208 protein-coding genes, 2 tRNA genes and 10 pseudogenes (1 of these 220 cut by a window edge) are annotated in these 226993 nt (G+C 57.9%); 107 read left to right on the forward strand and 113 right to left on the reverse strand.

The annotated features are described in order from the left end of the window. The 5 genes and pseudogenes from AACY07_RS13305 to AACY07_RS13325 all read right to left on the reverse strand — a co-directional run. A pseudogene (locus tag AACY07_RS13305) lies at window positions 1–568 on the reverse strand (lipase family protein); the annotation flags it as partial. After that, window positions 565–1362: pseudogene (locus AACY07_RS13310) on the reverse strand (hypothetical protein). The pseudogenes AACY07_RS13305 and AACY07_RS13310, both read right to left, overlap by 4 nt. Further along, window positions 1359–2207, reverse strand: a complete 849-nt coding sequence (locus AACY07_RS13315; RefSeq protein WP_339475166.1) for a DUF4123 domain-containing protein — start codon at window positions 2205–2207, stop codon at window positions 1359–1361. Before AACY07_RS13315 ends, AACY07_RS13310 begins: the two are co-directional and overlap by 4 nt. Then, window positions 2204–4279, reverse strand: a complete 2076-nt coding sequence (tssI, locus tag AACY07_RS13320; protein ID WP_339475168.1) for a type VI secretion system Vgr family protein — start codon at window positions 4277–4279, stop codon at window positions 2204–2206. Before tssI ends, AACY07_RS13315 begins: the two co-directional genes overlap by 4 nt. Window positions 4280–4386: 107 nt before the next feature. Continuing rightward, a complete protein-coding gene (locus AACY07_RS13325; RefSeq protein WP_219261057.1) occupies window positions 4387–4905 on the reverse strand; it encodes an Hcp family type VI secretion system effector in 519 nt (172 codons plus the stop codon). 683 nt (window positions 4906–5588) lie between these two features. Between AACY07_RS13325 and AACY07_RS13330 the strand changes: the two are divergent. The 3 genes and pseudogenes from AACY07_RS13330 to AACY07_RS13340 all read left to right on the forward strand — a co-directional run. Next, a pseudogene (locus AACY07_RS13330) lies at window positions 5589–6431 on the forward strand (type VI secretion system protein TssA); the annotation flags it as partial. Continuing rightward, window positions 6426–7154 (forward strand): PP2C family protein-serine/threonine phosphatase, encoded by a 729-nt coding sequence (locus AACY07_RS13335; protein WP_339475544.1) that lies wholly within the window; start codon window positions 6426–6428, stop codon window positions 7152–7154. The pseudogene AACY07_RS13330 and the gene AACY07_RS13335, both read left to right, overlap by 6 nt. Further along, the gene (locus tag AACY07_RS13340; RefSeq protein ID WP_339475170.1) at window positions 7151–8155 is read left to right on the forward strand and encodes a serine/threonine-protein kinase; all 1005 of its coding nucleotides are present in this window, start codon (window positions 7151–7153) and stop codon (window positions 8153–8155) included. Before AACY07_RS13335 ends, AACY07_RS13340 begins: the two co-directional genes overlap by 4 nt. Before the next feature lie 39 nt (window positions 8156–8194). Here the strand turns inward: AACY07_RS13340 and AACY07_RS13345 are convergent, their stop codons facing one another. Further along, on the reverse strand, window positions 8195–8356 hold the full coding sequence (locus AACY07_RS13345) for a DUF2986 domain-containing protein (RefSeq protein WP_133076105.1): 162 nt from the start codon (window positions 8354–8356) through the stop codon (window positions 8195–8197). 524 nt (window positions 8357–8880) lie between these two features. Here AACY07_RS13345 and AACY07_RS13350 point away from each other — a divergent pair. Then, on the forward strand, window positions 8881–9969 hold the full coding sequence (locus AACY07_RS13350) for a YkvI family membrane protein (protein ID WP_219261060.1): 1089 nt from the start codon (window positions 8881–8883) through the stop codon (window positions 9967–9969). Between the two features lie 61 nt (window positions 9970–10030). On the opposite strand, the gene AACY07_RS13355 is transcribed toward AACY07_RS13350, so the two are convergent. Together AACY07_RS13355 and AACY07_RS13360 are read right to left on the reverse strand one after the other, a co-directional pair. Next, entirely contained in the window at window positions 10031–11368 is a 1338-nt protein-coding gene (locus tag AACY07_RS13355; RefSeq protein WP_339475172.1) for an MFS transporter, read from the reverse strand. Between the two features lie 126 nt (window positions 11369–11494). After that, entirely contained in the window at window positions 11495–12391 is an 897-nt protein-coding gene (locus AACY07_RS13360; protein WP_339475174.1) for a DMT family transporter, read from the reverse strand. A 97-nt stretch (window positions 12392–12488) separates the two neighbouring features. Between AACY07_RS13360 and AACY07_RS13365 the strand changes: the two genes are divergently transcribed. Then, the gene (locus AACY07_RS13365) at window positions 12489–13820 is read left to right on the forward strand and encodes an aminotransferase-like domain-containing protein (protein WP_339475177.1); all 1332 of its coding nucleotides are present in this window, start codon (window positions 12489–12491) and stop codon (window positions 13818–13820) included. 26 nt (window positions 13821–13846) lie between these two features. Here AACY07_RS13365 and AACY07_RS13370 read toward each other — a convergent pair whose 3' ends face one another. Then, on the reverse strand, window positions 13847–14284 hold the full coding sequence (locus AACY07_RS13370) for an Lrp/AsnC family transcriptional regulator (protein ID WP_133076111.1): 438 nt from the start codon (window positions 14282–14284) through the stop codon (window positions 13847–13849). A 132-nt stretch (window positions 14285–14416) separates the two neighbouring features. Here AACY07_RS13370 and AACY07_RS13375 point away from each other — a divergent pair, with 132 nt between their 5' ends. Further along, window positions 14417–15310, forward strand: a complete 894-nt coding sequence (locus tag AACY07_RS13375; RefSeq protein ID WP_339475180.1) for a DMT family transporter — start codon at window positions 14417–14419, stop codon at window positions 15308–15310. Between the two features lie 62 nt (window positions 15311–15372). On the opposite strand, the gene AACY07_RS13380 is transcribed toward AACY07_RS13375, so the two are convergent. Then, the gene (locus tag AACY07_RS13380; protein ID WP_133076113.1) at window positions 15373–15864 is read right to left on the reverse strand and encodes a hypothetical protein; all 492 of its coding nucleotides are present in this window, start codon (window positions 15862–15864) and stop codon (window positions 15373–15375) included. Between the two features lie 252 nt (window positions 15865–16116). Between AACY07_RS13380 and AACY07_RS13385 the strand changes: the two genes are divergently transcribed. The 5 genes from AACY07_RS13385 to AACY07_RS13405 are packed head-to-tail and all read left to right on the forward strand — an operon-like array spanning window position 16117 to window position 20842. Continuing rightward, complete coding sequence (locus tag AACY07_RS13385) at window positions 16117–17697, forward strand: ABC transporter substrate-binding protein (protein WP_339475183.1); 1581 nt, start codon at window positions 16117–16119, stop codon at window positions 17695–17697. Next, window positions 17682–18665: an ABC transporter permease gene (locus AACY07_RS13390; RefSeq protein WP_339475186.1), complete on the forward strand. Its 984-nt coding sequence runs from the start codon at window positions 17682–17684 to the stop codon at window positions 18663–18665. Before AACY07_RS13385 ends, AACY07_RS13390 begins: the two co-directional genes overlap by 16 nt. After that, window positions 18662–19468, forward strand: coding sequence for an ABC transporter permease (locus AACY07_RS13395; RefSeq protein WP_133076117.1), 807 nt, complete (start codon window positions 18662–18664; stop codon window positions 19466–19468). Before AACY07_RS13390 ends, AACY07_RS13395 begins: the two co-directional genes overlap by 4 nt. Beyond that, window positions 19468–20259 carry an ATP-binding cassette domain-containing protein gene (locus tag AACY07_RS13400; protein ID WP_339475189.1) on the forward strand — a complete coding sequence of 264 codons (792 nt, stop codon included), beginning with the start codon at window positions 19468–19470 and terminating at the stop codon, window positions 20257–20259. The genes AACY07_RS13395 and AACY07_RS13400 overlap by 1 nt, the downstream gene beginning before the upstream one ends. Further along, a complete protein-coding gene (locus tag AACY07_RS13405; protein WP_339475192.1) occupies window positions 20252–20842 on the forward strand; it encodes an ATP-binding cassette domain-containing protein in 591 nt (196 codons plus the stop codon). Before AACY07_RS13400 ends, AACY07_RS13405 begins: the two co-directional genes overlap by 8 nt. Before the next feature lie 104 nt (window positions 20843–20946). Here the strand turns inward: AACY07_RS13405 and AACY07_RS13410 are convergent, their stop codons facing one another. From AACY07_RS13410 to AACY07_RS13440, 7 genes are all read right to left on the reverse strand, one after another. Continuing rightward, a complete protein-coding gene (locus AACY07_RS13410; protein WP_133076121.1) occupies window positions 20947–21279 on the reverse strand; it encodes a DUF6388 family protein in 333 nt (110 codons plus the stop codon). 43 nt (window positions 21280–21322) lie between these two features. Next, window positions 21323–21583, reverse strand: coding sequence for a helix-turn-helix domain-containing protein (locus AACY07_RS13415; protein WP_339475193.1), 261 nt, complete (start codon window positions 21581–21583; stop codon window positions 21323–21325). A 158-nt stretch (window positions 21584–21741) separates the two neighbouring features. After that, a complete protein-coding gene (locus AACY07_RS13420; RefSeq protein ID WP_133076123.1) occupies window positions 21742–23124 on the reverse strand; it encodes a nucleobase:cation symporter-2 family protein in 1383 nt (460 codons plus the stop codon). Window positions 23125–23338: 214 nt separating this feature from the next. Continuing rightward, window positions 23339–24727, reverse strand: a complete 1389-nt coding sequence (gene lpdA, locus AACY07_RS13425; protein ID WP_339475194.1) for a dihydrolipoyl dehydrogenase — start codon at window positions 24725–24727, stop codon at window positions 23339–23341. A gap of 2 nt (window positions 24728–24729) precedes the next feature. Continuing rightward, window positions 24730–26013 carry a dihydrolipoamide acetyltransferase family protein gene (locus AACY07_RS13430; RefSeq protein ID WP_339475196.1) on the reverse strand — a complete coding sequence of 428 codons (1284 nt, stop codon included), beginning with the start codon at window positions 26011–26013 and terminating at the stop codon, window positions 24730–24732. After that, a complete protein-coding gene (locus AACY07_RS13435; protein WP_019826497.1) occupies window positions 26014–27069 on the reverse strand; it encodes an alpha-ketoacid dehydrogenase subunit beta in 1056 nt (351 codons plus the stop codon). Between the two features lie 4 nt (window positions 27070–27073). Then, the gene (locus AACY07_RS13440) at window positions 27074–28306 is read right to left on the reverse strand and encodes a 3-methyl-2-oxobutanoate dehydrogenase (2-methylpropanoyl-transferring) subunit alpha (RefSeq protein ID WP_133076128.1); all 1233 of its coding nucleotides are present in this window, start codon (window positions 28304–28306) and stop codon (window positions 27074–27076) included. Between the two features lie 206 nt (window positions 28307–28512). Here AACY07_RS13440 and bkdR point away from each other — a divergent pair, with 206 nt between their 5' ends. Next, window positions 28513–29001 (forward strand): Bkd operon transcriptional regulator BkdR, encoded by a 489-nt coding sequence (gene bkdR, locus AACY07_RS13445; protein ID WP_016781430.1) that lies wholly within the window; start codon window positions 28513–28515, stop codon window positions 28999–29001. A 1-nt stretch (window position 29002) separates the two neighbouring features. On the opposite strand, the gene AACY07_RS13450 is transcribed toward bkdR, so the two are convergent. Beyond that, window positions 29003–29548 (reverse strand): histidine phosphatase family protein, encoded by a 546-nt coding sequence (locus AACY07_RS13450; protein WP_339475200.1) that lies wholly within the window; start codon window positions 29546–29548, stop codon window positions 29003–29005. A gap of 117 nt (window positions 29549–29665) precedes the next feature. Between AACY07_RS13450 and copC the strand changes: the two genes are divergently transcribed. Continuing rightward, window positions 29666–30040 (forward strand): copper homeostasis periplasmic binding protein CopC, encoded by a 375-nt coding sequence (gene copC, locus AACY07_RS13455; protein WP_339475203.1) that lies wholly within the window; start codon window positions 29666–29668, stop codon window positions 30038–30040. Between the two features lie 4 nt (window positions 30041–30044). Beyond that, the gene (gene copD, locus AACY07_RS13460) at window positions 30045–30893 is read left to right on the forward strand and encodes a copper homeostasis membrane protein CopD (RefSeq protein ID WP_339475545.1); all 849 of its coding nucleotides are present in this window, start codon (window positions 30045–30047) and stop codon (window positions 30891–30893) included. Between the two features lie 17 nt (window positions 30894–30910). Here the strand turns inward: copD and lpxO are convergent, their stop codons facing one another. The 8 genes from lpxO to AACY07_RS13500 all read right to left on the reverse strand — a co-directional run bounded on the left by lpxO (window position 30911) and on the right by AACY07_RS13500 (window position 38559). Beyond that, window positions 30911–31810 carry a lipid A hydroxylase LpxO gene (lpxO, locus tag AACY07_RS13465; protein WP_339475205.1) on the reverse strand — a complete coding sequence of 300 codons (900 nt, stop codon included), beginning with the start codon at window positions 31808–31810 and terminating at the stop codon, window positions 30911–30913. A 168-nt stretch (window positions 31811–31978) separates the two neighbouring features. Continuing rightward, window positions 31979–32932: a PfkB family carbohydrate kinase gene (locus AACY07_RS13470; protein ID WP_339475207.1), complete on the reverse strand. Its 954-nt coding sequence runs from the start codon at window positions 32930–32932 to the stop codon at window positions 31979–31981. After that, window positions 32925–34388 (reverse strand): purine-cytosine permease family protein, encoded by a 1464-nt coding sequence (locus AACY07_RS13475; protein WP_339475210.1) that lies wholly within the window; start codon window positions 34386–34388, stop codon window positions 32925–32927. The genes AACY07_RS13470 and AACY07_RS13475 overlap by 8 nt, the downstream gene beginning before the upstream one ends. Before the next feature lie 96 nt (window positions 34389–34484). Beyond that, window positions 34485–35489: an ADP-ribosylglycohydrolase family protein gene (locus tag AACY07_RS13480; RefSeq protein WP_339475213.1), complete on the reverse strand. Its 1005-nt coding sequence runs from the start codon at window positions 35487–35489 to the stop codon at window positions 34485–34487. Further along, a complete protein-coding gene (locus AACY07_RS13485; RefSeq protein WP_133076139.1) occupies window positions 35486–36199 on the reverse strand; it encodes a GntR family transcriptional regulator in 714 nt (237 codons plus the stop codon). The genes AACY07_RS13480 and AACY07_RS13485 overlap by 4 nt, the downstream gene beginning before the upstream one ends. A 158-nt stretch (window positions 36200–36357) precedes the next feature. Next, window positions 36358–37047: an endonuclease gene (locus tag AACY07_RS13490; RefSeq protein WP_133076141.1), complete on the reverse strand. Its 690-nt coding sequence runs from the start codon at window positions 37045–37047 to the stop codon at window positions 36358–36360. Window positions 37048–37051: 4 nt separating this feature from the next. Further along, complete coding sequence (locus tag AACY07_RS13495) at window positions 37052–37303, reverse strand: DUF1654 domain-containing protein (RefSeq protein ID WP_133076142.1); 252 nt, start codon at window positions 37301–37303, stop codon at window positions 37052–37054. Window positions 37304–37476: 173 nt separating this feature from the next. Next, window positions 37477–38559 (reverse strand): asparaginase, encoded by a 1083-nt coding sequence (locus tag AACY07_RS13500; protein WP_133076143.1) that lies wholly within the window; start codon window positions 38557–38559, stop codon window positions 37477–37479. A 440-nt stretch (window positions 38560–38999) separates the two neighbouring features. Here AACY07_RS13500 and AACY07_RS13505 point away from each other — a divergent pair, with 440 nt between their 5' ends. The 7 genes from AACY07_RS13505 to AACY07_RS13535 are packed head-to-tail and all read left to right on the forward strand — an operon-like array spanning window position 39000 to window position 45961. Then, window positions 39000–39953, forward strand: coding sequence for a sugar ABC transporter substrate-binding protein (locus AACY07_RS13505; RefSeq protein WP_219261073.1), 954 nt, complete (start codon window positions 39000–39002; stop codon window positions 39951–39953). A gap of 55 nt (window positions 39954–40008) precedes the next feature. After that, window positions 40009–41565 (forward strand): sugar ABC transporter ATP-binding protein, encoded by a 1557-nt coding sequence (locus AACY07_RS13510; RefSeq protein ID WP_339475222.1) that lies wholly within the window; start codon window positions 40009–40011, stop codon window positions 41563–41565. Next, complete coding sequence (locus AACY07_RS13515) at window positions 41562–42539, forward strand: ABC transporter permease (protein WP_339475223.1); 978 nt, start codon at window positions 41562–41564, stop codon at window positions 42537–42539. The genes AACY07_RS13510 and AACY07_RS13515 overlap by 4 nt, the downstream gene beginning before the upstream one ends. 3 nt (window positions 42540–42542) lie before the next feature. Continuing rightward, complete coding sequence (locus tag AACY07_RS13520) at window positions 42543–43577, forward strand: LacI family DNA-binding transcriptional regulator (protein WP_339475224.1); 1035 nt, start codon at window positions 42543–42545, stop codon at window positions 43575–43577. Between the two features lie 10 nt (window positions 43578–43587). Further along, window positions 43588–44508 (forward strand): ribokinase, encoded by a 921-nt coding sequence (gene rbsK, locus AACY07_RS13525; RefSeq protein WP_339475225.1) that lies wholly within the window; start codon window positions 43588–43590, stop codon window positions 44506–44508. After that, a complete protein-coding gene (rbsD, locus tag AACY07_RS13530) occupies window positions 44505–44909 on the forward strand; it encodes a D-ribose pyranase (protein WP_133076149.1) in 405 nt (134 codons plus the stop codon). The genes rbsK and rbsD overlap by 4 nt, the downstream gene beginning before the upstream one ends. 23 nt (window positions 44910–44932) lie before the next feature. After that, entirely contained in the window at window positions 44933–45961 is a 1029-nt protein-coding gene (locus AACY07_RS13535) for a nucleoside hydrolase (protein WP_339475227.1), read from the forward strand. Window positions 45962–45978: 17 nt separating this feature from the next. On the opposite strand, the gene AACY07_RS13540 is transcribed toward AACY07_RS13535, so the two are convergent. Continuing rightward, the gene (locus AACY07_RS13540) at window positions 45979–46179 is read right to left on the reverse strand and encodes a hypothetical protein (protein ID WP_019829192.1); all 201 of its coding nucleotides are present in this window, start codon (window positions 46177–46179) and stop codon (window positions 45979–45981) included. 165 nt (window positions 46180–46344) lie between these two features. Here AACY07_RS13540 and AACY07_RS13545 point away from each other — a divergent pair, with 165 nt between their 5' ends. Both AACY07_RS13545 and AACY07_RS13550 read left to right on the forward strand, forming a co-directional pair. Next, window positions 46345–46650 (forward strand): hypothetical protein, encoded by a 306-nt coding sequence (locus AACY07_RS13545; protein WP_133076151.1) that lies wholly within the window; start codon window positions 46345–46347, stop codon window positions 46648–46650. A 161-nt stretch (window positions 46651–46811) separates the two neighbouring features. Beyond that, window positions 46812–47120, forward strand: coding sequence for an I78 family peptidase inhibitor (locus AACY07_RS13550; RefSeq protein WP_133076152.1), 309 nt, complete (start codon window positions 46812–46814; stop codon window positions 47118–47120). A gap of 73 nt (window positions 47121–47193) precedes the next feature. Here AACY07_RS13550 and AACY07_RS13555 read toward each other — a convergent pair whose 3' ends face one another. Continuing rightward, the gene (locus AACY07_RS13555; RefSeq protein WP_003179963.1) at window positions 47194–47406 is read right to left on the reverse strand and encodes a cold-shock protein; all 213 of its coding nucleotides are present in this window, start codon (window positions 47404–47406) and stop codon (window positions 47194–47196) included. A gap of 293 nt (window positions 47407–47699) precedes the next feature. Next, window positions 47700–48002, reverse strand: a complete 303-nt coding sequence (locus tag AACY07_RS13560; RefSeq protein ID WP_133076153.1) for a hypothetical protein — start codon at window positions 48000–48002, stop codon at window positions 47700–47702. Window positions 48003–48366: 364 nt separating this feature from the next. Between AACY07_RS13560 and thrS the strand changes: the two genes are divergently transcribed. The 9 genes from thrS to AACY07_RS13605 all read left to right on the forward strand — a co-directional run bounded on the left by thrS (window position 48367) and on the right by AACY07_RS13605 (window position 55809). Then, a complete protein-coding gene (thrS, locus tag AACY07_RS13565; RefSeq protein ID WP_339475231.1) occupies window positions 48367–50289 on the forward strand; it encodes a threonine--tRNA ligase in 1923 nt (640 codons plus the stop codon). After that, on the forward strand, window positions 50289–50840 hold the full coding sequence (gene infC / locus AACY07_RS13570) for a translation initiation factor IF-3 (protein ID WP_171970586.1): 552 nt from the start codon (window positions 50289–50291) through the stop codon (window positions 50838–50840). Before thrS ends, infC begins: the two co-directional genes overlap by 1 nt. A 59-nt stretch (window positions 50841–50899) precedes the next feature. Then, window positions 50900–51094 carry a 50S ribosomal protein L35 gene (gene rpmI, locus AACY07_RS13575; protein WP_003442181.1) on the forward strand — a complete coding sequence of 65 codons (195 nt, stop codon included), beginning with the start codon at window positions 50900–50902 and terminating at the stop codon, window positions 51092–51094. A gap of 28 nt (window positions 51095–51122) precedes the next feature. Further along, window positions 51123–51479, forward strand: a complete 357-nt coding sequence (gene rplT / locus AACY07_RS13580; protein ID WP_003442184.1) for a 50S ribosomal protein L20 — start codon at window positions 51123–51125, stop codon at window positions 51477–51479. Between the two features lie 109 nt (window positions 51480–51588). Then, on the forward strand, window positions 51589–52605 hold the full coding sequence (gene pheS / locus AACY07_RS13585) for a phenylalanine--tRNA ligase subunit alpha (RefSeq protein WP_019829200.1): 1017 nt from the start codon (window positions 51589–51591) through the stop codon (window positions 52603–52605). A 26-nt stretch (window positions 52606–52631) separates the two neighbouring features. Continuing rightward, a complete protein-coding gene (gene pheT / locus AACY07_RS13590; protein ID WP_339475234.1) occupies window positions 52632–55010 on the forward strand; it encodes a phenylalanine--tRNA ligase subunit beta in 2379 nt (792 codons plus the stop codon). A gap of 3 nt (window positions 55011–55013) precedes the next feature. After that, window positions 55014–55316 (forward strand): integration host factor subunit alpha, encoded by a 303-nt coding sequence (gene ihfA / locus AACY07_RS13595; RefSeq protein ID WP_002553164.1) that lies wholly within the window; start codon window positions 55014–55016, stop codon window positions 55314–55316. Next, entirely contained in the window at window positions 55297–55653 is a 357-nt protein-coding gene (locus AACY07_RS13600) for a MerR family transcriptional regulator (RefSeq protein WP_019829202.1), read from the forward strand. The genes ihfA and AACY07_RS13600 overlap by 20 nt, the downstream gene beginning before the upstream one ends. A gap of 79 nt (window positions 55654–55732) precedes the next feature. Next, window positions 55733–55809: transfer RNA gene (locus AACY07_RS13605), tRNA-Pro, on the forward strand. Between the two features lie 69 nt (window positions 55810–55878). Here the strand turns inward: AACY07_RS13605 and AACY07_RS13610 are convergent. The 3 genes from AACY07_RS13610 to AACY07_RS13620 form a co-directional block, all read right to left on the reverse strand. Then, window positions 55879–57057, reverse strand: a complete 1179-nt coding sequence (locus tag AACY07_RS13610) for a tyrosine-type recombinase/integrase (RefSeq protein ID WP_339475237.1) — start codon at window positions 57055–57057, stop codon at window positions 55879–55881. Window positions 57058–57325: 268 nt separating this feature from the next. Then, on the reverse strand, window positions 57326–57520 hold the full coding sequence (locus tag AACY07_RS13615) for a hypothetical protein (RefSeq protein ID WP_339475239.1): 195 nt from the start codon (window positions 57518–57520) through the stop codon (window positions 57326–57328). Then, a complete protein-coding gene (locus AACY07_RS13620) occupies window positions 57520–57822 on the reverse strand; it encodes a hypothetical protein (RefSeq protein ID WP_339475241.1) in 303 nt (100 codons plus the stop codon). The genes AACY07_RS13615 and AACY07_RS13620 overlap by 1 nt, the downstream gene beginning before the upstream one ends. A gap of 84 nt (window positions 57823–57906) precedes the next feature. Here AACY07_RS13620 and AACY07_RS13625 point away from each other — a divergent pair, with 84 nt between their 5' ends. Then, entirely contained in the window at window positions 57907–58395 is a 489-nt protein-coding gene (locus tag AACY07_RS13625; protein ID WP_339475243.1) for a hypothetical protein, read from the forward strand. Window positions 58396–58518: 123 nt separating this feature from the next. Here AACY07_RS13625 and AACY07_RS13630 read toward each other — a convergent pair whose 3' ends face one another. Continuing rightward, window positions 58519–59127 carry a 3'-5' exonuclease gene (locus AACY07_RS13630; RefSeq protein WP_339475246.1) on the reverse strand — a complete coding sequence of 203 codons (609 nt, stop codon included), beginning with the start codon at window positions 59125–59127 and terminating at the stop codon, window positions 58519–58521. Here AACY07_RS13630 and AACY07_RS13635 point away from each other — a divergent pair. After that, window positions 59114–59911, forward strand: a complete 798-nt coding sequence (locus AACY07_RS13635; RefSeq protein ID WP_339475248.1) for a hypothetical protein — start codon at window positions 59114–59116, stop codon at window positions 59909–59911. The two genes, AACY07_RS13630 and AACY07_RS13635, sit on opposite strands and share 14 nt — an antisense overlap. 20 nt (window positions 59912–59931) lie before the next feature. Here the strand turns inward: AACY07_RS13635 and AACY07_RS13640 are convergent, their stop codons facing one another. Continuing rightward, on the reverse strand, window positions 59932–60624 hold the full coding sequence (locus AACY07_RS13640) for a hypothetical protein (protein WP_339475250.1): 693 nt from the start codon (window positions 60622–60624) through the stop codon (window positions 59932–59934). Beyond that, window positions 60608–61252 (reverse strand): annotated as a pseudogene (locus AACY07_RS13645) (terminase large subunit domain-containing protein); the annotation flags it as partial. The pseudogene AACY07_RS13645 and the gene AACY07_RS13640, both read right to left, overlap by 17 nt. A 199-nt stretch (window positions 61253–61451) precedes the next feature. Here AACY07_RS13645 and AACY07_RS13650 point away from each other — a divergent pair. From AACY07_RS13650 to AACY07_RS13685, 8 genes and pseudogenes are all read left to right on the forward strand, one after another. Beyond that, a pseudogene (locus AACY07_RS13650) lies at window positions 61452–62231 on the forward strand (P2 family phage major capsid protein); the annotation flags it as partial. Next, window positions 62231–62944 carry a phage terminase small subunit gene (gpM, locus tag AACY07_RS13655; protein ID WP_339475252.1) on the forward strand — a complete coding sequence of 238 codons (714 nt, stop codon included), beginning with the start codon at window positions 62231–62233 and terminating at the stop codon, window positions 62942–62944. The pseudogene AACY07_RS13650 and the gene gpM, both read left to right, overlap by 1 nt. 99 nt (window positions 62945–63043) lie before the next feature. Next, window positions 63044–63505, forward strand: a complete 462-nt coding sequence (locus AACY07_RS13660; RefSeq protein ID WP_339475253.1) for a head completion/stabilization protein — start codon at window positions 63044–63046, stop codon at window positions 63503–63505. Then, the gene (locus AACY07_RS13665; RefSeq protein WP_339475254.1) at window positions 63502–63951 is read left to right on the forward strand and encodes a phage tail protein; all 450 of its coding nucleotides are present in this window, start codon (window positions 63502–63504) and stop codon (window positions 63949–63951) included. Before AACY07_RS13660 ends, AACY07_RS13665 begins: the two co-directional genes overlap by 4 nt. Continuing rightward, entirely contained in the window at window positions 63941–64621 is a 681-nt protein-coding gene (locus AACY07_RS13670) for a virion morphogenesis protein (RefSeq protein ID WP_271351040.1), read from the forward strand. Before AACY07_RS13665 ends, AACY07_RS13670 begins: the two co-directional genes overlap by 11 nt. Before the next feature lie 11 nt (window positions 64622–64632). After that, window positions 64633–65229, forward strand: a pseudogene (locus AACY07_RS13675) (DUF2586 family protein); the annotation flags it as partial. A gap of 29 nt (window positions 65230–65258) precedes the next feature. Further along, entirely contained in the window at window positions 65259–66212 is a 954-nt protein-coding gene (locus tag AACY07_RS13680; protein WP_339475256.1) for a hypothetical protein, read from the forward strand. 15 nt (window positions 66213–66227) lie between these two features. Beyond that, a complete protein-coding gene (locus tag AACY07_RS13685; RefSeq protein WP_339475258.1) occupies window positions 66228–67934 on the forward strand; it encodes a hypothetical protein in 1707 nt (568 codons plus the stop codon). Window positions 67935–68559: 625 nt separating this feature from the next. Here the strand turns inward: AACY07_RS13685 and AACY07_RS13690 are convergent. The 6 genes from AACY07_RS13690 to AACY07_RS13715 form a co-directional block, all read right to left on the reverse strand. After that, window positions 68560–69279 carry a hypothetical protein gene (locus AACY07_RS13690; protein ID WP_339475260.1) on the reverse strand — a complete coding sequence of 240 codons (720 nt, stop codon included), beginning with the start codon at window positions 69277–69279 and terminating at the stop codon, window positions 68560–68562. 1230 nt (window positions 69280–70509) lie between these two features. Next, complete coding sequence (locus AACY07_RS13695) at window positions 70510–71181, reverse strand: (p)ppGpp synthetase (protein ID WP_339475262.1); 672 nt, start codon at window positions 71179–71181, stop codon at window positions 70510–70512. Window position 71182: 1 nt separating this feature from the next. After that, entirely contained in the window at window positions 71183–72274 is a 1092-nt protein-coding gene (locus AACY07_RS13700) for a ParA family protein (protein WP_339475263.1), read from the reverse strand. Between the two features lie 687 nt (window positions 72275–72961). Further along, window positions 72962–74074, reverse strand: a complete 1113-nt coding sequence (locus AACY07_RS13705; RefSeq protein ID WP_339475266.1) for a phage integrase Arm DNA-binding domain-containing protein — start codon at window positions 74072–74074, stop codon at window positions 72962–72964. An 85-nt stretch (window positions 74075–74159) separates the two neighbouring features. Then, entirely contained in the window at window positions 74160–74468 is a 309-nt protein-coding gene (locus AACY07_RS13710; RefSeq protein ID WP_339475269.1) for a hypothetical protein, read from the reverse strand. 8 nt (window positions 74469–74476) lie between these two features. After that, entirely contained in the window at window positions 74477–75070 is a 594-nt protein-coding gene (locus AACY07_RS13715; protein WP_339475271.1) for a hypothetical protein, read from the reverse strand. Between the two features lie 634 nt (window positions 75071–75704). Between AACY07_RS13715 and AACY07_RS13720 the strand changes: the two genes are divergently transcribed. Next, window positions 75705–76916 (forward strand): putative bifunctional diguanylate cyclase/phosphodiesterase, encoded by a 1212-nt coding sequence (locus AACY07_RS13720; protein WP_300728971.1) that lies wholly within the window; start codon window positions 75705–75707, stop codon window positions 76914–76916. A 12-nt stretch (window positions 76917–76928) separates the two neighbouring features. Here AACY07_RS13720 and AACY07_RS13725 read toward each other — a convergent pair whose 3' ends face one another. Further along, window positions 76929–77576, reverse strand: a complete 648-nt coding sequence (locus AACY07_RS13725; RefSeq protein ID WP_300728974.1) for a LexA family protein — start codon at window positions 77574–77576, stop codon at window positions 76929–76931. Window positions 77577–77676: 100 nt separating this feature from the next. Between AACY07_RS13725 and AACY07_RS13730 the strand changes: the two genes are divergently transcribed. The 11 genes from AACY07_RS13730 to AACY07_RS13780 all read left to right on the forward strand — a co-directional run bounded on the left by AACY07_RS13730 (window position 77677) and on the right by AACY07_RS13780 (window position 85644). Continuing rightward, window positions 77677–77898 (forward strand): hypothetical protein, encoded by a 222-nt coding sequence (locus AACY07_RS13730; RefSeq protein ID WP_133078392.1) that lies wholly within the window; start codon window positions 77677–77679, stop codon window positions 77896–77898. A 333-nt stretch (window positions 77899–78231) separates the two neighbouring features. Further along, window positions 78232–78750, forward strand: a complete 519-nt coding sequence (locus AACY07_RS13735) for a phage regulatory CII family protein (protein WP_095032275.1) — start codon at window positions 78232–78234, stop codon at window positions 78748–78750. Beyond that, window positions 78743–78961, forward strand: coding sequence for a TraR/DksA family transcriptional regulator (locus AACY07_RS13740; protein ID WP_326397709.1), 219 nt, complete (start codon window positions 78743–78745; stop codon window positions 78959–78961). Before AACY07_RS13735 ends, AACY07_RS13740 begins: the two co-directional genes overlap by 8 nt. Further along, entirely contained in the window at window positions 78951–80879 is a 1929-nt protein-coding gene (locus AACY07_RS13745; RefSeq protein WP_339475283.1) for a toprim domain-containing protein, read from the forward strand. Before AACY07_RS13740 ends, AACY07_RS13745 begins: the two co-directional genes overlap by 11 nt. A 20-nt stretch (window positions 80880–80899) precedes the next feature. Continuing rightward, the gene (locus tag AACY07_RS13750) at window positions 80900–81589 is read left to right on the forward strand and encodes a phage tail protein (protein ID WP_445261379.1); all 690 of its coding nucleotides are present in this window, start codon (window positions 80900–80902) and stop codon (window positions 81587–81589) included. Then, window positions 81528–82139: a hypothetical protein gene (locus AACY07_RS13755; RefSeq protein ID WP_445261380.1), complete on the forward strand. Its 612-nt coding sequence runs from the start codon at window positions 81528–81530 to the stop codon at window positions 82137–82139. Before AACY07_RS13750 ends, AACY07_RS13755 begins: the two co-directional genes overlap by 62 nt. A 9-nt stretch (window positions 82140–82148) precedes the next feature. Further along, window positions 82149–82994 (forward strand): phage tail protein, encoded by an 846-nt coding sequence (locus tag AACY07_RS13760; RefSeq protein ID WP_339475284.1) that lies wholly within the window; start codon window positions 82149–82151, stop codon window positions 82992–82994. Continuing rightward, window positions 82969–83178 carry a tail protein X gene (locus tag AACY07_RS13765; protein WP_339475285.1) on the forward strand — a complete coding sequence of 70 codons (210 nt, stop codon included), beginning with the start codon at window positions 82969–82971 and terminating at the stop codon, window positions 83176–83178. Before AACY07_RS13760 ends, AACY07_RS13765 begins: the two co-directional genes overlap by 26 nt. Before the next feature lie 68 nt (window positions 83179–83246). Beyond that, complete coding sequence (locus tag AACY07_RS13770) at window positions 83247–84284, forward strand: phage late control D family protein (protein WP_339475287.1); 1038 nt, start codon at window positions 83247–83249, stop codon at window positions 84282–84284. Between the two features lie 326 nt (window positions 84285–84610). Beyond that, window positions 84611–85156: a glycoside hydrolase family 19 protein gene (locus AACY07_RS13775; protein WP_339475290.1), complete on the forward strand. Its 546-nt coding sequence runs from the start codon at window positions 84611–84613 to the stop codon at window positions 85154–85156. Continuing rightward, a complete protein-coding gene (locus AACY07_RS13780; protein ID WP_339475292.1) occupies window positions 85153–85644 on the forward strand; it encodes a lysis protein in 492 nt (163 codons plus the stop codon). Before AACY07_RS13775 ends, AACY07_RS13780 begins: the two co-directional genes overlap by 4 nt. 421 nt (window positions 85645–86065) lie before the next feature. Here AACY07_RS13780 and AACY07_RS13785 read toward each other — a convergent pair whose 3' ends face one another. The 5 genes from AACY07_RS13785 to AACY07_RS13805 form a co-directional block, all read right to left on the reverse strand. Continuing rightward, window positions 86066–86284, reverse strand: a complete 219-nt coding sequence (locus tag AACY07_RS13785; protein WP_339475295.1) for a hypothetical protein — start codon at window positions 86282–86284, stop codon at window positions 86066–86068. A gap of 835 nt (window positions 86285–87119) precedes the next feature. After that, a complete protein-coding gene (locus tag AACY07_RS13790) occupies window positions 87120–87542 on the reverse strand; it encodes a MarR family winged helix-turn-helix transcriptional regulator (protein WP_339475298.1) in 423 nt (140 codons plus the stop codon). Then, window positions 87532–88410 (reverse strand): alpha/beta hydrolase family protein, encoded by an 879-nt coding sequence (locus tag AACY07_RS13795; protein ID WP_339475301.1) that lies wholly within the window; start codon window positions 88408–88410, stop codon window positions 87532–87534. The genes AACY07_RS13790 and AACY07_RS13795 overlap by 11 nt, the downstream gene beginning before the upstream one ends. A 324-nt stretch (window positions 88411–88734) precedes the next feature. Further along, complete coding sequence (locus AACY07_RS13800) at window positions 88735–89091, reverse strand: MmcQ/YjbR family DNA-binding protein (RefSeq protein ID WP_339475303.1); 357 nt, start codon at window positions 89089–89091, stop codon at window positions 88735–88737. Between the two features lie 413 nt (window positions 89092–89504). Further along, the gene (locus tag AACY07_RS13805; protein WP_339475305.1) at window positions 89505–90431 is read right to left on the reverse strand and encodes an alpha/beta hydrolase; all 927 of its coding nucleotides are present in this window, start codon (window positions 90429–90431) and stop codon (window positions 89505–89507) included. Between the two features lie 121 nt (window positions 90432–90552). On the opposite strand from AACY07_RS13805, the gene AACY07_RS13810 reads away from it, so the two are divergent. After that, window positions 90553–91491 carry a LysR family transcriptional regulator gene (locus AACY07_RS13810; protein ID WP_010656357.1) on the forward strand — a complete coding sequence of 313 codons (939 nt, stop codon included), beginning with the start codon at window positions 90553–90555 and terminating at the stop codon, window positions 91489–91491. A 560-nt stretch (window positions 91492–92051) separates the two neighbouring features. Here the strand turns inward: AACY07_RS13810 and AACY07_RS13815 are convergent. Further along, a complete protein-coding gene (locus AACY07_RS13815; RefSeq protein WP_133079715.1) occupies window positions 92052–92978 on the reverse strand; it encodes a LysR substrate-binding domain-containing protein in 927 nt (308 codons plus the stop codon). Window positions 92979–93169: 191 nt separating this feature from the next. Here AACY07_RS13815 and AACY07_RS13820 point away from each other — a divergent pair, with 191 nt between their 5' ends. The 4 genes from AACY07_RS13820 to AACY07_RS13835 all read left to right on the forward strand — a co-directional run bounded on the left by AACY07_RS13820 (window position 93170) and on the right by AACY07_RS13835 (window position 97058). Further along, the gene (locus AACY07_RS13820; protein WP_339475309.1) at window positions 93170–94501 is read left to right on the forward strand and encodes a dicarboxylate/amino acid:cation symporter; all 1332 of its coding nucleotides are present in this window, start codon (window positions 93170–93172) and stop codon (window positions 94499–94501) included. A gap of 50 nt (window positions 94502–94551) precedes the next feature. Beyond that, the gene (gene ttdA, locus AACY07_RS13825; RefSeq protein WP_133079713.1) at window positions 94552–95451 is read left to right on the forward strand and encodes a L(+)-tartrate dehydratase subunit alpha; all 900 of its coding nucleotides are present in this window, start codon (window positions 94552–94554) and stop codon (window positions 95449–95451) included. Continuing rightward, window positions 95448–96056: a L(+)-tartrate dehydratase subunit beta gene (ttdB, locus tag AACY07_RS13830; protein ID WP_055101368.1), complete on the forward strand. Its 609-nt coding sequence runs from the start codon at window positions 95448–95450 to the stop codon at window positions 96054–96056. The genes ttdA and ttdB overlap by 4 nt, the downstream gene beginning before the upstream one ends. A gap of 135 nt (window positions 96057–96191) precedes the next feature. Continuing rightward, window positions 96192–97058 carry an isocitrate lyase/PEP mutase family protein gene (locus AACY07_RS13835; RefSeq protein ID WP_339475315.1) on the forward strand — a complete coding sequence of 289 codons (867 nt, stop codon included), beginning with the start codon at window positions 96192–96194 and terminating at the stop codon, window positions 97056–97058. A gap of 1025 nt (window positions 97059–98083) precedes the next feature. On the opposite strand, the pseudogene AACY07_RS13840 reads toward AACY07_RS13835, so the two are convergent. Together AACY07_RS13840 and AACY07_RS13845 are read right to left on the reverse strand one after the other, a co-directional pair. Beyond that, a pseudogene (locus tag AACY07_RS13840) lies at window positions 98084–98566 on the reverse strand (integrase); the annotation flags it as partial. A 672-nt stretch (window positions 98567–99238) separates the two neighbouring features. Then, window positions 99239–99538, reverse strand: a complete 300-nt coding sequence (locus AACY07_RS13845) for a hypothetical protein (RefSeq protein ID WP_339475317.1) — start codon at window positions 99536–99538, stop codon at window positions 99239–99241. Between the two features lie 656 nt (window positions 99539–100194). Between AACY07_RS13845 and AACY07_RS13850 the strand changes: the two are divergent. From AACY07_RS13850 to AACY07_RS13860, 3 genes and pseudogenes are all read left to right on the forward strand, one after another. Continuing rightward, a pseudogene (locus tag AACY07_RS13850) lies at window positions 100195–100990 on the forward strand (DNA adenine methylase). Window positions 100991–101104: 114 nt separating this feature from the next. Next, window positions 101105–101428: a type II toxin-antitoxin system RelE/ParE family toxin gene (locus AACY07_RS13855; RefSeq protein WP_339475320.1), complete on the forward strand. Its 324-nt coding sequence runs from the start codon at window positions 101105–101107 to the stop codon at window positions 101426–101428. Beyond that, window positions 101425–101748, forward strand: a complete 324-nt coding sequence (locus tag AACY07_RS13860) for a helix-turn-helix domain-containing protein (RefSeq protein ID WP_339475323.1) — start codon at window positions 101425–101427, stop codon at window positions 101746–101748. Before AACY07_RS13855 ends, AACY07_RS13860 begins: the two co-directional genes overlap by 4 nt. A gap of 786 nt (window positions 101749–102534) precedes the next feature. Here the strand turns inward: AACY07_RS13860 and AACY07_RS13865 are convergent. Further along, complete coding sequence (locus tag AACY07_RS13865) at window positions 102535–104295, reverse strand: FAD-dependent oxidoreductase (protein WP_339475325.1); 1761 nt, start codon at window positions 104293–104295, stop codon at window positions 102535–102537. Then, on the reverse strand, window positions 104292–105146 hold the full coding sequence (locus tag AACY07_RS13870; RefSeq protein WP_339475327.1) for an IclR family transcriptional regulator: 855 nt from the start codon (window positions 105144–105146) through the stop codon (window positions 104292–104294). Before AACY07_RS13870 ends, AACY07_RS13865 begins: the two co-directional genes overlap by 4 nt. A 517-nt stretch (window positions 105147–105663) precedes the next feature. Here AACY07_RS13870 and AACY07_RS13875 point away from each other — a divergent pair. Further along, a complete protein-coding gene (locus AACY07_RS13875) occupies window positions 105664–106488 on the forward strand; it encodes a sugar phosphate isomerase/epimerase family protein (protein WP_339475329.1) in 825 nt (274 codons plus the stop codon). 194 nt (window positions 106489–106682) lie between these two features. Here the strand turns inward: AACY07_RS13875 and AACY07_RS13880 are convergent, their stop codons facing one another. Further along, window positions 106683–107009, reverse strand: coding sequence for a DUF2388 domain-containing protein (locus AACY07_RS13880; protein ID WP_339475331.1), 327 nt, complete (start codon window positions 107007–107009; stop codon window positions 106683–106685). Between the two features lie 193 nt (window positions 107010–107202). Next, the gene (locus AACY07_RS13885) at window positions 107203–107805 is read right to left on the reverse strand and encodes a hypothetical protein (protein WP_339475334.1); all 603 of its coding nucleotides are present in this window, start codon (window positions 107803–107805) and stop codon (window positions 107203–107205) included. 477 nt (window positions 107806–108282) lie between these two features. On the opposite strand from AACY07_RS13885, the gene AACY07_RS13890 reads away from it, so the two are divergent. Continuing rightward, the gene (locus AACY07_RS13890) at window positions 108283–108543 is read left to right on the forward strand and encodes a hypothetical protein (protein ID WP_339475336.1); all 261 of its coding nucleotides are present in this window, start codon (window positions 108283–108285) and stop codon (window positions 108541–108543) included. A 70-nt stretch (window positions 108544–108613) separates the two neighbouring features. On the opposite strand, the gene AACY07_RS13895 is transcribed toward AACY07_RS13890, so the two are convergent. The 10 genes from AACY07_RS13895 to AACY07_RS13940 form a co-directional block, all read right to left on the reverse strand. Continuing rightward, the gene (locus tag AACY07_RS13895; RefSeq protein WP_133077557.1) at window positions 108614–108838 is read right to left on the reverse strand and encodes a hypothetical protein; all 225 of its coding nucleotides are present in this window, start codon (window positions 108836–108838) and stop codon (window positions 108614–108616) included. Between the two features lie 466 nt (window positions 108839–109304). Next, the gene (locus AACY07_RS13900) at window positions 109305–109559 is read right to left on the reverse strand and encodes a helix-hairpin-helix domain-containing protein (protein WP_339475338.1); all 255 of its coding nucleotides are present in this window, start codon (window positions 109557–109559) and stop codon (window positions 109305–109307) included. Between the two features lie 239 nt (window positions 109560–109798). Beyond that, complete coding sequence (locus tag AACY07_RS13905; RefSeq protein WP_326427113.1) at window positions 109799–111949, reverse strand: TonB-dependent siderophore receptor; 2151 nt, start codon at window positions 111947–111949, stop codon at window positions 109799–109801. Window positions 111950–112165: 216 nt separating this feature from the next. Further along, a complete protein-coding gene (locus AACY07_RS13910; RefSeq protein ID WP_339475343.1) occupies window positions 112166–113068 on the reverse strand; it encodes a LysR family transcriptional regulator in 903 nt (300 codons plus the stop codon). An 88-nt stretch (window positions 113069–113156) separates the two neighbouring features. Further along, entirely contained in the window at window positions 113157–113933 is a 777-nt protein-coding gene (locus AACY07_RS13915) for a TorF family putative porin (protein WP_339475345.1), read from the reverse strand. A 46-nt stretch (window positions 113934–113979) separates the two neighbouring features. Next, entirely contained in the window at window positions 113980–115722 is a 1743-nt protein-coding gene (locus tag AACY07_RS13920; RefSeq protein WP_339475347.1) for an amidohydrolase, read from the reverse strand. 156 nt (window positions 115723–115878) lie between these two features. Continuing rightward, on the reverse strand, window positions 115879–117177 hold the full coding sequence (locus AACY07_RS13925; protein WP_339475349.1) for an NAD(P)/FAD-dependent oxidoreductase: 1299 nt from the start codon (window positions 117175–117177) through the stop codon (window positions 115879–115881). Window positions 117178–117227: 50 nt separating this feature from the next. Next, complete coding sequence (locus AACY07_RS13930) at window positions 117228–118316, reverse strand: polyamine ABC transporter substrate-binding protein (RefSeq protein ID WP_445261381.1); 1089 nt, start codon at window positions 118314–118316, stop codon at window positions 117228–117230. Window positions 118317–118359: 43 nt separating this feature from the next. Further along, complete coding sequence (locus AACY07_RS13935; RefSeq protein ID WP_048360915.1) at window positions 118360–119718, reverse strand: glutamine synthetase family protein; 1359 nt, start codon at window positions 119716–119718, stop codon at window positions 118360–118362. 130 nt (window positions 119719–119848) lie between these two features. Then, window positions 119849–120727: a helix-turn-helix domain-containing protein gene (locus tag AACY07_RS13940; RefSeq protein WP_019829282.1), complete on the reverse strand. Its 879-nt coding sequence runs from the start codon at window positions 120725–120727 to the stop codon at window positions 119849–119851. 170 nt (window positions 120728–120897) lie between these two features. Between AACY07_RS13940 and AACY07_RS13945 the strand changes: the two genes are divergently transcribed. Then, a complete protein-coding gene (locus tag AACY07_RS13945) occupies window positions 120898–121638 on the forward strand; it encodes a FadR/GntR family transcriptional regulator (protein WP_133077565.1) in 741 nt (246 codons plus the stop codon). An 11-nt stretch (window positions 121639–121649) separates the two neighbouring features. On the opposite strand, the gene AACY07_RS13950 is transcribed toward AACY07_RS13945, so the two are convergent. Then, a complete protein-coding gene (locus tag AACY07_RS13950) occupies window positions 121650–122474 on the reverse strand; it encodes an NAD-dependent epimerase/dehydratase family protein (RefSeq protein WP_339475353.1) in 825 nt (274 codons plus the stop codon). 87 nt (window positions 122475–122561) lie between these two features. Next, on the reverse strand, window positions 122562–123287 hold the full coding sequence (locus AACY07_RS13955) for an oligogalacturonate-specific porin KdgM family protein (RefSeq protein WP_133077567.1): 726 nt from the start codon (window positions 123285–123287) through the stop codon (window positions 122562–122564). Between the two features lie 370 nt (window positions 123288–123657). Between AACY07_RS13955 and AACY07_RS13960 the strand changes: the two genes are divergently transcribed. From AACY07_RS13960 to AACY07_RS14000, 9 genes are all read left to right on the forward strand, one after another. After that, window positions 123658–124812: a mandelate racemase family protein gene (locus tag AACY07_RS13960; protein WP_133077568.1), complete on the forward strand. Its 1155-nt coding sequence runs from the start codon at window positions 123658–123660 to the stop codon at window positions 124810–124812. A 72-nt stretch (window positions 124813–124884) separates the two neighbouring features. Continuing rightward, window positions 124885–126495 (forward strand): ABC transporter substrate-binding protein, encoded by a 1611-nt coding sequence (locus tag AACY07_RS13965; protein ID WP_339475357.1) that lies wholly within the window; start codon window positions 124885–124887, stop codon window positions 126493–126495. A 63-nt stretch (window positions 126496–126558) separates the two neighbouring features. Beyond that, window positions 126559–127596 (forward strand): ABC transporter permease, encoded by a 1038-nt coding sequence (locus AACY07_RS13970; RefSeq protein WP_019829288.1) that lies wholly within the window; start codon window positions 126559–126561, stop codon window positions 127594–127596. 44 nt (window positions 127597–127640) lie between these two features. Next, window positions 127641–129251, forward strand: a complete 1611-nt coding sequence (locus AACY07_RS13975) for an ABC transporter substrate-binding protein (RefSeq protein ID WP_339475359.1) — start codon at window positions 127641–127643, stop codon at window positions 129249–129251. Between the two features lie 77 nt (window positions 129252–129328). Then, window positions 129329–130246, forward strand: a complete 918-nt coding sequence (locus AACY07_RS13980) for an ABC transporter permease (protein ID WP_445261382.1) — start codon at window positions 129329–129331, stop codon at window positions 130244–130246. Window positions 130247–130272: 26 nt separating this feature from the next. Further along, window positions 130273–131112 (forward strand): ABC transporter ATP-binding protein, encoded by an 840-nt coding sequence (locus AACY07_RS13985; protein ID WP_046808990.1) that lies wholly within the window; start codon window positions 130273–130275, stop codon window positions 131110–131112. A gap of 11 nt (window positions 131113–131123) precedes the next feature. Continuing rightward, on the forward strand, window positions 131124–131885 hold the full coding sequence (locus AACY07_RS13990; protein ID WP_019829298.1) for an ABC transporter ATP-binding protein: 762 nt from the start codon (window positions 131124–131126) through the stop codon (window positions 131883–131885). Between the two features lie 41 nt (window positions 131886–131926). Then, window positions 131927–133747, forward strand: a complete 1821-nt coding sequence (locus tag AACY07_RS13995; RefSeq protein ID WP_339475363.1) for a glycoside hydrolase family 28 protein — start codon at window positions 131927–131929, stop codon at window positions 133745–133747. Window positions 133748–133833: 86 nt separating this feature from the next. Further along, window positions 133834–134217: a RidA family protein gene (locus tag AACY07_RS14000; protein ID WP_339475365.1), complete on the forward strand. Its 384-nt coding sequence runs from the start codon at window positions 133834–133836 to the stop codon at window positions 134215–134217. A gap of 563 nt (window positions 134218–134780) precedes the next feature. Here AACY07_RS14000 and AACY07_RS14005 read toward each other — a convergent pair. From AACY07_RS14005 to AACY07_RS14045, 9 genes are all read right to left on the reverse strand, one after another. Continuing rightward, window positions 134781–136490, reverse strand: coding sequence for an amidase (locus AACY07_RS14005; RefSeq protein WP_339475367.1), 1710 nt, complete (start codon window positions 136488–136490; stop codon window positions 134781–134783). Between the two features lie 92 nt (window positions 136491–136582). After that, window positions 136583–137854 carry an OprD family porin gene (locus AACY07_RS14010; RefSeq protein ID WP_339475369.1) on the reverse strand — a complete coding sequence of 424 codons (1272 nt, stop codon included), beginning with the start codon at window positions 137852–137854 and terminating at the stop codon, window positions 136583–136585. A gap of 62 nt (window positions 137855–137916) precedes the next feature. Then, on the reverse strand, window positions 137917–139110 hold the full coding sequence (gene mhpT, locus AACY07_RS14015) for a 3-(3-hydroxy-phenyl)propionate transporter MhpT (RefSeq protein WP_339475371.1): 1194 nt from the start codon (window positions 139108–139110) through the stop codon (window positions 137917–137919). Window positions 139111–139268: 158 nt separating this feature from the next. Continuing rightward, window positions 139269–140279, reverse strand: coding sequence for a 4-hydroxy-2-oxovalerate aldolase (dmpG, locus tag AACY07_RS14020; protein WP_046808984.1), 1011 nt, complete (start codon window positions 140277–140279; stop codon window positions 139269–139271). Between the two features lie 10 nt (window positions 140280–140289). Then, window positions 140290–141228 (reverse strand): acetaldehyde dehydrogenase (acetylating), encoded by a 939-nt coding sequence (locus AACY07_RS14025; protein WP_339475374.1) that lies wholly within the window; start codon window positions 141226–141228, stop codon window positions 140290–140292. 32 nt (window positions 141229–141260) lie between these two features. Continuing rightward, complete coding sequence (mhpD, locus tag AACY07_RS14030) at window positions 141261–142067, reverse strand: 2-keto-4-pentenoate hydratase (protein WP_339475550.1); 807 nt, start codon at window positions 142065–142067, stop codon at window positions 141261–141263. Window positions 142068–142081: 14 nt separating this feature from the next. Next, window positions 142082–142945, reverse strand: a complete 864-nt coding sequence (locus AACY07_RS14035; protein ID WP_019829307.1) for an alpha/beta fold hydrolase — start codon at window positions 142943–142945, stop codon at window positions 142082–142084. 17 nt (window positions 142946–142962) lie between these two features. Further along, window positions 142963–143916 (reverse strand): 3-carboxyethylcatechol 2,3-dioxygenase, encoded by a 954-nt coding sequence (gene mhpB, locus AACY07_RS14040; RefSeq protein ID WP_339475378.1) that lies wholly within the window; start codon window positions 143914–143916, stop codon window positions 142963–142965. 1 nt (window position 143917) lies between these two features. Further along, window positions 143918–145576: a bifunctional 3-(3-hydroxy-phenyl)propionate/3-hydroxycinnamic acid hydroxylase gene (locus AACY07_RS14045; RefSeq protein ID WP_339475381.1), complete on the reverse strand. Its 1659-nt coding sequence runs from the start codon at window positions 145574–145576 to the stop codon at window positions 143918–143920. A gap of 140 nt (window positions 145577–145716) precedes the next feature. On the opposite strand from AACY07_RS14045, the gene AACY07_RS14050 reads away from it, so the two are divergent. Beyond that, a complete protein-coding gene (locus tag AACY07_RS14050; protein WP_339475383.1) occupies window positions 145717–146496 on the forward strand; it encodes a DNA-binding transcriptional regulator in 780 nt (259 codons plus the stop codon). A 290-nt stretch (window positions 146497–146786) separates the two neighbouring features. Here AACY07_RS14050 and AACY07_RS14055 read toward each other — a convergent pair whose 3' ends face one another. Further along, complete coding sequence (locus tag AACY07_RS14055; protein ID WP_133077580.1) at window positions 146787–147656, reverse strand: LysR substrate-binding domain-containing protein; 870 nt, start codon at window positions 147654–147656, stop codon at window positions 146787–146789. A 154-nt stretch (window positions 147657–147810) separates the two neighbouring features. Here AACY07_RS14055 and AACY07_RS14060 point away from each other — a divergent pair, with 154 nt between their 5' ends. The 7 genes from AACY07_RS14060 to AACY07_RS14090 all read left to right on the forward strand — a co-directional run bounded on the left by AACY07_RS14060 (window position 147811) and on the right by AACY07_RS14090 (window position 153737). Then, a complete protein-coding gene (locus AACY07_RS14060; RefSeq protein WP_133077581.1) occupies window positions 147811–148848 on the forward strand; it encodes an amino acid ABC transporter substrate-binding protein in 1038 nt (345 codons plus the stop codon). Between the two features lie 13 nt (window positions 148849–148861). Further along, complete coding sequence (locus AACY07_RS14065) at window positions 148862–150016, forward strand: ABC transporter permease subunit (RefSeq protein WP_133077582.1); 1155 nt, start codon at window positions 148862–148864, stop codon at window positions 150014–150016. Window positions 150017–150018: 2 nt separating this feature from the next. Then, window positions 150019–151116 carry an amino acid ABC transporter permease gene (locus tag AACY07_RS14070; RefSeq protein ID WP_339475386.1) on the forward strand — a complete coding sequence of 366 codons (1098 nt, stop codon included), beginning with the start codon at window positions 150019–150021 and terminating at the stop codon, window positions 151114–151116. After that, window positions 151113–151889 carry an amino acid ABC transporter ATP-binding protein gene (locus AACY07_RS14075; RefSeq protein ID WP_339475387.1) on the forward strand — a complete coding sequence of 259 codons (777 nt, stop codon included), beginning with the start codon at window positions 151113–151115 and terminating at the stop codon, window positions 151887–151889. Before AACY07_RS14070 ends, AACY07_RS14075 begins: the two co-directional genes overlap by 4 nt. After that, a complete protein-coding gene (locus tag AACY07_RS14080; RefSeq protein WP_133077585.1) occupies window positions 151886–152845 on the forward strand; it encodes an isoaspartyl peptidase/L-asparaginase in 960 nt (319 codons plus the stop codon). The genes AACY07_RS14075 and AACY07_RS14080 overlap by 4 nt, the downstream gene beginning before the upstream one ends. Before the next feature lie 65 nt (window positions 152846–152910). Then, on the forward strand, window positions 152911–153216 hold the full coding sequence (locus AACY07_RS14085) for an NIPSNAP family protein (RefSeq protein WP_048351632.1): 306 nt from the start codon (window positions 152911–152913) through the stop codon (window positions 153214–153216). Between the two features lie 110 nt (window positions 153217–153326). After that, window positions 153327–153737: an SRPBCC family protein gene (locus AACY07_RS14090; protein ID WP_339475388.1), complete on the forward strand. Its 411-nt coding sequence runs from the start codon at window positions 153327–153329 to the stop codon at window positions 153735–153737. A gap of 334 nt (window positions 153738–154071) precedes the next feature. Here the strand turns inward: AACY07_RS14090 and AACY07_RS14095 are convergent, their stop codons facing one another. From AACY07_RS14095 to AACY07_RS14105, 3 genes are read right to left on the reverse strand one after another with little or no spacing between them, the layout of a single operon-like run. Beyond that, complete coding sequence (locus tag AACY07_RS14095; protein WP_339475391.1) at window positions 154072–155655, reverse strand: aldehyde dehydrogenase (NADP(+)); 1584 nt, start codon at window positions 155653–155655, stop codon at window positions 154072–154074. A gap of 42 nt (window positions 155656–155697) precedes the next feature. Then, window positions 155698–157047, reverse strand: coding sequence for a glucarate dehydratase (gene gudD / locus AACY07_RS14100; protein WP_133077588.1), 1350 nt, complete (start codon window positions 157045–157047; stop codon window positions 155698–155700). A gap of 13 nt (window positions 157048–157060) precedes the next feature. After that, the gene (locus AACY07_RS14105) at window positions 157061–158401 is read right to left on the reverse strand and encodes an MFS transporter (protein WP_339475393.1); all 1341 of its coding nucleotides are present in this window, start codon (window positions 158399–158401) and stop codon (window positions 157061–157063) included. A gap of 330 nt (window positions 158402–158731) precedes the next feature. On the opposite strand from AACY07_RS14105, the gene AACY07_RS14110 reads away from it, so the two are divergent. Continuing rightward, window positions 158732–159442 carry an FCD domain-containing protein gene (locus tag AACY07_RS14110; RefSeq protein WP_133077590.1) on the forward strand — a complete coding sequence of 237 codons (711 nt, stop codon included), beginning with the start codon at window positions 158732–158734 and terminating at the stop codon, window positions 159440–159442. A 2055-nt stretch (window positions 159443–161497) separates the two neighbouring features. Here the strand turns inward: AACY07_RS14110 and AACY07_RS14115 are convergent. The 13 genes and pseudogenes from AACY07_RS14115 to AACY07_RS14175 all read right to left on the reverse strand — a co-directional run bounded on the left by AACY07_RS14115 (window position 161498) and on the right by AACY07_RS14175 (window position 177296). Next, window positions 161498–163843 (reverse strand): tetratricopeptide repeat protein, encoded by a 2346-nt coding sequence (locus AACY07_RS14115; protein ID WP_339475395.1) that lies wholly within the window; start codon window positions 163841–163843, stop codon window positions 161498–161500. 24 nt (window positions 163844–163867) lie between these two features. Next, window positions 163868–166348 (reverse strand): fused MFS/spermidine synthase, encoded by a 2481-nt coding sequence (locus AACY07_RS14120; protein ID WP_339475398.1) that lies wholly within the window; start codon window positions 166346–166348, stop codon window positions 163868–163870. Window positions 166349–166434: 86 nt separating this feature from the next. Beyond that, window positions 166435–168021 (reverse strand): arylsulfatase, encoded by a 1587-nt coding sequence (locus tag AACY07_RS14125; RefSeq protein ID WP_339475400.1) that lies wholly within the window; start codon window positions 168019–168021, stop codon window positions 166435–166437. 51 nt (window positions 168022–168072) lie between these two features. Next, window positions 168073–169098, reverse strand: a complete 1026-nt coding sequence (locus AACY07_RS14130) for an HAD family hydrolase (protein WP_339475403.1) — start codon at window positions 169096–169098, stop codon at window positions 168073–168075. After that, the gene (locus AACY07_RS14135) at window positions 169095–170147 is read right to left on the reverse strand and encodes a hypothetical protein (protein ID WP_339475406.1); all 1053 of its coding nucleotides are present in this window, start codon (window positions 170145–170147) and stop codon (window positions 169095–169097) included. The genes AACY07_RS14130 and AACY07_RS14135 overlap by 4 nt, the downstream gene beginning before the upstream one ends. After that, the gene (locus AACY07_RS14140) at window positions 170144–171721 is read right to left on the reverse strand and encodes a VWA domain-containing protein (RefSeq protein WP_339475408.1); all 1578 of its coding nucleotides are present in this window, start codon (window positions 171719–171721) and stop codon (window positions 170144–170146) included. The genes AACY07_RS14135 and AACY07_RS14140 overlap by 4 nt, the downstream gene beginning before the upstream one ends. A 1-nt stretch (window position 171722) precedes the next feature. Next, a complete protein-coding gene (locus AACY07_RS14145; RefSeq protein ID WP_339475410.1) occupies window positions 171723–172715 on the reverse strand; it encodes a vWA domain-containing protein in 993 nt (330 codons plus the stop codon). Beyond that, on the reverse strand, window positions 172702–173190 hold the full coding sequence (locus tag AACY07_RS14150; protein ID WP_339475413.1) for a DUF4381 domain-containing protein: 489 nt from the start codon (window positions 173188–173190) through the stop codon (window positions 172702–172704). The genes AACY07_RS14145 and AACY07_RS14150 overlap by 14 nt, the downstream gene beginning before the upstream one ends. Beyond that, window positions 173187–174137, reverse strand: coding sequence for a DUF58 domain-containing protein (locus tag AACY07_RS14155; RefSeq protein WP_339475416.1), 951 nt, complete (start codon window positions 174135–174137; stop codon window positions 173187–173189). Before AACY07_RS14155 ends, AACY07_RS14150 begins: the two co-directional genes overlap by 4 nt. An 11-nt stretch (window positions 174138–174148) precedes the next feature. After that, a complete protein-coding gene (locus AACY07_RS14160) occupies window positions 174149–175129 on the reverse strand; it encodes an AAA family ATPase (RefSeq protein WP_339475419.1) in 981 nt (326 codons plus the stop codon). Window positions 175130–175153: 24 nt separating this feature from the next. After that, window positions 175154–175672, reverse strand: a complete 519-nt coding sequence (locus tag AACY07_RS14165) for a hypothetical protein (protein ID WP_339475422.1) — start codon at window positions 175670–175672, stop codon at window positions 175154–175156. Continuing rightward, on the reverse strand, window positions 175669–176430 hold the full coding sequence (locus AACY07_RS14170; RefSeq protein ID WP_339475425.1) for a DUF2092 domain-containing protein: 762 nt from the start codon (window positions 176428–176430) through the stop codon (window positions 175669–175671). The genes AACY07_RS14165 and AACY07_RS14170 overlap by 4 nt, the downstream gene beginning before the upstream one ends. An 11-nt stretch (window positions 176431–176441) precedes the next feature. Next, window positions 176442–177296 (reverse strand): annotated as a pseudogene (locus AACY07_RS14175) (transporter). Between the two features lie 320 nt (window positions 177297–177616). Between AACY07_RS14175 and AACY07_RS14180 the strand changes: the two are divergent. Further along, on the forward strand, window positions 177617–177970 hold the full coding sequence (locus AACY07_RS14180) for a hypothetical protein (RefSeq protein ID WP_219261223.1): 354 nt from the start codon (window positions 177617–177619) through the stop codon (window positions 177968–177970). An 18-nt stretch (window positions 177971–177988) separates the two neighbouring features. Beyond that, entirely contained in the window at window positions 177989–180352 is a 2364-nt protein-coding gene (locus tag AACY07_RS14185; RefSeq protein WP_339475427.1) for a DNA polymerase II, read from the forward strand. On the opposite strand, the gene AACY07_RS14190 is transcribed toward AACY07_RS14185, so the two are convergent. The 3 genes from AACY07_RS14190 to AACY07_RS14200 all read right to left on the reverse strand — a co-directional run bounded on the left by AACY07_RS14190 (window position 180349) and on the right by AACY07_RS14200 (window position 181402). Continuing rightward, window positions 180349–180627: a hypothetical protein gene (locus AACY07_RS14190; protein ID WP_339475429.1), complete on the reverse strand. Its 279-nt coding sequence runs from the start codon at window positions 180625–180627 to the stop codon at window positions 180349–180351. The two genes, AACY07_RS14185 and AACY07_RS14190, sit on opposite strands and share 4 nt — an antisense overlap. A gap of 100 nt (window positions 180628–180727) precedes the next feature. After that, on the reverse strand, window positions 180728–181096 hold the full coding sequence (locus tag AACY07_RS14195; RefSeq protein WP_133077593.1) for a transcriptional regulator: 369 nt from the start codon (window positions 181094–181096) through the stop codon (window positions 180728–180730). 3 nt (window positions 181097–181099) lie between these two features. Then, entirely contained in the window at window positions 181100–181402 is a 303-nt protein-coding gene (locus AACY07_RS14200) for a type II toxin-antitoxin system HigB family toxin (protein WP_133077594.1), read from the reverse strand. A 202-nt stretch (window positions 181403–181604) separates the two neighbouring features. Here AACY07_RS14200 and crcB (AACY07_RS14205) point away from each other — a divergent pair, with 202 nt between their 5' ends. Together crcB (AACY07_RS14205) and crcB (AACY07_RS14210) are read left to right on the forward strand one after the other, a co-directional pair. Then, entirely contained in the window at window positions 181605–181985 is a 381-nt protein-coding gene (gene crcB, locus AACY07_RS14205; RefSeq protein ID WP_133077595.1) for a fluoride efflux transporter CrcB, read from the forward strand. Between the two features lie 16 nt (window positions 181986–182001). Further along, on the forward strand, window positions 182002–182403 hold the full coding sequence (gene crcB / locus AACY07_RS14210; protein ID WP_133077596.1) for a fluoride efflux transporter CrcB: 402 nt from the start codon (window positions 182002–182004) through the stop codon (window positions 182401–182403). Between the two features lie 65 nt (window positions 182404–182468). On the opposite strand, the gene kch is transcribed toward crcB (AACY07_RS14210), so the two are convergent. From kch to AACY07_RS14265, 11 genes and pseudogenes are all read right to left on the reverse strand, one after another. Then, window positions 182469–183644, reverse strand: a complete 1176-nt coding sequence (gene kch / locus AACY07_RS14215) for a voltage-gated potassium channel protein (protein ID WP_339475438.1) — start codon at window positions 183642–183644, stop codon at window positions 182469–182471. An 88-nt stretch (window positions 183645–183732) separates the two neighbouring features. Next, window positions 183733–184791, reverse strand: coding sequence for a HoxN/HupN/NixA family nickel/cobalt transporter (locus tag AACY07_RS14220; protein WP_133077598.1), 1059 nt, complete (start codon window positions 184789–184791; stop codon window positions 183733–183735). A gap of 26 nt (window positions 184792–184817) precedes the next feature. Then, a complete protein-coding gene (gene yut / locus AACY07_RS14225; protein ID WP_339475441.1) occupies window positions 184818–185798 on the reverse strand; it encodes an urea transporter in 981 nt (326 codons plus the stop codon). Window positions 185799–185988: 190 nt separating this feature from the next. Continuing rightward, entirely contained in the window at window positions 185989–186951 is a 963-nt protein-coding gene (locus AACY07_RS14230) for an urease accessory protein UreD (RefSeq protein WP_133077600.1), read from the reverse strand. Continuing rightward, a complete protein-coding gene (gene ureG, locus AACY07_RS14235; protein WP_019828475.1) occupies window positions 186948–187595 on the reverse strand; it encodes an urease accessory protein UreG in 648 nt (215 codons plus the stop codon). Before ureG ends, AACY07_RS14230 begins: the two co-directional genes overlap by 4 nt. A 65-nt stretch (window positions 187596–187660) precedes the next feature. Beyond that, window positions 187661–188347, reverse strand: a complete 687-nt coding sequence (locus AACY07_RS14240; RefSeq protein WP_133077601.1) for an urease accessory protein UreF — start codon at window positions 188345–188347, stop codon at window positions 187661–187663. Between the two features lie 21 nt (window positions 188348–188368). Then, a complete protein-coding gene (gene ureE / locus AACY07_RS14245; RefSeq protein ID WP_339475444.1) occupies window positions 188369–189040 on the reverse strand; it encodes an urease accessory protein UreE in 672 nt (223 codons plus the stop codon). An 82-nt stretch (window positions 189041–189122) separates the two neighbouring features. Beyond that, entirely contained in the window at window positions 189123–190841 is a 1719-nt protein-coding gene (locus tag AACY07_RS14250; RefSeq protein WP_133077603.1) for an urease subunit alpha, read from the reverse strand. A 195-nt stretch (window positions 190842–191036) separates the two neighbouring features. Then, a pseudogene (locus AACY07_RS14255) lies at window positions 191037–191438 on the reverse strand (urease subunit beta); the annotation flags it as partial. 54 nt (window positions 191439–191492) lie between these two features. Further along, window positions 191493–191795 (reverse strand): urease subunit gamma, encoded by a 303-nt coding sequence (locus AACY07_RS14260; RefSeq protein ID WP_016781195.1) that lies wholly within the window; start codon window positions 191793–191795, stop codon window positions 191493–191495. Between the two features lie 519 nt (window positions 191796–192314). Further along, a complete protein-coding gene (locus AACY07_RS14265) occupies window positions 192315–193415 on the reverse strand; it encodes an FUSC family protein (protein ID WP_133077604.1) in 1101 nt (366 codons plus the stop codon). Between the two features lie 317 nt (window positions 193416–193732). Here AACY07_RS14265 and AACY07_RS14270 point away from each other — a divergent pair, with 317 nt between their 5' ends. From AACY07_RS14270 to AACY07_RS14305, 8 genes are all read left to right on the forward strand, one after another. Then, window positions 193733–194641 (forward strand): LysR family transcriptional regulator, encoded by a 909-nt coding sequence (locus AACY07_RS14270; RefSeq protein ID WP_339475448.1) that lies wholly within the window; start codon window positions 193733–193735, stop codon window positions 194639–194641. 262 nt (window positions 194642–194903) lie between these two features. Continuing rightward, entirely contained in the window at window positions 194904–196442 is a 1539-nt protein-coding gene (locus tag AACY07_RS14275; protein WP_339475450.1) for an MFS transporter, read from the forward strand. Next, window positions 196439–197503, forward strand: a complete 1065-nt coding sequence (locus AACY07_RS14280; protein WP_133077607.1) for an efflux RND transporter periplasmic adaptor subunit — start codon at window positions 196439–196441, stop codon at window positions 197501–197503. Before AACY07_RS14275 ends, AACY07_RS14280 begins: the two co-directional genes overlap by 4 nt. Further along, the gene (locus AACY07_RS14285) at window positions 197500–198930 is read left to right on the forward strand and encodes an efflux transporter outer membrane subunit (protein WP_339475453.1); all 1431 of its coding nucleotides are present in this window, start codon (window positions 197500–197502) and stop codon (window positions 198928–198930) included. Before AACY07_RS14280 ends, AACY07_RS14285 begins: the two co-directional genes overlap by 4 nt. Window positions 198931–199130: 200 nt before the next feature. Next, window positions 199131–200450 carry an MFS transporter gene (locus AACY07_RS14290; protein ID WP_219261238.1) on the forward strand — a complete coding sequence of 440 codons (1320 nt, stop codon included), beginning with the start codon at window positions 199131–199133 and terminating at the stop codon, window positions 200448–200450. A gap of 84 nt (window positions 200451–200534) precedes the next feature. After that, window positions 200535–201029 (forward strand): sigma-70 family RNA polymerase sigma factor, encoded by a 495-nt coding sequence (locus tag AACY07_RS14295; RefSeq protein ID WP_133077610.1) that lies wholly within the window; start codon window positions 200535–200537, stop codon window positions 201027–201029. A gap of 23 nt (window positions 201030–201052) precedes the next feature. Further along, a complete protein-coding gene (locus AACY07_RS14300; RefSeq protein ID WP_339475457.1) occupies window positions 201053–202030 on the forward strand; it encodes a FecR family protein in 978 nt (325 codons plus the stop codon). 228 nt (window positions 202031–202258) lie between these two features. Continuing rightward, complete coding sequence (locus AACY07_RS14305; protein WP_339475551.1) at window positions 202259–204601, forward strand: TonB-dependent siderophore receptor; 2343 nt, start codon at window positions 202259–202261, stop codon at window positions 204599–204601. A 28-nt stretch (window positions 204602–204629) separates the two neighbouring features. Here AACY07_RS14305 and AACY07_RS14310 read toward each other — a convergent pair whose 3' ends face one another. After that, complete coding sequence (locus tag AACY07_RS14310; protein ID WP_326427085.1) at window positions 204630–205781, reverse strand: MFS transporter; 1152 nt, start codon at window positions 205779–205781, stop codon at window positions 204630–204632. A 147-nt stretch (window positions 205782–205928) separates the two neighbouring features. Between AACY07_RS14310 and AACY07_RS14315 the strand changes: the two genes are divergently transcribed. Then, the gene (locus AACY07_RS14315) at window positions 205929–206351 is read left to right on the forward strand and encodes a RidA family protein (RefSeq protein WP_339475460.1); all 423 of its coding nucleotides are present in this window, start codon (window positions 205929–205931) and stop codon (window positions 206349–206351) included. Window positions 206352–207086: 735 nt separating this feature from the next. On the opposite strand, the gene uvrB is transcribed toward AACY07_RS14315, so the two are convergent. Further along, window positions 207087–209102 (reverse strand): excinuclease ABC subunit UvrB, encoded by a 2016-nt coding sequence (gene uvrB / locus AACY07_RS14320; protein WP_133077615.1) that lies wholly within the window; start codon window positions 209100–209102, stop codon window positions 207087–207089. A gap of 323 nt (window positions 209103–209425) precedes the next feature. Between uvrB and AACY07_RS14325 the strand changes: the two genes are divergently transcribed. The 9 genes from AACY07_RS14325 (at window position 209426) to AACY07_RS14365 (ending at window position 221138) form a co-directional block, all read left to right on the forward strand. Beyond that, on the forward strand, window positions 209426–210622 hold the full coding sequence (locus AACY07_RS14325) for an amino acid aminotransferase (protein WP_339475462.1): 1197 nt from the start codon (window positions 209426–209428) through the stop codon (window positions 210620–210622). A 65-nt stretch (window positions 210623–210687) separates the two neighbouring features. After that, window positions 210688–210763: transfer RNA gene (locus AACY07_RS14330), tRNA-Asn, on the forward strand. A gap of 369 nt (window positions 210764–211132) precedes the next feature. Continuing rightward, window positions 211133–211900 (forward strand): HpcH/HpaI aldolase family protein, encoded by a 768-nt coding sequence (locus AACY07_RS14335; RefSeq protein WP_339475464.1) that lies wholly within the window; start codon window positions 211133–211135, stop codon window positions 211898–211900. 17 nt (window positions 211901–211917) lie between these two features. Next, entirely contained in the window at window positions 211918–214005 is a 2088-nt protein-coding gene (locus AACY07_RS14340; RefSeq protein ID WP_339475467.1) for a TonB-dependent receptor family protein, read from the forward strand. A 75-nt stretch (window positions 214006–214080) separates the two neighbouring features. Continuing rightward, window positions 214081–215280 carry an ATP-grasp domain-containing protein gene (locus AACY07_RS14345; protein ID WP_339475470.1) on the forward strand — a complete coding sequence of 400 codons (1200 nt, stop codon included), beginning with the start codon at window positions 214081–214083 and terminating at the stop codon, window positions 215278–215280. Next, on the forward strand, window positions 215277–217058 hold the full coding sequence (locus AACY07_RS14350) for an IucA/IucC family protein (protein WP_339475473.1): 1782 nt from the start codon (window positions 215277–215279) through the stop codon (window positions 217056–217058). Before AACY07_RS14345 ends, AACY07_RS14350 begins: the two co-directional genes overlap by 4 nt. Beyond that, window positions 217043–218185, forward strand: coding sequence for an MFS transporter (locus AACY07_RS14355; protein ID WP_339475475.1), 1143 nt, complete (start codon window positions 217043–217045; stop codon window positions 218183–218185). The genes AACY07_RS14350 and AACY07_RS14355 overlap by 16 nt, the downstream gene beginning before the upstream one ends. Next, window positions 218182–219957, forward strand: coding sequence for an IucA/IucC family protein (locus tag AACY07_RS14360; RefSeq protein WP_339475477.1), 1776 nt, complete (start codon window positions 218182–218184; stop codon window positions 219955–219957). Before AACY07_RS14355 ends, AACY07_RS14360 begins: the two co-directional genes overlap by 4 nt. Further along, complete coding sequence (locus AACY07_RS14365; protein ID WP_339475479.1) at window positions 219954–221138, forward strand: type III PLP-dependent enzyme; 1185 nt, start codon at window positions 219954–219956, stop codon at window positions 221136–221138. The genes AACY07_RS14360 and AACY07_RS14365 overlap by 4 nt, the downstream gene beginning before the upstream one ends. A gap of 55 nt (window positions 221139–221193) precedes the next feature. On the opposite strand, the gene AACY07_RS14370 is transcribed toward AACY07_RS14365, so the two are convergent. The 4 genes from AACY07_RS14370 to AACY07_RS14385 form a co-directional block, all read right to left on the reverse strand. Continuing rightward, window positions 221194–222624, reverse strand: coding sequence for an MFS transporter (locus AACY07_RS14370; protein ID WP_133077628.1), 1431 nt, complete (start codon window positions 222622–222624; stop codon window positions 221194–221196). 60 nt (window positions 222625–222684) lie between these two features. Then, on the reverse strand, window positions 222685–223500 hold the full coding sequence (aroE, locus tag AACY07_RS14375; RefSeq protein WP_339475481.1) for a shikimate dehydrogenase: 816 nt from the start codon (window positions 223498–223500) through the stop codon (window positions 222685–222687). Window positions 223501–223803: 303 nt separating this feature from the next. Further along, on the reverse strand, window positions 223804–224691 hold the full coding sequence (locus AACY07_RS14380; protein WP_339475484.1) for a dihydrodipicolinate synthase family protein: 888 nt from the start codon (window positions 224689–224691) through the stop codon (window positions 223804–223806). A gap of 26 nt (window positions 224692–224717) precedes the next feature. Next, window positions 224718–225500, reverse strand: a complete 783-nt coding sequence (locus AACY07_RS14385) for an aldolase (RefSeq protein WP_339475485.1) — start codon at window positions 225498–225500, stop codon at window positions 224718–224720. A gap of 159 nt (window positions 225501–225659) precedes the next feature. Here AACY07_RS14385 and AACY07_RS14390 point away from each other — a divergent pair, with 159 nt between their 5' ends. After that, a complete protein-coding gene (locus tag AACY07_RS14390; RefSeq protein ID WP_133077632.1) occupies window positions 225660–226202 on the forward strand; it encodes a helix-turn-helix domain-containing protein in 543 nt (180 codons plus the stop codon). Between the two features lie 46 nt (window positions 226203–226248). Here AACY07_RS14390 and AACY07_RS14395 read toward each other — a convergent pair whose 3' ends face one another. Beyond that, window positions 226249–226719, reverse strand: coding sequence for an FAD/FMN-containing dehydrogenase (locus AACY07_RS14395; RefSeq protein WP_339475489.1), 471 nt, complete (start codon window positions 226717–226719; stop codon window positions 226249–226251). Between the two features lie 160 nt (window positions 226720–226879). Between AACY07_RS14395 and yghX the strand changes: the two genes are divergently transcribed. After that, on the forward strand, window positions 226880–226993 hold the start of the coding sequence (yghX, locus tag AACY07_RS14400; protein WP_339475552.1) for a YghX family hydrolase. 771 nt of this gene lie beyond the right edge of the window; the window shows 114 of its 885 coding nt (coding positions 1–114); its start codon is at window positions 226880–226882; its stop codon lies off the right edge, out of view.

The following is a 226993-nucleotide window of genomic DNA, read 5'->3' on the forward strand; positions in this document are numbered from 1 at the left end:
AACGGTTTGCTAGCTCAGGTTTGTAACCAGCACTTCCTTTGACCGGTAGCGGTCGAAACAGCTTAAAGACATGGAAGTTGGGAGGGAAATGGCGTGCGGACAACGGCGGCAGGTGTGCGCCGTGCTCTACGAGTTCTCGTACCTCTACCTGATAAAAGGCTCCCACATTGGTCTTGTCTTGTGCAGGATTGGATTGAGTGCGAAGACCGGACTTATTGGAGAAGCGAGTTTTCTCGGCTCGCACCTGTAGTTCGGTGATGGGTAGGGGGTAGTGATCTCTTCCACTTAAAACTGTGTAGGTTTTCTCGCGTCCCTGATAGGGCTGATTCAGCGTCAGCACCACAGGGCCGCAGTAGTGGTTTTCCACTTTCCCGGAGCCTGTCACATCCAGCTTGCCGGTGTAGATAATGTCTTCGTAGTCGATGATCTGATAGGTCAGCCCGGCATAAGGTTGTCCATCACCGAACTCGTCCACTAACTGAAAACTGGTCGAGTGTTCCCGTAAAGGGCAAGCGTGAATTGTGCCATCCATGGATGACCTGTCACGTTCTGGCAGTGCAGGGATCATGGGGTCACCTCCTTGTTTTCGGTACAACCGGGGTAAATGGTGCAGGTGTCGCGGCCATCCGGCATGCGGAAGGTGCTGAAGTCTTTGTAATTGCCATAGCAAAAGGCATATTGGTCTTCAAAATTGTCTCCCATACAGCGTTTCCATCCACCGGGCACCTTGACTCAGGTGTCCTTCATGTAAGGTCTTTCCTCATCGGCCAACTTGATTTTCAGTTTCACGGTTTTGCCTGGTAGCTGATCAAGGGTGTACGCGGCGAACGGACGACCTTTGGTGACATTGCCCTGGGCATCGGTGTTTTTGCAGAAGAGGATTTTTACAATGCGACGCAAACTGCCCGATGTGCGGAACAGCCATTGGCACTGACCGAAGAACTCGCTTTCGCCAGCCGCATTGAAGGTGCCCTTGTGGTGAGCGTCGAGATAATCGCGCACCGCGATAAACCCGGAATCTCCGCCGGAGTCACCAAAATCTTTGCCGTATACCCCATTGATCTCAAGGTCTATGCCATTCAGCACCAACTCACAGCCTTTGCGGGTGCTATGTATTTCAATCTCTACATCGGGCCTGTATTCAGCCCACCATTCGCGGTTGAACTGCTGTTTCACATTGTTATACCTGCCCAGGTTGCAAGATTGACCGGGGACAGGTACGTAGGTCACTTTCGCGACATAGGCAAAACCCGGTGGCATGTCGGCAGTAAGGGTAAAAGTGTCGGACTTTCCTGTGGCTGAGCAGCCGCCAGTCAGGGCCAGGCAACTGCCAAGAATTAAACGGTGAATAACGCGTTTCATACGGGGCCATCTCCCTGCCAATACAGCGCTTGCTGATAAACCCGGTCAAAGTGCATCGCCGGGGTTTCGTTTGGCCGGGGTAGCCAGTTTTTGGGTGGGGTGTAATCCGACGCCTGCAAGTTTTGCATCAGCAAAAAATGAATGCTGTCGGGTTCCTGCCAGCCCCAGGTGTGCGCCAGGTCGAGCTGGCCCCGTAGCCAGGCATCAATGTCTTGTTCTCGGGCCAGATCGAGCAGCGTGTCGAAGTGCTCGCGGACCAGGTAACGGCGCGTATTGTCGAACTGTATGCCCATGAAGGTTTCGTCAGGCGTAGGGATATGGCACCAGGCGGGGTCTGTGGGCAGGGGATGAATACCGGGATCAGGGTTGTCGGTAACAGTCCACTGCTCAGCCTGCCAATAACACACGCTGGTCATGAGGCCGAGGTAGTCCGCACGCTGCTCGGGTTGCAGGTAGGCCAGTGCACGCCCCAGTACGCGGTTATCGTGAAAGCGATAAAGTGCTTGGTTCGGCCGCTCACCGGTCACCAGACGCTTCTGCCAATGGGCGGTCAACGCATCGAGGTCAGCGCTTGCGGCGCTGGCAAGCCAGCCCCAATGACGGTCCGGTGTCTTGAGCAGGGCCTGAAGGGTCGGATGCTCAACCGTGTCCAACCGGAAGAGGCAGGGAGCAACGTTCGCCAATGAATCAGCAGGTGTTCCCCTGTACAGATTGCGGTAGTGATCGACGCCCAGTTCACTGACCAACCCATTGCGCTCGTCAAGTTGGCCATCTGAATCCAGTACCAGGTAAAGGTGTCGTCCCTGCCGGGTTTGCTCTTGCAACCATTGTTCAAGGGTAATCATGCACGTTCTCCAGTGCTGCATAGACCATCACGACAGGCCTCGCACAGTGGGCATTTGTCCGCCGCTTTCTGTTTGACGGCGGCCAAGATGGACAGCGGACTAGCGATAATCGATTGCGGTGCGCTGGCCAGCGCCTGGGCGGCTTGCAGCGAAGGAACACCCGCCACGGGCGCGCCCCCCTGAACAATGTCCACGCTGCTGAAAATGCCGCCTGCGGTGATGAGGATGTGTTGACCACCGGCCTGAAGCGTCAGGCTCATGCCGGCATTGATCACCACATGGGCCGCAGTGACATGGGCGTGTGCCCCGGCCTGAATCACCAGGGTGCCGTCGGCCGTCGTGCTGCTGTTGCCGGTGATGCTGATCAGTTCGTTGCCACCGATCACCGTGTTACGCAGGCCTTGGGTGGTGTGCAGTTCGTCACCCTTGATCAGGCTGGAGCTGTTGTTGTCCACCTGCTCAAAGCGGTCGTTGCTGATCAGGCTGTGGCTGTCCCGGGTGATGTGCTCGCGGCGGTCGTTACCGATGTGGGTGTCGCTGTCGTTGAGGACCACCTGTTCGATGTCGCGCTGCGCCCGCAGGTGGATCAACTCCTGACCGGCCCGGTCTTCAATCGACAGTTCGTTGTAGCCGCCATTGGCGGGTGAGCTGTGGCTACGCAGTACCGTTTTGGTCTTGTGCGCGGGCAAGGGGTAGGGCACCGGCGTGACCTTGTTGGGGACGCAACCGGTAATCAGCGGATGGTCGGGATTGCCCTCCAGATACGTCACGACGACTTCCATGCCGATGCGCGGTATAGTCACCGCACCGAAACCTTCCCCCGCCCAGCTGGATGACACCCGCAGCCAGCAACTGCTCTTGTCGCTGCCCAGTTCGGCGCGGTCCCAATGGAACTCGACTTTGACCCGGCCGTATTCATCGCAAAAAATCTCTTCCCCTACAGGCCCCGTAACGCGGGCCGTCTGGCTGACCAATACGGATTTGCGCGTGACCAAAGGGGGGCGGTAGAACACGTCCCAGGGGATCGCACTGAAGGTGTTGCGGTAACCCTGGGTGAAACCGTCTTCGGGGTTAACGTCGTGGGTGATCGCTTCCTCCAGCGCCTGAGGTTGCTTGCCTGTGTGCGTCACGCTGAGCAACAGCCATAAGTCGTTGCAGGCTGTTCGGGGGTGTTCGGTCAGGTCGAAGAAGTGACCGCTGCGCAGAGTTGGCTGGTCGCTTTTGCCCTCGGCTAACTGGTAGTCGGTGCGGTGCCGCTCCAGGGCTTGCCGGGCAATGTGTCTGCCGAGCTTTTCATTTTCGATCAGCGCCGGGTAACGGTAGTCTTCGAGCGCAGGGCTGAACTCGGCGGTGAAGTGGCTTTGCAGCAACAGGCTTGGGCGTTTTAAGTCATAGCCCCGGCGTGTGGTGGTGCTTGTTCGGGTGCTGTAACGCATCGAGAACTGGCTGACGACCGGGTGATCCGCCACCAGACCGGAGCCTTGCAGGTAGGGCGTACCCCCCAGTTTTGGGAAATAGGTCTGATCGTCGGTGAATACCAGAAGGTGGCCATCCTGGCTGTGCTGGTGGTGCCATGAAATGCCATCTTCACTGCATAACCGCTGGATGAACTCGAAGTCGTTTTCCCCGTATTGGGTGCAGTACTCGCGTTCCGGGCTGGTGTTGACGTGGAAGGTGTACGCATCGGCCTGGATGCCGTGGCCTTTAAGGACCTGGGCCACGATCTGCGGCACCGTCAGGTGCTGGAAAATCCGTTGGTTGTGGCTGAACTGCACGTAGTGCAGGGCAGGCACGAGGGTTAATTGATAACGGGTGAGGCGGCGACCGGACTCGCCTACGAAGACCTCTTCGATATGGCCATGAATGCCTTCACCATTGAGGCCAAACTGAAGAAAGGCGGGCTGACAGAGCAGGCTCTCCAGATCGAAATCGGGGTACTCGCTGACCAGTTCGATGTGGATCGCATACAAGCGGCTGATGGCTTCAGTGCCATCAAAGGCCAGGACCTTGAAGTCGTTGCGAACAGAGGGGATCAGTAACGTGAATTGCGCAGTATTGACGGGCGCGAACATATGCTTGTCCTTAGCGGAGAGATGAGACACAACGCGACGCCCAACCTGGACGCAATAAACGGCATCAACCGCCAAAGAGATTGATGCCGCGAAACAGCGAGTCAGTGTCAGCCTGCGACTGGGGTGCGCCAGTCATCAGAACCGGAAGTGCCGGACACTTCGTGAGTCCAGGTGATTTTTCGATAGGTGAACTCAACGTCTTCCAAATGGGTGAAGTGCGAATTCGACGGGTCCTGGCAGTTATGCATGTAGTCCTTGATGTCGACGATGATCGCGTCTTCAAGTTTGGTGGTGAAGTAGTGCTCTTGAGTGCCTGCCGACGAAGTGCGATACCACTCGATAGTGATTTCAGTCAGGCGCTCGCCGGATGTCAGTGCAGCCAGCAGCAGCGGCGAAGATTTGTCGAAGACCTTGGTGATCTTGACCGGTTTGTGAACGCGTTGACCGGTCGGTTGACCCGATTGCGGATCGCGAGGAATGATCACTTCGTGACTGAAACCCTGAACCATGACCTGGTCTTCATGACCTTCCTGGTAGGTGTTGCCGACCGAGTCAGCGGTGAAAGCGCCGGCGGTGATCAGACCTTGTTTGGTGCCCGTGATAGACATATATGCTGGCGTAGCCATGAATGCTTTCCTTGCTGAAAAATAGAGGAGTCCACAGGCTTAATTGCACTGCAGACGCCAAAGCAACTATCAAAGTTCATGCCAGAATAAATAAATCCATTATCTATCAATGATTTAAATTTAAAATCTAAAATTCAGCTAACGTTTGGTGCGAAAGTTCTCAATAAAGTGCGCAAGAAGTTGCGCAGTGCTGTGCAACTTCTTGCGCACTTGCCTGTGGGCGGCTAAGTTTGCACTTCGCAGAGATCTATCCACAGGGTTGTCCACATATAGGTGCGCAACTTTTGGCGCATGTACAGCAAGGTGATATTGCGCGGTTACAGCATCCGCAAAAATCAATCACTCAGGAATCTTCTTTGCTGCTTTTAGGAATAGTCCTACATGCCTATTCGTGAGATGAGTGTATGGTTCTCTCGCTTTATTTATTCTTGCGGCGCTGTAAGGGTATGAAAAAAATTTTCCTATGAGGGATTCTTATATTTCATTCTTTATGCTCGACAGGTAAATCTTTAAGCATCAATGCGGAGGCTCGGTATAAATCGTTGGAGTGTGAACTCCTGAAGGTTGCGTCGCTTACTCATGAATAGAGCTCGCTCGGAACTAAGTATCTAAAATTTTCCGTTTTTCCTCCGCCCCTTACAGTTCTTTGGATGTGTCGCGGAATTCTTAAATTAAGGTCATGGATGTCCTACTCCAGTAAACTTTCGGCTCACTATCTTGAACTCGCGAAAACCTCAATTTCCGAAGAGGGTTTTTCGGGCGAGGACGTTCGTTTTTCCAGCGAGTATGAAGGGTTGGAAAGCGAGCTGAGTAAAGCCCAATCCATGCACGAAAGCGGTCAGATTGACTGGCTGAAAATCTGTGAAAACAGCGAAACCCTATTACGTACCCAGTCCAAGGATTTGCGAGTGGGTGCCTGGCTGACCTGGGGCTTGTACCAGCGCGAATCCTTCCAGGGGCTGTTGGCTGGCCTGGGGTTTTTGCAACACTTGTGTGAGAACCATTGGGCTGAGATTCATCCAAGCAAGGCTCGCACCCGCGCAGCGGCCCTCAGTTGGTTGGTGCCACGCCTTGAGCAGGTGCTGAACGAAAACATCGCGATCAAAGAGCAACTGCCGCTGTTTCGCCGGCTGGTGGAGCACCTGGAAGGCCTGGATGCAGCCTGCTCCGAACATTTGGGCGACGACGCCCCGTTGTTTCTGCCAATCTCCCGCCGTTTAAAAAACCTGGTTCAGCGTGCTGCTGACAACCAGCCGGAACCCGGTCTGGTCGGCGCTGCTGTGGCCCAGGTCAAGCAGGCCGCCACGCAGTTGTTCACTCCCGGTGCGCCGATCGACAACGAGAAAGACGCCCACAAGGCCTTGCGTGTCCAGCAGGAAAATGCACGACCGTTATGCGCCTGGTGGCTCAAACAGAAGGCGACCGACGTGCGTGCGCTGCGCCTCAATCGCACGCTGTTGTGGCTGCCCATCGACGCGATTCCTGAGCGCAATAACGAGCAGATCACTGCGCTTCGTGGTCTGCCGGTGGCCAGTCCCTGGCGCAGCGCTGCGCGCACCGATGCAGGCAAGGTTCGGGCGCGCAACGAAGATGCTTTCCTGGACGCTGCGCAGCAAGGGTTGTGGGTGGTTGCGGACGGCATGGGGGGGCATCAGAAAGGCAATATCGCCAGCCAGTTGATCGTCGACAGCCTGGCGCAATTGCCGGTGCTGGATGATTTCGATGAAAGACTCAAAGGTATTCGCCAGTGCCTGCACTGGCTCAACCGCCGATTGAGTCAGGAGTTGACGGTCACCGCTGGGTGTCACGACAGCATCATGGGCAGCACCGTGGTGGCGCTGTTGGTAGAAGGCAGTCGCGCGGCCTGCATCTGGGCCGGTGATAGCCGCTGCTACCTGTGGCGTGGCCAGCGTTTATATCAGCTGTCCAAAGACCATTCGCTGCAACAGCAACTGATCGACGAGCAACACATGAGCGTCGAGCAGGCCAAGGACCATCCGGCAGCTCATGCTCTGACCCGCGCTGTAGGCGCTGCCGAGCAACTGACTCTGGATGTGCTGGAACTGGAGGTGTATCCCGGCGATGCGTTTTTGCTCTGCAGCGATGGGTTGTATCAAGGACTCGGCAGCGATGCACTCGGCAATGCCTTGAGCCTCACCGCCCCGCAAGTTGCGCTGGAGCGATTGTTTGACGGCGCATTGCGGGGCTCGGCTCGGGACAACCTGACAGCTGTAGTGATCCGCCAATGACGGAACACATGCAACCGATCAGCGACCTGCTGGAGAGCGAAGAGCAGGGCAGCAGGCTGACCTGCTTTGCGTTCGCGAAATCGTACAACGCTGACGCTGCGCTGGCGCCAACCAAGACCAGTACCGGTGAACTACCCGAGGTGCTGGCAGGCCGTTACCGCATCGAGCGTCTGCTCGGTGCCGGCGGTATGGGCGCTGTTTACCGTGCACGGGACTTGCTGAGAGAACAGTTCGGCGATCCCGACCCTTACGTCGCGCTGAAAGTGCTCAGCGAAGAATTTGCCGAGTCGCCGGACGCCAGCGCGCTGCTCTACAACGAGTTCGCCCTGACCCGGTGCCTGCGCCACGACAACGTACTGCGTTTGTACACCTTTGAAGTGGACACGGACTGCCAACGAGCATTTGTCACCATGGAATTCATGCGTGGCCTGACCCTGGATAACTTGCTCTGCGATCGCCCTCTGGGCCTGCCGTGGAAGGAGTTGCACGACATCGTGCTGCCGTTGCTCGATGCATTGGCCTACTCCCATGCCCGCGGCGTGCTGCATGGTGATATGAAGCCGAGCAACGTGATGCTTAGCGAAGAAGGCGTGCGGTTGTTTGACTTCGGACTCGGCCAGGCGCAGAAGGGCATCCTTCCCGGTCTGCCGCACTTGAGCCGCGAGCGCTTCAATGGCTGGACGCCGGGCTATGCGGCCCCGGAACTGCTTGAGGGCCAAGCGCTGTCGGCCAGTGCCGATGTGTACGGCGTGGCCTGCGTGATCTACGAGCTGGCGCAGGGCAAGCACCCTTTTCGCCGAGTGCCCTCGAATCACGCCCGCAATCAGCATCTGGAGCGCGAGCTGCAAGCGCCTGAGAACATGCCGAAACACTGCTGGTCAGCCCTGCGAACGGCGCTGGCTTTCGATGTGGCAGATCGAACGATCACTGCCAAGCAATTGCGTGATGCTTTCTCTGTCAATTCATCCTGGCTGCAGCGCTTGATTCATTGGCGCAACTGATCCCTATGGGCGCTTGGCAGAATCAGCGTTTGAAATCCGTCAGCTTTCGGATGAGGTGATCGGGTCCTGGCTGGTCTCGGCAGCCAGCTTCAGCCGGTCAGCTTTGCTGATGTACTTGACCTTGTTTTTCGGTGCCAGCTTGGCACTGGCTTTCTTGGCGTGAGCCTTCAATAGCTGCGTTATTTTCTTGCGACGGTTCATGTCTTCTACTCGGCGTGTAAGTGCTGTTCCACACGGGCGTTGATGGACGCTATGGAGCGGCGTTCTGTAACGACAATTGTCAGTTATTTTTGCAAGGAACGCTCAGTAAATGACGCGTATTTTTTCACGTGGCTTGATTCGAGGGATGGCAGGCCTTAGGCCTCACGCTGCGAGAGTGCGCGCCTGGGGTTTTTTGTCGAAATTGGCTAAGTGTTTGATTTGTAAAAGCATACTTGTTTCATAATGTTTCGAGTGTTTTTGCGGTCATTTTCGCCATGTTCTGTATTTATGTGCTGTCAGTTCATGGTTTTTGCGGATTTTGCTCCGTATTTTGTGACTTATATGGTGAAAATAACTGCTCAACACTTCCTATACTGCGCTCGGCGTCTGCGTACCTGCACCGTTCGAAAAAGCACGATGTTTTTTTGAGCTGCCATGGAGATAGTCGCTCTGCGGAAAGGATAGGGCATTAATGGCCTCACTTTTCCCGTGCACCTAATAAGTCTAAGAATGAGAAAAGTGTAATGAATAAACAGTCGGTCCAGATTGCTCTTGCATACATGTCTGTCGTCATTGGCGGTGGCTTCGCTTCCGGGCAGGAGGTGCTACAGTTTTTCACCGGCTATGGGTTGATAGGCATCGTAGGCACTCTGGTGAGCGGTTTGATGTTCGCATTCCTCGGCATGCAGATCGCTCGATTGAGTTCGAAGATGCAAGCGAACTCCCACAAAGAAGTTCTCTACATCCTGTTTGGCGCTCGTCTGGGGTGGGTTGTTGATGTCGTGCTGTCCTTCTTCCTGTACGGCGTCGGAGTGGTGATGCTGGCAGGTAGCGGTTCGATCTTTGCCCAGCAATACGACCTGTCTCCATTGTTTGGCGGTGCACTGATGGCTGTACTGGTGATCGCTACCCTGTGCATGAACGTCAAACGAATCATTGATTTGATCAGCGCGGTGATGCCTTTCCTGCTGGCGATGGTGTTGATCATCACCACCTACTCGATTTTCAGCTACAACGCCCCGATCGAGACCCTCGATGCAGTGGCCCGCGAAAACAATGAGACGGTCACTGGCAACTGGTTTGTCGGCGCATTGTTGTACGCATCGTTCAATATCGCCGTTGGCTTCCCGATGCTGGCTGTGATTGGCGGCATGACGAAGCAGCCCAAGGCTGCTGCACTCGGCGGCGTACTCGGCGGCCTGGGGCTGGGCGCGCTGATCCTGCTGTTGAATATCGGCCTGTTTGCCAACATCAACCAGTTGCAGGGCATTGAAATGCCATCCCTGGCACTGGCGGGGCGCATCTCGCCAATCCTTTCGGTGGTGATGTCGGTGGCGCTGGTATGTATGGTCTACAGCACGGCGGTGGGGATGTTCTTTGCGTTCAGCGCACGTTTCTCCAAGCCTGAAACGAGTCGCTTCAAAATGATCAGTGCAGTGACGGTGTGCGTGGGGCTAGGCCTGAGCCTGGGCGGCTTCAGCAAGTTGGTAGGCACTGTCTACCCGCTGCTGGGCTACGTCGGTTTCGCCCTGATCCTCGCCATCTGTTTCAACTGGGTGCGTGGTCGTTCCATTGCCAAGGCGCAAAAAGCCGCCCTGGACGCCGTGTCCTGATCTTGCTGGCGCCGAGCCCAGGCTCGGCGCCATCCCTTCTCAGTCCTGTTCTTCCAATCCTTCAGACCGTTGCTGCCGCCGCGCTCCCTTTTTCCGGCGTGGCAACATCATGCAGTGAAATCCGCGAGGTCTCGGGTAATGCCAGGCCGCCGGCCAGAGCCAGCAGTGCCACTGCCATCAGGTAAAACGCAGGCGACAGATTGCTGCCCGTGGAGCTGATCAGCCATGTGGCTACCAGCGGAGCCGTGCCACCGAAGAGGGTGTAGGCCATGTTGTAGGTGATTGCCGACGCGGTGTAGCGAGTGCGTGTCGGGAAGGTTTCCGAGAGCAACGCGGCGGTGACCACGCCACACAACACCGCACCTATGGCCAGGAGCATCACCCCGATGATGGACGCTGTGAACCCTCCGGAGCTGGCCATCATGAACGACGGGTACACCGCGACGATCAGCAGCACGCATGCCGTCACCACTGTAGCCCGACGCCCGACCCGGTCCGAATAGAGCCCGGCCAGCGGGCATATTGCAGCGGCGAAGATCAGCGCTATCAGCGACACCAGCAAGGCGGTGGCGCGACTCAACCCTCCTGCCACTTGCAGGTAGGTCGCGAAGTAGGTGGTGAACATGTAAAAAGACAGCGCCGTCAGCGACACAAAGGCCCCCAGGCAGCAGATGGCCGAGCCATGGTTGCGCAAGGTTTCCTTGAGAGGGGAGTGGGCAATCTCAAGTTCCTCGGTCACCGCCTGGAACGCCGGTGTTTCGTCCAGTCTCCAGCGCATGTAAAGCCCCACCAGGCCCAGGGGGGCGGCAATCAGGAACGGCAGGCGCCAGCCCCAGCTGCCCATGGCCTCGGCCGATAATGAGGCCTCAAGTGCGTAGGCCACCACGGCCGCGGCGGCAAAAGCGGAAAATGTCGACACGGGAAGAAAGCTGCCGTACCAGGCCCTTTTATCGTTGGGCGCGTGCTCCATCAGGTAGGCGCAGGCTCCCGCATATTCGCCCCCTGCAGAAAACCCTTGGGCGCAACGGATCAGGGTCAGAAGAATCGGCGCTGCAACCCCGATAGCGGCATAAGTGGGCAGCACTCCGATCAAGGTCGTAGCCCCGGCCATCAGCAGAATGGTCATGGCGAGTGTGCGCTTGCGCCCGATTCTGTCACCCAGCATGCCGAAGAAAATCCCTCCCAGTGGCCTGAATGCGAAGGCCACGGCAAACACCGCAAACGTCTTGAGCAGCGCGGCACTGGTATCGCCACTGGGGAAAAACTGCTGGGCGATGGTCGTGGCCAGAAAACCATACACGGCGAAGTCGAACCATTCGACGAAATTACCGATGGTGGCGGCGGCGATTACTTTTCTCAGCGTTTTCGGGCTGACCTGCTCTGTGGATACGCTCGTCATGCTGAACCTCGACCTGTCATCAGTAAGTCGTGATTATCGAGGCAGCGGTTGAGGTGATTCGCTCCAAAAGTGTCATCGGCATAGTCAGCACCGACTGATCCGCGGATTAACGCCGTGTGCTACAGGCTACCGGGCAAACTTTTTGGCACCTGCCACGCACAGAATCACCGCCGCGGTGACGCCAAACATGCCCATGCTGACGCTCTCGTGCAGCAACGTGGCCGCCAGTGCCAACCCGAAAAAGGGCTGCAGGAGCTGTAGTTGCCCAACCGCTGCGATCCCGCCCTGGGCCAGTCCGCGGTACCAGAATATGAAGCCGATTAGCATGCTGAATACCGAGATGTAAGCCAGGCCAAACCAGGCCGGGGGGCTGATGCCGGCGAATGAAGACGGGGCGCACAGCCATGCCAGTGGAGCCATGATGGGCAGCGACAGCACCAGCGCCCATGAAATCACCTGCCAGCCGCCCAGCGTGCGGGACAGTTTTGCGCCTTCGGCATAACCCAGGCCACAGATCAGGACGGCCAGGAGCATCAGGATGTCGCCTTCAGGAGCCGCTGTCAGGCCCTGGGACAGGGCATAAGCCACCACGAACGCACTGCCCAGGATAGAAAAAACCCAGAACGCAGGCCTTGGACTCTCCCCGCCGCGGACGACGGCGAAGGCTGCCGTGGAGAGAGGTAGCAGGCCGAGAAAAACAATGGTGTGGGCCGACGTCACATGCTGCAAAGCCAGTGCGGTCAACAAGGGAAAGCCGACGACAACGCCGGTTGCCACGAGTAACAGCGGGACCAGATGGCTTCGTTGCGGCCGCCGTGCCTTGAGCAACCCCAGAATGGCCAACGCAATCACACCGGCAATGCTGGCGCGGGCCAGGGTCAGAAACACCGGATCAAACGCCTGCACCGCCACCTTGGTCGCGGGCAGTGAAGCACTGAAAATGACCACGCCAATAAACCCGTTGATCCAGCCGCTCAGGTTTTTTTCAGCACTGGGGTTTTGCAGCTTGGAGGTACGTTCCATCGAGTCTCACGCTCACGGCTAATCGCGGGATTGCATGCAGCACATCCTAGGGCTGATGATTAATGACAATCAAAATATTGTCATGGATACAAGTTCGATGTCTCGATCCCGGTACAAGTCGCTGGTCGACGCGTTTGCAGTTGATATTCGCTCAGGGCGTTTGCCTCCAGGCACGCGGCTGCCTACGCACCGCCAGTTGGCGGCCAGTGAAGGCCTGGCGCTGGTTACGGCCAGCCGGGTGTATGCCGAGCTTGAGGCCATGGGGCTGGTCAGTGGCGAAACCGGGCGTGGCACGTTCGTCAGGGAAACCTCGCTGCCACCCGGCCACGGCATTGACCAGCCCGATGTGACTGCCGGGATGCTGGACCTCAACTACAACTACCCCTCATTGCCGGGCCAGGCCGATATGCTGCGCACCGCGCTGCGTCAGCTTGCGTTATCCGGTGATCTTGAGTCGTTGCTGCGCTACCAGCCCCATGGCGGGCGTCTGCATGAGCGGGCGTCGGTGGCGCGGCATCTGGCCATGAGCGGCCTGAACGTACCTGCCGAACAGGTGCTGATCGTCAATGGCGCGCAACACGGATTGACCGTCGTCCTGATGGCCTTGCTACAACCTGGGGATGTCATCGCAGTCGACGGGTTGACTTATCCGGGCTTCAAGGCACTGGCCCTTGCCCTGCATCTTGAAATACTGCCGATACCGACAACAGAAAACGGGCCCGATCTGGATACCCTTGCAAAGCTCTGCTGCAGCCGCTCGGTGCGCGCGATCTACAGCATGCCCACCTTGCATAACCCGTTGGGCTGGGTGATGGGCCTTGAGCAGCGCGAGCAGTTGGTAGCGATCGCTCGCAAGCATGATCTGCATATCATTGAAGACGCTGCCTACGCTTTTTTAGTCGAAAACCCACCTACGCCCCTGGCCGAGCTGGCACCTGAAAGGACGGTCTACGTTTCCGGGTTTTCCAAAAGTGTGGCGGCGGGCCTGCGGGTTGGATTTATCGTTGCGCCCGCAAAAAAAGTCGGTGTACTGGAGCGAATCATCAGGGTGACCGCCTGGAATGCCCCCGGCGTGATGACCGCAATCACCAGCGCCTGGCTTGACGATGGCACCGTAAGCCGCCTGGAGGCGCAAAAGCGCAAGGACGCACAAGCAAGGCAGCTTATCGCTGATGAACTACTGGCCGGGCTGCATACAATTCGTCATCCATCTTCCTACTTTGTCTGGCTACCCCTGTCGGAGGACGCCAGGGCGGATCAGGTGGTTGCAGCGTTGCTGCGTGAGCAGGTATCGGTCTCAACCGCCCAGCCGTTTGCCACCTCAACTCATGTGCCCCATGCGATCCGGCTGGCGCTGGGCTCGGTAGACATGAATTCACTGCGAGAGGGCCTGGCCAAAGTGAAATGGGTGGTTCAAGCCCATGCTTAGGGCGGGCAGGGCCTCAACCGGGAAGTTCACGCCATGGGCGGCAAGCGGCGTTTGACCGGGCTTTTCTTGATAATTGACGTATTGGTTTCGGCATAGGCATTCAGGCCATCGAGCAGACTGTCCAACTGCTCGATTGAACGCACATGCAAACGCGCGATAAAACAGTCATCCCCCGTGACCTTGTCGCATTCAGTGAACTGAGGGGTGTTCTGGATCTGGCGCTCCACCTCCTGCAACTGGCCGGGTAGCGGTCGAATGCGGATGATGGCCTGGAGCTGATAGCCGAAGGCCTTGGGATCAACGTTCACGGTATAACCGGTGATGACTTTGCGCTCCTCCAGCTTGTGTATTCGCTGCGCAACACTGGGTGACGACAGGCCGCTGATGCTGGCAAGGGTTTTAAGGGAGCAGCGGGAGTCTTCCATCAAGGCGCTGATCAATAGCTGATCTATCTCGTCGTTCATTTTTTGCTCCTTAGGCAAAACCAGCAGAATGCCTCAACACTAAAGGCAAACAGGTTGATTTGCCTTTTCTGGATTATGGAGCTGCGTGCGTCGAGATTGCCATACTGGTTTCCTACTTTGAAGGAGGCAAACATGGACAAAACAACGCAGCGCGGTTCGCTGGAAATGGTCGCTGCCATGCTGATTTCCGGCACCATCGGCTGGCTGGTCCTGCTCTCCGGGCAAGCGGTACTGGACGTCGTGTTCTGGCGCTGTGTATTCGGTGCGGCAACGTTGCTGGTGATTTGTGCGCTGATGGGTTTCCTGCGTCCCGGCATATTGAATCGTCATAGTTTTCTACTAATTGTGTTGAGCGGGGTAGCCATCGTCGCCAATTGGGTGCTGTTGTTTGCCTCCTACTCACGGGCCTCCATCGCCATTGGCACTGCTGTTTACAACGTCCAGCCGTTCATTTTGCTTGGTCTGGCGGCGTTGTTTCTCGGCGAAAAAATCACCCTGCAGAAACTGGCCTGGCTTGGGGTGTCTTTCGCCGGAATGCTGGCCATCGTCAGCGCCCATCACGGGCAAGGGGAGAGCGGAACGCAATACTTGCTGGGGATTGCCCTGGCGTTGAGTGCGGCGTTGATGTATGCCGTGGCCGTATTGATCATCAAGCGTCTGCGAGGCGTGCCCCCGCACCTGATCGCCTTGATCCAGGTCAGCACCGGAGTCCTGCTGCTGGCACCGATGGCCAACTTCACGGAACTGCCCACGGGCACACAGGCTTGGAGCACATTGCTGACGCTGGGCGTCGTCCACACCGGGCTTATGTACGTACTTCTCTACGGCGCAATCCAGAAACTGCCCACGGCATTGATCGGAGCCCTGAGCTTTATCTATCCCATCGCCGCGATATTTGTGGACTGGTTTGCCTTTGGCCATCGCCTGGAACTTCTGCAATGGATCGGAGTTGGCGCGATTCTGGTCGCTGCTGCCGGGATTCAATTGGGGTGGCGAGTGGGAGGGCGCAGGGTGGTGAATGGATGATTAGCGGCGGTCTACGCGTGCTTGGCCACTACCCTTGTGGCCAAGTACTCGTCAAATCTGGCTTAAATCCCCGACCGACTCATCGGGCTGATCATCCGCACTCCCAAGCTGAGCGCTTGCGTCACCAGTGCTCTGAGGTCAGCGGTGTTTTCGTCCTTGATGCACTGCGCCAGTTTCTCGCCAAGGGTCGGGGCGCAGTCGGTGCCTTCAGGGTAGGCGCGCAAGATCAATAGCCCGCTGTTGGTCAGTACGACTTCGTAAAACGCCACGCCGGACATGCCGTCGAAGTGGATGTAGCCGATATCGGCCAGCCATTTGACGGTGGCCAGGAACAGGTTTTCTTCCTTTTCCAGGGCTTCGCGGTCGCGGTCGCCCAGGGTTTTGTAATCGATAAAGCTCTCTGCAGTGAGGGTGATCGGCAAGGGGAAGTTGCGGTAAAGATGGCCCAGGATCAAACCGGTATAGCAGTCGAACAGTTCAATGTTGTTGGACGGCAGGGCGTTGATCGAGTGGACGTTTTTATCTTTGAGGTGACCGGCTAATCCTTTGAACATGCGAACCTCTGTCAGTTGAGTCTGTTTACCGTGACTGAATAATCTTCCCCATTGGTATAGCACAGTCACACGGCTGGAACCTGACCTGGGGCAATTGTTACAAAGTGATGCCAGCAGGCCGGAAAAACCCTAAAAAATCAGATGGATAACTGGCTATTTAGAGTCAGACTGCTATTACTGTTGGGCGCGATGACGTGCGCATAGCCGCTTTTCAGGCTGTCTGGGCGAGCCTATTTCTGATCGGGAGGATTGATGTCAAAGACTGCATGGATGCGTAACACCTTGGTGGCGGCTGCTTTGCTGAGTGTAATGGCAGTGCCGGCTTATTCGTCGCAGGCCCGCACCTTGCAACTGGCCATTGGCGATGAGCCGACCGAGGGTTTTGACCCTATGTTGGGATGGAGCCACGGCAGTTACTTGCTGTTGCACAGCCCGTTGCTCAAGCAGAACGAAGACTTGTCCTGGAGCAGTTTTCTGCTAAGCGATTATCAGGCCAGTGACGATGGCAAGACCTGGACCCTGAAGCTCAAGCCCGACCTCAAGTTCTCTGACGGCTCGCCCCTGACAGCCAAGGATGTGGCCTACACCTACAACAATGCGGCGGCCAGTGGCGGCAAGGTCGACATGGGTAACTTTCTCAAGGCCGAGGCGGTTGACCCACTCACCGTGCGTATCGAGCTGAAGGCGCCGCAAAGCACCTTCGTCAATGTGCTCGGCTCGCTGGGTATTGTTTCGGCGGACAAATACGATGCCAAAACCTACGCGCAAAAGCCGATTGGCGCAGGGCCCTATCGACTGGTCAGTTATCAGCCGGGCCAGCAGTTGATTGTTGAGGCCAACCCGTTCTACGCGGGGCAAAAGAACGATTTCAATAAACTGGTGTTTGTTTTCCTTGATGAAGACAGCGCTTTTGCTGCCGCCCAAAGCAAGCAGTTGGGCATTGTGCGCATTGCCCCTTCGCTGGCAGTGACTCCGGCACCCGGCATGAAACTGTGGGTGCGCCCCAGCGTTGAAAACCGTGGCATTGTGATGCCGACCATCGCCTCGGGTAAAAAAGATGCCCACGGTTATCCCATTGGCAATGATGTGACGGCAGATGTCGCCATCCGCAAAGCCATCAACTATGCAATCGATCGTCAACTGCTCGCCGATCAGATTCTCGAAGGGCATGCTGTGCCGGCGTATTCCGGCGTCCAGGGCTTGCCGTGGGCTAACCCGGATGCGGCCTTCAAGGACGGCGATATCGCCAAGGCCAAGCAGATTCTGGATCAGGCCGGTTGGGTAGAAACCGCCAGCGGTGTCCGTGAGAAAAATGGCCAGCCGGCCAAAATCACCCTGTGGTACGCCAGTGGCGATGCCACCCGTCGTGACCTGGCCCAGGCCGTGCGTTCGATGCTCAAACCCGTGGGTATCGACGTGGACCTGAAGTCCGGCAGTTGGGAGACCGTCGAGCGCAATATGCACGCCAACCCGACGCTCTTTGGCTGGGGCAGTCTTGACCCGATGGAGCTTTACCACCACTACAGCAGCCAGGCGGCGGGCGTCGAGTACTACAACCCCGGCTATTACAAGAATCCGGCAGTCGATCAGCATCTCCAGCAAGCACTGGATGCGCCGACCTGGCAGCAGGCGGTGCCGTTCTGGCAGCAAGTGGAGTGGGATGGCAAGACCGGCGTTGGCGTCAAAGGCGACGCGGCCTGGGCCTGGCTACTGAACGTGCAACACACTTATCTGGCCGATGAGTGTGTGGATTTGGGCAAAGGCGCGCCGGAAATCCACGGGTCCTGGTCGCTGCTCAACAGCATCGATGGCTGGAAATGGACCTGCAAGTGATACGCGGGCTCTCGCTCTTCGTTGTGCGTTTGATGGGCTTGCTGCTGGTGACAGCAGCGGGCACTTTTGCGTTGCTCAGCTTTTCTCCGGTGGACCCGATACGCGCCTATATAGGCAACGACTTGCTGCACGTGCCGCCCGAGCAATACCCGTTGATTGCCGCGCGCTGGGGGCTCGACCTGCCGTTGTGGGAGCGCTTCTTGCGCTGGTTCGGCCAAATGCTGCAAGGGGATTTTGGCTACTCGATGCTCTATAACGCGCCGGTCTCGCAGGTGATCGGCGAGCGCTTTGCGACCTCATTCGCCCTGCTGTTCTCGGCCTGGGTGTTTTCCGGCATCGTCGGCATGGTCCTGGGCCTGACGGCAGGGCGCTACTTGAACCGTTGGCCTGACCGGCTGATTTCGACCCTGTCCTATGTGCTCGCCTCCCTGCCGACCTTCTGGATTGGTCTGTTGCTCCTGTCGTTGTTTGCCGTAACCCTCAACTGGGCGCCGATCTGCTGCGCCTGGACCCCTGGCAGTAATGCCGAAACCGCCACCTGGGGCGACAAGCTCAAGCACTTGATTCTGCCCATGCTGGCGCTTGGCATGCTGGGCGTAGGCAATATCGCCCTGCATACCCGCTCGCGGGTGGCCGAGGTGATGAACAGCGAGTTCATACGGTATGCCCGTGCCCAGGGCGATAAGGGCTGGCCGTTGATCAACTTCCATATCGTGCGCCATGCCCTGACCCCTGCCGTGTGTCTGCAATTTGCATCCGTGGGGGAGTTGATCGGGGGCTCGTTGCTGGCTGAAAAAGTATTCGCTTATCCAGGCCTGGGGCAGGCCACGATTGATGCAGGGTTGCGCGGTGATATTCCGTTGTTGATGGGGATTGTGATGTTTTGCGCGGTGCTGGTCTTTACCGGCAACAGCATTGCCAACGCGCTGTTATTGCGCCTCAACCGTGGGGCGGCGCGCCAGTCATGACGTACGATCCGAATCGCGCCTTGCTCAGGCTCTGCCTCTCGCTATTGATCTTGCTGGTGTTGATCGCCTATGGCATTTCGATCATCAATGTCGATGTCTCCATGGACCTGCTGGCGCGGCGTCTGCCACCGTCGGCCGAGTACTGGTTTGGTACCGACAGCCTGGGGCGCGATCTCTGGCTACGGTGCTTTCAGGGGATGACCACCAGCCTGCAGATCGGCCTGACCGCGGCCTTCAGCAGTGGTTTTCTGGCCATGCTGGCCGCCAGTTTGTGTGCGCTGAACAAAACCCTGGATTACCTGATTCGCGGCCTTATCGACAGCATGCTGGCGTTGCCGCATTTACTGTTGCTGGTGCTGATTTGTTTCACCCTGGGCGGTGGCAAGCAGGGGGTGATCCTGGCGGTGGCCCTGACCCACTGGCCGCGGCTGGCATTGATCCTGCGTGGCGAGATCCTGCGTATCCGTGAGACGGATTTCGTGATGCTCTCGCACCGCCTGGGCAACAGCAACTTCTACCGCTGGCGCCATCACTTGCTGCCCTTGCTGTTGCCACAGTGGATCATCGGGACCTTGTTGATGTTCCCCCACGCGGTTTTGCATTCAGCGGCGTTGAGCTTTCTGGGCTTTGGCCTGGCACCCCATGACCCGTCCCTTGGCCTGTTGCTGGCCGATGCGCTGAGGTATTTGAGCAGTGGCGCCTGGTGGCTGGCGTTTTTTCCGGGTTTGATCCTGGTGAGTCTGGTGTTGGTGTTTGACCAATTTGCACGGGCATTGCAGCAGCTCTGGATAAGGATTACCTGATGCTCAAATTCGACCAGTTTTCGATCGATGTTGCTCATTACCACTGGCTGGGCCACAAAACCTGGCATCCATTGCTAAGCAATATCTCCCTTGAGGTTCATCCCGGCGAGCTGGTGGCGCTGGTGGGTTCCAGCGGTGAGGGTAAAAGCCTGCTGTTGCAAAGCACCCTAGGCTTGCTGCCCGAAAACATGCGCTGTCGCGGTGACATAGTGCTCGACGGGCAGGTACTGGGTGATGCCGGCAAGGTCGATCAGCGCGGTAAAACGGTGTGTTATGTGCCCCAGGGTGTCAGCGCCTTGAATCCGCTGATCAAGGTCGGGCCGCAATTGATGCGTGCCGCACGCTTGAGCGGAGCCAGGCTGGGAATGGGGGATGTGGCTGAGCAACTCAAGCACTACAACTTGCAGCCGGAGTTGGTGGATGAGTTTCCACGGACTCTGTCGGGCGGGATGGCCAAGCGCGTGCTGGCCAGTTGCGCGGCCCTGACCCATACGCGTTATATCCTCGCTGACGAGATCACCTCGTGGCTGGATGACGAGCATGCCTGCCAGTTGCTGACTCAGCTCAAGGGTTTTTGCCTGCAGGGGCGCGGCATATTGTGGGTTACCCATGATCTGGCGCTGGCGGCACGTTTTGCTGACAGGATCGCCGTATTGCACCAGGGCGAACTGCACGAAACCCTGAGTGCGACAGAGCTACGGGAGAACGGTGGCAGTCCTTGGTTGCAGTCGCTGTGGGCGGCGTTGCCCGAGCAGCAGTTCCTGGCGCGCAGGGTGCCTGAATATGCTTGAAGTCCAGCAACTGAGTATCGTGCAGGACGGTCGCCGGCTTTGGGATTCGGTGTCGTTTCACGTCCGGCCGGGAGAGCGTCAGGGCATCTCGGCGCCCAGCGGCTATGGGAAAACCACCTTGGGCCGGGTGCTGGCGCAATGGCAGTCGGCAACGTCGGGCCGGGTCACTGTGGATGGCAAGCCCCTGTCGCAAAAGGGTTATTGCCCGGTCCAGTTAGTGCCGCAACATCCCGAGCAGACCTTCAATCCTTATCGCACCACGGGCGAAAGCCTGCGCGATGCCTGGTCGCCGGACGCTGCCTGGCTGGCGCGCCTGGCCGTAAATCCCGGCTGGCTGACGCGGCGTCCGGATGAGTTGTCGGGCGGCGAACTGGCGCGTATCGCCTTGCTCAGGGCCCTTGATCCGCGCACCCGCTACCTGATTGCTGACGAAGTCACTGCCCAACTGGACCCGCACATTCAGGCCCAGGTCTGGCACGTCTTGCTGGAAGAGGCCAGGCATCGTGAGTTGGGGCTGATTGTGTTCAGCCACAACAAGGCGCTGCTGGAGAAGGTGTGTTCGAGTATCTGGGTGGCGCAGTGAATGTTGCGTAAATCCTGTAGCCGCACCGCAACCCCCCTGTGGGAGCGGGCTTGCTCGCGATGCAGGCGCTGCGGTATTTCAGGTGACGTGTGGAACCTATGAAATCAGCGCCCTTCAAGGCCATGTAGTTCGCAATATTCTGCCCAGTCCATGCCCGCCATTTGCGCCACTTCGCGGTGAACCTCAAGGCGCTGGGCCTCGAATTCTTCGGCATTTGCACTGGTCAATTGCAGGGTCAGTTCCCAGGCAAAAAAGCCCAGGCGCTCGGCCTCGGCCTCAAAGGCTTCGTTCAAGCGTTCCTGGCGATACTCCTTCATCGACTGGCCGACAGCGCGGGCAGCCAACGGGTTTAACGTTTCAAGTTCTGCGGCCAGCTCCGGGTGTTCGGCGAGAAAGCGATCAAGGGCTTTTTGATGATTTGTTCCGGGTTCGGTCACACAAGACTCCTGATTGAATAAGGTCATGTTGCTGAGTTCAAGATCAGTTTTTGGTGAGCTGTCCATTGCCAGCAGGCACAGTGGCAGAGGGGGGGCGATACAGGGTGTGGCGACCGTTCAGGATGTAGAGCACATCAATACCGAGCAGGGTGATCAACGCCAGATAATCGGCTCGGGGCAAGCTCAGGTCCCGCTCATACAGGCTTTGCGTGTTGCGACCGATGCCTCCGGCCAGCGCCAGTTGCTGCTGTGTCAGATTAAGGCGCAGGCGCTCTTCTCTGAGGCGTTTTCCGTAGGTACTCATGTGCGTAACCTGAATAGGAACATGGTCGTCATGCAAAGATTAATTCAAGCGGTGTAAGAGGGAAAGGTCAGCCGTCAACAGCCCCTGCAGGTTGGCTGATTTCAGACAAAAAAAAGGCAGGACGGCGCAAGGCGGTCCTGCCTTTTTCAGAGTGCTGACTACGCCGGGTTTTTCTCGACTGGCGGCAGGAACCAGTTCAACAGCAGCGCGCAGATGCCGCCTGTGGCCACGCCGGATTCCAGCACGTTGCGCAGGGCAGCGGGCATGTGGGCGAGAAACTCGGGCACCTGGGACACACCCAGACCTAAGGCCAGGGAGACGGCAATGATCAGCAGGGCGCGACGGTCCAGGTGGATGCTGGCCAGAATGTTGATCCCCGAGGCTGCTACGGCACCGAACATCACCATGGCGGCACCGCCCAATACCGGCTCGGGCACGGCCTGAATGGCGCCTGCCACGCTTGGGAACAGCCCCAGCAGGATCAGCATGCCGGCGATCCATACGCCGATATGGCGGCTGGCGATACCGGTGAGCTGAATCACGCCATTGTTCTGGGCGAAAATCGAGCTGGGGAAGGTGTTGAAAATGCCCGCCAGAAACGAGTTGGCACCGTTGACCAGTACGCCGCCCTTGATCCGTTGCATCCAGATCGGGCCTTCGACCGGCTGGCGCGACACTTTGCTGGTGGCGGTCACGTCACCAATGGCTTCCAGGGAGGTCACGAGGTAAATCACCAGCATCGGAATAAACAGCGACCAGGAGAAACCCAGGCCGAAGTGCAACGGCATTGGCACCTGGAACAGTTCTGCCTCGTGCATGCCGGTGAAATCCAGGCGGCCCAGATAACCCGCCAGTGCATAGCCCACGGCCAGCGCGATGACGATGGCGCAACTGCGCATCCATACCAGCGGGATGCGGTTGAGGATAACGATGATTGCAAGCACCACGCCCGACAGCATCAGGTTTTCGCCGTTGGCGAACGTACCGTTGGCCATCGCGGTAAAGCCGCCGCCCATGCTGATCAGGCCGACTTTAATCAGGGTCAGGCCAATCATCAGCACCACGATGCCGGTGACCAGCGGGGTGATCATGCGTTTTACAAAGGGCAGAACGCGGGAGATACCCATTTCGACAAACGAGCCGGCAATCACCACGCCAAAGATAGCCGCCATCACACCTTCAACTGGGGTGCCTTGCTTGACCATGAGTGCGCCACCCGCAATCAGCGGGCCGACAAAGTTGAAGCTGGTGCCTTGCACGATCAGCAGCCCGGCGCCGAAAGGGCCGAAGCGTTTGCACTGAACGAACGTTGCGATGCCGGAGATGACCAGCGACATGGAGACAATCAGGTTGGTATCGCGGCTGGACACACCCAGCGCCTGGCAGATCAGCAGACCGGGGGTGACGATAGGCACGATGATCGCCAGCAGATGTTGCAGAGCGGCCAGAAAGCCGATCCATGGCTTGGGCCGGTCTTCAAGACCGAAGACCAGCTCGCTGGTCTGGGACTCGGCTTCAGGCGGGGTGTTGAGAGAGGTCATGGCGAGCGCCCTGGAAAAAAGAGCGCGATTCTACTGGTCTTGGGCCATTACGCCCAGTGCTGGATTCAGGAGATGAACCATGCCCGCTGTGGGCGAGGTGAATGTTTTGCATGCCTGTGGGAGCCGGGCTTGCCCGCGATGGCATCGACGCGGCTTTCCTGACAGACCGCGTTGCCCGCATCGCGAGCAAGCCCGCTCCCACAGTGAGGGTGATTTACAAGTGCAACGCATGCCCCAATGCGCGCAGGGCGGCTTCTTGCACGGCTTCACCCAGTGTCGGGTGGGCGTGAATGGTGCCGGCAATGTCTTCCAGGCAGGCGCCCATTTCCATTGACTGGCCAAAGGCAGTCGACAACTCCGAAACCCCCGCACCCACAGCTTGCCAGCCGACGATCAGGTGGTTGTCACGGCGCGCCACGACCCGCACAAACCCGGTCTTGGATTCCAGGGTCATGGCCCGGCCATTGGCTGAGAACGGAAAGGTGGCGCTGATAAAGTCCAGTCCCGCCGCCTCGGCTTCTGCCGGGGTTTTACCCACCACGACGATTTCCGGATCGGTAAAGCACACGGCAGCGATGGCCGTGGGGCTGAACTCGCGCTGCTTACCGGCAATGATTTCGGCAACCATTTCGCCCTGGGCCATTGCCCGATGAGCCAGCATCGGTTCGCCGGTCAGGTCGCCTATCGCCCACACGTTGCGCATGCTGGTGTGGCAACGGTTGTCGACGCGAATGGCCGGGCCGTTCATGGCCAGTGCCAGGGTTTCAAGGTTGAAGCCCTGAGTGCGCGGACGACGACCGACAGCCACCAGCACCTGATCGGTTTCCAGGGTCTGGCTCTCGCCCATGGCGTTGCGCATGGAAAGGGTTTTGGTGCTGGCCTGGAAACCTTCGACACTGTGGGACAGGTACAGGGTAATGCCCAGAGCCTTGAGGGATTCGGCCACCGGCAGCGTGAGATCCTTGTCGTACGTCGGCAAGATTCGGTCACGAGCCTCGACCACGGTGACTTCGGCGCCGAGCTTGCGGTAGGCGATACCCAGTTCCAGACCGATATATCCGGCCCCGACCACGGTCAGGCGCTTGGGAATGGCGGTGGGCTGCAAGGCTTCGGTGGACGAAATAATCGCCCCGCCGATGGGCAGGATCGGCAGGTCGACGGTCTGCGAGCCGGTAGCCAGCAGCAGGTGTTCGCATTCGATGCGCTGTCCGTCGACTTCAACGGCCTTGCCGTCGAGGATCCTGGCCCAGCCGTGTATCACCTTGACGCCATGCTTTTTAAGCAGTGCGCCCACGCCGGTGGTGAGGCGATCAACGATGCCGTTTTTCCATTGCACGCTCTGGCCGATGTCCAGGGTCGGTGCCTGGGTCTTGATCCCCAGCGGCGAGTTGTTGGTGCTGTAGCGCTGGGTGGTATGGAACTGCTCGGCAACGTGAATCAACGCCTTGGACGGAATGCAGCCGACGTTAAGGCAGGTGCCGCCCAGGGACTGGCCTTCGATCAGGACCGTCGGGATCCCCAGCTGACCGGCACGGATCGCCGCGACATAGCCGCCAGGACCGCCACCGATAATCAGCAGCGTGGTGTGTTGTGTTGGCTGCATGTTCACTCCAGAAACAGGGTGGCAGGTTGTTCGAGCAAGCCACGCATGGCCTGGATAAATTGCGCCGCGTCCATGCCATCGACCACGCGATGGTCGAAGGAGCTGGAGAGGTTCATCATTTTGCGCACTACGATCTGGCCTTTGACCACGACCGGGCGCTCGACGATGCGGTTAACGCCAATAATCGCCACCTCGGGCAGGTTGACCACCGGGGTGCTGACAATGCCGCCCAGCGCGCCAAGACTGGTCAGCGTGATGGTGGAGCCGGAGAGTTCTTCGCGGGTGGCTTTGCCGGTGCGCACGGCGTTGGCCAGGCGTGCGATTTCATCGGCGGCGCCCCACAGGTTCAAGGTTTCGGCGTGGCGAACCACGGGTACCATCAGGCCTGCGTCGCTTTGCGCTGCTACGCCGATGTGCGCCGCGCCAAAGCGGGTGATGATCTGGGCTTCGTCGTCGTAACGCACGTTGATCTGCGGGAAGTCACGCAAGGCGACAACCATTGCCCGTACCAAAAATGGCAGCAAGGTCAGTTTGCCGCGGCTGTCGCCCCATTTTTGATTGAGCTGGGCGCGCAGTTCTTCGAGCGCGGTGACGTCCACTTCCTCGACATAGCTGAAGTGTGCAGCGCGGCGCTTGGCGTCCTGCATGCGCTGGGCGATCTTGCGGCGCAGGCCGATGACCGGAATCTGCTGCTCGTCATTGCGTTTGGCGTAACCACTGGCCGGTGCGGCGGCGGGGCTGGAGTCCTGTGCCAGATAGGCATCCAGGTCGTCATGCAGCACACGGCCAGCAGGGCCGCTGCCCACGACAAAGCGCAACTCGATCCCGGCATCCCAGGCGCGCTTGCGCACGGCCGGGGAGGCCAGCGGGCGTTCATTGGCTTCACGGGCAACAGGCGCGACCCGCAGCACTGCTGCGGTTTTAATCGCGGGCGCCGAAACCACGGCAACTTCGACCCGGGCTTGTGGCGCGGTTTTAGGGGCGGCGGCAGGTGTTGGTGCAGGTGCCGCAGCAGGCTGGGCGCTTTCACGCAGGTTGCCCGCGCCTTCGACTTCGATGCGGATCAATTCACTGCCCACGGCCATGACTTCGCCGGGCTGGCCACCCAGGGCCAGCACTCTACCGGCCACGGGGGAAGGAATGTCCACGGTGGCCTTATCGGTCATGACATCGGCCACTACCTGGTCTTCGCTGACCATGTCGCCGACTTTGACAAACCATTCCACCAGTTCAACTTGAGCAATGCCTTCGCCAATGTCCGGCATCTTGATAACGTGCGTACCCATTCAGACCTCCATAACCCGTTGTAAAGCAGCACCCACTCGCGCCGGGCCGGGGAAGTAGGCCCACTCCTGAGCATGGGGATACGGCGTATCCCAGCCGGTGACGCGTTCGATTGGGGCTTCCAGGTAGTGGAAGCAGTGCTCCTGGACCAGTGCGATCAGCTCGGCGCCAAAACCGCAGGTGCGGGTGGCTTCGTGCACGACCACGCAACGGCGGGTCTTCTTGACGGAGGTGACAATGGCGTCCAGGTCCAGGGGCCACAGGCTGCGCAGGTCGATGACTTCAGCGTCGATGCCGGTTTCTTCAGCAGCCACTTGCGCCACATAGACGGTGGTGCCGTAGGTCAGGATGGTGACTTCGGTGCCGGGGCGCACGATGGCGGCGCAGTCCAGCGGTACGGTGTAATAGCCGTCGGGTACGGCGCTGGCCGGGTGTTTCGACCACGGGGTGACAGGACGGTCGTGATGGCCGTCGAACGGGCCGTTGTACAGGCGTTTTGGCTCCAGAAAGATGACCGGGTCATCGTTCTCGATGGCGGCAATCAGCAGCCCTTTGGCGTCGTAGGGGTTGGATGGCATCACGGTGCGCAGGCCGCAGACCTGGGTGAACATGGCCTCCGGGCTCTGGCTGTGGGTCTGGCCGCCGTAGATCCCGCCGCCGCAGGGCATGCGAATGGTCATCGGGGCGATAAATTCACCGGCCGAGCGATAACGCAGACGCGCCGCTTCGGAAACGATCTGGTCGGAAGCCGGATAGAAGTAGTCGGCAAACTGGATTTCGGCCACAGGACGCAGGCCGTAAGCCCCCATGCCCACGGCAGCGCCCACGATCCCGCTTTCGGAGATGGGGGCGTCGAACACCCGCGAGCTGCCGTACTTGGCCTGCAGGCCTTCGGTGCAGCGGAATACGCCGCCGAAGTAGCCCACGTCCTGGCCGAAGACCACCACGTTATCGTCGCGCTCAAGCATGACATCCATGGCCGAGCGCAGGGCCTGGATCATCGTCATGGTGCTGGTACTCACGGCGTTCTCCATCTGAATTTTATTGTTGTCGTTCATCTGGTTATAACCCCAATTCCTGACGTTGCCGACGCAAATGCTCGGGCATTTCCTTGTACACGTCCTCAAACATTGTCGCGGCGCTGGGTATTTGACCGCCGGCCAGGGTGCCGAAACGCTCGGCTTCCTTTTGCGCGCCAATGATTTCGGCTTCGAGTTCAGCGCTGACCGCAGCGTGCTCTTCTTCCGACCAGTTGCCGGTGGCAATCAGGTGCTGCTTGAGACGAATAATCGGATCGCCCAGCGGGAAGTGGCTCCAGTCATCGGCAGGACGGTACTTGGATGGATCGTCAGAAGTGGAGTGCGGGCCTGCGCGATAGGTGACCCACTCGATCAGGGTCGGCCCCAGATTGCGTCGGGCCCGCTCCGCAGCCCAGGCCGAGGCGGCGTACACCGCGATAAAGTCGTTGCCATCAACCCGCAGCGAAGCAATGCCGCAGCCCACACCGCGCCCGGCGAAGGTAGTGGACTCGCCGCCGGCAATGGCCTGGAAGGTCGAAATGGCCCACTGGTTATTCACCACGTTGAGGATCACCGGGGCGCGGTAGACGTGGGCGAAGGTGAGGGCGGTGTGGAAGTCGGATTCGGCAGTGGCGCCGTCGCCAATCCAGGCCGAGGCGATTTTGGTGTCGCCCTTGATCGCCGAGGCCATGCCCCAGCCAACGGCTTGCACGAATTGGGTCGCGAGGTTGCCCGAAATGCTGAAAAAGCCGTAGTCGCGTACCGAATACATGATCGGCAATTGCCGACCCTTGAGCGGATCGCGTTCGTTGGACAGCAATTGGCAGATCAGGTCGACCAGGGGTACGTCCCGGGCCATCAAAATGCTTTGCTGGCGATAGGTCGGGAAGCACATATCGTCGATATTCAAGGCCAGGGCCTGGGCGCTGCCGATGGCCTCTTCGCCAAGGCTCTGCATATAGAACGACATTTTCTTCTGGCGCTGGGCGACCACCATGCGGGTGTCGAAAATGCGGGTCTTGAGCATGGCGCGCATACCCGCACGCAACACGTCGGTTGAAACGCCTTCGGCCCACGGGCCGAGGGCTTGCCCCTGATCATCGAGCACGCGAATCAGGCCCTTGGCCAAATCAGCCGTGTCGGCAGGTTCCACGTCGATGGGGGGTTTGCGTACCAGACCTGCATCGGTCAGGCGCAGGTAACTGAAGTCGGTCTTGCAGCCTGGGCGGCCAGACGGTTCGGGAACGTGCAGGCGCAGCGGTGCATATTCATTCATGGCTTTCTCTACGCTCGATCTTGTCGTGTTTATTAGGCGCGGGAGCTAGGTGAAACGTCGAAGACCTGTCTGATATAAGACCAAGATCTTGTCCTACAACAATCATATTCCTGACGCTGAAGAATATTTCTCTGTAGTTCGTTGTGCTTTGAAGCATTTAAGGATAAGAATTCTTTATAAACATAAAAAACAGGTGTTTTTATCTCATGCGTAAGCTGGATCGAACGGATATCGGGATTCTCAACAGCCTTCAGCAGAATGCGCGCATCACCAATGCGGACCTTGCGCGCTCGGTCAATCTGTCGCCGACGCCGTGCTTCAACCGGGTCAAGGCGATGGAAGAGCGCGGCCTGATCCGTGAGCAGGTGACCTTGCTCGACGCCGATATGCTGGGGTTGCACGTCAATGTGTTTATCCATGTCAGCCTGGAGAAACAGGTCGAAGAGGCCCTGCAGCATTTTGAAGCGGCGATTTCCGATCGCCATGAAGTCATGGAGTGCTATTTGATGGCAGGCGACCCGGACTATCTGATCCGGGTGCTGGTGCCCAGTATTCAGGCACTGGAGCGCTTCATGATGGACTTTTTGACCAAGGTTCCGGGGGTGGCCAATATCCGCTCAAGCTTCGCCCTCAAACAGGTGCGCTACAAAACCGCCTTGCCGCTGCCACCGGGTGGGCTAACGCTGGAGGAGTGATTCAAACCCGCAGCCGCCAGCGATCATTGAAGCGCAGGTCAACCACCGACAGCGGTTCTACGTCAATCAGGTTGAAGGAGGACGTGTCCGCTGCGAGTGCATGCAAAATGGCGGCACGGATCACAAAGGGATGAGTCACCACGGCAAAGTGGCCCTCTTCGCGAAACTCATCGAGCCAAGCGCTGACGCGCAGGCAAAGGTCTTGCACGGACTCGCCGCCGTGGGGCACTGAAAACGGGTTGTTGATCCAGTTTGTGAGCACCTGCGGCATGCTTTGTTGCAGGTTCGACAGGCGCAGCCCCTGCCAGTCGCCGACATCGTAGTCGCCCAGGGCGGGTACGATTTCTATTTCGCCGCCCAGTGCCTGGGCGGTTTGCAAGGTCCGGGTTTCAGGCGCACAGAGTATGCGTACCGGTTTTTTCAGCCTCGCACTCAGTTCGGCTGCCAGCAGCAAGCCTTTTGGTTCTGCCGGTTCATCCAGTGCGAAGCGGCCCAGACGCTGGGCTTCAGTGCGGGCATGACAGATAAAACTCAGGCGTGTGGGCATGCTGGGATCCTTGCGGGGGAGGCGTCGGGTCTGGTTCCGGGTTGTTGCGTGCGCTCGCCCTTCAATCAGTTTAGGCGAGTATTATGACCGCGTATTTCACTCTCAAGGTACTGTGCAATGGCTGCTGCTCTCATGAAAAAAGTCCTCAATACCGCTGCATTGCTGACACTGATGGCCGGTGCCAGCGCGGCGTTTGCCCATGCCCATCTGGAACAGTCGACACCCGCTGCCGGTAGCACCGTCAACCGTGCCAGCGAACTGCGTTTGGTCTTTACCGAGGGTGTGGAGCAGGCGTTCACCAAGGTCGTTGTGACCCGTGACCAGGCGCCGGTTGCAGTGAGCAGCATCAAGACCGAGCCTGCCAACAAGAAAGTCCTGATCGTGACCCCGGCCCAGCCGCTGCCAGCGGGCACCTATCAGGTGAAGTGGAGTGCAGTGTCGGTCGACACTCACAAAAGCACCGGCGATTACAGCTTTACGGTGAGCAACTGAGTTGATTGTCAGTGAAATGGTCATCTGCCGTTTTGTGCATTTTTGCGCTGTGCTGCTGATGTTCGGGGCCTGTGCATTCAGGCCCTTGCTGTTGGGTGCCTGGCCATCAGTCGAGATTGACCAACAGCTGCGCAAGGTCAATCGCGTCCTGGCATGGGTCGGGCTTGGCAGTGGCGTGGCCTGGCTACTGTTGACCACCCATTCGATGGCCGGTAGCTGGCCCGAAACCCTGGAGCCCGCCACGTTGTGGCTGGTGCTGGGCAGCACGTTTTTCGGGCAGGTCTGGGCCTTTCATCTGGTGTTCTGCGTTCTGTTGCTGATCACCTTGTATGCCCCCGTCCGTTTTTACCTCACAGGGTTGCTGAGCCTGTTGCTGCTGGCCACGTTGGCGCCGGTTGGTCACGGCGCGATGCTGGATGGCTGGCGCGGTCAATTGTTGATGCTCAATCAACTGATTCACCTGCTGTGTGTCGCCACCTGGCTTGGTGGCCTGATGGGGTTGCTGCTGATCCTTGGACGCCCGGCCGGGCAAGCCGTGACCACGGTTTTGCAGCGCTTCAGCAACCTGGGGTTTGTGCTGGTTGCCGGGATCATTTTGACCGGGCTGATCAATACGCGGGTGTTGACCGGAGCGCTCTGGCCCACGCCATTGTTTGAAGGGTTCGCACTGATCCTGTTGATCAAAGTGACTCTGGTGGGGGTGATGCTGCTGGCGCTGTTCAATCTGGTCATGAGCCGCCTGGGGCACATCGCAATGTTGCGCAGCAGTGTTGCCCTTGAGTGGCTGTTTGGACTGGCGGCAGTGGCAGCGGTTTCGTTGCTTGGCACTTTGCCGCCGTTGGTGGTGGGTTAAGTACGGCGGCTACAAGCCTAGACCAGTAAAAAAATGGCCAGCAAACCGCCAAACACCAGCCACTTCTCCAGGTAATAACGTGCGCGGTTGCGCTTTTTCAGCTCCTTGCCGCGCAGGCGGATCTTGTACAGCCGGGTAAACGCGCGGTTCAGGCCACCGGTTTTATCACTGGCACCGTTGGGTGAGCTGGCAGAGGCCATGACCGTGCGGCTGAACCACTGATTGAAGGCGCTGGCCCAGGAGTATTTCATCGGGCGCTCTACATCGCAGAACAGGATGATGCGGTTCTTGTCGGTGGTGTTTTCGGCGTAATGAATAAAGGTTTCGTCAAACATCACGGCTTCACCGTCACGCCAGAAGTAGCTCTGGCCGTCGACATTGATATGGCAGCCCGGATCATTCGGCGTGTCCAGGCCCAAATGAAACCGCAGCGAGCCTGCATAAGGGTCGCGGTGGCGTACCAGTTTCGAACCGGGTGGCAACTCGGCAAACATGGCGGCCTTGACGGTTCCAATGCCGTTGAGCAACTCAATGGTTCGCGGGCACAGTTCGATCGCTGACGGGTGATTGTCGCCGTACCACTTCAGATAAAACCGCTTCCAGCCACTTTTGAAGAACGAATTGAACCCCACGTCGTTCGGTTGTTCGGAGCGTTTGATCTGGCCCGCTTGCATCAGGTTTCGCGCTTCCTCGCGGATTTCCTGCCAATGGGCTTGCAGGGGCTGCAATTCGGGGAAGTCTGAAGGTTTGAGGTACGGCTGGCTCGGTACTTTGGAGAACAGGTACAGAAAGCAGTTGATGGGTGCCAGAAAGGTGGAGTGATCGCTCAGCTGACGTCCCAGCTTGTGGCGAACAGAGCCCCGCAGGTGGACATAGGCGATGGACAAAACATAGACAGCAATAATGATGAGTTTCAAAAGTATCGTCACAAGTCAGGTGAAACGCAGCCCTGCATACACGCAAGTCGCCCGACATCCTGTAGGAGTTATCGGGCGCTGGTGTCGCTTGATGGGAGCCAAGGCGTAAGGTTAGTGCAGCACTTTGCGCATTTTCCAGCTTTTCATGATCTTTTTGAACATATCTGCTTACAGTCTTTGGTCGTGTTGCGGGTAAGGTTTTTCCATTTTTCTCAGGAAAGCATCCACCTCGTCAGCGGCCGGTGCTGTGGCGGGGCCGTGGCGGGTGACGGCCAGCGCCGCTGCGGCATTGGCCCGTGTCGCCGCTTGCGCCGAGCTGCAACCGGCCGCCAATGAGGCAATCATCACCCCGGCATGGGTGTCTCCGGCACCGTTGCTGTCGACGGCCTGTACCTTGAATCCGGCCATGTGCTGCGGGCCGTGGCCCTCGTTGATCCAGCAGCCCTGAGGCCCATCGCGCACAACCGTGAGGCACTGGTTGGGCAGGCGTGCAGGCAGAAGGGTCAGGGCGTCCGCCAGGGAGGAGCTGTGGGTGAAGGCCTGCGCTTCGCTCCGATTGCTGGTCCAGAGGTCGAGGCGGGGCAATAGGAGGTTGAGCAGGTGTGGATCGATATCGGCCAGTAGGGGACCGGGGTCGAACGACAGATGTACGCTGGGGGACAAGCCCTGTATCCAGCTCAATAGCGGCCTGGCCTTGTCTGGATGGAGCAGGCTGTAACCGCTGACGTACACGTAGTCGTCAGGCTGGACGGTGACGTGATCCAGGTCCTGGGCGGATAACCCGCCTTCGGCACCGATGCAGGAAATAAATGTGCGCTCAGCGCTGGCTTCAGTGAGGGCTACGCACAGTCCGGTGTCCTTGTGCGGGTCGATGGGCAAGGCCAACTGTATGCCTTCGGTCTTCATGGCCTGGCGGGCCAATTCACCGAACTGGCCCTGGCCATGACGCCCCAGGTACACAGTCTGTAGTCCATTGCGCTGGGCCGCGGCCATCACGTTGAAACCGCCGCCTGCGTGAAAGCGGGCGCTGTGGGCCAATGTATCGCCACCGGTACGGGGCAGAGTGTCGAGGGCCATTGCCAGATCGACGATGACCTGGCCGGTATGCAGCAATCTAGACATGGGCGTTATCCGATGCAGGTTGGCGACGGTCTTTGGCACCGCCCAGCAATGCGTACAAGCCACCTGCCACGACGAATGTCACGACCCAGCCCAAACCGTTATGACCCAACCAGGAGTCGGCCAGTGGCCCGACAAACCAGTCCGCGTCACTGCTGCCCACACGGGTAAAGCAAAAGCCCAGCACCAGGGCCAGCGCCCATGCTCCCAATGCTCTCCATTCAATGCCGCCGTTGTACCAGTAGGCGCTGCTGGGGCTGACGTCCAGCAGGTCCTTGGCGCTGTAGTACTGGCGGTGAACAAGGTCGATGACAAAGATGGCCACCCAGGCAGTAATCGGGATGGCGGTGAGTGAGATAAAGGTGATGAAGGGGCCGTAAAAACTGTCAGCAAACAGCATGAAGTAAATCGAGCCACAAGAAATCGCCACGATATCGACGACGACCGCCTGAACCCGTTTGATCTTCACGCCCAGGGTCAAGGTGGTCAGGCCTGCCGAATACACTGACAGATGGTTGGACAGTAACAGTCCGCCAAATGCGCTTAGCAGGTAGGGAATGGCCATCCAGGAGGGCAGCATGTTGCGGATCGCGGCAATAGGGTCGGTGGCGGTGGCCAGGTCGTGGTTGCCGACAGACAGCAAGCCGCCAAGGGTAATCAGCAACACCAGTGGGATCCCGGCCCCCCAGGCCGCGCAGGCGACCAGTTGCGAGGCGCTGACGCTGCGCTTCTGGTAGCGCGACATGTCAGCCCCGGCGTTGGCCCAGCCAATGCCGGTGCCAGCCGCCATGATGCCGATCCCGATAATGACCGCGCTCATGGGGGCAGGGCGGGTGTTGAATACGCTTTGCCAGTCGATGGTGGCGCACAGAAAACCGCCAACCAGCAAGTTGAGCGCGCCGAACACGTAGGTTGCCCATTTCTGGATCAGCAGCAGCGTTGCATGCCCCAGTCCGGAAACGCTTAGGGTCAGCAGCGTGAAAATGCCGATAAACAGCAGGGTAAGCCCCGGTGCGTTTTTGGCTTGCGCAGGGGTGTCGAATACGATGGAGGACAGTGCAAGCAGCACGAATGCGGCGGTAGTGGTGTTCACTGTTTCCCACCCTATACGTGAAATCAGTGAAACCAGTGTGGGGCCAATATTGCCACGTACCCCGAAGATCGCCCGCGACAGCGTCAGGCTTGGTGCTCGGCCCCGTCGTCCGGCAATGGAGATCACGCCGACCACGGCAAACGAGCCGGCAGCACCGATCAGGGCGACGATGACGACCTGCCAAATGGCCAGTTGATGAAAGGCCACCAGAGTCGCACCCAGTGGCAAGCCGAGAATGCTGATATTGGCTGCAAACCAGACCCAGAACAGTTGCAGGGGGTTGCCGTGGCACTCATTTTCGGGAACGGGCTCTATGCCGCGTGTTTCCAGTTGCCCGGCACTGTGCCCGGGGTTAGGAGGTGTCATGGAGAGTGGCTCCTGATGCGGTTGTTCTCGTTATCAGCAGGGTGTGTCCAGGGCGGGACTGCAAGGCCAGTCGCTTTGCTGCCCTTGGCAGGCTGCTTATGGGTTACGAAGGGCCAGCAGTTGGTGGATCAACGGTTCCAGTTGCAGGCTGTTGACCTCGGTGATCTGTTCGATCAGCGCCGCTGGCCAATGATCCAGACCACCACAGGCGCCCAGCATGGCGCCGAGAATGGCGGCAATGGTGTCGGTGTCGCCGCCAAGGCTGGCGGCCATGCACAGGGCGTCAAAACTGCTCATGCTGGCGTTTGCCACGCGCTGTGCGAGGGCGAACGCTGCGACGACAGATTCCTGGGATGCGACTGATGTGCCGATCACGTCATATAACAAGTCGCCAATATTGTCAGGGTTGCACTCGGTACTTGCGTGTCTGGCCCAGCGAATGCGCGGGCCCATGCGGCCGCCCGCAACCCAGTGGCCGTGATGCTCGGCGATGAACGCCATTTCGGTGCCCGCATTGAGGGCGTGCTCCAGTTTTTTGCCATTGATCCCGCTGGAGACCACGGCGGCGACGGCGGCGGCGCTGGCAATCCCCAGGCTGGTGTTGTGAGTGACCTGGCACGCCTGAATAACGGCTTTGATAAAGCGTTCCGGATGGGAGATGTCGCTGGCGATGCCCACCGGGGCGATGCGCATGGCGGCGCCGTTGGTGGTGCCGTAGCGGCCTGACTCTTCGGGGCTGTGGCCCGCGAGGATCATCTCTATCGCGCGCTTGGTGGAGGGGCCGAGCAGGTCTTGGGAGCCTTTGGCCTGCATGGCGGACTCCCAGCTGATCAGGCGCCGGGCAAGCTGGTCGGGGTCAATGCTGCCTTTGCCTTCCACCAGTAATTGCGCCACCAGAATGGCTTGCTCGGTGTCGTCGGTGATTGAGCCCGCCACCATACCCGGCGCAATGGGTTGATCGGCCGGGGCGTTTTCAAGTGTCGTGATGTGCCCGAACCGGGCCACAATCTGCCCCCGACTGAATGACTGGGTCGGCATGCCCAGTGCGTCACCGAGTGCCAGGCCGTAAAACGCGCCAAGCGCCCGGTCAGTGGGCGTCATGTGGGCGTTCCAAACGAGTGGTACATGCGAAAGTGCACCGGATCAAGCCAGCTTTCGACCAGTTCCATGAAACGTCCGTGGCGGTCGTAAGTGGTGCGCAGGGCCTTGAGGAAAACGGTTCCGGCAGGGCGTCCAAGCAATAGCGCGTCTTCTTCATTGAGAGGTTCGGCGCCAATCCATTGATCGCCCCGGTCGCCGACAAAGCCGTAGGCCGCCAGGGTGATGGTGAGCGAGTCGTCGATCAGCCCTACTCGTGGCAGGCCTTCCAGGCCGCCCGTGGCGGGCATGAAGGAGCGCTCCAGCGAAATCGCGGTGCCATCGTCCCGACGGCGACGTCGCTCCAGGATGACAAATTGACTCAAGCCCAATTGATGGAGCAGATCCGGGCGCTCGATGGCTTCAAGTCGAAGCAGTTCTGTGTGGATGCGGGCACCCGTATTGGCCAGCGCCTGAGTCCAGCCGTTGTTTTGGTCGAGCGTAATACCGTCATACGTGACGATGGCGCCGCCTTCTGTTCGCGTAGCGATATATTTTCGCCTTTCCAGTTCGGCCAGTGCTGCGCGCAACGTGCTGTGGCTGACCCGCAGTTCTTGAGCTAATTGGTCTTCTCCCGGTAGCAGATGTCCGTCTGCCAGGAGCCCGCTTTCGATACGATGGACGAGCTCGTCGACCACCCGTTGTTTTTTAGTAAATCGAACCTGTTTGATCATCCCGCAAGTAATAGCTCAGCAATGCAGGTTCGGCAATGTGCGTACCCCTGAAAAAGCCATAATTCATTGGCTGTTGGTGGACATTCAATGGCAGGAGAAACGCCTTGAGCCTGCGCTGACATCAGGGCTCAAGGCTGTTGCAGTCGAGCAGAGGGGTTTCAGCCACAGGCCTTGAGGTTGACCGGGCCAACAAACTCGTTGCCGCGACCCATCACGCATGCCACCGCCTGATTGCGCTGACGCTCCCAGGACTGAACGGGATAGGACTTGTCCCAGGCTTCGTAGAGCTGCCGGTCCTGCTTTGAAAGGCGCAAGTTATAGCGCTTGCTCATGTAGAAGTAGGTACGAGCGATCATGCCGCGAATGTTGGGGCGGGGCATGACCTTTTTGGATTTGAAATCGACCTGTGTCAGGCACGAACCATACTGGCCCTTTTTCTCGGGCAGCCAGCCAAAGCTGAAGTTGCTTCTGTCCCCGTTGACCTCGCCAATGCTGGGCACCAGGTTGTGCAGGTCAGCTTCGGCCACTTTGAATACCGGGTCGTTACGGGTGCAGTTTTTCCGCCCGCCACTTTGCCAGCATTGGCGCTGATGACCGATTTGCCAGGCAGGAACGATATGTTCCCACTCGATACGAGCGGCACGGTTGGCATTTTTGCGTGGGACGTAGCCGCAGGCTTTCAGGTCGATGCGGTTGCCGTTGTATTTGCAACCGCAGTAAAACTCGGTGGACTGGGGTGCGTAGAGTTTCCAGGCGACTTTTTTGGCTTCGCTGAAGGTTTGTGGGGCAGCAGCATGTGCGCTTGCAACGGTAAAAAGACTGACCAGTGCCAGTAAACAAAACCTCATTGACTCAGTCTTCCTCAAGCACGGTCCAGAAAATATTGACGCTGCCATCATCGCGATGGGCAACGGTGACGTTGTCGTTTTCGGAAATTTCTTCCAGCAGGCGTTCCCAGAACTCGGGATTGTCGCCTTCGAGTCGCTCAAGCACCGCCATTTTGTCTTTTTGGGCTTTGGGCGAACTGATGATTTTTTGTATGCGTGCGCCGAAGATTTCGTAGGGGCTCGGTAGGGTAGGCGCTTTCGCCGCTTTTTTAGCCATGATGCGATCCTTGGTGTGCTGTATGCGCATACAGTATTTAACTGTGTAAGATTTGGCAACTGTTTGGTGCGCGGGCGGGTACATCCGGTGGTTATTCAGGGCCAAATAAAAAGGCCGCCTCCCGGGGGAGACGGCCTTTTCGAGTTCAAACCGCGAGCGCTGACGCGTGCGACTCAGTACTCCCAGAACATCCGCTGCAGCTCTTTGCTGTCCTGGGTCTTGGTCAGTGCGACCATGGCCAGGATGCGGGCTTTCTGTGGGTTCAGGTCATGGGCTACAACCCAATCGTTTTTGTCGTCAGGCTGTTCTGCGTTACGCAGTACGAACCCGCCGTTGTTTACGTGGGAAGAGCGAATGATCTGTACGCCATCCTTGCGCAGTGCTTGCAAGGCCGGAACAACGCGGGAAGATACCGAACCGTTGCCGGTGCCCGCGTGGATGATGGCTTTGGCGCCGGATTGTGCCAATGCTTTGTAGGCGGTGTCATCGACGTTGCCATAGGAGTAGGCGATGCCTACGTTTGGCAGGCTCTTGATGTCTTTAATGTCGAATTCCGAATCCATGGTGTGACGCTTGGCTGGCAAGCGGAACCAGTAGGATTTGCCTTCAACGACCATGCCCAGTGGGCCCCAAGGGCTCTTGAATGCTTCGGTCTTGATGTTGATGGATTTGCTGACATCACGGCCGGACTGGATTTCGTCGTTCATGGTGACCAGTACGCCTTTGCCACGGGCGTCTTTGCTGCCGGCAACGGCAACGGCGTTGTACAGGTTCAGCATGCCGTCAGCCGACATGGCGGTGCCCGGACGCATGGAGCCGACCACGACGATTGGCTTGTCGGTTTTTTCGACCAGGTTCAGGAAGTAAGCGGTTTCTTCCAGGGTGTCGGTGCCGTGGGTGATAACGATGCCGTCGACATCATCGCTGTCAGCCAGCTCGGCTACACGGCGGCCCAATTGCAGCAGGTTTTCGTTGGTGATGCTCTCGGATGCAATTTGCATCACCTGCTCGCCACGAACGTTTGCCAGTTGGCTCAGCTCGGGAACACCGGCAATCAGTTTGTCGATACCCACTTTGGCAGCGGTGTACGTTGCGCTGTTTGCAGCGCTTGCGCCTGCACCGGCAATGGTGCCGCCTGTAGCAAGAATGACGACATTGGGCTTGGTGGCGGTTTCTTGCGCCTGAGCAATCGTTGGCAGTGCAAGCAGAAGGGCCAGTGCGCCCGGAACGATGGTTTTCAACACAGCATTTTTCATTGTTTTTTCTCTTATTAGTGAGTGTGCCGGTGTTCGCACACTAAACACGGCACAAGCGATCCATTGGCCGTGAGCGGTGTAGGGGAGCATTATTTATGCCAGTACATGCTCGCTCGGTAACGATGATAAGTGGTTGATTTATAAGGCAAAAATAAAAGAGTGAAATTTTTTGTATTGAATTAGTACGGTTTCCCGAACAAAAAAGGTTTTTGCGTTCGGAGATTCGAATGACCGTCGGTCTGGCGTCGTCCTTTTTTCACATTGACAAATAACAGCCGGCTTTCCATAGTGAGGTTCAAGCAAACGTTTGCGCGGCGTTTTTTGAACCAGCCCTGGCAGGTTCTGAATCATGACCTATTGCCAGTCACACGGCTTTTGGCAGTCAGGCGTAGCGCGAGCAGGACGTTGCTCACAATAATCATAAGATCGGAGTTACTTCCATGAAGCTGCCATTTGCTGGACGCCTCCTCGCTGTCGCCATGCTGGCTGCGGCATCCCTTACCCTCCCTGTCGCTTATGCGGATACGCCTGAAAAACCCAAAGTCGGGCTGGTGATGAAGTCGTTGGCAAACGAGTTCTTTGTCACGATGCAAAAGGGTGGTGAGGACTATCAAAAAGCCCATGCGGCCAGTTTCGACCTGGTCTCCAACGGGATCAAGAACGAAACCGACACCGCAGGCCAGATCGACATCATCAATCAGATGATCATCGCCAAGGTTGATGCGCTGGTGATTGCACCGGCGGACTCCAAGGCTTTGGTGTCGGCCATCAAGAAAGCCAAGGACCGCGGGATCGTGGTGGTCAACATTGACAACCAGCTGGACCCCGACGTGTTGAAAAGCAAAGGCATCGAGGTGCCGTTTGTGGGGCCAAACAACCGCCAGGGCGCCCGTGAAGTGGGTGAGTACCTGGCGACAAAACTCCAGGCGGGTGATGAAGTAGGGATCATTGAGGGTGTATCGACCACCACCAATGCGCAAATGCGCACGGCAGGTTTCAAGGACGCCATGACCGCCGCCGGTATGAAAATTGTGCCGGTGCAGTCGGGTAACTGGGAAATCGACGGTGGCAACAAGGTCGCGGCAGGCATGCTCAGCGAGTACCCCAACCTCAAGGCCATCCTCGCGGGTAATGACAGCATGGCTCTGGGCGCGGTGTCGGCCATCCGTGCAGCAGGCAAGGTCGGCAAGGTTCAAGTGGTCGGCTATGACAATATCGATGCGATAAAACCGATGCTCAAAGATGGTCGGGTGCTGGCCACGGCCGACCAGGCAGCAGCCAAGCAGGCGGTTTTTGGCATTGAAACCGCGCTCAAGCTGGTCAAGAAAGAGCCGGTTGAAAACCTGAAGGACGGTGTCATCGATACCCCTGTCGAACTGGTCATCAACAAGTAATTCCACTCGGTGTCGCAGGCACCCGTCCGGTAGGGCGGGTGCCGGGAGAAATGATATGTCTGCTCCTGATGCCGGCGTGGTCCTCACGGTCAGCGGGATTGGTAAAACGTACACGCAGCAGGCGGTGCTGGCCGATATCGATCTGTCGCTGTATCGCGGCGAAGTGCTGGCCTTGACGGGTGAAAATGGCGCCGGAAAAAGCACCCTGTCGAAAATTATCGGTGGCCTGGAAGTTCCGACTCTCGGTCAGATGCAATTCAATGGCCAGGCCTATGCCCCTGGCAGTCGCTCCCACGCCGAGAAACAGGGCGTGCGCATGGTGATGCAGGAGCTGAACCTGCTGCCCACACTGACAGTGGCGGAAAATCTGTTTCTGGATAACCTGCCCAGCCGTATGGGGTGGATCAGCCGCAAGCAATTACGCACGTCGGCCATTGAGGCTATGGCCCAGGTGGGGCTGGAGGCGATAGATCCCGACACCCTGGTCGGGGAGCTGGGGATTGGCCACCAGCAAATGGTCGAAATCGCCCGCAACCTGATCGGGGACTGTCATGTCCTGATCCTGGATGAGCCCACCGCGATGCTTACGGCCCGTGAAGTTGAAATGCTGTTTGTGCAAATCGAACGGCTTCAGGCCCGCGGCGTGGCGATTGTGTACATCTCCCATCGACTTGAAGAGCTGGCGCGTGTGGCGCAGCGGATTGCCGTACTGCGCGACGGTTGTCTGGTCTGTGTCGAGCCGATTGCCGATTACAGCAGCGAGCAACTGGTCAATCTGATGGTGGGCCGTGAGTTGGGAGACCAACTCGATTTGGGGCCGCGCACATTGGGTGACACGGCCCTCAAAGTGAGTGGGATCGGTCGCTCGAACAAGGTTCAAGATGTCTCGTTTGAAGTAAGACAGTGCGAAATATTTGGTATTTCGGGACTGATCGGGGCAGGGCGCACCGAGCTTTTGCGATTGATCTACGGTGCTGATCTGCCCGATAGCGGCACCGTGGCGGTGGGCTCGCCGACGCGGGTGGTCAGTATCCGCTCGCCGGCTGATGCCGTGAAGCAGGGTATCGCCCTGATTACGGAGGACCGCAAGGGCGAGGGCTTGCTATTGACCCAGTCGATCAGTGCCAACATCGGCCTGGGCAACATGCACAGTATCTCCAGCACGGGGGTGGTGAATGGTCAGCAGGAAGCCGCGCTGGCCCGTCGCCAGATCGACGCAATGGGGATCCGCAGCAGCGGCCCGGAACAAGTGGTGTCGCAACTCTCCGGCGGCAACCAGCAGAAAGTGGTGATTGGCCGCTGGCTGGAGCGCGATTGTACGGTCCTGCTGTTTGATGAACCCACTCGCGGTATCGACATCGGCGCCAAGTTCGATATTTACCGACTGTTGGGCGAGTTGACGCGCAAGGGCAAGGCGCTGGTCGTGGTGTCGAGCGACCTTCGAGAATTGATGTTGATCTGTGATCGCATCGGCGTGCTGTCTGCGGGGCGTCTGATAGATACCTTCGAGCGTGACAGCTGGAGCCAGGAACAGTTACTGGCAGCAGCCTTTGCCGGTTATCAAAAACGAGATGCGTTGCTCGCAGAAGCCGCGCCAAAGGAAGCCTCATGAAAGCCACCCTCGTGCCGCAAAAAAATGCACACAACTATTACGGAACGGGCACATATCTGGGATTGGCGGGCGCCTTGCTGGCCATGATTATTCTGTTCTCCAGCCTCAGTGATCACTTTTTCTCCTATGACACGTTGAGCACCCTGGCCAATCAGATTCCGGATTTGATGGTGCTGTCTGTGGGCATGACGTTTGTATTGATTATTGGCGGTATCGATTTGTCGGTTGGGTCGGTATTGGCCCTGGCCGCGTCAGCGGTCAGTGTCGCGATTCTGGGCTGGGGCTGGGGCGTGATGCCTGCCGCGTTGCTGGGCATGGGGTGTGCAGCCCTTGCGGGTACGATTACGGGCTCTATTACGGTGGCCTGGAAAATCCCCTCTTTTATTGTGTCGCTGGGGGTGCTGGAGATGGCCCGGGGTGCTGCCTATCAAATGACAGGTTCGCGCACAGCCTATATAGGTGATGCTTTCGCCTGGCTTTCGAACCCGGTTGCCTTCGGGATTTCGCCCTCGTTCATCATTGCATTGCTGATTATCGTGATTGCTCAAGCAGTACTGACACGCACGGTGTTTGGTCGCTACCTGATAGGCATTGGGACCAACGAAGAAGCAGTGCGTCTGGCCGGTATCAATCCCAAGCCCTACAAGATCCTGGTCTTTAGCGTGATGGGATTACTGGCAGGGGTCGCGGCGCTGTTCCAGATCTCGCGGCTGGAGGCTGCGGATCCCAATGCCGGCTCGGGTCTTGAGTTGCAGGTTATTGCGGCGGTGGTGATTGGTGGTACGAGTCTGATGGGCGGGCGTGGTTCGGTCATCAGTACTTTTTTCGGTGTGCTGATTATTTCGGTATTGGCCGCAGGACTCGCTCAAATCGGCGCGACTGAGCCTACGAAGCGTATCATTACCGGTGCTGTCATAGTGATAGCAGTGGTATTGGACTCCTACCGCAGTCAACGTGCACAGCGACGGAACTAAGCGATGGCAACTATTAAAGATGTCGCGGCAATGGCGGGCATTTCGTACACGACGGTTTCCCATGTTCTGAATAAAACGCGCCCAGTGAGCGAGCCGGTTCGCTTGAAGGTCGAGGAGGCCATCGCGCGCCTCGACTATGTCCCCAGCGCTGTAGCGCGCTCGTTGAAAGCTAAAACCACGGCGACTATCGGTCTGTTGGTTGCCAATAGCCTGAATCCGTACTTTGCCGAGTTGGCGCGTGGGATTGAGGACTACTGCGAGCGCAACAATTACTGCGTGATTTTGTGCAACTGCGACGACGATCCTGAGAAGCAGCGCAATTACCTGCGGGTACTGCTTGAAAAACGGGTGGACGGCCTGGTGGTCGCTTCCGCCGGTGGCGACCTGGGCATGGCAAGCGGGCTGGTCGGGGTTCGAACGCCGATGGTCATCGTCGACCGCAGCCTTGAGGGTGTCGAGGCTGATCTGGTGCGAATCGATCACGAGCTTGGGGCGTATCTGGCTACACGTCACCTGCTCGACCTGGGGCACCGTGCCATTGCCTGTATTGGTGGGCCGGCAATTACCCGTGTGGCGCAGCTGCGCACGGCCGGGTATCTGCGGGCCTTGGCAGAGGCGGGTGTGATCGCGGACGAGCGTTGGATGGTCGAGAGCGACTTCAGCAGTGTGGGTGGCTATCAGGCCGCTGTCGGCCTGCTGGAGCACAATCGGCCCACGGCTATCTTTGCCTGCAACGACATGATGGGGATTGGTGTATTGCGGGCTGCAGCGGAGCGCAACATCCGGGTGCCGGAACAGTTGTCGGTCATTGGCTTTGATGATGTGCAGATGAGTCGTTATGTCTATCCGTCGTTGACGACGGTCGGGCAGTCGATTTTGCAATTGGGCGAAATGGCAGCACAACTCTTGCTGCGCCGCATTGCATCGCCCGAGCGAGCGGTAGAACAGCGGATCGTGAAGCCTGACATCGTGTTGCGAGAGTCCACCAGAGCCTATGTCGAGGCACATTTTAAGTATCCCCAAAATATCAATGGATGAGTGCCGATACATGCAAGCAAATGTAGTGGTGGTTGGCAGTCTGAACATGGATCTGGTCACGCGTACCGAGAGACTGCCTCGCCCGGGAGAAACGGTTTTCGGGCAGTCTTTTGGCACCGTGCACGGAGGCAAGGGCGCGAACCAGGCGGTGGCCGCTTCGCGCCTGGGGGCTCGCGTGGCCATGGTCGGGTGTCTCGGCGGTGACGCCTATGGCGTGCAGTTGCGCGAAGGGCTGCTGGCTGACCGGATTGATTGCCTGGCCGTACGCACCGTGCCCGGTACTGCAAGCGGTATGGCGCTGATAACGGTCGATGCCGACAGCCAGAACACGATTGTGGTCGTGGCGGGAGCCAATGGCTGTCTTGAACCTGAAGATATCAAGGCGTGTGATCAGGTGCTGCAAGGCGCGAAAGTACTTGTTTGTCAGCTTGAAGTGCCGATGGAGACTGTCGGCTGCGTCCTTGGTCGTGGGCGAGAACTGGATAAAATCGTGATTCTTAATCCCGCGCCTGCGAGTGGCCCGTTGCCCAAACACTGGTACGGCGCCATCGATTATCTGATTCCCAATGAAAGTGAAGCCTGGGCGCTGAGTGGCGTGACCGTCGACTCACTTGAATCGGCGGAACTGGCTGCTCGGCGGTTGGTCGAGTTTGGGGCGCGCAAGGTGATTGTGACCCTGGGGGCCAAGGGCGCCCTGTTTGTCAGTGCGCAGCGTGTTGCGCACTTTGCTGCGCCCAAGGTTGAAGCGGTGGATGCCACGGCGGCAGGCGATACATTTGTCGGGGCATTTTCTGCCGGGTTGGCGGCGGGCATGGATCAAGACGACGCCATTCGCTTTGCTCAAGTCGCTGCAGCCTTGTCGGTAACCCGTGCGGGCGCTCAGCCTTCCATTCCCTCATTGCGTGATGTCCAGGGCTTTGCCACACCATGAAAAAAACACCTCTGCTTAATATTGCCCTGTCGCGGCTTGTTGCTTCGCTTGGGCATGGCGACATCGTGGTCATTGCAGATGCCGGATTGCCGGTGCCCAAGGGGGTAGAGCTGATTGATCTGGCTCTGACCCAGGGCATCCCGGATGTCGCCAGTACCTTGCGTACCCTGCTCAGCGAGATGCAGGTGCAAAGCCATGTGTTGGCCAGTGAGCTACTGCTCGCACCTTGTCCGGCTCTCATGTGCATCGAGGCGCTTGCCAGTGCGGGCGAGTTGGGCTCGAGGCTTACGCTTACTCACAGCGCTTTCAAGGAGCTGTGCTTGCAGGCAAAAGTGATCGTTCGTACTGGAGAGTGTCGTCCGTATAGCAATATTGCCCTGGTCTCAGGCGTAACCTTTTGAATGATTTTTACAGGGAGTTGGTCATGTCGCGCTTTAAACAGATTGTTCAGCCATTGCTAAGGAGTGTCCTTTTCTTGTCCGCCATCACGATCTCAAGTGTTCAAGCCGCAGACACGATTGATTTGATTATCGATACCGACCCCGGTGCTGACGATGTTGTTGCGCTGTTGTTGGCCCTGGCTTCGCCCGAGCAGCTGAATGTGCGGGCAATCACAACCGTGGCGGGTAATGTGCGGCTGGACAAGACTTCGCGTAATGCCCGTCTGGCCCGGGAGTGGGCAGGGCGTGAAGACGTGCCTGTTTATGCCGGGGCGCCCAAGCCTTTGGTGCGTTCCCCGATTTATGCCGAGAACATTCACGGCCAGGAAGGTGTGACAGGTGTGCCTGTCCATGAGCCTGCAAAAGGGCTTGAGCCAGCCAATGCGGTTAACTACCTGATCGAGACACTGCGTGCTGCCAAGCCTGGCAGCGTGACCATCGCCATGCTCGGCCCACAGACAAACCTGGCGCTGGCCTTGATCCAGGCGCCTGACATTACTCAGGGAATCAAGGAAGTCGTGGTCATGGGCGGCGCTCACTTCAACGGGGGTAACATTACTCCGGTCGCCGAGTTCAATCTTTATGCCGATCCCCATGCTGCAGAGGTGGTGTTGAAGAGCGGTGTGAAACTGACCTATGTGCCACTTGATGTGACGCACAAGATCCTGACCAGCGAGGCCCGTCTCAAGCAGATCGCAGCGTTGGGCAATACGGCTGGAAAACTGGTCGGCGATATTCTGAATGAATATGTCAAAGGGGATATGGCGCACTACGGATTGCCGGGTGGGCCTGTCCACGATGCCAGTGTTATTGCCTACCTGCTGAATCCGGGGCTGTTTTCCGGGCGTGAGGTCAATCTGGTCGTGGATACCCGTGAAGGCCCCACCTTTGGCCAGACAATTGCTGACTGGTACAACACCTTGAACCAACCCAAAAACGCCTTTTGGGTCGAGAACGGCGACGCGCAAGGCTTTTTCGATTTGCTGACGACGCGCCTGGGCCGGTTGAAGTGATTTGACGGGGCGCAGAGTCAGGTCAGTTTCGACAGTTCAGTCGGTTTGTACTTTTCGAAAACCTGGCTGACAAAAGCTCGGGCAGCCTCTGTCCCAAGCTCCTTGACTAAAAGGTCGATGCCGATGATGGCCAGCTCTTCAGGGCTGCCAGGGCTGTAGGAACATTGCCCTTGATGCCATTTGGCCTTGATATCTGCATCGATGCTGACTGTTGTCATTGGGTGCTCATGATAAGGGGCGTGGAAAAGAGATTTTAGCAAAAAGTCGTCCCGAAGCTATCACGAGACCACCGTAAATCGTGTGACTGATATTTTGGTGCCTCAACTTTCCCATGAGATCCATGCTGCATGCCACACTTGCACTTTTCAAGAGTGGTGCAGGCCATGCAAATTGATCTTAACGACCCTGAAGGTTTAACCCTTGCAGCTGTACGTCAGTTACTGGCTTCGGCCAGTGACGATGCACATACCCAGTTGCGCGTGACCAAGGCGGGTATTGCCTACATTTCATCCGGGGTGGTGGGCGGTGTAGACATCGACGGGCTGCTTTTCAGGCTGGAGACCTGGGCGGCAGGTTCAGGCTATGTCGGGAAAGTTGCGGCAAGTGATGAGGTCTGGGTGATGCAGATCTCCAATGCCCTTAAAGACAATTGGCCTAACCCGCCATTTGACTACATTGATGTGTACTGATTCCTACACATATTTGGCAATGATTGGGTGTGCGCGTTAAATGCCTGCTCGGGCACACTTGTTCGCGCGTTGAGCAATCAGAAGATGCTATCAGGCACCATGAAACCTAATTGCGATATAGCTGTCGCAAGGGTTCGGACTATTTATTTTAAGGAGGCTTCATGTCTTGGAAGCTAGTGTCATTGGGTTCGTTGTTGGCGGTCGTAGCGCTGTCAGGGTGCAGCACGTCGAATTCGGATAAGGACCCCGTCACTGAGGCTGGGCATAGTCGTTGCGATGCTAAAGCTGCAGCATTTGTGATTGGCCAAAAAGCGTCGGCGCAGCTCCTGGAGCAGGCCCGTGTCAAGGCGGGTGCGCAGAATGCACGCCTCTTGTCACCGCACGACATTATGACGCTCGAGTATCGCTCGGACCGCTTGAATCTTAATACTGACGACAATGCAGTCATTACCCGCGTGAACTGCGGCTAAGCAGCACGGCTGGCTTTGTTTCAGGCATAAAAAACCCCGTCACATGGACGGGGTTTTTTTGTTCGAGGGAGATTTACTCCGGACGAACCTGTGCAGCTTGCATACCCTTTTGGCCTTTCTCAGCCACGAAGGAAACGGTTTGGCCTTCTTTCAGGCTTTTGAAACCGTCGCTTTCGATAGCTTTGAAGTGTACGAACAGGTCGTCACCGCCACCTTGAGGAGTGATGAAGCCGAAGCCTTTTTCATCGTTGAACCATTTTACGGTGCCGGTTTGGCGATTAGACATGGTGTATCTCCAAGAAACTTATATTTTCAGTAGTACTGTGCTGCTCAGGCCAACTGGGCACACCGAGGTATCATAGTCGAAATGTGCGCTTTGGGAGCCCCCCTGAGCTGCAGTTTGCTGCAATGTTCGCTTTCTTTTACTGTTCAAAACTCTCGAAACCCCCGTTTTACGGGGGGTTGAGGGTTGAAAACACTTAAAAAAAAAGCGCGCGCGAATGCATATTTTTTACGCAAAACAGGTTTTTAGGCCTGTTTTGCCCTCAATCAGGTCTCGATTCGTCATCGGAGTGAGGGCTATTTAGTGGCTCGACAGGCCTGTATTGCATCCAGAGCTTTGGTTCTAAGTTCTGCGCTCGGCTGGGTTGTCTTGCTCATCAGTTGCTGGATTTCGGCAGTCGAAAACTTCTCGGACAACTTGTCCGCTCCGCACGCGCAATGCTGTTGGGCTGTCTTTACGTCGACGCTTTGGCTTGCCGCCGCTACGCAGTCCTTCATGTAGTCTTTTTTTGCGCCGGCTGGCCAGTTGTCGGCCTGGGCGCTCAGGGGTAACAGCATTGCCAAAGGTGCTGCGAAGGCGAGTAAGCGGATCATGCGCATAAGATGCTCCTTGTAAGCATTAAAACCGAGTGTGTATCACTGAGTATCTGAGAGGTTAGTGCAGCTCAAGTTCACCCATCTGTAAAAAACCTCCCTTTATTTTGGATGCGGGGCAGTGCGTATAACAGGGCGCGTGCATCTGTGCTAGCATGCCGCCCTTGGCTATTTTGTGTGTTTGCATGCTCTCAGAGTTGCAGGGCAATGCCATTAACCTTATTGATTTGAACTCCAGTCACTCTGGTTCGGTTTTAGGTTGGCCGCAAGGCTCCTGCCACTGTGAGGCAGGCATACCACCGAATCGCGTACTGGCTCATCCCAACCCACGTGACCTTTGGTAGGGGTCACCACTAGGAGAGGAGGCGCCATGCCAACTATTACTCTTCCCGACGGCAGTCAACGCTCTTTCGATCATCCTGTATCAGTTGCCGAGGTCGCCGCTTCGATTGGCGCTGGCCTGGCTAAAGCTACCGTGGCCGGCAAGGTCAACGGCAAGCTGGTGGATGCCTGCGATCTGATTGAAAACGACGCCACCCTGCAAATCATCACGCCCAAGGATGAAGAGGGGCTGGAGATTATTCGCCACTCTTGCGCCCACTTGGTTGGCCATGCAGTCAAGCAACTGTTTCCGACGGCCAAAATGGTGATCGGTCCGGTTATCGACGAAGGTTTTTATTACGATATCGCCTATGAGCGTCCGTTTACTCCGGATGACATGGCTGCAATCGAAAAGCGCATGCAGCAGCTGATCGAAAAAGATTACGACGTCATCAAGAAAGTGACTCCGCGTGCCGAAGTGATCGAGATGTTTGCCGCTCGTGGTGAAGACTACAAGCTGCGCTTGATCGAAGGCATGCCGAACGAACAGGCCATGGGTCTGTACTTTCACGAAGAGTACGTCGACATGTGCCGCGGGCCTCACGTCCCGAACACTCGCTTCCTGAAGTCGTTCAAGCTGACCAAGCTGTCGGGCGCCTACTGGCGTGGCGATGCGAAAAACGAGCAGCTGCAACGTATCTACGGCACTGCCTGGGCTGACAAGAAGCAGCTGGCGGCATACGTCCTGCGCATTGAAGAAGCTGAAAAGCGCGATCACCGTAAAATCGGCAAGCGTCTTGGTCTGTTTCACACCCAGGAAGAAGCTCCGGGCATGGTGTTCTGGCACCCTAATGGCTGGACGCTTTATCAGGTGCTTGAGCAGTACATGCGCAAAGTGCAGCGCGAAAACGGTTATCTGGAGATCAAGACTCCCCAGGTGGTAGATCGCAGCTTGTGGGAAAAGTCCGGGCACTGGGCCAACTACGCCGACAACATGTTTACGACTCAGTCGGAAAGCCGCGATTACGCGATCAAGCCGATGAACTGCCCTTGCCACGTGCAAGTGTTCAATCAGGGCCTGAAAAGCTACCGCGAGCTGCCACTGCGTCTGGCAGAATTTGGCGCTTGCCATCGTAATGAGCCGTCGGGTGCCTTGCACGGCATCATGCGTGTTCGAGGCTTTACGCAGGACGATGCGCATATTTTCTGCACCGAAGAACAGATGCAGGCCGAGTCTGCTGCCTTTATCAAGCTGACGCTGGATGTCTATGCAGACTTCGGGTTCAAGGACATTGAACTCAAGCTGTCGACGCGTCCTGAAAAGCGCGTTGGTTCTGATGAACTGTGGGATCGTGCTGAAAGCGCATTGGCTTCAGCCCTTGATAGCGCTGGCCTGGCTTATGATTTGCAGCCGGGCGAGGGTGCCTTTTACGGGCCCAAGATTGAATTTTCTCTGAAAGATTGTCTGGGTCGTGTCTGGCAATGTGGTACCCTGCAGCTCGATTTCAACCTGCCGATCCGTCTTGGCGCAGAATATGTGTCTGAAGACAACAGTCGCAAGCAACCCGTTATGCTGCACCGTGCGATCCTCGGATCGTTCGAACGCTTCATCGGAATTCTGATTGAGCATTACGAAGGTGCGTTCCCTGCGTGGCTAGCGCCGACTCAGGCAGTGATCATGAATATCACTGATAAACAGGCAGATTTTGCTGCTGAAGTTGAAAAAACTCTCAATCAGAGCGGATTTCGTGCCAAGTCTGACTTGAGAAATGAAAAGATCGGCTTTAAAATCCGCGAGCATACTTTGCTCAAGGTTCCTTATCTCTTGGTTATCGGAGATCGGGAAGTCGAGATGCAGACTGTCGCTGTGCGTACACGTGAAGGTGCTGACCTGGGCTCGATGCCCGTCGCGCAATTCGCTGAATTCCTCGCACAAGCGGTTTCCCGGCGTGGTCGCCATGATTCGGAGTAATTATTATTAAGCGTGAAATGAGACAAGATAAACGAGCTGCACCGAAAGCCCCGATCAACGAGAATATCTCGGCACGCGAGGTTCGGTTAATTGGGGCTGAAGGCGAGCAGCTTGGGATTGTGTCAATTGAAGACGCGCTTCTTAAAGCTGAAGAGGCCAAACTGGATTTGGTGGAAATTTCCGCTGATGCAGTACCCCCAGTTTGCAAGCTGATGGACTACGGCAAATCTATCTTCGAAAAGAAGAAACAGGTTGCCGCTGCAAAGAAAAACCAGAAACAGATCCAGGTTAAAGAAATCAAGTTTCGTCCAGGGACGGAGGAAGGGGATTACCAGGTAAAACTGCGCAACCTGGTACGTTTCCTGAGTGATGGGGACAGGGCCAAGGTATCTTTACGATTCCGCGGCCGTGAGATGGCCCACCAGGAGCTGGGTATGGAACTGTTGAAGCGGGTTGAAGGTGACCTGCTTGAATACGGAACCGTCGAACAGCATCCTAAGATGGAAGGACGCCAACTGATTATGGTCATCGCCCCGAAAAAGAAGAAGTAATCACTAGGGCACGGCAGGCCTTTTGATTATGTTTATCAACTGAATGCGGAGTACCGAACATGCCAAAGATGAAAACTAAGAGTGGTGCTGCTAAGCGGTTTCTGAAAACTGCTAACGGCATCAAGCACAAGCACGCTTTCAAGAGCCACATCCTGACCAAAATGTCGACTAAGCGTAAGCGTCAATTGCGCGGTAGCAGCTTGCTGCATCCGTCTGACGTGGCAAAAGTGAAGCGCATGCTGCGCCTTTGCTAATTTCGGTCAAGAATAGAGGAAGTAACTCATGGCTCGTGTAAAGCGTGGCGTTGTCGCCCGTAAACGTCACAAAAAAATTCTGAAACTGGCTAAAGGCTACTACGGCGCACGCTCACGCGTATTCCGTGTTGCCAAGCAAGCGGTAATCAAGGCAGGCCAATACGCCTACCGTGACCGTCGTCAGAAAAAACGTCAGTTCCGCGCTCTGTGGATCGCTCGTATCAACGCTGGTGCACGTATCAACGGTCTGTCTTACAGCCGTTTCATCGCCGGCCTGAAAAAAGCTTCCATTGAGATCGACCGTAAGGTTCTGTCTGATCTGGCAGTGAACGAAAAAGCGGCGTTTGCTGCGATTGTCGAGAAAGCTAAAGCCACCTTGGCTTAAGTATCCCCGACATTCACCTGGGCTTGCCTGTGTGAGCCCAGGTGCTAAACGTCTTAAATAGGGGAAGAGCCTTCAAGCTCTTCCCCTATTTTGTATCTGGAGTCTGTACATGGAAAACCTGGATGCGCTGGTCTCTCAAGCACTAGAGGCTGTGCAAAGCGCTGAAGATATCAATGCCCTGGAGCAAATCCGGGTTCAATACCTTGGCAAAAAGGGTGAATTGACTCAGGTGATGAAGACCCTGGGCAATCTGCCGGCAGAAGAGCGTCCGCAGGTGGGTGCTCTGATCAACGTTGCCAAGGAACGTGTCACAGAGGTTCTCAATGCGCGCAAGGCACTGTTTGAAGAGGCTGATCTAGCCGCCAAACTGTCTGCCGAGTCCATTGACGTGACCCTGCCTGGCCGTGGCCAGACCTCAGGCGGTCTGCATCCGGTTACCCGGACTCTGGAACGTATCGAGCAGTTCTTCACCCATATTGGCTACGGCATTGCCGAAGGCCCTGAGGTCGAAGACGACTATCACAACTTTGAAGCGCTCAACATCCCAGGCCATCACCCGGCCCGGTCGATGCATGACACCTTCTATTTCAATGCAAACATGTTGTTGCGCACCCATACCTCGCCGGTACAGGTCCGCACCATGGAATCGCAGCAGCCGCCGATCCGCATCGTCTGCCCGGGCCGTGTGTATCGTAGCGACTCCGATATCACCCACTCGCCGATGTTTCACCAGGTTGAAGGTCTGCTGGTAGATCGCGATATCAACTTCGCGGACCTGAAAGGGACCATCGAAGAGTTCTTGCGGGTGTTCTTCGAAAAAGAACTGGCCGTGCGCTTCCGTCCGTCGTACTTCCCGTTCACAGAGCCTTCGGCTGAAGTGGATATGGAATGCGTGATGTGCAGCGGCAAAGGCTGCCGTGTCTGCAAGCAGACGGGCTGGCTGGAAGTCATGGGCTGCGGCATGGTTCACCCGAACGTGCTGCGCATGTCCGGAATCGATCCGGAAGAGTTTTCGGGCTTTGCCTTCGGTATGGGCGTTGAGCGTCTGGCGATGCTGCGTTACGGCGTGAATGACTTGCGTCTGTTCTTCGACAACGACTTGCGGTTCCTCGCGCAATTTCGCTAGTCGTAACGAATTCTTAGGAGAGCAGGATGAAATTCAGTGAACAATGGCTGCGTGGTTGGGTAAACCCGCAGGTAGGTCGCGACGAGCTGGTTGCTCGTCTGTCGATGGCCGGTCTTGAGGTCGACAGCGTTTCGCCGGCCGCCGGTATATTCAGTGGTGTGGTCGTGGGCGAGGTGCTGAGCACTGAGCAGCACCCCGATGCCGACAAGCTGCGTGTTTGCCAGGTCAGCAATGGTTCTGAGACTTTTCAGGTGGTTTGTGGCGCGCCTAACGTGCGTCCAGGCCTGAAGATTCCGTTCGCCATGATCGGCGCCCAGCTGCCAGGCGACTTCAAAATCAAGAAAGCCAAACTGCGTGGTGTCGAGTCCAACGGCATGTTGTGCTCGCAAGCAGAGCTGCAGGTGGGTGAAGGCAACGACGGCCTGATGGAGCTGCCTGCAGATGCTCCAGTGGGTGAAGATATTCGGGTTTACCTGAGCCTCGAAGACGCCAGTATTGAAGTGGACCTGACCCCTAACCGAGGTGACTGCCTGTCGCTTGCAGGTCTTGCTCGTGAAGTCGGCGCTTTGTACGCGGCACCAGTGACTCGCCCGGTTGTGGCTGTTGTACCGGCTGCACATGACGAAGTCCGTTCTGTCGAGGTTCTGGCTCCTGCTGCCTGCCCGCGTTACCTGGGGCGTGTAATCCGCAACGTTGACCTGTCCCGGCCAACGCCGCTGTGGATGGTTGAGCGTTTGCGTCGCGCCGATGTGCGCAGCATCGATGCGGCTGTCGACGTCACCAATTATGTGATGCTGGAACTGGGCCAACCGTTGCATGCGTTTGACCTTGCCGAAATCAATGGCGGCATTCGTGTGCGCATGGCTGAAGAGGGCGAGAAGCTGGTTTTGCTCGACGGCCAGGAAGTTTCCCTGCGTAGCGACACACTGGTGATTGCAGACCATGCTCGTGCCTTGGCGATTGCAGGTGTAATGGGTGGCGAACACAGCGGTGTAACAGCCAAAACCCGCGATGTCTTCCTTGAAAGTGCTTTCTTTGATCAGATTGCTGTCGCTGGCAAGGCCCGCTCATACGGCTTGCACACTGACGCTTCGCACCGCTACGAGCGTGGCGTTGACTGGAAGCTGGCCCGTGAAGCGATGGAGCGCGCCACTGGCCTGCTGCTGGAAATCACTGGCGGCGAAGCCGGCCCGATCATCGAAACCGTGAATGAGCAGTATCTGCCATCGATTGCGCCGATCACTTTGCGTGCGGCTCGTATCAGCCAGATGTTGGGCATGGAAATGGACTTGGCGGAAGTTGAGCAACTGCTCAGCGCCTTGGGCCTGACCGTTACCGCGGAAGGTGAAGGGCAGTGGCGCGTAGAAGTGCCTAGTCATCGCTTCGATATCAGCCTGGAAGTTGACCTGATCGAAGAGCTGGCCCGCCTGTACGGCTACAACCGCCTGCCGGTTCGTTATCCGCAGGCCCGACTGGCACCGCAAGCCAAGGCTGAAGCACGCAGCGACCTCCCTGAGCTGCGTCGCCTGCTGGTAGCGCGTGGTTATCAGGAAGCGATCACTTACAGTTTCATCGACCCGAAACAGTTCGAACTGTTCAGCCCGGGTGTTGAGCCACTGTTGCTGGCAAACCCGATCTCAAACGACATGGCAGCTATGCGCGCCTCGTTGTGGCCAGGCTTGGTCAAGTCATTGCAGCACAACCTGAACCGTCAGCAAGATCGCGTTCGTCTGTTCGAAAGTGGTTTACGTTTTGTAGGTCAGCTTGAAGGTCTTAAGCAAGAGCCGATGCTCGCAGGTGTGGTTTGCGGCAGTCGTCTTCCTGAGGGTTGGGCGCAAGGGCGCGAAGTCGTTGACTTCTTTGACGTCAAAGCGGATGTAGAGGCTGTTTTGGGTTTTGCTGGTGCACTGGATGCATTCAGTTTCGTGCCAGGAAAGCATCCTGCACTACACCCAGGCCAGACCGCTCGTATTGAACGTGATGGTCGAGAAGTCGGCTATGTCGGTGCCATTCATCCGGAGCTGTCAAAAAACCTGGGCCTTGATCGACCAGTGTTTGTCTTCGAGCTGGTTTTGGCTGAAGTGGCGCTAGGTAAAATGCCTAAATTCCATGAGTTATCGCGCTTTCCTGAAGTGCGTCGTGACTTGGCGTTGTTGGCCGATCGTGACGTTGCAGCCAGTGCTGTACTGGATGTAATTCGTGAAAATGCAGGCGAGTGGCTCACGGAGCTAAGGTTATTTGACGTTTACCAGGGTAAAGGTATTGATCCGCATAGAAAAAGCCTTGCAGTTGGCTTGACCTGGCAGCATCCATCGCGCACTCTTAATGACGATGAGGTGAACGCCACGACGCAAAATATTCTCACCTCGCTTGAAAAAAGGTTGAACGCCACGTTAAGGAAGTGACGTATGGGGGCTCTGACGAAAGCTGAAATGGCGGAACGTCTTTATGAAGAGTTGGGCCTGAATAAACGAGAAGCCAAAGAATTGGTGGAATTGTTTTTCGAAGAAATCAGGCACGCTCTTGAAGACAACGAGCAAGTCAAATTGTCAGGTTTTGGCAATTTTGATCTGCGTGACAAGCGACAGCGGCCAGGCCGCAATCCGAAAACGGGAGAAGAAATCCCGATCACGGCTCGCCGTGTAGTCACTTTTCGTCCAGGGCAGAAGTTGAAGGCCCGAGTAGAGGCTTATGCTGGAACCAAGTCATAACGACGAGCTCCCGCCGATCCCAGGCAAACGCTACTTCGCCATTGGCGAAGTCAGCGAGCTCTGTGCGGTAAAACCGCACGTGCTGCGCTATTGGGAGCAAGAGTTTCCTCAACTCAACCCTGTGAAGCGTCGCGGAAATCGCCGGTATTATCAGCGTCAGGATGTGCTGATGATCCGGCAAATTCGTGCACTGCTTTACGATCAAGGGTTCACCATTGGAGGAGCGCGCTTGCGACTCTCTGGGGATGAAGCCAAAGATGACACCACCCAGTACAAGCAATTAATTCGCCAAACCATTTCCGAGTTGGAAGATGTTTTGCTGGTCCTTAGAAAGTAACTACAGCGTTTAAAATACTTTCGTATTTCAAAAGCTTAAGGTATATTTCTCGACGTTCTAGCAAGTTGTAACGCCTAGTCGGGGCGTAGCGCAGTCCGGTAGCGCACTAGCATGGGGTGCTAGGGGTCGAGTGTTCGAATCACTCCGTCCCGACCATATTATTCAATGACTTAGCCCAACTTTCGCGAGTTGGGCTTTTTCATGCTCAGGGACTTTTGCGGGGGATCACCCAGTTTTCCTCCTCAAGATTGTCAACGCAGGCCCTCGCGAGTCAGTCGACGACGCTTTGTTTGCCGCTTCGATCAGTTGCCCAAGCTCTGCGGTAGAATAGTGGCTCGTAATGCTTCCGTTCTTATGCCCAAGCAATGCCTTTCGATCTTCCAGTGTCACGCCTGCTGCACGTAGCCTTCTGCCAAAGGTGTGCTTCAGGTCGTGAACCCGGATCGATGCGAAACCCGGCAAAGCAGGGCGCAGGTATTTCTCCTGCCATATCTTCGCTGCGCGTACCCGCGCTTTCTTCCAGGCCGAATCGTTCATCCGATGCATCCCGGTACCGTCATAAGGGAAAACCCATTCCTTACTCAGGCCGCGTTGCTTCTCGATGACTGACTTGGCCACCCCGTTCAGCACTACCAGACGGTCCTCACCGTTTTTAACGCCTGAGGTTTCCCGTCGCCCGCCAAACCCTGCTGGAATCAGAAACACGCTGGTATCCAACTCGGGCACGCAAATCTCCCAATCCCAACGCAGCTTGCAGACCTCTTGTTCGCGACACCCTGTGTTCACCTTGAACATGGCCATGTGCTGCAAGTGAGCCGGCAGCTCAGCAAACAACACCGATTGCTCTTCCCAAGAAAGCGGATAGGGCTTTCGGCTGTCTGTCTTCTCGTCCAGCATGCTGATCATTGGTACCGACTCAAGCCAGGGCCTTTTCTCAGCGTCCCGCCATTTCCTTGCACACAGATTCAAAATCCTGACGACTCGTTGCAGGGCGATGTTGACCGTCCTGTTTGATACGCCTGGTTTGACCTTGCCGGTCTTTGTCAGTCCCGGCGTTTTTCGATCCTTGATGTACTGCGCTAGCGTTCCGTCATCGACGTGCGTTACAGGCAGATCGCCAAGGTAAGGATCAAGCTGTTCGATGTGTAATGCCGACAGGGCAATTGATGGCTGATGCTGGAACTCCACCAAGAACCTTGTTGCCGCCTCACGCCAAGTTCGCACCTGGCGCACACCGTAAACCTTTTCCTGTCGAAGCTTTTCAAGCCGGAAAATCAGGTACTGCTCGGCTTCTTCCCTTTCGCTTGTTCCAGTGCTTTCTTGAAGTCGAGTACCTCGGACGACCTTGTCGATGTGCCAGATACCGTTCCTCTCGTAGAGGCCTGAGATCGTTTTTCGCGCCATTGTTTCTCTCCCGGGCGCCCACTGCAGGGCGGATTGTTGTCCTGCGGCGATGCTTTATCAACCGATTTGGTCTTGATGTAGTTGTCTGCCCACTGGTCGAGCTCGTATCTGTCGAACCCAACGCCTTGTATCCCTATGCGAATTTCCCGGACGTAAGGCCGCACCATTTCGGCGAATGCAGCTCTCGACATTCCCAGGTACGCCGGGGCTTTGCCAGCGCGCAGGATGCGAGGGAGGTATTGATCTGCTTTAACTGCTGCTGTGTTTGTCATGGCAACGTTTCCAGGTGGCGCCGCATGTTTTTCACTCGGTCATTGATGACTCTGACGTTCTTACGGAAGTCGGCCAACATGCGTTTTTTCTCAAGTTCGATGAATCTAATTTCGGCTTCGATCATCAAGCCGTTGAGCATCTTGCGATCTTCGAAAGGCAGGCTGTTGTATCGGTCGGAGTGCTTGCTCATTACGCCTCCTTCAACAAACCGATGACGATCTTCACGCCGCTGGCCACGCTGGATGGTTGCGCGGCGGCGTACCGGGTTATGTCTGCGATGGCCTTGGTCCGCACGGGCTCGCGTCTGATTGATGCGCCCAGGCCCTGCACGAAGTCGAGGGCCCAGCGCTTCGCCTCCAACTCCATGACGCTGTTAATGGGGGCGGTGATGACCAGCTCGGGCAGCGGCTCATTGGCCTGGATCGGCGGGAGAAGTTTTGACACGGGCGTTTCGCGGGCACGGTCAAGCGCCCGCTGTGCGATTGGGTTCATTAGGGTTCCTCACCGGCTGGCGTGATTCGTTGAAGTGGGGTATTTGTGTTCGACCCGGCATGGAGCCGGATCAAGGAGAGAAAGGTGGAACGTTTTACGAAAAGTCTGAGATCGTCCGTATCTAACGGCGACTGGTACGTTGCACTATCAACAGCTTTGACCTTGCCCGATGTTTGCGGGCGTTTGATAGATCCTTCCATTGTAAGTGGAAAGCGATATCCAGCGTGGTTCAAAACTTGGATGGAGCCTCTCTATACATCAATGCTCCCAGGCGGGCGGCATGTTTTTTTATCGGGCGAGGATTGTTATGCGCTCCGTTGTAGCTACTTGCATGAAGGTGGTGGCGATATCACCCAGCAAAGAGCGAGGAAGGCGCTAGATGATTTTCACTTCATTACTCCGCCTACCAATGGCGGCTCAATTCACCGGAATCAATTCAATAACACTCTTCAATTACAGGTGGACAAATTCTGTTTAGAGATGGCCGGAGCTGTGGATGCATGGTCTGCATCAGTAGCGGCTGACCAAGATGTTCAAGCGCGAATTGCATCGTTGCTGGTCATCCATAACTAAGCTCTCTCATTCCTGGCGAGCCTTTCAAGCTGTCGCGACCACTGTTTAGCACAGTCAATTATCGGTCGCGACATTCTGGCGGGTCACCGCTCTACTTAGCCCGGCAGGGCTATTTATTTTGTGTTAAGCAATTGCTTGAGAGGGATTCATTGCGAAGTAAACCCGTGCACATGCTTCTGTATCAGGCCGCGCACGGTGGCCACCGACCAGCTCTTCGCCGGTAAAGTGGCGCAGCGCCTCGGCCACAGTCGGAACCTTGAACTGTCGACCAAAGCCCGCGGCGATCATCTTGGCGGTGGGTGGGCACTGCACCAGGTTCTTGCTGTTCTGGCAGGTGCAGTAACCGGGAGTGTTTTTGAATGCATCCGCCGCTTCCTTGCCCCGGTACCGCGACAGGGCAATGCGCATGATCCGGTCGTCAAAGCTGATGTTGTGGGCAACCCGCAGGCCCGCACGGTCATGAATGGCCATGAAACCATCCAGCGCTTCCGACTCAGGGATGCCCATGTCCATCGCCATTTCGTTGGTGATGCCGTGGATCGCTGTCACTTCGGTAGGGATCACCCAGCCATCCGGACGAACCATCGCTTCGAAGGAGTCGACCAGAGTGCCGTCGGCGTTGAAGGCAAGAATGCAAATGTCCACCAGGTGTGGTTGACGCGGATCGCCGCTTGGGTCGCGGAACAGCGGCAGACCGGTGGTTTCGGTGTCGTACGGCGTGATCAAGTTCATGGGGGATTTCCTTTTGGCAAAAAAAGGCGTCGTATTTGCGCCAGTTTTTGTAGTGGCAGTAAGCCATTTGTTGATAGAGTTTGCTTTCGATAGGACTAAGGATTTTCCGGTGAAAACTTTTTGGAATTGGTTGGGCAAGCAGGCTGTCTGGTGGGGAAGTCATAGCCTTGTTTGGTGGGTAGGACATTTAACGGCAATATATGTAGGTCTGGTCATACTTGTTGTAGCGGCTAGATTTGATGAGCTTTTGGCTTTGCCGTTGAATTCCCTTGCCGACTTTTCAGCCGGCGTTTTTGGTCCGGTTGCATTCCTTTGGTTAGTTCTCGGTTATAAGCAGCAAGGTGATGAGCTCAAAGTTAGCAGTGCTGCGCTTGAGGCGCAGGTTGGTGAGTTGAGGAGTAGCATGGAGCTTCAGCGATCTATCGCGGAAAAGCAGGATAGGATGCTAGATCCTGTCTTGTATGTTGATTATGTAAATACTTTATCGTCCAATGATGGAGTGGTGAACAGCTTTGTGCTTATAAATAGAGGAGATACATGTAGGAGGGTTGAAGTGACAGCTGGCACCATAGGAGGAGTTAGTGTTCCTCATCTACATCTTGATATATCTGTTCTTGCTAAAGATACACAGTATCCATTTTCCTTTGCCGAGGTCCAGCCTGGAGTGTCGGTTGGAATTGTTATAAGTTACCAGAGATTAAATGGCTCAAAATCTAGGCAAGGCTTTAGTTTTTTTAGAACTAGTGAGGGCAAGCCGATAGTATTGCCCTTTCATATTGAATAGAAACGCCGAAGTCGCCACATTTAGCTGGCTTGCTGCAGCTGCTCTTTGCCTATTGCGATGCCTCCCTCGATCCATACAGCGTTGATTTCGGCGGGCAACCGGACAGGCTTCTCTTTGAGCGAACCGCAGACAATGGCGGTTTCTATGACGTCGGACTTGGCCAAGTTTATCAACGAGCCCAGCAATTGTGCGCGAACAGCTGGCAAGAGCACGTCGAAGCGATCCAGCACAATCAGCCGTAGACCGGATTCAATGGCAATAGCGAGCCCGATCAGTGCATCACAGCGCCAACGTTCCGATTCTGACAGCAGAGTGTAGAGACGACCCGCTGCGGTAATGGCCATGTCAGAGGCGATTGAAACCGCTGGCCAGCCTGCAATGGTCGACAGCTTGGCCAAGCTATCATTGATGGGTTTCAACGCCCCGGACAGAATCTCGCCCGGGATGCCGTCAGGTGCTAGAGCGGTGGCAATCAAAGTCCAGGCCTTCACGTCTTCGTGATGTTGCGCGGCTTGCGCTGCTTTTCTCTCGGCGTGGGTGATCAGATCAATGCGCTCGCGCATGGCCTCGACTTTGGCGGTGGCAGCATCACGCACGTTACGCTGACCCTGAATGGCATCCACAACGCGTTGGATCATGACGTCTGTGACCACTTCGCCGACCGTAGCAACCATGGCATCAAGGTCTCGGCCTGCCTGCTCGGCTTCGGCCACGGCCTTTAGATCGTTGGTTTGTGAGCACGGCGTCCATGAATGCTTCGCCAGCGAAGTAATAGGTCAGGCCCACCTGGCGACTTTTCAGGATGTTGCGGATGCGGCAGGTCAGGGGGTTCTGTTTGGCGGCGAACAGCTCTTTTTGATACCCGTACATATTGCTGATGAACTTGTCCAAAAAGTCGACTTCAGTCAGCTCACCCACTTCGTTTTTGGTTTTTTTCTCGCGCTTCTTGCCGCCTTTGTCGCTGCGCTCCCCCCTGTCCCTGCGTTCGTTGCGCTGTCCTTCCCGGCGATGGCCATCGTCCGCAGGCGGTTCTCCGATCGGGGCCGCTGCCGGTTTGACGGATTGCTTCAGCAGCCGCTCGCGAACAGTGGTCAGCCGGTCCAGTTCGTCCAGGTCGCTCTTGGTCAGCGACGTGGCTTTGTCCAGGAGAAGGGTAATTCTGCGGCCAACAGCCGTCAGCGGTTCTTCATCCGACAGCATCTCTTCCCACCCGCCCTGGCGAATCCAGTAATAGACGATCCGGATGTTGGGCAGGTTGAGTTGCGCCTGAATTTCCTTGGCCTTACAGCGGCGCAGAAACAGGCGTTTGGCGGCTTCTTTAACTTCGGTTGAATAGAACATGGGCCGCAGTCTATGCGGCGAAAACATGTGAAACTTGACGGTAATTTCGGCTTTCTACGTAGATTTTGATTCTACAGCTTGTCCCGATTCAAACCGTTTGTTTGGTGGTCATCCGGTGCATATCGTGGCGGCTCAAATCACCGATTGAGCGCAGTTATCGCCCATGCCCCGTTCCCTTGTTTCGTACTGGAAACGTGTCGCCACCAGCGGCCCGACCACTGATGGTCGTGAAATCCTTCCCCAGGAACTGCGCGATATCGCTGAGACCTACAAGCCGTCTCTGTACACCGCTGTTATCTGGTGCGAGCACGAACGTTGGGCCAAGTTCCCGGACTTTGCCGATCGCTACTCGGCGGCGGTGCAAAAGCAAATCGCCCTGGATCGAATCATGATCGGCTGGCACGGCGTTACAGCTGCTGCTCAGACCAATCTGGCAACCAACCCAATGTTGCAGGACGTCAACAAGGGCTGGCTGCAACTCGCTCGTGAGCAGATCCCTGAACAGGTTCTGGTTGAAGGCGGCGCCGTAGGGTCAGGGAAAATCACCCTCGGCGCCGGCGGCGACTACGAAAATCTTGACGCCCTGGTGCATGACGTCAAACAGATGATCAACTCTGTTTTCCGTGATGGCGGCGATCTGATTGCCATTGTGGGTAGCGATCTGTTGGCGAGTGACAAGGCCAAGTTGTATTCCAACCAGGCGGGCAAGCCGACTGAAAAGGAACGCATTGAAAGTGCCCAGGTCATCGCGACCTACGGCGGTCTGCCTACCTTTACCGTGCCGCACTTCCCGGTCAACGGCGTTGTGGTCACCAGTTGGGACAACCTGTCGATCTACTTCCAGGACAGTAGCTGGCGTCGTCACCTGCTCGAAAACCCGAAGCGTTCCCGCGTAGAAGATTACAACGGTCGCAACGAGGGCTACGTGATCGAGCAGCTGGAAAAATTCGCAGCCGCTGAAAACGTGGAGTTGATCTGATGAGTCTGGCATTGGCGCACAAGCGCCGAGTCCTGGCCGAAGGTCCAGCGGCTGCCCGCGCCGGTGCCGACGTATCGGTGTATTCCGCCGATACCGCATTGTCCAGTCCCGCTAATGGCAAGAAGCACCTGAAGTTGATGGTCGCCGCCATGGCTCAGGATCTGGAGCGAATCAGCGCGATCGACAACCACGGACTGCGCCGACAGCTCAAGCATGACGAACTGCTGCCCAAATACCTGGACTACGTGCAGCTCTACCGCGATTCAGGATTGAATTTCCCTAACTCGGTCGTGATGCAAGTCCTGGTCTGGTTGTTCGATACCGAGCAGTTCGATGCCGGGCTGGACTTGGCACATTTCGCCATCGAGCAAGACCAGCAACTGCCGGAGCGTTTCAAGCGCAACGTGCAGACGTTTGTTGCTGACCAGGTGATCGACTGGGCCGAGGCTGAATACAAGGCCAAGCGTAGCCCCGAACCGTACCTCTCCAACCTGCTGCCTTTGGTTGACGGCGAATGGAAGCTCTTTGAGCGCATTCCGGCCCGCTACCACAAGCAGATTGGGATTCTGGCCTTGGATCAACGCGAGTTTGCGAAAGCCATCACCCACTTTGAACGTGCGGAAGCGTTGTTCGAAAGCATCGGCGTAGGGACACGCCTGGATGGTGCTCGTAAAGCGCTGGCAAAAGAACAGGCAGCGACAGCCGCCGAATAACCGACTTCCCCCCCCGGCGAGAAACTGTGGATGTGAGCCAGCCATTTATGGCCCTGACCCACTGAAACAGTTTTCCCGCCCCTATTTGAGCGGCCAGCGATGAGCTTTTCAGGTAACCCCACTAAGTTTGCGGAACGCCAGATTGAGAACGACGGCTTTTGGCCGGATTTCTCTCTGGCTCAGTTCCAGGAGGCCTATCGCCTCCCAGGGGAATACCTGGTCGAAACGCTGGTCGACGGTTTGACCACGGCGATGATCGAGGTCAATCAAGATCTGGCCAGACTCAAAGCCAGATGGCAGGCGGCAGGTGTCTCCAGCGTTGAATTTGCTGACCCTACGGTGCTACCGGAGCGCACATTTCACGTAGCGACGTACAAGCGCGCCGTGTATTGCCGCGCCAAAGCCAACCTGTTGACCCAGTTCGCCACTATTACCCGCCGTGAAAGTGCCGAAAACACCGGCAAGGAATTGCCTGAGCGATCGGAAACCTTCCTCGCATTCAGCCAGCAGTGTGTTCGTTCTCTTCAGGGCCGTGGCCGCATCACGGTGGCGCTGCTGTGATCAAACTCCTAGCACTCACCACCTACCTGCACGAACGCCGGCTGGTTAAGCCCGAGCAGCTCGACAGCTGGGCCGACCAGGTCAACCTGGAGTTGATCTGGAAACCTGACGTTGACGGCATGCGCATGGGCGATATGCGTTACAGCGCGACGATTGCCCTCGAGCGTTTCGCCGATCATCCCGGGCGTCTGATGGCGTTGGTGGGGAGCTGGCTTGAAGCCAATGACCCGAACCGCGACCGAGATGAGCTGCCGGCGCCGAAGTTCGACATCAGCATGCTCGACAACGACCTAGCCGATGTAGACATCACCCTGGAGTTCAACGAGCCGTTGTATCTGGCCGAGGATCCAGCCGGCGAGATCGAGGCCCACGGTAAGACCTGGGCGTTTGTACCTTTTGATCTTTGGATTGCCGAGCACGGGGAGGTGGGCAGCAATGGCCGCTAACCCGCTCGACCTCGATGTCAGGGGGCTGCTCAGCGTTGACGCCCAACTGGCCCTGCTTGAGCTGCCGCCCCAGCTGCGCCGTCGGCTGCTGAACAACGTCACCAAGCGTGTGCGCTCGATGAGCCGCAAGCGCGTGCGTGAGCAGCAGAACCTGGACGGCACTCCCTTCGCTGAGCGCAAGGGTTCGGCCAAGGGCAAAAAGAAGATGGAAGCCGGGTTGGCCAAGCTGCTGCAGGTCACCCGTGTCAGCTCCGACGAAGCGGAACTGGGCTGGAAAAACGCCCTGACTCGTTGGGTCGCATCACAGCAGCACAACGGGGCCAGCGAGCGGCGTACCGCTGCACAGATGCGCCGCTGGAACAAAGTCCCGCCCGGTATCGCCTGCACGGACAAACAAGCCAAGCGCTTGCGCCGCCTGGGCTTCCGCACGCGGCAGAAGGGCAAAAAAACACTGACCCGGCCCTCGGTAGCGTGGATTCAAGAACACGTGAATTACGCCAAGGCCGGTCTGCTGATCCGTATTTTGAACGATGAACGAACCGAGTCGTCGGGCGCGCAGAGCTGGGACATCACCTTGCCCAAACGCCAGTTCCTCGGTGTGAGCAGCGGCAACGAAACCAGCGACCTGGTTAACCAGGTCTTTCAACAAATCCTTAATTCACCCCGCTAGCGAGGCACTGCATGGCACTCGGCAAAGTCAGCGTTAACAATCTCAATCTGGGCCAGGGTGCCGTGACTGAGATCGAACGCTATTTCCTTTTCATCGGCACCGGCGCAAAGAGCGTCGGCTCGCTGATCCCTTTAAACAATGACAGCGATCTGGACGTCTCGCTGGGCCTTCCGGCCAGTGACCTGAAAACCCAGATCACTGCCGCCAAATTGAACGGCGGCGATCGCTGGGCCTGCTTGGCAGCGCCGATTGCAGCCAATGGCGACTGGTCCGAAGCGCTGGAGAATGCCCAGCAGCAGGGGTTTTCGGTCGAGGCCGTGGTGATCACCACGCCGGTGGAGGAAGGCTCAGATCTGTCGGCCATGCATGACGCGGCGATCGAGCTGAATAACATTTATGGTCGTCGGGTTTTCGTGATGGCGGCGAGTGCCGGTATCACTCCACTGCAGACTTGGGATCAGTACCTGGTCGAGCAGCGGGCTATCACCGCAGATCTTGCCGCGCCGCGTGTCTTGGTCGTGCCTCAGTTGCACGGCAATGACCTGGGCGTACTGGCCGGTCGTTTGGCGAATACTGCAGTGAGCATTGCCGACACCCCCACCCAGGTGACGCTTTCCGGCAACCACATGGCCATCCGATGGAAGAAGCAATCCGCCGCAGTGTAGAGCGGCAATTCCCCGAACTCACCGGCGGCTACCACCTGCCACGCTTTGCCCGGGTTATCGGTGTGGCGGACGCCCCGGCCAGTGCCGGGATCTGCGACGACTTTCGCCCGCGCTATGCCGTGGATCTGCAGCTGCTGGACGAAAACGACGAGCCGGACCCGGCTTTGCCGGTGCTGGCCGGTGTACCGCTGCCGCTGTCCGTGGGCGGAGATGAGATGGGATTTCTGGGCTTTCCCGAGGAGGGCACCCGGGTTGTCGTGTGCTTTGCCTACGGCCTGCCGAACAAGCCCTACGTGCAAACCATCCTTCCGCACGGCCTGAGCCTGCCCAAGGTACCCAAAGGCGACCAGGTGTGGCAGCACAGCGACGCCGCGCAACAACGTGTCGACGCCGACGGCAACTGGTCACGCCAGACCGATGGGCGGATCCGTGACAAGTCCATCGATCGGGAGGTTGAAAGCCTGACCAATACGGAACGCCACCAGAGCAGCACGGTGGAGATCGATGACCACTCGAAGGAGTCCGTCGGCGGCATCAAGTCGATCGAGGCACTGGGCGCGCTCAAGCTGCTGTCTGGCGGGTCCGCAAGCCTGGCCGCACTGGATGATCTGCACCTGGCCAGCGGGCGCGACCTTAACCTGGTCGTGGCGCAAAAGCTGAATGCCACGGTCGGCGGTGACCTGCAAGAACTAATCCAGGGCATCCGCAGCAGCGTGGCCCCAAAGACCTGGCTGGGCTCCGAAGGCGTCAACGTGCTGCAGATTCTCTGTGACCTGATTGACCTGGTGCAAGACATGAATACGCAACTGGCTGGCCACACCCACGTGCCCGGCCCCACACCCAGCCCAACCGATGCCGCTGGATTCACCGCGAAGGCCGCCCTGGTCAAGGCGCTGGCCTCGCAGTTGAAACCCATCACCGCTTGATCGAAGGAATACGACGTGGAACTGAAGAACTTTTTCGCCCAGGACGACGCCGGCAACATGCTCGCCGGTGCGACCTGTTATCTGTATGAGCGCGGCACCGAGAGCCTGGTAGAAGTTTTGCAGGGCCCCAATGGCCTGCCGCTTGGCAACCCGTTTGTGACCGACCGACAAGGTTTGGGCCAGTTTTCAGCGCCCAACGGGCTGTATGACCTTCGCGTCGTAAAGGACATTCGCGATTACCGAATCCGTCTGCAATTTAATGATGTTACAGAGACAGCAGAAATTGCCGAGAACGCGGCCCGGGTACTTGAAGGCAAGTTGAGAGACCCAACTGGCCCGAATAACGGCGCAATAAAGCTAGGGCGTGGTGTTGTGGCCATTGCCACCATGGAAGATCTGATCGCCATAGCCGCTTCGGGTCGCCGTGAAGATTTACGCTATCTCAACGCTGAATACGCAAACGGAACCGGTGTTGGAGGCGGTCAATGGTTCTGGGATCCGTCCGACTGTAGCGCGCTGGTCGCGTCCGATCCGTTGCGAGGGTTATACGCCGCACCTCTCGACGCGCCAACGGGAGGTAAAGGTGCGTTTCGTAGGATCTTCGCAGACGACATGGACGCGTCATGGTTCGGGGTGGTTTACGGTAAGACCGTAGACGCCTTGCCCGCACTAACGGCGGCGGCTGTATTAGTTAAACAAGGGCTTAGTTTAATAGCGTCGGGCGACATATTGCTGAGTGGGACGTGGAACCTTTTTGGTTTGCCCCCCGAGACTCTATCGCGTATCACTATCTTGGGAATTATATATGCCGCCGCAGGTGACTTCACTCCTGTAAAGATTTCTGGGCAACGTTATAAATTTCGAACTTTGGGAATGACCCGGTTGGGGGGCGCTCGCACAGGTCGTCCTATGGAGATACGTTCAACGTTCGGGGCCGAAGTTAGTCTCGGTTTCGTCGACAAGTTCGATCAAGGCGCATTGGGAGTGGGAGAGCGTGGCCACTCTGGTATCAACGGTATTGGTTGGCTTAAGTTTGAAGCAAACACGATTAATGTTGCCGGGACCTGCTTCCTTGGAACGACCGAGCTAGGGGGCTGGTTCAATGAGAGCAAGATAGAAATCGCCTCTTTGTATGGTACTGATGGTATTCACTTCAAAGAAGGCGTTGGACAAACATCAAGGTTCGATGGGATCAAGATCATCAAGCCTGGGTACGAAAAGATATCTGGTACTTGTCAGGCTCTCGAGTTCGCCACACGCACAACGACAGAAGACTGGCGGATAGAAAGCGCAACAGGGACTGTAGCCTTTAGCGAAGATGAGGGATGCTCCCGCAACGTCTACCGCGGCTCTTGGGCAGTGGTGGATACGAAGCTGAGGCTGAACGGGATACTTTCGAGGTTTGAGGCGCAGATCATTGACGCCAACGGTGCTACTCGTGCGGTGTCTGCGCAGCAGGGTGCAGACGGCGAGTGGTCGTATGAAAGCGTAGCAGCGGGGGCGAGTACAGCTTTTGCGAACTCCATAGATCTACGAGTTAAAACCCCAGGAGTTGGCCTTCCAATGCGCCTCAACGTGAAGGACCCGAACGGAAACGCCGGGTACATTGAGGTGAAGAAAGATAGAACAGACCAGGAGGTTCTTCATGGCACCCCGTCGGCGTCGGTGCTGCCTGGCACTACTTTGGTGATGGTGTCATTAGGCCCGGGGGGGGGCCATTGACCCTGACAATGGATCTCGGATTGGAGTACCTCGGCTGTACCATCTTTCTGAATGTCTCTTCTTATATTTCATCAAATACTTTGACAATCAAGAAATCTACTGGGGCCACAACTGCCGGAGCTAGTGTTACATCTGCAGGTTTGTATTCGCTGGCTTTTGTGAGAGATCTGTGGCTGATCAGTAAAATTGGCGAGCCATACAGACCATAACTTAACTATAGGGATAAATCATGGCGCTTAAAATTGACGCGGATTTCAAAGGTATATCAGTGCAGTCTGCCTATGTCACTGTTGTAAGACCTTCCGTTTCATTGAATAAGAGGTATGTAAATTTTGATATTTGGTACAGTTCTGAAGAGGGCCGGGAACCATTTATGACTAGCCTCGACACTGCCCCGTATAATTTGGATGGGGATAATGTTTATGTTCAGGCCTATACGTATTTAAAGTGCTTGCCGGCCTTCAATGGGGCGCTAGATTGCTGAGGCGGCCTCGGCTATGAATCTGGCACTTCAGCTGTCTAGGCCGGATGGAGTGAGATGTAGGCGGAGTGCACGCAGGCCGCTGCAAAGTGGCGGCCAAATAAAAAATTCAGTAAAAGCCCATCTAAGGCTTTTACTGTTGAGTTAAGCCTTTTCTTCTATCATTCCATGGATGCCCATAAACTGAATATCTAGAAAGTGCTTATTTCTTACGAGAGTTTCAATTTGGTTCGTTCTAAACATGATTGGGCGTGCATTGATTGAACCGTCCCATGCCTTAAATAGAAACTTCTCCGCTTCCCTGTATCCAATTCCCCAATGCTCCACGAAAGCATTAAGAAACGTCGTCATAGCAATTAGTGCCGCCTTTGCATCCTTGTCGGTGTAAAGTTCAAAGTCCCTCCCGAGCAGCTTATGTTTGGTGTCTTGTCCCTTCCTAGGTGGTGGTTTTATCTCGGTGTGAGTTATGCCACTAGGCCCATTGTTTGTTTCAATGATCACCTTTCTGGAATTCACCTTGGGATGAACCATGTTATTTCTATTTCCGATCATATTGGCGATCGTCTGCACATGAGCATCCCCACGCGGTAGTTCTGTATTTGTGTGCCACTGCAACACAAAGTCGAACTTATCCAGAGTCTTTAGCTTGTCTAGCTCCGTCAACAATTTGTCGTTCATTACAATTGATTGTAGGAACGAGTTGGCCTCTGCCTCAAGTGCGCAGTTCACAGACAAAACTGATGCCTTAGCCATAGCGCTATTCGAATCCGAATTCTCACAGGCCGCGGCTGCCTCATAAAGCATCACCGCATCCGTGAAGATCAGCACGAAGTTATTCTCCCAGATTGTCACCTCACGACGCATATCTCTTCCTATTGATAGTAACCGAACGATTATCCTTGGTACAGGTTAGCACCCTGGGCAGACTGAGCCGGAGGATGGGTGACCAGCGCCGAGAAAAACTTTGTGCGCAAAAAAAAATGCCCCAAAAAGCACTTATCCCCCTCCCGCCGACGGGGTTTGCGTCCTTTTTTTATGCAAAACGGGATGTAGTGCAAAAGAACCTGCAGCCCAGGCGGGCCGTGGGGCTCTGCAGGTGATCTGCCATTTCACAGAATGCAAAGTTTTGAAGGGAAATGCAGCGCGGTTGCACAGTGGTGTGTTGAGCTGTCACGGAGAGGGTGTTGCTGGCGTGCCCGGTTTCATTGGGCGAAAACTTTTAAAACGTAGGTTTCGGTGTGTTTTCAATAACGCGCACGGTCTTTTTTGGGGTGGAGATTGGCGTGGGGCGGGGGTAGGCTGAATTCCCTGCAGGCCACGACTGACGGGAGTTATGGCGTCTTTGATGGATTTCACAGCACTGAACACGATCGACGATCAGCTTTGCCTTTATGCCACGGATTCAGGCTCCCTGAAAAAACATCGTTTTATTGATATTGATTCATAACGGTAGGGTGGTCGTTTGAAAAAGAGCGATATCAGCTATACGGGGGAGGTGATGGGTCTGGAGGCCCCGGTTTTACTGGGCTTTTGGTATTACAAGGTAAGGTAATATGAAGCGATATGAAAAGTAATATTTCTGTAAAGCTCCCGGTTTCATTGGGTTTTAAAGAATAGAAATATAGCTTTTAAGAAAGGTAATACTATCGCCTTTCTATCGCTGATATATCGCCTTTCCAAAAAAACGCTGGAGGCCTTGATCTATAAGGGCTGTAGGCGTTTTTCGCGGTGGATGTTACTAATGTTACTATTTTTTCTGGCCTCTGCAAATTTTAGGATTGGCACAAAAAATGGGGGGGTATCAGATCACCACACCTCAAATGCTTGCAGTCATCTTCATGCACCGCTGGAGGCTTTGAGGTCATTGGAGCAGTCCGCTCCAATGACCTTGAGGAGCATAAAATTGCTACAAGCAGCCGTTTGTCCGTTCCTCGTTCTTCAAGTCAGATCTGTTGATCTCTGAATAGGTCGTAACCCATCAACGAAAAACCTGAGATTTTACAGTCGTGATCGGTAGCAACTTAAGACAGTTAACGGTCAGAAAATCAATGGGACATATCAAAAAGTGGTGATTGAGTGTTCGCGCAACCAATTTTATTTTTTGGGTTTAGTGGTCTCATGTGTAGAGAAAATTGAGTCAACTAGCCTGCTTCCTGCGCCAATTAGTTTAGCTAACACCAATATTTGGTCTCGGCAAGCGCTGCTCTGAGCCACCTCAGGATAATTGATTGAATGGTCAACTTCTCCCCATATTTCTTCAAATAGTGTCCGGATTTGTATCTCGCAAGTATAAGGTGATTCTTCATATTGCTTTATTACATAGTGAAGACTTGTATAAAAGCTAGTCTTAAAGTAGACGGTATACCCAAGTCCCTCAAAAAATGTTTTGGCTTCGGGGTCCCATGTGTATGCTTTTGGTTCCTCGACTAAATACCATTCTTTGCGCTGCAATCGTCTATCGATTAATTCTTTTATTTTAGTGAATTGTTGTTGGTGTAATAGCAGTACGCGAACGCCGGCCAGATCAGTTACTCTTTCAAATAAGTTATCTGCTGTTATTGGGTTTTCGCTATCCCATTTTCTTTGCAGTTTTTCTTGCAAATGCTCAGGGTCTTTCATGCGATACTTAACGGAGTGTACATGTTTTCTGACCTCCGGATGTCTATTGAAAAAGTCGAAAACATACCGCATCCACATTTCAATATCGCCGAAATTGGATTTAAAGTGCTGGATTACAGGGTCAAATACACCTTCTTCGTACTTCATTTCAAGGCATCCGTGACAGAAGATCTATAGCGAAAGCTATATATTTTTCCCTGGTAGCTTCGTAGGTGGTTCTGTTTCCAGATATTGTGGAAATGTCATCTGTTTCTAGAGTTGGGCAACTCGGGACTTTCCATATTGGCAAGTGATATTTCTGGGCCATATTTGGCAGCGTATTGTGAGTGTGCATTACAGATGTGCTACCGATTGGCTCTTCGAGTTGCGGGGTAGTGAGCTCTTTTACAGCGTCATAGTCAATATATTCTTTAATGGTAGGAGGGATCTGCAATGCGTAATTATAGTGTGCTGTGGCAAGGTCCCACTTGTTTCGACTTGAGTATTTTTTTGAGTTGTATATTGTGTATCCAAGAAGTCTTACAAATTCATCGGGAAAGCTAGACCGTTTTTCTGGAGGAAGCAAGGAGTACAGGGAGTTAAATTGTTTTTTCCAGGCGCTTAGCGAGTTGCCGATGTTGCGAATGCCATATAGCGAGAACATATCCGGCATGCAAGGAATTACAATTCCGTCAGTGGTGGATATAATTACTTTGTTTAGTATTCCAAGGCTTGGGGATGTATCAAAAATTACTATTTTATAACCAAATTGCCTTGCGTAAGCCTCTGCTATGTCTTTGAATTTTGTGAGGGTTCGAATGGCGAGCGGGTCCCCTTGGTACGCCTGAGGGAATCTGTTAGCGATTCGATCTTCGAACATATGAAGCGTCAGGCGACCAGGTATGAGATCTAAATGGTTATCTAGTTTTTTGGGCGGACTCAAGACTGCTTGGTCGGACACGCCATCTTCAGTTGGTTTAAGTATGTAGTGAATAGAACGTGTGGATGCATTTATTTGTTGCATTTTTTTACTAGATATTGATTTTGATGCTGCTTCAAAGTCAATAATAAATGGGTCTTCAGTTTCCCATATTGAATGCAGTTCTTCAGCATCCATGCTTAAAATAGTCAGATTGCACTGGGGGTCTAGATCAATCAGAAGAGTGGGGATGCCCATCTCGGATAGCGCATGGGCCAGATGAAATGTTAGTGTCGTTTTCCCAACGCCGCCCTTATTATTAAATATAGTAATTGTATTCACTTAAGTTCCTTTTGTGTGCGTTCTTCAAGGGTTATGTCTTGACTTTAATCTATTTTTCGCCCTAAAGACAAGATCTGAAACAGTCAGTGTTTCTCATCACGACTGAAGCAAATTGATTTATGAAGTAAATTCGATTTTTCTTGGCATTCATCGATGATTGCGTTAGGCCCAGCTTGGTAAGGGCTCAACGACCGATTCTTCCGGTTATCTACCTGATACGAAGGTCGATAGACATCGCGGCTCGACCAATTGATAGGATTTCAATGGTATACAACTGGTACGGACGAAACCGAAGGTTCATGGAGACCCTGGTTTAAAAGCCTTTGTTACCAATAGCTCCAATGCATCATCGGGGCTAGGCTGAAGTAGCTGGATAGCATTTCATGCCTGTAGGCTTGAAAAGTACTAGGTCGGTAGGTAAACGGTGGGGGCCAAAAAGGCCGAGTGACTTTTCGAGTGACTTTGTCACTCACGGTTCAGCATTGTTGGGCATCGTTGCAGCGAGCGCCAAGCGCGAAGCCTTGAAATTAGCGGCTTGTAGAGATACAAGCTTGAATGGGGTGCTAGGGGTCGAGTGTTCGAATCACTCCGTCCCGACCATATTCTGTAAGGGAATCAAGGGTTTAGGCCTTTGATTCCCTTTCTCGTTTCTGCCTTGCGCAAAACTGGCGCAAAATGGGCGCAAAACTAACCGGTAATTTCGCTGATATTCAGATCTGGAATCGCATCCGACCAGATCACATCGGCGTGGTCTTTCTGGTAGTTCTTGGTCATGGTCTCGCTGGCATGGCCTGCAATGGCTTGGCCATCTTTACCGGCTCTTTTGTACAGGTGCAGCGACAGCGCGCGCACTTCGTGAAAGCCCGGCATTTCCTCTTCTTTCCAATCCGCATAACAGCCAGCAAGTTCCCGCGCCTCTTTAAAGGAGCGTGTAAGAAAGCGATCCTCAACCTTGGTCCAGTGTTCTTTAGTCTGCGCCTGCTTCTGCAGCAGTCGTTGTGGCTTACGATGAATCAGGAAGGGGGAGGCGATATTGTCCTGGCAGCGGGTTATGACGGTCTGCAGTTCGTCAGTTACCTTGAAGCGAATCCACGCAGTATCACTGGCCTTGGCTGTCTTCTTTTGTACCAGGTACAGGAAACCATCCCGAACGCCATCAAAACGCATGTCCAGAATGTCGGAGCGACGTTGAGCAGTGATCAGTGCCAGGTCGATCGCGTTGCGCAGCCAGGGTGGGGCCACCTCCCTGATCGCCTTCAGGCCTTCCACTGTATGGCGCTTGCGTTGCTTTTTCTCGATACGGTTTATGGTGCTCGATGCCGGGTTGTCCGGGCATAAACCCTTGGAAGCTGCGTGATTGAAAATATCTACCAGCAGAGCGCGACTTTGATTGGCGCTCCTTGGGGTCAGTGAGTCCAGCAGTTCGGCAACCATACGAATGGTTATTTGATCGACGGCTTTGCCCTCAAAATACTTTCGGAAGCGTCTGAAGTGAACGGCGTACAGTCCGAGCGTACCCTTGGCCAACTCGCGGGGAGGCAAGATCTCTGCTTCGTATTTATCCAGAAAACCCGCAAATGAGCCCGATGGATTGCCCATGACAGAGCGGACCAGATCGGCGCCTTGCATAAAGGCCAGGTTGAGCTGTTTTGCGGCATCAATGGCCCTGATCCGATCGGTACCGAATTGAAACCACTTACCGTCGCTTGGGCGACGGTAGCGGTAGGTCGAGCGGCGTGGATCAAAGTACAGGTTCTGCGGCAGGTGTTTGTTCGCACTATTGCGTGGCCGTGGAGCCATCAGGCAACTCCTCTTAGCACCATAGCGACCAGATCGTTGCCGTCAGCTATGTTCAGTGCGTTCCAGTCCACATACCAGAGCGAGCCTATCTGCTCGCCCGGCAACTTTCCGTTGCGGATGTAATTGCGTATGGCTTGCGAGCAGAGCGGTGTCCCGTTCTCACCCCACCGGCGGCGTTGGTACCGGGCTGACGTACCCGGGTTGATTGGCTGTACTGCATGCCGAGTTCAGCGTGGAACCAATTGCTGTCTTTGACCCGCAAATACTCGCGGTCCCGAACCGGGAAGGCGGGCAAGTTGCGCTCGTTAAGCAGTCCTTTTTCGCGCATCAACTTGATCAGTTTTGGCCGGGTAGTGCCCAGGTATTCAGCGGCTTTGGCGAGGGTGCGTTCCATAGCACCCCCTAGGCTGCGAGCTGGGCAGAAGCTGCCGACGCGACCAAGTGATTGAGGGACTGCAGCAGCCGCTTAAAACTGTGCTGATCGTCGCCATAAGCCGTAAAGCACTGAGTGCGCGGACAGTTGTCGCCGGCGACCAGAATTGCCGTGATGCCTTTACTGCTTTGCGTGCGATGCACTGCCAGGCTTATAGGTTCACCCAGACCCACATCGAGCAACAACGAACCTCCATTGCGCACCAACTGGTTCAGACTCTCTTGTTGATTGGTATCCAGTAGTTGGCCGCGGTCGAAAGATTCAGCCAATACGCGCGGTGTTGCGGGCTCGGCAGTATCCATGCGGCCATTTGCGATGGACTCAATAAACTCAGCGAGCATACGGTGTGTGTCTTTGTTGGGGTCATACACCGTCAGACTGTGCTTCTCATCGCCGGAAACAATGGTGAAAAGCGTACTGGAGGAACTGCGTTCAACCTGCAGCACGAAAATCAACGGCAGATTGGTATTTTTGAAGCTGCACGAGTGGTGAAACGTACCGTTCAAATTGATCTGCGCCGCCAGTAGGCGAAGGGTTTTATCCGCCAAAGAAAACCGGTTCATGCTGCATTCCCTCCGTTGTTCGGATCAAACGGTGCAGGGCGATTGCTGTGCGGGATCAGCCGGGGCTTGTGGTTGTGAAGGATGACCAAGCAGCCTGTGGTGGCTTGCAGCTGCTCGATCAGTCGACGGTTACTGGCGCACGCTGGGTGGACGTGAAGTGTTGCTGTGGTGTGCATGGTGTTATCTCGCTTTGTGGTGGGAGAGTGCGAGAGATATTAACCTCAAAGGTTATCTTGTCAAATAATTTACCTTTGGGGTTTCTTTTGTGTCTGCGATCTTCAGGTTTAGAGCGAAAGTAGGGAGATTTCTTGATCGAGTGAGCGGATGGTCGCAGGCCGTTGGGATTAAGCTACTCTCGATGTGTCTCCTCAGTGCTCGAGAAATCGAGGGTGACCCAGTGTTTAGCTCGCATCTGAAAGTTGAGCAGGCTGAAAACTAGTGATTATTCAGTCATGGAGAGATGGCAGTGGTGAAAGCGATGCGCTGTGAGTCTAGTAGGCGATGGTTTTCTAGAAAATTTCCTGATAAGGCTCAATGGCCTCGTATCAAGCGGCTACTTAGATTTAGTGGAGTCGTCTGTATTATTCATGGATTGACTTGGGGCTTCTACTACGCAACTCACGCTATGAGTGTTATGGCTCTATTACTGTTTGCGCTCGTATTATTAGGTGTTGGATGTATATTCGTAGCAAAGAGGTTTGAGCTCTTTTCCCTAAGTTTGATTGCTCATGTTTTTTTGACCATTGCAGTTTTTGCCAGCCTAGCCGATGTGCCTTCAGCTTACAGTGCTAGGTCTGCACATTTATTCCTATTACCGATTGGGATTTCAGCATTTTTCTTATTTCGTAGTGATGGGTTTTATTTGCGGTGGGTATTTCCTGTGGTGTGCTTTTCAGCGTTAGTTGTTATATCAAACTACTCTCTAGATTTAGGTCCTCATCTGGAGCTATTGCCGGCTGATGTCAGTAAGTTAGGTCATGATTTGAACCGTGCTACTGCTATTGCACTCACTATCTGTGTGTTGGCGATATTTCGTGAGGACTTGAGCTCGAAAGTTGAGTCATATAGGTCGCTCGCTAGAGCGGTATCTCAGCGGGAGTTATGTTCGTATATGCAGCCGCAAGTAGCCATTGATGGAAAAGTAATAGGTGCTGAAGTTTTGTTGCGATGGAATAGACCTGGCTACGGTGTACAGTCTCCGGCTGAATTTATTCCTCTTGCTGAGGAAACGGGACTGATAAATGAAATTGGTCTAATGGTTATTGAGGATGCTTGTCGACATCTGAAATCTTGGTCTGTAATGCCCAGTGTGAATAAGTGGGTGCTTTCAGTGAATGTCAGTCCTTTACAACTTGCCTCACAAACATTTGTCGAGGATGTCCGTGAAATTATGCGAAAAGTTGGAGTCTCCGGAGATAAGTTGTGCTTGGAAATTACCGAATCTGTTTTTGCTAGTGACCTAAATTCGACAGCTTCCAAAATGAAAGCTCTTAGTGATGATGGGATTTCATGGTCGCTTGACGATTTTGGAACAGGTTTCTCTTCTTTGTCATTGTTGCAAACGCTACCTTTGCATGAGCTAAAGATTGATCAGTCGTTTATTTTTGATATTGAGAATGACGCCAGTAAACGCGAGCTTGTGAGGAAGATAATAGAAATAGCAGATATATTAGGCGTTTCTACGATTGCTGAGGGGATAGAAACAAAGCAGCAACGTGAATATCTTGAATCTATGGGTTGTGCAGCATTTCAAGGTTATCTTTTCGGTCGCCCAATTGTGGCAACGGAATTTCTGACAGAGTACAGGCCAGCCTTGAATATTAGTGTTGGAAGCTCTACTGGCTAGAGATGATTTTAATTATAAGTCAGAGATTTTCCATCTGGCCCGACCACAAATACTCCACTCTTCAGTCATTCGAATGATGCGCTCCGGCCAATCAGGATTGATGGCGTAAAGATAAAGCTCATTCCCTTCCTGTTTCAGCTGTTTAAGCGTAGTCGCTTCATCTCGGGTGCGTTTTGCTGCAACAAAATGCCCAGGGAAAGCATCCAGAGACGGATCAATCACTACCTTATCGCCTTCCATAAACTTGGGTTCCATGCTGATACCCTCAACGCGCAGGATGAATGCACGCGGACCCACCGGGCCTGGTGATTCGATCCATTCTTCAGCGTCGCGTGGGTCAAAGCTCTCTTCTGAAGAGCACCATGCCCCAGCAGCGATTGAGCCAATCACCGGTAATTTCCTACCGGTGTAGCCCATAACAGTACCGTTATCAAAGTTTGCGAAACCATGTGGTATGTCGAGCGAGCCGTTAGGCAGGCTGAGAGCTCTTTCAATTTCGCGCGCAATTTGATCGCCAATTCCTTTGGTTGGGTTTTTCCCGCCGAAAGCGCTCACTTGCGCAGGCGCTTTGCCGAGCAACTCAGCAATATCGATCAGGCGTAGTTTTTTTTCGGCCAGGATCTGGCGGAAATTATGCAAGCGGGTATCTGAAATTCTCATGCTGTGATTGTGCCTAGATTAACCTATGGGGTGAATGTCCTTTGAGGTATTGCCAAAATTAACCTTTGCGGTTAAATTGCATCTCCCGGAGGTACACCACATGAAATTGCGTGACTACATCGACAGCTTAGATTCAGAGGCACTGCTGGCTTACGCCGGGCGTTGCAAGATCGCGGTTAACTACCTGCGTCTGCACGTAAAGTACGCAAGCAAAGACCCAAGTGTTTCGCTGATCAAGTCATTGGCCCGCCAAAGCGAAGGTTGCGTATCGCTTGCTGAGGTTCTGGAACACTTTGGTGTGACGGAAACCAAGGCAGCGTAGAAAGAAAAAAGGCGACCAATAAGGCCGCCCAGTTCCTCCCGGCACACACCACCACAGTGTCGCTGGGTCGCGGTCAAGGTAGGCGGGCACACCACATGCAATTCCACCTTCCTTTACCGCGCTTTCCAAGGCTCGGAAGCTTTGGGTACTGCCTTCTCCACCACAGATCTGGCAGCTGTTGCGCCAGAGGTGAGCGACGGATCGCTCGCCTCGGCACGGTGCCGGTTTCGATCTTAAGAATCTAGACCGGCTTTTTGGGCCCTTACAAGCCACGCGGCAAATGTACCACCACAGCACGCCGCGCGGCACTGGCAACATTCAAGGATTAATGCCATGAGCCGTATTGCTCTTAGTTGCACCCAACGAGCGCGTCGCGAAATTCTGCCGCTCGATTTGGCCCTGTATCACGCTGCCCGCGATTACCCGGGTGGCGCTGCCGCCATCGCCGCCACCACCGGCCGTAATCCCACCACGCTGCAGCACAAGCTGTCTCCGACCCACCCAAGCCACACGGTGAATGTTCAAGAGTTCGCCGAGATCCTGGAACTGACCAAAGACCGCCGCATCCTTGATGCGGTGCACGCGTTGGTGGGCGACACGATCTGGCAGGAACTGGCCGAGGCCTATACCGACGATATGCCCGAGACGCTGACCACTGGCCTTGCCGTGTATTTCCGTCAGGTAGCAGATCTGGCCGACACCTGGGCCAAGAGCATTGGCGACGGGGTAGTCAGTGACCGCGAATTGGCCGAGATCCGCCTTCAGGTGTTTCGCGGCATTCAGGGACTGCTGGGTATGTTCAATCGTGCCTGCTACGTCAACTCGACTACGCGGGGTGCTGACCGTGGCTGATATCGCAGATTTTGCTAATGACCTGGTGCAGGAACGCATCGACTTGGCACTGGCAGCGCGCAAAGCGCAGCCAGTATTTGCGTCTTTTGAGTTTTGTGTGGATTGCGAGTCGGTCATTCCTTTGGCCCGTCGCTTGGCCGTCACCAGCTGCACGCGCTGTGCGGCCTGCCAACAACTGAACGAACAAGTAGGTAGCCGTTATGCTCGATGACGTACTCGGTCAATTCGCTGACCACGGTCTTGAACCTGCGCAACCCCTTACGTTCGGCAAGCTGACCCGCTGCAAGACCACGCAAGACAAGGGCAAAGAGAAAAACGGCTGGTATGTGATCCATGAGCACCGCACCGAGAATAACGAGACGCTGATTTTCGGCAGCTTTGGTGATTGGCGTTCGGGCGAGAGCACCAAGATCAAGGTCAAGGCCGGGCGCATGAGCCAGGAGGAGCGTGACGTTATGCGCGCTCGCCAGGAAGAAGGTAAACGCCGCGCCGCCGAGATTGCCGCGAACGCCGCCCGCCGTGCTGCCAATCGAGCGTCTGGCCTGTTCAAGCGTATGCCGGAGAAGGGTCGTAGCGCTTATCTGGATCGTAAACAGATCGTCGGTATGGGTGTCCGCTACGCACCGCGCTCTGGTGCGGTGTTGGTACCGATGAGCAACGTGCGGGATCAGATCGTCGGGCTGCAGGTGATCTATCCCGAGAAACAACCAGATACCGGACGCGACAAGTCCTATTGGCCTTATGGCATGTCCAAAGAGGGCGCTTTTCACCTGATTGGCCCGCACCCTGAGCCGGGCGAACCCGTCCTGGTATGTGAGGGCTACGCCACCGGCGCAAGCCTGCATATGGCCACTTCGTTGACGGTGGCCATTGCTTTTGACGCGGGTAACTTGAGCGGGGTGGCCAAAGCCATGCGGGAGCGTTTCCCGGGTCGCGCTTTGATCGTGTGCCGCGATGATGACTGGAAAACCAAACGCCCCAATGGCGAGCCTTGGAACCCGGGCGAAGAAAAGGGCAGCAACGCGGCTTTGATCGTTGGTGGTCAGGTTGTTGGTCCGGTCTTTTCGGGCGAGCGCGAGATCAAGTGGACCGACTTCAACGACCTGCATTGTGCCGAAGGGTTGGACGCTGTTCGCCGCCAGGTGTTGTCGGTGGTCAGGCCACCTGCTGCAGGCGGGTGGAAAGACCAGCTCGCACGTACTGAAAACGGCTCGTTGATAGCCCATATGCAAAACGTCGAACTGATCCTGGGCAACGATGAGCGCTGGGCCGGTGTGATCACCTTCAGCGCCTTCAGTTCCAAGATCGTCAAATTGCGCACGCCCCCGTATGGCGGCGGCACCGGGGATTGGGGTGATATCGATGACATACGCGTTATGAAGTGGCTGGCCCAGCAATACAACCTGCGCGTCAAAGCCTCCAGCGTGATTGAGGCGGTCAGCGTTGTGGCCCATGACAACTCCTTTCACCCAGTACGCAACTACCTGAACAAGCTTGAATGGGACCGCGTGCCGCGCCTCGATACCTGGCTGACCACGGTCATGGGTGTGGCCCAAAGCGGTTACAGCTCCAAGGTAGGTACCTGGACCATGTACCACTGGGGCACGGGGACTGCGTGGAGCGGCTACCAGCCCCGGGCAATGATGGGTGCCTGTCGTGCGTGGTACGAGCTGGTCAGTCAGGGCAGGGCGGTACCGCCCAAACTTAAGGCCTATGCCGAGAACTGGTTGGCTTGGTTGATCACCTTTACCAAAACCTCAGACGGCATCCTGCCCACTGACTTTCCCATGACCAGTGTCCCGCAGCCTGAACTGGATGGTTTCACCGGCCATGTGACTGGGCTGTGGTTGGCCGGTGCCTGTCTGGCCGGGTTGGCGGGCTCTCAGGTAGAAGGACTGGATTATCTGATCGAGGCCTGTGTGACCGAGCTGCAGAACAACTATGTGGTGACGCCGGTACCGGGTCAGCCCATGAACGGCAGCTGGTCGCCGGCGGTGCGGCTGGGCACGGACAACGGCATGTTCTTCGGCTTTTGGGCCGGGGAAATTCTGCGCGGCCTGGGTCTGTACGTCCTGTACCGCAACCTTGGCCCCGGGGCGAATATCTATGGCGCTCCCATGCCAACGTAACCACTTAATTAGGCACATTCATGGCAGAGCAAAACACGTTGTATATCGCCATGCTGACGGATGTTGGCGCGGCGCAGCAGGCCAAGGCGATCGCAAATGGCACACCCTGGAACATCACCCATATGGGCGTGGGCGACGGTAATGGCATTACCCCGATTCCGTCGAAGCTGCAAAAGAACCTGGTTAACGAAAATTTGCGCCTCAAACTGAACCGCCTGACGGTCCGCGCGGACCGCCCGGTGATCAGTGCCGAGCTGATCCTGCCGTCAAATGTGGGCGGATGGTGGGTGCGTGAGGTTGGGTTGTATGACTCGACCGGCGCGCTAGTGGCGGTGGCCAGTTATCCGCCGACCTACAAGCCAACGCTGGCCCAGGGCACTGGACGCACTCAGGGTATCCGCCTGCAGATTCTGGTCAGCAGCACGGCCAACATCACGATTCAGGATGACCCGACGCTGGTGACAGCGACTCTCTCGACCGTGCGCGAAGAAATCGGCAAGGGCGAGGCGGGAAGTGCCGTCAAACTCAAGACGGCGCGCACTATCTCGGTGTCAGGTGCTGCTACGGGCGAGGCCCAATTTGATGGATCGAACAATGCCCAAATCGCCCTGACGTTGGCCGATACCGCCGCGTTTGGGCGCTCGATTGATGAACGCCGTTGGCACTATCAGCAAGGCGGGGAAAGCCATCCCTGCCGGCTCGCTATTTGAGGCGGGCATCAAGGCCTTTGACACCTACACCACAGCCAAGACCGCCCAAGAGAAAGCCGAAGGCTACGGCGGTGCTGCCGGTGGCTTGGCCGGGTCGGTGGCGGGTGCAGCGGCCGGTGCGGCGATCGGCTCCGTTGTTCCGATCATTGGCACGGCGATGGGCGGGCTGGTTGGCGCGTTCCTGGGGGGCATGGGTGGCGACACCGTGGGCGGTATGTTCGGCAAAACGTCGTTTGCCAAGTCGCTGTTTGGCAGCGATGCAGAGCCGGGTGATGTGGTGCGTTCGATGAGCGCGCAGTCCGGTCGGTCACAAGCCCCGTCGCCTTTGGTGCTCAAGTCTGAATCCAAGCCGGCGCCGATCGATCAGAAGTTCACTTTTGCCCCGCATATGCCCATTACGGTTCAGGGTGATGTGAAAGACCCCGACGAGCTGATGCGCAAGCTGCAACCCATGATGCAGGGCCATTTGAATGACTTCGCCCGGCAGATGGAAGACAACGCCAGCCGGGCCAATGACCGCAAGCTATACGACGCCCCACACATCGGGTAAGGAGGTGATATGCCCTATATGGAGCAGATGCAAAGCACGGTCAGTTACTTGGCCACGGCCGGGGAGGCTGGGCGGCGAAGTCTTGACGGGATGATGGGGCCGGTAAACGGCGCAATCAGTGAAATGACCGGCGCGGCCTCTGAGCTGGAGACCCTGCCGGTCATTGGGCCGATGGTCGGAGAAAAGCTGCAGCGGGTCATGCGCGGTATCAGCGCTGCACAGGCAAAGGTGGGCTCGGTGGTCGCGGTCTACAACCAAGCCGCCCGTGCCGCCTCGCAGATCGAGCAGCGGCTGGAGGTGCTGGGTGAACAGGCAACCCGGGCAAAAAACGCGATCAACCAGATTGCCGGCAAGATCAATCCCGCACTGGGCAACATACTGCCGACTAGCATTTTTGCCACCGACACCACTCCGGCGGTGGAAGCGGTGAAGCCGTTCCCCCACTTGCTGATCCTGCAGCCGCACAAGCATGAGGCGCCGCCGTATTACTTCAATCTGGATACGGCAGCCTTTGAGGAACTGAACCGGCAGAGCGGTTTCCGCTGGGCCTCGCAAGAGCGCCTGATGCGGCGGCCGGCACAGCAGGCGGTGGGCATGGGCGACGATAAAATCACCCTCAAAGGTTCGATCTTTCCCGGGCACCGGGGCGGCCTCAAGCAACTGGACACCCTGCGCAGCATCGGCGGGTTATTGGTGCCTTTGGGCCTGACCACGGGCTATGGCTACGTCCTAGGGGATTGGTGCCTGACCTCGATCACCGAGGACCAAAGCGCGTTCCTGCAGGGCGGAATCCCCCGCAAGCAGGGCTTTAGTTTGGAGTTTGTTCGTTATGGCGAAGACCTGCAGAACGCTTGACGGCGACAAACTCTACACCATCTGTCACAACGCCTATGGCCACCTCAACGGCAGCGTGGAGGCGGTGCTGGAAGCCAACCCCGGGCTGGCCGCCGAGCCGGAGCCGTATCGCGGCGGGGTACTGATCGTGTTGCCGAGCTTGGCGGTGGCCAGCGATGAGCAGGCCGTCCAGCTCTGGAGCTGATAGTTACGCGTAACGCGACTTAAAACCTGAGCCCCGCCTTTGTGCGGGGCTTTTTGTTGGAGCTGGATATGACGCCCGTTTTTCGCATCGTCGCCGATGGCAGCGATATCACCCGCATGATCAATGACCGGCTGCTGCTGTTGCGCACCTCGGACAAGCCCGGGATGGAGTCAGACGAGTTTGAGTTGCGCATTGATGACCGTGACAGCGCTGTGACGTTGCCGTCTCGGGGTGCCAGTATCGAAATCTATCTGGGCTATGCCGGGTCGACCTTGTTCCGGGAGGGCCGCTATGTGGTCGATGAGGTCGAAGTCTCCGGCCCGCCGGACACGCTGGTGATACGCGGCAAGGCCAGTGACATGCGCGGCAGCGGCAAGACCACCCGTAGCGGTAGCTGGGAGGGCGACACCCTGGCCACCATCGTCAGCGCCGTGGCCCGGCGTAACGGCTGGGAACCGGCCTGCACGGTGGCCACGATCGTGCCCCGGGCTGACCAGTTGGGGGAATCAGACTTCAATTTCATTACCCGGCTGGCCCGGCAGCACGACTGCACGGCCAAGGTCGCGGACGGCAAGCTGATCGTCATGCCGCGTCAGGGCGGTGTCACGGCCAGCGGCAAGACACTGGGCGTCGTCACCATCAACAAAACGGAGGTCAGCCGCTACAGTTTTCGGCTGGGCGATCGCTCGACCCACAAGGCCGTCAGCACCAAGTATCAGGACAAGGCCACCGGCAAACTGGCGGTGGTGAATCTGAACAACGACGACGCCCCGGATGGCCTGCCGCCGGTGCATACCGATCGGCATATCCACCCGAACAAGACCGCCGCCGAACAGGCCGCCAAGGCGCGCTTGGCCGCATTCAATCGCTCGACTGCAGGTGTGCGGCTGGAAATGCCCGGGCGCTCTGATCTGTTCGCAGAGCGGATGATCAACGCACAGGGGTTCAAGAACGGGCTCGATGGTGAGTATCTGGTGGACTCCCGGGAACAGGTCTTCACGCAGTCTGGCTGGTCGACGACGATCGAGTGCAACGCCGGCAAGAAGGGCAAGGCCAAGGTCAAAGGCAAGAAGCCTGAGAAGACTCTAAAAATCGTTCAGCTCTAACCCGACGACCTACACATCTTGGACTTTTTCAAGGTGGTGAGAAGCCCACTCGTCAGCGGCGAATATGGATTTTTCGCTGAGTTAACGTACTGGGAAAAGTCCCCGTATCGCCTCTAAATGCATACAGAGTTGCTCTGTAGATAGCAGTCGATCGAGAGCAGTGTAGGTCACGTATCTTACGATACGCCCACATCCATCCACGCTTAGAGAATGTACTCATGACGTTGCTTCCGGGCAATAATTTTGGGAGTTGGAACAATATCAAATAGCCACTAACGAATGTTATAGCTCTAAATATTAAGTTTTTATAAAAAACTGGAGGCCTTATGCCTATTTCAAAGCAGCAACTGCTGCGTATTTTTCCTAACGCCGGCCAGTCAGCCGGCGTTTTTGTTCCTGTGTTAAACACGGCAATGGTGCGTTATCAGATCGTAGGCACATTGCGCCAGGCAGCTTTTATCGCCCAGGTCGGACATGAAAGCGGTCAGTTCCGTTATGTGCGCGAACTGGGAGGCGAACAGTACCTGAGCAAGTACGACACCGGCTCACTTGCCAAACGCTTGGGCAACACGCCAGAAGCTGATGGTGACGGTCAAAAGTATTGCGGTCGTGGCCTGATCCAGATCACCGGCCGGGCCAACTACTTGGCGTGCGGCGAAGCACTGGGCCTTGACCTGATTAAGCAGCCTGAACTTCTGGAGTTACCTCAGTACGCCTGCATGTCAGCGGCATGGTTTTGGGCAACCAAGGGCCTGAACACGCTTGCTGACGCTGGCCAGTTCGACAAGATCACTCAGCGCATCAACGGTGGCCAGAATGGTGCTGCCGATCGGCAGGCATTGTATGCCCGGTCGCTCAAGGTGTTGGCATGAGTTCGGTTCGCTGGCTAGTGCTTGCGCTGCTGGCCATTGCTTGTTTTGCCACATGGAAAGTGGACGCCTGGCGGTACGGGAAACAAGTGGCAGAACTGAGCGCGACACATCATGCCGACCTAACTGCCATTTCCAACGCTGCAGCCGCTCAGGCGCGCCAGGCGCTGGAGAAGCAGCAGGCCACGCAGAAGGCCCTGACCGAACTCGACGCCAAAGCAACCAAGGAGATGACAAATGCACTCGCTGAAAATGAAAGGCTGCACGCTGATGTTGCCGCTGGTGATCGCCGGCTGCGCATCGCAGGGCGCTTTAGTGCCAGTAGCGGCAATTTGTCCGATGCCACCAGCACCGCCCGCTTGGATGATGGTGGAACCGTCGAAGTCGCTGGAGCTGCTGGACGAACTGTTCTCGATATCAGGGCAGGTATCATTAAAGACCAAGCAGCCTTGAAGGGGTTGCAGGAGTATGTGCTGAGGGTGTGTCGTTAAGATCGCGCAGGCTCAGTCGCATTTCATGTACGCTGCAGTGAGCTAAGCTCCTACTATAGGTAAAAGCTTTGTGCTCAGAAAGGTAATGATCATGGACACGGGCTTCATCTGGACTTCAGTTTTGCTAATGTCTCTCTGGATCGTAACCGTATCATTGATCGTGTACACGATAGCTCAATAGTCAGAAAGGCAAAGCCCCGGAGTTTCGCGGCTCCAGGGCTTCTATTTTCGCCTCCATCCCTTAATGTCTGGCGAACGTGGAGAAGAGACTACCAGCGATGTATGGATTGTTCACTACCGCGATAGGTGGATTGTGCATAGTTTCAACGCTTAGGCGCGCGATCTATATTTGCGTGACAGTCGCCGGCAGTTTTTTACTAAGACAGGCGATTCATGGTGTCTTCGTTTAGATCTTTACTGATCACAGCATCAGCGCCATGGTTCGTGCTTGGGCTACTGCCTCTATCACCTGATAAATCCTAAATATATCTGCCTGTCTCAGGGCGTTGACCACTTCTAAAGCCTCTACAAAGCTTTCGGCCTTTTCAGTAGCCAAGTAAATCTGCTGGGTGTCGGTGGCTTGTTCTATTGCGCCCAACCGGTTGTGCAGGCCAGCTAGAACTTGGTCTGGAATGTTCATGCTGGAGAAAGGATCTATGGCGAAGCCAGCGCGCGCGTTCATTCTGATACGACGCTAGTTTGGGCACCTACTGCAACAGCGGCGTCCAGAAAAGTTGCAGCTAGGCAATGTGAAAGTCCTCCTTGCCTAGCTAATGAGTTGAGCCAGCCGGCCAGTCGTATAGTGCTACGAGCTTGCTGTAAGCCAACTGCATGCATGTGCTGGAATAGTTGCGCTTGAAGAGCAACTGGGGATATAGACACTACTTGTGGGTTCAAGTTAATGGCTATTCGTTCGGCCAGTTGTGCAGTGTTAATTGATACGGTGCGTAACTCGCGTAGACAGTGTTCGTATGACGGCGTGACGGGTAACGGCATAAAAAACCTCCTACAGAATAAGTAGCTGGTAGGTCTTAAGCTAGCAGAAGGCACGTGTCATGTCAGTCTAGATACGAGTGGGTTCTTAGGCCAACCCAGAAGGGCAGTAATGCAAGGAGGGTGAACGCATAGTGCAGTATTGTTTTGAGAGGTATACCGGGGCGTTGAGAGTAATGCGGCGGGAGATCGTTAATCAAGGTAAAGCATCGCGAGGCGTCGTCGCAGTGAGTGCGAGATGCAAGTCAATGATTTAATTTGATTTTTTGGAAGTAAATAAGCATGGGGTGCTAGTGTCAGAACCAGCGGTTCCTATGGCCCAATATCCAGATTCGACCCATAACAGCCCTTCGCAAAGGGCTGTGTTCGGCCAATAGCGGTCATTCAGCGCAGCTGGGAATGGCCGGGAGCTGCCAACCGCAGCCCCATTGGCCTTGCTTTACGAATACGGGATTTTGGGTAGTTGCAGGCAGTGCACACAGTCATTGGCAACGTTGACGCACAGCGGTTAGCCAACGGGAAACTACCTCTAACTCTTTATCGGTAAATTCTTCCGTCAATGTCGCGTTCAATTGGCCTAATTTGGTCGTCGCCAGTAATGCTGCTTCTAATCCTGCCTGTGTTAGCCAGAGCCGGTAACTGCGCTTATCTTGTCCATCGACTCGACGATCGATCAACCCTGACTTCACCATTCGATCCGCTAACCCCGTCATGGCCGATGGCGCGATATCCAAGGCAGATGCCACTTCTCCGCTGAGTGCCCCATCTTTGGCGCGGATTACAAACAGAGCTCCGGCTTGAGTTGCACTGATGCCTGCGGTATTCGATACGTGCCGTTCAATATGCCTGGATAAACTTTTTTGAGCTGAGTTCAATAGATAAATGTAGCGACGATCATGCTTCATATTGATTTTCCAGCAATTGGGTATTCAGCCAAGCGACTACTATCGGCCACAGTTTGTCAGCATGCCGATGACGGAAGAACCCCAAATGGCCGATAGAAGATCCTTCACTGTCTTCGGGGCCTAATTGGCGGCGTTCAACAGTGCACTTAGTTAGATGCCCCATCATCAGGTCGATAGCTTGCGCCGGTGCCCAAGGATCATCATTGAAACCTAACGCCAGAATAGGTATCGAAGGTCGAGAAAATCTGGCAGCTGCGTTAACTGATGGGTCATCAAAAAAGTAATTGCGAAGGCTTGTCCAGCGTGACCACTCGAGCATGACATTCGCAGGAATATCCTCTCCGAGGCCCAGTCTGCGGCCCGGAACGTAACCGAAGAGTTTGGCGGTTAGAGGCCCTATGATTTTAAGCAGTACCGATACTTTCAAGCGCTCCATACCTGGCTTTATAAATCTGAGACAACCTGCATGTGAACATACAGTCACAGCTGCTCGCAACTTGCGACTGCTAGCACTCAACCCAATGGCGTGGCCACCAAAGCTGTGGCCTACAGCCAAATGGGCAAGGCCTGGGTAATGCTCAGACACCCACTGCGTTACGGCCTCGACATCGTTGTCAGCCCACGACGTAAATCCGGCTTTAACATCCTTCGGATGTGGCCCATCCCTACCGACGCCCCGGTAGTTGTATGTGATGACAGTGAAGCCGTTCTCTGTCAAAAATTGTGCAAAAGCGAAATACATTCGTTCGGTGACAGCCGTCGCAGGATTGATTTGAACGACTGCTCTAGCAGCGCCAATCGCCTCGTGAACATGGAGGTTTACAGGACTACCATCAGGGCAAATAGCTGTGTTTTGTACTGGGCTCATGGGATTATTTCGCATGTGAAATAATATACTTAACATGAGAAGTACACGCTCATCAAGCCATTGCTACATGTCGCGCTTGTCTTAGGGCTTGTGGCAAGTTAGATCTGGCTAATTTTTCTCACGACGGTTGCCCTTTGAATTGATCGCGGAAGGGCGTTGGTGACCGCTTTTGACCTGGAACTGCCCTTCGTAACAGGCTGCTCCCGGCCAGAAGCAAACGTTCGTGCAAGGTTGCAATCGGTCAAAATAGCCAAACACCACCGGATGGTGGAGCGTAAATAAAATCTGTAGAACCGAATAACCATGATTCGTCAGTTCGAACCTCTACTTAGTTAACTCGTAACTATCTTGAATGAGTTCGTGTATGTGTTCGGTTGCTACTGAGCCGTCCAAAACCACACTGATCCAGTGCTCTTTGTTCATGTGGTAACCCGGAAGAATCCCCTCCATTTGACGAAGTGAACCCGCTTTGGCCGGATTGCATTTCACATCCAAAATATCAACCTCTCCCTCGCCTGCAAGACCTAGTTTTTCCTTGGGTACGTTCATCACTATTCCAAACCATTTCTCAGATCCCGCGTGCCTTAGGACGGCGTACTTTGGGAATTTACTCCAAGGGTAATCAGGCTGGATATCGAACTCTTTCTCAACATAGCTCAAGACTGCTTTTCTGGATGGCATGGGACTGTCCTTGGGCATTGATTATTTGTTAGCTGAGGAGCCATCTGGCAATAGCATTATGGCTATGCTCGGCTATGCGTCGCCACCATGCACTTACATATGCACAGAGCAATACCCAAGGTGTAGCTCATGCGGGTGTGTGCTGCCGAACCTTGAATCGTCCCTTGATCGTAGTCATATCCAAGCGGCCGCTTTTGGCCGAAAGCAGCCTGTCACGAAAGACAGCTCCCGGCCAATAGCGGTCATCGACCGTCAACTAAAGCAGGGGGCGACTCAACATGAGCGCCGGAAAAACTCTAGCTTTGGACCTCGTCGTCAGCGCAGGCTCATACCCATCCTGGGTTAGCACCTTTGCTTTAATGTCAATGTGTTAACTGCGACAGCCGGGATAGTTGTCGCGGCTGATCTACGCGTTAAGGATTAGCCTCGGCCAAGCCTGCCTCAATGAAGCGCACCGAACTCTCCATGGCCTGCTGACCTTCTGGCAGCATGGTGGCGTAGAAGTGCCAGGCGTGGAACATCGCAGGCCATACTTCCAGGTTTACGCGAACGCGGTTATCAGCCAGGTGAGTTGCAAGGCGCATTGCATCACTCAACATCAGCTCGTTCTCGCCGATCTGCACTAGGATTGGTGGAAGACCGGTGACGTCCGCGAACACAGGTGAGGCCAGAGGATGATTGGCCAATGTGTCGCCTAGGAATGCTCTAGCGAGGATGTCCAGGACAGGCTTGGAGTTCAGAGGATCCAGACCCTCACGGTTGCTCATGGAAGCACCGGTGTGTTCAAGGTTTGCCCATGGTGATATGGAGGAGCCAACCGCAGGCAATGGAAGCCCTTTCGATTTTGCCGCAACCATGACGCTGACAACCATCGCGCCGCCAGCCGACTCGCCAGAGAACGCAATTTTGTTAGCTGGGATTTTCTGCTCAAGCAGCCACTCGTAGGCGCGTAGTGTGTCCTCAATAGAGGCTGGGAACTTGTGCTCAGGAGCAAGGCGATAGTCCGGCATGTACACACGAGCACCGAGCATTTTCGCGTAATTGCCGCCGATGCCGTGGTAGCCGTCTGGACGACCTACAATGTAAGCGCCGCCGTGGATGTACATCACTACTGCGTCAGTTTTGATCTCGTCCGGGGTAACCAGTGTGCCGGGTACGCCACCCATGTCGACTGCTTCGAATTTAACGCCAGCTGGCGCTGGATTTTGCGCGAGCATTTTTGCGTAAGTGTCGCGGATATCGCTCATTTTTGTGGTGGTATCGATTCCCTTCAGAACGGGTACCAGATCGCTAAGGCTGTTGGCCCAAGTTTGGACGGCTGCTTGGACTTTAGTGTTCATAATGACCTCAATTGATCGTTGGGAGTGGATTAGCTAATTGAGATACTATGCTTAATATTGGGGAATAGGGTTCCCCATAACAGGTGCTAAGCCGCCCGAACGTTGAGACCCCTGAGGCCCCATGGAACTCCATAACCTGAACGATATCGCAGCGTTTGTAAGCTCGGTAAACGCTGGAAGCTTCACTGCGGCGGCCAAGCAACTTGGCCTTACGCGCTCTGCGGTGGGGAAGTCGATAGTCAGGCTCGAGGCTCGTTTACAGGTACGTTTACTGAATCGCACTACGCGTAGCTTGAGCATGACGGATGACGGCCAGGTTCTTTATGAGCGCTGTGTGGGCATTCTGCAGGATCTGGACGACGTGGAGGATGCCCTTGCGTTTCGTCGTTCGACACCCAGTGGACGACTTCGGATGAGCCTGCCGGTAGCATTAGGCAGACTTCATGTCCTTCAGCACATTGAGTGCTGTCTTAAGGATTGGCCCTCCTTGAGCGTCGATATCACATTTTCCGACAGGCTGGTCGATCTGATCGATGAGGGATTTGATCTGGCCATGCGCATCGGGCCACCCAAGGAAGACTCTCGGTTGCTCACGCGCACAGTGGCCTATCAACAAATGATTACCTGCGCTTCACCCAAGTATCTGGCTGAGCATGACGAGCCTAAAACGCCTGAGGATTTATCCAAGCACCAGTGCCTGCATTTCGTGAGCGGTGGGAGATTGCTTCCTTGGAATTTTCGCGTGAATGGTAGCTCCGTGCCCGTTACTCATGGTGGAAGGCTACAGATGGACAGTGCTGAGTCATTGCACCAGTCAGCTGTCGCTGGCCTAGGCATCGCGACTCTTCCTTCCTATGTGGTAAATGACGATTTGAGGAGCGGCAAACTCGTTCAATTGCTCGCAGGGTATGCAGAGGCCGCAGAGCCTATTCGGGTGATTTACCCTAGCAAGCGACATCTCTCTCCCAAAATTCGTCTCTTCATCGATAAGCTTGTGGAGGCTTGGTCGCCTTGTCCGCCATGGGAGCGTCATTCGGCAATTCCTACGTTTGCACCCTAAGCGAAGCCGTCTGGCTGAACCGACGCTCAGACACCCTAGATCACCTCGACCTTAATCATGGCGTCTGTATTTCCAACAGTTTACAACTCAAATATTTGAAGGGACGCTTTTGGCCGATTTCTGCCTGTCACCAAGGGCTGCCACCGACCCAAAGCTGCCGGTGGCGAACAGCAGCGATTGGCCGATAGCAGTAGCTCAGCAATCCATCTATAGGGTACGCACGCTTCGTTAATTGATGAGCGGTGTATTGTCGATGGAGCGCCGGAATAGGGGGTAAATCGGTTCCGCACCTCAAAAGGAAACCCTTTATATACTTGACGCTCAGGTGCATAAATCTGAAGCATTTGCGGAATCGAAATAACAGTAAGTTACTGTTTTATATGTGAAAAATAGTGGATTGCAAATCCGCCTACGCCAGTTCTAGTCCGGCTTCGGCCTACATAACTCCGTAAATTTGGATCTCGTTACGATGAGAGGGCTTCGACTGATCTCATAGGTCCGGTAGTCTGCTTTCGGCCAATCGCGGTCACAGAACGTCTACGAAAGCTGGGGCAATTCATTTACTGCCACGCAACTAGGCTATCACCTGGCCCATCAGCATGATGTTGGAAGAACTCACGGAGATGCTGGACAAATAATGAGACCTTGGCAGACAGGTTGAGGCGTTCAAGATAGACAGCATAGATGTCCGCAGGAGGCGTTTCATAGTCAGCCAAGATTTCGACCAGCTTACCAGTGCGCAGGTAATCTGCGAGGTTCCATTCTGCTCGCATCAGGATGCCATGTCCGTCAAGCGCCCATTTCAGCGCTACCTCTCCGTCGTTAGTGCTGAGACTGCCATGCACTTTAACCGACTCAGATTGCTTGCCCCGACTTAACCGCCAACTGCCGAAGGCAGAGTCGTTTTGGCGCAGAACTATACATTTATGCTGCATAAGATCCTTGGGGGTATCTGGGGTGCCGAAAGTCTTAAGGTAGGCGGGTGCAGCACACAGCCGACGGCGGTTAACTGCAATTTTGCGGGCGATCAATCGAGAGTCGGGCAAGTCTCCAAAGCGGATAGCGACGTCGATTGCATCATCTGGCAAGTTGATGGGCCGGTCGGTTAGATGGAGTTGTACCTCTACCTCAGGATAGCGTTTTACAAACGAAGAAATCGCAGGCCCCACGTGCGTTCTACCGAAGCCCAGAGGAGCATTCACACGTAACAGTCCTTTGGGCTCTGCTCGGCTACTTGAGACTTGGCGCTCCATTTCTTCGATCTCGCGCAGAATGCGCTGAGCATTTACAAGGTAGGTCTCGCCCTCAGCTGTGAGACTGATGCTGCGTGTTGTTCGATTGAGCAATCGTACGCCAAGCCGTTGCTCCATTTGAACCAGTCGCTTCGATACTGCCGGAGGGGTCAGATTCATTTCTCTTGCTGTAGCAGCCAGGCTACCAACTCTGATTAACAGGGTAAAAAAAGCCAATTCAGACACCTGGTTCATAATTAACTCTAGGTAAACAATGAAGTAACTTTCATTGTATTACAGCATTTCAAAAAAACCATTACCTTTGTAACCGTGTTTAGCCAAAAAAAATCTGAGGCGGCTTTCCACTGCGGCATGCCTATGCCTGCACCGGAAGACTACCCAGTCGCGCAAATAATCCGACTCATAAAAATAATGCGGAGAAGGCTATGGTCAAGCGACTCATAGGGAAGCTGTATGTACAAGTTCTGATCGGTGTTGCCCTTGGCATTACACTTGGTGTGTTTTGGCCTCAGGTTGGTGTTGATTTGAAGCCGCTGGGCGATGCCTTTATCAGACTGATAAAGATGGTTTTTGCTCCGATAATTTTTGCCACTGTAGTTCTCGGCATCGCAAAGATGGAGAACATGAAAGAACTAGGTCGTGTGGGTGCGAGGGCATTGATTTACTTCGAGGTGCTATCGACGTTTGCACTGGTGTTGGGTCTTGTGGTTGTCAACCTCGTCAAGCCTGGTGCAGGCATGAACGTCGACGTGTCGACCCTCGACACTGCGAGCATCGCAACATACACCGCAGCAGCGCAAAACACAGGCAGCTTCACTGACTTCTTGATGCAGATCATACCTGCTAGCGTTACTGATGCATTTGCCAAGAACCAGATTTTGCCGATCCTGCTTTTCTCCACCTTGTTCGGTATCGCTTTAGCGCACCTAGGACCTCGTGGAAAACCCATGGTCGATGTACTGGAGTCGTTCTCACATGGCATGTTCCACATCGTCGGCATAATCATGCGTGTGGCACCGCTTGCCGCTTGTGGCGCTATGGCTTTTACCGTCGGTAAATATGGCCTCGGGTCAATTGTCTCCCTCGGCAAACTAGTAGCGACTATGTATCTCACCTGCTTTCTCTTCGTGGTGATCGTATTAGGATTTGTTGCACGCATATCCGGCTTCAGTTTATGGAAGTTCCTTAAGTATCTTAAGGAGGAACTTTTCACCGTTCTCGGAACTAGCTCATCGGAGTCAGTAGTGCCTCAACTGATGACCAAGCTGGAGAAGGTCGGAGTGTCCAAGCCGGTCGTGGGGCTTGTGATCCCTTCAGGCTTGACCTTCAACCCCGATGGTCAATGCATCTACTACACCATGGCAGCCATCTTCATAGCCCAAGCCACTAATACACCACTTTCTCTGATGGATCAGCTGATTGTACTTGGTGTGCTGTTGCTGACCTCCAAAGGCTCAGCTGGAGTAACAGGCTCCGGCTTTATCACTCTTGCCGCTACGTTAGCAACTATGGACAACATTCCAGTCGCTGGCATGGTGCTGTTACTCGGTGTTGATCGTTTCATGTCAGAAGCTCGCGCGATTACCAACACGATTGGTAATGCTGTGGGCACCATGGCTATCGCCAAGTGGGTCGGTGCACTCGATAGAAAACAGATGAATTTTGTGCTCGATGGTCAGCCGGTGCCGGAGCAAGTGCCTCCAATTGAATCTTTAACGTTGAACCAGACCGTGAAACCACCAGTAGTTGGCGTTTAAACCGTAAACGCCTGCACTAATAGCCGTGTGATGCAGTAAGGAGAAGTAAATTGGACAAAGAATCAGCTGTTGTATCGCTCACAGACACTCTGGCGAAATTCACAGCCTATATTGGTAAGCGCCTGCCCACAGACGTAAAGAAAAAAACGGCGCAGTTGCGCGCAGCAGAAACAAATCCGCTGGCAATTGCCGTTTATGACTCGATGGCCGAGAACCAGGATTACGCCGACAAGCTTGACCGACCAAGCTGTCAGGATACCGGCGTTATTCAGTATTTCATCTCTGCCGGTGCTGGATTCCCGTTGCTCAGTGAGTTGGAAGGTATTCTCGAGAACGCAACTAAAGAAGCCACCATTAAAGGCCCGCTGCGCCACAACGCAGTGGAAACCTTCATCGAGAAAAATACAGGCACTAACACTGGTTCGAAAATCCCATGGCTTGACTGGGAAATTATCCCCAATGCAGATTACGCGATAGTAGATGTTTATATGGCTGGTGGCGGTTGCACTCTGCCAGGATCGGCAAAGGTACTGATGCCAGGCCAAGGTTACGAAGGTATCACTGAGTTTGTTTTTGACGTGATTACCTCTCGCGGCATCAACGCCTGTCCGCCGCTGCTGGTAGGCGTCGGCGTATCGACCTCGGTGGAAACAGCGGCACGCCTATCGAAGAAGGCAATTCTGCGCCCGGTAGACTCTAGTCACCCGAACGAGAGTGCCGCCTTAATGGAGCGTTTGCTTGAAGATGGTCTCAACGAAATCGGTATTGGTCCGCAGGGTTTGACCGGTAACAGTAGTGTTATGGGCGTCAATATCGAGTCTTCCGCGCGCCACCCGTCAACGATTGGTGTGGCAGTTTCCACAGGCTGCTGGGCTCACCGCCGCGGCAAAATTCGGATCAACGCTGACCTATCTTATGAAATCTTGTCCCACGAAGGAGTAGTTCTGTGAAAAAGGTACTCAGCACACCAATCAAGGATGAAGATCTCGCAGACCTCAACGTCGGTGATGTAATTTACCTAACCGGTCAATTAGTGACTTGTCGCGACGTAGCGCACCGTCGTCTTATCGAACTTAAGCGCGAATTGCCGGTAGACCTGCGCGGTGGAGCGATTTTCCACGCAGGCCCCATCGTTCGCAAAAAAGATGATGGCACCTTCGAGATGGTTTCTATAGGTCCCACCACTAGCATGCGAATGGAAAAGTTCGAAAAGGAATTTATCGAGCAAACCGGAGTTAAGCTGATCGTAGGCAAGGGTGGCATGGGACCTGAAACTACCACAGGGTGCCTGGAAAATAAGGCAGTTCATGCGGTTTTCCCTGGTGGTTGCGCAGTATTGGCGGCGACTCAGGTTGAAGAAATTGTGCGTGCCGAGTGGCAAGACCTAGGTATGCCGGAAACCTTGTGGGTGAATCGCGTTCGTGAATTCGGCCCGCTGATTATCTCGATTGATACTAAAGGCAATAATTTGTTCGAGCAGAATAAGCTTCGGTTCAATGAACGGAAAGGTTCTGTCATCGATAAAATCAACGCTCAGGTCCGTTTTATAAAGTAAATTGACTAGGCGGTCACGACCACGGTAACCGTGCCGTGGCCGCTTAACAGCGACGTACTCGCGTAGGCGCTGTTTATCCCCTCTCGTTGTATGTGTTGTAAAACTTTTCCCCAGAATAAAAATTAAGAGATAGTCATGTCCAAAGTCTCTCATCACGAACTGCGTAATCAATTTCATGCGCTGCTTGCCAGTCAAGTCACTTTCCAAACAGCATCTGTATTTGATCCAATGTCGGCGCGTATTGCCGCTGATCTTGGTTTTGAGGTCGGTATTCTTGGTGGTTCCGTCGCCTCCTTGCAAGTACTAGGTGCTCCAGATATTGCCCTTATTACGTTGTGTGAGTTTGTCGAGCAGGCGACACGAATAGGTCGTGTCGCACGGCTGCCTATTATCGCCGATGCAGATCACGGGTATGGTAATGCCCTCAATGTGATGCGTACCGTGGCGGAGTTAGAACGTTCTGGAGTGGCCGCACTTACACTTGAAGACACACTGCTGCCGGGACAATATGGACGAAAGTCTTTCGACCTGATTAGTATTGACGAAGGCGTTGGAAAACTTAGTGCTGCTCTTACAGCTCGAGAGGATAGCGCGCTTGCGATCATTGCTCGAACCCATGCCGGCATGCAACCACTCACCGAAGTTATCTATCGCACGCGTGCCTACCAAAGATCTGGGGTCGACGGAATTTGCTTGGTTGGGGTTAAAGACTTTGAACATCTTGAAGCTATTTCCGAGGGTCTAAGTGTCCCGCTGATGTTAGTAACATATGGCAATTTATTGTTGCGCGATGAAAAGCGTTTGGCCGAATTGGGTGTGCGAATCATCGTGAATGGTCATGCTGCTTACTTTGCGACCATAAAGGCCACCTACGATAGTTTGCGGCAACAGCAAGGTTTTCCTTCCGTAACCGGCTTGGATGCTTCGGAACTTGTGAGCAAGTACACCTCTTCTTCAGATTACATAAATTGGGCGCGGGAATATATGAGCGTAAACGAGTAGGCGGGTGGGGTGAAGCTTATATAGTATTTTATTGATCTAAATAGACCAGGCAATATTAGAAGTTTTTGCTGTTTTTAGATGAGGGGGAGTCATTATATTAAGCAGTCGGCGACCGAAATAAAGTTTGCAAGTGGTCTATTATGTTTAGGGTGGTATCATGGATATCCACCATATTGTCTTGACTGTCAGTTATAACTAGATATCCCAAAGAACCGCAATCGACTGTGTCGACGCGGCCAGGCCGAGGCGATGAGCGACTAATGTACGACCTTCTCAGGACGGGTATGATCTACGCTTCACGATCGTTACTGAATGCTGCTGCCATCCTGGGGCCGTGCCTAGATTAAAAGTTTTTAACTTTCTACATTGAGCAGGCACTGACCTAGCATAGGTTAGGAATGGGGAAAGTGTATCAATACGCATGAAGGTTTTTAGAGTAACTCTTTCTCGGTAATAGATGTAATATCCTTGAAGTTTACTGTGCTCTCGATGTTGGTATTGGCAGTGTTATCAGTTCGATCTCTAAAACTGTGTCTAGAAAAGCCGGGGCGATTCAAGTCACGGATAAAACACCATCATTTTTTGAATTTGTTGCCAATCAGTTTTCATTCGAACTCCTTTTCATTGTTGTCTTTCAGTAGGATACGTTGAGCGTCTTTCTGTGGACAGGTGAAAGGTAGGTTATGGCCGAATGCTGAAGATCACCTGGTAATGCTAGTCCTTAATATTGGGATACTAGGGCTAGGGTGGCGGCATACCAAAATCTGCGCAAAATCTTTGCTGGAGGCCACGGTTTATCGTTTGCTAATGCACGAGAAACCGTTGATTTTGCGATCCGGGATTAAGTAATTTATTATTCAATTACAATGACTTAGTGTTTTATAAGATCGAACATGGGGTGCTAGGGGTCGAGTGTTCGAATCACTCCGTCCCGACCATATTCTGTAAGGGGATCAAGTACTTAGGTGCTTGATCCCCTTTCTCGTTTCTGGCCTGCGCAAAACTGGCGCAAAATGCGCGCAAAACTATCCGGTGATTTCACTGATATTCAGGTCCGGAACCGCATCCGACCAGATCACATCGGCGTGGTCTTTCTGGTAGTTCTTGGTCATGGTCTCGCTGGCATGGTCCGCAATAGCCTGACCATCTTTACCGGCTCTTTTGTACAGGTGCAGCGACAGCGCACGCACTTCATGAAAGCCCGGCATTTCCTCTTCTTTCCAATCCGCATAACAGCCAGCAAGTTCCCGCGCCTCTTTAAAAGAGCGCGTTAGAAAGCGATCCTCAACCTTATTCCAGTGTTCTTTGGTCTGCGCCTGCTTCAGCAGCAGTCGTTGCGGCTTGCGATGAATCAGGAAGGGTGAGGCGATGTTGTCCTGGCAGCGGGTTATGACGGTCTGCAGTTCGTCAGTCACCTTGAAACGAATCCACGCGGTATCGCTGGCCTAGGCAGTCTTCTTTTGTACCAGGTAAAGGAAGCCATCCCGAACGCCATCAAAGCGCATCATTATGAGGCTGGAAATTGTCTATGGCGGCGGGGGCAGTCCAAGTTCTGGGCGGCAGTATCGCAACACCTCGTACGTTCACTTCCGCCGGGTTAGAGAAGCTTCGAAAGAATGGCGCAATGCTGGCTTGGAGAGACGCATGTGATGAGGTGTTCGCGCGTATGAGAAAGGACGTTTAGTATCTGCGTTCGCGATGTCTGCTTCTGGCCGGGATGCCATATCAGGGCAGGGATCATTGCCGACCAAGCAGCCTTCAGAGCGGTGCAGACGTATATCAGGGATGCTGCCAGCGACCCTAGGAGGCCCGAGTTTCGCTTTGTCTTTTTGCGGCTAGCTCTTTTTGACGGTTCTTCTTATCCAATTTGTAGCCCCGCCAGAGTGTGGCGATACCGAAAACAAGCAGTAGTGGTATCTGATAGATGGGCACTATTTACTCTCTGGAAAAATAGACGCACAGAAGGATTTGGCTGCATCGTGCAATATTTTTCCGAAGCGCTCAGGTGCGTGACTAGTGAGCGGCGATTTGATGGTGGGTTGATCAGGGCTTAAAGAAAAGAAAGACCTGCGAGCAGGCCATGGTGGCCTGCTGCAGTAACATTCAGGAGTAGCGAGCAATAATATTTTTTGTTTTTGTAGACTCTTAGCTCGCTACTATCTTGTGTTGATTTATTGTATTTAAGATGCGCTTCGGCAGCTCTGGCAGCGCCATCCCTTATAACTTTCTGATTTCTCAAGCGCTGTAACCAAATCACGACCGCCTATACTATTTTGGCAGTTGTTATGTTTTTCATTTGGTTCTTTTATCCCCTCGCATTGTTTTTTCAGGAAGGGGCTTACCACTGCCTGCTGCCTTGACGAAAGCGCTCTAAACCCCTTGTTTACAGCTAGCTTGGCAAAGCTTTGTACGCTTGGCTTTTCACCTTGAAATGCGTTCTGCGCGATAAGGGCCGAGAAAATCTCTCGCTCGATAGTCATTCGTTAATCCTTTATTAAATCAACAAGTTTGCTCATGTTTTTTTCTTGTTCTGAGCAATGCGACAGCATACATTATCATTAGGTATGGTTTTATTGAACTGGGTTTCCATCCAGCTACAAAAGACAAGGCTTCTCATTTTTGGTCAGTAAATATTAGTTTCTTAGTGTTTAGAATATTTCAATAGGTCTTTGTTGCAATTTGTTTCTTGTTCGAGAGGGTGGAGAAGTTTCGCTTTGCACTTTAATGAAGTCGTGAGCCGTGGGAGACTCCTGTCTTTCGCACTAAATTTAATAATGACGATATTTCTTATGAGCTTCTATAAAGTTCCGCGATTCTCTATTCAGGGCTGTCGACGAAATTTCCACGGCAGGGACTGTGTGCGAACTGATCTAAACTGCCTTGACTAACTAACAGGGGTGCGAAATTCTCTAGTCTCCACAGAAGAGGGCTGATCGCACTTCAGGCCTGTCAGGCTTATGCCAAAGAAGTATCAGACACGAAATAAAAGGAGCGGCCGAAGCTGGATGCGTCAACATCCAGCCCGACCACCGAACCCGCAGTCTCTACCTGCAAGCCCAGCCAAGGCTCCCGCTCTGTGCACAAAGCCGAGCGAGCCTATCGCCTGTTTATTCATACAGTAAAGGTCTTGCATATTATGTCCTCACCCATCATTCCTTGGATGGGCGGCAAACGTCGCCTGGCCGACCGTCTTATTCCTCTGTCTCCACCTCACGAATGTTACGTCGAAGTCTTCGCAGGCGGCGGGGCACTGTACTTCCTGCGTCCACAACCGGCACCGTGCGAGGTGCTCAACGACATCAACGGCGATCTGGTGACGCTGTACCGCGTTGTCCAGAACCACCTAGAGGAGTTCGTGAGGCAATTTAAGTGGGCCTTGAGCTCACGGCAGATTTTCGAGTGGCAAAAAATGACCCGCCCGGAAACCCTGACCGACATCCAGCGCGCCGCCCGATTCTTCTATCTGCAACACCATTCCTTCGGTGGCAAGGTATCAGGCCAGAGCTTCGGAACCGCAACGACTGCACCTGCAATTCAACCTGTTGCGTATTGAAGAAAACCTTTCTGCCGCCTGGCAGCGTCTGTCCGGGACCTACGTCGAAAATCTCCCCTGGTTTGAGTGCGCAGAGCGCTACGACCGCCCGCACACCTTCCACTACATGGACCCGCCTTACTGGCAGACCGCTGGATACGGAGTGGACTTCGCGTTTGAAAATTACGAGCGGATGGCTGACTTTATGCGGCGTTGCAAAGGCAAGGTGATGATCAGCATCAACGACCACCCGGACATCCGGAGAGTGTTTGATGGGTTTCATTTTGAGACGACCGAGATCCGGTACACAACCGCGAATCAGAGGCAGGGGAAGGCGGAGGTGACGGGGGAGTTGATCATCATGAATTGGAAACCTGATGCATTGGGTGGGTTGTTTTAGCGCTCGCCATCAGATGGTAGTCTTTCGAAAAAACTTGGATTTTCTTCATTGCTTGTTCGGCAGAACGCCGGAGGGAGTGTTGTCGGTGATTAACATGCATGTTAATGTCTATCCATGAGCTATCAGATCGAATTCTTCAACGCCCGTGTGCAGTCGGCCATTCTGGATTGGCCTACGGGCATCGTGGCCAGCTTCACCGCGATTGCTGGCCGGATGGTAGAGCATGGGCCCAATTTGGGATTGCCACATACGCGAGCGTTGGGTGACGGGCTGTTTGAGATTCGCGCCAAAGGTGCGGAGGGTACCGGAAGGGCGCTGTTTTGCACGTTGGTTGGGCAGCGCATTGTAATTTTGCACGGCTTTATCAAGAAAACGCAGCAGACCCCTGCGGCTGATTTGAAGCTCGCCCGCACTCGATTGAAGGAGGTTACTTTATGAATATGCCAAAAGCTGATGGGTACGCACCGGTAGTGTTCAACCCACAAGACTATGCTGCTAAGCGCAGCCAGAAAGACGCGGCATTTGCGGATGCCTACTCTGGCCTGCAAGACGAGTTTGCCGCACTAGACGTGCTGTTACAGGCGCGGAAGTCCGCAGGACTAACGCAGGCCGAGGTAGCTGAGCGCATGGGTGTCAAACCTTCGGCGCTGGCCCGCATTGAAATGTCACTGGCCAGCCGCAAGCATTCACCATCGCTGGAGACGCTACGCAAGTATGCGCAGGCGTGCGGTAAGTCACTGACTATTGGTATTGAGTGAGCATTTAGTGAACTATATCCACTTTGCCATCTTCGCTGAACTATATCCACTTTGCCATCTTCGCTGAACCGTATCCGGGCCAGTGATCCTTGAAGGCCATTGACTGCTGTTTCAATTGCCTGTGCTTCTTCGTGTCGACCTACAGAGGCTAGTGCTCTGGCTGCTTCCTCAAGCTTAGCGATCGATTGCTTGATGCCTTCGCTTAGGCGAATGATTTCATCTTTGGCGGATGCTGGCACGTTGATCACCTCTGAGGACTGTATAAGTAATTTCGCCCTGCCGCAGAGGCGAGCCTTTGCCAAAATATAGGGGAATGCGGTTAGTACGAAAAGTATTTATTTGTGGCGGTAGTCGAGGTGGGGCAGTAATTTCATCCGGGTAGGGATTTTTTGTTCAGCAGAACGCCGGGGGGAGGGTAAATAAGCTGCGTGACTTTTGCGTGACTCTTTCACGCACCCATGTGTTTCTATGGCTCTTCGATTGCAGCGAGCGCCAGAGAAAACAGCTACTTTTCAAGGGTTTACCATGCCTTGGCAGGCATGGGGTGCTAGGGGTCGAGTGTTCGAATCACTCCGTCCCGACCATATTTTTCAATGACTTAGCCCAATCTGTGAAGGTTGGGCTTTTTCATGCTCAGGGACTTTCTATCAGTACCCAATCTTGAATCTCCTCACACGCCCGCAATATTTTGGCCATCCTTGCGTAAGGTGATCAGATCGACTGCTTGAAGCTTCTACTGGCAGAACCCTGGCTTTAACAGTTTTGATACCGCAACAAATGACTCAATCAAGTCGAGCCGCCCGGCTTTCCGGGTGGGGGAGCCTGGGAGCTTTGCTTGGATGCCGCATGAAGCCCCGCGATATACCCAAATGTCATGGCCGGCCCCAGGTTGATTCCTCCAGAGGGATAGAATCCACCCATGACGCTCGCCATGTCTGTACCCACCGCATAGAGCCCCGTGATGGTGGTCCCGCTGCGATCCAGCACTTGAGCATGGCCGTTGGTCTTCAGGCCCGCGAATGTGCCGAAGCTGCCAGGTCGAACCTTGACTGCGTAAAAAGGGCCGTGCTCGATTGGGGCCACGCAGGGGTTGCCCTCGGTGATGAGCGGATCACCCTGCTTGCAGTTGTAAGGCGTCGAGCCACGACCGAATTCTGGATCCTTACCGTTGCGGGCGTGTTCGTTGAAGTTGCGCACGGTCTCGGACAATCCAACCGGATCTATTCCACAGCGCTCGGCCAGTGCCTGAATGGACTCGGCGCGCTGTAAGTACCCGCTACGTACCGAAGGCCCGACAGGTAGTGGAAACGGTCGCGAATGACCCAGTCCGAAGCGGCGCTGGAAGCGGTGGTCACAGATCAGCCACGATGCAACTTCTTCACCTTCAGGCGCCCCCGCTACCATGGCAGCGGTGTAGTCGTAGTAGCCGTCGGCTTCGTTCACGAATCGCTTGCCCGTGGACAGCACGCCAATCAGTCCCGGTTTCGCACGGTCAATGATGTGGGGGAAATGCCCCAGGGTGCCGTCCCCATGCCGTACCAATGAAACCGGAGCCCATGCGGCAGGCGATGCAACGTCGATATCAAGCACGCCTCCGGCCGACTCTCCCAAGGAAATACCATCGCCAGAGCAATCAACGGGGGGCAGGGCGAGGTGGTCTTTGTCTGTAGGCGTGCGTGGGAAAAGTGCCTTGCGCCGCTGCATGTCGTTGGGGAAACCACCGGCTGCAAGTACAACACCCCTGGTGGCGCGGATCTGCGTTGGACCTTGCAGTGTGTCGACGATAGCCCCCACGACCTTGCCTTGATTCATGATCAATTTGCGAGCGGGTGCAGACTCGATCAGCGTAACACCGAGATCGACCGCCGATTTGGCCAGTCGTGCCACCAACGCCACGCCATTGACCAGGTGCATAGCCCGACCGTGGAGGGCCAGATCTCGCAGGTGTCGTAGAAAACGCTTGGTGACATGGGTAAAGGATTTGAACGATCGGGTCATACTCAAAAATGCAGCGAGGTCGGAACCCGCCATGATGGGCATGCCAAGGAAGGAGGTCTCTCTCATGGTCTTGCGCATGCGCAGGATCAATGGCCCCATTTCTCTTGCATCGTAAGGTGCCGCGATCACCTGATGACCTTGCACTGCGGCCCCGGGAACGTTGCCATGCACATCCGGGATGCCGTTGCCATCGACCCATTTTAAAGTTGTTTTTTCTTCAAAAAACGACACCATCCGTGGTGCATTGTCCAGAAAGGCATCAACGCGTTCGACGTTGTAGCGTGAACCCAGTTCATTCCTCAAGTAGGTGCGCGGCTGCTGCGGATCTTCATGAATACCAGCCCGCTTGGCCAATGGGTTGCCAGGAATCCAGAGCCATCCACCCGACCATGCGGTCGCGCCGCCGAAGGTTTCATGCTTTTCGACCAGGATGACTTTAAGGCCCTGGGACGCAGCGGTCACGGCGGCGGCAAGGCCGGAAGCTCCCGAACCGATCACCAGCAAATCACAATTTAGACATCTTGAACTGGAGGTGCTCTGGGTCTTCACACTTCGCTACCTTGACTGATATTGAGTGCAGTGAGCCTGGGGCTCATAAGAGCGGGAGAGCCCGGAATCAGCTGTTGGATTTCCCCTGCAGCAGCGATGAGCGATGGCGCAATTTGGTGCAGTCGGGATTCGGAAAGCCGGAAAGCAGGGCCCGCGACACTGACCACTCCAATCACCTTGCGGCTGACGGGATGAATCAGGGGGACGGCGACGGCTGACATCCAGTCGGCAAACGTTCGGATGGCCAACGCATAGCCGAGAGTACGTACCGATTCGATTTTTGACAGTAACTCCTCAACGGTTTGGGGAGCAGATGGGCCGTATTCCTGAACCGAACCGAAACCCTGTTGCTGTACCAACGCCAACGCCTGCTCGTTGTCCATGGTTGCCATCCAGGCATATCCAGTCGCAGAACACGACAGCTTGGCAGCCATGCCCATATCGGGGTCATAACGCAGTCCGGAGCGTGCGCCTTGCGCACGAGCCACCCAGGTCAGCCTGTCCTCATCCACCACTGACAAACGCACCAGCTCGCCTACCTCTTCGGCCAGACGGTTGAGAACCGGTTGAACCGAATCAATCATCCCGTCCGCGCCCAGGTGGGTGAATGCAAGGCTTAGCAACTTTGAGGTCAGAACATACGTGCCACGCTCATGTTCCTGACGCGCATAGCCGGTCTCACACAGGGTGTTCAACAGGCGATGGGTCGCACTACGAGGGATACGAAGCGTTTCAGAAATCTCGGTCAGTGCAACCCCTTCACCGCTGCTGGCCAGTATTTCCAGAATGGCCAGGCCCCGGTCGAACAGTCCTGCATAACTCGATTGCGCGTTACTTTCTGCGCTTGGCATAAGCTGTTTCCTCGTGGGGCATCGTGTGCCTCTGAACGGTGTTGGAATACGTCCTGGATGATTCTGGAAAACTATTCCAGTTTCAGCGGCAGTGTCAATTCGCCCGCTCATGCTGGTCAGCTGCCGAACACTCTGCCGGGAGTGTGAAGCTGCTGCCTCCACCGATACCGGCTCTTGGCACAGTGGAGTGCGTGTGCATGATCAGATGTTTTTCTTGGCGAGATTATTTTGAGCGTTTGGCGCGCTGACAGCGCACAAGCCCTTGGATCAAGGGCGCTCCGGGTGTTGATGCTTATTAGTCTTGGGTTTCGAACGAAGATTGGTCAATCGCAAAACCGGAATTTTGTGCGTTTATCGAACATTAATCGGTCCATAAACTTCATTCATCCAAGCGTGTCTTTTTTGCTTGATTTAAAACTGGAACTCAGTTCTAACTAGAAAGAGACAGCAGCTCACATCATTACCTTCAGGGATTGGAGCACGTCTTCTTTTTGGGTTTCCAGAACGAGAGTCGACCATGAGCGAACAGATTTTTTCCCTGGCTGCCTTGACCGTGCTGGAGCTGTCGCCTCCGGATATGGTCGAGGTCGCTGCCCGCGCCGGATACAGCCACCTCGGATTGCGGCTGGAACCGGCAACGCCGCAGGAGCATCACTTCCCCCTGATGGCTGATGCCGATTTGCGGCGTCAAACCCACCAGCGTCTGAGGGATACCGGAATCAAGGTGCTGGACATTGAAATCCTGCGATTGAAGCCGGAAACCCGGGTGCAGGATTTTCGGGCATTTCTGGAAGTCGGTGCCGAGTTTGGTGCCACAGAATTGCTGATAGCAGGCAACGATCCGGACGAAGCCCGACTCGGCGACAACTTCGCTGCCCTGTGCGTTATGGCTGAAGCCTTTGGCATCCACCCGCACCTGGAATTCATGCCCTGGACAGACGCTCGCGATCTGTCGCAAGCGTGGCGTATTGTCGAGCGCGCTGCACGTCCCAACGGTGGGGTCCTGATTGACGCCTTTCACTTCAATCGCTCCGCCTCATCGCTTGAGGAACTGGCCGCCGCCACTGTCCTGGCGCCGCAACGATTTCGCTACGCACAACTGTGCGACGTGGCGGGACCGCGCCCCGACGATATGGATGAAATCCTGCGTCAGGCCCGCAATGAGCGACGTTTTCCAGGGGATGGCGATTGTGACCTTCGCGGCCTGCTAAGGGCGCTGCCCGACAACATTCCACTGAGCCTTGAGATCCCCACGCGGCAATTGCTGGAGCAGGGTGTCAGTGCTTTCGACCGGGCGAAGACAGCGATCGACAAGGCTCGCCACGTCTTGCAAAACCGTTGATCGGCAACCTTCGTTCTTTGTGTGGCGAGAGGGTCGCGATGCAAACCACGCAAACTCACAGAGCACTTGATCGCTCAGGAGCGGGCAGCTCGGCAGGGACGGTAGAACCTGAGTGCCTCTAGACGCACACCTGACACACAGGCAGAGCCGATACCCAGCCCGCTGTACATAGGCTGCAGACCAGGACGTCAGTGTTAGAAAGACGCCGCAATCGCCTCTGCGAGTTGCTGATCCGACATCAGTGGCTGACGGTAGCTGGCTTTGTAATACCGGGACGCCTGCTCAAACTCAGCGCCCCGAATCTCGCCATCCGAACCAATGAACGCCAGTGCATCGCTCTTGGCGGATTTGAAGAGGTCGGGAATGCTCGCAGCTGCGGCCGTGGCTCCAGAGATGATCACGCACGGTACAACGGTGGTGATCATGAGTGCTGCCTGGAATGGGTTGTTGTTTTCAGCCGCCACTGCCTGATTGCCAGTCGACGCCACAAGGGCCAGCACCAGTATTTTCCATGACTTCATTCTTGTCTCTTCCTTGCGCACTTATGGGCACCACCACGGGTTGCCGGAATCTTCCAACACGCCATGCTGCAATGTCTGCACTGCATTTTTGGGCCACCACCATAGCAGAGTGGTGACGCCCGGTAGCGGTCTGGCGTTTCACTTTACGCCACAGCCCTGACGAGCCGGCTGAGCCCGTCAGGCTTGGGGAGGGTTACTTGGACGCGAAGGGCACTGTCGTCTTTGGTGCTGACGAAAGCGCAGAGACAATTTCATCTGAGTTGAGCACGGCACTCAATACTTCAGTGCCGGCGGTAATGACGTTCGTCACCTCACCGCTGTTTTTCGCGCTCTTCGTCGCCAGTTGATTCCCGTGTTCATCGAACACAGAAGCCGTAATGTCGTAGTCGAACCGGGTGCGCATGTAGGCATCAATCTTCCATTCGCGCAGGGTGAGCTTCAACAGTTTCTGCCCGGGTTTCGCGCTGGCGGCTGAATAAGCGGGCTGCGCCTTGATGGAGGATTTCTCCAGTGCGCCACGCACCGCTTCTCTGATATCGGCCGATAAAGGGTCGCCCGTCAGCGTGTTGACATTGAAGGGGTTGTAATAAAGCCCCCTGATGCGCCCAACAAAGTCAGGATCTTTTTCATCTTTGAGCACGTAAGGCCGCTCATCAATGACGTTTAATTCCACGGGCGTGTCAGAGCGTGCGTGAAGCGCGGGGCTGGATTGTCGGTAGTCGATTTTTTGGCCGAAGGCGCAGCCACCCAGAGCCGTGAAGGCGCACAGGATTGCAAGGACGCGGAGATACAGCATGAGTAAATTCCATTTTAGGGTTAAGAGGGTGATTCTACATTGCCATCATTCGGGCTCCCACCAAAAATGCTCGCGCAGGGCTGGCGGGGGGCAGGAAAACGAGTCAGGAAGGGGGGTAAGTCATCAAGGGTAGTTACAGGCTATGATGCCGATGGCCACATTGCGCGGCGCTTGAATATTCTGCATTGGAGTGGGGTCTGTCAGGTGCTACTCAGATCACACTCCGATGCGACCTCCCGTGAGGGATCGGGCAGTTACCGACAGGCTGTCGTTGGCGCTGGTTGTTCATTGCAAACCTTTATATTCAAGTGAAGCTTGATTGCGTCAATCTGCACTGTTTTCAGCAGATTTATTTGCAGGGGGGCGCCATTGGGCGAGGAGGGGAACAGTAGGGACAGGCGCCAGGTCGCTATTTTCGGTGTCCATAATGATCCGGGACTATAGTAAAAGCCCACTGCCTCAATAAGAGAGAGCGTTATGAAACGATCAGTGTTGTTTGTTTTAGCAGGACTGGCAGCTACTCCGGTTTTTGCTGCCGATGATTTGTGCACCATCAATCTGCAGAAGCTTTCTGACTACAAGGCCACCGCCAGCACCCTTGGACAACCGCTGCTTGGGCAGATCCACGACGCGCGGGTTGAGGCACAAAAAGCACAGGCTGAAGGCGACACACAGAAGTGCATCAGCCTCACCAATAAAGCGCTGCAGGATGTTGTGAATTCACAAAAAGGTCAGTAACCGAGGTGATCGGACGGCCATGCTGCCAAGGTCGCTGGCCGTCCACGCTTTTCAGGTGAAAACCGGTAAATCAAGCGCCTGAGTCTGCGCTGTATCGCTGTTTCAGCTCGTCTGAAATCACTTTAAGCCGAGCGACGTCTTCGTAAAGCTTCGTGATCAGCTTGAGGACCTCTATCAGTTCTGCGCCTTGATATTCCTTCACTTGGCCAAGGGCATCATCAGCGGCCTGCTCAAGCTTGGCGCCTATTATTTCGAGCTTGCGACTAAGCTCCTGATTGTGCTCGATGCGTCTCATGAGCTCTCCTGAGAATCTGTCTTACGGCAGGTCATTCTGCCGGGTTATGACCGACTCCACCGAAGTTAGTCTCTCAGTGTACAGAAGGGTTCTCGGTTCGAAGACACAACTCCGCCTCCAGAACCTGCACGCGAGTCAGGATGTGTCTCTCCTTTAGCGCTGAGTGCTCTTGCATTTCCTCAGGCGTGGCGTTTCTCACTGGATCGCTCAGGGCCAGGTAGCGCTCTGACTCTTCATGGGTGAGTCCCACCAAGACCTCCCTGTCGCTCAGGTCGGTGGAGAGTGAGTATATTTTTTTCAAAAACGTTCGATTGCTATCGGTAAGGTCAAGCACGCAGATGTTCACACACAGTATTGGTTGAAGTGTGACCGGGCCCTTGTTTAAAAAGTTCAGCGCCCGGGCGTCAGTGAGCCTTAGTCGATTCGTGACGACCAGGCAGTTCGAAAGGGCGGTTTTTGAAGGTGTCTACCGGGTTACTTCAGGCTCTGTCGAGGCTCTGGCGAGCTCGAAAGCCGCAGTAATGGCAGCCCGGGCCTGAGGGCTGTTTTTCCAGCAAGTTGATCCTGTTGCTGCAGATGCCTGGGCCAGAATGTCACACACACTCGCCTTGCTGAGTTGAGCCAGGGACCCGATGCCCATTTGTTCAAGTCGCGTGATGACGGTGGGTCCAACGCCCTTGAGCGCTAACAAGGCAGTTCTTTCTTCCAGTGAAAATGACATCCATAAAGTCCTTTTTGGTCAGTTCAATCCATTGCCATGGACGGTTTTGTAACAGCTGAAAAGCTCAGCGCCCGGCTCACTTCAGGGCGTAATCTCGGATTGTGAAACTCAGGCAGGCCTGCATCAAGCACTCATTGCGCAAGCGCCGGATCAACGTAGCAGAAGTTACCCGTCACAAGCGGGGGAACAGGCCACTCTGCGGGCGCCATGCTCAGGCTTTATGACACCCGCACGTCTGATCAGAAGCTGACTTCCCCGGTCAGGCGCAGCGTGCGTCCTTCTCCCCAACTGACTCGCCGGGTGTTGCCACCCGACGCCACGAAGTAGCTGCGATCGGTCAGGTTGCCGGCATTGAGTTGCAGCGAGGTTTCCTTGCCCAGCAGATGGCTGGATTTCCAGGACACGAAAGCGTCTACCGTGGTGTAGTCAGGCAGCTCGAAAGAGTTGCTGATATCGCCCGCGCGCTTGCCCACATAGCGAGCACCGGAGCCCAGACGCAAACGGCCCGAGAAAATATCGGCCGGGACTTCGTAGGTGAGGTACGCACCGCCTACATGACGTGCCACGTTAAACAGGCGATTGCCCTCGGTTTGCTCGGTGTCCTTCTTGATCCGGGCATCGGTGTAGGCGTAGTTGGCTATCACGCTCCACTGCGCGTTCAGGCGTCCGGTCATGCTCCATTCCAGGCCACGGGACTGCACTTCACCCGCCAGGCGCTGCACCATGTTGCCGAATTCGTCCAGCTCGCCGGTGTTCTGCTGCACGTTCTTTTTCAGTATGTCGTACAGCGCCAGCTGGCTGGTCCAGTCACCGTTGTCATACTTGAGCCCCACCTCGTATTGGCGCCCGGTCTCTGACTTATAAGTGCCTTCGAAGGTGGTGCCGGAATCCATCTCATTGGGTGCGAACGACTGGCTGTAGTTGGCATAGACAGAGAGGTCATCGCGCATCTGATACACCAGCCCCAGAAAGGGCAGGAGCCTGGACTCGCCCTCATCGGTGGTTTCCTTGAAGTCCAGACCCGCGCCCGAGTCTATCGAGTAGTGCTGATAGCGCAAGCCCGGCGCCAGAATCCATTTTTCCCCCAGGTGTACCGTATCTTTGACGTACAGCGACTGGCCCTTGATATGGCTTTTGCCGTTGGTGTTCGACGGGTTGACGGTGCCTGTCGGGGGCAGCAAGCCATACTGCGGGTCGGCCGGGTAGAAGCCGCCGACGTTTCGACTCTGCAGGAAATCCCCGTTGGCTTCGCGACGTGTTTCATAGTCGACACCCGTGACCAGGTCATGGTCGATACCGTACCAGGTCCTGCTGCCAATCCAGTCCAGGGACAGGTAAGCGTTCTCCCGGTTGGCGCCCACATTGCGCCGAAAACGCCGGGTCAGCTCGCCAGTGGCGGGGCGATATTCGCTGGGGTCGGCCTGGTAATCGTTGTAGTGGTCATACACCCAACCCGTTGTCAGGCGTACCCGTGAAGCGGGATCCAGACGGTACTCGGTGGTGGTGTTGAACGACTGGCGCTGGCCTTGGGCACGGGTCCATTTTTCATCCAGGCGCTTGTCGCGGCTGCCCACGTGATGGCCGTTGTAAAACACGGCGCCCCGGTCCAGGGTGTTGCTGTAGTCGTTGTATTCATAGGCGGCGAGAAATGACAGATCGTCAGACTCGTAGGCGAGCGAGGGAGCGACCAGCTTGGATGTGTTCTGGCCAAAGTTGCGCCAGTAATTTTCGTCCCGGTTTTGCCCGATCAGTCGAAATGCAAACCCTGTATCACCCAGCGGCCCGGTCACATCGAACCAGCCATCGCCACCGCCCTGATCGCTCAGGGTGCCGCCCAGTGTGCTGTTCCACTGGTACTGCGGCTTTTTTGTGATCACGTTGATTACGCCGCCCGGTTCCTGCATGCCGTAGAGCAATGACGCCGGGCCCTTGAGCATCTCGACGCGCTCGGTGGTGACGCGCTGGAAATTGCGCCCAATGGGCATGCGCACCCCGTCGCGCAGCACGCCGCCATCGTCGGAGTTGCCGAAACCGCGCTTGATGAAACTGTCCTGTGTGCCACCGAAATTATTACTGACCACGACCCCCGGCATAAACTTGATCACGTCTTCGAGGGTTTGAGGCGCTTGATCCTTGAGCTGTTGCGGGGTCACTGTGTCCACGGTCTGTGATTGCTGCAGGAAGGCCGTTTCAGTCTTGTCTGCCGTCGAGCTGTAGCCTGCACGGTAGTCCGTATCGTCTGCGCTGGATTGCACACCGTCGACCTGAGTACTGGGCAGTTGCAGGGGGGCGACTTCGCTCGCCAGCACCGTGCAACTGATCACCAGGCTGGTACACACACCCAGCGGCACAATGCCTGCCCGTTTGAATCCATGCTTCCTTTGCAACATCCGTAACACTCCACACCATTGACGGCAGATAACTGAATTCGCTGCCGAGCACCGGGCACACGCTGGACAAGGTTCCAGGTACTCCGGGTGAAACGTCTATTACGGGCGTTTCAGACTCGTCAGTAGAGCTGAATCGTATCAGTTGGCGGGAATGTTTATCATTAACTTTTGGGTGCGGCGCACAAAAGGCGTGGGGCAGGGCAACGTGCCCGCGCATCACTCCTTGAGTGCTTGTTGCCCAAACGGCAGTAACTCGCTCATCAAGTTGAACACGGTGCTTTTGACGGCGCTGTTCAGATCCGTCCATGCCAGCCCTGTGGTTGCACGGTAGCTTCCCAGCTCCAGGGGCCTGGAAATGACGTTGGCGGGTAATGCGCGCCCGGCATTGGCGGGCAGCAAGCCAACGCCCAGCCCGGCCGACACCAGCGCGAGCATGGTGGTGAACTCGCCCAGCTCCGCCGCAATTTGCAACTGCCCACCCTGGCGTGTGACCGCTTGCATCAGCTCATCGTAAAAGCCGGGGGCGTAACGCCTGGCCAGGATAAACACGGGCAGTTGGTCGAGGTTGGTCGGGTGCAGGGTGTCGCAGGCAACCAGCGGGTGATCGCCGGGCAGGGCAACAATAAAGGTTTCCTGCAGCACTTCGCGGGTCTGGATACCGGGGATGGCGGCTGGCAAGCGCATCAGGCCGAAATCGAGCTGGCCGTTCTTGAGTGCCACCGCCTGATCCGGGCCGGGCATGTCCTTGAGTTCCAGTTCAATACGCGGGAATCGTGCATGCAACGAGCGGATCAGTGAGGGCAGCAGTTCAGGCAGGACCGATGACACAAACCCCAAGCGTACGCGCCCGATTTCTCCGCGCCCGCAAGCCCTGGCCACATCCGCCGCATGGGCAGACTGATACAACGTGGCCCGGGCTTCGGGCAGGAAGAGGGTGCCCACTTCTGTCAGCGTGACCGAGTGCCGGTTACGCTCGAACAGGCGCACCCCCAGCTCTTCTTCGAGCATCTTTATCTGCATGCTCAGGGCCGGTTGCACGATGGATAACCGTTGTGCAGCGCGGCCGAAGTGCAGCTCCTCCGCCAGGGTCACAAATGATCGCAGGTGTTTGATTTCCACTGAGCACTCCAGGCTACGTAACGACGTCTTGGCGAGGCTCATGGTAATGGATCACAGGATAATGGGTGACGCCTGATCGCAGGTTTAATCAGAAGGTTTTGCTGGCGCTGGCCACCAGCGTTGCACCGCACACATCGTCATAGCCGGTGAAGCTGGTGCACTCGGCCTTCGACAGGTCGGTATCGATATAGCTCAGCGCCCAGTCAATACCGATCAGCTGGCGGCTGAGCTTGACCTCCCAGTCGTAGTAATCGCCCCGTCCCTTGCCGCTGTTGCTGAAAAATACGTCGTCCTTGTAGTCGACGTATTCATAGCGCAGGGCCAAGCCGATCTCGGCGGGCAGCACGGTGTGATAGCCGATAAAGACCGTGGATAAATCCTCGTCTTTTTTGCCCTCGTTGAATTCGCCGTTGTCATCCTCGTAGTCCGGGCCTTTCATGTTGTTGACGTACTTGCCCCCGAGCAACACGCCGTACAGGTCGAGGGTGGTCTGGATATCGCTCTGGTTGTACCCGCTTTCACGGGGGAACTCGTAGCGGGTGTAGAAAGTGTCCAGGCTGATGTTGTCGTTGATTTGCCAGAAGTAACCGGCGAAGTATTCGATCTCCTGTCGGGCTTTGGAGTCATGGCCAAAGTCGACATTGGAGGTCCACAAGCCAGCATACAAACCGCTGACATGGTTGAGGGTGATCGCCAGCTGGGCGGCGGGGTCGCCCAGGGTTTGCGACAGGCCGTTGGTCCGGTAGTCGCTGATCAGTGTGGGGGTGATCGCCAATTGGAAATCATCGTTGAGCTCCAGCGCCTGGGCGCTGAGCAAGGGGGCCAGGGCCAGGCCCGTGAGCATGCAGGCAGACAATGCATTCATATCGATTCTCTTGTTTTTATGAGGCGCCATGGGCCATACGGGTCAATCAGGCGTCAGGTGCGTACACCTGCTTACCGGCGAAGAAGGTCTTCAGGACTTTGGTGTCCGAAAGGGCCTCGTCATCGACGCTGAACACATCACGGTCGAGGATGATCAGGTCAGCCTGCTTGCCGGGAGCCAGAGAGCCGATTTGGGCATCCAGGCCCAGGGTTTTGGCAGCATTGCTGGTGTAGGCATAAAACATGCTCTGGCGATCAAGGCTTTCCTTGGCGTTGAGCACACCCAGAGGGCCTTTGCGGGTGGCTGCCTGGGCGATGGCGTTCCACGGGTTCGGGCTGGAAACCGGCCAGTCGCTGGCGCCGGCGATCATGGCCCCGGCATCTTTCAGGGATTTGGCCGGGTACTGATAGCCATAGGCAAATGCACTGATGTAAGGCTTCACCAGGTCGACGGTGTAGCTTTCTTCCGTCGCCCACAGCAGTTGCATGGATGCCACTACCCCCAGTTGGGCAAACCGCGGAAACTCCTTGGGGTTGACCAGTTGCAAGTGGCTGATGCTGTGGGTCACCGGTGCGGGGCTCTGCGTGCGCGCATATTCAAAACCGTTCAGGGACTCACGCACCGCACGGTCGCCGACCGCATGCATGTGTACGATCCAGCCGCGCTTTTCAGCGGCCACCACCAGCTCGCCAAAGTGCGCAGGGTCAATCAGCAGTTCGCCGTTTTTATTATTGTTCTTGTACGGCACGATGACTGCCGCCGTTTGCCCCGGGTATTCCAGAACACCGTCGGCAAACACCTTGATGCCGGGGAAGGTCAGGTTGGGCACGCCTTCGAACTGCTTCATCACCGTGGCCAGCACTTCAAGGTCGGCGGGTTTGCTTTTGGAATTGGTCAGCATCAGAGCCGCGACGTGGGCTGAAAGCTCTCCGTTCTCTGCCAATTGACGATACAGCGGCAATACGCCCACGCTCTGTTCAGTGGCGGTGAAATCGAACAGCGAGTCGGAATGGCCTGCGTTCGAGGCCGCGTCCATCCAGCCCGTAACCCCATACTGGTTATTTATTCTTACGGCTTCACGGGCAGCCTTGAGCATCACCTGCGCGCTTGGCGGCGGGACCTGGCCGCGTACCTGATCCCACATGGACTCGGCAACAAAACCGGTCGGGGTGAAGTCTGTCCCGTGACCGATATAACCGCGCTCTTTGCTCGGCAGGTTCTTTATAAAGGCGGCATCAATGTTGGCGTGCTTGAGCATGGCGTTGTTGGCCCAGCCGGTATGCCCGTCGATGCCGTTCAATACCAGCGGTTTGTCAGCCCAGCGGCCCTGATTGAACCGCTTGCCCAGCTCGCTGCTTTGTTCCCAATAGGCCGAACTGACGCCCGCAATATTGACGATGGCGCCGTCCCCGGTATTGCCTGCCTGCTCCTGCTCGATGATCCATTGTTCAAGCTCGGGCAGGGGTTTTTCTTCATCCAGCAGGTTCGCCCCCAGGCTGGCCAAAGCGGCGAGTACCGGATGGCTATGGGTGTCGATCATGCCGGGCATCAGTACCTTGCCTGCCAGGTCAATGCGCCGGGTTTTGGCATCGACCAATGCGTTGACCTCGTCATCGCTGCCCACTTTCATGATCTTGCCGTTTTCGACGGCCACGGCGTTTACCAGCGCCTGGCCGGGCACGCCGGTAAACACTTTGCCGTTGGTGAAGACCAGGTCGGCAGCGGCCATGGCCTGCAGCGAGGGCAGCGTAAACAATGCTGCAAGCACACACGGGGTAAAACGCTTCATGTGAACGTCCTTTTTATTGTTGGCTTGTTTCAAAGTGTTGGAACTAACGGATAAACCGCGGCGCCTGCCTCGCGAGCAAGCCCGCTCCCACAGCCCCAATCCCTGTGGGAGCGGGCTTGCCCGCGATACTCGCGGCGCGGTGTCTCGCATCTCGTATTAGCGGGCAGCGATTTCCTTGAGTCGGTACCAGAGCATGCCCAGCGCCAACAGTGGCGAGCGCAGGTGCTTGCCCCCGGGGAATGTCAGGTGCGGTACGCGGGAGAACAGGTCAAAACCCTGGCTGTGTTCAAGGCTGATGGCCTGTGCAACCAGCCGCGCCGCCATATGGGTGGTGTTGATGCCATGCCCGGCATAGGCCTGGGCATAAAACACGTTGGGATGGGCCTGCAACCGGCCAATCTGTGGCAGCCGGTTGGCGCCAATGCCGATCATGCCGCTCCACTGAAAGTCGATGGTTTTGCCTGCCAGCTGCGGAAACACGTCAAGCATTTTGGGGCGCATATACCCCGCAATATCCTTGAGCGTTCGCCCGGAGTAGTGACACGCGCCGCCAAACAGCAGGCGCCGGTCGGCCGACAAACGATAGTAATCAAGCCCCACACGTTGATCGCACAGGGCCCGGTTTTCAGGGATCAGGGTGTGCGCCAGATCCTCGCTCAAGGGCTCAGTGGCAATCACGTAGCTGCCAGCGGCCAACACTTTGCCGCTGAGCGCAGGCTCCAGATCACCCAGATGGGCATTGCCCGCGAGCACCAGGGTTTTGGCATGAACCACGCCGTTGGCCGTGTGCACGCGAACTTGACTGCCGTATTCGATACGGGTCGCGGCGCTGTTTTCGTAAATCCTGACCCCCAGTTGTTGCGCGACGGCGGCTTCGCCCAAGGCCAGGTTGAGCGGATGCAAATGCCCCGAGCCTTCATCGATCAACCCGCCGAGGTAGCGGTCCGACGCGACCACGCGGTGCATGTCTGCGCGCGCTACCAGCTCGACCTTGTGCCGATAGCCCAGCCGTTGCAGGGATGCCTGCTCGGCGACAAGGTTTTCAACATGGCTGGGGGTGTTGGCCAACTCGCAAAAGCCCCAGCGCAAATCACAGTCGATGCCGTGTTTTTCTACGCGCTGACGCACCAGATCCACCGCGTCCAGGCCCAGTCGTTCGAGTACCGTGACGCCTTCACGGCCGATGGTTTTTTCGTGGGCGTCCAGGTCGTGACCCACCCCGCGAATCAGTTGGCCGCCGTTGCGCCCGGTGGCCCCCCAGGCGATGTGCTGCGCCTCAAGCACAATCACCGAGTGACCACGTTCCGCCAGCTCAATGGCGGTGTTCAAGCCGGTAAAGCCTGCGCCAATAATGCAGACGTCCGCCTGCACCTGGCCTTCAAGGGGCGGGCAGTTGAGCGTCTGGTTGCGCGTGGCGCTGTAATAGGTGTGCGGTAAAGACATCATGGACGTCATAAAAAACTGCCTACTGAGTTGCCGGGCATCCATTGATGCCCGGCACAGGATTAACGACCGGACTTGAACTTGTTCCACGAACGGGTCATCCAGCGCATCAGGTCTGGCGGCAGCTCCGATGACACATAGAGCTTGGCCTGCACTGACTCGGGCGGATAAATCGACGGGTTGTGGGTGATTTCGTCTTTCATCAAGGCCGTGGCCGCGGTGTTGGCGTTGGCGTAGCCCACGTACTCGCTGATACCGGCAATCACTTCAGGTTTGAGCATGTAGTTGATAAAGGCATGGGCCTGCTCGGGGTTCTTGGCATCTGCCGGGATGGTCAGCATGTCGAACCACAGGTTGCCGCCTTCCTTGGGCACCACGTAGGCAACATTCACCCCGTTCCCGGCCTCTTGCGCGCGATGGATCGCCTGATACACATCACCCGAATAACCGAAGGCAATACAGATGTCGCCGTTGGCCAGGTCCGTCACGTACTTGGAGGAATGGAAGTAGCTGATGTAGGGGCGCAGCGGCTCCAGTTTTTTCTCGGCTGCCTTGTAGTCCTTGAGCTCCAGGCTGCGGGGGTTGAGCCCCATATAGTTGAGCATTGAGGGCATTATTTCGTCCGCAGAGTCCATAAAGGCAACGCCGCAGCTTTTCAGCTTTTTGAGGTTTTCCGGTTCGAACAGCACGCTCCAGGAATCGATGGTGTCGATGCCCAGCACCTGCTTGACCTTGTCGACGTTGTAGCCAATGCCGTTGGTGCCCCACAGGTAGGGCACGGCGTACTCATTGCCCGGGTCGTTGGCCTGCAGTCGGGCCAATAAGGTGGGGTCCAGATTCTTCCAGTTGGGGATCTGCGACTTGTCGAGCTTCTGGAATACCCCGGCCTTGATCTGCCGTCCCAGAAAGTGGTTGCTGGGCACAACCACGTCATAGCCGGTCCGTCCGGCAAGCAACTTGCCCTCAAGGGTTTCGTTGGAATCAAACACGTCATAAATCGGCTTGATGCCAGTGTCGCGCTGGAAGTTGGCCAGGGTGTCTTCAGCGATGTAGTCCGTCCAGTTATAGATATTGACCGTGTCTTGCGCCGAGGCCTGGCCGGCGAGGGCGAACAGGCTTATGAACATCAGTTTTCTGGCTATCGGTTTCATCCACATGTCCTTTCTGTGAGTCCATTTTGGAAGGCGTTGAGTGCTACACGCTAAACAGCAGGAACTCCCGCTCCCACGAGCTGATGACCTGCTTGTAGTTCTCGTGCTCGACCCGTTTGACGGCCACAAAGCCTTTGGTGAAGCGCTCGCCAAGGTACTTCTTGGCCATGTCCGACTGTTCCATGCACTCCAGCGCGGCCTCCAGGGTCAGGGGCAGGCGCAGGTTGCGACGTTCATAACCACGGCCAACGACCGCCGCGCTCGGTTCAATGCCTTCGACCATCCCGGCGTAACCGCAGAGCAGGCTGGCGGCCAGGGCCAGGTAAGGGTTGGCATCGGCACCGGCCAGTCGGTTTTCAACACGACGGTTTTGCGGGTCCGAGTCCGGTACGCGCAGGCCCACGGTGCGGTTTTCTTCGCCCCACTCGACGTTGACCGGGGCCGAGGTGTCGGGAAGGAAACGGCGGAACGAATTCACGTTAGGGGCGAACAGCGGCAGGGTTTCGGGGATGTACTTTTGCAGGCCGCCGATGTGGTGCATAAACAGCTCGCTCATGCTGCCATCGGGGTTGGAGAACACCGACTCGCCTGTCTCCAGGTCCACCACGCTCTGGTGCACGTGCATCGCGCTGCCTGGCTCGCCGGTCATGGGCTTGGCCATGAAGGTTGCGCTCACGTCATGCTTGAGCGCCGCTTCGCGCATGGTGCGCTTGAAAATAATGATCTGGTCAGCCAGGGACAGCGCCGCGCCGTGACGGAAGTTGATCTCCATCTGCGCCGTGCCTTCTTCGTGGATCAGGGTGTCCAGATCCAGCCCCTGGGCTTCGCTCCAGTCGTACATGTCTTCAAACAACGGGTCGAATTCGTTGGTGGCTTCAATCGAATACGACTGGCGCCCGGTTTCCTGGCGGCCGGAGCGACCCACCGGTGGTTTCAGCGGGTAGTCAGGGTCGGGGCTGCGCTGAGTCAGGTAGAACTCCATTTCGGGGGCGACAATCGGTTTCCAGCCGCGCGCCGTGTACAGGCTCAAGACCTTTTTCAGCAGGTTGCGCGGCGACAGTTCAATCGCATTGCCCTGTTTGTCATAGGTGTCGTGAATGACCTGTGCTGTGGGTTCGGTTGCCCAGGGCACGATGAACACTGCGTCCTGATCCGGACGGCAGTGCATGTCGATATCCGCCGCGTCCAGCAGTTCGTAGTAGATATCGTCTTCTACGTAATCGCCGGTCACTGTCTGCAACAAGACACTCTCTGGCAGGCGCATGCCTTGCTCGTTGAGAAACTTGTTGGTGGGAGAGATTTTGCCCCGGGCGATGCCGCTCAGATCAGAGATCAGGCACTCGACTTCAGTGATTTTGTTTTCTTTGAGCCAATGGCTCAGTCGATCCAGATTGCCTTTCATAACGCCTCTTGCAGGGAAATGCCTGAGCGCCCCCTGGCTGCTCAGTTCCGTGTTGCGAGGTGATAGTGCAATCGTGGGACGGCAGGCTTCTATCCGATTTGCGTTTTAATTCATGCCCTGTTTTGGTGCGCTAGCGGGGGCGCAACAGGGTGCTGCTGGGCAGTTCGCCGAACAGTGTGCGGTAGGTTTCCGAGAACCGGCCCAGGTGCCAGAACGACCAGCGCATGGCGATTTCTGCCACGGTGGTTTGGGCAGGGCAAAGGCGCAGTAAGTCGCGGCGGGCAAAATTCAGTCGGCGTAAACGTTGCCACTGGCTGGGCGACACGCCGGTGAAGGACGTGAAACTGTGTTGCAACTGGCGCACGGACACCCCGGCGGCATTGGCCAGTTGCAGCACGTTGAAGTGTTCTTGCGGGGCGGTCATGACCAGGTCGAATACGCGCTGGATCAAGCGGCGGTCATGGGCCAGGTGTTTTTGCTGGCTGTGATCGAGGGTCTGGCGCGGGCAGTCGAGGATATACAGGCAGTCGTCGACCAGTTGCTGGGCCAGGCTTTCGTCGGGCAGGGGCGAATCATCGACGGCCAGTTGCTGCAAGGTGCTGCTTAACCAGCGGCCAAAAATGCGGCTTTGCTGGGACACCAGCGGCGTGAGGAACAGGCCGTCGAGGTTGCTCAGGTTTTCCAGTTGCCTGAGGTAGCGGGGGCCGATGACGACCGAGACTTCCTTGTAGTTTTCCGGGGTGATCCAGGTGTTCTGGGTTTCTTCGTTGAGCAGATAGAGCGAGCCGTTTTGCGTGTCAAAACTGAACACCAGCGAGGCAGCGGGTGCATGGAAATGCTGCTCGATGCGGGTGTTCATCTGCTCCTCAAACACCTCGATGCCGTTGAGTTGCAGGTGCACCACCTTGCCCTGGAAATACCCGGCCGACATTTGTTGGTAGTGTTCCTGCCAGCCTGCAATCACCAGTTGCTGATCCACGTCCGCCGTGTTGTGGGATTGAATCTGCATGGCTTGCTTCCTCGTGTTCCTGCTTGGGCAGGTATTGTCAGCAGACCCTAGCAGCGGAAAAAAGACCGCGCAAGACACGGATGGAGCAGGTCTCGGTGCTTAGGCATGTTGTCGTACAACTGCTTGAGCTATGATGGCGGTTCATTCGCCAGCAGAAGTAAAGGCACTTGATGGACAACCCGAACGTCCAACCCCGAGCTCGCCAAAAGCATCGCAGCCTGGCCGAGGATCTGGTTACTGAGCTTTCCCGGCGGATTCGAGAGGGTGAGTTGGCACGTGCTGCAAAACTGCCGACCGAGTCGCAGGTCATGCAGGAACACGGTGTCAGCCGTACAGTGGTGCGCGAGGCTATTTCCCGATTGCAGGCCAGCGGGCTGGTAGAAACCCGGCATGGCATTGGCACCTTTGTGCGGGACATCCCGAGCGCCAGCGGTTTTTATATCGACCCTGACAGCATTGTGACGCTGCACGACGTGCTGGCTGTGCTTGAGTTGCGCATCAGCCTGGAAGTGGAGGCTGCAGGCCTGGCGTGCTCGCGGCGAACGGATCAACAGCTGCAACTGATGCGCGATTCGCTGGATGCCCTGAATTCACCGGCAGTCAGTGTCGATTACGCCGTGTCTGCGGACTTCCAGTTTCACCAGCAGATCGCGTTGGCCACGGGTAATCGTTACTTCACCGACATCATGTTGCACCTGGGGCTCAGCATCATCCCGCGCACCCGGCTGCACTCAACGCGCCATACCAGTGATGCGGGCCCGTATCTGGAGCGGTTGAGCCGCGAGCATGAGGACATTTACAAGGCCATTGTCCGCCGCGACTCCGATGCGGCCCGTGCGGCGATGCGTCTGCACCTCTCCAACAGCCGTGAGCGTATGCGCAAGGCGTATGAGTCAAGCCTGAAGGGATGAGTGCTGGCGCTTCACTCGCCGAAAGGCCCGGCGACCGCAAAGGCCCCGCCCTGATACAGCCGGTTTGGGTCATCAGCCGCCAGTTCGGGCTGTTGTTCGAACTGTGGGCGAAACGGTTCTGAAGTGTCTTGCGGCGCAAAGCCCAGGTGCGAGGCATGGCGGTTGCTCCACCACACATCCCTGTTGTCGGAAACACCGTAGACCACACTGTGGCCGACGTCGTGTGCCAGCAAGGCGCGCTCTACCAGGTGTTCAAGGTCGGAGTAGCTGAGCCAGGTCGACAGCATTCGGGTATTGCGGGGCGCGGTAAACGAAGAACCAATACGCAGGCTCACCGTCTCGATGCCATACCGGTGCAAGTAGAAGGTTGCCAGGTCTTCGCCGTAAGCCTTGGACAGCGCGTAATAGCCGTCGGGACGGCGTTGGGAGTGGGCATCCAGCCGCGTGTCCTGGGGATAGAAACCCGTCACGTGGTTGGAGCTGGCGAAGACGATCCGCTTGATCCCGTGGATGCGTGCGGCCTCGTAAATGTGAAAGGTGCCGCGAATATTGGCCTCGAGAATTTCTTCAAAGGGGCGTTCGACTGAAATCCCGCCCAAATGAACAATCGTGTCGACATCCTTGGCAAGCGCCGTAATGGCGGCCTTGTCGGCCAGGTTGCAGGTGATGACTTCCTCATGTTCACCACGGCTAGGCGCCATTGGACTGATGTCCGAGAGGCGAACGGTGGTGGCGTGGGCCTGCAAGGTGTCCCTGAGTATCTGGCCCAGGCCACCTGCGGCACCGGTCAGCAAAATACGGTTGAAGGGTTTATTCGAGGCAAGCGGTGTTGTCATGGTCAGGTCATCCATCGATGGGTATTCAGGTCTGGGTAACAGGGGCTTGCCTGGCGCACGATGCGCGAACGCCAGGCCTGCCTGGCATTACATGAAGTTGTATTGGACCCCAAGACGCCAGCGCGCCTGACGATCGTCGGAGGTTGAGCTGACCTTGACGTCACCCACCTCCATGAACGGCGCCCACTGCTTGTTGATCTTGTATTTGACGATCAGGTTCTGCTCGTAATCGCTCTTCTCGTTGTCGTAGCGGATGTAGTTGGTCTTGAAGTAGATGGCCTGGTACTCAAGCGCCCACTTGCTGGCCGGGGTGTAGCCCAGCCAGCCTTCGATACGGTGGGTGTCCTGGTTGTCCTTGAGGTTGTCGGGCATGTCGCTGTTGACCTGATCACGGTCCAGTTTCTTCATGTCGATGCGATAGCGCGTGGCGACGTAGAAGGTGTCGTTGATTTTGTAGTTGTACTTGAGGCCGAACTTGTAAGAGGTCGAGTCCTTCGAACTGTCCATCTGGAAAGCCGGTGTCAGCGTCGATTGCGGGCTCAACTTGTAGTTGTAGCTGACGGTGAACTCATGGCCGTTGTTGACCATGTTGTCGTAGGCGACGTCTTTGCGATCGCCGGCCGTGCGGTATTTCATTTCTGCTTCAAAGCCCAGACCACTGTCCATGCGGTAGCCCAGCTTGATTCTGTCGGCGTGGGCGCTGTCTTCCTCAGTCATCTGGTGCCGGTAATTGATGCTGGCGGAATCGGCACTGACGTAGAAGGGCAGGCACAGGGTCGCGACGGTAACGAGCGTACGTAGAGGGTTGTTCATACGGCCTTCTTTTATTGTTTTTTTTGGGGTTCGTTTGAAACGGCTACTACCAATCAGTTGCTACGGCTGTATCAAATTTTGCGCGCCGACATACGTTATCGTACGACATGTAACGAGTCTATGGGTTATAGGTGCTTTGGTAACATTTTGTTACATATGTTGACGTTTTACGCAGCCTTCATGCTGGATGAGTTATCTCGATGTTGTCCTTTAAGCCCCAGTAAATTGGGGCTTTCGTGGGATTTTCAGGGGCGGCGTGCATTTTTAAAGGATGTTTATCCGTGTCTTTTCAATCGTTGTACGATGACTTATGATCATTTCGACAGGCGATTGCTCTGATACACACCCAATAAAAAGGCGAACCACGTCCATGAGAATTACCGCAGTCAACGTCCAGGTTTTTTCCTATCCCACTCGCCGCGCTGTGGACAGCGCCGGCCATGCCCATCCCGGTGATGTCGCCCAGGCCCAAATGGCGCTGCTGCGGATCCAGACCGAAGACGGCAACGAGGGGTATGCCTTCGGTGCTCCCGAATTGATCAGGCCGTATGTGCTCGATGGCTTTGTGCGCAAAGTGCTGGTGGGGCAAAACGCATTTGATCGCGAAAAGATCTGGCATGAGCTGGCGCACTGGCAACGTGGCAGCGCCAGCCAGTTGACCGACCGCGCACTGGCACTGGTCGAGCAGGCGTTGTGGGATTGGGCGGGCCGCAAGCTGGGCGTGCCGGTGCACAAACTGATTGGTGGTTTCCGCGACAAGGTGCCTGCGTATGGCTCAACCATGTGCGGTGATGAATTACCGGGTGGTCTGGCGACGCCAGAAGATTACGGCCGGTTTGCCCAGACGCTGGTCGAGCGTGGCTATAAGGCGATCAAGCTGCACACCTGGATGCCGCCGGTGTCCTTCGCCCCGAGCCCGAGTATGGATGTCAAAGCCTGCGCCGCCGTGCGCGAGGCAGTGGGGCCGGACATCGCCCTGATGCTCGATGGTTATCACTGGTACAGCCGCACTGACGCGCTGTACATCGGCCGCGAACTGGAAAAACTGAATTTCGCCTGGTTTGAAGAACCCATGATGGAAGACTCGGCAGAGTCCTACGCCTGGTTGGCGGGGCAATTGGATATTCCGGTGCTGGGCCCGGAAAGCCTGGGCGGCAAGCACCTGAGTCGTGCCAGTTGGGTCAAGAACGACGTGTGCGATATTTTGCGCGCAGGCGTGGCCGGGGTCGGTGGTATTGCGCCGTGCCTGAAGGTTGCGCACATGGCGGAGTCGTTCGGCATGGATTGCGAGATCCACGGCAACGGAGCCGCCAACCTGGCGGTGGTCGGGGCCATCAAGAACTGCACCTGGTATGAGCGCGGGTTGCTGCACCCGTACCTGGATTACGACGAAGTGCCCGCGTATCTCAAGCGCCTGGTGGATCCGATGGACAGCGATGGCTTTGTTCATCTCTCCGATTTGCCAGGGCTGGGCGAAGAAATCGATTTCGATTTCATCGAGACCAACACGCTCAAAAGCTTCTGATGTGTACCCGGCTAACCCGGTGAAAACCGGGTTGTCCGAGCGCCCTATAACTATAAGAAAGGCACTCTCACCATGAGCATTTCCCCCTTGCTTTGGGCGCGGGTATTGGCGATGGCCCTGGCGGTCACTGCAGTACCTGTGACTTATGCCAAGACCCCGGCCGACCAGCTGATTGTCGGCATGAGCATGATCAACCTGTTGTCCCTGGATCCGGCGGCAGCCACTGGCCTGGATGTGTCGGAGATTAATGCCAATCTCTACGACATGCTGCTGGTGCAGGACGTGGCACAGCCCGATCGCCTGTTGCCCGCGCTGGCGGAACGCTGGCAGGTTAGCGATGACCGCAAGACCCTGACGTTTAACCTGCGCCCCGATGTGAAGTTCCAGTCGGGCAATCCTTTAAGCAGCGAGGATGTTGTGTGGTCGCTGCAGCGGGTACTCAAACTCAATCTGGCCCTGGCCTCGACCTGGAAGGCATACGGTTTCAGTGCCGACAACGTTGACCGCCTGATCCGCGCCACTGACCCCAATACCGTTGTGATTGAACTGGCGCGGCCTACCGATCCGATGCTGGTGCTCAACACGCTGGCGACGTCTCCCAGCGCCTTTATCCTGGACCGTAAAAAAGTCCTGGAGCACGAAAAGAACAATGATATGGGCGCCGCCTGGCTGGTGACCCACGCAGCTGGCAGCGGAGCCTTCGTGCTCAACGACTGGCGCGCCAATGACGTGATTCTGATGACCCGTTTCGATGGCTATTGGGGTGGCCCGGCCAAGCTCAAGCGTATCGTCATGCGCAACATGACCGAGTCGCAGTCCTTGCGGCTGATGATCGAACGCGGTGATCTGGATATCGCCAAAGGCATGTCGGCCCCGGATATCCAGGCCCTGCAAAAAAATCCCAATATTCGTACCCAGAGCCTGCAGCGCGGCACGCTTTACTACGTGGCCTTGAGCGTGAAGCAGCCGATGTTTGCCGATGCCCGAGTTCGCCAGGCCGTGCGTTCGCTGATCGATTATCAGGGCATCAACCAGACCGTGATGCCGCACTACGGCGTGATCAATCAGCGGCCTTTGCCCTTGGGGCTTCCCGCACGGCTGCCCGATCAGGGCTACCAGTTGAACGTCGAGCAAGCCCGGAAACTCCTGGCCGAAGCGGGCTATCCCAACGGCTTCAAGACCTCTATCCGGGTACTGACCGAGCCGCCGTTTATCAACATTGCCTCCAGCCTTCAATCGACCCTGGCCCAGGCCGGGATCGAGGCCAGCATCATCACCGGCACCGGCAACCAGGTTTACGGCGCCATGCGCGACAGGTCCTTTGACATCATCGTCGGCCGTGGCGGCGGCGGTGCTGAACGCCATCCCCATTCCAGCCTGCGCACGCTGGTCTACAACCCCGACAACCGCGATGAAGCCAAGCTGAGCAACTTCCAGGGCTGGCGCACATCGTTCTACAGCCCTGAACTGAACACCCTGATCGAAAGCGCCGAAGTGGAGCCCGATGCCGCCAAACAACTGGCCCAGTACCGCGAGATTCAGGAGCAGCTCGACCAGCAGGTCGGCGCCATCCTGCCTGTCTCGCAGATGACTGACACGGTGCTGGTGTACGGCGATGTGGTTGATTTCCAGGGCCATACGGCGGCGACCACGCGCTACAAAGACGTCTACAAAAATCGCTGAAAGTGGCGCGGGTAAACGCCCGCGTCCTTGGTGCACCGGTGCCCGATAGATCAGGAGTTCACTATGTTTGTTTCGACAGCCTCTGTGTTGGGAGCACGTACTTCCAACGCCGCCCGGCGGGTCAGCACGGTCCTGGTGACCTTGCTCGGCCTGCTGGCTCTGACGTTCGTCATTGGCCGGGTCATGCCGCTGGACCCGGTCCTGGCGGTGGTCGGGCCGGACGCGGACAGTTCCACCTATGACCAGGTCTACCGGGCAATGGGCCTGGACAAGCCGATCTGGACCCAGTTCGGCCTGTACCTCAATGACTTGCTGCACGGCAATTTCGGTAACGCGCTGTTAACCGGTCATCCGGTGCTTGAAGACATCCTGCGGGTCTTCCCGGCAACCATCGAACTGGCAACGCTGGCGATCCTGTTCGGGGTCCTGATCGGGTTGCCGCTGGGGGTCTGCGCTGCCAGTAACCAGGGCCGCATGGGGGACCATATTGCCCGGGTCATCACACTGTTCGGTTACTCAACACCCATCTTCTGGCTGGGCATGATGGGCCTTCTGGTGTTCTACGCCTGGCTTGGATGGGCGGGTGGGGCAGGGCGCATCGACCTGGCCTACGACGGCATGGTGCCTGAAGTGACCGGGCTGTTGCTGATCGACACCAGCCTGGCCCGGGACTGGGATGCCTTTGCCAGCGCCATGCGCCACATCCTGTTGCCTGCACTGATTCTGGGCCTCAACTCGGTGGCCTACATCAGCCGCATGACACGCAGCTTCATGCTCGAACAGCTCTCCCAGGAATACATCATTACGGCGCGGGTCAAGGGTCTGTCCCGTCGCCAGGTGGTCTGGGGGCATGCCTTTCGCAACATCCTGGTGCAACTGCTGACGGTCGTGGCCCTGGCTTACGGCTCGCTGCTTGAAGGTGCGGTATTGATCGAGATGGTGTTTGCCTGGCCCGGTTTCGGCCAGTACCTGACCAGCAGCCTGATGCTCGGCGACATGAATGCCGTGATGGGATGTGTACTGGTGATCGGCTTGATCTTCGTCGCGCTCAACCTGATCAGTGATGCCTTGTACAAGGTGTTTGATCCGCGCACCCGCTAATCCGACGTCAGCCCCTTAATAACTATAAGAAGAAGGAATTTTGAATGAAGACTGCATTTTCGACAGTGCATATGAGTCTGCTGGCGGCTGTTCTGGCGTTGGGCGCGACGGGCACGGTCAATGCCAAGACCCCGGCCGACCAGCTGATTGTGGGCATGAGCATGGTCAATCTGTTCTCCATCGATCCGGCCAATGCGCCCGGCCTTGATGCCTCGGGCGTCAATGCCAACCTCTACGACACCCTGATCAAGCGTGACCAGGGCAACCCCGAGCGTCACGTGCCGCAACTGGCCGAGCGCTGGGAGGTCAGTGAAGATGGCAAGCAGGTGACCTTTCATTTGCGTCAGGACGTGAAGTTCCACTCCGGCAATCCCCTGACCGCCGAAGACGTGGCCTGGTCGCTGTACCGGGTGATGAAACTCAACTTTGGCCTGGCCACGACCTGGAAGGCTTACGGCTACAACGTCGACAACATCCAGTCGCTGATCCGTGCCACGGATGCCCACACCCTGGTCATTGATCTGCCGCAGGTCATGGACCCGCAACTGCTGGTGGACTCCCTGGCGATCTCGCCCAGTGCCGTGGTGGTGGACCGCGTGACTGCCCTGGCCCATGAAAAGAACGGTGATCTGGGCGCAGGCTGGCTGGTGACCAACGAAGCGGGCAGCGGGCCTTTCGTGCTGACCAAGTGGAGCGCCAATGACTCCCTGTTGTTGACCCGCTTCGATGGCTACTGGGGTGGTGCGGCCAAGCTCAAGCGTGTGGTGGTGCGGCACATGACCGAGTCCCAGTCCTTGCGCCTGATGCTTGAGCGTGGGGATCTGGACCTGGCCTACGGCATGGCGGCGCCGGACATTCGCGCCATCGACGGTTCACCGAAGCTTCAGGTGCAATCGTTACCCCGGGGCACCATGTACTACGTGGCCATGAGCATGAAGCAGCCCGAGTTTGCCAAACCCAAGGTCCGCGAAGCGGTGCGCAACCTCATCGACTACAAGGGCCTGGATGAGCAGGTGATGCCTTACTACGGCAAGCTCAACCAGCAACCGATGCAACTGAGCCTGGAAGCACGCTTGCCGGATCCGGGGTATCACATGGACGTGGCGGCGGCGAAAAAACTGCTGGCCGAAGCCGGGTATCCCCAGGGTTTCACCACCACGATCCGCACCTTGTCCGAGCCCCCCTTTATTGACATCGCTGCGCGCCTGCAATCAACCCTGGCCGAAGGCGGGATCAAGGCCAGCATCGTCACCGGCACGGGCAACCAGGTGTATGGCGCGATGCGTGCGCGCAACTTCGACATCATCGTCGCCCGTGGCGCCGAGCGTTACCCGCATCCGTACTTCAGCTTGCGCACCTTCGTCTACAACCCTGACAACAGCGATGACGCAGGCTTGCCGAATTTCCAGGGCTGGCGTGCTTCGTTTTTCAGCCCGCAGATCAATAGCCTGATCGACAAGGCCGGGGTAGAGCGTGACGCCAGCCAGCGGGTGAGCCTGTACCACCAGGCGCAGAACCTCTACGACCAGGAAGTGGGCCCGATCATGATGATTTCGCAAATGACCGACACCGTCGTGAGCGCATCCGATATCAAGGGGTTTACCGGGGATGACGCCGAGGCCACCCGTTATCTGGGGGTCTACAAGGAACGCTGAGTGTTCACCCGCGAAGTGCTGCCGGACGCGCCTGCGGGCGTATCCGGTGAACCTGATTTCAATCCGAGAACATGCCGATGATTCCCACCATGTCTTCTATCGATTCCAGCCTCAAACAGCCGTTGCACCGTGCTCCGGCCTCCAGCTTCGATGCCCTGTGCAAGAACGGTCTGCGGGTGCTGCGCCATCTGCTGCGCAACCCCATGACGCTGGCCGGGCTGCTGGTCGCACTCTTGCTGATTGTGGTGGCGACGTTCGCACCCTGGATTGCCACCCATGACCCCGTCGCGCAGAACCTGGCCGACGCCCTGCAGCCGCCGGGTGCCGCCCATTGGTTCGGCACCGATGAATACGGCCGCGATGTGTTCAGCCGGCTGGTCTACGGCTCGCGCATCACCCTGTACATCATCACCCTGGTGACGGTGATCGTCGGGCCTATCGGCCTGTTTATCGGCACCGTCTCCGGTTATTTCGGCGGCATCGTCGACACGGTGTTCATGCGCCTGACCGATATATTCATCTCCTTTCCAAGCCTGGTACTGGCACTGGCCTTTATTGCGGCACTGGGCCCTGGCCTGGAGCATGCGGTGGTCGCTATCGCACTGACGTCCTGGCCGCCTATCGCACGGCTGGCGCGGGCTGAAACCCTGTCCTTGCGCAAGGCCGACTTTGTGGTCGCCGTCGAGCTGCAAGGCGCCTCGCCTGCGCGGATCATCCTGCGTCACATCGTGCCGATGTGCCTGTCGTCGGTGATCATCCGCCTGACCATGAACATGGCCGGGATCATCCTCACGGCCGCCGCCCTGGGCTTCCTTGGGCTTGGGGCCCAGGCGCCATCGCCGGAGTGGGGCGCGATGATCTCCACGGGTCGGCGCTACATGCTCGAGTGCTGGTGGCTGGTCGCAGTTCCAGGGGCCGCGATCATGCTGGTCAGCCTGGCATTCAACCTGTTGGGCGATGGCCTGCGGGACATTCTCGATCCGCGTAGCGAGTAACTGGAGGCCCTATGTCTGCGAATACCGTGTCCACCCATAAACTGGTCGTCGAAGGGCTCAATGTGCGCTTCGTCAACGGCCAGAAAGAAACCCATGCCGTGCGCGATGTGTCCTTCACCCTGGGTCGGGAAAAGCTGGCCATTGTCGGCGAGTCCGGTTCGGGCAAGTCGACGGTCGGGCGCAGCCTGCTCAAGTTGCACCCGAGCAGCACCCGGATCACCGCCAACACCCTGCAATTTTGCGAAGTCGACCTGCTCAGTGCCAGTGAAAAGGCTATGCAGAAGATTCGCGGGCAGCGCATTTCCATGGTCATGCAAGACCCCAAGTACTCGTTGAACCCGGTGGTCAAGGTCGGCGACCAGATCGCCGAAGCCTACCTGGCCCATCACAAGGCCAGCCGCAGCGAGGCCCGGGAACGGGTCATGGAAATGCTCGAAAAAGTGCATATCCGCGATCCAAAAAGGGTCTACGGCCTGTACCCCCACGAAGTGTCCGGGGGCATGGGGCAACGCATCATGATCGCGATGATGGTCATCACGCGACCGGAAGTGATCATCGCCGACGAGCCGACTTCTGCCCTTGATGTTTCCGTTCGCCAGCAGGTACTCAGCGTGCTCGAGGAGTTGGTCGAGGAGCAGGAGATGGGGCTGATCTTTGTCAGCCACGACCTGAATCTGGTGCGCAACTACTGCGACCGTGTGCTGGTGATGTATGCCGGGCGGGTGGTGGAGTCTCTTGCTGCCTGCGACCTGCAAAATGCCCAGCACCCCTATACCCGTGGCCTGCTGGCTGCGCTGCCCAGCATGGATAATCGCCGTGTGCGCCTGCCGGTGCTGCAGCGTGACCCGCTTTGGCTGACCCACTGAGGAAACCCGTCATGTCCATGATTCAAGCCCGTTCGCTGAACCTGAGCTTTGGTGCAGGCGCGGCTCATAACCACGTGTTGCAGGATGTCAATCTGAGTGTCGCCGATGGCGAATCCTTTGGTCTGGTGGGGGAGTCCGGCTCGGGCAAGACCACGGTCCTGCGCTGCCTGGCCGGCCAGTACCGGCACTGGAGTGGCGAGCTGAGCATTGCTGGCGTGCCGTTGCAGCACAAATTGTCCAAGGAGCATTTTCGCAAGGTGCAGATGGTCTTCCAGGACCCCTACGGCTCCCTGCATCCGCGCCACACCATCGACACCGCCCTGCGCGAGCCGCTGATCATTCACGGGGTAGGGGACAAGGATGACCGGATCAATGAAATCCTGCTCAAGGTCGGTCTGAATGACAGTTTCCGTTATCGCTATCCCCATCAACTGTCCGGTGGTCAGCGTCAGCGGGTGGCCATTGCCCGGGCCCTGATTCTGGAGCCACGGGTGCTGCTGCTGGATGAGCCGACCTCGGCCCTGGATGTTTCGGTGCAAGCCGAAATCCTCAACCTGCTCACGGACCTGCGTGAACGGGAAAAACTCACGTACTTGATGGTGACCCACGACCTGGGGGTGGTGACGCATCTGTGTGATCGGGTGGCCGTGATGCAGCAGGGCAAGATCGTTGAACTACTGGACAGCAAGGCCCTGAGTCAGGACTCGGCGGTCCACGCCTATACCCAAATGCTGGTGCAGGCCAGTCGCGATTTCAGTCAGGCATCGGCTTAAACGGCTCTGGCGTGACGATTCACAACAATAAGGAAGACAACATGTTGGATCAAAACACGACGACTGCTTTACCCAGGCGGGTGCTGACCCGGTCGGCGGTGGCCACCCTGGCGCTGGGGTTCAGCCTGCCGCTGTGGGCCGCGTTGCAGGCGCCAGTGAAGGTGCAAGTGCCGACCCTGGCCTTTGATGATCAGGAGATCATTCTGGTCTGGGAAAAACCGGCAGACCATGCTGCGGTCAAGGATTACCGGGTTTACGCCAACGGCGTGCTGCTGGGCAGCAGCAACGCCAACAACGACCGGGTATCGCCCGCCAAGCCTTACATCAACCGCTTCTACGAGCAGGACAAGGCCAACTTTCACCACCGCATCGGCATCCACAGCTACACCGCACAGGGCCTCAAGCCGGACACCCCGTACCGTTTTACCGTGCGCTCGGTAGGGGCTGATGGCCAGGAATCGGTCGACAGCCCGGCCGTGGAGCAACGCACCACCCCTGTGCCTGTGGTCTTTGACGTCAAGCAGTACGGCGCCAGGGGTGACGGCAGCAGCCTCGATACGCAGGCCATCCAGAGCGCCATCGACGCCTGTACCGTCGGCTGCAAAGTGCTGCTGCCCAAGGGCATCTACAAAAGCGGGGCGCTTTACCTCAAGAGCAACATGACCCTGCAAATGGCTGAAGGTGCCACGTTGCTGGGCTCCGAGCGGGCCGAAGACTATCCGCTGGCGGGTTATATCCAGTATCCGTATTCCACCACTGTGCGGCCGGCGTCATTGATCAACGCGTTGCCCAGAGATCCGAAGCAGCACCAGCGCTTCGAGAATATTCGCATCGTCGGCCCGGGCACCATCGACGGCAATGGCTGGAAGCGCCAGGCCGATGTGCTGGACGAGACGGGTCAGGCGCTGCCGTTCTACCTGCCCAGCGATAACACCCGCTACATGCTGGACGGCGTTTTGGCCAAGGCCCAGGTGGAGCAAGCCGTTGCTCGCGGCATGAACGTCAAGGATGCGTATGGGCAGATGCGTTCCTCATTGATCACCTTGCGTGACGTGAAGAATGTGTTTTATGGCGGCTTCACCGTGCTCAATCCGGCCTACCACGGGATCATGAACCTGGAGACCGAAAACGTGGTGCTGGCCAACACCACGCACAAGACCTACGACGCCAACAATGGGGATGGCATCGAGTTTGCGAACAGCAAGGGCGCCATGGTGTTCAACAACTTTTTCGACACCGGTGATGACTGCGTCAACTTCGCCGCGGGCACCGGGGCCGATGCGGTGCATCAGAAGCCCCAGGAAGATGCCTGGATTTTCAACAACTTCTTCCGCAAGGGCCACGGCATGGTCGTTGCGGGCAGCCATACCGGCGCCTGGATTCAAAACATCCTTGCAGAAGACAACGTCTCGGACGGCACCGATGCGGGGCTGCGCATGAAGAGCACCAACTTCATGGATGGCGGTGCGCGCAACGTCACCTTCCGCGATTCTGCGATTCGCAACACCGTCAAGCAGGCGTTTATTTTCACCCTCGACTACAACGACCCGAACGCCAAGCTCGACTACCGGCGCTCGACGGTGCCGGGGCAGTTCCGGGATATTCGCGTCACCGACGTGAGTGTCGAGAACGCCCGGGGAGCGGCTATCGAGGTCAAGGGCGACAGTAAAAACAACGCTTACCACCAAGGGCTGGTCTTCGAGCGAGTGCGTTTCAGCGGCCCGGCCAAAGCGCGGATTGACGGCTTGAAAGACTCGCAGTTTGCAGAGGTGGTGTTTACCGATACGGGCGGGACCAATCCCTGGCAAGTGAGCGATAGCCAGGGGTTGAGCTTCAAGGGTGTGGAGCCCGGGCCGTTGTAGCGTCGGGGGGAGTGTGATCCTGGCAAGGGTTGTCGGCGGTGCTGGCACACGCGACAATCCTTGTTTGACTCAAACAAGAGACTCCCATGAGTAATCACGACCTGACGTTTGTTCCCGATCCTGATGCTGACTCCATCTCATCGGATGTTGCCGGTTTTGGCGGCATCCTGATGTCCACCCAGATCCCGACCCGTGCTGACGGCAGCCTTGAGCTGGGCGGGATTGTCGAGCAGAGCGAATGCACCCTGCAGGCGCTCAAGGTAGCGCTGGAGAAGGCGGGCAGTTCGATGGACCGGGTGTTGCACCTGACTATCTACCTGACCGACATGGCCGATCGTGCGGCGTTTAATGAAGTCTACAAACGATTTTTTTCCAAGCCGTGGCCGGTGCGTGCGGCGGTGGGAGTAGCCTCGTTGGCGGTTGAAGGGATGCGGGTAGAAGTGACGGCGATGGCTGCGAAGCAGTCGTAAAATCAGCGTTCACGGTTAATCAGGCTTACCGTGTTTACCGGTTTTGCGACCGCTTTGCGATCGATCGCAGCCTCGTACTACTCGTCAGCGACTACAAGGGGTAGGTGGCGAACTGTAGTCGCTGACGAGCCGTGCGAGGCTGCGATCGGCTGCGAAGCAGTCGTAAGGTCAGCTTCCACGGTTGATCAGGCATACCGCGTGTACCGGTTTTGCGATCGCTTCGCGCTCGATCGCAGCCTCGTTCTACTCGTCAGCGACTACAAGGGTAGATGGCGAACTGTAGTCTCTGACGAGCCGTGCGAGGCTGCGATCGGCTGCGAAGCAGTCGTAAAATCAGCATCCACGGTTAATCAGGCATACCGCGTGTACCGGTTTTGCGACCGCTTCGCGCTCGAACGTAGCCTCGTTCTACTCGTCAACTGCTACACGCGGTACACCCGTGATGGGTGACAAAATCCGTAGCAGCTGACGAGCCGTGCGAGGCTGCGATCGGCTGCGAAGCAGTCGTAAGATCAGCTTCCACGGTTAATTCCGGATTTACAACCGCTGACGAGATCCTCCTGTTAACGACCCGACAACGGCGGTGTACGCGGCGGGATCACTCGCTTGGAGCCCGTTGCCTCAAACGCCGATGCAAAACGCAGTAACGCCGAATCGTCATACGCACGGCCCGCAAAAGTCAGCCCCACCGGCATGCCGATATCCGCCATCACGCCCATTGGCACCGTAACCGTCGGCACGCCCAAATGCCGAATCGCCAGGTTGCCGTTGGCCACCCACACGCCATTGCTCCAGGCGATGTCCGCCGAGGCCGGATTGACATCCGCATCCGCCGGACCCACGTCGGCCACAGTCGGGAACAGCACGGCATCAAGCCCCAACCGGTCCATCCAGTCTTCCAGGTCGATTCGACGCGTCTGCTCAAGACCGCGCAGGCCGTCCGGAACGGTGCTGATCTGGTCCCACGGGGTAATCCCGCGCTCGGCCATGCGCACGTATTCGTCCATGCCCGCCGCCAGTTCGTCTTCGCGATTGGGCAAGGTGCCCGGGTCGTGAGGGAAAATCTGCGGGCCATCGACATCGGCCAACCGGTTCAGTTTTGGATCGCCGTTGGCCCGCAGGAAGTCGTCAAACGCCCAGGCCGACAGCTCCCACAACTCATCATGCAAAAACGCTTTGGACACCAGCCCGCGGGTAAACACTGTCGGGGCACCAGGGCGGTCGCCTTCGCAGTTGGATACCAGCGGGAAGTCGACTTCGATCACTTCGCCGCCCTGGGCTTCGATGGCCTTGCGCGCGGCTTGCCACAGGTCAATGACCGAGGCGCGGGTGATGATGCGCTGCCCCGTAGGGCCGCCAATACCCGGTGACTCGCTGGTGCCGGCCTCAGGGTCGGCATTGATGTACATGCGCGGCACACCAAAGCGTTTGCCCGCCAGTGCGGCGCCATTGGCATTGAGCTCGGCATAAGAAGCCGGACGCACCGAAGCGACACTCGGGATGGGCACCCAGGGTTGCAGGCGCCACAAATCGCCGCGGGTGTCCGGGTCTTCAGCCACCACCACATCGAGCACTTCCAGAAGATCACCCATGGTTCGGGCAAACGGCACCACCACGTCCATGGTCGGTGTCAGTGGCCAGTTGCCGCGCACCGAGATCACACCCCGTGACGGGGTGTAGGCACACAAACCATTGTTGGAAGCCGGGCCGCGTCCGCTCGACCAGGTTTCTTCCGCCAGGCCGAATGCCGAGAAGCTGGCCGCCGTGGCAGTACCTGCGCCGTTGGACGAACCGGAAGCGAAGGGGGCCGTGAGGTAGTCAGCGTTGTACGGGCTTTCGGCACGGCCATAAACACCGCGCTGCATCCCGCCGTTGGCCATGGGTGGCATGTTGGTCTTGCCCAGGCAGATGGCACCGGCGGCGCGCAGGCGTTCAATGGTGAACGCATCGCGGTACGCCACCAGGTCCTTGAAGGCCGGGCTGCCCGACGCCGCCGTCAGGCCCTTGACCAGGTAACTGTCCTTGGCGGTGTAGGGGATGCCATCCAGCGGGCCAAGGGTCTGGCCTTTGGCCCGGCGGGCGTCGGATGCTTGGGCCTCGGTCAGCACCTGCGGGTTGCGCACCACCACCGCATTGAGCGCGGTGGGAGTGTTCGGGGTGTCGTAGGCGTCGATCCGTGCGAGATAGGCCTGCACCAGCTCGACCGCCGTGGTTTGGCCGGATTCGAGCGCGGCGCGCAGTTGGGCTATGGAAACCTCGGTGACTTCAATCATGCGCTTACCGCTGGTTGCTGATGGGGGTGGCAGAGCTTATCTAAAGTCCTGCCTGCTCAGCCAGCCCATGTCGCAATTGTTGTCGTAAATCGTCACCACAGCTTCCAGGTGTAATCGATATTGACCCGCAACTCGTTGTCATCCCGGTGGCTGGCCTGTGCCGTGAAATCATTGCGGTACCAGGCGTTGCGCAACCGCAGGGAGAGGTCCTTGAGCGGTCCGCTCTGCAGCACGTAAGAGACCTCGATGTCCTTTTCGCTCTCGCTCAGGTTCGAGCCGCCGAACCGGGCCAGCTCGATATTGTCGCCACTCACGTAGCGCAGCATGCCGTTGAGGCCCGGCGCGCCCATCCCGGCAAAGTTGTAGTCATAGCGCACCTGCCAGCTGCGTTCCTTGGGGTTGAGGAACTCCGAACTCAGGGTGCCTTCGGTGATCACCAGCGGTTCGGTGCCAAACAGATACGGCATGCCGGTCTTGCCGGTCAGTTGCATGTAACCGGCGCCAAATTTATGGGCGCCCAGGCTGTAGGTCAGCATCAGTGCCGCATTGCGGTTGTCCACCGTCCCGGCTTTGGCTGCGCCGTCTTCGCCAGTGATAAACAAACGAAAATCACTTTTCAGGCTGCCGGGGCCCATCGGGCGATTGTCGACAAAGCCGTAAAAATCCTTGCGGTACAGCTGCGCCAGTTCAGCGTGGTAGTACTTGAGGGTCAGGTGCGGTGACCAGGCGTAGTCACCGCCGATAAACATGAAGCGGTTCGACTCCGCAGCACCATTGAAGCGGCCGTTGGGGGAGCCGACCGACATTTTCTGGTAGTCGGTTGAGTCGCGCAGGTTGATACGGTCCAGCCAGCCGACGTGCAGCGTCAGTTGATCAATTTCCTGGGACTTCAGATACGCGCCGCGAAACGTTTGCGGCAACAGGCGGGTAGGGCTGGCGAATGCGATCGGCAAAAAGGTGCTGATGGTGCCCAGTTGCAGCTCGCTTTTCGAGAAGCGGGCCTTGGCTGTCAGCCCCAGCTCCGAGTACTCATCGGCAGGTTCGCGGGTGGTGGCGTTGTAGGGCAGCAGGCCGGTGCCGGTGCGTGCGCGTGAGGAGTCCAGGCGCACACCGAGCAAGCCCTGGGCGTCCAGGCCAAACCCGACCGGCCCTTCGGTGTAGCCCGAGCGCAGGTTGAGGATAAACCCCTGTGCCCATTCCCGGGCAGCCGCCTGGGGCGTTGCATTGACGTAGTTGCGATCGAAGTAATAGTTGCGCATCACCAGGTCCGCGTGGCTGTCATCGACAAAGCCGCTGGCCAACGCAGGTCCCATGGATAAAACGCAGGTGCAGGCGCTGAGCGCCCGAAGAACAGTCTTGAGCATGGCAGGTTCACTTTTATTGTTATGGGGGGTGGAGCACTGCGCGCCTTTCGGCGCGCAGGTTGTCAGTCGGGTGCTGCTGCGTTGCGCCGCACCGACAGGTAAAACATGGCCACGGCCGCAATCACGATGCCTGGCGCCGATGCCAGCATCACCCCGGCGGTGCCGGTGCCCAGCGCGAGCATCTTGCCGGCCACCAAGGGGCCGCTCATGGCTCCGAGGCGACCGATGGCCACCGCGCTGCCTACGCCTGTGGCGCGTATCGAGGGGCGATAGAAATGCGGTGCCAGGGCGTAGAGCACGCATTGGCCTCCAGTGGCAAAAAAACCGGCAATAAAGCCCGCCGCCAGCATGGCCGGCAGATGGCTCGCCAACCCAAGGGCGGTCAGTGACACCAGGATGCCCACATAGATCAGTGCCGACAGGGCCCAGGCGGGCAGGCGGTCCATGACCCAGCCCAGAAACAGGGTGCCGACCGCTGCGCCAATTTGCAGGGCAAGCATCACCCAGCTGGCCTGGCGCCCGGTGAAACCCTGGCCGATCACCAGGCTGGGCAGCCAGTTGATCAGGATGTAGACCACCATCAGGGTAAAGAAATAGCTGATCCAGATCAGCGCAGTCGGCAGTGCCGCGCCCTCGCGAAACAAACCCTGAACCACACCGATGGGCGCCTCGCCCTGAACGTTGCGAAACTGCTGTGATTCGGGAAGGTAGAGCCCCAGCAGCGGCACGATCAACAGCGGCACCACGCCACCGACGTAGAACACCACTTGCCAGCCACCGGCCAGGTCGGCGATGCCGATCAGGGCGGCCAGCGCGGCGCCCAACGGCACGCCGCAATACATCAGGCTTACCGCCGTACCGCGCAAGCGCGGACCAGCCACTTCGCTGGTGAGGGCGATCAGGTTGGGCAGGGCGGCACCAAGGCCAACGCCGGTGAGGCAGCGTGCGACCAGCAGGCTGTTAAAGTCCCAGGCCAGTGCGGTGGCAAGGGAGAACACCCCGAACAGCCCCACCGAGGCCATCAGCACGCGTTTACGGCCAATGCGGTCAGCCAGCCATCCACCCGCGAACGCACCGGGCAACAGGCCGAAAATGCCGGCGCTGAACACCCAGCTCATGTGTAATTTATCCAGTTCGAACGCGGCAGCCATGCCTTGAGCAGCGATCCCTGCGGCCTGTAGATCGAGGCCTTCCATGAGGGCAACGAGAAAACACAGGCCGATGGTGCGGGCCATTTGCAGATTGAGTGAAGTCATGGGCTGTACCCGTTTTATTGTTGTTATGGATGAAGCAGCGATAACCCCTGTTTCTGTGGGAGCGGGCTTGCTCGCGATCGGATAAATGCGGTTCGTCAGGTAAACCGCGTTGCCTGCATCGCGAGCAAGCCCGCCCCCACAAGGGGGTAAAGAAGGCCTTAGCGTTTGAGCAGGTCCAGCGCCACGTCGACGATCATATCTTCCTGACCGCCCACCATCCGCCGCTTGCCCAGTTCAACCAGGATGTCCAGGGTCTTGAGGCCGTACTTGGCCGCAGCGATTTCGGCGTGGCGCAAGAAGCTCGAATACACCCCGGCATAACCCAGCGCCAAGGTCTCGCGGTCAACCCGCACCGGGCGATCCTGCAACGGTCGGACGATGTCATCCGCGGCATCCATCAGCGTGTAAAGGTCTGTGCCGTGGTTCCAGCCCAGGCGCTCGGCGGCGGCGATAAACACTTCCAGCGGGGCATTGCCGGCCCCGGCCCCCATGCCTGCGAGGCTGGCATCGATCCGGTCGCAGCCTTCTTCCACCGCTGTAATCGAGTTGGCCACGCCCAGCGACAGGTTGTGGTGGGCATGCATGCCGGTTTCGGTTTCAGGCTTGAGCACGGCCTTGAACGCGCGGAAGCGATCGCGAATGTCCTGCATGTTCATCGCGCCGCCCGAGTCGGCCATGTACACGCAGGTCGCGCCGTAGCTCTCCATCAGTTTGGCCTGGGCCGCCAGCTGCTCGGCCGGGATCATGTGGCTCATCATCAGGAAGCCCACGGTGTCCATGCCCAGTTCACGGGCGTATTCGATGTGCTGCTTCGATACGTCGGCTTCGGTGCAATGGGTGGCAATGCGCACCACCCGGGCCCCGGCGTTGTACGCGGCCTTGAGGTCGTGAACCGTGCCGATGCCGGGTAGCAGCAGGGTGGTGATTTTTGCGTGGCTGATCACGTCCGCCGCCGCTTCGATCCATTCCAGATCGGTATGGGAGGCAAAGCCGTAGTTGAAACTAGAACCTTGCAGACCGTCGCCGTGGGCCACTTCGATGGCGTCGACGCGGGCCTTGTCCAGGGCGCGGGCGATGTCTTGCACGTTCTGCAACGAGTACTGGTGGCGTACCGCGTGGCTGCCGTCGCGCAGGGTGACGTCGCTGATGTAGATCTTTTTACCGTTCATGGTTTTCCCCTCAGGCGTTGAGCATCGACAGCGCCATGCGCTCGGCGGTGGCCAAGGCTGCGGAGGTCATGATGTCGAGATTTCCGGCGTAGGCCGGCAGGTAGTGGGCGGCGCCTTCGACTTCAAGAAACACCGACGTCTTGAGGCCGGAAAACCTGCCCAGTCCGGGAATGTTGAGCGGTGCGTCTTCAGGGATTACATCGAATTGCACGCTCTGCTTGAGGCGATAGCCCGGCACATAGGCGTTTACAGCGGCGGCCATCTCGACGATAGAGGCTTCGACCAGCGCCTGGTCAGCCGCTTCGCTGAGCACAAATACGGTGTCGCGCATCATCAGCGGCGGCTCGGCCGGGTTCATCACGATGATCGCCTTGCCCTTGGTTGCACCGCCAATCACTTCGATGGCCTTGGAGGTGGTTTCGGTGAACTCGTCAATATTGGCGCGGGTGCCCGGCCCGGCAGATTTGCTGGCAATCGACGCGACGATTTCGGCGTAATGCACCTTGGCCACACGGGACACGGCGGCGACCATCGGAATGGTCGCCTGCCCGCCGCAGGTCACCATGTTGACGTTGAGCTGGTCGAGGTTCTGTTCCAGGTTGACCACCGGCACACAGTACGGACCGATGGCGGCCGGGGTGAGGTCAATCAGGCGGATGCCGGGTTTGATGGACCGCAGAAAGGCGTCGTTCTTGACATGGGCACCGGCGGAGGTGGCATCGAACACGAAGTCGATGTCCTTGAACACGTCCATGCGCGTCAGGCCTTCTACCCCTTCGTGGGTGATTGCAACACCCATGCGGGCAGCACGGGCCAGGCCGTCGGAGGCCGGGTCGATGCCGACCATTGCGCCCATTTCCAGGTGCCGGGCATTGCGCAGGATTTTGATCATCAGGTCGGTGCCGATATTGCCGGAGCCGATGATGGCGACCTTGAGTTTCTTGTTCATTATTGTTGCCTCAGTTGCACGCAAGTCGCCGATTACTCGGCGCTGCTGTGTTGCGAGAAGTCCACACCGACACTGCCGATGCCTTCGATATGGGCGTCGAAACGATCACCGGCGGCCACGGCCACCATCGGCCCCAGTGCGCCGGTCAGGATGATGTCGCCCGCTTGCAGCGGATTGCCCAGGCGCGCCATGGTGCAAGCCAGCCACACGGCGGCATTGAGCGGGTGGCCCAGGCATTGCGCGCCGCTGCCACTGGACACTTCTTCACCATTGCGGGTCATGCGCATGCCCGCATTGCGCAAGTCCAGCCCCTCGAGGCTGCGGGCCGGGCCGCCGAGCACGTAGCAGCCGCTGGAGGCGTTATCGGCCACGGTGTCGACAAAGCGGATGTTCCACTGCTGCACGCGGCTGCCGACGATTTCCAGGGCCGGGACCACCCAGCCGGTGGCGGCCATGACTTCGTCGAAGGTGGTGTCGGAGTGGGGCAAGTCATGTTTGAGGATCAAGGCGATTTCCGCCTCGATCTTGGGTTGCAACACGCGATCGATGGGTACGGTCTGGTTGTCGCCGTAGCACATGTCGGCGAACAGGGTGCCGAAGTCCGGTTGGTCCACGCCCAGCTGCGCCTGCACCTTGGGGTTGGTCAGGCCGATTTTTCGGCCCACTACCCGGCGTCCATTGGCGACGCCGTGGGCGACATTGAGCTGCTGGATGGTATAGGCGGCTGTCGCGTTGTCTTCACCGATCAGCTCGCGCAGGGGAGCGATGGCGCTGCCGTGGGTTTCGGCGTGGCGCAGGTCGGCGGCCAGTTGGGCCAGTGTTTCGGGAGTCGGGTTCATGGCGATCTCGGTCATCAGTGGGTCAGGAAGTCCAGCACCATGCGGTTGAAGGTGTCGGCGTGTTCCCATTGCGCCCAGTGGCCGCAGCGGTTGAACACGTGCAACTGCGCCTTGGGCAGCCCTGCCAGCAGGCGCAAGCCGGTGTCCATCGGCACAAAGCGGTCTTCGCGCCCCCAGACCAGCAGGGTTTCGGCGCTGATTTCGTGCAGGCGATGGCTGAAGTCGGGGAACTGCTTGGGATTGAGGGTGCTGCTTTTGACGAAGTTTTCCAGGTGGTCGCGGCGCGCCAGGAGGTTATCCAGCCGGGTCTGGAACAGTTCTTCGGTCAGGCTGCTGGTGTCGAAAACGAAGACGCTCATCATCTTCTTCAGGTTCTCGATGGTCGGCTCGCGGTACAGCGCACCGATCAGCTTGATGCCTTCGGTGGGCTGGGGTACAAACGCGCTCGGGCCGCCGGTGCCGCCGCCCATGAGGATCAGTTTGCCGATGCGCTCGGGGTTTTCCAGAGCGAAGGCCACGGTGCTGTGGGCACCCATCGAGTTGCCGATGATGTGCACCCGGTCAAGGTCCAGTACATCGAGCAGGCCCTTGAGCGCCGACGCATTGAGGTTGGAGCGTGAGCCTTCGCTCACCACCGGGTCGCTTTTGCTCCAGCCCGGGCAATCGAGCAGGATCACCCGGTAACCGGCAGTCACCAGCGGTTCGATGTTGCGGTTGAAGTTGGCCCAGCCGCTGGCGCCGGGCCCGGAGCCGTGGAGCATGACCACGGTCTCGGCACCCTGGCCGACGTCGTTGTAGTGCAATTGCAGGTCCAGGTCGCCTTCCTTGATGCGGGCAAAGCGGCTGGTCGAGGCTTCAGTGAATACGCTGGCAGTCATGGTAGTGTTCCTTGAATTCAAAGGGGGTGGGTCAGCGGCTGCGCGCCAAGGGCGCCGAAGCCTGCAATCCATTCGGGAATCGGGCGGTAGTAGCGGCCTTCGGTTTGGTAGGGGCCAAAGGCGGACAATGCGGCGAATGCGGCGACCCAGGTTTTCACCTCGTGGGTCGATTTACCGGCGAGCGCCGACAGCGCGTCATTGCCCAGTGCATCGAGGTCGCTCAAGCGGCCCTGCTCCAGCGTGTCGAGAAACTGTTGGTCCCAGACCGGATTTAGGGGATGCAGGGTGTTCTGGTCTTCGACGAAGTGCCGGGCGGCCTGGATGACCCGTTGCTGGCGTGCGGCGCGTTCTTCGGCGGGCAACTGGCGGCCGCTGCCCATCAAGCGGTCGGCCATGCGGGCATCGACCTTGGCCAGCTCTGGCACCGGGGGCTGATGGGACAGGCCTCCGGACGCCAGGAACAGCACGCGCAGGTCCAGTGATCTGGCCCACTGGCCGATGGCCTCGCCCAGCAGTCGTGCCCGTTTGAAACCGGGCAGGGGCACGGCCACCGAATTGATGAAGACCGGAATCACCGGGCAGGTGCGCAACCCGCCCAGCAACAGTTCCAGCGGTTGGGCAAAGGCATGATCGACTTGCATTCGGTAGGACACGGCGGTGTCGACACCCGCCTCCATGACGGCTTGGGCGCAGGCCTCGGCCAGGGCTTTGGGTACGTCGAGAGGGCCGGCGGCGGTATCGAAATCACCAATGGCATCGGCGGCCATGCCAATGCAAAAGGGCGGCATGACGTCGTAGAAAAAGCCGTTGTAGTGATCGGGCCCCAGGAGCACGATCAGCTGCGGGTCGAAGCGGGCGATGCGCTCGCGGGCATCGCGGATCATGCTGTCCACTTCGGCCAGCACTTCGGGGGCCGGGTCGACGTAGCCCACCAGCGGCGTGTGTGACAAACAGTGCAAATAGGCGCTCATCTCAAGCCACCTTGCTGACGGCTGGCGTCACCTGGATGTGTGGTTGCGCGTTGAGCGCCAGGGCCAGTTCATTGCAGGCCTTGCCGAGGGTTTGCGGTGTGGCCAGCCCGGCGAGGAAGCGATCAGGGCGCAGCAGGGCAATGGACGATGAGCCGCGGGCGAACCACTCGCGCAGGCGGCCAGTGCTGTCGCCGACCCGAATCACGTCGTTGCCGGCGTCGCTCGGGGCCCTGAGCTGGACATCCGGCAGCACTTGAATAAACCGCGTGCCCAGGGTTTTCCATTGCGCAATCTGCGCCGCCGTCAGGCCCCAGGTCGGGTCGCAGCCCCAGGCGATAATGGCGAAATTCTCGCCGATCACTTCATCGAGGAGCACGGTCGCACCGGCGTCGGTCAGCACCTTGGGCTGAATGAACATCTTGCCCACCGGCGAGCCTTTTTCGCTCGGCACGATCAGGGCGCCACGGGTGTATTGCGGCATGGGCTTGAAGCGCATCTCGACGAAGTAGCGTTTGACCGGCGGCACATAGTTGAGCAGCCACGACACGCCATCGCGCAGGGTGCCCTGCCAGCGCTTGGGGGGCGCCAGTACGTGGCCGGCCAGTACCGAGAGGTCGATCATGGCCTTGGCGTGATCCCGGCGCTCCAGCTCATAGCTGTCGAGCAGGCGGTCACTGGCCAGGCCCTTGATCACCAATGACAGTTTCCAGGCCAGGTTGGAGGCATCGCGCATGCCGCTGTTGTAACCCTGGCCCTGCCAGACCGGCATGATATGCGCGGCATCCCCGGCCAGCAGTACCCGGCCCTGGCGGAAGCGGCCTGCGAGGCGGGCGTTGTGGGTATAGACGCGGCTGCGAATCAGCTCGATGCGGTCCGGGTCCGGCAGCACCTTGGCCAGCAGCTTGCGCATGTTTTCGGGCTTGCTCAGCTCGGCTTCGGTCTCGCCGGGCATCACCATAAACTCAAAGCGGCGCACGCCGTGGGGCAGGGCGGCGGACACGTACGGGCGCACCGGGTCGCAGCACAGGTACACATGGGGCGTGCTCAGGGGGTCGTTGGCGATATCCACCACGATCCACTGATTGGGCGCGGTCTTGCCCTCAAAACTGATGTCCAGACTGCGGCGCACCAGGCTGTTGCCGCCATCGCAGCCAATCAGGTACTTGGCCTGCAGGCGTTCGCTGCGACCCTCGGCGTTTTTCAGTGTGAGTTGCACACCGCTGTCGCTTTGTTCGAAGCCTTCGAGTTCGCGGCCGAACAGCACCTTGACGTTGTCAAAGCGTTGCAGGCCTTCGAACAGCACGCGGTCAGCCAGCGGCTGAATAAAGGCGTTACGGCGGGACCAGCCGAACTCATCGGTCTTGGGCTGGATGTCTGCAAAGCAGCGACCTTTGGGCGTCATGAAGCGCATCGCATGCCAGGGCGTGGTGTGCGGCAGCACGTTATCGGCAAGGCCGACGGCCTGGAATGTGCGCAGGCTTTCGTCGTCCAGGCCAATGGCGCGCGGGTAGTCGATCAGGCTGTCGAGCTTTTCCACCAAGGTGACGTTTACACCACATTGGCCCAGGTAATTGGCGATCATCAGCCCGACAGGACCCGCCCCGACAATGGCGATATCGGTGTTCAGGTCCAAGGGGGAAGCAGTGGGTGCAGAACTCATGGGTATCTCCGTACAGCGCTTTTTTTGGATTTCTTGTTGGGCGCAGTATGGAAATCGCGAAGCTGGTGAACAACGACAACCCTTGCTAGGGTGCACTCAGTGCACATCGTTGATTTACCGATAAAAATAATGGAAAACACATGAGCGAAACCGAATACAAGGCCGTGCGGGGCCTGATGCGCGGGCTATTACTGATCAACGGTCTCAACCGTTTCGACGGGGGCGCCAGTACCGCTCAGTTGGCCGAACAGAGCGGTTTGCACCGCACGACCGTGCGTCGTTTGCTGGAGACGTTGCAGGCCGAAGGCTACGTGCGCCGCAGTGAATCGGATGACAGCTACCGGTTGACCCTGAAGGTGCGTGAGCTGAGCGAAGGCTTTCGCGATGAGCAGTGGATTTCTTCAATTGCGGCGCCCTTGCTTGGCCAGTTGCTCCAGCAAGTGGCCTGGCCCACCGACCTGTGCACCCTGGATGGCGATGCGATGGTGATTCGCGAAACCACTCACCGTTTCAGTCGCCTGTCGTTTCACCGTTCGATGGTGGGGCGCCGCTTGCCCTTGCTGATGACCGCGACCGGGCGGGCGTATTTTGCGTTTTGCCCGCCGGCCGAGCGGGAAGAATTGATCGAGTTGATGATCAGTCGGGACGACTCGCAGTCGGTGCTGGCGGCGGATCGCCGATTCGTCGAGCGACTGGTGGAGCACACGCGCAGCAAGGGTTATGGCGAAAACAACGCGCACTGGGGAGAAGAGCGCAAGATCGCGGCGATTGCGATCCCGGTGATGCACGAGGAGCGGGTGATGGGTTGCCTTAACCTGGTGTATATCGCCAAGGCCATGCCGGTCGAGGAAGCTGCACGGCGCTTTTTACCGGCGATGCAGGAGGTGGTGGGAAAAATTCAGGTCGGGTTGGTTCAATAGCCTTTTCAGGCTCATATGATTTTCACAGGGGTTAAGGCACAGGAAGTGTGAGCAGTGCCAAACCTGTGGGAGCTGGCTTGCCTGCGATGCAGACGGCGCGGTGTGTCAGGCAGATTGCAGTGCTGCTATCGCGAGCAAGCCCGCTCCCACAATCAGGGAGTGTGAGCAGTGCCAAACCTGTGGGAGCTGGCTTGCCTGCGATGCAGACGCCACGGTGTGGCAGGCAAGCTGCGGTGCTGCCATCGCGAGCAAGCCCGCTCCCACAAGGGGGCTTGCGCATCAGGGGGATTTTACAACCGCTGCCAGAGCGCATCGGCCTGGGGGTTACGGTTGTCCCGCCAGCGCACCAGAATCACTTCCAGATGGTCAGACTCCATATCCGGATACAAACGCACCAGTTCCCCACGCTCAATCAGCGGCGCAACCATGCTATGGGGCATGCAGGCCACGCCCTGGCCACTGGCAACCATCGGTTTGAGGGCTTCGGACACGGTGGCCTCAAACACTTGCAGCAGGCGATGGGGCTGGGGATGGCGGTTGATCTGGATACGGGACAATTCATGCAGTTGGGCACTGCGCGAGTAACTGAGCAGCGGGATCGGCTCATCGGTCTGCGCGCAATGCGCCGCCAGTGCCGGGGTGGCCACCCAGTACAGCTCGTCATGGCCCAGGGACTTGACCTCGAATTCGCTCTGGCGCGAGTAGGGCGCCGTCTTGGTATCACGGTAGAACAGGATGAAATCGCAACGCCCGGACATCAGCGCCATGTAGTAATCGTCGGTGCTTCGATAGCCAGTGTCGATCCGGGTGAACAGCGGCGATTGCGCGCTGTTCAACTGGCTGATCCAGTCCGGGAAGAAGTTGCACGCCAGGGTGTGCAACGAGGCAAAGGTCAGCGGCCGATTAAGCACTTTTACGCTCTGTTCACAGTCGCGGGCCATGCGCACCAATTCCACGGCATTGGGCAGCAAGGCTTCACCGGCGGCCGTCAGGCGCACCGGGTTGCGTTCGCGGTCGATCAAGGTGGCTCCCAGGTGCGCTTCCAGCAATTGAATTCGCCGGCTCAGCGCCGATTGCGAAGAGCCGCGCATGCTGGCCGCCGCCGTGAACTTGCCGGTATCGGCCAGGGCGAGAAAGTCTTCATACCAGTCGATGTTCATAGTGTTATTCCAATATTCGATAGCGCGTCCAGATTAGTGGATCAATAGTCGCTATCCGGCCCATGCCTCTGTCTTTATTGTGCGTCTCAACCGCCACCTGCCGTTGGATTGTGGTTGTCAGGCATAACAAGAAGAATTTTGAAGGGGCAATGATATGCACAAATTGAATAGGGTGAAGCTTTTACTTGGGGCACCACTGCTGGCGCTGCTGGTGACCGGTGCTCAAGTTGCCCAGGCAGGTGTGCTGGACAAGGTCAAGGCCCATGGCAGCGTGCGCTGCGGTGTGGCCGGCGACAAACCGGGGTTTTCCCTGATCGACGATAAAGGTCGCTGGACCGGCATGGACGTTGATCTGTGCCGTGCCGTTGCCGCCGCCGTGCTGGGCGATGCGGACAAGGTCGAATACTTGACCACCACTGCAAAAAACCGCTTTACCGCCCTGGCTTCCGGGGAAATCGACATTCTGTCCCGGGCCGCATCCTGGACCGCCGAGCGGGTGGCCAACCTGGGTGTGGACTTCACCACGGTCTGGTTTTACGACGGCCAGGGTTTCATGACCCACGCCGCGGATGGCATCAAAAAGCTGACGGATCTGGACGGTGCAACTTTCTGCCTGTCGCCGGGCACCACGTCGGAGCAGAACCTCGAAGACTATTTCGGTCGGCGCGGCCTGACGTACAAGACGGTCGTCATCGAGAAAAGCCCCGAGCTGTACGCCGCGTTTCAGCGCGGGCGCTGCAACGCCATCTCCAATGACTCCTCCGGCCTGGCTGCCCGATTGGCGCTGATGAACAACCCCCAGGACTACGTGCTGTTGCCGGAAGTGATTTCCAAGGAGCCCCTGGGCGCCTTCGTCGCCCAAGGTGACACCACCTGGCGCAATATCGTGACCTGGACCGCCTATGCCCTGATGACGGGTGAAGAGCTGGGAGTGACGTCTGAAAACGTCGACCAATTGCACAGTGACAAAACGGCGTCGACCGATATCGCCCGTTTGCTGGGCACTGAAGGCACGATCGGCAAGTCCTTTGGCCTGGACAGTGACTGGGCATACCGCGCCCTCAAGCAAGTTGGCAACTACGCGCAGATCTATGACCGCAACCTCGGCCAGCAGACGGCACTGAACATCCCGCGCGGGCTGAACCGCAGCTGGAAAGACAATGGCTTGATGTACGCGCCGCCGATTCGTTAAGGGAATTACTGTCATGTCGACTTTTCGTTCGCACAACCTGCGCCTGTCGAGTGTGTTGCAGCAAGGGCTGGTCCTGGCTCTGGTTGCGGCGGTCTTTTATCTGCTTTCCAGCAACGCTGCGCTGAACCTGAAAAATCTGAATATTGCCTCGGGCTTCGGGTTTTTATCCCAGCGCGCTGGCTACGACATCAGTTTTTCGCTGATCGATTACACCCCGGACGCGAGCTATGCCCGGGCCTATCTGGTGGGGTTGCTCAACACCTTGCTGGTGTCGGTATTGAGCATTGTGCTGGCAACCCTGCTGGGGGGCGCACTGGGCATGGCCCGCGTGTCGGACAACTGGCTGATCAAGCGCCTGAGCGGGACGTGCATCGAGTTCCTGCGCAACGTGCCGCTGGTGGTGCATCTGGTCTGGTGGTACGGCCTGGTACTGGCGTTGCCAGGGGTCAAGCATTCGGCTTCGCTGTTTGGCGTGGTGTTTTTGAACAACAACGGCCTGAACCTGCCGTGGCTTGCCCAAGGCAGTCAGGTCGGTTGGGGCCTGGCCCTGATGCTGCTGGGCACGCTGCTGGCCTATGTGTTTTGTCGCGTCAGGGAAGCCCGAACGCCGTGGCGCGGTTTTGCCTCCAGGCGCTGGCCTCTGCTGTTGGCCGGTGCGGTGTTGCTGCCGTTGCTGGTGTACGTCCTGAGCGGTGCTCATTTGCAATGGGAAGTGCCCGTGCAGCGCGGTTTCGGGTTCAAGGGCGGGATTACCCTGGTTCCGGAGATGCTTGCCCTGTGCCTGGCCTTGTCGTTCTACAGCGCAAGCTACATTGCAGAAATCGTCAGGGGCGCCATCGAGTCGGTGCATCGCGGTCAGTACGAAGCGGCCAAAGCGCTCGGCTTCAAATCCGGGTCAACCCTGCGCCAACTGATCGTGCCGCAAGCGATCTACCCGATGATCCCGCAGATCACCAACACGTACCTGAACATCGTCAAGAACTCCTCGCTGGGTGTGGTCATCGGCTTCATGGAGCTGGTGTCGTCTACCGGCGGCACCACCCTGAACCAGACGGGCCAGGCCATTGAGTGCATCGCGCTGGTCATGGGGACTTACTGTGCGATCAGTCTGGTGATCTCCCTGGGAATGAACATCTACAACCACCGCATTGGCCAGAGGGGGCACTGAACATGACCGCCATGAATCAATCACTGTCTATCCCGCTGGCACCTCCAAGATTGCCCTGGGCACAGCGGGCGCTGGCCTGGAGCCGTAGTCAGCTGTTCCCCAGTGTGGGCCACAGCCTGCTGACGCTCAGCGTGATTGCACTGTTGTGCTGGTGCATTCCTGCGGCATTCAACTGGCTGGTGTTCGACGCCACGTTCGTGGGCGACAGCGCCAAGGACTGCAACCCCGGCGGGGCGTGCTGGCTACCGATCACCCAGCGCTGGAACCTGTTTGTGTATGGCTTCTACCCGCAAGCCGAGCAGTGGCGCGTGACCCTGTCGCTGATACTGGCGGGCGCTGCATTTGTCCTGCTGTTTTTCAAGCGTCTGGACCGGCGCCTGCTGCTGGCGTACCTGGCCTTGCTGCCGATCGTGATGTGGTGGCTGCTCAAGGGCGGGGCCGGTTTGCCCGAGGTGTCTTCGACCAAGTTTGCCGGGATGCTGGTGACGGTCTTTCTGGGTACGGCAGGGATGATTTTCGCCTTGCCTCTGGGGATCCTGCTGGCCTTGGGCCGACGTTCAAAGCTGCCGGTTGTCCGCATGCTGTGCGTGCTCTACATCGAGCTGGTGCGCTCGGTGCCGGTGATCTCGCTGCTGTTTATGGCGTCGCTGATGATCCAGCTGTTTCTGCCGCCGGATTCGGCATTCGACATCCTGTTGCGGGTGCAACTGGTGCTGATCCTGTTTACCGCCGCCTATATGGCCGAGACCCTGCGCGGCGGTCTGCAGAACCTGCCCAAGGGGCAGTACGAAGCGGCAATGGCCCTGGGTTTTGGCTACTGGAAAACCATGGGCCAGATCATCCTGCCGCAAGTGCTCAAGCAGTCCATTGCGCCGTTGCTCACGCAATTTATCGGCCTGTTCAAGGAAACCACGCTGGTGATGATCGTCGGCGTGCTGGACATCGTCGGCATCGCCATGAGCACCGCCGTCGCACCTGAATGGGTTGAGTACGGCCATGAAATTTACGTCTTCCTGGCGATCTATTTCTTTGTCATCTGTTTTGCACTGTCGCGCTATGCCCGACATCTTGAACTTCGTATGGAGCAAAGCCGCTCATGATCATGAAACCCAAGGCAGATGCCGCCGCGATGGTGCGTATCGAACAATTGAACAAGTGGTTCGGCAATGCCCACGTGCTGAAAAACATCTCGCTGAATGTGCACGCCGGAGAAAAGGTGGTGATCTGCGGGCCCTCGGGCTCCGGCAAATCGACCCTGATCCGCTGTATCAATCAACTTGAGCAACACCAGCAGGGCCTGGTCGAAGTGCTGGGCGAGGAACTCAATGGCAGCGTCAAGGGCCTGGAGCGTATTCGCCGGCAGGTGGGCATGTGTTTCCAGCACTTCAACCTGTTCCCGCACCTCACGGTACTGAAAAACTGCACCTTGCCCCAGACGTCTAATCTGGGCGTATCCGAGGCTGAAGCCATCGAGCGTGCGCTGGGCTTGCTGGACAAGGTCAAGATGCGCGACCACGCCAACAAGTTTCCTTCGCAGTTGTCCGGTGGCCAGCAACAACGTATCGCCATTGCCCGGGCATTGTGCATGCAACCCAAGGTTATGCTGTTCGATGAACCGACTTCGGCCCTGGACCCGGAAATGATCGCCGAAGTACTGGACGTGATGACCAGCCTCGCCCAGGAAGGCATGACCATGATTTGCGTGACCCATGAAATGGGGTTTGCCCGTAAGGTCGCAGACCGGATCGTATTCATGGACCAGGGCGAAATCGTCGAAGAAGCGCCTCCCGAGCGGTTTTTCTCGGCCCCGGAATCACCGCGTACCCAACGCTTTTTGAGCCAGATAATTAATCACGGAGTGCATGCGCAATGACTCAATCCATAGCGATGGCCCTGCATGGCGGCGCCGGTGTTCTGATGCCCGGTGTATTGACCCAGGATGACGAACAGGCGATCCACGCCGCGCTGCTGCAGGCCCTCAGGGCCGGCGTTGATGTGCTGGAACAGGGCGGCAGCAGCCTGGACGCCGTGCAGGCAAGCGTGGTCGAACTGGAAGAGTGTCCGTGGTTCAACGCGGGTAAAGGTGCGGTATTTACCCATGCCGGAGACCACGAACTGGACGCGGCGATCATGAACGGCGCTAACCTCGAAGCCGGGGCGGTGGCCGGGGTACATCACGTGCGCAACCCCATTTGCGGCGCCCGGGCAGTCCTGGAACACAGCGAACATGTGCTGCTGGCAGGCGCGGGGGCGGATCTGTTTTTGTCTGAGCAACCTGACCTGGAGCACGTCAGCAACGACTGGTACGACACCCCTTTGCGTCGTCGCCAGTGGGCTGCCCAGCAGCAACAACCGGAGACGGTGCTGCTGGAACCGGGAGGCGTGGAGAAAAAGTTTGGCACCGTGGGCGCTGTCGCCCTGGACAGCCACGGCCATGTCGCTGCGGCCACCTCCACGGGTGGCATTACCAACAAGCGCTATGGCCGGGTGGGCGACTCGCCGCTGATCGGCTCCGGCACCTGGGCGGATGACCGCAGTGCCGCGATCTCGGCGACCGGCCACGGCGAATTCTTCATGCGTACCGTGGTGGCGCACAATATTGCGTCGCGTATCCGGCTGGTGGGCTCAACCCTTGCGGATGCCTGTGAGCAGGTTGTGCAGGGCGAACTCAAGACCTTGGGAGGCAACGGCGGTGTGGTGGCAGTGTCACCGTCCGGCGAGACCGTGCTGAGCTTCAATACGCCCGGCATGTACCGCGCCTGGCGCGATGCCGAAGGTGGTTTGCACACGGCGATCTATGCCGAGGATGATCGTCTGCATCCTCTTTGAGTCTGTTGACCCGTGGGGCGGCTGGAGACTAGTCTCGATCTCCTTTCGCCTCATGGAGTGAACACATGATCACGTGCTACCTGCGTTATGTCATTGACCCTTACAAGCTGGCCGAATTTGAAGCGTACGGGCGAATCTGGATTCCCCTGGTCGAGAAATTCGGCGGTCAGCACCACGGCTACTTCCTGCCCTCGGAAGGCGCCAACAACATTGCCCTGGCCATGTTTACCTTCCCCAGCCTTGCGGCCTATGAAGACTACCGCGAGCGCTCAAAAACCGATGCCGAATGCATTGCCGCCTTCAAGCTGGCTGAAGACAATCGCTGCATCCTGAGTTACGAGCGAAGCTTCTTTAAACCGGTTTTTGAGTGACCCGAGCGGGTCTCACAGGGGCCGTTGCTGTTGGCACACGTCGTTTCGGTTTGGTTCAACCCGCAAACCAAGTGCCGACGACAAATCACTGACTGATGGAGAATCCCCACATGGCAACCGCATCCGCAACTATCGATATTCCCGTTCCAGCCGATCAGGTCTGGCAATTGATCGGCGGCTTTGGCTCGCTGCCGGACTGGTTGCCGTTTGTTGTAAAAAGCGAACTGAGTGAAGGCGGGCGCTTGCGTACTCTGCGTACCGAGGACGGCACGGTGATTGTCGAACGGCTTGAAAGCTTCGACAACGGGAGCAAGACCTACAGCTACTCCATTACTCAGGCGCCGTTCCCGGTGACGGATTACCTGGCCACTCTGCGTGTGGAGGCCCACGGCGCAGGTGCCCGGGTGACCTGGTCGGGGCGGTTTACCCCGAACGGGGTAAGCGATGACGAGGCCCAAGAGCTGTTTTTAGGCATCTATCAGGGCGGGCTGACAGCGCTGCGAAGCAATTTTCCAGGTTGAGCACAGGGCTGCGAGATATGGGTAAAAAATACCCATGAATAGCGCGGTGATAGCAATTTGGAATAAGACTGGATCCAAAAAACAAATAAAAAACGTGGCTATTTAATGACTTAGGTCAGTATTGGTTTGAAATAAATTGTGCAGAATCACTTGTTACTGATTGTTACGATAGGGTAAGATCGCCCTGCGTTCACCTACCACGGTTTATGCATTTTTAAGCCCCAAGTTTCCATCAGCTACTTGGGCTTTTTTTTGCCTGAAATTTGATGTTGGATCCAATTTGCAGGCATAAAAAAGGCGCCATATGCTGGCGCCTCCAGGCCCATACCGAGCCTTACTTGATCGCCTGGGAGCTCCACTCGCCGTTCACCAGACGCTTCAAACCCAACGGGTTGCTGTTTTGCAACGCTTCGGGCAGTTGGGCATCGGGATAGTTCTGGTAGCAGACTGGACGCAGGAAACGGTCAATCGCCAATGAGCCAACCGACGTACCGCGTGAGTCGGAAGTCGCCGGGTATGGGCCGCCGTGAACCATCGCATCGCACACTTCGACGCCGGTAGGGTAGCCATTGACCAGAATCCGCCCGACCTTTTGCTCAAGGATCGGCACCAGCCACTGATACTGCGCAAGGTCATCCGGTTCGCCGATCAGGGTGGCGGTCAATTGGCCGCGCAAGGCCAGCAGGGCCGCTTTTAACTGCGCATCGCTGTCGACTTCGATAAGGATGGTCGTGGGACCAAACACCTCCTCCTGCAACAACGGATCCTTGTCCAGCAGCAGGCTGACATCGGCCTTGAACAATTGTGGTTGCGCTTGCGATCCCGACTGGGTGTGGCCGGCCAGGTGGGTGATGCCCGGATGGCTGAGCAGATGCTCCACGCCCTTGGCGTAGTTGCGCAGTCCGCCTGCGTTGAGCAGGGTGTGCGGCGCCTGTTCGGCCATGTGCCGGGTCAGTTGCTCGACAAAGGCAGAGAACTGGGCGCTACGCAGGCCGATCACCAGGCCTGGATTGGTGCAGAACTGTCCGCCGCCCTGAGTGACCGATGCCGACAGGTCTTTGGCGACAGCCTCGCTGCGTGAGGCCAGGGCCTGAGGCAGCAGGATCACCGGGTTGATGCTCGACATCTCGGCGAATACCGGGATGGGTTGCTCGCGTTCGGCGGCCATTTTGCTCAGTGCGTTGCCGCCGTGCAGCGACCCGGTAAAGCCCACGGCCTGAATGGCCGGGTGCTTGACCAGCTGTTCGCCGACTCCGGCGCCGAAGATCATGTTGAACACACCCTTGGGCATGCCGGTCTTTTCAGCCGCACGAATAATTGCGCAGCCCACCTGGTCGGCGGTTGCCATGTGCCCGCTGTGTGCCTTGAAAACCACCGGGCAGCCCGCTGCAAAGGCGGCCGCGGTGTCGCCACCGGCAGTGGAAAAGGCCAGTGGAAAGTTGCTGGCACCGAAGACGGCCACAGGCCCGACGCCGATCCGGTACTGACGCAGATCCACCCGTGGCAGCGGTTTGCGATCCGGCAGGGCCAGATCGATCCGCGCGCCTAAAAAGTCGCCACGGCGCAGCACGGTTGCGAACAGGCGCATTTGCCCGCTGGTACGGCCGCGCTCACCTTGAATGCGTCCTGCGGGCAGGGCGGTTTCCCTGCACACCAGGGCGACAAAGTCGTCGCCCAGCTGGTCTATTTCGTCAGCAATGGCGTCCAGAAATTCGGCGCGGCGTTCAGGAGACAGTTGGCGAAACGGTACAAAGGCCTCGGCGGCGGCGTTGGCGGCACGGTCCACTTCTTCTGGCGTGGCCTGATAAAAGAGCACAGGCAGTGCCTCTCCGGTGCTGGCATCCAGGCTTTGTACCGTGACGGTTCCGGCAGCGCTGCGGCTGCCGCCGATAAAGTTGTGGCCAGTTACGGTCGACATCGTTTCGATCCTCGCTAGAGTGCTAAGTGCGCTGTGGGGTGCTCAGCGCACAAGACAGGGTTTTTTGTTGTCGTATTTCCAGCCCGGAACAATGTACTGCATGGCGACGCTATCGTCCCGTGCGCCAAGGCCCATGCCTTTGTACAGTTCGTGGGCCTTGGCCACGGCGTCCATGTCGATGTCCACGCCCAGGCCGGGTCTGGCCGGAACCTTGATGTGACCGTCGACAATTTTCAGCGGCTCGCGGGTCAGGCGCTGGCCATCCTGCCAGATCCAGTGAGTATCAATGGCGGTGATTTCTCCCGGTGCGGCGGCCGCGACCTGGGTGAACATGGCCAGGGAAATATCAAAGTGGTTGTTGGAGTGCGAGCCCCAGGTCAGGCCCCACTCGTGGCACATTTGCGCGACGCGTACCGAACCTTGCATGGTCCAGAAGTGCGGGTCGGCCAGGGGAATATCCACGGCCTGGGATTGAATGGCGTGACCCATCTCGCGCCAGTCTGTGGCAATCATGTTGGTGGCGGTGGGCAGCCCGGTAGCGCGACGGAACTCGGCCATCACCTCGCGTCCCGAGTAACCGTTTTCGGCACCGCAGGGGTCTTCGGCATAGGCCAGTACGCGGTGTTGATCGCGGCACAGGGCCACGGCCTCCTTGAGTGACCAGGCGCCATTGGGGTCCAGGGTGATGCGGGCAGTGGGGAAGCGTTCGGCCAGTGCGGTGACCGCTTCGATCTCTTCGGCACCGCGCAGCACGCCGCCTTTAAGCTTGAAGTCGTTAAAGCCATATTTGGCCTGAGCCGCTTCTGCCAGGCGGACGATGGCTTGCGGGGTCAGGGCTTTTTCATGGCGCAGACGGAACCAGTCATCGGCCTCGGCTTCATCGCGGTAGGCCAGATCGGTCTGTTGGCGATCGCCAATGTAAAACAGGTAGCCGAGCATCTTGACCGCATCCCGTTGCTGGCCTTCGCCAAGCAGGGCTGCCACTGGCACTTCCAGGAACTGACCGAGCAAGTCGAGCAGGGCTGCCTCCATTGCCGTGACGGCGTGGATGGTGATGCGCAGGTCAAAAGTCTGCAGGCCACGACCCGCCGAGTCACGGGCGGCGAAGGTGGTGCGCATGGCGTTGAGAATGCTCTGGTAGTTGCCGATGGGCTGGCCCACGACCAGGTTGCGTGCGTCTTCCAGGGTCTCGCGGATGCGTTCACCGCCAGGCACTTCGCCAACGCCGACATTGCCGCTGCTGTCCTTGAGGATAACGATATTGCGGGTAAAGAAAGGGCCGTGGGCGCCGCTGAGGTTGAGCAGCATGCTGTCATGACCGGCCACCGGGATAACCTGCAGGCTGGTGACGATCGGGGCTTTTGTGGCGTGGTGTTGATGTTCGGCGTTCATTGTCTGTTCCTTGTCAGGCAGGTTGCAGGGCGGCGGGGGTCGCAGTAGCGGGGGTGGGTTTGGTCTTGGCAAAGAACACGATGATTGCCGCAATGATCGATGTACCGGCCAGGCCATAGAGCCCGCCCTGGATCGAACCGGTGGTTTGCTCCAGGAAACCGAAAGTGGTGGGCGCAACGAATCCGCCGAGGTTGCCGATGGAGTTGATCAGTGCGATCACGGCTGCCGCGATGCGTGCATCCAGATAACCCTGGGGGATGGGCCAGAACAGCGCCGATGCCGATTTGAAACCGATGGCGGCGAAGCAGATGGCAATAAACGCAAAGATCGGGCCGCCGGTGGTCGACAGGAACATGCCCAGGGCGGCAATCAGCAGGGCCGTCGCAATCCAGGCCTGCTGGTATTTGAAGCGGCTGGCCAGTGACGCAAACGCATACATGGCAATAATGGAAATCAGCCACGGGATCGAGTTGAAAAAGCCCACCTGCATGTCGCTCAGGTCACCCATTTTCTTGATGATGCTGGGCAGCCAGAAGGTCGCGGCGTAAATGGTCAGCTGGATGCAGAAATAGATCGCGCAGAACAGCATGATCTGGCGGTCCTTGAGCAGCTTGAGCATGCTCGGTTTGACGATGTTGACGGCATCCCGCTCGCGCTGCTCGCGGTCAATCTCGTTCACCAGGGCGTCTTGTTCCTCACGGCTGAGCCATTTGGCGTCATGGGGCTTTGAGTCCAGCCAGTACCAGACAAAGCCGCACAAAAACACCGAGACCATGCCTTCGATGATGTACATCCACTGCCAGCCATGCAGGCCCATGCCGGTGATTTGCAATAGCAGGCCGGACAACGGGCCCGAGATCAGGGACGCCAGTGCCGAACCGCTGAGGAAGATGGCAATCGCCTTGCCACGCTCGGCGCCAGGCAGCCAGCGGGTGAAGTAGTAGATCACTCCTGGAAAGAATCCCGCTTCGGCCACGCCGAGCAGAAAGCGCAGGATATAAAAGTGGGTTTCGTTCTGGATAAAGGCCATCAGGGTTGCGGTGATGCCCCAGGTGAACATGATCCGGGTCAGCCAGATACGGGCGCCGACTTTTTGCAGCAGCATGTTGGACGGCACTTCAAACAGCGCGTAGCCGATGAAGAACAGACCGGCACCGAAGCCATAGGCGGCTGCGCCAATACCCAGGTCGTGCTCCATGTGGGTGCGCACAAAGCCGATGTTTACGCGGTCAATGTAGTTAACGATAAACATGATGACGAAGAGCGGCAGCACATGCCTCTTCACCTTTTGGATCGCGCGCGCCAGTACGGGGTCGTTGGCGTGCGCAGCAGACGGATTGCTGGAAGTGTTCACAAGTCGAAGCCCCACTGATTATTGTTATGCGGGTGATATGTGCCGGAGGATGCGCCTTCGGTTGACGGACATCATACGAGTTGACTTTTGTCATCGCAATGCCTCGTAACAAACCGATAAGTTATAAAAAACGGGTTTTAAATGCATTTAACAGGTTTTTTCCCTGTTTAGAGCGCTTTGAGAGTTGTTTGCTGGAGGATTTTTGAGGCGAACCGAAGCAAGCGCCAGGTTTAGTGGGGCGGTATTTACCGATCAAAAGATAGGTTGTCATACATGTTGAGGTGTGTGAGCCTGCTAATATCAGGCTGCCATCTCTGAAGGGGGTTTCCCATGCAAGACCCGCAAGGCGCATCGACCCGCAAGCGTTCCCCTGGCCTGGCCCACGACATCGTGGCCGAGCTCACTCAGCGAATCCTGCTGGGCCAACTGGCTCCTGGAGAGAAGCTGCCTTCCGAATCCACCATCGTGCGTGAGCATGGTGTCAGCCGTACGGTCGTGCGCGAGGCGATCTCGAAATTGCAGGCTTCGGGACTGGTTGAAACCCGGCACGGGATCGGCACCTTCGTGCTGGAGCGCGATCAGCGCCAGGGCATTCACCTCAAGCGCGATACTGCGCACAGCGTGCGCGGCATCATCGAGTTGCGCATGGGGCTGGAGACACAAGCCGCAGCGTTGGCGGCAAGGCGCCGAACAGAGGGCCAACTGCTGCAAATGCGTCAGGCGCTGGATGACTACCAGAGTTCACTGGCCAATAACGACAGCAGCGTCGAACCCGATCAGCGATTCCACAACCTGATCGCCCAGGCCACGGGCAATACCTATTTCACCGACATCATTTCCCAGCTCGGGCGTTCCGTGATCCCCCGCACACGGATTGACGCCGAGGAGCGTGGCGACACCGATTTGATGAAGCTGGGTCAAATGGCGGTGCTGGAGCATGAGGCGATCTTGCGTGCCATTCGCCGACAGGACCCCGACGCCGCCCGCGCCGCCATGCTGCTGCACTTGAGCAACAGCCTGGAGCGGATGGCGGGGAGGTGAATTATGCATACATGCTGTAGCCGTCCAGAGCCGCGATGGGCCATCCATGGCCCATCGCGGTGTGGCCCCATGACAGTGCCGGAGTGAGGGCGGGACCCGTAGAAAGTCGTGACGTATTGAATGGATATGTACTCGGCATAGGTGCGGGCGCTGCGCAAAACAACTGGCACACGGGGTACATATCCGGCATCCGCGGTTAACTGAAATGATGGTTTCGCTCTTACAGCGAGTCACTTTGCAAAAGCGGCAAAGTAACCAAAGCGCTTTCGCCCCTGCGTACGGCCTTCGCTGCGCTCAGGTGTCCCTCGCTCCGGTCCCGCTCCGTGGGCCCGCCGTGACGGGCCATCCATGGCCCAACACGGCTCTCCCGGCATCCATGCCGGTCGACCCACTACGCAGAACCTCCTCTCGGCCTCCCGAAGGGGCGGGCAGATCAAAAGCACTGCCCGCCGAGGCGGCCGACCGGCCGGCCTGGTTGGTGGGTTGCATTCACGATCTGTAGCAGCTGACGAGCTGTGCGAGGCTGCGTTCGGCTTGGTGCGCCACCGCGACGTAGCAGTCGTGAAATCGGCCTGCACGGTTAATCAGGCACTGCGCGTGTACCTGTTTTGCGACCGCTGCGCGCTCGAACGTAGCCTCGCACTACTCGTCAGCGGCTTGTATGTTGGCGCTTAAAAGTTTTGCGCAAGGTTCTGTGGCGTCTGCGAAGCATTTTTGCTTTTGCTTTTGCTTTTGCTTTTGCTGGAGCCACACGTATGTCCAGACGACGCGAATGCCCATCACAGAAGGCCGAACGCAGGTGCTGTTATGGGGGTGGCGCGGCAGGACGTCGCGGCGTGCCCCCATAACAGTGCCGGAGTGAGGGAACCACCGAGCCTGAGCGAGGCGGCCGTATGGTAGGGCAAGCCTTTTTGGTTACTTTTTCGGCGTCTGGAAAAAGTGACCCGCCGTAAGGGCGGAACCCGTAGAAAGTCGTGACATATCGAATGGATATGTACTCGACATAGGTGCGGGTGCATCGCAAAACAACTGGCACACGGGGTACATATCCGGCATCCGCGGTTAACTGAAATGATGGTTTCGCTCTTACAGCGAGTCACTTTGCAAAAGCGGCAAAGTAACCAAAGCGCTTTCGCCCCTGCGTACGGCCTTCGCTGCGCTCAGGTGTCCCTCGCTCCGGTCCCGCTCCGTGGGCCCGCCGTGACGGGCCATCCCTGGCCCAACACGGCTCTCCCGGCATCCATGCCGGTCGACCCACTACGCAGAACCTCCTCTCGGCCTCCCGAAGGGGCGGGCAGATCAAGAGCACTGCCCGCTGAGGCGGCCGACCGGCCGGCCTGGTCGGTGGGATGCATTCACGATCTGTAGCAGCTGACGAGCTGTGCGAGGCTGCGATCGGCGGCGTAGCCGTCGTAAAATCAGCCTCCCAGGTTTATCAGGTAAACCGCGTATTCCGGTTTTGCGACCGCTGCGCGCTCGAACGCAGCCTCGTTCTACTCGTCAGCGGCTACACGCGGGATGGGTGACGATATCCGTAGCAGCTGACGAGCCGTGCGAGGCTGCGTTGGGCTTGGTGCGCCACTGCGACGTAGCACTCGTGGAATCGGCTTGCACGGTTAATCAGGCACTGCGCGTGTACCGGTTTTGCGACCGCTGCGCGATCGAACGTAGCCTCGTTCTACTCGTCAACTGCTACGTAGAGGGATAGCCGACGAATCCTGTAGACGCAGCCGTCGTAAAACCCTGCACTGGGGTGTTTTTCTATGCAGGCTGCAATCGCCAACCCAACCCAACACATTCAACATGTCACAACCATCTTGTATGTTGGCGCTAAAACTGGACCCGTCTCCTTGCAGCGGACGCCAAGAAGGGCATGCAGATCAAAAAACCAGTGCATAAACAAGATCAACTGCCCGCCGAGTCGGCCTGCAGGCCGATCTCTTTAGCGAAGCACATTTCTCTGAGCAGGTCGGCTGGCAACAGAGTATCTACAGGATGGGCGCACTGTAGCCGCTGAGGAGCATAGCCAGGTTTAACGCCTGAGTTTACGACGACTCATTTCAACGCCACGTCCTCAGGGTTGATCTTTTTCCATGCCTGCAGTACCGCCTGTGCCTTGGGCTCCTGGCCGCTGTCGAGGTAAAACTGGATCAACGCCAGCCGCGCATCGCGAAATGCCGGTTGGCGTTTGAGCAGTTCTTCCATGTGATCACACGCCGGCCCGACCTGACCGTTCTGGTGCAATGCCACTGCCAGCACATAACGGTATTGGGCGTTGTCAGGTTCCAGTGTCACGGCCTGCTGCAAGGCTGACATGGCTTGCTTGGGCTGGCCCGCCCGAATCAACGCCAGCCCCTCGCTGTGTTGCAGCAGTGCTGTTTGCGGGTGCGCCTTGATTGTGTCGCTGAGCAAGGCCATCGCCTCGGCACTGCGGCCACTGGCTTCCAGCCACTGGGCCAGCGTGACCACCGCAGGGAAGAAGTCCGGGTCACGCAGCAGGGCGGCGCGCAGTTTGGGTTCAACCTCGGCATTGCGACCACTGGCCTGATACAGCATGGCCAGGTTGAGGTTGGACTCGGCCCGTTCGGCCAGGCTCAATTGCACCGTTTCGTATTCAGCAATGGCGCTGTCCCAGGCACCTTGATATGCCCCCAGGCCGTTACGCGCAGCCCCTTGCACGTTACGGGCGGCGATGATGCGCACCGCCCGCACGCTGTCACTCAATAGCGGGCCGAGCAAGGTGACGCGTTCGGTTGCAGGCAAAAAGGCGCTGACCGCCCGCACTGCACTTTCACGCACTTGAGGTGCCGAGTTGTTCAAGTCTCTGGTGGCCAGTTTCAAGGCGGACTCACTGGGGTAGTTCGCCAGTTCTGCCAACAAGGTTGCCCGTTGAATGGCCGGCAGGTTGCCGCGCCGCAATTGCTCGTACAACGCTTGTGCCGCACCGGGTTTGCCGCCGCGAATCAATCCTAAACTTTCGTCGTAACGGGCGGCCTGTGGCCCTTCATGGGCTGTCCAGAGCTTGAACTGTTCAGTCACCGTGTCTTGCGCCTTGCCTTGATGGCAGGTCAGGCAGGCGTCCGGGGTGCCGAGGGTTTTGGCCCGTACCGGGTGGGGGATGCTGAAGCTGTGGTCATGCCTGAAATCGTTGCCCATGTAGAGCTTGCCGGGCATATGGCAATCCACGCACTGCGAGCCCGGCTGGCCTTCGGTATGGCGATGGTGTTCGGTCGAGTCGTAGCGCTTGGCTTGCAGCCCCTTGTCGTCAATCCCGGCAACCGCTGCCTTGCCTGCGCTGTTGTGACATTGCAGGCACACACCATTGCCCGGCGCTTTCAATTGAGTGCTGTGAGGGTTGTGGCAATTGCTGCAACGCACACCCTTGTCGAACATTTTGCTTTGCGCGAAGGAGCCGTGTTCAAACACTTCATCCTTGATCTTGCCGTCCAGTGCATACAGTTCGCGGTTCAACACGCTGGGCAGATAGTCGTCCATCAGGCGTTTGCCCACGGTAAAACCATCTCCCAGCGGGGCACGTCGGGCGTGGCAGCGGGCGCAGGTTTCGATCTCGCTGGTGGCGTCCTTGTTTTTAAGGTCGACGTCAAACCCGCTGTGGGGCAGTCCGGTTTTGTCAGTCACTGCCAGCAGGTGATTGGAGGCCGGGCCGTGGCAGGCCTGGCAACCGACGCCGAGGCTGTTCCACTGGCTGTTGAAGCGGTTGGTCGCGGCGTCAAAATTGCGCTTGTAGCCGGTGGTGTGGCACTCCACACACATAAAATTGGCGTTCTGGCTGGGCTTGCTCCAGTGCAATGGATTCTTGAAGTCCACCCCCTGGCCCGGATAAAGGTGAAACCAGCGGTTTTTCTCGGTATCCCAGGCCACGCCCAGGGCTTGCAACCTGCCGTCGCTGACTTCGATCAGATATTGCTGCAACGGCGCAATGCCGAAGGTGTAGGCGACCTTGAAGTCGCCAGCCTTGCCTTCAGGTCCCGGCGTATTGACCCAGAACTCATCGCCCTTGCGAAAGAACCGGGTGTTTTCGCCTTCGCCCTTGAACGTGGCATTGTTGAAATCGGCCAGCACGGTCTGCGGGTCGGCCCCCTGCATGGCCAACTGGTGATGGGAACCTTGCCAGTCCTTGGCCTGGGCGCTGTGACAGCCCTGGCACTGTTGTTCGTCGACCATCTGCGCAGGGGACATGTGCCTGACCACGGGGGCCGTGGCCACCGCCTTGTGCTCAAGCACCGGCGTCACGACCGGGGCCGGGCGGTTGAGATAAAACCACAGCCCGCCCAGCACCAACAGCAACAGGACCGCGCTGACGGGTAACAGGTAACGGCTCATCAGGGTAGGGCGCGAATCAGGTTGGTTTGCAGCTTTTATAGTTTTAGTTTTGGGCATTGCGACTTCCGTATCCAAATGGCTTTAGCGTTCACCGACAAACCAGCGGTAATAGGGGTTGGCGCCATCACCGCGCATCACTTCGCGGATATCCCTGGCCCATGCCTCGCGGTCGCCATCGTAGGCATGCAGGCTTGAGCGGTAAAACTGCATCAGACGTTGCTGATGGTCATTCATGCGCGCAACAAACCCGGGCTCGGCGTTGAGCAAAAGTGCGGGGCGGCGCAGATCGAGCAACGCCGGGAGTACCCGGCTGATTTCCTTGGAGCGTACCCAGGGAGCGTACTCGATGCGTGGTTGATCGTCCGTGACGGCAGGCGCATCTGCAGCAAAACGTTCCAGCCCCTGACGATCTGTCACCCAGGTCGCCAGCAGGGCCGCCGCCGAAGCGACGCCCACATCCTGCAGGGCACTGCGCACCCCTGGCTGCTCGAAGCGGGCGTTGATGCGTGCGGCGTCCAGTTCAATCGGCTGCAGGGAGCCGACCAGCAGCATTTCGTGAAACTCGCTGCTCCAGAGCGTCGCGTACGGGAACACGTCAAGAAAACTGCGCACCAGCGAGCGCGAGTCCTCTATGTTCTGGGTCGGCAGCGGCAGCCATTGCGCGACAATCCCTTGAGGTTCCAGGCGTTGCGCGGCCAGTTGATAGAAGTCCCGGGAATACAGGTTGACCACCCCCGCAGCGGACGGTGGTGGCGGCTCCAGGGTGATCAGGTCGTAACGCTGGTTGCTGCGCAGGAGTTCCTGGCGCCCGTCGCGCAAACGCACCTGCAGGCCGGGGCTGGCAGCAGCACCGAAGTTGCCCTTGAACAACGTAGAGGCGTTGACCACCGAAGGCAGCAACTCGGCCACCACCCGGTGTTCCAGTGCCGGATAACTCAGCAGGGCACCGGCGGTAATCCCAGTGCCGAAACCGATGACCAGCGCCGAGCGTGGCTCGCCGTTGTGGATCAGTAATGGCAGCAGGGCCTGGATGCGCATGTAGCGCAGGGACGGCATGGCATCGCCGGTGTTGGATACGCCCTGGATATACAGGCGGTGGAAGAGGCGCTCGCCTTTACCTTGAGTCACCACGGCGACGGTGCCGCCACGGCCTTCTTCATAAAACGCCAGCTCGCCGTTGCGTGCCCCTGGCAGCAGCTCGGCGATGCGGTCGACCGGGGTCAGCCAGGCCACCAGCAGCGCTGTAATGCTTAGCGCAATGACCCCTTGGCGATGACCTTTTTTAACCCCGTGACCCTGGCGTACCGCGATAAACCCAACCGCTGCAGCGATGAGTGCCAGCAGGCCCAGCGTACGCACCAGCCCCAGCAAAGGGATCAGCACAAAGCCGCAGAGTGCAACGCCGACAATCCCGCCCAGGGTATTGAAGGCGACGACCGCGCCGACATCTCGCCCGACCCGGTCCGGGCCCACACACAGGCGTAATGCCACCGGGAAGGCTGCGCCCAATAGCACTGTGGGGACAAACACGATGCTCAGCGCCGCCACCGCAAAACGGGCGCTCATGCCCACCAGCGCAGTGAAGCCCAACTCCAGCACCAGGGTTTCGACCCGGGTTTGCAGCAGGATCAGCCAGCGCCCGAGCAGGGCGACTTCCAGCAGGGCGACCAGCCCGGCCCCGGCGATCAGCAAGGCAAAAATGCCCCAGGGATCGCGCAGGCGATCGACCCGGCGCGCCATCAGGCAGCTGCCGACAAACAAGCCGGTCAGATAGGTCGCCAGCACCACGGCAAAGGCGTAGGTGCGAGTACTCATGAATTGCACGATCGATTGCGACCAGACCACTTCGTAGCCCAGCGCCACACCGCCTGCAATCGCGTACAGCACCATCGCCAACCGGGCCGGTGAGGGTTGCGTCGACGGGGTGGTGGCAAGGGGAGCCGGATAACGACGCTGTACGATCAATGCGCCAATGGCGGCTGTCACGTTCAGCAAGGCAGCGGCACAGGCACTGCCACGCACGCCGAGGGTGGCAATCAGCACAAAGGCGGTAAGCAGCGTGCCGACAATTGCCCCGGCGGTATTGGCGGCGTACAGGCGGCCACCGGCCTGGCCCAGTTGCCGGGGCTCAGCCGCCAGTGCGCGGACCAGTACCGGCAGGGTGCCGCCCATCAGCAATGCGGGCAGGCCTACCAGCAACAGGGGCAGCAGCCAGGCCAGCAGGCCGACTTTTTGCTCAAGCCAGGCGAAGGGGGCTGCTGCAAGGCTCAGCCCCAGGGTGGTTGCAATCCCCAGTAGCGCCACGCCCACCTCAAGCCCTGCATAGAGCAGCAAAGGTTTGGCCAGCCGGTCGGCAAAGCGCCCGAACAGCAGCCCACCCAGGGCAAGGCCTGCGAAAAAGGCACTGATGCCGGTGGTGATCGCGTACACCTCGACACCGATCACCAGGGACAGTTGCTTGATCCACAGCACCTGGTAAATCAGGGCTGCAGTTCCAGAGATAAAGAGCAGCAAGGCAGGCATTAACGGCGTCGTGCGGCGGGTCGGGGAGGGTGACGGCATTGCGCGGGGGCCTTGTGCGGAAGGAGTTCGGGGATGAGTCGTGATCCCGTGTGGGAGCGGGCAAGCCCGCTCCCACAAAGGCAGGTTTACTGTGCTGGCTGATGTTTCATTTTTTCCGCAATCTTGGCGTCTACCGCTGCGCGTACCTGATCGATACTGAAACTGGGCGGCTTCTGGCTAGGCGGGTAATCGACGAAGGTTTCGAGGAAGTTGGCAGCCTTCATGATTGCCAGTTCGTTCAAGTAGACGTTTTTGGTGCTCCAGTCGTAATACTGATCGGAGACCACGTCAGCCCGTTCGAACGGGTCCATGCGCAGGTTGAAGATTTTCGGCACCCGCAGGCACACGAAAGGCTCGCTCCAGACCTTGAAGCCGCCCGGTTCGCGCTGTTCGCAGAACACCACTTTCCAGTTGTCGAAACGCATCGAGACCAGCATGCCGTCATCGTTGAAGTAGTAGAACTCGTTGCGATTACCCTTGGGTTGCTGGCCAGTCAGGTACGGCAGCTGGTTGAAACCGTCCAGGTGCACCTTGAAGTCGGTGCCGCCTGCCACCGGGGCCCAACCCTTGAGCAACTTGTCTTTGACATCGGCATCGCCCGCCACCGCCAGCAGGGTCGGGAACCAGTCCAGTCCCGAGAACATTTCGTTGCTCACTTCACCGGCCTTGATCTTGCCCGGCCAGCGCACGATCGCAGGGACGCGGAATGCACCTTCCCAGTTGGAGTTCTTCTCGTTACGGAACGGCGTGGTAGCCGCGTCCGGCCAGGAGAACTGGTTCGGCCCGTTGTCGGTGGTGTAGACCACGATGGTGTTGTCGGTGAGTTTGAGATCGTCGAGGGTTTTCAGCAGTTTGCCGACGTCGCCGTCATGCTCAAGCATGCCATCGGCGTACTCGTTGCCGGGCATACCACTCTGGCCCTTCATCGAGTCGCGCACGTGGGTAAAGACGTGCATGCGCGTGGTGTTCATCCACACAAAAAAAGGCTTGTCGGCCTTGGCCTGCTTTTCGATGAACGCTTGCGCTGCCGCGGTGGTTTCGTCGTCGATGGTTTCCATGCGCTTGGCGGTCAGGGCGCCGGTGTCTTCAATCTTGCCGTCGGCGAAACTGTGAATCACACCACGGGGCGAGGTGGCCTTGACGAAGGCAGGATCATCTTTGGGCCAGTAAGGGCGCTCGGGTTCTTCCTCGGCATTGAGGTGGTACAGGTTGCCGAAAAACTCGTCAAAGCCATGATTGGTCGGCAAGTATTCGTCGCGGTCGCCCAAGTGGTTTTTACCGAACTGTGCAGTGGCGTAGCCCTGGGACTTGAGTGCTTGGGCGATGGTGATATCACGTTTTTGCAGGCCCACCGGCGCCCCCGGTATGCCGACCTTGGACAGGCCGGTTCGCAACGGAGTCTGGCCGGTGATAAATGATGATCGTCCGGCGGTGCAGCTGTTCTCCGCGTAATAGTCGGTGAACATCATGCCTTCTTTGGCAATCCGGTCGATGTTGGGGGTCTTGTAGCCCACCACACCCATGGAATAGGCACTGATATTGGACTGGCCAATGTCATCGCCAAAAATCACCAGAATGTTGGGCTTCTCAGCGCCAACAGCGGTGGCAGACAGCGCCATCACTGAAGCCGCTACCAAGGCTAGCGGAGGTAACCACTTGGCTATTCGAGTCATGCAACTTGCTCCTTGTTGACTGGGTTAGTGCACTGCAGACGGCTGTTTTTCTTATGGCTGTTGCTCGTTCGCGCCGGACTCGAATGGATAGATGTGCCGCCACTGCGACGCCATATCGACGATAGTCCAGTTCTGCTGTTTTGCCTGATCGAGCGCCTTGTCCAGGCGGCCGATTGTTGAGTCCCTGTCATAAGCCCATTCGCGCTTGGCGTCGGTGTGGTGCACCAGGCCCATAAAGCGCGGGCCCGTGCCTGCAGCGGTCCACTGGAGCATTTGCAGGTCGCCGTCGGAGTTGCCGAACGCCAGGATCGGCCGACGGCCAATCACGCTGTCGATGCTGACCGGTTTGCCGGGGCCGTCATCGTTGTGGGCGATTTTGGCGGTGCGCAAAATGGACGGTTTGCCGTCCTTGACCTGGTACTGCGTGACAAATGAGGAGCCGATCACCTGCTCAGGCGGGATGCCGTATACCTCTTCGGCGAACACACGCATAAAACCGGTATCACCGCCGGACACGATGTAGGGTTTGAAGCCCTGGCTGCGCAGGTAAGCAAGTACTTCCAGCATCGGCTGGTAGACCATCTCGGTGTAGGGCTTGCCGCTGGTGGGGTGGCGGGCCGTGCTCAGCCAGCGCTGGACGTTGTCGCGAAACTCATCGGTGGTGAGCCCGGCGTGGGTGGCCATGAAAATTTCCACCAGGCCCTCCATGCCTGCTTCGGCCAAGGCCTTGTGGTCGTTTTCGATGACTGCCTTGAACGGTTGCCGGTCTTTCCACTCCGGGTGCTGGTCGGCCATGCGCCTGATTTCGTCGAAAGCGTACAGCGCTTCAAAATAGCCCGGCTGCTCGCTCCACAAGGTGCCATCGTTGTCGAATACGGCGATGCGCGCTTCGGGTGCTACAAACCCTTTGCTGTCGGGTGTGGTGACCGTCTGCACGAATTCCAGGATGCCTGTTTTGGTGGGGCCTTCGTTCCAGGACGGCAATGGATCGGCGGCCAGGGCGAACAGGGGCAGGGCAAACAACAGCGCCGCTACCGTCCGTGTAGCCACTGAGGAGGCAGGTGTGGATGTGTTCATTTCGGGAAGTCCTTTTCATGAACGGGGTTAAGGGGCCGCAAGCCCCAGGTTTTGCGCGGGGGGCGGGAGCGTAGCCAGTGTCGTGCCGTGGTGATGCCCTGTTGCATCCGGCGCCGGTTCAGATAGGCGAGGGCCGCCAGCAGCAGGACCGAACCCGCAGCCAGCACGGATCCGGGCAGGTACAGCCGGGTCGGCTGCCCCAGTTGCCTGAGGTCTTCAACGACGGAAAACACCGGGGTGTAGCTGCTGTTGGCCGTGGCCTTGAAGGTGATTGCCGGGACCTGGCTGGTGTGCACCGTGCGTTTGACGCTGTCCCACCATTTGACGCTGATCGCCGGCAGGCTGAAGTCGCCCTCGCGCTCAATCCGATAACTCACGGCATCGATGCGTTGTCCGCCGATGAAGCCGCCACGACCGTCATCCCGATTGCTCACCTGCGGGGTTTGCGGGTAGGCACTGAGCCCTGACACGCGGGTCAGGTTGGGGGCGGGCAGCGACAGGCCCTGGGTGTCGTCAGCCTGCAGCGTCAGGGTGCGGGTGAGGCTGTCACCCACCTTGAACGGACCGCTGTGGGCGGTGAAGGTCTGACTCAAGCGCAGGGCGCTGGCCACCAGTATCGGTTCGCCGGGGCTGAAGCCCGCGGGCAGGTTGGCGCGAAAAGTCAGTGCCGGGGTTTGCCCCGACAGCTCATGGCTGGCCTGGGCGGGAGTGGCGCGGACGGTCAGCGGCGCAACAGTGAAGTCCTGGGCCAGCGTCGGGGTGATCCGGTAGGTGTAGCGCAGGCCGCTGAACGGCTGCCCTTGAACGGTTTGCGAGAGGTGTTCGGCTTCGCCATCGGGCTGTGTGATATCGGCGCCGGGAAGGCTCAATTGCGCCAGCGTTGCACCGCCGGTGAACCAGGTGTTGGTCAGGACATCGACCTGTAACTGCAACGCTTCGCCGACCATGACGGTATCGCCCGGCACCAGGCGGGTTTGCACCAGCAGTTGAGGCTCATCGGCCAGCACCAGGCCGGTAAACAGCATGAGCGTCAACGCATAGCGCTTCATGGCGCCACCTTCTGGTCTTGCAGGCTGAATTTTTGGCGCAAGAAATTGGCCGGGGAAGTGGTCAGGTTTTCCAGCCATTGCTCATCGCTGGCCGCCTGTCGGGTCTGCAGCGGCTTGCTCTGACCCTTGCCCGGTTGCTTGTCGAATTTGATGGCGTCGGGTTTGACCTCGGGGGTGTTCTGTTCGGCACTGTCAGTGTCTTTTTGCAGTGCAATTGCCAGGGCCAGGTTGGCGCTGGCTTCGGGGAACTGTGGTTGCAGGATCAACGCCTGGCGGTAGGCAGCAATTGCCTGATCGAACTTGAAGCGACGCACGTAAATATTGCCCAGATAGAAGTACGCCTGGGGGGTGTTCAGCTGCGCGAAGCTGGCCAGTGCCAGATCGAAGTCGGCAGCGTTATAGGCGGCGATGCCTTTCCAGTAGGGGTCGACGAAGAGGTCGGCGGCCGCCGGATAGTGCTGATGTTCAAAGGCCCAGCGTCCTTGCTGGTCTCGGGTGAAGAACGCATCGGTCAAGGCATTGGCTTGCGCCGGTGCCGGCTGCAGGGCCATGCCCACGCCGATCACCAGCACGGCGTTCCAGTTCAGGCTCCAGCCGCGACGCACGGAAAAAAACGCGATCAACAGCAGTGGCCCGCAGAGCCAGTAGCCCGCGTCTTTCCACTGCAGTTCGCGCTGCTCATCGCTGGCGGCCAGAAAGTGCTGACGGGCGTGGCCTTCGATCCAGTCCAGGTCATCATCGTTGAGGGTCAGGCTGCCCAGTGGCGCGTCGGTCGCTGCGGCCAATTGCTTGAGGGCGGCACCGTCGAAAGAGCCCAGTTGCGGTCGGCCATTGCTGTCCGTGCGCGGCTGGCCGCTGGCATCGCGGATTATTCCGCCATGGGTGCTGCCTGCCGCCAGTACCAGCACTTGCAAGGCGCTGCCCTGCAGCAGGGGTTTGAGGCTGTCCAGCTGTGCCGTGTCGGCACCGTCGGTGATCAACAACAGGGTGCCGGGAGCGTTTTCAGCCTGCAGCAGACGCCTGGCCTGTTCGATCACGGCTGCCACGTTCTTGCCGGGTCGTGCGATCAGATCCGTGCCCAGGGCCTGGATAAAGCTGTCGAGCAGTTGCGGATCGTCGGTGGCGGGCAATACCAGATGGGCGCTGCCCGCATAGGCAATCAGGGCCGTGCGGGCACCGCTGCGTCGGGCGATCAGGTCATGGAGTTTGTGTTTGGCCGCTTGCAGCCGGGTGGGCTGCACATCGCTGGCATCCATCGACGGTGACAGGTCGAGGGCGATGATCAACGGGGCGCGGTTTTGCAGGAACGCCGGGCGGTCCTGCTCCCAGGTGGGGCCTGCCGCAGCCATGGCGCCGATGATCAGCAAGGCGCCGGTCAAGTGCACAGGGCGCAGGCGGTGCGGGTCCCGGGGGGTGATCAACAGGTGCGGCAACAGGTGCGGGGCAATGATCGCCCGCAGGCGCCGTTGCTGGTCATGGCTGCGTCGCCACACGACCGGCAGCAGGGCGCCGAAAACCGCCAGCAGCAGCCAGGCCGGGCGCAGAAAGTGGAAGTCGCCGAGGTTGATTTCCATCTCAAGCCTCCTGCCGTGCTGAGCGCTGGTTGAACCGAGAGGCCAGTAGCGCAAACAGGTGATACATCGCCAACAGGCTGATGGCGCTCGCCACCGGCAGCCAGAACAGATCACGCTTTGGCTGGTGGCTGAACGTTTTCACCTGATGGGGGGTGATGCTGTCGAGGGTGGCGTACACCTGATTCAGGCTGTCGCGGTCTTCGGCGCGAAAGTACTGGCCACCGGTGCTTTTGGCGATGCCCTGCAGTGCCGTCAGGTTGACCTTGGCCTCGCCTTCGGCACTCGGGTCGCCAATCCCTATGGTGTGGATCACCACGCCTTTGGCCGCTGCCATCGAGGCTGCACGGCTCACGGAGATGGCGCTGCTGGTGTCGTTGCCATCGGTGAGCAGAATCAGCACTTTTTCCGGTTCATGGGCCTGGTCGAGCAATTTGAGGCTCAAGCCAATGGCGTCGCCTATGGCGGTGTTGGGTCCGGCCATGCCGATTGCGGTGTCGTCCAGCAGCAGCGACAGGCTGGCGTGGTCGAGGGTCAGCGGTGCTTGCGGGTAGGCACCGCTGCCAAACACGATCAGGCCGATACGGTCGTCCTTGCGTCGCTGGATAAAGTCCTGGACCACCTGCTTGACTGCCGCCAGACGGTTGATTTTCTGCCCGCTGGCATCAGTGAAATCTGTGGTTTCCATGGACTGCGAGATGTCGATGGCGAGCATCAGGTCGCGCACCGGTTGCTGGCGTTCAATGGGTTTTTCGATCCAGACCGGCCTGGCCACGGCCACTACCAGTAATGCCCACACCAGCAGGTTGAGCAGCAATTGCCAGCGGTTGTTCTGCGCGCCTGACACTTGGGGTGTCTGGTCGACGGCGCGGCTCATGGCGTTGAAAAACGGTACGCGCACGGCACTGCGGGCTTCGCGATAGGCGGGCAGCCAGCGGTAGCCGAACCACGGCAAGGGCAGCAACAGCAGCAGCCAGGGGTAATCAAACTGCCACATGGTGTTGCTCCACCCAGCGTGTGCAGGTCTCGACCAACTGCTGGCGTTGTGTATAGGGCAGGGCGAGCAGTTGTTCATCCGGGGCGTAGGCCAGAAACGCCAGTTGCTGACTGAAATCCTCGGGCACGGGCCGGGGGCTGTGGCTGCGCAAAAAATCCTGCCAGGCGTCACCCTGCAACGGGCCTGCGACCTGCGGGCCGGGCATGGACAGGGCCACCCGTTTAAGCAGCGTGGGCAGCTCGCGCAAGGTACCCAACGGGTCGTTGGCCGCGCGCAGTTGCGCCAGGTGTTGCAAGGCCTCGCGCCGGTAGCGGTTGCGTCGCCACTGCCAGACGGCGCGTACGCCCCAGGCCGCCAGGCCGGTCAGCACAACCCCGAGCAAGGCCCACCAGCCCCAGGTCTGCGGCATATAGCTGACGGGCGCAGGCAGGGCCAGGGTTTGCAGTTGGTCAATGCTGGGGATAGGGGTGGTCATCGACGCCCCCCACCCAGTTTGCCCAGTTCGGTACGCAGCTGGCTGTGGGCATCCAGCGCGGTGCTGAACATCATCAGCGGCACCTGGCTGCGGCGCAGCAGGCTGGCGATGTCCTTGAAGCGCCCGCTGAAGAAGTCGCCCAGGGGTTGGCGTACGTACGCGTGCTGTACCGCCAACTCAACCTGTAACTGGCCTTGGGTAACCAGCAGGCGCCCGGCTTTTGGCAGGTTGAGCGCCAGGGGATCGTAGACCTGCATCGCGATGACATCGTTGTGGACAGCCAGTTGGCGCATCAACTGCAGGGTGTGCGCTCCGGCCCCGGCGAAATCGCTGATCAGGCAAATCAGGTGGTCGTGCCCGGCTACGGCGAGGCAGTGCTGCAGGACCTTGTCCAGCTGGGTGGCCTCTTCGCAGTCGGGTTGCGTGGCATTGAGTTCATGGTTTTGCCCCACGATCTTGCTGCACAGCGCTTCGACCCGCTTGCGGCTGCGCAGCGGGGCGATGCTGTCGATGCGCTGGTCGTTGAACACCAGGGCGCCGACCCGGTCGCCGGCGTTGAACACCATCCACGCTGCCAGTGCGCCCAGCTCGGCGGCGGTGGCGGATTTGAAACTGCGGCTTGAACCAAAAAACATCGACATGCGCTGATCGACCACGATTAATGCCGGGCGGTCGCGCTCTTCGGTAAATGTGCGCACCACCGGTTTGCCGGTGCGCAACGAGGCCCGCCAGTCGAGGTGGCGCAGGTCGTCACCGGGCTGATAGCGGCGCAACTCGTCAAAATTCAGGCCACGGCCGCGCAAGCGCGAAGCGTGGTTGCCCGAGAGGATGCTGCCCTGGGGCTGGCGCGCGACAAAACTCAACGCCCGCGCCTTGAACTCCAGCGCCATCAATTGCGCCAGGGACACGTACACCCGTCCATCGGTGGTCTGCTGTGGAGCATGCATCGGCCAGCTCCTCAGGCAGGGACAGCGACTTTATCGAGCAGTCTGTCGAGCACCTGATCGGCATTGATGCCATCGGCCACGGCGTCGTAGCTGAGTTGCAGGCGATGGCGCAGTACCGGATGGACCATGGCGCGCACATTATCGGGTGACACGAATGCCTGGCCGCGCAGCCAGGCATCGGCGCGGGCGCAACGGTCCAGGCCGATACCGCCCCGGGGGCTGGCGCCAATGGATATCCAGCGAGCCAGGTCGGAGTCGTAGTCGGCCGGATGCCGGGTGGCGTTGATCAGGTCGATCAGGTAGCGGTCAATGGCGGGGGCGACGGTGACCGCGCTGACTTCTGCGCGGGCCGCAAAAATCGCCTCCTGACCCAGGGCAAACCCCGGTGCGCTGTCGATCGCTGCGTGTTGCGTCTGTTCTTCGGCGCGTAACATGCGCAGCACTTGAGACTCGTTTGCAGGGCTGGGGTAGTCGAGCAGCACTTTCATCAGGAAGCGGTCCATCTGCGCCTCGGGCAGCGGGTAGGTGCCTTCTTGTTCGATAGGGTTTTGGGTGGCCAGAACAATAAACAGCCCGGGCAATTGATGGCTGTTGCCGGCAACGGTGATCTGGCGTTCTTCCATGGCTTCGAGCAAGGCGGCCTGGACTTTGGCAGGCGCACGGTTGATCTCGTCGGCCAGGATCAGGTTGCCGAAGAGGGGGCCTGGCTGAAACATGATCTGATTTTGCCCATCGACCTGATGCAGTACTTCGGCGCCGGTGATGTCCGAGGGCAGCAGGTCAGGTGTGAACTGGATACGGCTCATCTTTGCATCCAGGTGCCTGGCCAGCGCCTTGACGGTGCGGGTCTTGGCCAGCCCCGGCAGGCTTTCGAGCAGCAGGTGACCATTGGCCAACAGGCCGACGATGATTTGGCGGATAACCTCGTCCTGGCCCAGTACCGCTTCAGCGATGCTGGCTTGCAGGGCGTTCAGATCAGTGAGCGCTGTCATAAAGCATTCCTTGCTCAAGCATGATTACCAGGGGGCGGGAACCACCACAAACTGCACGTTGCCGCCTACGTAACGGGGTTGGTACCAGGTGGGGCCGCAGTGCTGATACGCCACATTGTTGGCCATCACCGACACGCAATCGGGGGGAGCGCTGTTGACCTGGGAGCCAATGGCTATTGCCGTGGCCGTTGTTGCCCCGACTACGGCTGCAGCGGCCCACGGGTGATACCAGTTATCCGGCGGCGGCGGAGGCGGTGGCGGCATGGGCCGTGGAGGCGGCGGCATGGGCCGGGGTGCCGGGTAGGGATGCGGTTGCGGATAAGGATGCGGTCCCGGTTGCGGGTACGGATGCGGACCCGGACCCGGCTGAGGGTGGGGTGCTGGCTGCGGCATGGGGTGTGGAGGCGGTGGGTGCCCGCCATTGTGGGGCACCACAAACGTGCGTGCGCCGCCACCTGCGCGCAGTTGCCAGGCCTGGGCGACTGCGGTGTGCAGCAGGCAGGCGCCGAGCACGCCACACAACAGCCAATGCAGGCGCTTCATGGTTGCGCCTCCAGCCTGTACTTGTCGGGGGCCCATTGCAAAGGCACTTCCTGTGCCCCCGGGGGGGGATCGAACTCAAAACTGCTGGCACTGATCGACGGGTTGAGTTGCCAGGTAAAGTCCACGCTATGGCGCGGGTGCTCGGGGATATCGCGGCGGCTGATGGTCAGGCGACAAGGCAGAGGCTGCTCGCCCTGGCGCAGCCACAGTTGCCAGTCGATATCATCCTGGCGCAAGGCGTAGTGATCACAGCGCTGGCCTTGCAGCGTGTCACTGCCCATCAGCACGGCTGAACGCAGTCCGGCCTGTCTGGCGGTGTTGGCGTTCCAGCGAAACAGGTCGGCCAGGGGCAACTCGATACCGTAACGGCTGTTGAGCAGGTCAATAAGGGCATTGATGCTGGCTGGCGCTGGAGCGCTGGCGTAGTAGGTGCTGGGGCTCTGGTGGAGAGTAAAGTGCTTGCCGTTGTAATAGAGCGTGCGGCGCACGCCTTGATTGTCGACCGAGACCATCAGTTTGTCCGGCTGTTGGGCCAGCAGCCGGGTGGTATGACGAAACTCGACGGTCTGGCCGTTTTCAAGCACCTGGTCGGTCTGGCTGCTGGCCTCGACGCCAAACTGCCGGAGGCTGCGCAAGTAGCTGCCCATCCGCTCCAGTGCCTGCAAGGCCGCGGGCTCAATGGCGATGTCATCAGCGGCCTGGACCTGGCCACCAAAGGCCAGGAGCAGACCGAGCAAGGCATGACGCAAGACGGGCATGGGGGCGGCCTCTACCAGACGTACTGCATGCGCAGGGTCCAGGTGGTGATATCCGGCGAACCTTTGCGTTCGGTCACGGTGTCGGAGTAAGCCAGCAGGCCGCCGAACTGGGGCGTGAGCATAAAGCCCAGACTGGCGCCTGCCAGGGTGCTCTCCTGTTTGTTGTCCTGCCAGTCGCCGTCGATCTTGGTCTCGCCGCCGCGGGTGTAAGTGGCGTCCAGCGAGGCCCAGAGGGCGCGATTGATGGTGTAGCTGTAATGGCCTTCAATGGCATACAGCGGCTTTTGCTCAAGCTTGCTGTCGCCCTGGTATTCGTCGTTGTCACCGAACAGCGAAACCCAGGTGTTGAGTTCAAGCCAGGTAGGGCCGATGGGCGTGCCAAAGCCGATTTCCGGTTTGAAGACCCAGCGGTTGGCTCCGATATTGATCACCCGGTTTTTGTCGTAGTCACCGGTGGGCGTCGTCACCCACAGGGCGCCGGTGAGAAAGGTTTCCGGGGTCCATGTGGCAAATTCCTCCTTGCTCAGGGCCGGGCCGCCGAAGATGTTGTGCGCCAGCACCACTTGGGCGTCGCCCATGCCGCCGTTGTGCTTGGTGCCGGTGAAAAAGCGGGCGTTGTCAAAAGACGCCGAGAGGTCGGCATAGGGTTGCAGGAACTGGATCGCGGTGTTGCGACCTTCTACGGAGAACGATCGGGCATAGCGCAGGATGTAGACATCAGCATTGAGCGACAGGCCGTCGATGGGCAGTGATGTGTCGATGGGGGTGTTGCTGTCGACGCGGTTGTAATACCCGAACAGCATGTTCAGGTCGGTGGGCGTGTTTTGCCAGTCGCGGGCATTGTCGGCTCAGCTTGCCAGCGGCATCAGGGCCAGCGTGAGTGCCGTGACACTGGCTTTGCGGGCGGTGCTTGATCCCATCGTATTGCTCCTTCAATAGCCCATGGCGCTCTATCGTCCGATGCGCGGCGAATTTATTTTTATTGACGCTAGCACTAACCCCGGGATTCGCTGTCGTGGTGGCTAAAAACTGCCGATTCTGTGGTCTGGGTCACTGTTAAATGACCAACGGTTATCTGCCCCGTAGACTTTGCTGGCTCTGGCCTGGGGGTTGAGTACTGGTTATTTAGCCACCTGTACAAGCTGGCTGCGTGATATCGTATTGGCCTTTATCAAGGGGATTTCCAATGCGAATGCTGATTGGCGTTTTGAGCCTGGCCTTGCTGGCCGGTTGTGTGTCTCCTGCGATGGACACTGCCCGCAGCAAAGCACCGGTCCGGGTGCTGGCGTCGGATAAAGCCACGGCGCTGGTCGCCGAATGCATCAAGTTTTCCTGGGAGGACGAAAGCGTCTTCGGGGTGGATGCCAGTGCCTATGTCAACAACGACAAGACCGGCCCACTGACGGTGTATACCCGTGGCGCAGAGTCCTTTGCCGATCTGGTGCCCCAGGGTACGGGCACTTCGGTGAGCTATTACGCCAAGCAACCCGGCGACGCTAGCGCCATGCGCCGTTTGGCGATGCTGGCGACATGCTTGTAAGTTCGTGAGGCTGCGACGGTGGAATTGAGGCAGGGGTTTGTCCTGACCCGGCACTGGCGCGATACGCCGTCGGGTATCGAAGTCGACTTCTGGTTGGCGACCGATGACGGGCCGCAGCACGTGCGCCTGCCTTGTCAGACCTCGACCGCGTTCATCCCGACGGTGCAGCTCGCTCAGGCGCAGACGCTGTTGCAGGATGAACGGGGTGTGGCGTTTCGCGAGCTGCAGCTCTGCGATTTTCAATCGCGACCGGTCACGGGCCTTTACTGCCGCCAGCATGCCCAGTTGATGGACGTTGCCCAGCGTCTGCGGCGCGCCGGGGTCGATGTGTATGAGGCTGATGTGCGCCCGCCGGAGCGTTTCCTGATGGAGCGTTTTATCACCGCCCCGGTGAGTTTCGGCGGCCGGGCCCAGGACGATGGTTCGTTGCTGGATGCCCGGCTAAAGCCCCATCCCGATTACCGGCCGCGCTTGAAACTGGTCTCGCTGGATATCGAGACCAGCGCCCAGGGTGATCTGTATTCCATTGCCCTGGAGGGCTGTGGCCAGCGTCAGGTGTATATGCTGGGCAAGGCCACCGAGGCTGACACTGCAGTCGATTTCGATCTTGAGTTCTGTGCGACCCGGGGCGACCTGTTGCTGCGCCTGAACCAGTGGCTGGCGCTGCATGATCCCGATGCAATCATTGGCTGGAACGTTGTGCAATTTGACCTGCGGGTATTGCACGAGCATGCCCGCCGGCTGGGCATTCCGTTGCTGCTGGGACGTGGGGGCAGTGAAATGCAGTGGCGCGAGCACGGCACCCGAAACAACCATTTTTTCGCCAGCGCGGCGGGGCGTCTGATCATCGACGGCATTGAGTCGTTGCGTTCGGCAACCTGGTCGTTTCCCTCCTTCAGCCTGGAAAACGTCTCCCAGACCCTGCTGGGTGAAGGCAAGGACATCAGCACGCCGTATCAGCGCATGGACGAAATCAACCGCATGTTTGCCCATGACAAGCCTGCGCTGGCGCGCTACAACCTCAAGGACTGCGAGCTGGTGACGCGGATATTCGCGAAAACCGAGTTGCTGACCTTTCTGCTGGAACGGGCCTCGGTCACGGGCCTTGAGGCAGATCGCAGCGGTGGTTCAGTGGCGGCGTTTTACCATTTGTACATGCCACTGATGCACCGCCAGGGCTTTGTCGCCCCCAATCTTGGCGACAAGCCACCCCAGGCCAGCCCCGGCGGCTTTGTGATGGAGTCCCAGCCGGGGCTTTACGAGTCGGTGCTGGTACTCGATTACAAAAGCCTTTACCCGTCGATTATCCGCACCTTCCTGATCGATCCGCTGGGGCTGGTGGAAGGGCTGCGCGAGCCGAGTGACGAGGCCTCGGTGCCAGGCTTTCGCGGGGCGCGCTTTTCCCGAACCCGGCATTGTCTGCCTGCCATTATCGAGCGGGTGGCCAATGGGCGCGAAGTGGCCAAGCGGGAAAAAAACGCCCCCTTGTCCCAAGCCCTGAAGATCATCATGAATGCGTTCTATGGGGTACTGGGTTCCAGTGGCTGCCGTTTTTTCGATACGCGACTGGCGTCGTCGATCACCTTGCGGGGACACGAGATCATGCTCAAGACCCGGGCATTGATCGAGGCCAAGGGTTACAGCGTGATCTATGGCGACACCGACTCCACCTTCGTCTGGCTGCGCAGCGAACACAGCGAACAAGACGCTGCCCGTATCGGCCATGACCTGGTGCAGCACGTCAACCAGTGGTGGCAGGCCCATGTGCGTGACGAGTACGGGCTCACCAGTGCGTTGGAACTCCAGTTCGAAACCCATTACAGCCGGTTCCTGATGCCCACGATCCGCGGCGCCGAAGAGGGCAGTAAAAAGCGCTATGCAGGGTTGGTGGCCCATGCAGACGGGCGTCGGGAGATGGTCTACAAGGGGCTTGAAACTGTGCGCAGCGACTGGTCGCCGCTGGCCCAGCAGTTTCAGCAGGCGTTGTACCTGCGTATCTTCAATCGCCAGCCCTATCAGGACTACGTACGGGATTTTGTGCGCGGCACCCTGGCTGGGGAGCATGACGAACTGCTGATTTACCGCAAGCGCCTGCGTCGTCAACTCAGTGATTACGAACGCAACGTCCCGCCCCATGTGCGGGCGGCGCGGCTGGCCGATGAGTACAACGACCAGCAGGGACGGCCCCGGCAGTACCAGAACGGCGGCACCATCAGCTACGTGATGACCGTGGCCGGTCCCCAGCCGTTGGAGAACCGCACCGCACAGGTGGACTACGACCACTACCTGACGCGTCAGCTACAACCGGTTGCGGACGCGATTCTGGTATTTGTCGACGACGACTTCAGCGCGCTGGTGGGCGGGCAGATGGGGTTGTTTTAAACGTCGCTGGCGGGTGGGGTGGCCTTGGATTTGGCGCGATCCTTGGCGGCCTTGGCTTCAGCGGCCAGGCACTCCAGGCAGAACTGCTCGGCGTAGCTCATGATGATTTCTGTGGTATCACCCTTGATCGTGCGCGAGCCTGCGAGGATGTAGCGCATGCGCTTTTCGGTCACGCCGATGCGCTGGGCAATCCAGGCCGGGGTCTGGCCGATGCGGTCTACCAGTTTGTTGGCGTATTCGGTGGAGTGGTTGTAGCGTTCAGCGTTGGGAAACATAGGGGGTCCATAAGCGTGGGGATAAAGCCGGAGGGCAGGGTACTCCTTTTCATCGCAATCGCCTGTATTTAAACCACCGGGCTGACGGGATACCTGGCGGCTAGGGTTTTGCCGGCCTGATCAAGCTCTCTGCCGGGATGCCAAACATCTCATGCAGTTTCCAGATCATGGGCAGCGTCAGCGCCCGCTTGCCATTGAGCACCTCGTAAACCCGGTTCTGTCTGCCGATAGCGGGTACCAGGTCGGCAGGTGACAGCCCGGACTGCTCCATCCTGAAGCGTATAGCCTCTATCGGGTTGGGCAGGTCCATCGGGAAGTGCTTAGCTTCATAGGCTTCAATCAAGGTAATCATGACATCGAGGTAGTCGCCCTGCGGGGTGCCTGGTTCCGGCTCATTGTCGAACAGGGGGGAAACAGCCTTCAGGGCGTCCTGGTAGTCTTGTTCAGTACGGATTGGGCGAATATTCATGGGTTACTCCAGTTCAACGGTATTGGCATCAATGGCGTCGTACTGTTTGTGGGTGCCGACGAATTTGATGTAAAGGGCGCTGAAGCGGTAAGCCACCGCGACCACGAGCCGATACTCATTACCTTTGATGTTGAAAACGACTCTGCTGCTTTTGAGAATGCTGGCATGGCGAAACTGGGCCTTGATGTCGGCGGGTGTTTGCCAGTCGGCCTGCCTGGCCTCATCTACCCAGCAAAGGAAGGACTGTTTCGAGCCCGGGTGCTTTTGCCAAAATTTTGTGAGCTGGCTGGTAGCAACAATTCTCATAAAATGATCCTAGTCCCACGGTGGGACTTTAGCAAGTGACTTCCATTTCAAAGCGGCTATTCAAATACCAAGCAACTCCCGTAAATGCCAGGCACAAAGTTCAAGAAAGTGTGTGGTGCCCCTCATGCTCCAAATCACGTGCCGCCTGGTATTTCTGAACTAGAGTTCCCCTCACTTACCAACAGACACGAGAGGGACTTTCATGACTGCGCTGGATGTTTTCTGGGTCGGACTGGGGGGCGGGCTGGGGTCGTTGCTGCGCTGGTGGATCGGGCTGCGGGTGGGGCAGTTGTATAAGGGCTCCTTGCCCCTGGGCACGTTTTTGATCAACGTCAGCGGCGCCTTTGTCATCGGTTACTTGAGCATCCTGTTTACCGTGGACTGGCGTGACCGCTATGGCGACTTCCTGAGTGCTGCCGTGCTCACGGGTATTCTTGGCGGCTACACCACGTTCAGCAGCATGCAGCTGGATGCTTCCAAGCTGGCCAAGGCCCGGGACCGTGCATGGGCGGCAGGTTATCTGATCATCTCGGTACTGGTCGGTCTGGCCGCCGCCGCATTCGGCGCCTGGCTGGCGCGCTGACACAGGAGCAAACACCATGCTGAACATGATTATTCTGATTTTCGTCGGCGGCGCGTTTGGCGCCATGTGCCGCGAATTTGTCATGCTGTCGGTGCCGCGCCTGGCCGACGGTTTCCCGATGGATATTTTTGTCGTCAATATCGTCGCCGCCTTCCTGCTGGGAGTGGCCACGTCGCTGTTCAAGAGCAACCGGATCAATCAGTACGTACACGTGATGGTCGGCACCGGGATCATGGGCGGGTTGTCCACGTTCTCCAGCTTCGTGTTCGGCGCCGTCGAAATGATGAAAGACCCAAGCGGTGTATTTGTCTCCCTCTGCTATCTGGTACTGAGCCTGGTAATCGGTTTTGTCGCCGTTGAACTGGGCCTGGTTGCCGGAGCAAAGGTCACGCCGCTGCCCGCATCAGACAACCCGTAACCAGGGTTGCAACGGCCATGAAAAAGCCCTCGTCAGAGGGCTTTTTTTGTATCCCGGCCGAAGGCTCAGGCCAGGGATGTACGCTTGCCGAAGAACATCTCGGTGATCAGGTCATTGTTGATCTCATCACCCTGCAATGTGCGCACCAGCAGCTCACTGCCCAGCAATGGCAGCGACAGTACCATGGTCGGGTTGACGCGTTTGACCTTGGGCATGTTCCGCGTTTCGTTGACCAGCGCGATGATCTGGGTGTCATCCCCCGCGACTTCCTTGGCCGCCAGAATGGTGAACACGTTCTCGGCGTCGCTGTCGCACAGGGTCACGATGTATTTGGCGTCCTCGGCACCGGCCAATTTCAGGGTTGAAGCGGCCGATGGATCACCTTCGATAATGTCGGCCTTTTCGGGCAAGTCGTGCTGACTGCCGGTGGCGCACACGACCGTGACGTGCTCGCCGCGATCGGTCAGGCCTTTGTAGACGTTTTGTGCCAGTGAACCGACGCCGACGAGGATGTAGTGATTTTTACGGGCCATGTGGGTAATCCTGCCTTTAACGATTCGTTGGATGTTGTTGCTGATCAGCGGGCCGGCAATGGACGCCACCGAGATCGCGAAGATGGTGATGCCCAGGATGATCACCGTCAGGGTGAAAAACCGCGCATCGGTGGTATGGGGCACGATGTCGCCAAACCCCACGGTCGACATCACCACAATGGCGAAGTAGAACGCTGACGGCAGGTCGGTGACGGGGGGAGCGAATCCTTCACCGATGTAGAGTGTGCCCAAGGTGCTGTAGACGATCAGCGAGGCGATGCTGACCACTGCAAAGAAGCTGCCCGTGGCCAGGCTGTAGTGGTCAAACCGGCGCCAGTAGAAGACCAGGACCGCAATCGTGAAGAGTGAAAAGAAGGTCACTGCGTCGGTTTTTTTAAGGATGAAAAAATCAACGCAGACGGTGGCTACCAACAGCAGTAATGCAAAAAACCAGCTGATACGCGACTTGATCAACAGCCCCAGGGACATCAGTACCAGTACAAACCCCACTACAAAACCTGGGATTTCCAGCAAGGCTAAAAAGCTCAGGGCCTCCTTCCATGAGTCAAACGAGCCGGAGACGGTATTGGCGTGAGCAATGCCACGCTGCAACACCGGCATGAATAAAAGAAAGCCATTGATCGCCACCAGCAAAGCGACTCCATAGGCAAAGGAGATACGATTTTTTACGTCCTGTAATAAAGTCATGGCACCTACGACGCGTCTATTGAGGGGTGAAGGGAGTGTAGGCCAGGTTTTCCTGGCTGCCACACGGGGTCTCGGGTGCTGGGTCTTTTCAGGTATTGGCTGCCAGTTGGTCATAACCGCGCAGGTAGTAGTTGAGGGCCGAGATCAACCAGCACAGCACAAACATGCCGATGATCCAGTAGCCAATTTCGCCGAAGTTTTCACTTATGGCATTGATCGGCGTCCATATTCCGCCGGTTAGCTCAAGCTTGTCGGCAATCAGTCCTAATGCCTCGACGCCGCCGATGAACAACGCAACCACCACCGAGGCGGCCGTGATGGTGATGTTGTAGTAGAGCTTGCGCACCGGTTTGGAAAACGCCCAGCCGTAGGCACCGATCATCACGAAGTTGTCCAGTGAATCGATCAGGGCCATGCCCACGGCGAACAGTATCGGGAAAACCATGATCGACCACAGGCTGATGCCGTGGGATGCGCTGGTGGCGCTGATGCCCAGCAGGCCGATTTCGGTGGCGGTGTCAAAGCCCAGACCGAACAGAAAGCCCACCGGGTACATGTGCCAGCTTTTATTGACCAGGTTGAACACCCGGCCAAAGATGCGCGCCATCAGGCCACCTTTGTTAGTGGTGATCAGGTCCAGCTCTTCGGGTGGCAGGCTATGGCCGGCCTTGACCTGCCTGAACTTCTTGTACACCGAGATCAGGATCACCAGGTTGAGCACGCCGAACAGCAGCAGGAACACCGAGGACACCAGGGTGCCGATCAATCCGCCGGTTTCATGGAACCACTCCATGTCGTCCTTGAAAGCCATCGCCGTGACGGCGATGGCAAAGGATGCCAGGACCACGATGGTGGAATGCCCCAGGGAAAACCAGGTGCCCACGGCAATCGGTCGCTTGCCCTGCTGCATCAGTTTGCGGGTGACATTGTCGATGGCTGCGATGTGATCGGCATCCACGGCGTGGCGCAGGCCGAAGCCGTACGCCAGTAAAGCGGTGCCCATCAGTACCGGGTTGTTGCCAAACTCGATAAAGGCCCAGGCCCAGGCGAGGAGGTTGGCCAGAATCAATCCGGCCAGCAGGTAAATGGCACGACGCGTGGTGTTCGACGGTTCGGCATTGACCAGGGGTTGGGCAATCACGGTCATGGGAAGGCTCCGGCAGGGATCGGACATTATTGGCGGTGGGCCGGCATGACGTCTTTGTTGGGCACCAGGAACAACCAGGAAGCCAGCACAAAGGGCATGGTCAGGGTCGGGATGCCTGCCGGGCCCAATACTGTATTCAAGGCGCCCTGCACAAAGACAGTGAAAATCACCCCGATCACGGTGTAGATCAGTACCCGCCAGCTTGGCTTGTTGAAGGTCGAACCCAGGGCGATGGCCGTCAGCACGGCGCTGAATGCATACAGGCCGTTATTGATACTGCTGTGTTCGGCCTGCAGGACCACGGCGGTCAGGACGGCCAGCAGCGATCCGAGAATACCGAACACGGCGGCCCACAACGATGACACCGCCAGCCCTGCGAGAAACAGCACGCTGCCAATCACCGTGCTGATCAGGAACACTTCAGAAACACCGTAGAACGTACTTTTGAACAGGTCGATGCCGTCGAACAGACTGGTGTTGTAGGCGACCAGATCATGGGGCAGGTTGGGCACGGGCAGGGAGCTGTTTTCCAGGCCACCAAAGGCATAGCTGGCCAGCAGCATGGTCCAGGTCACCAGTACGAAGGGGGCGGTGAGCGCAGCGACTTTCCAGGTTTTCAGGATGTCGGCGATGCAGATCGTGACGATCACCGAGACCGCGCTGCCCAGGATGATGCACAGCCACAGGATGGGGGTGACGGCAAGAAAGGTCGGCAGGGCGACACCCACCAGGCAGCCGTTATAGCCATACAGGCCGGCTTTCCAGGAGGTGTGGTCCTTGAGGTGCATGCCGGTGAAGGTTGCTACCACGGTGCCCAGTACACTGCCGTAGGCCACTGCCGGATTGCCTTCGGCAAAAGCCCCGACAAAGATCGCGGCAAAGAACAGCAAGCCGGTCAGGGGGTTGTTCTGGAACATGACTTGAGCGCAACCGCGCAGAGTGACGTCGATAAACTCAAAGACGACGTTGCCATCTGCCACTTTTGACCACTTGGATGCAGTTTCCATATTGACTCTCCCAATTGTGCATTTGGCCTGGATCCGCTTGCGTAGCAGCTGCCGTAGGAACGAGGCTGCGTCCGACGGCGCAGCCGTCGTAATCCCTGAGGACAGGGTTTGACTGGCACACCGCAGTGCCTGATTTTGCGACGGCTGCGCCGTCGGACGCAGCCTCGTTCCTTCGGCAGCTGCTACACAGCTACTTCCACAAAAACTGCGGCTGAAGTGTCAGGCCCAGGATCTCTTCGCGGGCGACTTTCCAGAACTCGCGGATTTGCGCCTTGACCTCACCGCTGTCGTTGCCCAGTACCTTGAAAATCAGCCCGCAGTCGTTCGGTAGGCGGGTGACGCCGCTGGCCAGCCCTGCGCTCATGTCGAAGAGCGCCGGGATGCGCTCCACAATCCGGTCGTGATGCTCCTTGGGCGTGAGCAGCACCACGTTGCCGAACACGTCGAAGGTCTGCATGACACCAATGGCGTCCAGGCTCTCCTTTTTCGGTTCAAGAATGTACTTCTCGACAAACAGTTCGCGGCCCTCAAGGTTTTCAGCGCTCACTCGCGAGGAGTAAACGTCAAAACCGAAACGCTCATCGACATGGTGGTATTTGCGCCCCGACATCAACACTTCGCAGTAGATCGCCGTTGCCGTGGGGTGGATCTTGATCTGGGTGCTGGTGATAAACCGCGCATTGCGATGGGGGATCAGCGGGTCTGGCATAAACTCCAGATAGCCGCCTTCCTCGATTCGCAAGTGCTGGATTTGCGTGGCGTAGTTGGCATCCATCGAATGCACTTTGGTCGCTGACTGGGTGGTGACGTGCCCGCAGGCACCCACCCCTACATTGACGTCAGTGGCCAGGCGGTCGCCCTGCAGCACGCAGCCCGAAGTCGAGATCATGGTCACACAGGGCAGCTCGGGCATCACCTCGTCCCAATACAGGGCCCGCTGCACCAGCGACGGCACGCGCCGCTCCATGTCCGCCAGCACGCTGCGATTGCCGCGCTTTTCAAAACCCAGTCGCAGGTAGCCGCTTTTTCCCACGGCACCACTTTGCATTTGTGGAGGTTCGTCCTGGTACTGCGACAGCTCCGGCGCATCATTGCCCAGTGCGTGAGCGCGCAGCCGTGACGGGGTGTTCACGATCTGGCTCTGCGCTGTCATGCAGTGACCTCACTCTTGACCGCCGGTTTTTGGGCGAACAGGAACATGTGCTCGATCATGTCCACCAGTTCTTCAATGCCGTGGCCGGTCTTGCAGTTGGTGAGGATGTACGGACGGTTGCCGCGCACCACCTTGGTGTCGCTTTCCATGACATCCAGGCTGGCGCCGACATAGGGCGCAAGGTCGATCTTGTTGATGATCAGAATGTCTGCCTGCACCAGGCCCGGGCCATTTTTACGCGGGATTTTTTCGCCTTCTGCCACGTCGATCACGTAGATGTAGAAGTCGGCCAGGGCGGGGCTGAAGGTCAGGGTCAGGTTGTCGCCGCCGCTCTCGATCATGATCAGGTCGCTGTCGGGGAACTTCTCTTCCATTTCCTCGACCGCTGCAATGTTCATGCTCGGGTCTTCACGCACTGCGGTGTGCGGGCAGGCACCGGTCTCGACACCCAGGATCTTGTCTTCGTCCAGGATCCCTTTGAGGGTGCGCTTTACCTGCTTGGCGTCTTCGGTGGTGACGATGTCGTTGGTGATGATCAATGGCTTGTAGCCACGGTTGATCAGAATCGGAGTGATCACTTCGATGATCGCGGTTTTACCTGAACCGACCGGGCCGCCAATACCAATACGAGTAATCTTTTTCACGGTTATTTCCTTACCAGATAGGGGAGCTGATTGAGCGTCGACCACGTCAACGCAATCCGGGAGTATCAGTTCATGAACAGCCGCACGTGTGCTTTGACGTGAGCGGCGGCGAGCACATCGACGATGGGTACATAGGACGACATCTGTTCGATATCACCGATTTCAGCGATGTCGCAGAAGGCTTCAATGTCGTGGTTGAGTTCGAACAGAATGTGCTGGGTGTCCAGGTGCGTGACCCGCATAAGGCGCATGGCGGCGCTGAGGATGGTCATGGCGACACCGTACTGGTGCATCACCACCACTTCCCTGGCGCCAATGCCCTGGGTCGACATCACCACGGCCTGGGTGACGGGGTAGGTGCCCGCCGCGTTGCCGGCCTTGATCTGCTCCAGCCACCAGCGGACCAAGGGTTTTTCGACGACATGGATCGACATTTCGGCCAGTTTTTTACCCATGCGCGTCGCCATCAACCGGCTTTCTTCGTTGAGCTTGCGGTTATTGACCGCCCAGTCCGCGCGCAGGATCCCGTCGCGGTCTTCGGCGACACAGGCCCGGTGTGCGGCGACCACGCCCATGCCGTCACAACTGGCCGCTTGTTTGAGCGCCGTGAGGACAAAGCCCTTGAGGGTCGCGACATCGTGAACGATGCCTTTCTGAATGGCGGATTCCACGCCGTTCGAGAACGAAAAGGCACCCACTGGCAATACGGAATCGCCAAACTGCATGATGCGAATTAGATCTGATGCGTTCATCAAAGCGCCTTCTTGCCGGATTCAGTGCTTATGGCTGTGAAACGTATGGCCATTGTCGTGGCTGTGACTGTGCGAGTCGTGACTGTGCAGGCCCTGGATCTTGAGGGCTGCCGCGTCCAGCTTGTCTTGCGGGCTGGCCACGTGAACGTGGGTGTCGGTTTCTTCGGCGCCGCCAAACAGCAGGCGTGCCTCTGAAGTGGTCAGCAGGGGCAGGACTTCAGCGCCGCCGACAAAGGCATACGGCAAGTGTTGAAAGCCGTGGGTGCGCATCACCGAATCCATCATTTTGGTTTCGACCGTGAGCGGGATGTACACCTCGTTGTGTTTGGTCACGGCTTTCCAGTGCTGGTTGCCCAGGGCATGGCCCAGTTCGAAGCTGGTCTTGATCAGAACGTCCAGGGGTTGCTGTTTAAGTTCCTTGAGGTCAATCACCATCACGTCGCGCAGGTTCAGTTGCACCACTACGGCGGTGTTGGTGGCGTCATCCCACATCAGCACATCACCGTCGGACAGCACGACGTTGCGCTCCAGCGAGATACCCAGGTCCAGCCCGCCGAGACTGGTGCGCCGGCAGCGGCTTTTTTGCGCTTCACGCTGGTCCAGTACCAGAAGGTCGACATTGGCGCTTTCCAGTTTCTGTTTCCAGAGCGGGTCTTTCTTGGCGTTGCCCAGAATGTGTTCAATCAAAATCACGTCGCAAACTCCTTCCCCGAATCATTTGCCGGGCGTTTGCCGCCGGGGATGAATGCGTCCCCGGCGGCTGCCCGTTCAGACTTTAGCCAAAGAAATAACGCTGGTTCATGGTGGCCACGTCGATGGGTTTGCACGTGGCGTGCACACCGTCGACTTTTACGGCGAAGGTTTCAGGGTCAACTTCGATAAGCGGCGTCTGGTCGTTGCGTACCAGGTCTTTTTTGGAGACGGTGCGACAGCCCCGTACTGCCACGACCTGACGTTCCAGCCCGGCTTTTTCTTTCACGCCGTCTTCAAGGGCCGCTTGCGACACGAAGGTCACGCAGGTGTCCTGCACGGTTTTGCCGAACGCGCCAAACATCGGGCGGTAGAACACCGGCTGTGGGGTTGGCAGGGAGGCGTTCGGGTCACCCATCGCGGCCCAGTTGATCATGCCGCCCTTGATCACCATCTTCGGCTTGGCACCGAAGAAGCGCGGATCCCAGAGCACCAGGTCGGCCATCTTGCCGACTTCGACCGAGCCCAGCACGTGGCTGATACCCTGGGCCAGGGCCGGGTTGATGGTGATCTTGGCCACGTACCGCAGTACACGGAAGTTGTCGTTGTCGGCACTGTCTTCCGGCAGTTTGCCGCGCGAAACCTTCATCGCATGGGCGGTCTGCATCACGCGCAACCAGTTTTCACCGACCCGGCCCATGGCCTGGGAGTCACTGGAGAACATGGAGATAACGCCCATGTCCTGCAGCACGTTTTCGGCGGCGATGGTTTCCGGGCGTACCCGGCTTTCGGCAAACGACACGTCGGCCGGCACGTTCGGGTTGAGGTTGTGACAGACCATGATCATGTCGAACAACTCGGCCTGGCTGTTGACACCATAGGGCAGGGTCGGGTTGGTCGAGCTCGGCAGCACGTTGTTCTGGCTTGCCACCCTGATGATGTCGGGGGCGTGACCGCCACCGGCGCCTTCAGTGTGGAAGGTGTGGATGGTACGACCTTCGAAGGCATCAATGGTGTCTTCGACGTAGCCACATTCGTTAAGGCTGTCGGTGTGCACCGACACCTGGACGTCCATCTCGTCGGCAGTACGCAGCGCATGGCGTATGGCGTTTGAAGTTGCGCCCCAGTCCTCGTGAACCTTCAGACCGGCGACACCGGCGATGATTTGCTCGGCCAGCGGGTCGCGGCCGAAGGAGTTGCCTTTGCCGAGCATGCCGACGTTGACCGGCAGCCCTTCGAGCGAGCGCAGCATCTGGCGGATGTTCCACGGGCCTGCGGTCACGGTGGTGCCGTTGGTGCCGTCGGTAGGGCCGATGCCGCCGCCGAAGAAGGTGGTCACGCCATTGGACAGCGCATGGTAGGCCTGTTGTGGCGAGATCAGGTGAACGTGGGTGTCGATCCCGGCTGCGGTCAGGATCAGGTGCTCACCGGAAATGGCGTCGGTGCTCACACCCACCACCAGGCCGGGGGTCACTCCGCTCATGGTGCCCGGGTTGCCGCTTTTGCCGATACCGACAATCTTGCCGTCACGCACGCCCACGTCGGCTTTGATCACGCCCTGGATCGCGTCGATGATGGTGACGTTGGTGATCACCAGATCCAGCACACCGTTGTCGCGGGTCAGGGTGTTGTCGGCCCCCATGCCGTCTCGCAGGGATTTGCCGCCGCCGTAGACGGATTCTTCGCCGTAACCACGTAAGTCCTTTTCAATCTCGACAAACAGGTTGGTGTCACCCAGGCGGATTTTGTCGCCCGTGGTAGGGCCGAACAGGCCTGCATATTCTTTGCGTGAAATGGTTGGCATCGGTGGCTCCTTTTCTAATGCCGCGCGGTCGTCAATGACTCAACGGCGCGTGTGCAAAATATGAAAATGCTGTGGTTACTTGTCGTTGACGGGCTTGGCAGGCTTGGAGAACTTGAACCCGTGATCGACTGCGCGCTGAATGGCCTGGAGTTTTTCCGGGCGTTCATGGTTGCTGGTCATTTTGTCCGGTGCCCAGCCATCCACCAGGTTGTTGAAGCCGTAAAGGGTTTGCTTGCCACCGTAAGGGATCAGCGGCACCTCAATTTCGTCACCCGGCTCGAAGCGGATAGCGGTGGTGGCTGAAATATTCAGGCGCTTGCCAAACGCTGCGGCACGGTCGAACTCAAGGGCACGGTTGACTTCGAAGAAATGAAAGTGAGAACCGATCTGGATCGGACGGTCACCGGTGTTACGCACTTTGACTTTGGTGACAGGGCGGTCTTCGTTGAAGGTGATCGGTGTGCTGGCGTAAATGGTGCCGCCCAGGGGGACATCCGCTTCATTGCCCTTGTGTACGCCGCCTGGATTTTTGGCGTGGGGGATGGTGTGCTTGGGATGGGTATCCTGGTGCGGTCCTGCGGTCTCTTTGGTGCTCATGACTGATTCCTCAAAACGCGGAAGTTTTGCGTTAACCGGGTGTGGAGCAGGCGGTTACTTGATCGGGTCATGGACCGTGACCAGACGGCTGCCGTCGGTGAAAATCGCCTCAACCTGAACATTGGGAATCAGGTCGCTGACACCTTCCATCACGTCATCTTTGGTCAGCACCTTGCTGGCCTCGGTCATGACATCTTCAACCGACTTGCCGTCCCGCGCGCCTTCCAGTGCGGTCACGGTGATAATTGAAACAGCCTCTGGATAGTTCAATTTCAAGCCGCGAGCCTTGCGCCGGAATGCGACGTCCGAGAGGGTGTAAACCATCAATTTTTCGACTTCTCTGGGGGTGAGCTGCATAAGCCCTCCTATTTACAGTGCGGTAGGAATTAAAGTTCTGGAGTGCAGGTCAGGCGTGCGCGCATGCCTAACACTCCACACGTCGGGAGCGTGCAAAGGCGGGTTGAGGTTCGGGTGGTTTTTGGGTGCAGGTGGTCGTTTCATAGGCTCAACCGTTCAAATCCATTAATACGGGTGCGAGCAGAGCCTAGACCATAATTCCCGGCAGGCCAGGCGAAGGAGAAGGGTGGGCAAGAGGGAGTTGACACATGATGAAATCAAGTGTTTTTAATATATTTCGTTATAAAACATAGACTTATATGGTTTTTTGTATGTTCTTGAATCGTCTTTTTTAGCCAGAAAAGCGTTTTCTGAGTACGAAAAAACCACATTCCTTGTGCTTTAAGTCATCGAAATGGTGTGCGTGTTCGATTAATGGCTGTCCTCAGCGCGCAAGGCAGGGACCTGAATGGCGAGTGCAGCCTGTGTGGCTTTCGCACTGCGCCCGGTCAACGAACCGTTCAGGTCGACGCCAAAGCGCTATTTTTCACTCGGAAGTTTGTCGTTTTTAAACAAGTGCCTGTGGTTGTTCTGATAGAGCGCGCTGTGCAGTTGGTCATTGAGTTCAGTCAGTTGCCTGAGCATTTCCAGGCTCAGCCAGACATAGGCGTAAAAGGGTGTTTCAGTGATCTTTCCATCAAGGCTCTTGAGAACAAGCTCATGCAAGTCGTGGGTTTTCTGGCGCAGTTCGCCACTGATCTGGTTGTTTGCGATGCCCAGGCACAATTTGTTCTGGAGTGATTCCAGGGCTTGTGGAATCAGTTGGTGAAGGTCACTCAATGCCGGTTCGCTCTCAATCAGCAGATGGCTCTCGCGTGAAGACCAGTACGCATCGATCATCAGGCTCATGGTCGCCAGCATGTTGCGGTGCAGGGTTTGCACGGCCTCGAACACTTGTGGCTTGAGGTTGGTTTCTTTGCTCGCGGGAGCGATGTAGTTGCGTAACTTGATAATCGCATCCAGTTCATCCTTCAACTGGTCTTCCAGGTCGGGGCGCTCGGCGATCCGGGGGGAGAAGTACGCCGCGTACAGCTCATTGATCTTGCCCAGGCTTGCGCTGAGTTTGATCCGCAGGTCGGTGTAGGCCCGCAGGGGGTAAATGCTGGTATAGAGCATGGCCAGCAAGGAACCTGCCAGTACGTAGCCACTGCGGGTGAGTGCGGACTCCATGTCATTGGGCGGGGCGCAACTGACCACCGCCAGCGTTGCGCCGATCAGCAGGGCCATGTAAGGGTGTTTGCCGAGGGTCAGGTAGCCGGCGATGAACATCAGGACGCCGGACCACACCAGCATGAGGGAGAACGAATAGGTTTCCAGGTACAACCCCACCAGCCCCGACAGCGCACCAATGATAGTGCCGCCGGTACGTTGCACGGCCCGGGAGGACACATTGCCCCAATAAGGCTGCGGCCCCATCACGATGAGCATGGTGATCAGGGCATAGGAGGCGCCGTCGAGTTTGAAGTAGCGGATGACAACAAAGGTAATCAGGAACGCCAGGCTGATACGGGTGGCATGGATCCAGTGGTTGTATTTGCAGGCCAGTTTTTCCAGATTTGAAATCTTTTTACCCAGCTGCATAGAGTCCCCAATCGTTGTAATGGATTGGGCTGCCAGCGTAGTTCAGGATGGGTGGGTCCACCACTTGGGATGGCTCTGCTTTGGGGCGTAGAGAAATGGCAGGCGTAAAAAAGGCCATTACCTTCATGGGGATCCGGTAATGACCAAAAATTCTCAACCAAAGAGAGCGTCAGGCATCAACCTGACGGGCGGCAATGTATCAAGGTCAAACTTAGTTAGCTAGCTAAGTGTACGCGAAACTGTTTTACCTGATGCGCAACAATGGTGCATGGCGAGCCGGCTAGGCACGCCAAGCGTTACCCGATACCCTTTGGCCCATGCAAATACCTGACTTGAATCTGCTTGTTGCCTTGAACGTCTTGCTCGAAGAAGGCTCGGTGGTGGGCGCTGCCCGGCGCATGAACCTGAGCGCTCCGGCCATGAGCCGCACCTTGACCCGAATCCGTGAAGTCTTGAATGACCCTATTTTGGTGCGTTCAGGCCGTGGGCTTGTCCCCACTCCCAGGGCACTGGAGTTGCGTGAGCAGGTGAGGGGTGTGGTTGAGCTGGCGCACGGGGTGTTCACCCAAAGCCAGAACAGTGATTTACGTGAGCTGGAGCGCACGTTCAGCATTCGCGCCAATGACGTGTTCTTTGGTGTTTATGGCGCAGCGTTGCGCCAGCAAATGGCCCTGGAAATGCCCAAGGCCACGTTACGGGTCGTGCCTGAGGGGTTTACCGATGATGAGGCGTTGAATGAAGGCCGCATTGACCTGACCATCTGCGCCACCAACCGCTTCAGCTCGGATATCAAGGTGCAAAGGTTGTTCACCTGCCCCTTTGTAGGGCTGGCCCGGGAGGGGCATCCGATTTTCGATGAGCCCATTACGGCCGGGCGGTTTGCCGGTTTCGACCATATCAGCGTGTCACGCAGGGGGCATGCCCGTGGACCGATCGATACGCTGCTGGCCGAGCTGGGGCTGGAGCGCCGGGTGTCGTTCACTACGCCGACGTTTTACTCGGCGATCTTTGCCTTGACGGGGGGGGATCTGATCTTGCCTTTGATGCCCCAGATGTTGCTCAAAACCCTTGAGCCACTGGGCCTCAAACTGCGTCCGTTCGAGTTGCCGCTCACGTTGCAGCCGGTCGATATCGTCCAGGCCTGGCACCCGCGCCTGGACAACGATCATGCCCATAGCTGGCTGCGTCGCACCCTCAAAACCTTCTGTGACAATGCGCTGACTTAGGGGTTGGCCGCCTTTGTGGGAGCGGGCTTGCTCGCGATTCGGACCGCCGGGTGAGTCAGGCATGGTGGGTTGATGCCATCGCGAGCAAGCCCGCTCCCACAAGTGCGCAGATTATTGCGTCTGGTGCACTCCAGAGTTAGTTATTTATCAATTTTTATAGCTATTTCGCCTGATTAAACTGTCCGTCATCTATCAAGTCGACGGAGTGAGCCATGTATTGGCGGTTTGATCATGGGCGCAGTCTGGCGCCTGGAGCAGGGGTGTGACGGCGCTGGTCGCAGGCGTCGCGGCCCCGGCACCGTCCCCGGCTGTCAGTGCGGCATTTGGCCTGCGGATTTTTACCGGTCTGTTGGGCGTCTTGCTGGCGGTGCTGGTATCGGGGTTCAACGAGAATGTCACCAAGGTGGCCATGCCCGATATTCGTGGGGCAATGGGCATCGGTTTTGACGAAAGTACCTGGTTGCTGGCGGTGTATTCGGCCACGTCCATCAGCGCCATGGCCTTTGCGCCCTGGTGTGCGGCAACCTTCTCTTTGCGACGTTTTACCCTGTGTGCCATAGGCGCCTTTTTGCTGCTGGGCATCCTCTGTCCGTTGGCTCCCAATGTCGATGTGCTGATGCTGCTGCGCACCTTGCAGGGTTTTGCCGGTGGTGCCTTGCCGCCCATGCTGATGTCGGTGGCGCTGCGTTTTTTGCCGCCGGGCATTCGTCTGTACGGGCTGGGCAGTTATGCGCTGACGGCAACCTTTGGTCCCAGTTTTGGTACGCCACTGTCTGCCTGGTGGGTGGAGTATGCCGGGTGGCAATGGGCGTTCTGGCAAATCATCCCGCTGGGCCTGTTGGCGATGGCCTGCGTGGCCTGGGGTTTGCCCCAGGACCCATTGCGGCTGGAGCGCTTCAAGCAGTTTGACTGGCGCGGTCTGATGCTGGGTTTGCCGGGCCTAGTCATGCTGGTGCTGGGGCTGGAACTGGGCCAGCGGATGAACTGGTTCGAATCGCCGATGATTCAGTTTTTTATTGTCGGGGGCTCGGCCCTGATGGTGTTGTTTTTTATCAATGAATGGTCGCATCCGCTGCCGTTTTTCAAGTTGCAGTTGCTGAAAATCCGCAACCTGGCCCATGCCTTGCTGACGTTGGGCGGGGTGCTGTTTGTGTTGCTGGCGGTGATCAAGATCCCGTCCAGTTACCTGGCTCAGGTGCAGGGATATCGTCCCCTTGAAACCGCGCCAGTCATGTTGATGGTGGCGTTGCCACAACTGATAGCCCTACCGCTGGTGGTCGCGCTGTGCAACCTGCGCTGGGTCGATTGCCGCTGGGTGCTGGCCATTGGTCTGGCGCTGCTGGCGCTGGCGTGCGGGATTGGTTCGCAGGTGACTTCGATGTGGACTCGCGAGAATTTTTACGGCTTGCAGGCGATTCAAATCATCGCCCAACCAATGGCCGTGATCCCGTTGTTGATGCTGGCCACGGGCGGCCTGAACCCGGCGGACGGCCCGTTTGCATCGGCCTGGTTCAACACCGTCAAAGGTTTTTCAGCGGTCGCAGCAGGCAGTGTGCTGGGCGTGTTGACCCTCAATCGCGAGCACTTCCATTCAACGATGTTGCTCGATCGCCTGGGCAACTCGCCGCTGGTCAGTACCGGGACAGATCTGGCGCGCCGGGTTCATCAGCAAGCGGTGGTGCTGACGTCTGCCGATCTTTATCTGTACATGGCCGCCCTGGCGCTTTTATTGATTGTGTTAATCCCTTTTGGCCCCACGCGGATCTACGCGCCGGGCACACCTGTTGGAGCAGTGAAATGAGTACAACAAGCGGGCGCAAGCCTTTGATCGTGGCCGGCGCGGGTCTGGCGGCCTTTATCGTGCTGTACGGGGTGTGGCGGCTGGTGTTTGCCACGGGCACGGTGCAGAACACCAACGATGCCTTTGTCAGCGCCGATTACACCCTGATTGCGCCAAAAGTCGCGGGGTTTATCGACGAGGTGCTGGTGCAGGACAACCAGCCGGTGAAGGCCGGGCAGTTGCTGGCGCGGATCGATCCGCAGGACTACCAGGCTGCCGTGCAGGCGGCGCAAGCCAGTGTCGCGACGGCGCAGGCACAACGGGTCAATGCACTGGCGATGCTGGAACGTCAGCGTTCGCTGATCGAACAGGCCAAGGCCACGGTCGATGCAGATCTGGCACAGGTCGAGTTTGCCGAGCATGAGTTGCAACGCTATCAACATCTGGCGGGGCAGGGTGCAGGCACGCTGCAAAATTCCCAGCAGGCAAAAAACCGCTCGCTGACCGCCCGGGCCGAGCTGGCCCAGCACAAGGCCGCCCTGGAAGCCGCCCGCCAGCAAACCCGCGTGCTGGCCGCCCAGGCCACCGCAGCGCAAGCGTCGGTTCAGTATGCCGAGGCCTTGCAGGCGCGGGCCGAACTGGACCTGTCCCACACTCAACTGACGGCCCCTTTTGACGGTGTGGTGGGACGACGCAGCGTGCGTCTTGGCGCCTACGTCAAACCCGGCGATACCGTGCTGGCGGTTGTACCGCTGGCGGATGCCTTCGTGGTTGCCAATTTTCTGGAGCATCAGCTTACGAACATGCAGGCGGGGCAGCGTGTGACGATCCAGGTCGACAGTTTTCCCGGCCAGACCTTGCAAGGCACCGTCGACAGTATTGCGCCGGCAACCGGTGTGACGTTCTCGGCCATTGCCCCGGATAACGCAACGGGCAACTTCACCAAGGTGGCGCAGCGCATTGCGGTGAAAGTGACGCTGGATCAAGGGCAGTTGCTGGCCAGTCAATTGCGCCTCGGGATGTCGGTGAATGCGTCCATCGATACGGCGACTGCGCACGACCAGCAGGTCAGCACACGATGAAAAACACTGCATTGGCCTGGGCTGTGGCCTGTTACAGCGTGCTGACTTTAAGTGGTTGCGTGGTGGGCCCGGATTTTGAGGCGCCCGTGCCCGCGCTGGCAAAGAACTGGGCGCCCGTTGCCACCCAGGCGGGACATAGCCGGGCCGTCGAGTCGGCAATAGACCCGCGTTGGTGGGACCGTTTTGGCGATCGTCAACTGTCGGCCCTGGTGCGCGAGGCGCAACACAGCAACTTTGATGTGCAACTGGCGGCCAGCCGTCTGGAGCAAAGCCTTGCGATTCGCCGTCAGATTAACGCCGACACCTTGCCCAAGGTGGACGGTACGGCTGCTTACAGTCGCAGCCGTAACAGCCAGCAGGGTTTGGGTGATCCTTCGGGGTACAGCGGCAAGCAGGCGTTCAACCTGTGGAATGGTGGCCTGGGTTTCAGTTGGGAGGCTGACCTGTGGGGCAGGGTCAAGCGCTCGGTCGAAGCGGCTGATGCTTCGGTGCAAGTGGCGGCAGAGGATCGTCACGGGGTGCAGTTGCTGGTGATCGTGCAGACCGCGCAGCACTACATTCAGCTGCGCGGTACGCAGCAGGCTCTGGCGGTGGTGGAGCAAAACCTGCAGATTGCCCGCCGTAGCCTGGAGCTGACCCGATTGCAGCTCAAGGAGGGAGTGGCCACCGACCTGCAAGCGTCGGAAGCCGCCGCCCAGGTGGCCGAGATTGAAGCGCGCATGGCACCGTTGCAGCAGCAAAGTGCGCAATTGATCAATGCCCTGAGCCTGCTGCTGGCCCGCGAGCCACGGGCCTTGCAGCAGCAATTGAGCGCAGTGGCACCGGTGCCGGCCTATGGCGCGGATGTGCCGATTGGCGTGCCCAGCGAGTTGGCCCAGCGTCGTCCCGATATCCGCCGTGCCGAGGCGCAACTGCATGCGGCGACGGCAGCGATCGGCATGGCCAAGGCTGACTTTTATCCCCGTATTACCTTGTCTGGAAGCCTGGGAATGCAGGCCATGCAGCTATCGGACTTGGGCAGTTGGGGGGCGCGCAACTTTGCGTTCGGGCCGGGGTTGAGCGTGCCGGTATTTGAGGGTGGGCGTTTGCAGGGGGCCTTGCAATTGCAGGAAGGGCGACAGCAAGAGGCGGGCATTGCCTATCAAAAAACCGTGTTGCGGGCCTGGCATGAGGTGGACGATGCGCTGGTAGCGTACCAGGCCAGCCAGCGTCGACGTGACAGCCTGCAGCAGGCGGTGATGCACAGCCAGCGTGCGCTGGATAGCGTTCATCAACAGTACGCCCAGGGCACGGTGGACTTCCTGAACGTGTTGACCGTGCAAAACGCGCTGCTGGCCAACGAAGCGGCACTGGTAGACAGCACCGCGCAGGTGTCGCTGTCGCTGGTGGATGTGTTTGGTGCATTGGGTGGAGGGTGGCAGGGGTAGTTGCCTGGGGGCGGGGGCCTGTGTGGGAGCGGGCTTGCTCGCGATGGCCACGCTTTGGTGACTCAGTCACACCGAGCAGTTCGCATCCCAAGCCAGCCCGCTCCCACAGGTTTTGCAGTGGTTTCTACAGGATTTGCTATGCTCGCGCCCTCGACCGCAAGCGCCAACATAGGCGTGTCCAGTTCACATTGAGCCTATTTATGTCTGCTGATACTCAAGCCACAACGGTGCGTTTTTCCCGTTCCGACTACAGAACCCTGGGCCTTGCCGCCCTGGGCGGGGCGCTGGAAATTTACGACTTCATCATTTTCGTGTTCTTCGCCCTGACCCTCAGCCAGCTGTTTTTTCCGCCGGACATGCCCGAATGGCTGCGTTTGCTGCAAAGCTTCGGGATTTTCGTGACCGGTTATCTGGCGCGTCCGTTGGGCGGGATTCTGATGGCGCACTTTGCCGACCATCTGGGACGCAAACGGGTCTTCAGCCTGAGCATCCTGATGATGGCGCTGCCCTGCCTGCTGATCGGGATCATGCCCACTTACGCGGATATCGGTTACTTCGCGCCGCTGATCCTGTTGGCGCTGCGCATCCTGCAGGGCGCGGCGGTAGGGGGGGAGGTGCCCAGTGCCTGGGTATTTGTGGCCGAGCACGCTCCGGCCGGTCGCCGGGGCTTTGCCCTGGGTTTCCTGCAAGCCGGGCTGACCTTTGGCTACTTGATTGGCGCCTTGACCGCGACGCTTCTCGCCCAGATGTTCACACCAGCAGAAATCCTCGATTACGCCTGGCGCTTTCCCTTCCTGCTCGGTGGCGTATTCGGTGTGATTGGCGTGTGGCTGCGTCGCTGGCTCAGTGAAACTCCGGTGTTTTTGGCCCTGCGCGAGCGCAAGGAAGGCCGGGCAGAGTTCCCGTTGCGCACGGTTTTACGTGATCACCGTGGGTCTTTGCTGCCGGCGGCGTTGCTGACCTGCGTCCTTACCAGCGCCGTGGTGGTGTTTGTGGTGATCACGCCGACCGTGATGCAGCAACGCTTTGGCATGACTGCCAGTCACACCTTTGCGTTGAGCAGCCTGGGCATTGTGTTTTTGAATATCGGCTGCGTGCTGGCCGGTCTGATCGTCGACCGTATTGGCGTCTGGCGCAGCATTGCGCTGTACAGCGTTTTGCTGCCACTGGGTATCGGCCTGTTGTACGCCAGCCTGGTTGGTCAGTGGGCACTGCCAGGCCTGGCCTATGCATTTGCCGGTTTGACCTGCGGGATTGTCGGGGTGGTGCCGTCGGTGATGGTTGGCCTGTTTCCTGCGCCGATCCGCGTCTCGGGCATTTCGTTTACCTACAACATCGCCTACGCACTCTGGGCCAGCACCACGCCGTTGCTGCTGATCGCGCTGATGCCGTGGAGTCCGTGGGTGTGCGTGGCGTTCTGCGGGGTGATGGGGGTGGTCGGGTTGCTCACGGCTCGGCGCTATGGTTCCAGCGGTGCCACTCAGGTCGAACAGCGCTTGTTGGCCAAGGCCGAGATGTAAGGGTTTGACCTTCTGTCATCGCAGTGATTGCTGGCTTTAATAGGAAGCATTACTATTCGCGCCCCACCTGTGTAGTCCCCTGCGATGACTCAGAAAGTGCCCCGTAAAACGGGCTTCTTTGACCATTACGAAGAGTTGATCGGAACCTGGACCCGGCGCCTGCGCAACCGACAGCAGGCCCAAGACCTCGCCCATGACACTTTTGTCCGCGTGCTCGAATCCAATCTGGATGCGGTCGAGCAACCGCGTGCGTATTTGCACCAGACAGCACGCAATATCGCGGTGGACGGTTTTCGTCGTGAAGAACTGCGCGACGCCAAGGAGCAGGCAGGTGCTGCTTCAGGGGCGGGCGAAACCGGCGATCCGGAGCAGTACATGCGCGCCCTGCAGTTGGCTGAGTCGGTTGAAAGGGCACTGCAGGAACTCCCGATCAATTGCCGTAAAGTCTTTGTCTGGCAGAAGATCGAAGGCCTCACCCAGGCCGAAATTGCCGAGCGCCTGGGGCTGTCCAGGAACATGGTAGAAAAGTATATGATCCGCACCCTGCGCCATCTGCGTGAACGTGTGGGGTCTGCGTGATGACATCGGTAAAGGATTGCATGATGGATACACGTGACTGTACGTGTGACAGCGCGAGCGTGCGCGATGCTGCCGCGACCTGGTTTGCGCGGGTGCAGGCGCAGACCCTGAGCGTGGCCGAGCAGGCCGAATTCGAGGCCTGGCTTGCTCAGCACGCCAGCCATGAAGTGGAATACCAATGGCTGGCCAGCCTGTGGTCCGCTGCCGACCTGTTGCCCAAGGCCCGACTGCAGGCGTTGTGCGAAGCGCCGGCACCCAGGCTTCAACGCCGCTCGTTCCTGGCTTACGGGCTGGCCGCGAGTGTTGTGGCAGCAGTGGCCGGGGCGGGTCTGTGGATGCAGCTGCACTCCTCAGCGGGCTACCAGGCAGAGTTCGCCACGGCGATGGGCGAGCGGCGCACAGTGACCTTGCCCGATGGTTCATCCATTGAACTCAATGGCCGCAGCCAGGTACGGGTCAATTTCGAACGCCGCCAGCGCACGGTCGAGCTGCAACAGGGCGAGGGAATGTTCAGCGTGGCCCGGGATGCCGACAGACCGTTTGTGGTTCAGGCCGGGGCCGGGCAGGTGACAGTGACCGGTACCCGTTTTGATGTGCTGCGTGAGGGGGACCAGGCTCGGATCGCGGTGGAGTCAGGGCATGTGCGGGTGCAGGGTGCCAATCCGGACGCAGCGGTCAACCTGACGGCGGGGCTGGGTACGGTCGTCGACGCGCAGGGGCAGGTGGCTGCCGCGGAGCCCGTCAACACTCGAACGCTGACGGCCTGGCGCAGGGGGCAACTGGTGTTTGAGGACGCCACCCTGGGTGAAGTGGCCGCGCAAGTGTCCCGTTATCGCGACAAGCCTGTGCACGTGAGTTCCCCGGCGATTGCCCGGTTGAGGTTGTCCAGCGTGTTCAAAACCGATGACACCGATGCGCTGCTCAAGGCCTTGCCACAGATCCTGCCGGTCGCTGTCCGGGCGCGAGCAGACGGCAGCCAGGAAATCATTGCCCGAAAATAATTGGGCAATCGATTCAGGTTTTTTTCGAGTTCTTCGTCTTCTTGATCAACTGCAACTGGTTTGCATTAACAGTCGCTCTCAAGTGCGATCCACAGGGCAAGACTCGACGTGAAAAACAACAATCTTCGTGGGCGACTTTTTTCGCTTGAAACACCTTTGAGCACTCCAGCTTCTATTCCCCGAACGCGCTTGCTGCCGCTGGCGTTGGCCCTGGCGGTCAGCGCAGCGATGCCGGGTGCCTTTGCCGGGCAATCCCGGTCGAATGCCATTCACATTCAGTCCCAACCCTTGGGTGGCGCATTGAGCCAGTTGGCTCAACAGACCTCGCTGCAGGTGTTTTTCAACCCGCAACTGGTGGCGGGCAAGCAGGCGCCTGCGGTCGATGGCAACCTGTCGCCCGAGCAGGCCCTGGCGCAGTTGCTGCAGGGCAGTGGCTTAAGCTACGCGCTGGATGGCGATGCGGTGACCCTGGGGGTGGCGCCAACGGTCAGTGCCGCACCTTCCGGCCCGCTGGAGCTGGGGCCGGTGGATGTGAAGGTGGTCGGTAACTGGCTGAGCGATGCCAATGACGCGGTGGTGCAGAATCATCCGGGCGCCCGGACGGTGGTGCGTCGCGAGGCAATGGTCGAGCAGGGCGCGATGAACGTCAGTGACGCGCTCAAGCGTATTCCGGGGGTGCAGGTGCAGGCGTCCAACGGTACCGGCGGCAGCGATATCTCGCTGAACGTAGGCGTACGCGGCTTGACTTCACGGTTGTCGCCGCGCTCCACCGTGTTGATCGACGGTATTCCGGCGGCTTTTGCGCCCTATGGCCAGCCACAGTTGTCGATGGCCCCGATTTCGTCGGGCAACCTGGACAGCATCGATGTGGTGCGCGGTGCCGGCTCGGTGCGTTATGGACCGCAAAACGTGGGCGGGGTGATCAACTTTGTCACCCGGGCCATTCCTGAAACTTTCCAGGGCGAAGTGGGCACGACGCTGGAAACGTCCGAGCGCGGTGGCTGGAAGCACATTGAGTCGGCGTTTCTGGGCGGCACGGCAGACAACGGCATGGGTGCCGCGCTGCTGTACTCGGGGGTCAAGGGCGATGGCTACCGGGCGCGCAACAATGACAACGATATCGATGACGTGTTGCTTAAAACCCACTGGGCGCCCACTGATCAGGATGACTTCACGCTCAACTTCCACTACTACGATGCCACCGCAGACATGCCCGGCGGCCTGACCCAGAAGCAGTTCGATGCCGATCCGTACCAATCGTTGCGCGACTACGACAGCTTCACCGGGCGGCGCAAGGACGTGTCCTTCAAGTACCTGCGCCAGATTGACGACCAGACCCAGTTTGAAGTCCTGACCTATTACACCGACAGCTTCCGTGGCAGCACGATTGCTGCACGAAACCTGCAGACGCTGGCTTCGTATCCGCGCAGTTACCACACCTTCGGCATCGAGCCGCGGGTGTCCCATGTGTTCACGCTGGGGCCCGTGACACAGGAAGTGGGTGTGGGCTATCGCTACCTCAAGGAGGCGATGCACGAGGAGGCCAGCCAGGTCTTGCTGGTGAATAACGTCCCAGTGCCGGGGCCGGGAGCTGACGGTCATGTGTACCAGGATCGCACCGGAGGCACCGAGGCCAACGCCTTCTATATCGATGACAAGATCGATGTGGGTAACTGGACGGTCACTCCGGGTATCCGTTTCGAGCGCATCAGCACCCAATGGCACGACCGCCCGGTACTGGCTAACAACGGTGTGCCGGTGCTTGAGAAGAAGCGCAGCATCGACAGCAGCGAAGCCCTGCCGGCCCTGAGCGTGATGTATCACCTCTCGGACGCCTGGAAGCTGTTTGCCAACTACGAAACCTCGTTCGGCAGCCTGCAATACTTCCAGCTGGGGCAGGGCGGTGTCGGCGATGCGACAGCGGCAGGCCTGCGCCCTGAAAAGGCCAAGACCTACGAGCTGGGTACGCGCTACGACAATGGCGTGTGGGGCGGTGAAGTGACGCTGTTCTACATCGATTTTGCCGACGAGTTGCAATACGTCAGCAACGATGTGGGCTGGACCAACCTGGGGGCCACCAAGCACCAGGGCCTTGAAACCTCGGTCCACTACGACATGTCGGCACTGGACGCGCGCCTTGACGGGTTGTCGCTGAATGCGGGTTTTACCTACACCAAGGCGACATCCGAGGGTGACATCCCGAACTTCAAGGGCCGTGACCTGCCGCTGTATTCGCGTCAAGTGGTCAACCTGGGGGCGCGTTATGTGGTCAACCGCTGGACCTACAACCTGGACATGTTTGCCCAGTCCCAGCAGCACGCCCCCGGCACGGGCGGGGTATATATCACTGACCCGACGCCGGATGGCCAATACGGTGATATTCCGGGTTATGCCACCTGGAGCACCCGGGTGGGCTACGACTTTGGGCCAGAGGCGTCGAACCTGAAGGTCGGTGCGGGCATCAAGAACCTGTTCAACCAGACGTACTACACCCGCTCCAGCGACAACAACTCAGGCATCTACCTGGGCGAGCCGCGTACATTCTTCGTGCAGGCGAGTGTAGGGTTCTAAGCGACCGGTACAGGGGGAGATGCTTGACCTAGACGCGCAAGATCCGCCCGCTGATGGCCACGGCCATCAGCATGGCGGTGATCAGCAAAAAGGCAATGCTCAGGCTGCTGGCATGGGCGATAAAGCCGATGGCCGCAGGCCCTGCCAGAATCCCGGCATACCCCAGGGTGGTAATGGCCGGCACGGCGATGTTTTCCGGCATCACGGTCTGTTTGCCAACGGCGGTGTACAGCACCGGGACGATGTTTGAACACCCCACGCCCACCAATGCATACCCCAGCAGCGCCACTTCCCAGCCGGTCCCCAGTGTTGCCAGGGCCATGCCGGCTGCGGCGAACATTCCGCCCAGTACAATTACCCTTCGGGCACCCAGACGCTTGACGATGGTGTCGCCCATCAATCGACCTGCGGTCATGGTCAGGGCGAACGCGGCATAGCCGAGCCCGGCGTAGGCTTCGCCGATGTTTTTTTCGGTGGTCAGGAATACCGCGCTCCAGTCGAGCATTGCGCCTTCGGCCAGAAACACCGTAAAGCACAGTAACCCGATAAACAGCACCACGCCGTGGGGCACGGCAAACGCCGGGCCGGTGCTTTCGCTGCCATACGCCAGCAGGTGGGGAGCCGCTTTGAGCAGGGCTGCGAGTATCAGCACAATCACCACGACAATCGCCCACAGGGGTGACAGGCCCAACGCAAGCAGCGCGCTGACTCCGGCAGCACCGGCGATCCCGCCCACACTGAACAAGCCATGAAAGCCAGACATCATGTTGCGTCCGCTGGCGCGTTCAACGATCACGGCCTGCAGGTTGACGGTAGAGTCAACGGCGCCCAGCCCTGCACCAAATACAAAGAGCGTCGCGATCAGCAGCGCCAGGGAACTGGCAGTCGCCAACAGCGGCAGCGCGAGGCAGATCAGCAGGGTTCCACCGATCAAAACCCGCCTGCAGCCAAAGCGCGTGGCCAGAATCCCGGCGATGGGCATGGCCAGGATCGAGCCTGCGCCCAGACACAGCAGTAACAGCCCCAGGGTGGCCTCATCCAGCCCGGCCCGCGCTTTGGCATAGGGCACCAGTGGCGCCCAGGCTGCGAGCCCGAAACCGGCGATAAAAAAGGCAATGCGGGTCGACATTTGTTCGAGACGCCCCGGCACAAGGGGCATTTGGGTGTTGATGGCGGTCATGGTCATCCTTGGAATACGGGCTGTGGTGCGGTGCGGCGTGACATCCTTGCATATTTGCAGCCGGTGTCGCGAGGGCGCTGGCACAGGGGTTTGCGAGAGTGGTTGAATAGCGCGCTTGCTCACTCAACTGCCTATGGTGCGTATTTTATGGATAAGAACTCTAACCCTGCAGTGCAATTGCTCAACCCGGCCGGCCTGTATGACCCTGCACCCAACGGCTATTCCCATGTTGCCCGCCTGGCACCCAATGTGCGCCTGGTGTACACCGCAGGCCAGGGTGGTGAGAACGCCGACAGCCATTTGTCACCCGACTTCGCCGAACAGGTGCGCCAGGCATTTGCCAACCTGCAGATTGCCCTGGCAGCAGCTGATGCGCAGATCAAGGACGTGGCCAAGATCACCGTACTGATCGTGGATCACAGCATGGAGAGGTTGCAGATTCTGGGCGCTGAAGTGGCGCGGGTGTGGGGCGCGCTGCCAGCACCGGCCTGCACCTTGATCCCGGTGCCGCGGCTGGCGCTGGACGAGATGTTGTTCGAGGTTGAGGCTGTGGCGGCAGTCGCGGTCTGACGTTATTTGTGATCTTGACCTGTAGATACTCTGTTGCCAGCCGGCCTGTTCAGAGAAATGTGCTTCGCTAAAAAGGTCGGCCTGTAGGCCGCCTTGGCGGGCAGTTGATCTTGTTTTTGCACTGGTTTTTGATCTGCCTGCCCTTCGGGAGGCCGGAGCGAGGGAACCTGAGCGCAGCGAGGGCCGTACGCCAGGGCAAGGCCTTTTTGGTTCCTTTTGTGGCTGTTTGACAAAAGGGACTCGCCGTAAGGGCGAAACCATCGTTTCAGTTAACCGCGAATGCTGGATATGTACCCCGTGTAACAGTTGTTTTGCGATGCGCCCGCACCTATGTCGAGTACATATCCATTCGATATGTCACGACTTTCTACGGGTTCCGCCCTTACGGCGTGTCACTTTTTCCAAACGCCGAAAAAGTAACCAAAAAGGCTTGCCCTACCATACGGCCGCCTCGCCCCAGGCTCGGCGGTTCCCTCACTCCGGCACTGTTATGAGGGCACGCCGCGACGGGCCATCCATGGCCCATCGCGGCTGGCGCGGCGTCCTGCCGCGCCACCCCCATAACAGCACCTGCGTTCGGCCTTCTGTGATGGGCATTCGCGTCGTCTGGACATACGTGCGGCTCCAGCAAAAGAACAATGCATCGCAGACGTCACAGATCCCTACGAAAAACGGTTTAGCGCCAACATACAAGTGGCTGCGTTCCTCAGCGGCTACAGGCGTAGGGTCCAAGGATCAGACTTGCAACAAGCGCTCCCTGAGCTTGCCGATTTCGTCGCGCATTTGCGCGGCGGCCTCGAACTCCAGGTCGCGGGCCAGGGCATACATTTTTTCTTCCAGCTGGCGTATGCGCTTGCTGATCTCGCTCGGCGAGCGCAGTTCGTTTTCGTATTTGGCGTTTTCTTCGGCGGCTTTGGCCATACCTTTGCGCTTTTTACTGCGCGAACCCGGTACGACCGCACCTTCCATAATGTCGGCAACGTCCTTGAACACACCTTTGGGGGTGATGCCGTTGGCGAGGTTGAAGGCGATCTGCTTCTCGCGACGACGCTCTGTTTCGCCAATGGCCCGCTCCATCGACCCAGTGATCCGGTCCGCATAGAGAATCGCCCGGCCATTGAGGTTGCGCGCCGCGCGGCCAATGGTCTGGATCAATGAGCGCTCTGAACGCAGGAAGCCTTCCTTGTCGGCATCGAGAATCGCCACCAGCGACACTTCGGGCATGTCCAGGCCTTCACGCAGCAGGTTGATGCCCACCAGCACATCAAACACGCCCAGGCGCAGGTCGCGAATGATCTCGACCCGTTCCACGGTGTCGATGTCCGAGTGCAAGTAACGCACGCGCACGCCGTGGTCGGCCAGGTAGTCGGTCAGGTCTTCAGACATGCGTTTGGTCAACGTGGTGACCAGTACCCGCTCTTCCAGCGCGACCCGCTTGGCAATCTCGGACAGCAAGTCGTCCACCTGGGTCAGTGCAGGGCGAATTTCAATTTGCGGGTCGACCAGGCCGGTCGGACGCACCACTTGCTCGACCACACGGCCCGCGTGCTCAGCTTCGTAATTGCCGGGGGTGGCCGAGACGAAAATCGTTTGCGGGCTGATGCGCTCCCATTCATCAAAGCGCATCGGCCGGTTGTCCAGTGCCGAAGGCAGGCGGAAGCCGTACTCCACCAGGGTCTCTTTACGCGAGCGGTCGCCTTTGTACATGGCGCCTACCTGCGGCACGCTGACGTGGGACTCGTCGATGACCAGCAAGGCATCCGCCGGCAAGTAGTCGAACAGGGTCGGTGGCGGCGCACCGGATTCGCGGCCCGAGAGGTAGCGCGAGTAGTTTTCGATGCCGTTGCAGTAACCCAGCTCCATGATCATTTCCAGATCGAACCGGGTGCGCTGCTCCAGCCGTTGGGCTTCGACCAGCTTGTTATTGGCGCGCAGGTACTCGAGGCGCTCCTTGAGTTCCTCCTTGATGCCTTCGACGGCGTCCAGCAGGGTTTCGCGCGGGGTCACATAGTGGCTTTTGGGATAGAAGGTAAAGCGCGGCATCTTGCGGATGACTTCGCCGGTCAGCGGGTCAAAGGCGCTGATACTTTCGACTTCATCATCGAACAGCTCGATGCGCACGGCTTCCAGATCCGACTCTGCCGGGTAAATGTCGATCACATCGCCACGCACCCGAAATGTCGAGCGGGCGAAATCCATGTCATTGCGGGTGTATTGCAGGTCGGCCAGGCGGCGCAGCAGCTCGCGCTGGTCCAGTTTGTCCCCGCGATCGACGTGCAACACCATCTTCAGATAGGTTTCAGGGCTGCCCAAACCATAAATGCACGACACCGTGGTCACGATAATCGCGTCCTTGCGCTCCAGCAGCGCCTTGGTCGCGGACAGGCGCATCTGTTCGATGTGGTCGTTGATCGAGGCGTCTTTCTCGATAAAGGTATCGGAGGAGGGCACGTAGGCTTCGGGCTGGTAGTAGTCGTAGTACGAAACGAAGTACTCCACGGCGTTGTTCGGAAAGAACGACTTGAACTCACCATACAGCTGAGCTGCCAGGGTTTTGTTGGGCGCCAGTACCAGCGTGGGGCGATTCACGTGGGCGATCACGTTGGCGATGCTGAAGGTTTTGCCTGAGCCCGTTACCCCGAGCAGGGTCTGGTGCGACAGACCGGCCTCGATGCCTTCGATCATCTGACGAATGGCTTCGGGTTGATCACCCGCAGGCTCGAAGCGGGTAACAAGCTGGAAATCGGACATGAAGGACCTCGGGGTTTGCTTCTATAAAGGCAGTGGCCCTTATAAGCGCATGCGACTCAAGCCGCAGGAAAAAACAGAATATGGGTAAATATGGAGGTGATGCCTGACTGTTTCAAGGCGCTGCTCTGACACGGCCATCCTGGCAAAGATTGCAATTGGACCAGTGGCCTGAAAATAAACTCAAATTCTTGGCCAAAACCGGTAATAGCCTGTTGCCCGAATCGTGATCGGGCTTATACTTGCTCCCCGTTTGTGCACCGCTCTAGTGCAATCGGCTGGAGCGTTGTCACCCCCTCCATTCTCCATTCAGAGCCGCCGTAATAATGAGCCTGTTCTCCGCTGTCGAAATGGCACCACGCGATCCTATCCTGGGCCTCAACGAAGCATTTAACGCCGATACCCGTACCAGCAAAGTGAATCTGGGGGTTGGTGTTTACTGCAACGAAGAGGGACGAATTCCGCTCTTGCGTGCCGTTGTCGAAGCCGAAACGATTCGGGTTGCTCAGCATGCGTCGCGCGGCTACTTGCCGATCGACGGTATTGCTGCCTACGACCAAGCTGTTCAGAAACTGCTGTTTGGCGCCGAGTCGCCACTGCTGGCTGCTGGCCGAGTGATCACCACTCAAGCCGTGGGCGGTACTGGCGCGCTGAAAATCGGTGCTGACTTCCTCAAGCAACTGCAGCCAAATGCTGTGGTCGCTATCAGCGATCCAAGCTGGGAAAACCACCGTGCCCTGTTCGAAACCGCGGGCTTCCCGGTTCAGAACTATCGCTACTACGACGCTGCCAGCCATGACGTCAACCGTGCCGGCATGCTCGAAGACCTCAATGCCTTGCCAGCCGGTTCCATCGTTGTGCTGCACGCGTGCTGCCACAACCCGACCGGTGTCGACCTGACCCCGGCCGACTGGCAGAACGTGCTGGACGTGGTCAAGGCCAAGGGCCTGATCCCGTTCCTGGACATGGCCTACCAGGGCTTTGGCGACGGCATCGACGAAGACGCCGCGGCAGTGCGCCTGTTTGCTGAGTCGGGCCTGAGCTTCTTTGTTTCCAGCTCGTTCTCCAAGTCGTTCTCGCTGTACGGCGAGCGTGTAGGCGCACTGTCGATCATCACCGAGTCTGCGGATGAGAGCGCTCGCGTTCTGTCCCAGGTTAAGCGTGTGATCCGCACCAACTACTCCAACCCGCCAACCCACGGTGCAACCATCGCCGCTGCAGTGCTCAACAGCCCAGAGCTGCGTGCCATGTGGGAAGAAGAACTGGCCGAAATGCGCCTGCGCATTCGCGGTATGCGTCTGCAAATGGTAGAGCTGCTGTCGAAAAAGGCTCCGGGGCATGATTTCAGCTTTGTGGCGCGTCAGCGCGGCATGTTCTCGTACTCCGGTCTGACTGTTGAACAAGTGACGCGCCTGCGTACCGAGTTCGGCATCTACGCCCTGGACACCGGCCGAATCTGCGTTGCTTCCTTGAATCAGCGCAACATTGAAGCCGTAACCGACGCCATTGTTCAGGTCATCTGAATAATGCATGGAGAAGTCATCGAAAGTGTTGACTTCTCTATTTATATCAGTAAGATAGACGCCATTCCGCGATAGCTCAGTTGGTAGAGCAAATGACTGTTAATCATTGGGTCCCTGGTTCGAGTCCAGGTCGTGGAGCCAGATAGTAAAAAAGCCGCTAGCGATAGCGGCTTTTTTTTGCCTTAAATTTGGTGTGTGGGGCCAGATACCCCTCAGGCTGAGGCCGGCCCGTTTTTCTCGTGCACGCCCTCAATATCCCCCAGCAGGGCTTTTGGATCGCAAGGATCCCGAATGGCCTTATGTTTCTAGCAGCCACCCACCTCAACACTCCATAGCTCAAGCGCGCGGGTATCAAGAAAGCACTGGCGTTTAGCCAGCTATTTGCGGCCAGCACCGTTTTTTTATGCGCTCCATCACGAATATCGCTATTCGATAATAAAAATCGTTTACACCTATCTGAGAATGATTATTATTGGCTTCAGTGTTTGCTCGCTCAAAGGACCTGTGTCAGTGATCAGAACTTCTCCGGTATTTTCCCGACTTCAAGACGGGAAGAGCGTCTACGGCATGCTCAACTCCCTGCCTTCACCCATGCTCTGTGAAATGCTCGCGTTTGCCGGGTATGACTTTGTAATCCTCGATCTTGAGCACTTGCTGCGCTCCGAAGAAGACCTCATGCATTGCATCAGGGCGTGTGAGGCTGCCGGTATTTCTCCCTGGCTGCGCCTGCCCCAGGTTGACGAAAAGCTGATCGGCAGGGCACTGGATGCCGGTATCGAAGGGATCGTCCTTTCACGTACCGAAAGCGCAGCGCACGTTCAGCGCGCCATCGAAGCCGCCCGTTTCCCGCCCTTGGGCAAGCGCGGAATCACCGGCGGGCGCATCACCGGATTCGGTCGTGTGCCATTACCCGAATACATCGAACTGGCCAACCGCCAGACTCCCATCATTCCCATGATCGAAAGCCGCGCCGGGGTCGATGCCCTGGGCGACATCCTGCAATTGCCGGGGGTCGGCATGGTCATGGAAGGCGCGCTGGACCTGTCCCTTGATCTCGGTCTGGGGCCCGACCCTCTCAACCCTCACGTCTGGCAAATGCTGCAAGACATGGCTGACGCCTGCCTCGCCGCTGAAGTGCCTTTTTGCGCAAACCCCCGCACCGCTGAACAGAACGCGTTCTGGCGAGCCCGGGGTGTACGCAGTTTTCTGGCCGGTGAAGACCGCGGCTTATTGCACAACGCATTGAAAGCCCGCCTGCATTCTCTCCAACAGCAATAAAGAGTCGACGTAGATCAATGAAAACAACAACATACCTACACTTTTCACTCAGTCTCATCACGCTTGGCATTTGCCACGCCGCCCTGGCTGCCGATCAACCCCCTGCCAGCAGTCTGGAGCTGGCGCCCATGACGATTCAGGGTGACGTGCTCGGTGCTGCCAGCGATCAGGACGTGCGTACTTACGCCGGCAGTCGCAGCGTGGTCGATTCAAGCGACCTGAAAAAAGCCAGCGCCCGTGGCCTGGACGACGCCCTGCAGCGGGTACCCGGGATCAAGATCTTTGACGAGACCGGCACCGGTGCCTTGCCGCAGATTTCCGTGCGCGGACTCTATGAGAGCCGCAGCGGCCGGATCCAGGCCTTGTCCGATGGTATCCCCCTGGCCCTGGCGCCCTATGGCCAGACCGGTCTTTCGCTGTTTCCGATGACCATGGCCACGGTCGATCGTATTGATATCGTGCGCGGGGGCGCAGCGGTGCAATACGGCCCGAACAACGTTGGCGGGGTCATCAACTTCATCAGCAAGCCGATTCCCCGCGAGTGGGAAACCACGTTGCAGGAGAAAACCACCTTCAACCCTGGCGGGCGCCAGTTGTGGGACACCTATCTGGGCACCGGCGGCTACCTGACCGACAACTTCGGCCTGCAACTGGATATCAACACCCTGAGCGGCGAATACGGTCGCGAACACTCTGACACCGATGTCCAGAACTACCGCCTGCGCGGCCAGTGGAACATCGACGACGATCGTGACCTGAGTTTCGGTGTGCAGCACTACAAGGCCGACATGGACCTGGCCGGGGCGCTCAGCGTGAAGGATTACAAGGCTGATCCGCGCCAGTCGACGCGTCCGCTGGACCGCTTCGAAGGCGATACCAATCGCGTGTGGGGCACCTACACCCAGCGCCTGGGTGCGATGGGCCCATTCGATTCCGTGGAAGTGAGCTGGACCAACTTCGCCCACAACAGTTACCGCAACTTCGTGGTCGGCCTGCCGTTCACCCCGGACGGAACGGCAGTCACCAAACAGGACGGTCCCCGTGACTTCAAGGTCTGGGGTACGGAGCCGCGCATCAGTGCCACGGTCGATGGCGACAACGTCGGCCAGACCTGGCTGCTCGGCGCCCGCTATGTCAGCGAAGACATCGATTACAAGGTCAACCGCCAGAGCCTCGCGACCGGCGTGACGGCGCCGTTCCGCGACTGGAAGTTCGATGACAACGCCCGTGCCTTCTACATCAGCAACGCCATCAGCCTGCTCGATCATCGCCTGACCATCACGCCGGGCGTGCGCTATGAAAACGCCCGCATGAATTACAGCGACGGCATCACCGGGTTCGAGCGCGAGAACAAATCCGAGGAATGGCTGCCGGGCCTGACCGTGGGGTATCAGGCAAACGACGCCTGGTATGTCTACGCCAATGCCCAGAAGTCCCTGCGTCCGCCCCAGGTCACGCAGATCGTCAAGGAAGGCGCTGTCGGTGCCGAACTGGCGTGGAACTACGAGACCGGTGTGCGCTATACCCCGTGGGACGGCATGCGCGTCGACTTCAACCTGTACCGCATCGACTTCGACGACCAGATCGCCTACAACGCTACGACCGACCGCTTCGACAACCTTGGCAGCACCCGTCACCAGGGTTTCGAGACCGATATCTTCTGGACCCCGCAAGCCATGCGTGATCTGGACTTGCATGCCGGTTATGCCTACCTCGATGCCAAGCAACGCAACGGAACATTCAAGGACAACGAAGTACCGTACTCCTCGCGTAACCAGTTCATGGTTGACGCTCGCTACCGTTTTGCCGAGCACTGGACCTACAACCTTGACGGCCTGTACATCAGCAAGGCCTACACCGATGCCGCGAATACCCGCGATGAAAATGCCTCGGCCAGTGTGGGTGAGCTGCCTGCTTACTGGGTCTGGAACACGGCCGTGGAGCGCGAGTTTCCGCTGGCAGACAAGAGCGTCCTGACCGCTTCTGCGGGCATCAGCAACCTGTTCAACCGCGAATACTATTTCCGCGGTATCGATACCGCCCCTTGGGGTCGTCAAGCCGCGCCCGAGCGTTCGCTCACCCTAGGCGTCAATTACCGCTTCTAAACCGCGCACACGCGCCTACGTCAACCAGTTGCCCGATCCTCAGGGACGGGCAACTGCTGCCCCCAGGAAACTGCCATGCAACGTCCATTCGTCATCCTTGCCCACGTCGCACATCCAGCCATTCTCGAGGGTTTCTTGCCTGCAGCCCACACGCGCGGGCTGCCGATCGTGGTGATCACTGACCACGCCCAGGAACACCGGCGCCTGCTCGCCACTTCACCCATTGCACCGGACCAACTGCACGTTATCGAGTGTGATGTGTTCAATCCGCTGGCTGTGATCGAGACGCTCAACGCCCAGGGTCTTCGCCCGGTTGCCGTGTTCTCCAACAGTGATCACCTGCAAACCGCAACGGCAGTGGTGGCCGAGGCGTTCGAATGCCCGGGCAAGGACTGGCGACTGTGTTATGCGGCGAAGAACAAGGCAGCCATGCGCGAGCGCATGCAGCGGCTGGGTTTGCCCGGACCGTGGTTTCAGGTACTGACATCGAACGCCCGGGTGCCGAGCGATGCGCCATGGCCAGTGGTCGCCAAGCCTCGTGAAGGCGTCGCCAGCCTGGACGTCAGGCTCTGTCACAACGCGGCCGAACTCAGCGCTTACTGCGAGCAGTTCTGGCAACAGCAACCGGACCGGGCGCTGTTGCTGGAAGCCTACATGGAGGGGCCGCTGTTCACCCTCGAAACCCTGGGCGACGGGCGTAATCTGCAAGCCATTGGCGGCTTCGACGTGACCCTTTCTGCGCCGCCGCATTTTGTGGAGCTCGCCGCACGCTGGAACGGCCACCTCAGTTGCGCGCAGCGTTCTGCGGCGCTGGCACAAGTGGCTGCATTCGGGGTCAATTTCGGCGTGTGCCACAGCGAGTTCATTCTGACCGCCCAAGGCCCGGTACTGGTTGAAATCAACTATCGCAGTATCGGGGATGGCCGGGAGTTTCTGCTTGACCGGCTGCTGCCGCAAGGGTGGTTCGATCGTATTGTTGCCGTGCATTTGGGGCACGCCCTGAGCGCTGCGCAACCGGCGCAAGCCCAGGCCACCGTGCATTACCTGGTAGCCGACCGCAGCGGGCGCCTGGACCAGGCCAGCGCCAGTTTCAACGTCGAGCGAGAAGGGCACTGGTGTGATTACCGGGCGTTGCAGCATGCGGGGGATACGGTAACCATCAGCCATTCCAACAAGGACTATGTCGGTGTGCTGCGCCTGATCGCGCCGGATGATGTCAGCCTCGATGCGCAACTGAATTCGACCCTGAATGACCTGAAATGGGTGGTGGCATGAGCCTGCAACAAGAGGTCGCCGATCAGGGGTTCATCACCCGGCGCATCATCGATTGTTGCCTGCGCGAAGACATTCGCGGGGTTGTCAGCCAGGGGCAGGTTGGCCCGCTGCCCGAAGCGTTGAGCCCCTATCTGGATCACCAGCCCGGCGCCCACTGGCTGCGTATCGCCCATTTGGGCGCCGACGAGCTATGGCTGCCCGTTGTCAGGGCTTATCCGTTGCAGGACTGGATCGGTACAGGCGACGCCTGGATCAAGGTTTCGTCGCAACAACCGGTCGAGGTCCAGCGCGGCTATCCGCTCTGGCTGGGGCATCTGAGCCAGGGGCTGGATGAAGAGAGCCTGACGCTGTTCGCGGCGTATCTGAAAGAAGCGGATTGCGCCACTGAACATCGGACCCTGTGCAATCAGGCTTACCTGCGCTTTGCACCCGAGCTCGGTCATGTGATTGCACTCAAGGACTGGTCCCGGCGGCTGCTGAAGATCGACCAGCTGGCGAGCTATCTGGATCACCCGTTCTATCCCACGGCGCGGGCCAAAAGCGGCTTCGACGGGGCTGCGCTCAAAGGCTACGCCCCGGAGTTTGCACCGCGTTTCGAACTCAACTGGCTGGCAATTCCCAACCAGGCGCTGACCCTCACCAGCCCGCAACCGCCGCACTGGCCGGACTTCGAGGAGGTCGGCCTGTCACCGACCTTGCACAACAGCCATTCACTGTTGCCGGTTCATCCGCTGACCTGGGCCGAGCTTGAGCACCATGGCTTGCCTGAAGGCACGCTCAAGGCTCCACGCACCGCCATGCAGGTAGAGCCCACGCTGTCCGTGCGAACGGTGGTGTGCATCGACCAACCGCAGTGGCACATCAAGTTGCCATTGCTGGTCAGCACCCTCGGGGCGCGCAATTTGCGCCTGATCAAACCGAGCACCCTGTATGACGGCCACTGGTTTCAAACCACCTTGCTGGCCTTGACCGAGCGCGATACGGCGCTGGCATCGCGGTATCTGCACGTTGATGAAAAGCATGGCGGACATGCCGACCAGAACCGTCATCTGGCCTATATCGTGCGCCGCTACCCCGAGGGGCTGGAAAACACCACGCTGGTGCCTGTCGCTGCGCTGGCCAGTCCGCTACCCGATGGGCGACTGTTTCTCGAACAACTGGTCGAGGGTTTCTACGCAGGTTCATTGCACCACTGGCTCAACGATTATTTCGACCTGCTGCTGCAGGTCCATCTGAGGCTGTGGTTGCACTACGGCATCGCACTGGAGGCCAATCAGCAGAACGCCGTGCTGATTTTCGAAGAAGGTCAGCCATTGCGTCTGTTGATGAAGGACAACGACGCCGCGCGCCTGTGGCCTCTGCGCTTCGCTGCTGCCTGCCCGGATCTCGCCGACCTGCCGACGACGCTGCTGGATGAGCGCATTCGGGTCGACAGCACCCAGCCCTTGGCCGAGATGTTCTGCACCATCACCTTGCAGTTGAACATCGTGGCCATTGTCGAGGCCATTGCGGTCGCGGGTCTGGCCACCCGGTCCAGCCTGTACGGTGCCTTGCGTCAGCGTCTGACGCACTGTCTGGAGCAGCTCGAAGCAGAAGGCATCAACTGTGACGATGCACGCCTGTGGCTGCTCGACAGCCCGAGGCTGCCGGTCAAGTACCTGCTCAGCGCAGGCAGCCTGTTCAGCAAGGCGCATTCCGGTGCCAGTGACATCAACAAGTTCTATGGCTACAGCGCGGCGAACTTCCTGCTGGCGGAGGCGCCATGCAACGCCGTCTGATCACCAGCGTCCTGCTGGGGCATTTCCTGTCGGCCTTTACGGCATTGGGTATTCCGCTGTACCTGCCGCGCATCCTCGCCGATCTGGCGCCCAACACCCCCGGCTGGGCCATTGGCGTGCTGTTTGTATTGCCGACACTGTGCACCGCACTGGCAGCGCCGATCTGGGGGCGCTGGGCCGACCGCAACGGCTGTCGCCTGTCGTTGCTGCGTGCTCATGCCGGGCTGTTTGCGGGGTTTCTGCTGGCAGGCTTCAGTCCCAACCTGACCGTGTTCGTCCTGGCGTTGATCATCCAGGGCACCTTCGGAGGTGCGATGGCAGCGTCCAACGCCTACCTGTCGACCCAGCTCAAGGGCGGCGACCTATCCCGAGCCCTTAACTGGACGCAGTACTCGGCACGCCTGGCGATGATCAGTGGTCCGATTTTGCTCGGGCTGATGACCTCCAAAGGCCTGGGGTTGAGCCTTTACAGCTATCTGGCCTGGTTGCCGCTGCTGGCCTTTGTGCTGGTGCTGGCATTGCCCAACGACAAACCCGGACGGGCCCTGGACAGCAAAAAAACCGAGGTATTGGGCGAGCTGCCGCCCGATATGGCGCGGTTGCTGGCGGTGCAGTTTTTATTCAGCTTCGCGATGGTCGTCACCTTTCCCTACTTCATGCCGTTCGGCGAGCAATTGGGAATTGGCAGCGACACCTTGATCGGCGTGCTCTACAGCCTGCCGCACCTGGTGTACCTGCTGGCCTTGCCCTGGGTACACAGGCATCAGGGCAACCTGCTGTTGCCGGGGCTGGCGCTGCTGGCAATCAGTAACGCACTGCAGTTCTGGAGTGTGCAGGCCGAGCCTTTATTCGCCCTGCGACTGCTCAGCGGGGCGGGCATGTTGCTCAGTTTTGTCGGGTTGCACCGCTGCCTGAGCCAGCGCAGCCGCCAGGGCAGTGCAGGGCGCCTGTTCGGTTGGTTCGACTCCAGCGGTAAATGGGCCGGAACCGCTGCCGGCGTCACCGCCGCCGTGGTCAGCCAGACCTGCGGCATTGCCTCTCCGTTTCTTGTTGCGTGCCTGGCGGCCATGATGGCCATGGTCCTGGCGCGACCTCTATTGATGACTTCCCGGGAGATTCCGGCATGACGTTCGCTAGCAATACCCCATCGCTGCACACCGTATCCCTGCATGACCATGCCCTTGATGGCGAAGCGCAGCGACATGCCATCGAGTGCCTGCTCAATTGCTATTTGCGCGAATACGCATTGCCACGCAATGAAGCCAGCCTGGACTATCAGGCACAGGACTTGCCGATGAGCCTGCGCCAGGGCAATGGCCGTTGCATCAGCATTCGCCTGCCAGGCGGCCGGTTGGTTGTACGCATCGACCGCGCCAGCCTGCTGGGTCGTTGTCACTACACCAGCGCCCCTTATTTCAAAGGCAATAACCAGAGCTGGCGCCCGCTGGACGCCCATGAACTGGCACGCCTGCTGTGTACCCCGCTAAGTGGCGCCGAGCGCGTCGGCGAGATGTTGCAGCAAGTCGCCAACAGCCTGCAGATCACCCGTACCTTCCTGCGCCATTCCCGTCCTGCCAATCAAGTGGCCGACAGCCTGCTGGCATCCGAGCAACATCAGCTGTGGGGCCACGCACTGCACCCGACCCCGAAGAGCCGCGAGGGTATTTCCCATGAGGATTTGCTGGCCTGCTCGCCGGAAGTCGGTGCGCGTTTTCAGTTGCACTGGTTCAAGGTCGATCCGGCGCTGATCAGGCATCAGGGCGAAGACCCGCGCAGCACCTTGCGCGAACTGTCGGGGCGCGACGACGCCTATCCATGCCACCCCTGGGAAGTCGCGCGCATTCTCGCCGATCCGCTGGTTCAGCGGGCCCAGCAACAGGGGCTGATTGCCTACCTCGGCGTTCTGGGCCAGTCCATGTACCCGACGTCGTCGGTGCGCACGCTCTATCATCCGCAGCTGCCGTATTTCATGAAATTCTCGATGCACGTGCGGCTGACCAACTGCGTGCGCAAGAACGCCTGGTATGAGCTGGACAGTGCCGTCGCTCTGACCCGGCTGCTCGGCCCTGTCATGAACGAGCTGGCGACGCAGCAACCGGGCTTCAGGCTGATGCCCGAACCCAGTGCCACCAGCCTGGACCTCAGTGCTTTGGGCACCCTTGAACAGGCCCGGGAAGTCACTGAATGCTTCGGCATCGTGTACCGGGAAAACCTGTGCGCCGCTGACCGCGAGCGCTATCAGCCGCAGGTGGCAATGGCCCTGTTCACCTGGGACCAGCAAGGTCGCAGCGTGTGCCGTGAGCAGGTACAGCGCTATGCCGACCGCTCCGGTTTGAGCATGGAGCACGCCACGCTGAACTGGCTGGATGCCTATGCCGCCCGGATGCTCGGCGGCGTGCTGTATTGCCTGTTCCGTCAGGGTGTGGCCCTGGAGCCGCACTTGCAGAACACCGTCATCGGTTTCGCTGAGGACGGGCTGCCAAGCCAGGTGTGGATCCGCGATCTTGAAGGCACCAAGCTGGTCCCGGAAATCTGGCCAGTTGAACGCCTGAGTGCACTGGATGAACGTACCCGCAACTCGGTGTATTACAGCGCGCAAAAGGCCTGGCAACGGGTGGGCTACTGCGCCCTGGTGAACAATCTGGGTGAGGCGGTGTTCCATCTGGCCAACGCCAGTGCTGAGCTGGAGCAACAGCTGTGGGCACGTATCGGCGAGCTGCTGCAGGCGCAATCAGCGTGTCTTGGCCACCCTCGGCAACTGCGTGAGTTGTGCGCCGGGGCGCCATTCCCGAGCAAGGAGAACTTCATGACACGCCTGATGATGCGGGCTGATCGTGAAGCCGGTTACACCCAGTTGCCCAGCCCGCTGGCAATTATTGAAAGGAGTCAATGCGCATGAACCTTCCTGCATCCGTCACCCACTGCATCGAGCAGCTCAAGGCTGAGCACGACGCGCCGTTGTGTGCCTACGTCTACGATCTGTCAGCCCTTGAACGGCACGTAAAGGCCATGCGTCAGGTGCTGCCCCGAAACTGTGAATTGTTCTACGCCGCCAAGGCCAATCCGGAAGCCCGGGTGCTGAAAACCCTTGCGCCCTGGGTCGACGGTTTTGAAGCGGCCTCGGGGGGCGAACTGACGTGGCTGCATGAGCAGTGCCCCGACCAGCCGCTGATCTTTGGAGGCCCCGGCAAGCTCGATCGTGAGCTGGATATCGCCCTGCAGTACCGGATATCGGCGTTTCATGTGGAGAGCGTGACTGAGCTGCGCAGCCTGGCACGTATCGCCCGCGAACGCGGCGTGCAGGCCCCGGTGATGCTGCGGTTGAATTTGAAGCTGGCCCAGGCACCCCGCAGTCGCCTGGTCATGGGCGGTAAACCCACGCCGTTCGGTCTGGATGAAGAGGGGCTCGCAACGGCCCTTCAAGTATTGGCTGAAGAGCCGTCCCTGGCGCTCAAGGGGCTGCATTTTCATCTGTTGTCGCACCAGCTGGATGTCGACGCGCACCTGGATTTGATCCGCAGCTATTGCCTGACCTTCCGCCAGTTGTGTACCGATCACAACCTGCAACTGCCGATCCTGAATGTCGGCGGAGGCATGGGCATCAACTATCAGGACCCGGCGCAGTCGTTCGACTGGCCAAGGTTCTGTCAGGGCCTGCAGGGGCTGATCGATGAGTTCGACATGGGTGCCACCCGCATCCGGTTCGAAATTGGCCGCTTTATCAGCGCTGCATGCGGCTACTACGTCATGCAGGTACTGGACATTAAAAGCAGTCACGGCGAGTTCTTTGCCATAGGCCGCGGCGGTACCCATCACTTCCGCACGCCTGCGGCTCAAGGCCACGACCATCCGTTCACGGTAGTGCGAGGTGCGCAGCCCGCACAGATCAGCCATCAGACGGTCACGCTGGTGGGGCAGCTGTGTACACCCAAGGACGTGCTGGCCCGACAGCAGCCAGTGGCGCACCTGGCGATAGGTGACTTGCTGGTGTTCACCCTCGCGGGCGCTTATGCCTGGAACATCTCGCACCAGAACTTCCTGATGCACGAGCCACCCCTGAAGGTGTTTATCGAGGGTTGAAGCAGGGCAGTACGGCTGCGGGAGGGAGCAGGCTCGCTCCCGCAGCCGATGAACATCACGGCACGACGGGCAGCGGTGTCACGTTCGTGACGCTGTGGGCGGGCATCATTTCCCAGGCATCACGGGGCTCGTCCAGATCGCGGTTGAGGGTTTCCGGGGTCTTGAAGGTGGTGTACAGGGTAATCAGTGTCAGTAGCGACAAGTAGCAGGCAATCGGCAGCCAGGCGCCGATACCGGCACTGGCATCGCCATCGTGGCTTGCCACGACCAGGGCTATCAGGCCTGCGCCAATCAGTGGCGCGATGCCTCCGGCGATCACGGCCGAAGCTTCCCTGGCGATCGATACGCCCATATAGCGGTGACGCGAACCAAACAATTCGGGCATGAGCGCAGCCTGAGTGCCGAACATTCCCCATGTACCGATACCCAGAGCGATGGAGATGGCAATGATGCTCGCCACCACGTTGCCCTGACTCAGCACCCACCACACCGGAAAGGCCAGTACCAGTTGCAGCATGGCAAAGGCCCGGTAGACCACCACACGACCAAAGCGATCGCTGAGCTTGCCGGCAATCGGCACCGTCAGCGCGCCAAGGCTGGCGGCGCAGATCAATGTCAGCACGCCCACCGGCCCTTGCAGACCCACCACGCCAACGATGTAACTCACCGCCAGGGCCTGATAAATCGAAGATCCACCGTTCTCTCCCAGGCGCAGGCCAATGCCGAGCAGCAAGGTGGGCCTGGAGTGTTTCATGGCACTTTTAAGCGGGTTGTCACAGACGCGCTTGAGTGCCTTGAGGCGGATAAATGTCGGCGACTCCTTGAGCGACAAGCGCATGTACAGGCCCAGGGCAACAATCACCACGCTGCTGAAAAACGGTATGCGCCACAGTCCGCTCTCCAGCACGTTGTCACTGCTGCTGATCACCATGAAGTACACCAGGGCCGCGAGAATGGTGCCCAGCTGGATGCCCAGGAACGGCAGGGCGGCATAGAAGCCGCGTCTGCCTTCGGGGGCGTACTCGGTCATCATGACGGCTGCGCCTGCCTGTTCGGCACCCGCGCCAAGGCCTTGAAGCAGACGCAGAACCACCAGCAGTACCGGTGCCAGGTAGCCCACTTGTTCAAAAGTGGGCAGGGCGCCAATCAGGGTGCTGGAAACACCCATCAGCAGCACCGTGGACGTGAGCACGAACTTGCGCCCTACGCGGTCTCCGATCATGCCGAACAGAACACCACCCAGAGGCCGTATTGCAAACCCCAGGAAGTAAGTGCCGAAACTGGCAATCAGGCTCATGGTGCGGGTCTGTTCAGGAAAGAACAGCGGTCCGAAAATCAGTGCTGCGGCCAGGGTGTAGAGAGCAAAGTCGTAGTATTCCAGAGCACTGCCCAGGGAGCAGGCCCAGGCAGCGCGGTGCAAGTCTTTCTTGTGTGCTTGCGGTTCGGGGACCAGGTCAATGTCAGATGGAGAATGATCATGAGTCATGTTGGTACCTTCTGGTAGGTGCCTTTACGGCATCTTGTTATCGATAGGCAGCAGGGTTGCTTACAATTTCAGTCTCTGTATTTCCTGGAGCATGGCCTGCTCCATGATGTCGATGGGAGCGTCGTGTTCGGTGTACAACTCGATTTGCCGGCAGGCCTGGTGCACGAGCATGCGCGTGCCGCAAATCGTGGTGCAGCCCAGCGCGGCGGCTTGCAGCAGCAGGGCGGTCTGCACGGGCATGAACGCCACGTCCATGACAATCAGGTGGCTGGCCAGCAGGCCGTCCAGCGGGTTGCTGTCCGGTTGCTTGAAACCCACCGACGTTGCGTTGATGACGATGTCGAAGTCACGGGCTGAAAAGGCATCGACGCAGCCGCCCCATTGCGCACCCAAATCCTCGGCCAGTGCCTTGCCGCGCTCGCTGCTGCGGTTAAACACCGTGACCTGCGCGGCGGCTTGCAGGCAGCCGTAAACCACCGCCCGGGCAGCGCCACCGGCACCGATCACGGCAATCCGCTTGTTGTTCAGTTCGCAGACTTCCTGCAGGGCGCGCACAGCGCCCAGGTAGTCGGTGTTGTAGCCGGTGAGAACACCGTCGATGTTATTGATGGTGTTGACCGCACCAATCACCTGGGCGGACTCGTCGATCACATCCAGATGTGCCATGACCGCCGTTTTGTAAGGCATGGACACGTTCATGCCACGTATGCCCAATGCCCGGATGGCCGCTACGGCGGCCACCGGGTCTTCAACGCCAAAGCAGACAAAGGTGTAGTCCAGGCCCAACGCGGCGTAGGCGGCGTTGTGGATTTTTGCGGAGAGGGAAAACGGCGACCCCATGATCGAACCGCACAGGGTTGGCAGGGATTGGGGCATGGGTGCCTCCTTGAATTGGATTTATGAGTGGGGCAATGCCGCCACTTTCAACCCCTCCCGGCCTTGAGTGCCAATCGTATATGGTGATGCCGTGATCACGGATCGTGATCACCAAAAGAGCGGTGCCGCTGGTGTTGGATGTTGTGTGCCATTAACCCTGCAAGTGCTGTGAGAGTTTTCGTCGCCGCCGCCTCGTGCTACTCGTCAGCGGCTACAAGGCTGCCGCAAGGATGGTGTAGTCGCTGAGGAGCGGAGCGAGGCTGCGAACGGACACCACATAAACTCAGAAAAATACCGGACTCATCAGCTCAAGGCGGCGATCAGACGTTCAAGCTGTTTGCAGGCGCCATCGTCCAGTGGCGATACCGGCAAGCGCGGGTTGCCGACTTCCAGCCCGGTGGTGCGCAAACCGGCCTTGATGGTTGCCGGCAAGCCACCCTTGAGGATGAAATCCAGCAGGGGTAACTGGCGGTAAAACAACGCCCGCGCCTGTGTCAGGTCATTGGCCAAAACGGCTGCGTACAGCTCAAGGTTGAGTGCTGCAATCAAGTTGGGGGCAGCGGTACACCAGCCCTTTGCGCCTGCGGCAAAGGCTTCCAGTGCCAGAGGATTGCAGCCGTTGTAAAACGGTACCTGGCCCTCGCCCAGCAGTTGCAAGCGATGCATGCGCTGGATGTCTCCCGTGCTTTCCTTGACCATGGTGACGTTCTCCACGGCGTTGAAGATCCGCAGGATCAGCTCGGGCGACATGTCCGTGCCGCTGGTGGCCGGGTTGTTATAGAGCATGATCGGCAAATCGATGCTGCTGCCGATGGCCTGGTAGTGGGCCAGGATTTCGGCTTCGCTGAGCTTCCAGTAGGACGCAGGGAGCACCATGACCACATCGGCACCCCGGGCCTGGGCAAAACGCGCGCGACGTATGGCCTTGGCGGTGGTCAAATCGGAAACGCTGACCACGGTCGGGATCCGCTTGGCCACGTGCTGGATGCTGAAGTCGCACACCTGGTCCCATTCAAGGTCACTCAGGTAGGCGCCCTCGCCGGTGCTGCCCAGAGGCGCGATGGCCTGTACGCCGCTGTCGATCAGGCGGTCTATGGATTGCCCCAGGGCATCCAGGTCCAGGTGTTCGCCGTCAGCGGAAAAAGGGGTGATGGTATAGCCGATGATGCCGTGGATATCAGGTGTCGACATGTCAATGTCCTTGAGGGAAGTGGTGGTCAGTTGAGGCAATCGGCATGACGACGAAGGTTCTGGCGCGCGTAATAGTTGAAGGCGGCGGTGTGGCGTTTGGGCCTGGCAATCCAGTCATGGGCTTCGCGGCCCAGTTCAGGCTGGATCGGCTTGATTTCACCGGCGGCCATGGCCAGCAATTGCAGCTTGGCGGCGCGCTCGATCAACTGCGCAATCACGCAGGCTTCCTCAATGCTGGCGCCGGTCGACAACTGACCGTGATGGGAAAGCAGCACCGCCCGTTTGTTGCCCAGTGCAGCGGCAATCAGTTCGCCTTCTTCATTGCCCACCGGCACACCCGGCCAGCCTTCAAGAAACCCGCAGTCGTCATACAGCGGGCACAGGTCCATGTGGGAAATCTGCAGCGCAACTTCCAGCATCGACAACGCGCTGACATGGGTAGGGTGGGTGTGAATGATGCAGTTTACGTCCGGGCGGGCCCGGTACACCCAACTGTGGAAACGGTTGGCCGGGTTGGGCATGCCGTGCCCTTCAAGCACCTCCAGGTCCTCGTTGACCAACAGTAGATTGCCCGCGCTGATTTCGTCGAAACCGAGCCCCAACTGTTGGGTGTAGTAGGTACCGGGTTGCGGGCCGCGAGCCGTAATTTGCCCGGCCAGGCCTGAGTCATGGCCGTTTTCAAACAAGATACGGCAGGTAAGTGCCAGCTTTTGCCGGTCAGTCCACGTATTATCCGCCAGGGTGTGTTGCATCTGCTGCAGTGCTTGCTTGACCAATTGGTCCTTGGGGAGTGTTAGCGTCTTACCCATTAAGGTGTCCTCTGATGCGTTCAATAAGCGTCGAGTGCGCCGTTCACTCATCTCTGGGGAGGGTATGGGTGAATGCAAATGACACGAAAGATCCTATATGACACATTGTGTCATTGGCAAGCATGAGTCGTTTCCTTTTTTGTGAGCTGGCCGTTTTTTATGTCTATCCGATTGAAATTGCTAAGAAAAAAACTAGGGATGAGCCTGGAGGTCTTGGCTGAAAAATCCGGCATGACCAAGAGCTATCTGTCGAAAATCGAGCGCGGGCTTAATACGCCGTCGATTGCGGCGGCCCTGAAGCTGGCCAAAGCGCTGAATGTGAAGGTCGAAGAGTTATTCAGCGAAGAAAACGTCCAGCTCGACAGCTACAGCCTGGTGCGCAGCGATGAACGTCAATCGTTGGCGGCCAATGACCAGAGCCTGGGTTATGCCGTGCTGGCCCATCAGGTGGGTGAGCGCAGCATGCTGCCGTTCATGATCTACCCGCCGGCCGACTTCATCGACAAGGCCTTCAAGGAGCACGTGGGCGAGGAGTTTTTGTTTGTTCACGAAGGGCAGGTCGAAGTGGACTTCATGAACGAGCGTGTGTTGCTCAATCGCGGGGATGCATTGCATTTCAACGCGCAGAAACCTCACCGCATCCGTTCGGTGGGCGAGCAACAGGCACAACTGCTGGTGGTGGTGCACAGCGCTCAAGAGTGAGGCAGGGGGGAGGGGCCCGAAGCCGTGATGGCGGAGCCCCGGACAATCATTGAACCGGCAGTTTTTCCAGCGCCTCGCGCAACTCGTCAGCGGTAGCAAATTCCTGCTGGGAAACCAGGGTGCCGTTGTCCAGTTGCAGCCACAGCACCTTGTCTTCGGCGCCCGGGTAGTTGGCGGCAATGGTGCCGTCGCGGTCGAGGACCACACGGTAGTTGTAGTCACGCATGGCCGGAATGGCGATGAACTTGCCGATCAGCGAAGGCATGCGCTGAACATCGGCCAGGAACACTACATGGCGTGCTTCCAGATAGCCTTTGGCCTGGTTTTCCAGGGCCGCCTTGAGCAGTTTGGAACCGTCCATGTTGCGCGCCACCAGTAGAACCCGGGTTTCCGTGTCCAGGGTGTAGGGCTGGTCGTGCTGGTCCTGCAGGGTCCAGGGCGTCAGGCGCTCGCCGATATTCGCCGCGAAGGCCTGCATGGACAGCGCGCTCAACAGCAGCACAAGTGCAATTCTCACCGTTTGATACCCCTTCAGGTTGTGTAGTCGAAGCGTTGGAGCCCGACATGCATCGGGCATGGCGCGTATGGTATCCCACAGGATCAGGTAAAAGTTCTGAGACGCATTTAGCTACAAATTGCTCTATGGTTAAACGCAACCGGCCATAGGAAGTGCAATGATGACTCGTCTTACCGCGAAAGACTTTGCCCCTGAGTTGCTTGAGCTTTATGACTACTACGCCCATGGCAAGATCAACCGTCGCGAGTTTCTGGATCGTGCCGCGTTGTTCACC

The organism is Pseudomonas sp. RL_5y_Pfl2_69, assembly GCF_963970465.1.
Lineage (GTDB): Bacteria > Pseudomonadota > Gammaproteobacteria > Pseudomonadales > Pseudomonadaceae > Aquipseudomonas.

Bases quoted from the DNA above. Each gene is read 5' to 3' on its own strand.
- AACY07_RS13315 (WP_339475166.1), bottom strand. From the start codon at position 2,207: ATGATTACCCTTGAACAATGGTTGCAAGAGCAAACCCGGCAGGGACGA.
- tssI (WP_339475168.1), bottom strand. From the start codon at position 4,279: ATGTTCGCGCCCGTCAATACTGCGCAATTCACGTTACTGATCCCCTCT.
- AACY07_RS13325 (WP_219261057.1), bottom strand. From the start codon at position 4,905: ATGGCTACGCCAGCATATATGTCTATCACGGGCACCAAACAAGGTCTG.
- AACY07_RS13340 (WP_339475170.1), top strand. From the start codon at position 7,151: ATGACGGAACACATGCAACCGATCAGCGACCTGCTGGAGAGCGAAGAG.
- AACY07_RS13345 (WP_133076105.1), bottom strand. From the start codon at position 8,356: ATGAACCGTCGCAAGAAAATAACGCAGCTATTGAAGGCTCACGCCAAG.
- AACY07_RS13350 (WP_219261060.1), top strand. From the start codon at position 8,881: ATGAATAAACAGTCGGTCCAGATTGCTCTTGCATACATGTCTGTCGTC.
- AACY07_RS13355 (WP_339475172.1), bottom strand. From the start codon at position 11,368: ATGACGAGCGTATCCACAGAGCAGGTCAGCCCGAAAACGCTGAGAAAA.
- AACY07_RS13360 (WP_339475174.1), bottom strand. From the start codon at position 12,391: ATGGAACGTACCTCCAAGCTGCAAAACCCCAGTGCTGAAAAAAACCTG.
- AACY07_RS13365 (WP_339475177.1), top strand. From the start codon at position 12,489: ATGTCTCGATCCCGGTACAAGTCGCTGGTCGACGCGTTTGCAGTTGAT.
- AACY07_RS13370 (WP_133076111.1), bottom strand. From the start codon at position 14,284: ATGAACGACGAGATAGATCAGCTATTGATCAGCGCCTTGATGGAAGAC.
- AACY07_RS13375 (WP_339475180.1), top strand. From the start codon at position 14,417: ATGGACAAAACAACGCAGCGCGGTTCGCTGGAAATGGTCGCTGCCATG.
- AACY07_RS13380 (WP_133076113.1), bottom strand. From the start codon at position 15,864: ATGTTCAAAGGATTAGCCGGTCACCTCAAAGATAAAAACGTCCACTCG.
- AACY07_RS13385 (WP_339475183.1), top strand. From the start codon at position 16,117: ATGTCAAAGACTGCATGGATGCGTAACACCTTGGTGGCGGCTGCTTTG.
- AACY07_RS13390 (WP_339475186.1), top strand. From the start codon at position 17,682: ATGGACCTGCAAGTGATACGCGGGCTCTCGCTCTTCGTTGTGCGTTTG.
- AACY07_RS13395 (WP_133076117.1), top strand. From the start codon at position 18,662: ATGACGTACGATCCGAATCGCGCCTTGCTCAGGCTCTGCCTCTCGCTA.
- AACY07_RS13400 (WP_339475189.1), top strand. From the start codon at position 19,468: ATGCTCAAATTCGACCAGTTTTCGATCGATGTTGCTCATTACCACTGG.
- AACY07_RS13405 (WP_339475192.1), top strand. From the start codon at position 20,252: ATGCTTGAAGTCCAGCAACTGAGTATCGTGCAGGACGGTCGCCGGCTT.
- AACY07_RS13415 (WP_339475193.1), bottom strand. From the start codon at position 21,583: ATGAGTACCTACGGAAAACGCCTCAGAGAAGAGCGCCTGCGCCTTAAT.
- AACY07_RS13420 (WP_133076123.1), bottom strand. From the start codon at position 23,124: ATGACCTCTCTCAACACCCCGCCTGAAGCCGAGTCCCAGACCAGCGAG.
- lpdA (WP_339475194.1), bottom strand. From the start codon at position 24,727: ATGCAGCCAACACAACACACCACGCTGCTGATTATCGGTGGCGGTCCT.
- AACY07_RS13430 (WP_339475196.1), bottom strand. From the start codon at position 26,013: ATGGGTACGCACGTTATCAAGATGCCGGACATTGGCGAAGGCATTGCT.
- AACY07_RS13435 (WP_019826497.1), bottom strand. From the start codon at position 27,069: ATGAACGACAACAATAAAATTCAGATGGAGAACGCCGTGAGTACCAGC.
- AACY07_RS13440 (WP_133076128.1), bottom strand. From the start codon at position 28,306: ATGAATGAATATGCACCGCTGCGCCTGCACGTTCCCGAACCGTCTGGC.
- bkdR (WP_016781430.1), top strand. From the start codon at position 28,513: ATGCGTAAGCTGGATCGAACGGATATCGGGATTCTCAACAGCCTTCAG.
- AACY07_RS13450 (WP_339475200.1), bottom strand. From the start codon at position 29,548: ATGCCCACACGCCTGAGTTTTATCTGTCATGCCCGCACTGAAGCCCAG.
- copC (WP_339475203.1), top strand. From the start codon at position 29,666: ATGGCTGCTGCTCTCATGAAAAAAGTCCTCAATACCGCTGCATTGCTG.
- AACY07_RS13470 (WP_339475207.1), bottom strand. From the start codon at position 32,932: ATGTCTAGATTGCTGCATACCGGCCAGGTCATCGTCGATCTGGCAATG.
- AACY07_RS13475 (WP_339475210.1), bottom strand. From the start codon at position 34,388: ATGACACCTCCTAACCCCGGGCACAGTGCCGGGCAACTGGAAACACGC.
- AACY07_RS13480 (WP_339475213.1), bottom strand. From the start codon at position 35,489: ATGACGCCCACTGACCGGGCGCTTGGCGCGTTTTACGGCCTGGCACTC.
- AACY07_RS13485 (WP_133076139.1), bottom strand. From the start codon at position 36,199: ATGATCAAACAGGTTCGATTTACTAAAAAACAACGGGTGGTCGACGAG.
- AACY07_RS13490 (WP_133076141.1), bottom strand. From the start codon at position 37,047: ATGAGGTTTTGTTTACTGGCACTGGTCAGTCTTTTTACCGTTGCAAGC.
- AACY07_RS13495 (WP_133076142.1), bottom strand. From the start codon at position 37,303: ATGGCTAAAAAAGCGGCGAAAGCGCCTACCCTACCGAGCCCCTACGAA.
- AACY07_RS13500 (WP_133076143.1), bottom strand. From the start codon at position 38,559: ATGAAAAATGCTGTGTTGAAAACCATCGTTCCGGGCGCACTGGCCCTT.
- AACY07_RS13505 (WP_219261073.1), top strand. From the start codon at position 39,000: ATGAAGCTGCCATTTGCTGGACGCCTCCTCGCTGTCGCCATGCTGGCT.
- AACY07_RS13510 (WP_339475222.1), top strand. From the start codon at position 40,009: ATGTCTGCTCCTGATGCCGGCGTGGTCCTCACGGTCAGCGGGATTGGT.
- AACY07_RS13515 (WP_339475223.1), top strand. From the start codon at position 41,562: ATGAAAGCCACCCTCGTGCCGCAAAAAAATGCACACAACTATTACGGA.
- AACY07_RS13520 (WP_339475224.1), top strand. From the start codon at position 42,543: ATGGCAACTATTAAAGATGTCGCGGCAATGGCGGGCATTTCGTACACG.
- rbsK (WP_339475225.1), top strand. From the start codon at position 43,588: ATGCAAGCAAATGTAGTGGTGGTTGGCAGTCTGAACATGGATCTGGTC.
- rbsD (WP_133076149.1), top strand. From the start codon at position 44,505: ATGAAAAAAACACCTCTGCTTAATATTGCCCTGTCGCGGCTTGTTGCT.
- AACY07_RS13535 (WP_339475227.1), top strand. From the start codon at position 44,933: ATGTCGCGCTTTAAACAGATTGTTCAGCCATTGCTAAGGAGTGTCCTT.
- AACY07_RS13540 (WP_019829192.1), bottom strand. From the start codon at position 46,179: ATGACAACAGTCAGCATCGATGCAGATATCAAGGCCAAATGGCATCAA.
- AACY07_RS13545 (WP_133076151.1), top strand. From the start codon at position 46,345: ATGCAAATTGATCTTAACGACCCTGAAGGTTTAACCCTTGCAGCTGTA.
- AACY07_RS13550 (WP_133076152.1), top strand. From the start codon at position 46,812: ATGTCTTGGAAGCTAGTGTCATTGGGTTCGTTGTTGGCGGTCGTAGCG.
- AACY07_RS13555 (WP_003179963.1), bottom strand. From the start codon at position 47,406: ATGTCTAATCGCCAAACCGGCACCGTAAAATGGTTCAACGATGAAAAA.
- AACY07_RS13560 (WP_133076153.1), bottom strand. From the start codon at position 48,002: ATGCGCATGATCCGCTTACTCGCCTTCGCAGCACCTTTGGCAATGCTG.
- thrS (WP_339475231.1), top strand. From the start codon at position 48,367: ATGCCAACTATTACTCTTCCCGACGGCAGTCAACGCTCTTTCGATCAT.
- rpmI (WP_003442181.1), top strand. From the start codon at position 50,900: ATGCCAAAGATGAAAACTAAGAGTGGTGCTGCTAAGCGGTTTCTGAAA.
- rplT (WP_003442184.1), top strand. From the start codon at position 51,123: ATGGCTCGTGTAAAGCGTGGCGTTGTCGCCCGTAAACGTCACAAAAAA.
- pheS (WP_019829200.1), top strand. From the start codon at position 51,589: ATGGAAAACCTGGATGCGCTGGTCTCTCAAGCACTAGAGGCTGTGCAA.
- pheT (WP_339475234.1), top strand. From the start codon at position 52,632: ATGAAATTCAGTGAACAATGGCTGCGTGGTTGGGTAAACCCGCAGGTA.
- ihfA (WP_002553164.1), top strand. From the start codon at position 55,014: ATGGGGGCTCTGACGAAAGCTGAAATGGCGGAACGTCTTTATGAAGAG.
- AACY07_RS13600 (WP_019829202.1), top strand. From the start codon at position 55,297: ATGCTGGAACCAAGTCATAACGACGAGCTCCCGCCGATCCCAGGCAAA.
- AACY07_RS13610 (WP_339475237.1), bottom strand. From the start codon at position 57,057: ATGGCGCGAAAAACGATCTCAGGCCTCTACGAGAGGAACGGTATCTGG.
- AACY07_RS13615 (WP_339475239.1), bottom strand. From the start codon at position 57,520: ATGAGCAAGCACTCCGACCGATACAACAGCCTGCCTTTCGAAGATCGC.
- AACY07_RS13620 (WP_339475241.1), bottom strand. From the start codon at position 57,822: ATGAACCCAATCGCACAGCGGGCGCTTGACCGTGCCCGCGAAACGCCC.
- AACY07_RS13630 (WP_339475246.1), bottom strand. From the start codon at position 59,127: ATGAACTTGATCACGCCGTACGACACCGAAACCACCGGTCTGCCGCTG.
- gpM (WP_339475252.1), top strand. From the start codon at position 62,231: ATGAGTCTGGCATTGGCGCACAAGCGCCGAGTCCTGGCCGAAGGTCCA.
- AACY07_RS13660 (WP_339475253.1), top strand. From the start codon at position 63,044: ATGAGCTTTTCAGGTAACCCCACTAAGTTTGCGGAACGCCAGATTGAG.
- AACY07_RS13670 (WP_271351040.1), top strand. From the start codon at position 63,941: ATGGCCGCTAACCCGCTCGACCTCGATGTCAGGGGGCTGCTCAGCGTT.
- AACY07_RS13680 (WP_339475256.1), top strand. From the start codon at position 65,259: ATGGAAGAAGCAATCCGCCGCAGTGTAGAGCGGCAATTCCCCGAACTC.
- AACY07_RS13690 (WP_339475260.1), bottom strand. From the start codon at position 69,279: ATGCGTCGTGAGGTGACAATCTGGGAGAATAACTTCGTGCTGATCTTC.
- AACY07_RS13695 (WP_339475262.1), bottom strand. From the start codon at position 71,181: ATGAAGTACGAAGAAGGTGTATTTGACCCTGTAATCCAGCACTTTAAA.
- AACY07_RS13705 (WP_339475266.1), bottom strand. From the start codon at position 74,074: ATGGCTCCACGGCCACGCAATAGTGCGAACAAACACCTGCCGCAGAAC.
- AACY07_RS13710 (WP_339475269.1), bottom strand. From the start codon at position 74,468: ATGGAACGCACCCTCGCCAAAGCCGCTGAATACCTGGGCACTACCCGG.
- AACY07_RS13715 (WP_339475271.1), bottom strand. From the start codon at position 75,070: ATGAACCGGTTTTCTTTGGCGGATAAAACCCTTCGCCTACTGGCGGCG.
- AACY07_RS13720 (WP_300728971.1), top strand. From the start codon at position 75,705: ATGGCTCTATTACTGTTTGCGCTCGTATTATTAGGTGTTGGATGTATA.
- AACY07_RS13725 (WP_300728974.1), bottom strand. From the start codon at position 77,576: ATGAGAATTTCAGATACCCGCTTGCATAATTTCCGCCAGATCCTGGCC.
- AACY07_RS13730 (WP_133078392.1), top strand. From the start codon at position 77,677: ATGAAATTGCGTGACTACATCGACAGCTTAGATTCAGAGGCACTGCTG.
- AACY07_RS13735 (WP_095032275.1), top strand. From the start codon at position 78,232: ATGAGCCGTATTGCTCTTAGTTGCACCCAACGAGCGCGTCGCGAAATT.
- AACY07_RS13745 (WP_339475283.1), top strand. From the start codon at position 78,951: ATGCTCGATGACGTACTCGGTCAATTCGCTGACCACGGTCTTGAACCT.
- AACY07_RS13750 (WP_445261379.1), top strand. From the start codon at position 80,900: ATGGCAGAGCAAAACACGTTGTATATCGCCATGCTGACGGATGTTGGC.
- AACY07_RS13755 (WP_445261380.1), top strand. From the start codon at position 81,528: ATGAACGCCGTTGGCACTATCAGCAAGGCGGGGAAAGCCATCCCTGCC.
- AACY07_RS13760 (WP_339475284.1), top strand. From the start codon at position 82,149: ATGCCCTATATGGAGCAGATGCAAAGCACGGTCAGTTACTTGGCCACG.
- AACY07_RS13765 (WP_339475285.1), top strand. From the start codon at position 82,969: ATGGCGAAGACCTGCAGAACGCTTGACGGCGACAAACTCTACACCATC.
- AACY07_RS13770 (WP_339475287.1), top strand. From the start codon at position 83,247: ATGACGCCCGTTTTTCGCATCGTCGCCGATGGCAGCGATATCACCCGC.
- AACY07_RS13775 (WP_339475290.1), top strand. From the start codon at position 84,611: ATGCCTATTTCAAAGCAGCAACTGCTGCGTATTTTTCCTAACGCCGGC.
- AACY07_RS13780 (WP_339475292.1), top strand. From the start codon at position 85,153: ATGAGTTCGGTTCGCTGGCTAGTGCTTGCGCTGCTGGCCATTGCTTGT.
- AACY07_RS13785 (WP_339475295.1), bottom strand. From the start codon at position 86,284: ATGAACATTCCAGACCAAGTTCTAGCTGGCCTGCACAACCGGTTGGGC.
- AACY07_RS13790 (WP_339475298.1), bottom strand. From the start codon at position 87,542: ATGAAGCATGATCGTCGCTACATTTATCTATTGAACTCAGCTCAAAAA.
- AACY07_RS13795 (WP_339475301.1), bottom strand. From the start codon at position 88,410: ATGAGCCCAGTACAAAACACAGCTATTTGCCCTGATGGTAGTCCTGTA.
- AACY07_RS13800 (WP_339475303.1), bottom strand. From the start codon at position 89,091: ATGCCATCCAGAAAAGCAGTCTTGAGCTATGTTGAGAAAGAGTTCGAT.
- AACY07_RS13805 (WP_339475305.1), bottom strand. From the start codon at position 90,431: ATGAACACTAAAGTCCAAGCAGCCGTCCAAACTTGGGCCAACAGCCTT.
- AACY07_RS13810 (WP_010656357.1), top strand. From the start codon at position 90,553: ATGGAACTCCATAACCTGAACGATATCGCAGCGTTTGTAAGCTCGGTA.
- AACY07_RS13815 (WP_133079715.1), bottom strand. From the start codon at position 92,978: ATGAACCAGGTGTCTGAATTGGCTTTTTTTACCCTGTTAATCAGAGTT.
- AACY07_RS13820 (WP_339475309.1), top strand. From the start codon at position 93,170: ATGGTCAAGCGACTCATAGGGAAGCTGTATGTACAAGTTCTGATCGGT.
- AACY07_RS13835 (WP_339475315.1), top strand. From the start codon at position 96,192: ATGTCCAAAGTCTCTCATCACGAACTGCGTAATCAATTTCATGCGCTG.
- AACY07_RS13845 (WP_339475317.1), bottom strand. From the start codon at position 99,538: ATGACTATCGAGCGAGAGATTTTCTCGGCCCTTATCGCGCAGAACGCA.
- AACY07_RS13855 (WP_339475320.1), top strand. From the start codon at position 101,105: ATGAGCTATCAGATCGAATTCTTCAACGCCCGTGTGCAGTCGGCCATT.
- AACY07_RS13860 (WP_339475323.1), top strand. From the start codon at position 101,425: ATGAATATGCCAAAAGCTGATGGGTACGCACCGGTAGTGTTCAACCCA.
- AACY07_RS13870 (WP_339475327.1), bottom strand. From the start codon at position 105,146: ATGCCAAGCGCAGAAAGTAACGCGCAATCGAGTTATGCAGGACTGTTC.
- AACY07_RS13875 (WP_339475329.1), top strand. From the start codon at position 105,664: ATGAGCGAACAGATTTTTTCCCTGGCTGCCTTGACCGTGCTGGAGCTG.
- AACY07_RS13880 (WP_339475331.1), bottom strand. From the start codon at position 107,009: ATGAAGTCATGGAAAATACTGGTGCTGGCCCTTGTGGCGTCGACTGGC.
- AACY07_RS13885 (WP_339475334.1), bottom strand. From the start codon at position 107,805: ATGCTGTATCTCCGCGTCCTTGCAATCCTGTGCGCCTTCACGGCTCTG.
- AACY07_RS13890 (WP_339475336.1), top strand. From the start codon at position 108,283: ATGAAACGATCAGTGTTGTTTGTTTTAGCAGGACTGGCAGCTACTCCG.
- AACY07_RS13895 (WP_133077557.1), bottom strand. From the start codon at position 108,838: ATGAGACGCATCGAGCACAATCAGGAGCTTAGTCGCAAGCTCGAAATA.
- AACY07_RS13900 (WP_339475338.1), bottom strand. From the start codon at position 109,559: ATGTCATTTTCACTGGAAGAAAGAACTGCCTTGTTAGCGCTCAAGGGC.
- AACY07_RS13905 (WP_326427113.1), bottom strand. From the start codon at position 111,949: ATGTTGCAAAGGAAGCATGGATTCAAACGGGCAGGCATTGTGCCGCTG.
- AACY07_RS13915 (WP_339475345.1), bottom strand. From the start codon at position 113,933: ATGAATGCATTGTCTGCCTGCATGCTCACGGGCCTGGCCCTGGCCCCC.
- AACY07_RS13920 (WP_339475347.1), bottom strand. From the start codon at position 115,722: ATGAAGCGTTTTACCCCGTGTGTGCTTGCAGCATTGTTTACGCTGCCC.
- AACY07_RS13925 (WP_339475349.1), bottom strand. From the start codon at position 117,177: ATGACGTCCATGATGTCTTTACCGCACACCTATTACAGCGCCACGCGC.
- AACY07_RS13930 (WP_445261381.1), bottom strand. From the start codon at position 118,316: ATGAAACCGATAGCCAGAAAACTGATGTTCATAAGCCTGTTCGCCCTC.
- AACY07_RS13935 (WP_048360915.1), bottom strand. From the start codon at position 119,718: ATGAAAGGCAATCTGGATCGACTGAGCCATTGGCTCAAAGAAAACAAA.
- AACY07_RS13940 (WP_019829282.1), bottom strand. From the start codon at position 120,727: ATGCAGATTCAATCCCACAACACGGCGGACGTGGATCAGCAACTGGTG.
- AACY07_RS13945 (WP_133077565.1), top strand. From the start codon at position 120,898: ATGGACAACCCGAACGTCCAACCCCGAGCTCGCCAAAAGCATCGCAGC.
- AACY07_RS13950 (WP_339475353.1), bottom strand. From the start codon at position 122,474: ATGACAACACCGCTTGCCTCGAATAAACCCTTCAACCGTATTTTGCTG.
- AACY07_RS13955 (WP_133077567.1), bottom strand. From the start codon at position 123,287: ATGAACAACCCTCTACGTACGCTCGTTACCGTCGCGACCCTGTGCCTG.
- AACY07_RS13960 (WP_133077568.1), top strand. From the start codon at position 123,658: ATGAGAATTACCGCAGTCAACGTCCAGGTTTTTTCCTATCCCACTCGC.
- AACY07_RS13965 (WP_339475357.1), top strand. From the start codon at position 124,885: ATGAGCATTTCCCCCTTGCTTTGGGCGCGGGTATTGGCGATGGCCCTG.
- AACY07_RS13970 (WP_019829288.1), top strand. From the start codon at position 126,559: ATGTTTGTTTCGACAGCCTCTGTGTTGGGAGCACGTACTTCCAACGCC.
- AACY07_RS13975 (WP_339475359.1), top strand. From the start codon at position 127,641: ATGAAGACTGCATTTTCGACAGTGCATATGAGTCTGCTGGCGGCTGTT.
- AACY07_RS13980 (WP_445261382.1), top strand. From the start codon at position 129,329: ATGATTCCCACCATGTCTTCTATCGATTCCAGCCTCAAACAGCCGTTG.
- AACY07_RS13990 (WP_019829298.1), top strand. From the start codon at position 131,124: ATGTCCATGATTCAAGCCCGTTCGCTGAACCTGAGCTTTGGTGCAGGC.
- AACY07_RS13995 (WP_339475363.1), top strand. From the start codon at position 131,927: ATGTTGGATCAAAACACGACGACTGCTTTACCCAGGCGGGTGCTGACC.
- AACY07_RS14000 (WP_339475365.1), top strand. From the start codon at position 133,834: ATGAGTAATCACGACCTGACGTTTGTTCCCGATCCTGATGCTGACTCC.
- AACY07_RS14005 (WP_339475367.1), bottom strand. From the start codon at position 136,490: ATGATTGAAGTCACCGAGGTTTCCATAGCCCAACTGCGCGCCGCGCTC.
- AACY07_RS14010 (WP_339475369.1), bottom strand. From the start codon at position 137,854: ATGCTCAAGACTGTTCTTCGGGCGCTCAGCGCCTGCACCTGCGTTTTA.
- mhpT (WP_339475371.1), bottom strand. From the start codon at position 139,110: ATGACTTCACTCAATCTGCAAATGGCCCGCACCATCGGCCTGTGTTTT.
- dmpG (WP_046808984.1), bottom strand. From the start codon at position 140,279: ATGAACGGTAAAAAGATCTACATCAGCGACGTCACCCTGCGCGACGGC.
- AACY07_RS14025 (WP_339475374.1), bottom strand. From the start codon at position 141,228: ATGAACAAGAAACTCAAGGTCGCCATCATCGGCTCCGGCAATATCGGC.
- mhpD (WP_339475550.1), bottom strand. From the start codon at position 142,067: ATGAACCCGACTCCCGAAACACTGGCCCAACTGGCCGCCGACCTGCGC.
- AACY07_RS14035 (WP_019829307.1), bottom strand. From the start codon at position 142,945: ATGACTGCCAGCGTATTCACTGAAGCCTCGACCAGCCGCTTTGCCCGC.
- mhpB (WP_339475378.1), bottom strand. From the start codon at position 143,916: ATGAGCGCCTATTTGCACTGTTTGTCACACACGCCGCTGGTGGGCTAC.
- AACY07_RS14045 (WP_339475381.1), bottom strand. From the start codon at position 145,576: ATGAGTTCTGCACCCACTGCTTCCCCCTTGGACCTGAACACCGATATC.
- AACY07_RS14050 (WP_339475383.1), top strand. From the start codon at position 145,717: ATGAGCGAAACCGAATACAAGGCCGTGCGGGGCCTGATGCGCGGGCTA.
- AACY07_RS14055 (WP_133077580.1), bottom strand. From the start codon at position 147,656: ATGAACATCGACTGGTATGAAGACTTTCTCGCCCTGGCCGATACCGGC.
- AACY07_RS14060 (WP_133077581.1), top strand. From the start codon at position 147,811: ATGCACAAATTGAATAGGGTGAAGCTTTTACTTGGGGCACCACTGCTG.
- AACY07_RS14065 (WP_133077582.1), top strand. From the start codon at position 148,862: ATGTCGACTTTTCGTTCGCACAACCTGCGCCTGTCGAGTGTGTTGCAG.
- AACY07_RS14070 (WP_339475386.1), top strand. From the start codon at position 150,019: ATGACCGCCATGAATCAATCACTGTCTATCCCGCTGGCACCTCCAAGA.
- AACY07_RS14075 (WP_339475387.1), top strand. From the start codon at position 151,113: ATGATCATGAAACCCAAGGCAGATGCCGCCGCGATGGTGCGTATCGAA.
- AACY07_RS14080 (WP_133077585.1), top strand. From the start codon at position 151,886: ATGACTCAATCCATAGCGATGGCCCTGCATGGCGGCGCCGGTGTTCTG.
- AACY07_RS14085 (WP_048351632.1), top strand. From the start codon at position 152,911: ATGATCACGTGCTACCTGCGTTATGTCATTGACCCTTACAAGCTGGCC.
- AACY07_RS14090 (WP_339475388.1), top strand. From the start codon at position 153,327: ATGGCAACCGCATCCGCAACTATCGATATTCCCGTTCCAGCCGATCAG.
- AACY07_RS14095 (WP_339475391.1), bottom strand. From the start codon at position 155,655: ATGTCGACCGTAACTGGCCACAACTTTATCGGCGGCAGCCGCAGCGCT.
- gudD (WP_133077588.1), bottom strand. From the start codon at position 157,047: ATGAACGCCGAACATCAACACCACGCCACAAAAGCCCCGATCGTCACC.
- AACY07_RS14110 (WP_133077590.1), top strand. From the start codon at position 158,732: ATGCAAGACCCGCAAGGCGCATCGACCCGCAAGCGTTCCCCTGGCCTG.
- AACY07_RS14115 (WP_339475395.1), bottom strand. From the start codon at position 163,843: ATGCCCAAAACTAAAACTATAAAAGCTGCAAACCAACCTGATTCGCGC.
- AACY07_RS14120 (WP_339475398.1), bottom strand. From the start codon at position 166,348: ATGCCGTCACCCTCCCCGACCCGCCGCACGACGCCGTTAATGCCTGCC.
- AACY07_RS14125 (WP_339475400.1), bottom strand. From the start codon at position 168,021: ATGACTCGAATAGCCAAGTGGTTACCTCCGCTAGCCTTGGTAGCGGCT.
- AACY07_RS14130 (WP_339475403.1), bottom strand. From the start codon at position 169,098: ATGAACACATCCACACCTGCCTCCTCAGTGGCTACACGGACGGTAGCG.
- AACY07_RS14135 (WP_339475406.1), bottom strand. From the start codon at position 170,147: ATGAAGCGCTATGCGTTGACGCTCATGCTGTTTACCGGCCTGGTGCTG.
- AACY07_RS14140 (WP_339475408.1), bottom strand. From the start codon at position 171,721: ATGGAAATCAACCTCGGCGACTTCCACTTTCTGCGCCCGGCCTGGCTG.
- AACY07_RS14145 (WP_339475410.1), bottom strand. From the start codon at position 172,715: ATGTGGCAGTTTGATTACCCCTGGCTGCTGCTGTTGCTGCCCTTGCCG.
- AACY07_RS14150 (WP_339475413.1), bottom strand. From the start codon at position 173,190: ATGACCACCCCTATCCCCAGCATTGACCAACTGCAAACCCTGGCCCTG.
- AACY07_RS14155 (WP_339475416.1), bottom strand. From the start codon at position 174,137: ATGCATGCTCCACAGCAGACCACCGATGGACGGGTGTACGTGTCCCTG.
- AACY07_RS14160 (WP_339475419.1), bottom strand. From the start codon at position 175,129: ATGACAGCGCTCACTGATCTGAACGCCCTGCAAGCCAGCATCGCTGAA.
- AACY07_RS14165 (WP_339475422.1), bottom strand. From the start codon at position 175,672: ATGAAGCGCCTGCATTGGCTGTTGTGTGGCGTGCTCGGCGCCTGCCTG.
- AACY07_RS14170 (WP_339475425.1), bottom strand. From the start codon at position 176,430: ATGCCCGTCTTGCGTCATGCCTTGCTCGGTCTGCTCCTGGCCTTTGGT.
- AACY07_RS14180 (WP_219261223.1), top strand. From the start codon at position 177,617: ATGCGAATGCTGATTGGCGTTTTGAGCCTGGCCTTGCTGGCCGGTTGT.
- AACY07_RS14190 (WP_339475429.1), bottom strand. From the start codon at position 180,627: ATGTTTCCCAACGCTGAACGCTACAACCACTCCACCGAATACGCCAAC.
- AACY07_RS14195 (WP_133077593.1), bottom strand. From the start codon at position 181,096: ATGAATATTCGCCCAATCCGTACTGAACAAGACTACCAGGACGCCCTG.
- AACY07_RS14200 (WP_133077594.1), bottom strand. From the start codon at position 181,402: ATGAGAATTGTTGCTACCAGCCAGCTCACAAAATTTTGGCAAAAGCAC.
- crcB (WP_133077595.1), top strand. From the start codon at position 181,605: ATGACTGCGCTGGATGTTTTCTGGGTCGGACTGGGGGGCGGGCTGGGG.
- crcB (WP_133077596.1), top strand. From the start codon at position 182,002: ATGCTGAACATGATTATTCTGATTTTCGTCGGCGGCGCGTTTGGCGCC.
- kch (WP_339475438.1), bottom strand. From the start codon at position 183,644: ATGACTTTATTACAGGACGTAAAAAATCGTATCTCCTTTGCCTATGGA.
- AACY07_RS14220 (WP_133077598.1), bottom strand. From the start codon at position 184,791: ATGACCGTGATTGCCCAACCCCTGGTCAATGCCGAACCGTCGAACACC.
- yut (WP_339475441.1), bottom strand. From the start codon at position 185,798: ATGGAAACTGCATCCAAGTGGTCAAAAGTGGCAGATGGCAACGTCGTC.
- AACY07_RS14230 (WP_133077600.1), bottom strand. From the start codon at position 186,951: ATGACAGCGCAGAGCCAGATCGTGAACACCCCGTCACGGCTGCGCGCT.
- AACY07_RS14240 (WP_133077601.1), bottom strand. From the start codon at position 188,347: ATGAACGCATCAGATCTAATTCGCATCATGCAGTTTGGCGATTCCGTA.
- AACY07_RS14250 (WP_133077603.1), bottom strand. From the start codon at position 190,841: ATGCCAACCATTTCACGCAAAGAATATGCAGGCCTGTTCGGCCCTACC.
- AACY07_RS14260 (WP_016781195.1), bottom strand. From the start codon at position 191,795: ATGCAGCTCACCCCCAGAGAAGTCGAAAAATTGATGGTTTACACCCTC.
- AACY07_RS14265 (WP_133077604.1), bottom strand. From the start codon at position 193,415: ATGCAGCTGGGTAAAAAGATTTCAAATCTGGAAAAACTGGCCTGCAAA.
- AACY07_RS14270 (WP_339475448.1), top strand. From the start codon at position 193,733: ATGCAAATACCTGACTTGAATCTGCTTGTTGCCTTGAACGTCTTGCTC.
- AACY07_RS14280 (WP_133077607.1), top strand. From the start codon at position 196,439: ATGAGTACAACAAGCGGGCGCAAGCCTTTGATCGTGGCCGGCGCGGGT.
- AACY07_RS14285 (WP_339475453.1), top strand. From the start codon at position 197,500: ATGAAAAACACTGCATTGGCCTGGGCTGTGGCCTGTTACAGCGTGCTG.
- AACY07_RS14290 (WP_219261238.1), top strand. From the start codon at position 199,131: ATGTCTGCTGATACTCAAGCCACAACGGTGCGTTTTTCCCGTTCCGAC.
- AACY07_RS14295 (WP_133077610.1), top strand. From the start codon at position 200,535: ATGACTCAGAAAGTGCCCCGTAAAACGGGCTTCTTTGACCATTACGAA.
- AACY07_RS14300 (WP_339475457.1), top strand. From the start codon at position 201,053: ATGGATACACGTGACTGTACGTGTGACAGCGCGAGCGTGCGCGATGCT.
- AACY07_RS14305 (WP_339475551.1), top strand. From the start codon at position 202,259: ATGCCGGGTGCCTTTGCCGGGCAATCCCGGTCGAATGCCATTCACATT.
- AACY07_RS14310 (WP_326427085.1), bottom strand. From the start codon at position 205,781: ATGACCGCCATCAACACCCAAATGCCCCTTGTGCCGGGGCGTCTCGAA.
- AACY07_RS14315 (WP_339475460.1), top strand. From the start codon at position 205,929: ATGGATAAGAACTCTAACCCTGCAGTGCAATTGCTCAACCCGGCCGGC.
- uvrB (WP_133077615.1), bottom strand. From the start codon at position 209,102: ATGTCCGATTTCCAGCTTGTTACCCGCTTCGAGCCTGCGGGTGATCAA.
- AACY07_RS14325 (WP_339475462.1), top strand. From the start codon at position 209,426: ATGAGCCTGTTCTCCGCTGTCGAAATGGCACCACGCGATCCTATCCTG.
- AACY07_RS14340 (WP_339475467.1), top strand. From the start codon at position 211,918: ATGAAAACAACAACATACCTACACTTTTCACTCAGTCTCATCACGCTT.
- AACY07_RS14345 (WP_339475470.1), top strand. From the start codon at position 214,081: ATGCAACGTCCATTCGTCATCCTTGCCCACGTCGCACATCCAGCCATT.
- AACY07_RS14350 (WP_339475473.1), top strand. From the start codon at position 215,277: ATGAGCCTGCAACAAGAGGTCGCCGATCAGGGGTTCATCACCCGGCGC.
- AACY07_RS14355 (WP_339475475.1), top strand. From the start codon at position 217,043: ATGCAACGCCGTCTGATCACCAGCGTCCTGCTGGGGCATTTCCTGTCG.
- AACY07_RS14360 (WP_339475477.1), top strand. From the start codon at position 218,182: ATGACGTTCGCTAGCAATACCCCATCGCTGCACACCGTATCCCTGCAT.
- AACY07_RS14365 (WP_339475479.1), top strand. From the start codon at position 219,954: ATGAACCTTCCTGCATCCGTCACCCACTGCATCGAGCAGCTCAAGGCT.
- AACY07_RS14370 (WP_133077628.1), bottom strand. From the start codon at position 222,624: ATGACTCATGATCATTCTCCATCTGACATTGACCTGGTCCCCGAACCG.
- aroE (WP_339475481.1), bottom strand. From the start codon at position 223,500: ATGCCCCAATCCCTGCCAACCCTGTGCGGTTCGATCATGGGGTCGCCG.
- AACY07_RS14380 (WP_339475484.1), bottom strand. From the start codon at position 224,691: ATGTCGACACCTGATATCCACGGCATCATCGGCTATACCATCACCCCT.
- AACY07_RS14385 (WP_339475485.1), bottom strand. From the start codon at position 225,500: ATGGGTAAGACGCTAACACTCCCCAAGGACCAATTGGTCAAGCAAGCA.
- AACY07_RS14390 (WP_133077632.1), top strand. From the start codon at position 225,660: ATGTCTATCCGATTGAAATTGCTAAGAAAAAAACTAGGGATGAGCCTG.